General features: G+C 42.2%; 138 protein-coding genes, 2 pseudogenes and 1 riboswitch. Of the genes and pseudogenes, 27 read left to right on the top strand and 113 right to left on the bottom strand.

All coding sequences use genetic code 11. The annotated features are described in order from the left end of the window. Window positions 1-609: 609 nt before the first annotated feature. Together DW650_RS04175 and DW650_RS04180 are read right to left on the bottom strand one after the other, a co-directional pair. A complete protein-coding gene (locus DW650_RS04175) occupies window positions 610-1,905 on the bottom strand; it encodes a tyrosine-type recombinase/integrase (RefSeq protein WP_009321335.1) in 1,296 nt (431 codons plus the stop codon). Between the two features lie 160 nt (window positions 1,906-2,065). Next, window positions 2,066-2,695 carry a helix-turn-helix domain-containing protein gene (locus tag DW650_RS04180; RefSeq protein ID WP_117964065.1) on the bottom strand — a complete coding sequence of 210 codons (630 nt, stop codon included), beginning with the start codon at window positions 2,693-2,695 and terminating at the stop codon, window positions 2,066-2,068. 175 nt (window positions 2,696-2,870) lie between these two features. Here DW650_RS04180 and DW650_RS04185 point away from each other — a divergent pair, with 175 nt between their 5' ends. The 6 genes from DW650_RS04185 to DW650_RS04215 all read left to right on the top strand — a co-directional run bounded on the left by DW650_RS04185 (window position 2,871) and on the right by DW650_RS04215 (window position 8,222). Then, window positions 2,871-3,101 (top strand): helix-turn-helix domain-containing protein, encoded by a 231-nt coding sequence (locus DW650_RS04185; protein ID WP_002578307.1) that lies wholly within the window; start codon window positions 2,871-2,873, stop codon window positions 3,099-3,101. Between the two features lie 145 nt (window positions 3,102-3,246). Next, complete coding sequence (locus DW650_RS04190; RefSeq protein ID WP_002578306.1) at window positions 3,247-3,561, top strand: DUF3847 domain-containing protein; 315 nt, start codon at window positions 3,247-3,249, stop codon at window positions 3,559-3,561. Window positions 3,562-3,889: 328 nt separating this feature from the next. Further along, window positions 3,890-5,611 carry a MobA/MobL family protein gene (locus tag DW650_RS04200; protein ID WP_009243741.1) on the top strand — a complete coding sequence of 574 codons (1,722 nt, stop codon included), beginning with the start codon at window positions 3,890-3,892 and terminating at the stop codon, window positions 5,609-5,611. Next, on the top strand, window positions 5,550-6,299 hold the full coding sequence (locus tag DW650_RS04205) for a DUF6040 family protein (protein WP_009243742.1): 750 nt from the start codon (window positions 5,550-5,552) through the stop codon (window positions 6,297-6,299). Before DW650_RS04200 ends, DW650_RS04205 begins: the two co-directional genes overlap by 62 nt. A gap of 155 nt (window positions 6,300-6,454) precedes the next feature. Continuing rightward, entirely contained in the window at window positions 6,455-6,913 is a 459-nt protein-coding gene (locus tag DW650_RS04210; protein ID WP_108817235.1) for a MarR family transcriptional regulator, read from the top strand. After that, entirely contained in the window at window positions 6,903-8,222 is a 1,320-nt protein-coding gene (locus DW650_RS04215) for an MATE family efflux transporter (protein ID WP_109214827.1), read from the top strand. The genes DW650_RS04210 and DW650_RS04215 overlap by 11 nt, the downstream gene beginning before the upstream one ends. Window positions 8,223-8,355: 133 nt before the next feature. Here DW650_RS04215 and DW650_RS04220 read toward each other — a convergent pair whose 3' ends face one another. Together DW650_RS04220 and DW650_RS04225 are read right to left on the bottom strand one after the other, a co-directional pair. Then, window positions 8,356-8,592 (bottom strand): DUF6061 family protein, encoded by a 237-nt coding sequence (locus DW650_RS04220; RefSeq protein ID WP_002578301.1) that lies wholly within the window; start codon window positions 8,590-8,592, stop codon window positions 8,356-8,358. A 312-nt stretch (window positions 8,593-8,904) separates the two neighbouring features. Next, window positions 8,905-9,660 carry an exodeoxyribonuclease III gene (locus DW650_RS04225; RefSeq protein WP_118209144.1) on the bottom strand — a complete coding sequence of 252 codons (756 nt, stop codon included), beginning with the start codon at window positions 9,658-9,660 and terminating at the stop codon, window positions 8,905-8,907. Between the two features lie 230 nt (window positions 9,661-9,890). Here DW650_RS04225 and DW650_RS04230 point away from each other — a divergent pair, with 230 nt between their 5' ends. The 10 genes from DW650_RS04230 (at window position 9,891) to DW650_RS04275 (ending at window position 26,190) form a co-directional block, all read left to right on the top strand. After that, a complete protein-coding gene (locus DW650_RS04230; protein ID WP_118209145.1) occupies window positions 9,891-11,666 on the top strand; it encodes an ASKHA domain-containing protein in 1,776 nt (591 codons plus the stop codon). Window positions 11,667-11,968: 302 nt separating this feature from the next. Next, window positions 11,969-13,438 (top strand): ABC transporter permease, encoded by a 1,470-nt coding sequence (locus DW650_RS04235; RefSeq protein WP_118209218.1) that lies wholly within the window; start codon window positions 11,969-11,971, stop codon window positions 13,436-13,438. A 13-nt stretch (window positions 13,439-13,451) separates the two neighbouring features. Beyond that, window positions 13,452-14,417 (top strand): carbohydrate ABC transporter permease, encoded by a 966-nt coding sequence (locus DW650_RS04240; RefSeq protein ID WP_117922533.1) that lies wholly within the window; start codon window positions 13,452-13,454, stop codon window positions 14,415-14,417. A 159-nt stretch (window positions 14,418-14,576) separates the two neighbouring features. Beyond that, complete coding sequence (locus tag DW650_RS04245) at window positions 14,577-16,370, top strand: hypothetical protein (protein WP_118209219.1); 1,794 nt, start codon at window positions 14,577-14,579, stop codon at window positions 16,368-16,370. A 221-nt stretch (window positions 16,371-16,591) separates the two neighbouring features. Continuing rightward, window positions 16,592-17,215 (top strand): YesL family protein, encoded by a 624-nt coding sequence (locus DW650_RS04250; RefSeq protein ID WP_117922534.1) that lies wholly within the window; start codon window positions 16,592-16,594, stop codon window positions 17,213-17,215. Window positions 17,216-17,312: 97 nt separating this feature from the next. Beyond that, on the top strand, window positions 17,313-19,343 hold the full coding sequence (locus DW650_RS04255) for a beta-galactosidase (protein ID WP_118209146.1): 2,031 nt from the start codon (window positions 17,313-17,315) through the stop codon (window positions 19,341-19,343). 30 nt (window positions 19,344-19,373) lie between these two features. After that, the gene (locus tag DW650_RS04260) at window positions 19,374-20,855 is read left to right on the top strand and encodes an alpha-L-fucosidase (RefSeq protein WP_118209147.1); all 1,482 of its coding nucleotides are present in this window, start codon (window positions 19,374-19,376) and stop codon (window positions 20,853-20,855) included. 146 nt (window positions 20,856-21,001) lie between these two features. Then, complete coding sequence (locus DW650_RS04265; RefSeq protein WP_243102850.1) at window positions 21,002-22,696, top strand: sensor histidine kinase; 1,695 nt, start codon at window positions 21,002-21,004, stop codon at window positions 22,694-22,696. 50 nt (window positions 22,697-22,746) lie between these two features. Further along, window positions 22,747-24,489, top strand: coding sequence for an ABC transporter substrate-binding protein (locus tag DW650_RS04270; protein WP_118209149.1), 1,743 nt, complete (start codon window positions 22,747-22,749; stop codon window positions 24,487-24,489). Window positions 24,490-24,567: 78 nt separating this feature from the next. Continuing rightward, window positions 24,568-26,190, top strand: coding sequence for a cobyric acid synthase (locus DW650_RS04275; protein ID WP_118209150.1), 1,623 nt, complete (start codon window positions 24,568-24,570; stop codon window positions 26,188-26,190). Window positions 26,191-27,282: 1,092 nt separating this feature from the next. Here the strand turns inward: DW650_RS04275 and DW650_RS04285 are convergent. The 11 genes and pseudogenes from DW650_RS04285 to DW650_RS04335 all read right to left on the bottom strand — a co-directional run bounded on the left by DW650_RS04285 (window position 27,283) and on the right by DW650_RS04335 (window position 40,947). Beyond that, window positions 27,283-28,614 (bottom strand): agmatine deiminase family protein, encoded by a 1,332-nt coding sequence (locus tag DW650_RS04285; protein WP_118209152.1) that lies wholly within the window; start codon window positions 28,612-28,614, stop codon window positions 27,283-27,285. After that, a complete protein-coding gene (gene nspC, locus DW650_RS04290) occupies window positions 28,586-29,719 on the bottom strand; it encodes a carboxynorspermidine decarboxylase (protein ID WP_118209153.1) in 1,134 nt (377 codons plus the stop codon). The genes DW650_RS04285 and nspC overlap by 29 nt, the downstream gene beginning before the upstream one ends. 82 nt (window positions 29,720-29,801) lie before the next feature. Further along, on the bottom strand, window positions 29,802-31,061 hold the full coding sequence (locus DW650_RS04295) for a saccharopine dehydrogenase family protein (RefSeq protein WP_118209154.1): 1,260 nt from the start codon (window positions 31,059-31,061) through the stop codon (window positions 29,802-29,804). A gap of 134 nt (window positions 31,062-31,195) precedes the next feature. Further along, complete coding sequence (gene speE / locus DW650_RS04300; RefSeq protein ID WP_118209155.1) at window positions 31,196-32,059, bottom strand: polyamine aminopropyltransferase; 864 nt, start codon at window positions 32,057-32,059, stop codon at window positions 31,196-31,198. 29 nt (window positions 32,060-32,088) lie between these two features. After that, complete coding sequence (locus DW650_RS04305) at window positions 32,089-33,555, bottom strand: aminotransferase class I/II-fold pyridoxal phosphate-dependent enzyme (RefSeq protein WP_117919712.1); 1,467 nt, start codon at window positions 33,553-33,555, stop codon at window positions 32,089-32,091. Window positions 33,556-34,232: 677 nt separating this feature from the next. Continuing rightward, window positions 34,233-35,123, bottom strand: a pseudogene (locus tag DW650_RS20435) (ATP-dependent metallopeptidase FtsH/Yme1/Tma family protein); the annotation flags it as partial. A gap of 61 nt (window positions 35,124-35,184) precedes the next feature. Further along, entirely contained in the window at window positions 35,185-36,012 is an 828-nt protein-coding gene (locus DW650_RS04315) for a deoxyribonuclease IV (RefSeq protein ID WP_243102851.1), read from the bottom strand. Window positions 36,013-36,095: 83 nt separating this feature from the next. Further along, on the bottom strand, window positions 36,096-38,060 hold the full coding sequence (locus DW650_RS04320) for a fructose-1,6-bisphosphatase (RefSeq protein ID WP_118209157.1): 1,965 nt from the start codon (window positions 38,058-38,060) through the stop codon (window positions 36,096-36,098). Window positions 38,061-38,156: 96 nt separating this feature from the next. After that, entirely contained in the window at window positions 38,157-38,924 is a 768-nt protein-coding gene (gene dapB / locus DW650_RS04325; protein WP_022112756.1) for a 4-hydroxy-tetrahydrodipicolinate reductase, read from the bottom strand. A 102-nt stretch (window positions 38,925-39,026) separates the two neighbouring features. Next, window positions 39,027-39,917: a 4-hydroxy-tetrahydrodipicolinate synthase gene (dapA, locus tag DW650_RS04330; RefSeq protein WP_118209158.1), complete on the bottom strand. Its 891-nt coding sequence runs from the start codon at window positions 39,915-39,917 to the stop codon at window positions 39,027-39,029. 165 nt (window positions 39,918-40,082) lie between these two features. Next, a riboswitch (Lysine riboswitch) is annotated at window positions 40,083-40,270 on the bottom strand. A gap of 41 nt (window positions 40,271-40,311) precedes the next feature. Beyond that, window positions 40,312-40,947 carry a single-stranded DNA-binding protein gene (locus tag DW650_RS04335; RefSeq protein WP_117919679.1) on the bottom strand — a complete coding sequence of 212 codons (636 nt, stop codon included), beginning with the start codon at window positions 40,945-40,947 and terminating at the stop codon, window positions 40,312-40,314. A 279-nt stretch (window positions 40,948-41,226) separates the two neighbouring features. Here DW650_RS04335 and typA point away from each other — a divergent pair, with 279 nt between their 5' ends. Then, on the top strand, window positions 41,227-43,065 hold the full coding sequence (typA, locus tag DW650_RS04340) for a translational GTPase TypA (RefSeq protein WP_117919706.1): 1,839 nt from the start codon (window positions 41,227-41,229) through the stop codon (window positions 43,063-43,065). A gap of 48 nt (window positions 43,066-43,113) precedes the next feature. Here the strand turns inward: typA and DW650_RS04345 are convergent, their stop codons facing one another. The 32 genes from DW650_RS04345 to DW650_RS04495 all read right to left on the bottom strand — a co-directional run bounded on the left by DW650_RS04345 (window position 43,114) and on the right by DW650_RS04495 (window position 83,501). After that, on the bottom strand, window positions 43,114-44,790 hold the full coding sequence (locus DW650_RS04345) for an ABC transporter substrate binding protein (RefSeq protein WP_118209159.1): 1,677 nt from the start codon (window positions 44,788-44,790) through the stop codon (window positions 43,114-43,116). Between the two features lie 161 nt (window positions 44,791-44,951). Further along, window positions 44,952-46,034, bottom strand: a complete 1,083-nt coding sequence (locus DW650_RS04350; protein ID WP_199654195.1) for a M23 family metallopeptidase — start codon at window positions 46,032-46,034, stop codon at window positions 44,952-44,954. A gap of 120 nt (window positions 46,035-46,154) precedes the next feature. Then, window positions 46,155-46,571 (bottom strand): Fur family transcriptional regulator, encoded by a 417-nt coding sequence (locus tag DW650_RS04355; protein ID WP_118209161.1) that lies wholly within the window; start codon window positions 46,569-46,571, stop codon window positions 46,155-46,157. A gap of 85 nt (window positions 46,572-46,656) precedes the next feature. Further along, window positions 46,657-47,511 (bottom strand): putative manganese transporter, encoded by an 855-nt coding sequence (locus tag DW650_RS04360; RefSeq protein WP_243102852.1) that lies wholly within the window; start codon window positions 47,509-47,511, stop codon window positions 46,657-46,659. A 132-nt stretch (window positions 47,512-47,643) separates the two neighbouring features. After that, a complete protein-coding gene (locus DW650_RS04365) occupies window positions 47,644-48,975 on the bottom strand; it encodes an MATE family efflux transporter (RefSeq protein WP_117919704.1) in 1,332 nt (443 codons plus the stop codon). Window positions 48,976-48,997: 22 nt separating this feature from the next. Then, window positions 48,998-50,176, bottom strand: a complete 1,179-nt coding sequence (gene dnaJ / locus DW650_RS04370; RefSeq protein WP_118209163.1) for a molecular chaperone DnaJ — start codon at window positions 50,174-50,176, stop codon at window positions 48,998-49,000. An 82-nt stretch (window positions 50,177-50,258) separates the two neighbouring features. Further along, a complete protein-coding gene (gene dnaK / locus DW650_RS04375; RefSeq protein WP_118209164.1) occupies window positions 50,259-52,142 on the bottom strand; it encodes a molecular chaperone DnaK in 1,884 nt (627 codons plus the stop codon). 35 nt (window positions 52,143-52,177) lie between these two features. Next, entirely contained in the window at window positions 52,178-52,813 is a 636-nt protein-coding gene (gene grpE, locus DW650_RS04380) for a nucleotide exchange factor GrpE (protein ID WP_117919665.1), read from the bottom strand. 15 nt (window positions 52,814-52,828) lie between these two features. After that, complete coding sequence (hrcA, locus tag DW650_RS04385; RefSeq protein ID WP_117919663.1) at window positions 52,829-53,929, bottom strand: heat-inducible transcriptional repressor HrcA; 1,101 nt, start codon at window positions 53,927-53,929, stop codon at window positions 52,829-52,831. 138 nt (window positions 53,930-54,067) lie between these two features. Beyond that, on the bottom strand, window positions 54,068-55,114 hold the full coding sequence (locus DW650_RS04390; protein ID WP_243102853.1) for an acyltransferase family protein: 1,047 nt from the start codon (window positions 55,112-55,114) through the stop codon (window positions 54,068-54,070). 1 nt (window position 55,115) lies between these two features. Then, complete coding sequence (locus DW650_RS04395) at window positions 55,116-57,872, bottom strand: YfhO family protein (RefSeq protein ID WP_118209165.1); 2,757 nt, start codon at window positions 57,870-57,872, stop codon at window positions 55,116-55,118. A gap of 72 nt (window positions 57,873-57,944) precedes the next feature. Then, a complete protein-coding gene (locus DW650_RS04400; RefSeq protein WP_118209166.1) occupies window positions 57,945-59,342 on the bottom strand; it encodes a glycine--tRNA ligase in 1,398 nt (465 codons plus the stop codon). A 53-nt stretch (window positions 59,343-59,395) separates the two neighbouring features. Then, complete coding sequence (locus DW650_RS04405; protein WP_118209167.1) at window positions 59,396-60,133, bottom strand: hypothetical protein; 738 nt, start codon at window positions 60,131-60,133, stop codon at window positions 59,396-59,398. A gap of 66 nt (window positions 60,134-60,199) precedes the next feature. Continuing rightward, complete coding sequence (gene recO, locus DW650_RS04410; protein ID WP_118209168.1) at window positions 60,200-60,964, bottom strand: DNA repair protein RecO; 765 nt, start codon at window positions 60,962-60,964, stop codon at window positions 60,200-60,202. Next, complete coding sequence (locus DW650_RS19490) at window positions 60,903-61,082, bottom strand: hypothetical protein (protein ID WP_147345377.1); 180 nt, start codon at window positions 61,080-61,082, stop codon at window positions 60,903-60,905. The genes recO and DW650_RS19490 overlap by 62 nt, the downstream gene beginning before the upstream one ends. Before the next feature lie 84 nt (window positions 61,083-61,166). Beyond that, on the bottom strand, window positions 61,167-62,075 hold the full coding sequence (era, locus tag DW650_RS04415) for a GTPase Era (RefSeq protein WP_006856999.1): 909 nt from the start codon (window positions 62,073-62,075) through the stop codon (window positions 61,167-61,169). Window positions 62,076-62,093: 18 nt separating this feature from the next. After that, a complete protein-coding gene (locus DW650_RS04420; protein ID WP_118209169.1) occupies window positions 62,094-65,024 on the bottom strand; it encodes an insulinase family protein in 2,931 nt (976 codons plus the stop codon). A gap of 252 nt (window positions 65,025-65,276) precedes the next feature. Continuing rightward, window positions 65,277-65,480, bottom strand: coding sequence for a cold-shock protein (locus tag DW650_RS04425; RefSeq protein WP_006856998.1), 204 nt, complete (start codon window positions 65,478-65,480; stop codon window positions 65,277-65,279). A gap of 181 nt (window positions 65,481-65,661) precedes the next feature. Beyond that, window positions 65,662-66,576: a mechanosensitive ion channel family protein gene (locus DW650_RS04430; protein ID WP_118209170.1), complete on the bottom strand. Its 915-nt coding sequence runs from the start codon at window positions 66,574-66,576 to the stop codon at window positions 65,662-65,664. Between the two features lie 155 nt (window positions 66,577-66,731). Then, a complete protein-coding gene (locus tag DW650_RS04435) occupies window positions 66,732-67,982 on the bottom strand; it encodes a DUF1015 domain-containing protein (RefSeq protein ID WP_118209171.1) in 1,251 nt (416 codons plus the stop codon). A gap of 132 nt (window positions 67,983-68,114) precedes the next feature. Next, the gene (locus DW650_RS04440; RefSeq protein WP_118209172.1) at window positions 68,115-69,278 is read right to left on the bottom strand and encodes a phosphoglycerate dehydrogenase; all 1,164 of its coding nucleotides are present in this window, start codon (window positions 69,276-69,278) and stop codon (window positions 68,115-68,117) included. Then, window positions 69,278-70,360 (bottom strand): 3-phosphoserine/phosphohydroxythreonine transaminase, encoded by a 1,083-nt coding sequence (gene serC / locus DW650_RS04445; protein WP_015520188.1) that lies wholly within the window; start codon window positions 70,358-70,360, stop codon window positions 69,278-69,280. The genes DW650_RS04440 and serC overlap by 1 nt, the downstream gene beginning before the upstream one ends. 20 nt (window positions 70,361-70,380) lie before the next feature. Continuing rightward, window positions 70,381-72,069 carry a biosynthetic-type acetolactate synthase large subunit gene (ilvB, locus tag DW650_RS04450; RefSeq protein ID WP_118209173.1) on the bottom strand — a complete coding sequence of 563 codons (1,689 nt, stop codon included), beginning with the start codon at window positions 72,067-72,069 and terminating at the stop codon, window positions 70,381-70,383. Between the two features lie 108 nt (window positions 72,070-72,177). Next, entirely contained in the window at window positions 72,178-73,854 is a 1,677-nt protein-coding gene (gene ilvD, locus DW650_RS04455) for a dihydroxy-acid dehydratase (RefSeq protein ID WP_015520186.1), read from the bottom strand. A 32-nt stretch (window positions 73,855-73,886) separates the two neighbouring features. Further along, entirely contained in the window at window positions 73,887-74,987 is a 1,101-nt protein-coding gene (gene leuB / locus DW650_RS04460; protein WP_015520185.1) for a 3-isopropylmalate dehydrogenase, read from the bottom strand. A 317-nt stretch (window positions 74,988-75,304) separates the two neighbouring features. Next, complete coding sequence (locus DW650_RS04465; RefSeq protein ID WP_015520184.1) at window positions 75,305-76,981, bottom strand: ABC transporter ATP-binding protein; 1,677 nt, start codon at window positions 76,979-76,981, stop codon at window positions 75,305-75,307. Next, window positions 76,974-78,038: a radical SAM/SPASM domain-containing protein gene (locus tag DW650_RS04470; RefSeq protein WP_118209174.1), complete on the bottom strand. Its 1,065-nt coding sequence runs from the start codon at window positions 78,036-78,038 to the stop codon at window positions 76,974-76,976. Before DW650_RS04470 ends, DW650_RS04465 begins: the two co-directional genes overlap by 8 nt. Window positions 78,039-78,381: 343 nt before the next feature. Continuing rightward, entirely contained in the window at window positions 78,382-79,317 is a 936-nt protein-coding gene (locus DW650_RS04475; protein WP_118209175.1) for a helix-turn-helix domain-containing protein, read from the bottom strand. A gap of 13 nt (window positions 79,318-79,330) precedes the next feature. Then, window positions 79,331-80,239 carry a hypothetical protein gene (locus DW650_RS04480; protein ID WP_118209176.1) on the bottom strand — a complete coding sequence of 303 codons (909 nt, stop codon included), beginning with the start codon at window positions 80,237-80,239 and terminating at the stop codon, window positions 79,331-79,333. Window positions 80,240-80,363: 124 nt separating this feature from the next. After that, a complete protein-coding gene (gene yajC, locus DW650_RS04485) occupies window positions 80,364-80,687 on the bottom strand; it encodes a preprotein translocase subunit YajC (protein WP_015520178.1) in 324 nt (107 codons plus the stop codon). Between the two features lie 100 nt (window positions 80,688-80,787). Further along, entirely contained in the window at window positions 80,788-81,942 is a 1,155-nt protein-coding gene (tgt, locus tag DW650_RS04490) for a tRNA guanosine(34) transglycosylase Tgt (protein WP_118209177.1), read from the bottom strand. Window positions 81,943-82,082: 140 nt separating this feature from the next. Then, entirely contained in the window at window positions 82,083-83,501 is a 1,419-nt protein-coding gene (locus tag DW650_RS04495; RefSeq protein ID WP_118209221.1) for a 3-phosphoshikimate 1-carboxyvinyltransferase, read from the bottom strand. 130 nt (window positions 83,502-83,631) lie between these two features. Between DW650_RS04495 and aroC the strand changes: the two genes are divergently transcribed. Then, window positions 83,632-84,738 (top strand): chorismate synthase, encoded by a 1,107-nt coding sequence (gene aroC / locus DW650_RS04500; protein WP_118209178.1) that lies wholly within the window; start codon window positions 83,632-83,634, stop codon window positions 84,736-84,738. A 181-nt stretch (window positions 84,739-84,919) separates the two neighbouring features. Here the strand turns inward: aroC and DW650_RS04505 are convergent, their stop codons facing one another. The 3 genes from DW650_RS04505 to hisA form a co-directional block, all read right to left on the bottom strand. Next, window positions 84,920-85,465: an ANTAR domain-containing response regulator gene (locus DW650_RS04505; protein WP_118209179.1), complete on the bottom strand. Its 546-nt coding sequence runs from the start codon at window positions 85,463-85,465 to the stop codon at window positions 84,920-84,922. Between the two features lie 23 nt (window positions 85,466-85,488). Further along, complete coding sequence (gene glnA, locus DW650_RS04510; RefSeq protein ID WP_117919628.1) at window positions 85,489-86,820, bottom strand: type I glutamate--ammonia ligase; 1,332 nt, start codon at window positions 86,818-86,820, stop codon at window positions 85,489-85,491. 99 nt (window positions 86,821-86,919) lie between these two features. Next, a complete protein-coding gene (gene hisA / locus DW650_RS04515) occupies window positions 86,920-87,696 on the bottom strand; it encodes a phosphoribosylformimino-5-aminoimidazole carboxamide ribotide isomerase (protein WP_118209180.1) in 777 nt (258 codons plus the stop codon). A 334-nt stretch (window positions 87,697-88,030) separates the two neighbouring features. Between hisA and guaB the strand changes: the two genes are divergently transcribed. Both guaB and DW650_RS04525 read left to right on the top strand, forming a co-directional pair. Then, window positions 88,031-89,485: an IMP dehydrogenase gene (guaB, locus tag DW650_RS04520; RefSeq protein WP_117919624.1), complete on the top strand. Its 1,455-nt coding sequence runs from the start codon at window positions 88,031-88,033 to the stop codon at window positions 89,483-89,485. Window positions 89,486-89,582: 97 nt separating this feature from the next. Next, complete coding sequence (locus tag DW650_RS04525) at window positions 89,583-90,863, top strand: HlyC/CorC family transporter (protein WP_117919622.1); 1,281 nt, start codon at window positions 89,583-89,585, stop codon at window positions 90,861-90,863. Between the two features lie 93 nt (window positions 90,864-90,956). Here DW650_RS04525 and DW650_RS04530 read toward each other — a convergent pair whose 3' ends face one another. From DW650_RS04530 to DW650_RS04570, 9 genes are all read right to left on the bottom strand, one after another. Next, complete coding sequence (locus DW650_RS04530; protein WP_118209181.1) at window positions 90,957-91,349, bottom strand: hypothetical protein; 393 nt, start codon at window positions 91,347-91,349, stop codon at window positions 90,957-90,959. Window positions 91,350-91,417: 68 nt separating this feature from the next. After that, window positions 91,418-93,814 (bottom strand): transglutaminase domain-containing protein, encoded by a 2,397-nt coding sequence (locus DW650_RS04535; RefSeq protein WP_158576205.1) that lies wholly within the window; start codon window positions 93,812-93,814, stop codon window positions 91,418-91,420. A 185-nt stretch (window positions 93,815-93,999) separates the two neighbouring features. Further along, window positions 94,000-94,824 carry a polysaccharide deacetylase family protein gene (locus DW650_RS04540; RefSeq protein WP_243102854.1) on the bottom strand — a complete coding sequence of 275 codons (825 nt, stop codon included), beginning with the start codon at window positions 94,822-94,824 and terminating at the stop codon, window positions 94,000-94,002. 351 nt (window positions 94,825-95,175) lie between these two features. Beyond that, window positions 95,176-95,460 carry a hypothetical protein gene (locus DW650_RS04545; RefSeq protein ID WP_118209183.1) on the bottom strand — a complete coding sequence of 95 codons (285 nt, stop codon included), beginning with the start codon at window positions 95,458-95,460 and terminating at the stop codon, window positions 95,176-95,178. A 189-nt stretch (window positions 95,461-95,649) separates the two neighbouring features. Continuing rightward, a complete protein-coding gene (locus tag DW650_RS04550) occupies window positions 95,650-96,978 on the bottom strand; it encodes an ABC transporter permease (RefSeq protein WP_118209184.1) in 1,329 nt (442 codons plus the stop codon). Then, a complete protein-coding gene (locus DW650_RS04555) occupies window positions 96,978-97,655 on the bottom strand; it encodes an ABC transporter ATP-binding protein (protein ID WP_118209223.1) in 678 nt (225 codons plus the stop codon). The genes DW650_RS04550 and DW650_RS04555 overlap by 1 nt, the downstream gene beginning before the upstream one ends. A gap of 20 nt (window positions 97,656-97,675) precedes the next feature. After that, on the bottom strand, window positions 97,676-99,097 hold the full coding sequence (locus DW650_RS04560) for an efflux RND transporter periplasmic adaptor subunit (RefSeq protein ID WP_118209185.1): 1,422 nt from the start codon (window positions 99,095-99,097) through the stop codon (window positions 97,676-97,678). 210 nt (window positions 99,098-99,307) lie between these two features. Then, window positions 99,308-100,171 carry an NAD(+) diphosphatase gene (gene nudC, locus DW650_RS04565; protein WP_118209186.1) on the bottom strand — a complete coding sequence of 288 codons (864 nt, stop codon included), beginning with the start codon at window positions 100,169-100,171 and terminating at the stop codon, window positions 99,308-99,310. A 144-nt stretch (window positions 100,172-100,315) separates the two neighbouring features. Then, the gene (locus DW650_RS04570; protein WP_118209187.1) at window positions 100,316-101,197 is read right to left on the bottom strand and encodes a rhomboid family intramembrane serine protease; all 882 of its coding nucleotides are present in this window, start codon (window positions 101,195-101,197) and stop codon (window positions 100,316-100,318) included. Window positions 101,198-101,450: 253 nt separating this feature from the next. On the opposite strand from DW650_RS04570, the gene DW650_RS04575 reads away from it, so the two are divergent. After that, window positions 101,451-105,707, top strand: coding sequence for a 2-hydroxyacyl-CoA dehydratase (locus DW650_RS04575; RefSeq protein WP_118209188.1), 4,257 nt, complete (start codon window positions 101,451-101,453; stop codon window positions 105,705-105,707). 79 nt (window positions 105,708-105,786) lie between these two features. Here DW650_RS04575 and DW650_RS04580 read toward each other — a convergent pair whose 3' ends face one another. The 8 genes from DW650_RS04580 to DW650_RS19435 form a co-directional block, all read right to left on the bottom strand. Next, window positions 105,787-106,374 carry a hypothetical protein gene (locus DW650_RS04580; protein ID WP_117919700.1) on the bottom strand — a complete coding sequence of 196 codons (588 nt, stop codon included), beginning with the start codon at window positions 106,372-106,374 and terminating at the stop codon, window positions 105,787-105,789. Between the two features lie 30 nt (window positions 106,375-106,404). Next, window positions 106,405-106,860 carry a hypothetical protein gene (locus DW650_RS04585; RefSeq protein WP_118209189.1) on the bottom strand — a complete coding sequence of 152 codons (456 nt, stop codon included), beginning with the start codon at window positions 106,858-106,860 and terminating at the stop codon, window positions 106,405-106,407. Window positions 106,861-106,871: 11 nt separating this feature from the next. Next, window positions 106,872-107,021, bottom strand: a complete 150-nt coding sequence (locus tag DW650_RS19695) for a hypothetical protein (protein ID WP_199654197.1) — start codon at window positions 107,019-107,021, stop codon at window positions 106,872-106,874. 139 nt (window positions 107,022-107,160) lie between these two features. Beyond that, window positions 107,161-107,496, bottom strand: a complete 336-nt coding sequence (locus DW650_RS04590) for a hypothetical protein (protein WP_117919602.1) — start codon at window positions 107,494-107,496, stop codon at window positions 107,161-107,163. Then, a complete protein-coding gene (locus DW650_RS19950; protein ID WP_243102855.1) occupies window positions 107,493-109,019 on the bottom strand; it encodes a hypothetical protein in 1,527 nt (508 codons plus the stop codon). The genes DW650_RS04590 and DW650_RS19950 overlap by 4 nt, the downstream gene beginning before the upstream one ends. A gap of 16 nt (window positions 109,020-109,035) precedes the next feature. Next, a complete protein-coding gene (locus DW650_RS04600) occupies window positions 109,036-110,100 on the bottom strand; it encodes an ATPase, T2SS/T4P/T4SS family (RefSeq protein ID WP_118209190.1) in 1,065 nt (354 codons plus the stop codon). A 140-nt stretch (window positions 110,101-110,240) separates the two neighbouring features. Next, window positions 110,241-110,939 (bottom strand): hypothetical protein, encoded by a 699-nt coding sequence (locus tag DW650_RS04605; RefSeq protein WP_241070714.1) that lies wholly within the window; start codon window positions 110,937-110,939, stop codon window positions 110,241-110,243. Continuing rightward, complete coding sequence (locus DW650_RS19435) at window positions 110,930-111,130, bottom strand: hypothetical protein (protein WP_147345376.1); 201 nt, start codon at window positions 111,128-111,130, stop codon at window positions 110,930-110,932. The genes DW650_RS04605 and DW650_RS19435 overlap by 10 nt, the downstream gene beginning before the upstream one ends. Before the next feature lie 234 nt (window positions 111,131-111,364). On the opposite strand from DW650_RS19435, the gene DW650_RS04615 reads away from it, so the two are divergent. Beyond that, window positions 111,365-112,237, top strand: a complete 873-nt coding sequence (locus tag DW650_RS04615) for a DegV family protein (protein ID WP_118209192.1) — start codon at window positions 111,365-111,367, stop codon at window positions 112,235-112,237. 249 nt (window positions 112,238-112,486) lie between these two features. On the opposite strand, the gene DW650_RS04625 is transcribed toward DW650_RS04615, so the two are convergent. From DW650_RS04625 to DW650_RS04640, 4 genes are all read right to left on the bottom strand, one after another. Then, window positions 112,487-112,885, bottom strand: coding sequence for a PAS domain-containing protein (locus tag DW650_RS04625; RefSeq protein WP_117919593.1), 399 nt, complete (start codon window positions 112,883-112,885; stop codon window positions 112,487-112,489). A gap of 1 nt (window position 112,886) precedes the next feature. Further along, on the bottom strand, window positions 112,887-113,618 hold the full coding sequence (locus tag DW650_RS04630; protein ID WP_118209193.1) for an AlkZ-related protein: 732 nt from the start codon (window positions 113,616-113,618) through the stop codon (window positions 112,887-112,889). Between the two features lie 182 nt (window positions 113,619-113,800). Then, the gene (locus DW650_RS19955) at window positions 113,801-113,938 is read right to left on the bottom strand and encodes a hypothetical protein (RefSeq protein WP_243102856.1); all 138 of its coding nucleotides are present in this window, start codon (window positions 113,936-113,938) and stop codon (window positions 113,801-113,803) included. 126 nt (window positions 113,939-114,064) lie between these two features. Continuing rightward, window positions 114,065-114,670, bottom strand: a complete 606-nt coding sequence (locus DW650_RS04640) for a flavodoxin family protein (protein ID WP_118209224.1) — start codon at window positions 114,668-114,670, stop codon at window positions 114,065-114,067. Window positions 114,671-114,881: 211 nt separating this feature from the next. Between DW650_RS04640 and DW650_RS04645 the strand changes: the two genes are divergently transcribed. The 4 genes from DW650_RS04645 to DW650_RS04660 all read left to right on the top strand — a co-directional run bounded on the left by DW650_RS04645 (window position 114,882) and on the right by DW650_RS04660 (window position 118,218). Then, on the top strand, window positions 114,882-116,027 hold the full coding sequence (locus DW650_RS04645) for an NAD(P)-dependent malic enzyme (RefSeq protein WP_118209194.1): 1,146 nt from the start codon (window positions 114,882-114,884) through the stop codon (window positions 116,025-116,027). Continuing rightward, complete coding sequence (locus tag DW650_RS04650) at window positions 116,024-116,944, top strand: TIGR01212 family radical SAM protein (RefSeq protein WP_118209195.1); 921 nt, start codon at window positions 116,024-116,026, stop codon at window positions 116,942-116,944. Before DW650_RS04645 ends, DW650_RS04650 begins: the two co-directional genes overlap by 4 nt. A 27-nt stretch (window positions 116,945-116,971) precedes the next feature. Beyond that, window positions 116,972-117,487 (top strand): DUF4364 family protein, encoded by a 516-nt coding sequence (locus tag DW650_RS04655; RefSeq protein WP_117919588.1) that lies wholly within the window; start codon window positions 116,972-116,974, stop codon window positions 117,485-117,487. Between the two features lie 110 nt (window positions 117,488-117,597). Further along, window positions 117,598-118,218, top strand: a complete 621-nt coding sequence (locus DW650_RS04660) for a flavin reductase family protein (RefSeq protein WP_118209196.1) — start codon at window positions 117,598-117,600, stop codon at window positions 118,216-118,218. A 64-nt stretch (window positions 118,219-118,282) separates the two neighbouring features. Here DW650_RS04660 and DW650_RS04665 read toward each other — a convergent pair whose 3' ends face one another. The 42 genes and pseudogenes from DW650_RS04665 to DW650_RS04875 form a co-directional block, all read right to left on the bottom strand. After that, complete coding sequence (locus DW650_RS04665) at window positions 118,283-119,983, bottom strand: M3 family oligoendopeptidase (protein ID WP_118209197.1); 1,701 nt, start codon at window positions 119,981-119,983, stop codon at window positions 118,283-118,285. A 63-nt stretch (window positions 119,984-120,046) separates the two neighbouring features. Further along, window positions 120,047-121,222, bottom strand: a complete 1,176-nt coding sequence (locus DW650_RS04670; RefSeq protein WP_243006740.1) for a hypothetical protein — start codon at window positions 121,220-121,222, stop codon at window positions 120,047-120,049. Window positions 121,223-121,323: 101 nt separating this feature from the next. Next, complete coding sequence (locus tag DW650_RS04675; RefSeq protein WP_118209198.1) at window positions 121,324-122,385, bottom strand: ABC transporter substrate-binding protein; 1,062 nt, start codon at window positions 122,383-122,385, stop codon at window positions 121,324-121,326. 71 nt (window positions 122,386-122,456) lie between these two features. Further along, a complete protein-coding gene (locus DW650_RS04680) occupies window positions 122,457-123,473 on the bottom strand; it encodes an ABC transporter permease subunit (RefSeq protein ID WP_006856929.1) in 1,017 nt (338 codons plus the stop codon). After that, window positions 123,473-124,537, bottom strand: a complete 1,065-nt coding sequence (locus DW650_RS04685; protein WP_117919578.1) for an ABC transporter permease — start codon at window positions 124,535-124,537, stop codon at window positions 123,473-123,475. Before DW650_RS04685 ends, DW650_RS04680 begins: the two co-directional genes overlap by 1 nt. Beyond that, on the bottom strand, window positions 124,530-126,050 hold the full coding sequence (locus DW650_RS04690) for a sugar ABC transporter ATP-binding protein (RefSeq protein WP_015559982.1): 1,521 nt from the start codon (window positions 126,048-126,050) through the stop codon (window positions 124,530-124,532). The genes DW650_RS04685 and DW650_RS04690 overlap by 8 nt, the downstream gene beginning before the upstream one ends. 71 nt (window positions 126,051-126,121) lie before the next feature. Continuing rightward, window positions 126,122-127,258 carry an ABC transporter substrate-binding protein gene (locus tag DW650_RS04695; protein WP_015559981.1) on the bottom strand — a complete coding sequence of 379 codons (1,137 nt, stop codon included), beginning with the start codon at window positions 127,256-127,258 and terminating at the stop codon, window positions 126,122-126,124. A gap of 185 nt (window positions 127,259-127,443) precedes the next feature. After that, window positions 127,444-128,901, bottom strand: coding sequence for a sensor histidine kinase (locus DW650_RS04700; RefSeq protein ID WP_117919576.1), 1,458 nt, complete (start codon window positions 128,899-128,901; stop codon window positions 127,444-127,446). Next, on the bottom strand, window positions 128,898-130,532 hold the full coding sequence (locus DW650_RS04705; protein ID WP_442477720.1) for a response regulator transcription factor: 1,635 nt from the start codon (window positions 130,530-130,532) through the stop codon (window positions 128,898-128,900). Before DW650_RS04705 ends, DW650_RS04700 begins: the two co-directional genes overlap by 4 nt. A gap of 202 nt (window positions 130,533-130,734) precedes the next feature. Then, window positions 130,735-132,228: a glutamate synthase subunit beta gene (locus DW650_RS04710; RefSeq protein ID WP_118209200.1), complete on the bottom strand. Its 1,494-nt coding sequence runs from the start codon at window positions 132,226-132,228 to the stop codon at window positions 130,735-130,737. Window positions 132,229-132,286: 58 nt separating this feature from the next. Next, on the bottom strand, window positions 132,287-136,861 hold the full coding sequence (gene gltB, locus DW650_RS04715) for a glutamate synthase large subunit (protein ID WP_118209201.1): 4,575 nt from the start codon (window positions 136,859-136,861) through the stop codon (window positions 132,287-132,289). Window positions 136,862-137,074: 213 nt separating this feature from the next. Next, complete coding sequence (locus DW650_RS04720) at window positions 137,075-137,332, bottom strand: hypothetical protein (protein ID WP_199654199.1); 258 nt, start codon at window positions 137,330-137,332, stop codon at window positions 137,075-137,077. Window positions 137,333-137,393: 61 nt separating this feature from the next. Further along, window positions 137,394-138,284, bottom strand: a complete 891-nt coding sequence (locus DW650_RS04725; protein ID WP_118209203.1) for a hypothetical protein — start codon at window positions 138,282-138,284, stop codon at window positions 137,394-137,396. Beyond that, window positions 138,281-138,709, bottom strand: coding sequence for a GNAT family N-acetyltransferase (locus DW650_RS04730; protein ID WP_118209204.1), 429 nt, complete (start codon window positions 138,707-138,709; stop codon window positions 138,281-138,283). The genes DW650_RS04725 and DW650_RS04730 overlap by 4 nt, the downstream gene beginning before the upstream one ends. A gap of 207 nt (window positions 138,710-138,916) precedes the next feature. Then, window positions 138,917-139,189, bottom strand: coding sequence for a PDDEXK nuclease domain-containing protein (locus DW650_RS04735; RefSeq protein WP_330414594.1), 273 nt, complete (start codon window positions 139,187-139,189; stop codon window positions 138,917-138,919). Window positions 139,190-139,355: 166 nt separating this feature from the next. Beyond that, window positions 139,356-140,156 carry a CPBP family intramembrane glutamic endopeptidase gene (locus tag DW650_RS04740; protein WP_118209205.1) on the bottom strand — a complete coding sequence of 267 codons (801 nt, stop codon included), beginning with the start codon at window positions 140,154-140,156 and terminating at the stop codon, window positions 139,356-139,358. Further along, window positions 140,153-142,402 (bottom strand): DNA gyrase/topoisomerase IV subunit A, encoded by a 2,250-nt coding sequence (locus tag DW650_RS04745; RefSeq protein WP_118209206.1) that lies wholly within the window; start codon window positions 142,400-142,402, stop codon window positions 140,153-140,155. Before DW650_RS04745 ends, DW650_RS04740 begins: the two co-directional genes overlap by 4 nt. Before the next feature lie 64 nt (window positions 142,403-142,466). Then, window positions 142,467-144,389 carry a DNA gyrase/topoisomerase IV subunit B gene (locus tag DW650_RS04750; RefSeq protein ID WP_117919558.1) on the bottom strand — a complete coding sequence of 641 codons (1,923 nt, stop codon included), beginning with the start codon at window positions 144,387-144,389 and terminating at the stop codon, window positions 142,467-142,469. Between the two features lie 69 nt (window positions 144,390-144,458). After that, window positions 144,459-145,553 carry a PucR family transcriptional regulator gene (locus tag DW650_RS04755; RefSeq protein WP_118209207.1) on the bottom strand — a complete coding sequence of 365 codons (1,095 nt, stop codon included), beginning with the start codon at window positions 145,551-145,553 and terminating at the stop codon, window positions 144,459-144,461. Between the two features lie 145 nt (window positions 145,554-145,698). Further along, window positions 145,699-146,811, bottom strand: a complete 1,113-nt coding sequence (locus DW650_RS04760; protein ID WP_117919554.1) for an ABC transporter ATP-binding protein — start codon at window positions 146,809-146,811, stop codon at window positions 145,699-145,701. A 246-nt stretch (window positions 146,812-147,057) separates the two neighbouring features. Continuing rightward, complete coding sequence (locus DW650_RS04765) at window positions 147,058-147,762, bottom strand: SDR family oxidoreductase (protein WP_118209208.1); 705 nt, start codon at window positions 147,760-147,762, stop codon at window positions 147,058-147,060. A 12-nt stretch (window positions 147,763-147,774) separates the two neighbouring features. Continuing rightward, a complete protein-coding gene (locus DW650_RS04770; protein WP_186899092.1) occupies window positions 147,775-148,809 on the bottom strand; it encodes an SPL family radical SAM protein in 1,035 nt (344 codons plus the stop codon). Continuing rightward, a complete protein-coding gene (locus tag DW650_RS04775) occupies window positions 148,781-149,707 on the bottom strand; it encodes a hypothetical protein (RefSeq protein ID WP_117919548.1) in 927 nt (308 codons plus the stop codon). Before DW650_RS04775 ends, DW650_RS04770 begins: the two co-directional genes overlap by 29 nt. A 3-nt stretch (window positions 149,708-149,710) precedes the next feature. Next, a complete protein-coding gene (locus tag DW650_RS04780; protein WP_117919546.1) occupies window positions 149,711-150,151 on the bottom strand; it encodes a dUTP diphosphatase in 441 nt (146 codons plus the stop codon). A gap of 12 nt (window positions 150,152-150,163) precedes the next feature. Next, entirely contained in the window at window positions 150,164-151,177 is a 1,014-nt protein-coding gene (locus DW650_RS04785; protein WP_117919544.1) for an NAD(P)H-dependent glycerol-3-phosphate dehydrogenase, read from the bottom strand. Window positions 151,178-151,188: 11 nt separating this feature from the next. Next, complete coding sequence (gene plsY / locus DW650_RS04790) at window positions 151,189-151,833, bottom strand: glycerol-3-phosphate 1-O-acyltransferase PlsY (protein WP_117919542.1); 645 nt, start codon at window positions 151,831-151,833, stop codon at window positions 151,189-151,191. Then, window positions 151,833-153,158, bottom strand: a complete 1,326-nt coding sequence (gene der, locus DW650_RS04795) for a ribosome biogenesis GTPase Der (protein WP_117919540.1) — start codon at window positions 153,156-153,158, stop codon at window positions 151,833-151,835. The genes plsY and der overlap by 1 nt, the downstream gene beginning before the upstream one ends. A gap of 145 nt (window positions 153,159-153,303) precedes the next feature. Beyond that, complete coding sequence (locus DW650_RS04800; protein ID WP_118209209.1) at window positions 153,304-155,235, bottom strand: ABC transporter permease; 1,932 nt, start codon at window positions 155,233-155,235, stop codon at window positions 153,304-153,306. Next, window positions 155,210-156,109 carry an ABC transporter ATP-binding protein gene (locus DW650_RS04805; protein ID WP_117919537.1) on the bottom strand — a complete coding sequence of 300 codons (900 nt, stop codon included), beginning with the start codon at window positions 156,107-156,109 and terminating at the stop codon, window positions 155,210-155,212. The genes DW650_RS04800 and DW650_RS04805 overlap by 26 nt, the downstream gene beginning before the upstream one ends. Continuing rightward, the gene (locus DW650_RS04810) at window positions 156,106-156,480 is read right to left on the bottom strand and encodes a GntR family transcriptional regulator (protein ID WP_006859078.1); all 375 of its coding nucleotides are present in this window, start codon (window positions 156,478-156,480) and stop codon (window positions 156,106-156,108) included. The genes DW650_RS04805 and DW650_RS04810 overlap by 4 nt, the downstream gene beginning before the upstream one ends. A gap of 178 nt (window positions 156,481-156,658) precedes the next feature. Further along, entirely contained in the window at window positions 156,659-157,696 is a 1,038-nt protein-coding gene (locus DW650_RS04815; protein WP_118209210.1) for a M42 family metallopeptidase, read from the bottom strand. Between the two features lie 89 nt (window positions 157,697-157,785). Then, a complete protein-coding gene (gene pgeF, locus DW650_RS04820; protein WP_118209211.1) occupies window positions 157,786-158,658 on the bottom strand; it encodes a peptidoglycan editing factor PgeF in 873 nt (290 codons plus the stop codon). 18 nt (window positions 158,659-158,676) lie between these two features. Next, window positions 158,677-159,033 (bottom strand): annotated as a pseudogene (locus tag DW650_RS04825) (YraN family protein); the annotation flags it as partial. Window positions 159,034-159,109: 76 nt separating this feature from the next. Further along, window positions 159,110-159,424: an EscU/YscU/HrcU family type III secretion system export apparatus switch protein gene (locus tag DW650_RS04830; protein WP_117919529.1), complete on the bottom strand. Its 315-nt coding sequence runs from the start codon at window positions 159,422-159,424 to the stop codon at window positions 159,110-159,112. Between the two features lie 22 nt (window positions 159,425-159,446). After that, window positions 159,447-161,426 carry a flagellar hook-length control protein FliK gene (gene fliK, locus DW650_RS04835; RefSeq protein WP_118209212.1) on the bottom strand — a complete coding sequence of 660 codons (1,980 nt, stop codon included), beginning with the start codon at window positions 161,424-161,426 and terminating at the stop codon, window positions 159,447-159,449. Window positions 161,427-161,486: 60 nt separating this feature from the next. Next, entirely contained in the window at window positions 161,487-162,251 is a 765-nt protein-coding gene (locus tag DW650_RS04840; RefSeq protein ID WP_117919695.1) for a ribonuclease HII, read from the bottom strand. A 69-nt stretch (window positions 162,252-162,320) separates the two neighbouring features. Beyond that, window positions 162,321-162,860: a signal peptidase I gene (gene lepB, locus DW650_RS04845; protein ID WP_118209213.1), complete on the bottom strand. Its 540-nt coding sequence runs from the start codon at window positions 162,858-162,860 to the stop codon at window positions 162,321-162,323. Continuing rightward, window positions 162,857-163,720, bottom strand: a complete 864-nt coding sequence (gene ylqF / locus DW650_RS04850; protein ID WP_117919523.1) for a ribosome biogenesis GTPase YlqF — start codon at window positions 163,718-163,720, stop codon at window positions 162,857-162,859. The genes lepB (DW650_RS04845) and ylqF overlap by 4 nt, the downstream gene beginning before the upstream one ends. 42 nt (window positions 163,721-163,762) lie before the next feature. Then, window positions 163,763-164,347, bottom strand: coding sequence for a signal peptidase I (gene lepB, locus DW650_RS04855; protein WP_118209214.1), 585 nt, complete (start codon window positions 164,345-164,347; stop codon window positions 163,763-163,765). Window positions 164,348-164,613: 266 nt separating this feature from the next. Beyond that, entirely contained in the window at window positions 164,614-165,699 is a 1,086-nt protein-coding gene (trpS, locus tag DW650_RS04865) for a tryptophan--tRNA ligase (RefSeq protein ID WP_118209215.1), read from the bottom strand. Between the two features lie 94 nt (window positions 165,700-165,793). Then, on the bottom strand, window positions 165,794-166,165 hold the full coding sequence (locus tag DW650_RS04870) for a response regulator (RefSeq protein ID WP_158576206.1): 372 nt from the start codon (window positions 166,163-166,165) through the stop codon (window positions 165,794-165,796). A 99-nt stretch (window positions 166,166-166,264) separates the two neighbouring features. Next, window positions 166,265-167,095 (bottom strand): DUF6033 family protein, encoded by an 831-nt coding sequence (locus tag DW650_RS04875; RefSeq protein ID WP_118209226.1) that lies wholly within the window; start codon window positions 167,093-167,095, stop codon window positions 166,265-166,267. Window positions 167,096-167,287: 192 nt separating this feature from the next. Here DW650_RS04875 and DW650_RS04880 point away from each other — a divergent pair, with 192 nt between their 5' ends. Then, window positions 167,288-168,616 carry a threonine/serine ThrE exporter family protein gene (locus tag DW650_RS04880; protein WP_118209217.1) on the top strand — a complete coding sequence of 443 codons (1,329 nt, stop codon included), beginning with the start codon at window positions 167,288-167,290 and terminating at the stop codon, window positions 168,614-168,616. Window positions 168,617-169,480: the final 864 nt, after the last annotated feature.

The raw sequence follows: 169,480 nt of genomic DNA on the forward strand, positions 1-169,480 counted from the left end.
GATTAATGTAATGCAACATAGCAGATGAAACTTCAGACAAGTCATCAGGCTGAATATCAATGATACAGCACATTAGGATTTTAAGCATATTTCCATTCGTGCGAATATCAAAAATTCACACCCGCGCCCCCATTTTGAGATGAACCGCCCACCCAAATGGTGTTCACAACCTGAAGACTGGCATCTTGCGCAAAGCCGAAGCTAATTTTGTGACTTTGGGAGAAAATTAGAAAATCTTGGTATGCCTGCCTACACACAGTGATGTTCTGCCACGGATGGCAGAACAAGGCAGCATCGAGTCATGGATGACTCGTTGTTGCCGTTCACGTCACTCCGCGAAAATCTAATTCAGGCATACCTAGACTTTTCTTATTTTCGGACAACGGAACAAAAATTACTCCGGCTTTGCGCAAGACGCCACTCACAATCCCATGACACACCATTTGAGCGGGCGATTTATTTCATAAACAAATCAGTATTTGTGGAGAGATTTCCTGAACTTTCCTTATTTTACAGGCTTTTCAGCCCATTAAATAGTGAAATGATATGTATTTTCCCTTATTTTTGCCCTTATGCGGAATCCGCAAGGGAAATAAGGGAAATTTTTAGTTAAGCATTGCTCGCTACTTTATCAAGAAGTCTTGCGGAATCCCGTTTTGCTTTTCTTGTTGAGTGAGCGTAAATATTCATTGTGGTACTGACATCAGAGTGTCCTAACAGTTCCTGTACATCTTTCGGTGCAGCTCCATTGGAAAGCAGATTGCTGGTATAAGTGTGACGCAACTGGTGAAAATGGAAATCTTCAAATCCTTCCAGCTTCTTTGCCACTGATCTGCATACAATGCTGAGTGTACTCGGCAGTTCCAAAGAGCCATCTGGTCGCAGGCAGACAAAGGAGATTTCTTTGTAATCTGTCGGGACTTCCTGTGTTCCGTCAAGATGATAGTATTCATAATATACCCTGTTTTTCACATGCACTTCTTTGTAGTAATTGCGGTGATATAATTCGCCATACTGCATCCGGTTTTTGAGCTGTTCTTTTCTGGCAGCTTTCAGTATTTCAGTCAGCGTATCTCCAAAATCAACAATCCTTACTTTTTTCCGTTTCGTTGGTCCGATAATATTTTTGTGTTTCATGCCGTCGTAGCGGATACTGCGTTTTATGGTCAGGCATTGTTCCTCAAGGTTAATGTCCTGCCATGTAAGACCACAGGTTTCCCCGATACGGAGCCCGGCATAATACGCAATTTGAATCGGAAGAATAGCAGGTGGATTTTTCTTTTCCAGATATTGGATAAGCCGTTCATAATCCTCATGTGAAATCGGCTGTGTACCTTCTTCCACTTCATCATCGGAAAAGAGGTCAACTTCCTCTGCCTGCTTTTTCAGCTTAATATACTGCATCGGATTGAAACTGATTAACTGTTTTGGAAATACTGCAAAACGGAATGACTGCTGTAACACTGCGGAAAAAGAATGGATATAATCTTTGCTGTATCCCTTTTTTACTTTCCCGTCTGGAAACTCACCACCGAATGTAAGCAGATCAAGAAATGCCTGTAAATGTTCGGCAGTAACTGTTTTCAGTTTGCGGTCTGCAATCGGGTGTTTTTTGATACATCGGATTGCACCAAGATAATTTTCCACTGTACCGTTGCTGAGTGTCCCAGTTTTCAGTTCTTCTTCTGCCCACATATCCAGAAGTTCCCCTACGGTAAGATTATCTGCCTTTGCAACAAACTTCTTATCTTCGTAGTCTTCCAGTGCCTTGCGGAGAAGCTTTTCCGTCTCACTTTTACTTTCGGTTCCGGCGTATTCTTTCTGAACCATTTTACCGCTTGCATCTTCTACATAGAAACGATAGTACCATTTTTTTCCTTTTTTTCTAACAGATCCTTTTGCCATAATCGTATGTCTCCTTTCGATATCAGACAATCGGAACTGCTGAAATGCTTCTTGCGTGTAGGCATCTTATGGACAAGTCCATAAGCCAATTCGCCGCTCGTCAAATCTGTAAACAGCTTGACTCGCTTGCGCTCATTGTATCATAACTCCGATTATCTTACTATACCGATTCAGAATCGTCATACATAACTTCGGATAAAAGATTTGCAAGCCTTTGTTCTGCCGCTTCCGGTTTCTTTGAATAGAGCCTTACAACATCTGCCATATCATTAAATGCGTTGACAGTATGTGTGATCTCCCTGAGAAACATAATCTCATTATATTCATCTTTCGATTCAAATCCCATTACTTTGGCAATGTCCGCATCTTTGGTACTGCCTTTGTAATTTTTACAGGCGAACTGAAACGAATCCAGAAACAGTTCATATTGCTTTAACATTAACAGCAGTAAGTCTTTAGAAAAAGCGTCTTCTGTTTTATTAAGATCAAGAGGTAACTGTTTGAGAATATCGCCCATCACATCACGAATCTGCAATTCCTTCTTATCCGTAATATCAGTTTCATATTCATCGGTTTCCCCTTTGAGCCATTCAATCGATACATGAAGTGCTTCCGAAAGGCCTTCCAGTACCATCTTTTTGGTATTGTCAATCGAACCATTCTCATAACGCAGGATTGTGGAAGCGGTAACTCCCATCTTCTCTGCGACATAAGGCTGTGTCAGATTTAATTCGAGACGGCGCTGTTTTGCCCTGCTGCCGATCAGCTTGCGTAGTTCTTTATCTTTCATGCTGATGTGCCTCCTTTTTCGGTATGTCATTACTATACCACGCAACAAAATATATTGCAATATGCAATTTATAGAAAACGAATGAAATTTCATAATGCTTGACAAAGCAATATAAACACGCTATACTGACAGCACAAATGAAATTGCATAATGCAATTTAAAAGGAGGTGGTCATATGACACAAAGAAAGATTGCCTTATCTATTGAAGAAGCTGCTGATTATACGGGAATCGGCAGGAACACCCTGAGAAAACTGGTGGAATGGAAGAAACTTCCGGTATTAAAGGTTGGGAGAAAAGTCCTGATCAAAACGGATATGCTGGAACTTTTTATGGAAGCCAACGAGGGCAGAGACTTGAGGGATAAGGGAAATGTGAAAGCAGTCACAAGAAACGGTTCAACTTAAAAAAGCGGTTCCCGAAGAAACCGCCAAAGGTTCTATCAGACCGGAGTCATGATATACCTACACGCAAACAGATTATACCATGTACTTCGTCTGACAGACAACAGGAAACTTATGTTTGGAAGAAAAAGAAAGGACGATGATATTTATGGCAAGATCAACAAAGAGTTATGAGGAGCGTATGCTCCAGTTGGAAAAGAAAGAACAGGAAAGCCTTGAGAAAGCAAAACAGTATGCAGCACAGAAACGGGAACTGAAGAAACGTCAGAAAGATGTGGAAACTAAAAAGCGGACACACAGGCTCTGCCAGATTGGTGGTGCGGTGGAATCGGTGCTGGGTTCTGCGATTGAGGAAGATGATATCCCAAAGCTGATCGGCTTCTTAAAAAGGCAGGAAGCAAATGGGAAATTCTTCTCAAAGGCAATGCAGAAAGAGCCAGTTGCGAATACGGAGGAAGTGTAATGCCGGAGGGAGTGGATTTTCCATTCCCTTCATTGCTTTTTCATGAAGGGCGCACTTATGGACAACCAGAGGTCGTCCGTATAAGTTTGCCACAGGTGGCAACCGGTCTGCGCTTATGCTTGCCGGGCTCGTTCCGTCGGCGGGGCTTTCAGCCAGACCTGCTCATGCCGCAGGAGGCACTCTTCGCCAGAGGGGCGCATTCCATGCAGGCTGTTATGCACAGGGCACTCTTACGCAGAGGGCGTTCCGGCAGATACCATTTTCTTTTTGGGAAAACGTTACCTGCCGGAAATCAAAGCCGGATACGGCAGAAAGGGGGAAACGGAGCATGGCGATTTTTCATTATACAGTAAAGATTGTTGGACGCAGCAAAGGGAAATCCATCATATCAGCATCTGCGTATCTCAATGGTGATGTGATGAAAAATGAAGAAACAGGCAGGATCAGCTACTACACTGCCAAAAAAGAAGTCGTTTATACCAGCCTGTTGATGTGTGAAAATGCACCACAGGAATGGCTGAACGTACCTGCTGAAAATATCAGACGGTTTCAGAAATCTGCCCGATATAAAAGAGCAGATAACAAAGATGCTGCACTGGGAAAATTTAAACTTACTTTTCAGAAACAGCGTTTATGGAATGAAGTTTTGAAGATTGAGAAGACCTCGGATGCACAACTCGGCAGGTCATTTGAATTTTCGCTTCCGAAAGAATGGAGCCGACAGGAACAGATTGATTATACAACTGAATATATTCAAAAGACCTTTGTAGATAAGGGAATGTGTGCGGACTGGAGTATCCACGATAAAGGAGATGGAAATCCCCATGTGCATTTACTTGTGACGATGCGACCATTCAATCCAGACCACTCATGGGGGAACAAAGAAATCAAGGATTGGGAGTTTGTCAGAGATGAAAATGGAAATATTGTGGTGGATGAATCCCATCCGGACTGGTGGCAGGATAAAAAGAACCCTGACCGTCATGGAATCCGAATCCCCGTACTTGATGAAAATGGAGTCCAGAAAGTCGGGACAAGGAACCGCAAACAGTGGAAACGTGTATTAACCGATGCTACCGGGTGGAACAATCCGAAAAATTGTGAGCTATGGCGGAGCGAATGGGCAAACGTCTGTAATGCACATTTGAAAACGGAAAATCACATTGACCATCGTTCTTATGCAAGGCAGGGAAAATTAGAGATACCGACGATCCATGAGGGCGCAGATGCCAGAAAAATTGACGAGAAATTTCAAAACGGACAGACATCCTCTACTTCATGGAAAGTAGAGGAAAACCAGATCATAAAAAGACAAAATGCACTGCTGGATAAAATACAGATTTCTTTTGGAAAAGTATCCAGTGCATTAACACAATGGAAGGAGCGATTGCGTGACATTAGAAGAAAGCCGGGAAGTCATTCCCATGATGGAGACAATGATAAACCAGATCGAGGAACAGCAGAATCTTATGGCAGAGATGGTACAGGAATTGCAGGAACGGGACAGGCAGCTCCTGTCTTTTCAGGAGCAGAACCAGAGTTTAAAAAGCTTAAACAGCGAATTATCCAGGCTGCTAAATCTTTTGCCAGATACAGAAGAACTGCTCTCACAGATCGAGCAACAGAAAACCAGAATCGAACAGTTGGAAAACGAGAATCAGCAATGGCAGGAATTAACGCAGAAGCTGAACAACGAGAACAGCTTATTGCAGAAACAGAACAGCGAATTGCTGACCTTAAACAGCAGATAGAGAAAGCGAGGGAGATCGATGAGCGAATGCAGAAACTTAGAGAACGTCGGGCAGGTGGAAGAACTTCTGCTGATGACCGAACAGATGCAGGACGAACTGGATCAGAAAGACCAGACAATCCAGGAACTAAACAGGCAGCTAAGCGAATCGCTGACCTTGAACGAGAAATTGAACAGCGAAAACAGAGCCGAGAATATCGAAGCATTGCGGACAAGATTAAGGCAAACAGAGGAACGATTGACCAGCGAGACAGACAGCAGGAAAAGAGCCGACGCAGAAGCCGTGGCATGGAAATTTAAGTATGAAAAAGCAGAGCAGGAAAAACTTTATGCACAGACACACCAAAAGACGGTAGAGGTAGCTGTTGAGAAAAAAGTGCCTTATGAGAAATGTGAAAAATGTGACCGTACTGCTTACCGGAAAGCAAAAGAAAAATGCGATAGCCGTAAAAGCCAGTTAGAAAAGAAATATAAAAATATGACGATTGGTTATGAAAGTATCTTGTTTCTACTGGCATGGTACAGCATAACAACAACACTGTTTACTGCGATTCTTTCGCCGGTTTTCCTTAACGACTGTATCGTCTTTTTCGGTGCGTTAGGAAAAGGAATGGGAAGTTTATTTCGGGAGTTTGTGACAGGTGCAGACTCTTTCGGACAGTTAAGCAGTGGAATACCTAACAGTATTCTTTCCGGGATTGTGTACTGGCTGATTGCCGGTACTGTCATGGCAATTTTATTCGTAATAACCGGGTGGCTGATAATCGGGATTGGTTATCAGGTAGGAAAAATCTACCGGAAATATTGTTGGGATATCATCAGTATCGTGGTAGCGATAACGAGTACAGCTGTTGTAATTTACTTTGGAGAATGGATTAAAAACGCTAATCCGATAAATCTTATTGTATTGCTATTACTGTCGCATATTATTTATATTGGAATCAGATGTTATGTGAAAGACTGGATGGAAGAACGAGGATATTATTAAAAGAGGACAGGGAAATTTCATAATCTTCCTGTCCTTAGTAAGGGACTATTGATTGTTTATATAAAGAAAAAGTATATAAATAAATCTTGACAATTAGTACGAACTCGGACTATAATACAAAAGTCCGGATTCGTACTAATTTAAGGAGGAAAAAGATGAGAAAAGATAATAATATGATAATACAGTTGCAACGATATTATGCTTTATGGAAAGAATGTACAGCAATGTATGAGGAATGGTCAAAGGATCAGGGACTGTCTTCAAATGGAGTTTTTGCTTTGTATTCATTTTATGAAAGTAATGGAAGATGCACGCAGAAAATGATAAGTGAAAAATGGAATATACCTAAGCAAACGGTAAATACGATACTAAAAGATTTTCAGAAAAAAGGATACATCAATATGGTATCTGATGATTCAGACAAGAGAAATAAGCTGATATGCCTCACAGAATCAGGAATGGAATATACGAAAGATATCATAGAAAAACTGCACTCAAAAGAAATATATGTAATCGAAAAAATGGGATTAGAGAATATAGAAAGTCTTAATGATAATACAGAGCTGTTTATCAGACTTTTCAAGGAAGGAGATTGTAAGAAAAATGAATCATAAATCATTATTTTTTAAATATGTTATTCCATCTATTATAGCATTTGCATTATCAGGAATATATGCGATAGTGGATGGATATTTTGTAGGCAATACCATAGGAGATGCTGGACTTTCGGCTATTAATATTGCATATCCGATTGTGGCTTTGATTCAGGCTCTTGGAACAGGAATTGGTATGGGAGGAGCTGTTTATTACTCAATTAATGCAGCAGAAAAGAAAGGAAAACGGGCAGAAGAATTTATTGCTACAAGCTGGTGGCTTCTTGTAATAGTAAGTGTTATCAGTACCATAATTATTTACTCCTTTTCGTCTAAAATTTTAGGATTGCTTGGAGCAGATGGAATTATATTAACAAATGCGACAGATTATATCAAAATTATAGCACTTGGAGCAATATTGCAGATTCTTGGAACTGGAATGATGCCATTCATTAGAAATTATGGAAACTCTTTCTGGTCAATGTTTGCGATGGTTGGTGGATTCATAACCAATATTGTTCTGGATTTTATCTTTGTATGGATATATGAAATGGGCATGAAAGGTGCAGCCACAGCTACAATAGCCGGACAGGGTGTGACTGCAGCAATTGCAATCATATACGCATTATATAATAAAAAGTTTTATGTGTATGTATCCTTAAAAAATGTAAAAGAAATGTGTGGCGCTATATTCAGAGTAGGTCTTGCACCATTTGGGCTAGCATTGACTCCTAATATTTCATTGGTGTTTATAAACCGATTCTCCGCTTCTTATGGGGGAGAAAAAGCTATTGCAACTTATGCATGTGTATCCTATATTATCTGTATCATATATCTCATATTGCAGGGCGTAGGTGATGGAAGTCAACCTTTAATGAGCCGTTTTTATGGTGAGAAGGATCAAGAAAGCCTGAGAGGAGTTCAGAGAATGGCATACATTTTTGCAATAATTCTTGCTGTTTGTGGTGGAATTATCATGTATGTAAACAGAGCAAATATTGGAGGGGTTTTCGGAGCTTCTTATGAAGTAAGTATTGAGATTTCTAAAATTGTACCTATATTTTTAGTGTCATTACCATTTGTTGCGATTACCAGAATAGCGACAGCTGGATTTTATGCTACTGAAAAAAGTGGATTGTCATACATTCTTACATTCATTGAACCAGTATTGATGCTGATATTTATGCTTGTTTTACCACCTTTATTTGGTGGACAGATTATGATATGGTGGAGTACGGTATTGGCACGTGTTTTTTCAGCGATTCTGGCATTCATACTAATAAAATATTGCGAAAAGGGAGATTTGCAATATGGAATACAGAAAATTTAACAATCAGATAGTAGCAAGAATAATCTAGGTTTATCTATTGTATTTTTAAGGACAGCCTCATAGCAATAGGGCTGTCCTTTTAAAATTATGAAGCTAATTTTTAATAAATTCTAGTAGATTTTGATTGGAATAATCATAACTCTAATGAATCTTCAGCATCTACCCACATCTGTAAATTCCCATCAAGATATAACCTTGCATATTCTAATGGCTCATCGATTGCAAGCGATGTCAAAGCACAATCAGATCCAGGTGTGGTTCTTAAATTTTTTTCTGCTTCCCAACAATCAATACGGAGTATATAGCCCGTATTAGTATATACATCAATGCTGTTGCACTGTGGATTGTATTCTGCAAATATTGTTCTCATCGTATCCCATCTCCTTATCATTTAATCAATCAGTAGTAGCAAAAATTAAGAAGCATTTCAATCAGTTCACCATGTCACTTTTATTTTGTGTTATACTGTCTTATAGATTTTTCTTGCCCTTGTATTTGCCCTTATCAGAGTGCATAAACACTGATGGGACGATATAACACAAGGGAAATAATAAGGGAAAGCTCACCTGCGACAAATCCAGTGTTTTCAAGGGGTTGCGAAGAATTTAATAATAAAATATAACAGTTATTAAATTTCTTAAAACAGGTGAAATCTCAATCAGAATTTGTAGGGCAATTCATTTTATAAGTCGATATCTAATTCTACCGGGCAGTGGTCTGAGCCGAAAATATCTGTATGGATCTTTGCACTGGTGAGTTTGTCTTTGAGCCGGTTTGATGTGATAAAATAGTCAATACGCCATCCGGCATTCTTTTCACGTGCCTTAAAACGATAAGACCACCAGGAATAGATCTGTTCCATATCCGGATAAAAATAACGGAAAGTGTCTGTAAAACCGGCGCCTAAAAGTTCTGTCATTTTTGCACGTTCTTCATCTGAAAAACCGGCATTTTTCCGGTTCGTTTTTGGATTCTTTAGGTCAATTTCCTTGTGTGCTACATTTAAATCTCCACAGAGAATGACGGGTTTTACGTCATCAAGTTTCTTTAAATAAGTACGGAAATCATCTTCCCACTGCATACGGTAAGGAAGACGTGCCAGTTCATTCTGTGAATTTGGTGTATAACAGGTAACCATATAAAAATCAGGGTATTCCAAAGTGATGACACGTCCTTCTTTGTCGTGTTCTTCGATACCGATGCCGTAGGTCACATTTAAAGGTTCTTTTCTGGTAAAAATTGCGGTGCCGGAATAACCTTTTTTCTCTGCGTAATTCCAGTACAAAAAATAACCGGGCAGTGGAAGGTCAATCTGTCCTTCCTGTAGTTTCGATTCCTGAATACAGAAAATATCTGCATCTATTTCATGAAAAAAATCAAGAAAACCTTTTTGAATACAGGCACGCAGCCCGTTGACATTCCAGGATATCAGTTTCATAGTAATCTCCATTCTACGTGTGAAAAATATCTTTTTTACACGAATCTCTATTTCTTTTTTCTGCAAAATATCATAGCATTATATTTTGTGCTAAACAAGGAAAATATGCAATTGCTGCTGACAAAACAGTGTATGTATATTGTTGATAACAGAAAGAAGTGGTGTTTCCATATTGCAGGGAGAATGGTATAATTTATTTCAATAAGTAAGTTCATGGCAGGTAGGAATTGATGAAACGAGTTTTTTTACAACAAAACCAGAACAGGACAGTGCTGGAACTATTGAGAGCACAGGGGGAATATTTAGATGCACCCTGCAATGGAAAAGGTACCTGTGGAAAATGTCGTATTATAATAGAAGAAACACAAAAAGCAGATCCACCCAAACCACGGGAAAAAGAAGTGTTTACAGAGAAGGAGTTAGAAGAAGGATGGCGTCTTTCCTGTATGACGATTCCATCAGGCGATATGTATGTGCGTATTCCAGAAGAAGGTGGGGAGCAGATGCATGTGCAGACTGAATTTATCCGTGGAAAAAAGGAAGCAGGTGATGGGCAAGGAGTATCTGTATGGGAAAAGGAAGATGCAGGGGACAGGCAACCGGAATTTATCGAAAAAAAGAGAACAGAAGATAACCGGCAGATATCACTGGCTTTGGAAATGCCATCAGAGAGCGTAGATACAGAAAACTCTACATATGGCATTGCAATCGATATCGGAACGACCACGCTGGCAGGCGAGCTGATTTCACTTACGGATGGAAAATGCATAAATACAGCAGTGTGCGTCAATCATCAGAGAGCATATGGAGCAGACGTGATATCAAGAATCCGGGCGGCAGAGTCTGGTGACGCAGAAAATTTAAGACAGAGCATTTTAAAAGATATAAAAGATCTGGTAGGAATATTGCTTGCTGGGCAGAAAATGGATGAACAAAGCACACAAAGTGTCAGTAAGATCGTGATTGCTGGAAATACAACTATGTGCCATTTGCTGCTTGGGTATTCCTGTGCGGGACTTGGAATTGCGCCGTTTACACCGGTAAATCTTGCGCCGGAGAAGATGACTTGGAGCGAATTAACCGGAGAGTGTGAAGATGTAGAGAAAGGCATAAGTATTGGAGAATATGGAGATGGAGGAAACATCAGAAGCACTGGAGAGTATGGAGATGTCAGAAATAGTGGGAATATCGGAATAAACCAGTGTGCGGAAGTATACATCGTTCCGGGAATCTCTGCTTTTGTCGGAGGTGATATTACAGCAGGTATGATCGGATGCGATATGCGTCCGGATCAGTGTGAGATGCTGATCGATATCGGAACAAACGGTGAGATGGTCTTATCTGCGGGGGATCATTTCCTTGTATCATCCGTTGCAGCAGGACCTGCATTCGAGGGTGGAAACATATCCTGTGGAGTGCCGGGAGTACCGGGGGCTGTCTGCCGTGCAGTTCTGTTCGGAAAAGAAAATATGGTGACGAAAATGATTGGTGGCAAAACCGCGATCGGGTTGTGCGGAACAGGAATTATTGACGTGATGTACGAATTAGTGCGCCATCGTATCGTTGATACACATGGAACCCTGAAAGAGCCATGGTTTACCAAAGGTTTTCCGGTCGTACCAGGTAAAATCTATTTTACACAGGAGGATATCAGACAGGTACAGATGGCGAAGGCAGCTATCTGCGCAGGTGTGGAAGTTCTGTTGCAGAAAGCACACATACCATATGAACAGATCAATCGGGTATATGTGGCAGGCGGATTTGGTACAGGTCTTGATATGGAAAAGGCAGTTGGGATCGGACTTCTGCCGTCAGGACTGCGAGGAAAGCTGATTCCTGTCGGAAACAGCGCCTTAGAGGGCGCTGTCTGTTGCCTGACTGGCAAAAAAGAAAAAAATGGGCTGAAGCCAGAAAAAATTACAACGTTATCGAATGAAATCAATCTTGCAGACACAGAAGAATTTCAGAAGCTGTATGTAAAGCATATGCAGTTTCCATTTTATTGAAGTGAGAATAGAGTGTGAGGGGGGATTGGTTATAACATCATAAAATTCAGGTACATCAGAAGATGATCAAAAGGACAGGGGTATTTATTAGAAAAAAATACCTCTATTTTTTTACATCTGATTTTCAATGACCAAAAATCAAGGTATATTTTATCAATTATTTACGGTATTTTAATTTTCTTCCCTTTTATATAATAAATACAACAAAAGCAGTTCGGAAATATTTTTTTTAAAGCAAAACTTAAACGTTTTCGAAAAAACTCCGGATGCTGGAGAAAACCAAAAAGAAGGGAAAGGGAGAAATGAAAGAAACGGGCATTTCAAAAAACAAAAAAGCAGATGGCACCGGCGTTACAGATAAGTTATATCTTGTACTTCGGATCGCAGTTCTGTTTGCAGTCTTATTTATGTTCATACCTGGAATTAACCCAGCGCGAATCAGTGGAATGATCGGAAGAAACTTATCCTTGTTTACTTCCGGTATCTCATACTCATCACTGGCATCAGAGTTTGGACGTGCATTCCGAAAAGGATGGGTCATGAAGTCAACATTACGGCTTGACTCTGTATCTGCTCTGGTTACCTGTCTTGGAACAGCAGCGGTTGCAGCGGGAGGATGTTTATCACTTGGAAATCTGAAAATGAAAAAACTGAGCAACATCTTCACAGCGGCAGGAAGTGTAGTGATGATCCTCGGACTTGGCGGTATCGCACTTGCATACAGCCAGATCAGCAAAACGGAAAAACCTGGTAAGATAGAACCGATCTTTTCCAATGGCTTCTATGCAATCTTAATCGTTGCGATCATACTTTTAGCAGTTACATTGATCGTGATGATAAAACAGCCGAAAGTTGAGGCAGGCGCAAAATATGAGATGGAAACAAAGTATCGCCTGTTTCTGATGCTGATGCCGTTTTTAGCACTGGCTGGTGTGTTCTGTTATCTGCCATTATGGGGATGGAGATATGCATTTTTCGATTACAAAGTTGGTGATACTTTAAGCAGGGCTAACTTTGTTGGATTCAAATGGTTCACACAGTTATTTAAGAATCCGGCTACCGTAAGAGATATCATTCGTGTTCTGAAAAACACACTTGCAATGAGTGGACTTGGAATTTTGACAAGCTGGCTTCCAATGGCATTTGCAATCTTCCTTTGTGAGATTAAAAATATGAAGTTCCGCCGCGTTGTACAGACACTTACGACGGTGCCAAACTTCATCAGCTGGGTACTTGTATATGCAATCGCTTTCTGCATCTTCTCAACAGACGGATTTATCAGCAGTTTGATGGTAAATGCAGGAATCTGGTCAGAGGGTGTTAACATGCTGATGGGAGGCAGCCATGTATGGCTGCAGATGTTAGCATGGGGCTTATGGAAAGGAATCGGCTGGAGTGCAATCATTTATATCGCAGCGATTTCCGGTATTGACCAGCAACTTTATGAAGCGGCAACGGTGGATGGCGCAGGCCGCTTCCAGAGAATGTGGAATATCACAGTGCCAAGCCTGATCCCGACATTCTGTGTATTACTGTTAATGTCAATCGCCAATATCTTAAGCAACGGTATGGATCAGTATTTAGTATTTGAAAACTCTACCAATACAAACGCTATCATGGTACTTGACCTGTATGTATACAAACTTGGTATCGGACAGGGACAGATCCCATTATCAACAGTAATTGGTATGGTAAAATCACTTGTCAGTGTAACCTTACTGTTTGGTGCAAACGGTATTTCAAAACTGATTCGTGGCGAGAGTATTGTATAAGGAGGCATAAGACATGGCAAAAACAGCACAGGAAAAGGCTGATTTAAAAGCCGAAAAGCTTTATGAAAAAACACATAAACGCAAATATCGTTTAAAACCCGGCGATGTCGTATTTAACATTTTAAACTACCTGTTTTTTACATTATTTACAATCGCATGTATATTCCCGTTTTATTACCTGTTCATCAATACGATCAGTGATAACGATCTGGTAATCAGGGGTGTGATCAACTTCGTACCGAGAGGAATCCATCTGGATAACTATACAGCTCTGTTAAATGTAAGTGACCTTTCAAGTGCATTGATCGTATCATTGTCAAGAACAGTACTTGGTACAGCACTTATGGTTGCAGCATCAGGATTTATCGGTTATCTGGTAACAAAAGATGAAATGTGGGGCAGAAAATTCTGGTACAGATTCCTTGTGATCACCATGTATTTTAATGCAGGTTTGATCCCATGGTTCTTAAACATGCAGATGTTAGGACTGACCAATACATTCTGGGCATACATCATTCCTGGTATTGTGGCACCATATAACATCATTCTGGTAAAGACGTACATAGAGTCTATTCCGGCAGAACTCGAAGAGAGCGCCCAGATCGACGGAGCAAGTTTCTTTACTGTATTTCGTAAGATCATCTGGCCGCTCAGCAAACCGATCCTTGCAACGATCGCGATCTTCGGTGCAGTTGGCCACTGGAATTCCTTTACGGATTCCCTGATTTTAATGACATCTGCTCCGAAATTATATACGCTTCAGCACAGACTTTATATTTACTTAAATCAGGCATCCAACTTAAGTGCATTGATGGAGTCCGGTGGAGCTGTCAGCGAGGCTGTTCTTAAATCAGCAATGAGTGGAAAAGTTATCAAATATACGATTTCCATGGTAACCGTAATTCCGATCTTAGTCGTATATCCATTCATGCAGCGTTACTTTGAAAAAGGTATCATGTTAGGTGCCGTAAAAGGTTAAAGAGGTGTTAACCGCGTGGTGCGGAATCAATATAACACACAACAAGGAGTAAAATCCTCTCCTCACCAAAGGACTCGGATTTTGCTTCGCACAACAAGGAGTAAAATCCTCTCCTCACCAAAGGACTCGGATTTTGCTTCGCAAAACAAGGAGGATTATATGAAAGCTAAAAAAATTGTATCACTGCTTTTGGTAGCTGCGATGACAGTTTCCATGGCAGCCTGTGGGGGAAATGATCAGGCAAGCAACACAAAAAATGACACAGCAGCAGATAATGCTGTGGACGAAGCTGGCACAGAGGCTGGAGACGCTTCTTCCGATGAGGCGGATGCTGAGGATCTGGCAGACATCATTCCGGAGGAGACAGTAACTCTTGATGTATTCGACCAGTTAGCAAACTATTCCGGAGAGCAGATCGGCTGGTTCGGTCAGATCATGTTAGACAAATTCAATGTAAAATTAAATATCATTCCGGATTCCGACGGTGTATATGAGACACGTATGGAGTCAGGAAATCTTGGAGACCTGGTTCTCTGGGGAAATGACTCCGATGAGTATCAGCAGGCAGTGAGCAAAGGAATGCTCTTTGACTGGAATGAGGATGATATCTTAAGCGATTATGGTCCATACATCAAACAGAACATGCCGTATGCATTACAGAAAAATGCAGACCTTTCCGGCGGTACGGTTTATGGATTCGGATTTGATGTTGCAAGAGATGCAACAGCACGTCAGGATTTCATGTATACCTGGGATTTAAGATGGGATCTTTACAAAGAGTTAGGATATCCTGAGATCAAAACATTAGATGATATGGTAGATGTATTGGGTCAGATGAAAGAAATCTGCCCGACAGATGATAATGGAAAAACAACTTACGGTGTTTCCTTATTTAACGATTGGGATGGAAATATGGTAATGTTCGTAAAATCAACAGCAACTGCTTATTATGGATATGATGAATTCGGTTTTGGTCTTTATGATCCGGAGGAGCAGGTATTCCATCCGGTGTTAGAGGAGAATGGACCTTATCTTACATGCTTAAAATTCTATAACAATCTGTTTCAGAAAGGATTACTTGATCCTGACTCACAGACACAGGGATATGATGGTATGCAGGAAGATTACCAGAACGGTGGAGCATTCTTAAATGTATTCAACTTCTTAGGTTCTACTTTCTACAACTCAGATTCACATGCACAGGAAGGCAAAGCAATGTATCCTTGCCCACCGGAAGATGCAACCCCGATCTGCTATGGTCAGAATATCTATGGTGGAAACCGTATCTGGTCTATCGGTGCTAAGACAGAGTATCCGGAATTGTGTATGGCTATCTTAAACTGGTTATCTACTCCGGAAGGACGTATGACAGCTGAGTATGGTCCAAAGGATGTCTGCTGGTATTATGATGAAAATGGAAAAACGCAGTTTACAGATTTAGGACGTGCAGCTAAGACAGATATCAGCACACAGATGTCTGATGGTTACAGCGGAACATTTGATGATGGCTCCTTTAAAATGAACAACACAACATGGGCACTTGATTCCTTAAATCCTGATTCAAACGGTGAGACATACAACTATCGTAAATGGGCTAGTTTTGCAACAGATGCAAATTCTGACATTGAGCAGGACTGGAGAGATAAGACCGGTTTTGCAACAGCAGATGAGTACATGGGATCAAGACCTTACAAACTTTCTCTTGGTACAACATACTCTGAGTCTGTAAAATCTGATGAGTTAAATGTATTATGGACACAGGTTGCTGAGTGCATCAAGACAAATTCATGGAAAGCAATCTATGCTAAGACAGATGCTGAATACGACCAGATCGTTTCTGATATGATCTCTCAGGCAAAAGATTACGGCTATGATGAGTGTATCGCATTCCAGGAGAATGAAGCATCACTTAGAAAAGCAGCTGAGGACGCAGTAAAAGAGACAATCAAATAACGATGCGATGAAAAACAATAGATGGCATGTTACGTAAAGACGTCTGTTGTTTGAAAAGACAGACCTGAGCAAAGGATCCGGACAAAACGTCCGGATCGCCCCGGTCTGTTTTCATCATACTGGATATATTCGTAAAAATCCTGTATGATGAAAGCAGATCAGACAGTAAAAATAAATAAAAGAGAGAAGTGTATTTACAGCACTCTGGATCGGAGGAAAAGATGAAATTTTTCAGTGTGGACAGTCCGTTATACCGTTTTTTGAGCAGATTGTTAGATATTTTAAAATTAAATTTTTTGTGGATTCTAGGAAGTATACCAATTTTTACGATCGGTGTATCAACGACAGCAGCAATGTCAGTTGCACTAAAATTAGCGGATGATGAGGAAGGTTATATTGCAAAATCTTATTTTGAGGCATACAAGGCAAACTTTAAGCAGGGAGTTCCGATGGGACTGATCTTTCTGATTGCGTGGTATGCGGTGTATCTTGATTTCCAGCTTTTTGGAGCGGTGAAAAACAATCCGGTCATTTTGCTGATCATTGGTATGGTCTCCGTATTTCTTGTGATCATTGCGATGATCTATGCATTTCCGCTGTTGGCAAGATATGAAAATACAGTGATCCGTACCATTCAGAACTCTATGGATATTTCAAGAAAATATTTTGGAAAAACGCTGATCTTAGTGATACTTGTTGCTGCGGAAGTGCTGATTTTCCAGTATAATTCCACGATGATATTCCTTGGAATCTTATTTGGTCCTGGATTTATCATTTATACGGTCGCAGCAGTGAGCAAACGTATTTTCCTGCAGATCGAGCGTGTGAATCGTGAGGGTGAATAAGGGAATGTCAGCTTTTGGGCAGTTTACCATTTAAAAAAGCAGATAAAATATATTTATAGGCAATGAAAAAATATAAAAAGGCAAGAGGAGTAAAGAGATGATCGAGAGCAGCAAAGTACATAAAATTTTATACGGCGGAGACTATAATCCGGAGCAGTGGCCGGAAGAGATCTGGAAAGAGGATATGCGCATGTTTAAACTGGCGCATATAGATGTTGTGACTTTAAATGTGTTTAGCTGGGCAGCATTGCAGCCGGATGAAGTTACCTATGATTTTTCAAAACTGGATAAGATCATGGAATATGTAAAAGAAAACGGATTAAAAGTCTGCTTTGCAACCTCAACAGGTGCGCATCCGGCATGGATGGCAAGAAAATATCCGGATATCCTGCGTGTGGAGCATAACGGTATGAAACGTAAGTTTGGAGCACGTCATAATTCCTGCCCAAACAGTCCGACCTACCGGAAATATTCCGTGGCACTGGCTGGAAAACTTGCAGAGCGTTATAAAGATTATGACAATATCGTTGCATGGCATATTTCCAACGAATATGGCGGAGAATGTTATTGTGAAAACTGTGAAAAAGCATTCCGTGTCTGGCTGCGCAAAAAATATAAGACAATCGATGAGTTAAACCGTGCGTGGAATACTTGTTTCTGGAGCCATACATTTTATGACTGGGATGATGTCGTTCTGCCGGATATGCGTTCGGAGGAATTTAACTGGGATGGTATCCGCACAAACTTCCAGGGAATTTCGCTCGATTACCGCAGATTTAATTCAGACAGTATTTTAGACTGTTATAAGTTAGAGCGTGATACGGTAAAAGCATCTACACCGGACGTTCCGGTTACCACGAATCTGATGGGATTTTATCCGTCATTAGACTACCAGAAATGGGCAAAAGAGATGGATTTTATCTCCTGGGACAGCTATCCGTCATTTGGTGCAGAAACAGAAAACAATGCGATGGCGCATGATCTGATGCGCGGGTTAAAGGGCGGAAAACCGTTTGCACTGATGGAGCAGACACCGAGTGTGAGCAACTGGCATACTTATTGTGCCCTGAAACGTCCGGGTGTGATGCGTTTATACAGCTATCAGGCAGCAGCGCATGGAGCAGACACGGTCATGTTTTTCCAGATGCGCAGAAGCATAGGTGCCTGTGAAAAATATCATGGTGCAGTGATCGACCATGTTGGTAATGAAAATACAAGGGTATTCCGTGAGATTACGGCGCTTGGGGAAGAACTTGAAGGACTTTCGGATACATTGCTTGGCGCACGTACTCCGGCAAAAGTGGCAATGGTGTTTGACTGGGATAACTGGTGGGCAACCGTGCTGTCCGCAGGACCAAGCCGATGCATCAATTATTATGAAGAAATCTATCAGTATTATAAAGCATTGTTGAATCTTCATATTCCGATGGATTTTGTTGGTGTGGATGATGAACTGTCCGGTTATAAAGTTGTGATCGCACCGATGTTATACATGTGTAAAGACGGTTATGATGAAAAAATCCGTGCATATGTCAAAGAAGGAGGTACATTTGTAACTTCCTATTTCAGTGGTTATGTGGAAGATCATGATCTTGTTATTACAGGCGGATACCCGGGCAGACTGCGCGATATCTTAGGCATCTGGGTGGAAGAATCCGATGCCATCCCGGAGGGGAATGTCGGAATGAAACACACTTTTGCATACAAAGATGTCACTTACCCGGCTGAAGTACTCTGTGACCTCTTACACACCGAAGGTGCAGAAACGCTTGCCGTTTATGACAATGATTTTTATGCCGGAATGCCGGTACTGACCTGCAATTCCTTTGGAACAGGAAAAGCCTGCTACGTTGCAACCCGTTCAGACGGAGAGTTTTACCGTACCTTCCTGACGGATATCCTGAAAGATGCCGGTGTCGAGGCTCTCGCTTCAGGCAGCGAAAAAGTAGAAATCACCCTCCGCGAGAACAAAAATGGCAGCTTCTTATTCCTCTTAAATCCAACGGATGAACCACAGGAAGTAACGCTGAAAAAAGCCGGAACCGACCTGCTCGGTAAAGCAGATTACCAGGCAGGAGAAAATATTGTGCTTGAACCTAAAGCAGTTGCGATCATCCAGAGTAAGTAGATTTTTTCAAAAAGAAAAGGAAAGTATATCATGTCAGAGCAGAAAGAACAACAACTTCTTGAAACCGTAGACCGCATCATTGCAGAAGGACCGTATCAACCCACCTGGTCCTCCCTGATGCAGGCAAAAACCCCGGACTGGTTTAAACAAAACCACTTTGGAATCTTCATCCACTGGGGTGTTTACAGCGTTCCTGCAAACTCTAATGAATGGTATCCGAGGAACATGTACATCGAAGGAATGCCTGCATATGAACACCATGTAAAAACTTACGGAAGCCAGAAAAATTTTGGTTACAAAGATTTTATTCCAATGTTTCGTGCTGAAAAATTTAACCCTGCAGAATGGGTAAAATTATTTAAAGAGGCTGGTGCCGGTTATGTATTTCCGGTTGCGGAACATCATGATGGATTTCAGATGTACAAAAGCGGACTGTCCCACTGGAATGCCGCAGAGATGGGACCAAAGAGGGATGTGCTTGGGGAACTGAAAGAAGAAATCGAAAAACAGGGTATGATGTTTTGTGCATCTTCCCACCGTGCAGAACACTGGTTTTTCTTAGGGCATGGAAAAGAATTTGACAGTGATATCAGAGAACCTCTGCAAAAAGGAGATCTGTACTGGCCGTCTATGCCGGAACCGGTTGCGGAAGATCTTTATGGAGAACCATATCCGACGGAAGAATTTTTAAATGACTGGTTAGCACGCACCGCAGAACTGATCTTAAATTATCAACCATCGCTGCTTTATTTTGACTGGTGGGTACAGCATCAGGCATTTAAGCCATATTTAAAGAAAATTGCAGCATTTTATTATAACTGTGGCGTAAAATGGGGCAAAGATGTAAAAATCTGTTATAAACATGATGCAATGATGTTTGGCAGCGGTATTGTAGAAGTAGAACGAGGTGGTTTTGCGGAGGCAAAGCCGTATGAATGGCAGACAGATACGGCGGTAGCAAGAAATTCCTGGTGCTATACAGATACGTTAGATTATAAGAGCAGCAATGAGATCATCTGTACGCTTGTTGATGTGGTCAGCAAAAACGGAAATCTTTTACTGAATATCGGTCCAAAAGCGGATGGAACCATACCGGATGGCGACCATGCGATCTTAGAAGACCTTGCAGGATGGATGAAAGTAAACAGTGAAGCCATCACGGGGGCAAAGGTATGGAGAAAATCCATGGAAGGACCTACTGTAACGGCAGAAGGGCAGTTTCAGGATCAGAAAGAACTGAAATTTACAGACAGAGATTATCGTTTTACGATTAATCATGGAAATATTTACGCGATTGCGTTACAATGTCCTAAAGATGGTGTTTTCTGTATCCATTCACTTGCAGACAGCAGTGACCAGAATGTACCGGAGTTTCATGGCATCATTGATTCGGTGGACATTTTAGGATATGACGGTAAGCTGCAGTGGTCTGTTGACGGGGAGGGACTTCATGTCACAGCACCCGGAATAAACAGCAGATTTCCGGTTATAGTACGTGTTTGCCCGGAATAAATAGTGGGAAATGCCGGTCTGACTGAAAGACAAACGAAAGGTGTAGAAATATGAGTTTGTTTGCCCGGATAAAAACGTTTATAGGTAACTTAAGACTGCGGGAGAGAATGCTCTTTATATATATTGCCGGAGGAATTCTGCCGATTTTGTTATTGGATATTTATACTTATCAGAATACAAGAACGGTACTGATCCAGAAAGCAAAGGAAAGCGAGATGGATGGACTGAATATGATCGCAGATTCCATGAGCGAAAGTATGTCCGTCATCTCTGATATTTCCAAACAGATGTACTTTGATGAAAAGATCGAGCATATCGCATTTCATCAATATGAAAATTATTCAGAGATTCTTGCAGATTACAGAGACTATGATACCATTTCTGATTATCTGAAATATTATTATCATGAAATTTCAAGTATCACATTGTATCTTAATAATGATACAATTTCCAATAATGAATATTTTGTACATGTAGACCAGGAGATCGCAGAGAAACCATGGTACCAGAATACATTAGATCTGGATGGAAAGCCTTACTGGTCTTATTCGTATGATTCGCTCAAACGCAAAGATTCCCTTCGGATGTCAAGACTTTTATATACAAAGGATATGGAGCCGGTCGGTGTACTTGCGATAACCATGCAGTATAAGCGTACAGAACTGCCGGTGCAGGAGCGGACACAGGATACTTATTTAGTGTATGATGATACTGTGGTTTTACATCGCAATGAAAATAACCGTGATACAGATGAGATGATTCTGTTATTAAAGCAGATCAAAGATGATACTTATTCCGGAAAAGTACGTTTTCAGGGCGAAGATACCTGTCTTTTATCGACAGTGCGGGTAAAACCGGATTATTCTGATGATTATTATACGTTAGTAAGTGTATGTCCGTATGAGGAGATTGCCGGATCAGCAGCACGCAGTGCGTTGGGAAGTCTTGTGCCGCAGCTTGTATGTGTGGCATTTGGACTTGGAATCATTTTAGCATTTTCCAATCAGTTCAGTGCAAGGGTAAATACGTTCCGTCTCCAGATGCACAAGGCGGCAACCGGAGATTTTAATATTACAGAAGATATCGGCGGTGAGGATGAAATCACAGATCTTTATCGTGATCTGAAGGTTATGATCGATTCTATCCAGGAACTGATGAATAATGTGATCAAGGAGCGTGTGCAGAAAGAACAGGTCAATGCAAGGCAGAAAGAAGTGGAATTTAAGATGCTTGCAAGCCAGATTAATCCGCATTTTTTGTATAATACGTTGGAGACGATCCGTATGCAGGCAAGGATCCACAATCAGCCGGATATCGAAGAATTAGCAAAAATGCTTGCAAAGATCATGCGGAGAAATATTCAGGTAAGCAATACATTACAGCCGTTAAAATCAGAATTGAAGTTAGTCGAGTATTATCTGAAAATACAGGATTACCGTTTCCATGACAGGATTCATTACAGTATTGAGACGGAGGGAGATATCAGTTCACTGAAGGTTATGCCGCTATTGATCCAGCCCTTTGTGGAAAATGCATTTGTGCATGGACTTGAGGCAAAGGAAAGCGGGGGAGAAATCGTGATCAGGGTTGAAGTGAGATCCCATCTGTGGATTACAGTATCAGATAATGGATGCGGAATGTCCATGGAAAAACTAGACGAAGTGCGTAAGGCGTTGAATGATTTTGACAATCTTGACCGGACGCATATCGGAATCTGTAATGTCAATCAGAGAATTAAACTTCAGTATGGGGAGAATTACGGAGTAGAATTTGAGAGTAAGACAGGAGCAGGAACGAAAGTCAGTATCAAACTTCCGGTTCTGACGTCGGAAATTGAGTAATGAAATATTACATTCTGAAAATGAGAAAATAATTTAAAGGGGCAGGATATATGGGAAGGAGTTTTTTATACAAAGGTATAGGTAAAACTTTTGTATGTAAATATTTTGCATGCAATAGAACAGTGTGCAGCAGGATCGTAAGTGGTCTTATCACAGGCAGTCTGCTGATGGGGTTATATGGCTGTGGTGCCACAGAAAATACAACTGTTTCAGACACACAAAAGCAGGAGAGCAGTCAGGAAGATTTAGAACCGGTTACATTTACATTTTATAATGCGGACGGGATGGAGGACACATGGACAGATCCTGTCGCACAGAAAATAACAGAAAAGACAGGTGTTACGCTAAAGATGGATTACCCTGCGGATGCCAGTGATAACCGTATTGCGCTGATGGTTGCAACCGGGGAATATCCGGATCTTGTGTTTGCAAAAGGGGATGCTCCGACATTGATCCAGAATGATGCATTGATTGATATGTCAGATCTGATCGATGAGTATGGTCCTAATATTAAAAAATTGTATGGAGATGAGTACGAAAATCTGCGTTATTCCAGTGATGATCCATCTATTTACCAGTTATGCAGTGACAAGGTGCAGGAAGAAATATTGGAAACATCAGGAACAGCCCAGCTCCAGTGGGCGGTATTGCAGGAAAACGGGTATCAGATACCATATACATTAGATGAATATACACAGATGATCCGTGACTATATGGTAAAATATCCCACTATTAATGAAAAACCGACCATCGGTATTTCCATTGCATGTTCTGACTGGCACTGGTATACGATGTTGTCTAATCCGTCCGGGTTTATCGCAAATGGTTCGCCGGATAATGGTCAGTGGATCGTGGATGAGGACAAGGAAGAAGTATATTATAAGCATGCAGCGGATGGACAGAAAGAATATTATGAATGGCTGAACGAAATATATAATGAAGGAATTTTAGATCCGGAATTTGCCACACAGACACACGAAGATTATATTATGAAGATTGCAGACGGCAGGGTGCTTGGACTGCTGGATAAAGACTGGGATTATGCAAATGCGGAGGTATCTTTAAGATCGGAAGGACAGGACGAGCGGACTTATGCGGGACTTCCGGTTACGATTGATGAATCTGTAAAATGCCCGTCTTTAAAGCAGAGAAGTCTGGCAGTCGGCTGGGGAATCGGTATTACGAAAAGCTGTAAAGATCCTGTACGGGCGGTCAAATTTTTGGACTGGATATGCAGTGATGAGGGACAGATCCTTCTGAACTGGGGAATCGAAGGAGTTAACTACTATTATGATGAAAATGGAAAACGCTGTATTATGGAGGAAGACCTTGAGGTATCGAAAAGTGATACGAATTATTCGGAGCGCACAGGAGTTGGCTTCCGTGTATATCCGTTTCCAAGTTATGGAAATGAGGCAGTTGATTCTACCGGCAATTCATACAGCAAGAGTTCAAGAAATGTGGTAAAGGAAAGTTATGATGAGATGGAAAAAGAGGCATTAAAAGCATGGAATGCAGATATGCTGATCGATATTTTCCCACAGAAAGAAGAATTTGAAAAAGAAAATTATTCACCGCTCTGGTCTTTGACACTGCCGGATGAGTTGAATCAGATATTAAGTAATCTGAATGACATAGCATGGAAAGGGCTGATCGACTGCATTGTCTGCAAACCGGAGGATTTTGATGCAAAATGGGATGAGATGCAGCAAAAATTAAAAGCTGTCGGTCTAAAAAAAGCAGATCAGGAAATGACCGCGTTACTGCGGGATGAGATCAGCCGCCGGGAGTAGATGGGTAAATGCGAAAGAGTCGCAAGCACCTCTTTGTTCTAAAAAGAAAATACAGGGATAGGAAAGAGAAATAAATTTATGGCAAAAAGAATCATGATTCAGGGAACAATGTCAAATGCTGGGAAAAGCCTGCTTGTAGCAGGTTTATGCCGCATTTTTAAGCAGGACGGTTACCGTGTGGCACCATTCAAATCCCAAAATATGGCACTCAACTCTTATATTACCGAAGAGGGACTTGAGATGGGGCGTGCGCAGGTCATGCAGGCAGAGGCAGCAGGGATAAAACCGCAGGTCTGCATGAATCCGATTCTTTTAAAACCAACGAATGATACAGGCTCCCAGGTGATCGTAAACGGCGAAGTGCTTAAAAATATGAAGGCACGGGATTATTTTGCGTATAAAAAGAAACTGATCCCGGATATTTTAAAAGCATATCAGACGTTAGAGCAGCAGGCTGATATCATAGTGGTCGAAGGAGCCGGCAGTCCGGCAGAGATCAATCTCAAAGAAAACGATATTGTAAACATGGGGCTTGCAGAGTTATTAGACGCACCGGTACTGCTCGTCGGGGATATTGACCGTGGGGGTGTATTTGCACAGCTGATCGGTACATTAGTTTTGTTAGAAGAAAAAGAACGGGAACGCATTAAAGGACTTATCATCAATAAGTTCCGCGGGGATGTGTCGATCTTAGATCCTGGTATACAGATGTTAGAGGAAAAAGGCGGGATTCCGGTTACCGGAGTCGTGCCTTATATGCATTTAGTACTTGAAGATGAGGACAGTCTGTCAGACCGGTTTACGGATCACGAGGAAAAGGCAGTTGATATTGCAGTTATCCGTTTTCCGCGTATTTCCAATTTTACGGATTTCATGGTATTTGAATCGATCGAAGGTGTTTCTGTCCGCTATATAGATACACCGGAAAAGCTGCATCAGCCTGACATGATCATTCTGCCGGGCAGCAAAAATACGATGGGTGATTTAAAATGGATGCGTCAGAATGGTCTGGAAGCTGCCATAAAAAAGCATGCGAAAAATCAGGATGCCGTGATCTTTGGAATCTGCGGCGGCTACCAGATGTTAGGAGAGTGTATTGCAGATCCTTATGGTGTTGAGGAGGGCGGTATGCTGCGCGGCATGGAACTTTTGCCGATGGTAACAGAGATGGAACAGGAAAAGACGAGAACACAGGTGGACGGGGAATTTGAAAAACTTTCCGGTGTGCTGTCTGTACTGTCCGGCATGAAGCTGACGGGGTATGAGATTCATATGGGAGCGAGCAGCAGAACGGATTTTACGGAAAATGAGATGGATATGGCTGCTGCAGATCCGTGTCAGAAAGCTGAAATTCTGCAGAAATCACAAAAACAGCAGGAAATGCAAAGCCGGAAAACCAAATTGCGGAGATATCACAATGAAAATCTGTGCTATATTACAGATCAGAATGGAATGAAAAAGACAGATGGAATATGCAAAGGAAACATCTATGGTACGTATGTCCACGGTGTATTCGATGCAGACGGTATCGCCGCAAAGATCGTGGAAGCACTGGCAGCAAAAAAAGGAATTTCCATGGAGACAGCAACACTGCAGAGTTATCAGGAATTTAAGGAAACGCAGTATGATAAACTTGCTGATACACTGCGGGAATATTTGGATATGGATGCGGTGTATCAGATGATGGGAATGGAACGGTAAATTATCTGACAGAGGAAATTTGTTTGTTGCTGAATACAGGAAACTGTCCTATAATAAACGATAGCAGAAATAAATAAAAATGCTGGTTTGCGGGTGACATGAGTTTCCTCGTATAGGGTGGTTCCGGGGGTTTTCGATTGGCAAATTGCATCAAGCCGGGACTGTTTTGTTCCGTTGTCCGAAAATAAGAAAGTCTAAGTATGCCTGCTTCAGGTTGAGGCGGAGTGACGTGTGCGTCCTAAATGTGCCGTCCGGGCACATTAGGACTTGTGCTGCCGTCCATGGCAGCACAACACTGTATTGTGAACAGGCATACAAAGACTTTCTAATTTTCTCCCAAAGTCACAAAACGAGTCCTGGCTTGATGCGATTTGCCAGCCGTAAGGCTGTGAACCACCCTTCGTTGGGAAACTCATTTTACAACCTTGGGGGTGCGTAAATTTTTAGTGTTTTGTGTCTGAATCTGATTAAAAAAAGATTTCCAAATAACTATATTCAATGGTTTATTATTTGTTTGACAACACTGGCAAAAACCTCGATATATACCACTATGCCCATATTTATTGCCATACACATTTGAAAAAATATTCTGCGTTATTAATCTGGCAATTTACGAAAAATTTCATGTAATACAATGCAGCAGCTGAAAATTTTGGAAAGTCATCAGGCTAAATATTAATGATACAGCACATTAGAATTTTAAGCATATTTTTATTCGTGCGAATATCAAAAATCCACACCCGCGCCCCCAATTCTGAGATGAACCGCCCACCCAAATGGTGTTCACAACCTGAAGACTGGCATCTTGCGCAAAGCCGAAGCTAATTTTGTGACTTTGGGAGAAAATTAGAAAATCTTGGTCTGCCTGTCGATCAACAGTGATGTTCTGCCACGGACGGCAGCACAAGTCTTAATGTGCCCGGATGGCACATTTAAGACGCACACGTCACTCCGCCACAATATAAATCAGGCATACTTAGACTTTCTTATTTTCGTACAACGGAACAAAACGAGTCCCGGCTTGATGCAATTTGCCAATCGAAAACCCCCGGAACCACCCTACACGAGGAAACTCATGTCACCCGCAAACCATCATTTATCGGAGGAACTCACGATATATGCAGGGATCTGCTGTGTAATGCAGTGAATGTTTCCTCCACCGGTCAATATATCCCTTGCATACACCGGTATGATTTTTCTCTCCGGGCATAATTCTGCCATAATCTGCTGTGCCCGCCTGTCACTTTTTTCATTTTCCCCGCCAAACGCCGGCATGACCACGGCATTATTGGAAAAATAAAAGTTCACATAGGAAGCTGCAAGCCGCTCTCCCACTTCCCTTTTATCCTCGCCTTCCTCAAATTCATATCCTTCGAGCTCCTCTTTTGTGATACAAACCGGGGTATCCGGGATCGGAAGTTTGTGAATGATCAGTTTTCTGCCCTTTGCATCATACTCCGAACTTAAATAATCAAAACTCGCTTTTGACAATGCATACTGCGGATCGTTCTTATCGTCTGTCCATGCAAGGATAACCTCTCCCGGTCTTAGAAATGCACAGACATTGTCCACATGTTCATTTGTTTCATCCTGATAAATACCACGAGGCAGCCATAAAACTTTTTCGGCACCCAGATAACTTTTCAGTTTTTCCGCAATCTGTTCTTTTGTGAGTGATGGATTTCTTCCTTCACTGAGCAGACAGGACTCCGTAACGAGCAGTGTTCCCTCACCGTCACTGTGAATCGAGCCACCCTCTAACACAAACGGTCTGGCATCATAACAGGTAAAGCCAAATTTTTTACAGAAATTCCATGCAAACGCATTATCTTTTTCATAAGAGGCATACAATCCATCCACCGTACCGCCCCATGCATTAAAGTTCCAGTTTACGCCACGTATACACAGATTTTTCCCCGTATGAATCTCCATTCCTGTGCTGTCTTTTTCGCATCTTATGTTGGTACCAGAACACAAATCCTGTATATAAACTTTCTTATTTTTCACACAATCTTCCTGCACAGACATCTGATTGTCTGCCGTCAATGCAATAGAATTATTATTTACATTTTTTACCAGAAAAGTCGGTGCAACATCTCTTGCCCAGGAATCATCCGTTTCCATCTCAAAAACGATCACCGGATACAAGTTTTCTTCTTTTAAACTTTGTGCAAATGCCTTTGCGTGACCGATCCCTTTTTTTCCTGCAGCAACATACACCGTTTCACTCCCTGCAATCGCGCGGATCACAGCAGAAAATGCTGCTTCTGCTTCTCTTGCACCATTTCGCCAGGAGCCTGGGCGCTCCGGCCAGATCATGATACACCCCTGATGTCTTTCAAATTCTCCCGGCATATAAAAACCATCCTGCGCGGGATTTGTCTCTTTTATCATTTCAGGACAATCTGCCTTTGAAATCCTCATAACCAAACTCCTTTATCATATCCACATTTCCATCTTCTCTTAAGACGGCAATTCCAGGCAGCGGCATACCATTAAACGTGTTGTTTTTCACCATGGAATAAATTGCCATATCCTCAAAGACAAGACGATCTCCCACCTGTTTTTTCTGTGCAAAGCTGTAATCACCGATCACATCCCCTGCAAGACAGGTCATGGAAGAAAGACGATATGTATACGGCTTTTCGCCCGGCAGGTAACCGTCTTTTAACGGAGGTCTATAAGGCATTTCTAGCACATCCGGCATATGACATGCCGCCGATGCATCCAGGATCAGAATGTCCATTCCATTATGCACGATATCCATAACTTCCGTAACCAGATATCCCGCATTAAGTGCAATCGCTTCACCCGGTTCTAGGTAAACTTCCACACCATATTTTTCTTTGATTTCGTGTATCAGGTTCTTTAAGTCATCCAGCTTATAATCTGCTCTTGTGATATGATGTCCACCGCCTAAATTCAGCCACTTTACCTGTTTTAAATATCTTCCAAACTTCTCTTCAAACGCATGCCATGTCGTGATCAGATCATCCACATTCTGCTCACAGAGCGTATGAAAATGCAGTCCCTCGATCCCATCCGGCAGTTGTCCCGGAAATTCGCCATAAATCACGCCAAGTCTTGAACCCGGTCCACACGGATCGTAGATCTCATGCCCCTCCTGTGTGGAACACTCCGGGTTCACGCGGATTCCTGCGCTTGCCATACATTCCGGCTGCAAAAAGTAATTCTGGTACTTTTCATACTGTGCAAAGGAATTAAAGATAATATGATCACAGATTTTAACCAGCTCCTCCATATCTTTTTCCTTATAAGCCGGCGCAAACACATGATTTTCTTTTCCCATCTCTTCTTTTCCGAGACGTGCTTCAAAAATCCCGCTCGCTGTCGTTCCGCTGATATACTGCCCGATCAGCGGATACAGTGAAAACATGGAAAACGCCTTCTGCGCCAAAAGCACATGGCAGCCAGTTTCCTGTTCCAGGTTTTGTAATATTTTTAAATTCTGTTTTAATTTCTTTTCATCTACCACATAACATGGGGTAGGAATCTCCTGCCATTTCATCATAATCCCCTTCTTGCACAGCTTTTCCAATGAATTTTTTCATTTACATCTTAAGCCTGTATGTCAGCACAAATCCCATTTTTTATTCTACTGTCTGCGGATTTTCATCCACGATCCACGGCAGACCATACTGGTTTAACATATCCATAAACGGGTCCGGATCAAATTCCTCAATGTTAAATACACCATCTTTATCCCAGACTTTATCAACAACCAAAGCTGCACCGATCATAGCCGGTACACCAGTCGTATAAGAGATTGCCTGGGAACCTACTTCTTTATAACACTCCTGATGATCACAGACATTATAGATATAGATTGTCTTTTCTTTTCCATCTTTCTTTCCTGTAAAAATACAGCCGATATTCGTTTTACCGACAGTGCGCGGTCCTAATGATGCCGGGTCCGGAAGCAGTGCTTTCAAAAACTGGATCGGTACGATCTCCCTGCCCTCATATTCAATCGGTGAAGTAGAAAGCATTCCAACATTCTCTAAACATTTCATATGTGTCAGATAGCTCTGTCCAAATGTCATAAAGAAACGGATTCTCTTTACTCCCGGCACATTTTGGGCGAGAGACTCAATCTCTTCATGATGCAGCAGGTACATATCTTTCTCACCGACCTGCGGGAAATTATATTCTCTTTTAATTTCCATCGGTTTTGTTTCCACCCAGTGACCATTCTCCCAGTAGGAACCATTTGCAGAAACCTCACGCAGATTGATCTCAGGATTGAAATTCGTTGCGAACGGATAACCATGGTCGCCGCCGTTGCAGTCTAAAATATCGATTGTCTCGATCTCATCAAAATAATGCTTCAATGCATAAGCTGTAAATACGCTTGTTACACCCGGATCAAACCCACTTCCAAGAAGTGCAGTGATTCCTGCCTCCTTAAATTTTTCACGATATGCCCACTGCCAGGAATAATCAAAATATGCGGTAAATCCTTCTTCTTCGCAGCGTTTTTCATAGATAGCACGCCATTTTTTATCATCGGTATCTTCCGGTTCGTAGTTTGCAGTATCAATATAGTCTACCTTACAGGCAAGACAGGCATCCATAATCGTTAAATCCTGATATGGCAATGCTACATTTAATACAGCATCCGGCTGATACTCTTTGATCAGGGCGATCAGCTCCTCTGTGTTGTCCGCATTTACCTGCGCTGTTGTGATGACGGTATCTGTTGTTTTCTCCAGTTTTTCTTTTAATGCATCACATTTTGATTTTGTTCTGCTCGCAATACAGATCTCTGTAAAAGTTTTGCTGTTCTGACAACATTTGTGAATCGCAACTCCTGCTACTCCGCCACATCCGATAATTAATAATCTTCCCATTTTGATCTCCTTTCTTATATGTGAAAATCCTTATTTTCACTCTGACCGCAATTTCCATGCCTTTTATATCTTTAATTTTCTTATCGTCTGAATCTAACTAACATACTTTACGTTATTGGCAATTTTTGTATATTTTATTTCTTACGGTCTTCCTCTTCCTCTAACATATCCTCCACATACCGTGGCAGCATAAACGCTCCCTTGTGCAGGTTGGTCGTATAATACCATGTCTTTATCTTCCGCTCTTTCCAGCGCTTCACATCCAGATCATCGAGCGGATGATATTTCTTTGAAGCAAATCCGAACAGCCAGTAACCGGAGGAACACGTTGGTATGTGTGCCTGATAAACACGGCTGATCGGGAAACTGTGACTTGCCTTTCTGTGCATTCCACGGCAGGATTCCTCATCTTCATCGTAAAAAGGACTTCCATGCTGATAGACCATGATTCCGTCATCCTTTAAGGCACGGAAACAGTTTCCGTAAAATTCCTTGGTAAACAACCCTGCTGTATGCCCAAGCGGATCGATTGCATCATTGATGATCAGATCATACTCGTCATGTTTCATCCGCAAAAACTTAAGTCCATCCTCATAGTAAACTGTCACACGCTCATCCGATAAACCACATGCGTTATCCGGGAAAAATTCTTTACATACCTCCACAAACACACGATCTGGTTCCACCACATCGATCTGTTCTATTTCATCGTAGTATCCAAGCTCACGCGCCACACCACCGTCACCGCCACCGATGACTAACACTTTTTTTACATGCGGATGTACTGCCATAGGAACATGTACGATCATCTCATCATAGACAAACTCATCTTTTTCTGAAAAAACAATACTTCCATCCGAACTTAAAAATCTTCCAAACTCGTCCGAATCAAACACATCGATCCGCTGAAACTCTGTCTGAAGTCCGAATAACTGTTTCTGCACCTTAATAGATACCTTTACTTTTTCTGTATGGTAATCTGAAAACCAAAGCTCCATAATTACTTCTCCCTTCTTCTGTCCGATTTCTAACACATCTTTGGTTCATGTGCAAGCACCTTCAGATTTTCAACTTCGGGATCTTCCGTTCCCTGCATGGAACATCCTTTTTCTTTCGCATAAACAATGTACTCAATGATCTCCGGCGTGATCATCTCGCCCGGCGCTAAAATCGGGATTCCCGGTGGATAGCACATGACAAATTCACCACAAATTCTTCCGGCCGTCTGTCGTACCGGCAGAGATTCCTTTTGGGAATAAAATGCCACCTGCGGCGACACCAGAACTTTCGGGTTGATATATTCTGTGTTTAACATCTTTGCCGGATCTTTTGAATACAGCCGCTTAATATCTGCAAGCGCCCCGACAAGCCGCTCGATGTCCTGTATCCGGTCACCAATGGAAATATAGGCAAGAATATTCGCAATATCCCCCAGCTCGATCTGGATATCATATTCATCTCGCAGCAGATCATAGACTTCGATGCCTGCAAGTCCGATATCTCGCGTATAGACTGACAGTTTCGTCACATCAAAATCATAGACACTGCCGCCATTGATCATATCTTTACCATACGCATAAAATCCACCGATGGAATTGATCTCATCTCTGGCGTATTCTGCCATCTGTGCTACTTTTGCAAATGATTCCTTTCCTCGCAGTGCAAGATTTCTTCTCGAAATATCAAGACTTGACATCAAAAGATAAGACGCACTCGTCGTCTGTGTCAGATTGATGATCTGGCTGACATATTCCCAGTTCACGCCCCGTCCGGTCAGAAGAAGTGAACTCTGTGTCAGACTTCCTCCCGACTTGTGCATGGAAACAGATGCCATATCTGCACCGGCATCCATGGCACACACCGGAAGATTCTCCCCAAAATACAGGTGTGTTCCATGCGCTTCATCCACCAGCACCAGCATATTGTGTGCATGTGCCACTTTTACAATGGAACGCAGATCAGAGCAGATTCCATAATAAGTTGGATTGTTGACCAGTACTGCCACTGCATCCGGGTTCTCCAGAATCGCACGTTCCACTTCTGATACCTGCATGCCAAGCGAAATGCCAAGTTTCACATCCACCTCCGGATTGACATAAACCGGAATCGCTCCACAGAGTACAAGTGCATTGATCACACTCTTATGCACATTGCGCGGCAAAATGATCTTATCCCCTGCCTTGCAGCAGGAAAGCACCATACCCTGAACAGATGAAGTGGTTCCTCCTACCATAAAAAATGCATGTTCTGCCCGGAATGCCTCCGCTGCAAGTTCCTCCGCCTCCTTGATCACAGAGACCGGATGACAGAGATTATCAAGCGGCTTCATGGAATTGACATCTAAGCTGACACACTTTTCTCCCAACAGCTCCACTAACTCCGGATTTCCCCTTCCTCTCTTATGTCCCGGCACATCAAACGGTACCACTCTTCGTTTTTTTAACTTTTCTAATGCTTCATAAACCGGCGCATGCATCTGCTGCTCTTTGTCCATGACTTCTAAAAACCCCCTCATCTTCCATAAAAATACGGTATGTCTGCCTTTATATGCTTGCGCCTTTCTGATAAATTCATTAATATCCAAAAGTACAAAAAAGAACAGGCATCCATCACCTGTTCTTCTATCGTCGTTATCATCATAGTCATACTTTATGTAATCTGTCTACATTCTGCAAAAACTATTTTCTCCAGAGTCCGCGTTGGGTTACTGTTCAGTCGTAAGCTTGACACTTGCTGTCAAGCTGTGCGCCAGAAACTAGATAATGCCAAATTACAGCCCCATGCATCGAAGATGCATTTAAAATGGGCTGTAATAGTTGCTGCTCTCACAGTATGTGTGAACAGCAACTGCGTTGGCACCATCGCCAGCAAATATTTGCGTATACTACTCTTATTGACCGTTTCACAAGTGATATTGGATTCCGGGATATCCCCGTAATCAACTTATAAAATTTGAGCTTCTAACTCAATCAATAACGCGGCTTACACCGCAATCGGCAGTTGCCCCGCCTGTCCGTATGGGCTTAACCAATCTCTTGGTGGGCAAACAATAGATCTGTTTCTTCTCTATTGTAACGAATATTTGCATGAAAACAATTTTCGCATTCATGTGATTTGAAGTATAACACACGCATCTGGCAAATGCAATAAATATCTGCTTTTCTTCATATTTTATTTTGCTTTAAATGAAATCTTTTTATTGCCACCCTTTTTGGAATCGAGCCATCCACCATAGTAGCAGTCCTGTAACACATATGTTTTACCCTTTGTCAGTTTCTTTGTTTTGATTGTAATCTTATTGCTTCCAACTTTGGCAGTTGCGGTTGCACTTATAGTCTTTCCATTTCCTTTCAGTTTGATCTTAAACTGGCAGGTATTCCCCTTTTTGATGGTGGACTTATAATCTTTTCTTGTAGTGCAGGCAAGACCAAACAACTGATCTGCGGTCACTTTTGATTTTAATGTGATCGTTGCTGTTGTTCCTTTTCCGGTAACTGAATTAATTTTGAACATCTTGCTGCTGCGTGTTGACAGCGGATTTGCAACAGAATAGCTATATTCCGATACTGCACTCATGATTGCAGATCCATGTGCACAGATCGGATTTGTAATATACTGAACTCCATTCAGTGTCACCGTGGATATTCCCATATAGAAAGTACCGCTGCTCTTTTTGTTAATCTTTGCAGCCTGCACCTCCTGCTGTGGCATCATGCAAAAGACTGTTGTCAGTGTCATTACCATACATAAAAATATGGCAATTCTCCTCTTGAAAGCACTCATAAGCGGTGACATTGTCTGCTCAATATCCTTTGCAAATGTCGCTCCGGAATTATAAAGCCGCTCCGTCAGTCCCGGATCTTCCATAGTACCGGTCTTATAGATTGTCTTATGATCTTTATCCGTAAAAACGATCTGTGAATCCTCCACCTGGACATCTCCGATATTCTTATCGTCGATCATTTTCATGAATGTTCCATAGTCAACTTCTGTTACCTGCCTCTTGATCAGAAGTGGTGTCACAAAAAGGTTAAATACAAACAGAACGATCAGTACGATACCGTAGTAATAAAATAACGATTTCTTTCAATATACAATCACATTCTTTTGTATATACATATATTTATTTGGTCCACTCCCGGACTAAATGTATCTCTCTTTTATATCCCTCATCATCATTCGGTGTCTCTAAAATAAACGGTCTTCCCTCTAAAAGCGGGTGCACTGCCACATGACGCATTGCCTCTGCGCCGATCTTTCCCTCTCCGATCCTCGCATGGCGGTCCTTGTGGGAACCACAGTCATTCATGCTGTCGTTAAAATGAACCGCCTTTAAACGGTCAAGCCCGATCACCCGGTCAAACTCCTTTAATACACCCTCTAAATCATTCACGATGTCGTAGCCGCTATCCCATACATGGCAGGTATCAAGGCAGACTCCCATTTTTTCTTTTAATTCCACACGGTCTAAGATCTCTCTTAATTCCTCAAAATTTCTGCCAACCTCAGTTCCTTTTCCTGCCATCGTCTCAAGCAGAACTGTCGTTGTCTGATCCGGTTTTAATGCCTCATTTAACGCTTCTGCGATCAGTTCAATTCCGGTATCTGCCCCCTGTCCCACATGGGAACCCGGATGAAAATTATAATAATTGCCCGGCGTATACTCCATGCGTCTTAAATCATCGAATAACATTTCCTTTGAAAAAGAACGGACATCCTCTTTCGCTGCACAGAGATTCATCGTATACGGCGCATGTGCAACGATCTTGCTAAATTCATGCTCCTTAGCAAAATTTAAAAACTTTTCCACGTCTTTTTCATCAATTTCTTTTGCCTTTCCACCACGTGGATTTCTGGTAAAAAAAGCAAATGTATTGGCATCTAACGCTAACGCTGCCTTTCCCATTGCCGCATAACCTTTCGATGCGGATAAATGATTTCCTATTAACATATCAATCCTCATTTCTGCACTGCGCTTCGCGCATCTTAAGTTTACACACAATGATGCTCCTGTCTGTATGCGCGCATGCTCTTTTATTCTGCCCGGTTCTTCTCCACGATCATACCTGCCCTGTATGCTGCGAGCAGTTCTTCAAGATCATGGATCGACTCTTTTAGGCCTTTTCCGATATCCGTATCCGCAACTGTTTTTCTCCGTACAACCTGCTGCACGAGTACGGTATGGGAGACAATATCGCTTCCATCCTGCACCGCTTTTTCCACCGACTCAAACGGCTCATGCGCCGCAAGCACCAGACCATAAGAATTATAGATCAACGTATAGCCTGCAATTCCGGTCTTTGGCTGGTATGCTTTAGAAAAACCGCCGTCAATGATCAGAAGTTTTCCATTACATTTAACCGGTGACTCTCCTTTTTTTGCCTCCACCGGAATATGACCGTTGATAATGTGTGCCTCCGCACCTTCAAGTCCGAATTCCTCTAATATACGGTTGACCACTTCCTCTTTTTCAAGCAGCCTGTAGTATGGATTTTTCGGTTCCTGATGTGTCGTTTTATCCGCGATAAAATAACGTTCAAACGTTGTCATCTTTGCCTTGCCAAACACCGGGGAATTCTGGTTTTCCCAGATAAACCATAAAATATCCTGTCCCTTTTTCTTTTCCTTCGGGTCGATCGCATAATAACCTTTTCTCGCATAGCCTTCTAGCACATCATAAAGCTCTTTTCCGGTATATTCTTTTCCGAAAACATTGACTTTCGTGAACGTGCCATCCTCATTTAACGGCACACAGCCATGATAGAGAAGATTGCCATTGTATACTTTGTAGAGGCTTCCCTGCGTATACAAAAAACGTACATGACGCTGCAGTTTTTCACAATTTGTAAATGCCGCCACCAGACGCTCTATCACATCTGCTTCATCCTCCGAAAGGCGATATGGATCTTTCCAGTCGATTGTCGGAAAGTTGACATCCTTGAGCGGATATTCTTTTCCTTCCACACACACCGTTCCCTTTTTTATATCAATCTTGTCAAGCAGAAGCCTTTTTTCCATCTCAAATTCCGGGTGTTCTTTGATTAGCTGTCCTTCCAGCTTAAACTGCATGATTGTGATCGCCTTGTGCATTTTTTCATCTAAAAATGCGTCATGTACATCATACTCATCTTCCCTGTAATCCAGTTTAAAACAATCACAGGAATCCTTGTCATACCATTTCATCGCAAATCTTGCCAGCGGTACAAGATTAATTCCATAACCATCCTCTAACAGATCGAGGTTGCCGTATTTTGCGGAAATGCGGATCACATTGCAGATGCATGCAGCACTTCCAGACGCTGCTCCCATCCAGTATACGTCGTGATTACCCCACTGGATATCCACAGAATGATGCTCCATCAGCGTATCCATGATCAGATTCGGATATGGTCCCCTGTCAAAAATATCCCCGACTACATGCAGATGATCCACGACAAGACGGCGGATCAGATTACAGAACGCAGTCACAAGTTCCGCAGCCCTTCCTGTACGGATGACCGACCGGATGATTTCATTATAGTATGCTTCCTGATCAGATACTTCCTGTCTGCCGGTCAGAAGTTCCTCGATCACATAGGCAAAGTCTCTCGGCAGTGCTTTGCGCACCTTTGATCTTGTATATTTGGAAGATGCATTTTTGCAGATGCGGATCAGACGGTACAAAGTCACCTTGTACCAGTCCTCTAAATTATCTTCCGTCTTTAAAACCTGTTCTAATTTCTGTTCCGGATAATAAATCAGTGTGGCGATTGCTTTTTTCTCCGCCGCACTGATCGCATTGCCAAATTCATCTTCTATTTTCCGCTTAATAGCACCGGAACCGTTTTTTAACACATGTAAAAACTGGTCATACTCCCCGTGCACATCTGTGATAAAATGCTCCGTTGCCTTTGGCAGGCTAAGAATTGCCTGTAAATTAATGATCTCCGTTGCCGCTGTGGCAATGGTTGGATACTGGTTTGATAAACTTTTTAAATAACGCAGGTCGGTCTGCCCCATAGTATTCCTCATTTCTTTCTGCATGTTCATTTGCTGCTTTTTATCTTAGCACAGGAAATGAACCGGGGCAACCAACGTTAATTTATTGTCAATACATTACGCAATCGTAGCCTTGATCACATCCCCCATATCATAGAAACCAGCCGGTTTACCGGATAAGAATTTTGCTGCCTGAACAGCTCCTTTTGCAAATACACTTCTGGAATATGCAGTATGCTTAAACTCGATCACCTCATCAAGTCCTGCAAAGATCACTTCATGCTCTCCTACGATGCTGCCACCACGCACTGCTGAAATACCGATCTCTGTTTTTTCTCTCTTTTTACGCTCTTTGCTGCGGTCATAAGTATAAGTATATGCATTGTCAAGTGCTTCATTCATGGAATCAGCAAGTGCAAGTGCCGTACCGCTCGGTGCATCTAATTTCTGATTATGGTGTTTTTCAACAATCTCCATATCAAAACCTGCCGGTGCTAAAATGGTTGCTGCCTGTTTTAATAATTCCATTAACATGTTGATTCCAAGGGACATGTTGGCAGATTTTAATACGGCAACTTTTTTCGATGCCTCGTCCACCTTTTTTAACTGCTCCTCAGACAGTCCTGTTGTACAGAGTACTACCGGGATCTGCTTGTCCACACTGTATACTAAAAGATCATCCACTGCCTTTGCGTTGGAAAAATCAATGATCACATCCGCTGCCACATCGCACACAGAAATATTCGGGAATACCGGATAATCGTTCTTAATGCCATCGTAAAGGTCGATTCCTGCCACGATTTCAATATCTGCATCTTCCTTACAGATTCCGGTGATCACCTGTCCCATTTTTCCGTTACATCCACTCATAATTGCTCTTATCATATTGTTTTTTCCTCTCTTTTCTATGTTTAAAGCAACACCGGAAACGCTGCCCCCAACATTTCCGGTGTTTTTATCAATCTGGCTGTCTGATGTTTTTATCACTTACGCCAGCTTAATCCCATAATTCTTCATTACTTCCGCAAGTTTTGCTGCATTTGCATCTGTCATCTCTGTGAGCGGGGAACGAAGCGGTCCTGCTTCCATACCCATCAGATTCAGTGCTTTCTTGACCGGTATCGGGTTAACCTCTGAAAACAGTGCCTCAATGAGCGGCTGTGCCTTTACCTGGATCTCCATTGCTTTTTTCGTATCGCCATCAAAGAATGCCATACACATATCATGTACATCTTTCGGTGCAACATTTGACCATACGGAGATCACTCCGATCGCTCCAATGGACATAAGCGGTACCACGATTCCATCCTCACCGGAATACAAATCAAGTTTTCCGTCCGTTAAATACATTGCTTTTGCTGCCTGTGCAACGTTTCCGGTTGCTTCTTTGATCGCAACGATGTTCTCCACATCACGATACAATGTTGCGGCTGTCTCTGGAAGAATATTGCATCCGGTACGGCTTGGCACATTGTACATAATAATAGGAAGTTTTACAGAATTTGCAATCTCTGTGTAGTAGCGGATCAGACCGCCCTGTGTTGCCTTATTATAATATGGAGTTACACAGAGCAGTCCGTCCACGCCGGCTTTTTCCGCTTCTTCCGAAAGGTGGATTGCCTCTCTTGTACAGTTTGAACCGGTTCCTGCAACGACTGGGATACGGTGTTTTACAAATTTAACAGCAGCTTTGATCACCTCTGCATGCTCTTCTGTTGTCAGCGTAGAACTCTCACCTGTTGTACCTGCGATGATGATACAGTCCGTTCCCTGATCGATCTGATACTCGATCATCTGCTCTAATCTGTCATAATTTACTTCCTCATTGTTTTTCATTGGTGTTACGATCGCCACACCGGCTCCTTTAAAAATAGACATACTAACAATCCTCCTGCTTCCTGTATTATGATACGTTAGGATACACTGCTTTGTGCACACGGTATTTTATTTATTCATAGGACATAATTTCCCTTTGAATTAAAAAAACCGACTCTGATGAGCCGGTTCGTAAATTCTAATCATATGTATTACTCAGTATATGTCGAATCCGATAGCGCCCCATCTTTCTGCTTTACAGCTTAAGATGACAGTCATAAGGCTCTTTACCTTATGCCCAGGAACATATCTGCAGCAAATATACTCCTTCGGCGTCCTTTCCTTTCATTTTCCATCCACTGTCTCTGCCACATCCGTAAAAACTACTCTTAAAGCACGCAACCTCTATCAAGCAATATGTATCTTTTAGCAATCATAGCACCATCTATTTCTACTGTCAATCCAATTCCTCTAAAAAATCAATTTTGCTGACGGACACCTCATAGGCGACTCTCTTTTCCGTCTGCGTCTCCGACAGTTTTTTAACATATTCCCTGCTCTGTATCCTGCCCCAGATCTGCACATGTCCGCCTACATCAAATCCGGATGCAAATCTCGCATTTCTGCCCCAGCAGATACATGGGATATAATCTGATTTTCCGTAGGAGCGGTTGACTGCGATCAAAAGATCTGCGATCTCTCTTCCAAGCGGCGTTTTCCGGTAAATCGGTTCCTTACATACATAACCATCCAGAAAGATCTGGTTGCTTTTCACGTCATCATCGATCTCATCTAAAAATTCCAGTTCTCTCACGAACACAGAAAGCACCAGCCTGTTTTTCTTTTCCTCGTGCCTGTTAAATGAACGGAACTGCCCTGTCACATAAATATTCTGTCCGACCATATCTTCATTGACATCGATCAGCCGCTCTGAAACCATAAGTGGTATATAATCCATATAATTGCTGAGACGGTTGACTGCCACATCGACCATATAAAATCCCTCTCCGTACACTTCGTGACTGAACCGGAAATCTGATACGATCTCCCCCACGATTGACACCTGGTTGTTTTCAAACATTTTATCTGCCATGAATTTTCTCCCTTCCTTACGGCCATACACCTGTATTTTTTGTACTTTTTTTACCGTTTCTTTCTCGTATGACCTGCCTGACATATTATTTTTACCATGTATCACATTCAAATTTTCATGGAACATGTCGATAAGAAAACGAATGTAATGACAACTTTTGTCAGGTTTTTGTTGAAAAAAATCTTGCAGAATCCCATAAATATGATAAAATGTATAGGTTGGTTTTTTAACCTTATGTTACAGTTAATTCATTTCACACAGGAAAGAGAGATTTTGTATATGAAAATGAAACGTGAAGATGTCCGTAATATTGCCATTATCGCACACGTTGACCACGGTAAAACAACACTGGTCGATGAGCTGTTAAAGCAGAGCGGCGTATTCCGCGCGAATCAGGAAGTCCAGGAACGTGTCATGGACTCTAATGATATCGAGAGAGAACGTGGTATCACGATCCTTTCAAAAAACACTGCCATTACCTATAAAGGCGTAAAGATCAATGTCATTGATACTCCTGGTCATGCAGACTTCGGTGGTGAGGTTGAGCGTGTCCTTAAAATGGTAAACGGTGTTATTCTTGTCGTTGACGCATTCGAGGGTGTTATGCCTCAGACGAAATTCGTACTGATGAAAGCGTTAGAGCTTTCTCTTCCGGTTATCGTATGTTTAAATAAAGTAGACCGTCCGGAAGCCCGCCCGAACGAAGTTGTCGATGAAGTGCTTGAATTATTCATGGACTTAGATGCTTCCGACGAACAGTTAGACTGTCCATTCCTTTTTGCATCCGCAAGAGACGGTTACGCAGTACGCGAGATCGGTGATCTTGTAAATAACAAAAAAGATATGACACCTCTGTTTGAGACGATCATTGATTATATTCCTGCTCCAGAGGGTGACCCGGATGCAAACACACAGGTACTCATCAGTACGATCGATTACAATGAGTACGTTGGACGTATCGGTATCGGTAAAGTCGACAACGGCTGCTTAAAGGTAAATCAGGAAGCTGTTGTAGTAAACCATCATGAACCGGACAAACAGAAAAAAGTCCGCATCAGCAAATTATATGAATTTGACGGTTTAAATAAAGTAGATGTTGCAGAGGCAAAGATCGGATCGATCGTTGCGATTTCCGGTATCGCTGATATCCATATCGGAGATACGATCTGTGCTCCGGAAAATCCGGTTGCGATCCCGTTCCAGAAAATTTCCGAGCCGACACTTTCCATGAACTTTATGGTAAATGACAGTCCGCTCGCCGGACAGGAAGGAAAATTCATCACTTCCCGTCATTTAAGAGACCGTCTGTTCAAAGAGTTAAATACCGATGTTTCTCTGCGGGTAGAGGAAACAGAGAGCCCGGACTGCTACAAAGTATCCGGCCGTGGTGAGCTTCACTTATCCGTATTAGTTGAGAACATGCGCCGTGAAGGATATGAATTTGCAGTCAGCAAGGCTGAGGTTTTATATCACACAGACGAAAATGGTAAAAAGACAGAGCCTATGGAGATCGCTTATGTCGATGTTCCGGATGAATTTACCGGTACAGTTATCGATAAGTTAAGCCAGCGTAAAGGTGAGCTTGTCAACATGAAACCGATCACCGGTGGTTATACCCGTCTTGAGTTTAACATTCCATCCCGCGGTCTCATCGGTTACCGTGGAGATTTCATGACTGATACAAAGGGAAATGGTATCATCAATACTATTTTCAATGGCTATGCTCCATACCGTGGAGAGATCGCTTACCGTAAACTTGGTTCCCTGATCGCATTTGAGTCCGGTGAATCTGTAACCTATGGTCTTTTCTCCGCCCAGGATCGTGGTACCTTATTTATCGGACCGGGTGAAAAAGTTTATGCCGGAATGGTAATCGGTTCCTGTGCAAGAGCCGAGGATATCGAACTTAACGTTTGTAAAAAGAAACATCTTACAAACACACGTTCTTCTTCCGCTGACGAGGCTCTGACATTGGTTCCTCCAAAAGTTTTAAGTTTAGAGCAGGCACTTGATTTTATTGATGTCGATGAGCTTCTCGAAGTAACACCGGAGAGTCTTCGTATCCGTAAACGTATCTTAGACCCGACACTTCGTAAACGTGCTAATATGAAAAAATAGTCATTCTACTATCATGAATAACAAAAAAGATGATCCGCACTGTCACAGTTACGGATCATCTTTTTTCATTCCGGCATCATAAAATGCCCTGCTGTTCTTTCCGTTTTTCTTTACCTTATACATAGCATGATCTGCCGCCGCGATCACTTCTGTACTGTTCTTTCCATCTTTCGGATAAATTGCAATCCCGATACTGGATGCCAGATACTGCTCACCACCGGCAATCTGATATGGTATTTTAAATGTATCTAAAATCTTCATTGCATAGGAATCTATCACTTCTGCATGGCCGCTCTGCACAATTGCAACAAATTCATCCCCCGCCAGCCTGTAAACCTCGAATATGTCATCCACCAGTGCTCCGGCACGCACAGCCATTTCCTTAAGCACCGCATCTCCTTCGTTGTGTCCATAGACATCATTGATCCGCTTAAAATTATCCATATCGAACATGATCAGCCCAAACGGTTCTTTCTCCCTAATCCGGTACTGTAAATCTTCCATGAACACACGACGGTTTAAAAGCGATGTCAGTGCATCATAACGCGCCATAAAATTCAGCTTTTTATTGAGTGAACTGATTGTTTCATTTACCTTTCTTTTATGCATATTATCCCGCACAAGCCAGATAATGAATAAAAGCAGTATCACACCAATCACAGATGTAACACGGATTACTTTTCCATATTGTTCCATAAATGTCTCTTTATGATTGATAATTTTTGCATTATCCGGCAGCATACTGCGTGATATATCAAAGCGCTTCATAACATTTTCATCAAAACAGTATATCATCGGTGAGTCCTGCACCACAGCCATACTTTCACAGACTCCGCCATCCAGAATTTTTGATGCCATCTGCCCGGCAATCTCCCCCATCTTTTCATGTGAGACGATCTTTCCGCCAAGCAATCCCTGTCCCATACCGATTGCAATTCCGGAAAACACCGGAATACGGGCACGGCTGCTTAACATCTGCACAGATTCTGCTGATGCATATACATTTCCATCCTTATCATTACTGCACAAAATATATAACAGAATCGAGCTTTGATCCAAAGACTCTACACGCCCGATCAGATCTTTTTGTGAAAGTTCTGATGCATTAATATCATGAAATTCCAGATCAGGAAAAGAATCCTGACAGGAATAAAATTCTTTTCTTGCACTGAGTCCTGTTACTGTATTATCAACAATTGCCACGATACGCGTAGCCTGGGGACATATTTTTTTTGCAAGTTTTATGGTATCTTCATAGGTCTGGTTTTCTATCACACCTGTAACATCCGGTTCCTGATTCAGCTCCAATGCTTTTTCTGAATTATTGACACCCTCAAAAACAATCGGCGTATCTCCAAATAATTTTTTCCGGTACGCAAGTGCAAAATTAAACGCGGCATCATCTCCCACTATAACCACATCATAAGCCGGAACCTGACTCAGATAATAACTCAGGCTTTTGTAAAACAGATGTACATTTTCCGCTGTATCAACGTTTTTTGTATCCATAAACTTATAGTCAATCGTCACTTCATCCCCAAGTGCCCGCCTGATTCCCTCAACCTGTTGCGGAATCGTCTCCCATGCATAGGAATAAGAACTGATAAACAACACACGTCCCCGCTCTTTTTCTTTTGCATGAACCGGAGAACTTATGCCTGAACACAGCAGCACAAAAAGAATCGCTGCTATCATGCAGCTTTTTTTTATTTTATTTTTTTTCATTTGTATCCCCCATTTTGTGCAGCATCTCTTTATTTTTATAATTTTATGTTCCGTCCGGCAATACTCCGCAATCCCGTAATGCCTGCTTTCTTTAAGCTTACTCTAAATTTTCCACCCAATTATGAAAAAAGTCAATACAATATGTCATTTTCATCAAAAAATTACCTATTTTTATTATTTTTTCTTTCACTTTGCACATTTTCACCCTGTGTAATTTCTTTCATATCAAAAGTCCGTTTCCATTCCTTTGTGCCTTCCACTTTATGTACCTCGGAACGGTTTTTATACAAAAAACGCGTCAGATTATAACAGTCCACCCATATCTCATGACCATTCTCTCTCCACTCCTCATCAAAGATCAGTTCTAATCCATAATGAAGATGCACGGTATCGATATTGTTAACATTTTCCTTTGTACTGTAGCCGGTGTGCCCCATATAACCGATCACATCCCCCGCTGTCACAAAATCTCCTTCTTTCAGCTTTGCCTGATAGGGATAATCCTGCCGCAGATGTGCATAGTAATAGTAACGTTTTTTATCCAGGCTGCGGATTCCCACCCTCCAGCCTCCGTACTGGTTCCAGCCGAGTGCCTCCACATATCCCGACTCAATACAGATCACCGGCGTTCCGATCTGCCCCATCATGTCATGCCCTAAATGCTGTCTTTTATATCCATAGCTTCTCGATACACCAAAATCGTCATAATCACTGTATGGAAATCCTTTCGCGATCGGTGAAAATGCCTTTAGTCCATATTTTTTTACATAAGGGCCGCCTTCGCTCTCCTGTATCTCATACTCACCGATTAGTCCGCCTAATACCGCCGAATACGCCTCTTTATAATAGGAAAAATACTTAAGCTGCCCTGCCGCCTCATCAAATGTCAGTTCTTTTTTCTTCACCTTTTCTGCTGCCTGATTCAGTTCCGACACTGCGGATGTACCAAACTCCCCGCCATTTTTAGCCGCCACATAGGAAAGCAGGTCGATCCAGTCAATATGTATCTCTTTTCCATATGTTCCCACATCATATTCATATGCCTTGCACAATGCCTCGTAGGATACATTAAAATCTACCCAGCGGATCGTCCCATCCGATGTTGCAGCGACCGCATTTTCTCCTGCTCCGGCTGTATTTTCCCATAAAATAAAAGCAGCCACAAGAAGGATGGCTCCCTCTAAAATAATGGCTGCTCTTACTCTCTGACACCAGGTTTTCTTTCCGATCGACGTCATATGCATGATGATCATCCTCCCCCGCCATTCTTTTTCATTATATGAATACAGCAGGAGGAATATCATATTTTTCGTTATAACATATCTTTATTTTTACGACAGATTCCAAAAATCATTCCTGATATTTCATTCTTCTTTTTCCTGGCACGCACTGCACATTCCATACAAAATTGAATTCTTACACTGCAGCTTAAATCCGTGATCTTTTAAAATATGTTCCGAGATTTCGTCCATAAATTCACACTCCAGATGAATGATCTTTCCGCATTTTACACACTGTAAATGCAGATGTTCCTCACAGTGATGCCCCAATTCTACGTACTGGTATACTGCCTGATTCCCTTTTTCAGCAACATATTTGATCACCGTGCCGTCCTTTGCCAGTTTATCTAAATAGCGGTAAATGGTGGTGATGTTTACCTCGCAGTCCTGCGTCCTCAGATAATGGTCGATATCTGCTACCGCCACTGTCCGGTCACTATTTTTCTTTAAAAATTCCAATATTTTTTTACGGCTGATCGTCGCATAACCACTTCCCGGCATTCTTCCTCGTACCTTCCTGTTTTCTCAATTTTATAATGTTACGGTGCAAACGCATAACATACTTTGATTGCTCACTGACTTATCATTAAAACCCAATCCCGCATGCTCTTATGACAATGCCCCAGAATACACCAAGTGCATACAACGCTGCGACGATTCCAAGGTTCTGCTTCCAGTCACGGTTTAAACGGAATAATACCAGAAGTCCGACACCGGCATTGACTAACAGTCCAGACATCATAGCACCCGCTCCGATAATGCCGCTTAAATAAAGTTCTGTGATCACAACCGAAGATGCACAGTTCGGGATCAGTCCGACTAACGCTGCGACAGCTTCACCCGCGAGCGGCATCACTGTAAAAAATCCTGCCAGTGTATCTTCCCCGATAATTCCTATCACAACATTCAAAAGGAAAGAAATGATCAAAATATACAAAAAAATCTTTAATGTGTGCTTCAGTGCGGAAAGTAAAATTCCATCCTCACAGCTGCAGTGTTCTTCCTCACAGACCACATGGATGTCCATTTCTTTTTCATGCTTTTTCATCACACCTACATATAAAAACTCCACCACAAGACCGGAAATCATAGCGATCACTACTTTGGCAGCAAGGATCTTAACGATCACTGCCGGCGCTACTGCCTCTGAAATCATGATCGGGAGCATCTCATCGGAGGTCGACAGAAAAATCGCAAGCAGTGTTCCGACTGTGATCACACGCCCTGCATAAAGACTTGATGCTGCGGCAGAAAAACCACACTGCGGTATCACTCCAAGCAACGCGCCCCATACTGGTCCGCTTTTTCCGGCATTTCTGATCCGGTTTTTTGCCTTTCCTCCGGTTTTATGCTCTAATGTCTCCATCAGAAGATATGTTACAAACAAAAAAGGCAGTAATTTTACACTGTCTAATAAAGTATCTAAAATAATATCTAACATATGGCACTCCATTCCTGCAATTATTTTGCAATCGTTTTGCATTTGCAACTTGTTTGCATTTTTATTATACGCAGAAATATCTGAATGTCAAGAAAATTTTCGTATTAACATTTGAATATTGTTATTTAGAAATTAATTGTGCTGTGAACCAAAATAATGCCGGTAAAAAAGAATTGCAAGCACCGCCGTCAGAAAATCTGAAACTGCCTGCGCTGCCAATACTCCGGTATAGCCTGCCAGATGGGATGCAGTCAATATCACAACAGCAAAGATAAGTCCCTGTCTGCTGACCGACAGCCAGAACGCTCCCCATGCCTTTCCGGCAGACTGGAATGTACAGGTCGTCACAAGAACGATCGCTACAAATAACATTCCCATCTGCTGGTATTTAAGCATTTCCACGCCGGAATTTACAATCTGTGCATCATCCATAAATACCCGTATCAGCGGTTTTGCTGCAAGTGACAGGGCTGCGGCAAGGATCACGGCAAGACTGCACTCAAATTTATAACAGAATGCCAGAATTTCTTTTAACCGTTTCTTATTATCTGCTCCATAATTGTACCCAATGAGCGGCTGCGCACCAAATGCAAATCCAACTAATACCAGCACAGCGATCATATTTACTTTCATAACGATTCCCATTGCAGCCACTTTTTCATTGCCGTAAGGCAGTAAAAAACGGTTTGTCAGTGCCATTCCAAAACTCTGCATCAGATTTGTGATCGATGCAGGGATTCCGATGGCAAAAATCGGCTTCAGTTCATCAGCCGAAATATGAAATCCCACAGGGTTTACAGACAATTTCTGGCTTCGTTTCAGTAAAAACCACAGAAAATAAAGATCTGCACATATATATCCGATGACCGTTGCGATTGCAGCTCCTGCTGCCCCAAATCCAAGCAGAGAAATAAATACCGGGTCTAACACCATATTCACAACTGCACCCAATATCGTTCCTACCATAGACGCCTTCGCAAAGCCTTCCGTACGGAGCAGGTTTGATGGTGTAAAGGATAAAATAATAAACGGTGCTCCAATCACAATACCCGTATAATATGCAGACGCATAACACAATGTATCTTCATCTGCTCCAAGCATATGGAGAATTGGCATGCGAAAAGCCAGCATTATGATAATCACCAGAATACCACATAAAATTGCAGCATAAAAACAGAATACGCTCATCCTTCTTCCGTCGTCATCCTGTTTTTTCCCAAACATTCTTGAAATAACAGAGCTTCCTCCAAGTCCAAAGATATCTCCCAGTGCGATCATCAGCGTAAAAACCGGTGCTCCAAGTGATACACCCGCCACAAGATCAGTATTTCCTGTCCCTGCAATAAAATAAGTATCCACCATATTATAGATCAGCGATACCACCATGCTGAGCACTACCGGAAGTGCCATTGTAAAATAAGCCTTAGATACCGGTGCTTTTTCAAAAATTTCGTTTTCTTTCATTTTTCTGTTATCTGCCCTATTTTTAGATATCATCTAAGGATTCTTTGATCTTATCCATGAATCCCTTTTTCTTTTTCGGCTTTTCTGCTGTTCCTGCGCTCTCTGCCGACTTGTTTAAAGTATTACCTGTCGCCTCATCAAATTTACGCAGTGCCTCTTTTGCTTCTGCATTTAAAGATGTCGGAACCTGTACCACCAAAGTTACGTAATGATCACCACGCACAGCTTTATTACGAAGAGAAGGCACACCTTTTCCTTTCAGACGTATTCTCGTATCTGTCTGAGTACCTGCTTTCACTTCGTATAAAACATCACCATCCACCGTATTAATGCGAACCTCTCCGCCTAATGCCGCCTGTGCAAAGGAAATCGGTACCGTAGAATAGATATTCATATCCTGGCGCTGGAAGATCGGATGACGAGATACTACTACCTCTACTAACAGATCTCCACGCGGTCCGCCATTGATGCCAGGTTCACCTTTTTCACGGATTCTGACACTCTGTCCATTGTCAATTCCGGCAGGAATCGATACCTGAATTTTCTTTTTACTTGAAATGTATCCTGTTCCACGGCAATCAGGACATTTATCCTTGATCATCTTTCCGGAGCCGCCACAGTCCGGACAGGTCTGTACATTCTGTACTGTCCCAAAGAAAGACTGCTGGGTAAATACCACTTTACCTTTACCACCGCATTTTGTACAGGTCTCCGGTGTTGTTCCCGGTTTTGCACCTGTACCATGGCATTTCTGGCACTCATCCTTTAAGACCATCTCGATCTCTTTCTCACAGCCAAATACAGCTTCCTCAAATGTAATGCGGACGCTGGTACGCAGATTCTGACCTTTCATCGGTCCATCATTGCCACGTCTCCTTGATCCACCGCCGAAGAAATCTCCGAAAATATCCCCAAAGATATCTCCCATATCCATACCGGAAAAATCAAATCCGCCTGCTCCACCGGCACTGCCATCAAATGCCGCATGCCCAAACTGATCATACTGTTTTCTCTTCTCTGCATCACTGAGCACTGCATATGCTTCCTGCGCCTCTTTAAACTTTGCCTCCGCTTCCTTATCTCCGGGATTCATATCCGGATGATACTTTTTGGCAAGTACACGGAACGCTTTCTTGATCTCAGCATCTGTTGCCGTTTTACTCACGCCTAAGACTTCATAATAATCTCTCTTATCTGCCATAACGTTTTCCTCTCTCAAACTGCATACAGGGTTTCCGGGAAAACCCCCGGAAACCCCGTTGTATTTTTATTATTTCTGATGATTAAACTTCTTTGAAGTCTGCGTCTACGACATCATCATCTGCGGAAGATGCACCTGCCTGTGCGTTACCGCCCATGCCGCTCATATCAGGACCTGCACCAGCTGCTCCCTGTGCTGCCTGTGTCTGCTCATACATCTTTGCAAATACCTTCTGTGCACTCTCTGTCAGTTTTTCCTGAAGGGATTTCAGCTCTGTTACATCAGCTTCTGTCATTTCTTCCGGATTCTGATGTGCATCTAAGAATGATTTTACTGCATTCATATCAGCTTCTACTGCAGATTTATCAGCCGGATCAAGGTTTGCCCCAACCTGATCTAATGCCTGCTGTGTCTGGAATACGAAGGAATCAGCATCGTTTCTTGCATCGATTGCTTCTTTTCTCTTCTTATCCTGTGCTTCGAACTCTGCAGCTTCTTTTACTGCCTTATCGATCTCATCATCAGACATGTTAGAACCTGCTGTGATCGTAATATGCTGTTCTTTTCCAGTTCCTAAATCTTTTGCAGATACATTTACGATACCGTTTGCATCGATATCAAATGTAACTTCGATCTGCGGAACACCACGACGTGCTGGCGGGATACCATCCAGACGGAACTGTCCAAGGGATTTGTTATCTCTTGCAAACTGTCTCTCACCCTGTACAACGTTGATATCTACTGCTGTCTGGTTATCTGCTGCTGTTGAGAAGATCTGGCTCTTCTTTGTAGGAATTGTTGTATTTCTCTCGATCAGTCTTGTTGCGATACCACCCATTGTCTCGATGGAAAGTGAAAGTGGTGTTACATCCAGAAGTAAGATCTCACCTGCACCTGCATCTCCTGCAAGTTTACCACCCTGGATAGATGCACCGATGGCAACACACTCATCCGGGTTCAATGTCTTACTTGGCTCTTTGCCTGTCAACTGTTTTACTTTATCCTGAACAGCCGGGATACGTGTAGAACCACCAACTAATAATACCTGACCAAGATCAGCATTGGTAAGTCCTGCATCTCTCATGGCGTTCTGAACCGGAATAGCTGTTTTTTCAACGAGATCATGTGTCAGTTCGTCGAATTTTGCTCTGGTTAAGTTCATATCAAAGTGTTTCGGTCCCTCAGCAGTTGCTGTGATGAACGGAAGGTTGATATTTGTGGTTGTTGCAGAAGAAAGCTCTTTCTTTGCTTTCTCAGCAGCTTCTTTTAATCTCTGAAGAGCCATCTTATCAGTAGAAAGATCAACACCTTCTGCTTTCTTGAACTCATCGATCATCCACTGTGTGATTCTGTTATCAAAATCATCACCACCAAGATGTGTATCACCGTTTGTAGATAATACTTCGATAACACCATCGCCAATCTCAATGATAGAAACATCAAATGTACCACCACCAAGGTCGTATACCATGATCTTCTGCTCTTTCTCATTGTCAAGACCATAAGCTAAAGCTGCTGCTGTCGGCTCGTTGATGATACGTTTTACATCAAGACCTGCGATCTTACCTGCATCTTTGGTTGCCTGACGCTGGGCATCGTTGAAGTAAGCCGGAACTGTGATAACAGCCTCTGTTACTTTTTCTCCTAAGTATCCTTCTGCATCAGCTTTTAATTTCTGTAAGATCATTGCAGAAATCTGCTGTGGAGAATACTGTTTATCATCAATTGCTACTTTATAATCAGTACCCATATGTCTCTTGATAGAAGATATGGTCTTTTCTGCGTTTGTAACAGCCTGACGTTTTGCAGGCTCACCTACTAATCTCTCGCCTGTTTTTGTGAATGCAACGATAGATGGTGTTGTTCTTGCACCTTCCTGATTTGCGATAACGGTAGGTTTTCCACCTTCCATAACAGCTACACAACTGTTTGTTGTACCTAAGTCAATACCAATGATTTTACTCATAATGATTTCCTCCTCATCTAATATCTATGAAATACTTAGTTTGCTACTTTTACCATACTGTGTCTTACTACAGTATCTCTGTACATATATCCCTTCTGGAGTTCTTCTGCTACTACATTTTCTCCTAAGGTTTCATCCTCCACATGCATTACTGCGTTGTGGAAATTCGGATCAAATTCTGCACCGACTGCTTCGATCGGTGTTACACCTGCTTCCTCTAATACGGTAAGCATCTGGCGGTAGATCTTATCCATTCCGACAACAAAAGCATCTTCTTTGCTTTCTTCCGGAACAGCTGCAAGACCACGCTCGAAGTTATCAATTACCGGCAGGATCTTTTCTACGATCGTTTTGGCTCCCATATCGTACATCTGTGATTTTTCCTTTTCTGTACGCTTACGAAAATTATCGAACTCTGCCATCTGTCTTTTGACTTTGTCAGTAAGCTCTTCGATCTGCTCATCCTTTTTATCTTTTTTCTTTTTGAAAAAAGATTTCTTTTTATCTGAATCTTCAGAATCCGTATCAGCATTTTCTGCTTCTTCCGTATCTGCTGTCTCAGTTGTCTCTTCCGTGGATGTCACATTTTCATCCGTCTGGGTTTCAGAAGCATTTTCCTCTGTGGAATTCTCCATTGCTTCGTCTAATACCTCTTCATTCATCTCTGACATCTATGAACCACCTTTCTATGTCTGTTCCTTATCCTTGTTTAAAATTCCATCTAAGGAATTTTTCAAGGTTTTCAGGTTATCCATTACTTTCTCATAATCCATTCGCTTCGGTCCGACAATTCCTATCGTTCCACGAACGCCTTCGCCCAATTCATAAGTTGCTGTCACAACACTGCAGTCCTTCATGGTCTGTATCGGGCTTTCATTTCCTATATAAACCTGAATCCCTGTATTATCATCATCTAACAGGTTTTCAGTTACAAGGCTCGCTAACTGCTGTTTCTCCTCAAATGTGGAGATCAGCTCACTCGCTTTCTCCGAATCACTTAACTCCGGATATTTAAAGAAGTTGGTTGTTCCGCTTGTATAAATGCGGATGTCCTCATCCTGTCCCATCGTCTCTGCCACGGTATCAAGCACATCACTGATGATATCACTGTGAATGCCTGCCTGCTCTTTCAGCTTTGCAATGGTTCCAAGATTGATCTCCTGCAATGCAAGACCATTTAAATTCGCATTTAACAGGAAATTCAGTTTTAACATCGTCTCATTATCGATTGGTTCACTGACCGGAATAATTTTATTCTTGACCAGATTACCTTCGGTAACGATCGTTGCTAAGATCTGTTCTTCATTCATATTGGATAACTGGATGAACTTTACTTTATTCTTATGGAACGTCGGTGCTGTTACCATCGTTGCATAATTGGTATTGTTCGCCAGTATCTTTGCCACTTGCTGCAACACCTGATCCATCTTCTCCGTGTGTTCGATGACGAAACTCTTCATCTCATCGACCTCACGTTTTTTCTCTTCCATCAGATGATCCACATAAAAGCGGTATCCTTTGTCAGAAGGAATCCTGCCGGCTGAAGTATGCGGCTGTAAAATGTATCCAAGTTCTTCCAGATCTGCCATCTCATTACGGATCGTTGCAGAGCTTAAATTCAAATCGGTATACTTGGATATCGTTCGTGATCCAACCGGTTCGCCTGTCTCTAAATAGTTGCGGATGATTGCATCAAGAATTTTCGTTTTTCGTTCGTCTAACTCGAATTCCTCGTCCATTCTCTTCTCCATCTCCATACTCTGTAACTCTCTGTAAGAATCTGGCATCTGCCTTAGTTCCCAGTTACTTTTTATATCTGTTAGCACTCGTTATTGTGGAGTGCTAACATCTATGTACTTAAAATAGCACCATCATATTCTTTTGTCAACACTAATTTTTATAATTTCTGCGGTTTTATATTTTTTTTATAATTTTACGGTTTTATTCCTTTTTCTTCCTATATATATGAGGATCAATCCGATCAGAACACTGCCACTAACAACCACCAGATAACGCACCAGATGATTTCCTGCATCCAGTCCCATACTCTCCATGATCTTTTTGTACCAGAAATATACCAGCATGTGCAAAAGAAAAATCTCAGTCGAGAGTTCACGCATAATCTTTGCCATTGCCCCCCGCTTATCGCTTACCGGACAAAAAGCGGCTGCCAGAAAAAGATTTGCCGTGACAAGAGGTGTCATTAGATACATATCATGGGATGATTCGCCAATTTTCTGAGTGACGATCCACTCTTCTAACATCATGAGTGCCAGAAAAACTATCGTATGCCATCCATAATCATTTTTTCTGATCCGGTCTGCCTTTACCCGGAACAAATATCCCGTCGTCACAAACGGGAATCCAAAAAACAGGCCATTTCTTGCGGTAGCAAATACAGAAAGATACCATCTGATCTCATTTGCAGCCGGCGAAAGATCATCAAAAGCATGATGATAAGTGTTATGGCAGACTCCAGCCAGATATAATAGTACGGCAGCCACTACAATGCTTTTTACACTCCATTGAAAGTGCGTTGCAAGAAGATACAATAACAGTACCGCCACAACCGTTGCAAGAAGATACCATAGCTGTATATAAGAACCGATCAGAAAAAATCTTCTCGCCAGTTCTGACAAATTTCCGGCAGCACTTCTTTTTTTCTCCCAGAACCGGTCAATGATCGGGATCAGATATAACAGACTCCACCATACATACATCTTTATAATATGGAAAAGATATTTTTTTACCCTGCCTTTGTCCGCTATTTTTTCTCCCATAAAATATCCGGTACATACAAAAAAGAACGGCACTGCCATCCGGCAGATTACCTGCTGAAATTCGTGTGAAAATACCGGAGCAGCCTCTTCAAATGGTGGAATGTGAATGGCAACAACTAGAAATGCTGCTGCAAATTTCAGAAAATCAAGTGCCCTGTATTCATTTTTTTCCGATAGATATATCGTAGACATCTTAGATCCTTTCTTTCGTCCTGCCCTGTTCTTTTTTTCTCTTATCACCCGTTCTATATCTGAAAACAGCAATCCCGATCACCGACAGGATTCCAAGACCGCTCAAAACAGCACCCGTTTTTAAATACGGTGTACAGTAATAAAATTCGATCTGATGTATTCCCTCCGGCACATCAACTGCCATATACATCGTATCTGCCTTTAAAACATCTGCTTCCTTGCCATCAATATACGCCTGCCATCCACTGCTGTATGGGATCGTCAGACAAAGCAATTCTTCCTGATCTGTCTCAAGAGTACCGGATATCCGGTTGGTATCCATGACGACCCCTTTTAAAACATTCTGTTTCAGTTTTTTTGCCAGACTATCAACCTGCTGCATCGGCTGACATACGATCTGCATCTCATCAAACCGGTAAGTCCCCTTTTCATGAAATGTCAGTGTAATTTCATCTGCTTTTTCATCACGATAGCCGGTATTGATCAGATAATCATCCACACCACTGTAAAAATTATTCTTTCTGGTAAGGAATGTAATCATCTTTGTAATCTTTCCACAGGTCACATCAATGTGCAGACGGCTCTTCGACTGTGTTAAGGTTTTTCCTTCCTCCGAAAACCCAAGTCCCTTTAATATAAAGTATGTTTCGCTCTCCGGCATCCCCTCAAAGGAAAGTGTGACCGACGCTTTCTTTTCTGTCGCTGTAAATCCGTGGTCTGTCAGTTCCACGTTATGCATATCCGTAATCTCATAAGAAATCTCTTTATCTGTAAATTCCATTCCGGTTTCCTTCTGAGCTAATGCAGCCGGAACCTTATCATCCTCCACAATGATTCCCTGTAAAAGTGCCTGCTGTTTTTTTGTTACATCCAGCTTTTCATAGATACTCCGTGGAATTACTGTACTGCCTGCGAATCCAACCGGCAGTACGGAATCATTCTCATAGGCATCGCATTTCACTTCATACTGTCCCCCCGCGCCAAGTGTTCCACGGTTGATACAGACGTTGTAACCATATGGACGTAGACCTTTGTTTCCGGATGGCACTACATAATAACGTACCCCGGACAGCACTTCTAACATTGTACGGGCATCAAAACCGGAATAACAGAAATCTCTTGTCTGGTTGATATACATTTCCCGCTGAAACTGGTTAATATCCGGGTTTGCAAGACTGAAATAATAGGAAGTACCATTGATTCCAAGCTGCATCGCCGTGTTTTTCCACTCCTCGGACTGCAGGGACTCATAGCGGTATGTCGTATCTTTCGCATGATTTTTCACAAGGCTTCCAGCCGCATCTGTGGTCAGCATGGAAAGTGCCTCTCCCTGCGTGGCAAATTCTTCCACATAACCACCCGCCTGTGGCGCATATTCTGCCCAGCCCTGATAGATCAGTTCAAGCATCACAACCACTAACAATGCCGCTTTAAAAACAAATTTTTCTTTCGTCTTTTTCCCGGTTCCGACAATGAGGACTAACAGCATGGAAAATAATAATAATGCCACTAATACATACTGTTTCTGATGCTTTCCAAGCACCTCCAAGCACAGGCAGATATAGGTGATTCCCGCCCAGAACAGTGCAATTTTTTTCTTAAAATGCATCTCCATCATCTGAGGATACATTTTTACCGCGATAAAAGACACAAGCATGGAGTATGCCCACATGTAACGGTTTACCACATAACTTCCACCATTCAACATTTTTCCCGCAAATGGGAACAACAGTAACAGCGTCATAAGTACAAATCCGGCACGCAGTCCCCTGTTTTTTCTTCGCCCAAGAAGAAGCAGCAACACTGCCAAAAGAACGATTCCCGTATATCCCAGTTCACTCCAGTAAGTGGAACCTCCGATCAGGAATCCATAAAATAATTTCCGATAATAAGATAACGGATAAAGCAATGAAAACGTATGCTGTGCTCCTGCCCTTCCTGTAGATAATGTCATGGCAACAACCGGAAGCAGAATAATAGAAACAGATGACAGCGTTACAAACGAGTATGCCGCAAAACGCCATACCCAGTACCATACCGTCTTAAAAACCGGTTTTCCAAACAGCATCAGGTAACGAAGCAGTGCATAAATGACAACAAAGACACAGATCATGTATGTAAAATAAAAGCTGCTGACTGTTGCCACCGCAAGCATACCCATATACAACCAGGGCTTTTGTTTTTTATAAATTTTATCCACACCAATCAGGATCAACGGCAGATAAATCATCGGATTTAAAAAATACGGATGACGCACCGCAATGATAACCCAGAAGCAGAAATCATATACCATTGCCCCAAGCAGCGTAGAATAAGGTTTCTGTCCGTGATACCTGCAATATGCAGAAAATGCCAGTCCGGCAAAATAAATCCTTACCAGAACCATCGCATTGTAAAAAAGTTCCATATACTTTTCATCCGGCACAAACACCGATAAAAGATTGAGTGGATCACCGATCACATAATAATGAAGCGTCGTCAGCACATCTGAGCCAAGTCCGATATGCATGTCCCACAGCGGAACCGAAAGCCTGTGTTCTGTAATAAGCGTATCTATGATCGATAAAAGCCACGAACGATAATAAAGCAGCGCATTAAAATGCTGTTGCAGGCCATCCGGAACCCATATAAAACTTTTTTTATTTATGATAAATACGGAGAATACCGCCCCCGCAATGATTGTAAAACATATGGTATATGCCAGAGCAAACCAGACTTTTTTACTGACATTACCATCTTTATTCCGTAGGAATCTCATTTTTTAATTTCTCCCATAGAAAAAGACCAAAGCACATTGTCTCTGGTCTTTCTCCTGATCATATCTTTTCTTTTACCAGTTGAACTTCTCTGCGAAATAAGCATCCAGATCCTCGATCTTAATACGCTCCTGCTCCATGGTATCACGGTCACGAACCGTTACGGCACCGTCATTTTCAGACTCGAAATCGTAGGTTACACAGAACGGAGTACCGATCTCATCCAGTCTTCTGTAACGCTTTCCGATATTTCCTCTGTCATCAAATTCACAGTTATATTTGTGTGAAAGCTGCGCGAATACTTTCTCAGCACCTTCATTTAACTTCTTGGATAATGGAAGTACACCGATCTTAACAGGTGCTAAAGCCGGATGGAAATGAAGAACCGTTCTCATATCCGGTTTTTCCTCTGTTCCGATATTTTCCTCGTCATAAGCAGCACATAAAAATGCTAAAACAACACGGTCTGCTCCAAGTGAAGGCTCAATAACATATGGAAGATATCTCTCATTCTTCTCATCATCAAAGTAAGTAAGATCCTGACCGGAAGTCTCCTGATGACGTCCAAGGTCATAATCGGTTCTGTCAGCAATACCCCAGAGTTCGCCCCATCCGAATGGGAATAAGAACTCGATATCCGTTGTTCCCTTGCTGTAGAATGCAAGCTCAGCCGGATCATGGTCACGCAGACGCATCTCATCCTCTTTGATTCCAAGGGAGATCAGCCAGTCACGGCAGAAACCTCTCCAGTACTGGAACCACTCTAAATCAGTACCCGGCTCACAGAAGAACTCAAGCTCCATCTGCTCAAACTCTCTGGTACGGAATGTAAAGTTACCCGGTGTGATCTCATTACGGAAAGATTTTCCGACCTGTCCGATACCAAACGGAATCTTTTTACGGGATGTTCTCTGTACATTCTTAAAGTTTACGAAAATACCCTGTGCTGTCTCAGGTCTTAAGTATACGGTATTCTTTGCATCCTCAGTAACACCCTGGAATGTCTTAAACATCAGGTTAAACTGACGGATATCTGTGAAGTTGTGTTTGCCGCAGGTTGGACATGGAACCTGATTTTCCTCGATGAAATCACGCATCTCTTCCTGTGTCCATCCGTCTACGGAGCTCTTTAACTCGATTTTTTTCTCCTCTGCAAAATCCTCGATGATCTTGTCTGCACGGAAACGCTCATGACATTCTTTACAATCCATCAGAGGATCTGAAAATCCGCCAAGATGTCCGGATGCAACCCAGGTCTGCGGGTTCATTAAAATGGCACAGTCCACACCTACATTGTATGGATTCTCCTGAATAAATTTCTGCCACCATGCTCTTTTTACGTTGTTCTTTAACTCAACGCCGAGATTACCATAATCCCATGTATTTGCAAGACCACCGTAAATCTCAGATCCCGGATATACGAAACCTCTTGATTTTGCCAGTGCTACGATTTTGTCCATTGATTTTTCCATAAATAATTCCTCACCTTTCTATAAAATGGCAGTGGACTGCCTCTTTTGTATGTTTACTTATAAATAATGTATGTGTAGACATCTGTTTCAAATGCCCCATCATCTTTTACATAGGCTGTGTCATCATTGACATCCGTGTCAGATATCTCTGTTGAACCGCCAACATTCTCTGTTCCGCCAGAAGCATTTTCATCTGAAACATTATCACTGTTTAAACTGTAACCATCCCGTATGGAAACACTGTCTGCCCCGGTCAGCTTTACATTTTCTGTGGAAACATAACAGATCGTTCCATCTACTTTGACATCTCTGTTTGCCTTGATGATGACTGCTTTTAAATCATCCCCGGAATAAATTTCTTCCTTCGTCGCTGTTCCGGTCACCTTTCCATCTTCTACACTGACAAAATCTGTGTTGAAATCATATCCTGCTGCCAGTGCCTTAACAACCTTGCCCTCATAGAGTTCAATGCCATTAAATCCTGTATAATCTTCCGGTGTTTTATATTTCATCTTAAGTGTTGCCGTACTATCTTTCACAGAAAGTCCTTCCAGTTTTACCGTATTCTTTCCATGTTCTTCCGTATAAGCAGAAACAGCATCTGTCACATAATCCTTTAGTTCTGTCTCATCATAATAATCTTTATCCAGTGTCTCAACATCTACTGTGAGTACGGTTCCGTTTTTCTGTACATATACCGTATCCGTATCTGCATTCAGAGATTTTCCACATCCAGCCAGCATCGAAATGCCAATCAGTACGCCAATACCTGCCATACATGCTTTTCTCATTTTTACAAGTCTCCATTCGTCTTACATATCCAATGTTTTACATTATACTATTTCCGATTCCCGATTTCAACCAGTAAATAGTCCCTCTAACATTTTAAGAGACTGAAATGTGTGATCCAGATAAACTGCACGATAACTTTTCATAATTGCAAGCAGCTGCCTTAACACACTGTCACTGACAGAAAAAGTATATAATTTTTCCACCCTTGCTGAAATGATATACTGCATCGTATAAAGAGTTGATTCATTCAGGAAAAACCTGCCGCTTTCCTCCGTGGACGCCTCTTTTTTTTCACAGGGATCACAGACACAGCCACCCCGTTTTGTTACAAACCAGTTCAGTTCTTCTTTTTTTCCACATTTCAGACAGGCAAATACATTCGGTGCTTCACCGTTTACCGACATTGCCTTTAACTCAAAAATAAAACGGACCAGTCTCTTATCATATGCACTGCTTGTCAATGCCCGAAGTGACTGATAAAGCAGCTTTAACATCTCGCGTTCATCATTGTTTTCCTGACAGTAATAATCGGCAAATTCCAGAAAATAACATCCATAATATGTAGCTTCAAGTTCTTCCTGAACTTCCCTGAAATAGTTCTGAATGGAAGCCCTCACCACCGTATAGGAGCTTCGCCCCTCAAACATTTCAAATTCACCAAAGGAAAAGGGGGTTGCCGCAGCAACAAGTGCACTGTTTGGTCTTCTTGCACCTTTTGCAAATGCGGTGATCTTGCCCCTTTCCTTCGTCAGCAGTGTGATTCTTCTGTCATAATCGCCAATCGGCATTACCTTTAAGACCATCCCGGTCACTACGATATTCTGTCCCATCCGGTCTGTTTTCCCATCCTCTCCCTGTGGTATCAAAGCTGCCTTTATGCGACTCTTTGTATTTTAAATAATCGGTTACTCTTCCTGTTGTCATAAAATTGCTCCAGGCTTCATCCATAATCTCATCCTCCCATCATCCATCACTTGATAATGTTAGGATTTCCTCAGACAGCTTCCCTTATACCAGCAAAAAAATGGTAAGTCAGATCTCGTCCTTATTATAGCCAAAGTTCTTCATCATGGAATCGCTGTCACGCCAATCTTTTTTGACCTTTACCCAGAGTTTTAAATTGACCTGCTCCTCTAACAGACGTTCAATCTCATAGCGCGCGTTTGAACCGATCTTTTTTAACATGGCTCCGCCTTTTCCGATCACAATACCCTTATGGGAATCTCTCTCACAGACAATCGTTGCCTCAATGTCCATGATATTTTGTCCTTTCCGCTGTTTCATGCGGTCAATGCAGACTGCGATTCCATGCGGTATCTCATCATCTAATGCATGAAGTGCTTTTTCACGGATGATCTCCGCAACGATCGCACGCTCCGGCTGGTCTGTGATCGTATCTTCATCATAAAACTGCGGTCCATACGGCAGATATTTAAAGATCATATCCAATACGGTATCAAGATTCTGTGCACGCAGTGCGGATGCCGGAACGATCTCGGCAAAATCGTATACCTTGCGGTAAGTATCGATAAATTCCAATATCTTATCCCGGCTCACCGTATCTACCTTATTAATAACAAGGATCACCGGTGTTTTTGTCTTCTTTAACTGCTCGATGATATGCTGCTCGCCTGCTCCGATAAAGTTTGAAGGTTCCACTAACCAGAGGATCACATCTACTTCATTTAATGTGTGCTCCGCGGTGTTTACCATATATTCGCCCAGCTTATTTTTTGCCTTGTGGATTCCCGGTGTATCCAAAAATACGATCTGCCCACGCTCCATATCCGTATAGACTGTCTGGATACGGTTTCTGGTTGTCTGCGGTTTATTTGATGTGATTGCGATCTTCTGTCCGATCAGATGGTTCATCAACGTTGATTTTCCAACATTTGGTCTGCCGATAATTGTGACAAATCCTGATTTAAAATTTTCTTTCATTTGTACTCCATTCCAAAATCATTCATATAAATTTTTCAACTGCATAAACATATCACTCTGACTCTTTAAGTTTTCTTCATTTCCGATGACACAGATATTTTTCTCATCCAATACGGATGCGATCAGATCCTTTAAGGCACGGATATCATCTTCTGTTGCACCGATCACCTGATCACGCTCTTTCTGGATATCCGCAAAATCCAGTCCCTGTAAATATGCGGTCATGGAACGCGCTCCCTTCGCACTCGGATTCATCGGCGTATCCATATCGCTGATCGTACCGATAATGTATTTTGTCATCTCACGCTCGTCCGCCTTAAAATCAGCCAGATACTGTGGAATGCCATCATAGATCTCATCTGTTTTCTTTAAGTTCGGATCACGGTAAGATACAAAATAAGTATCTCCATTTCGCATATAGCTGTTCATGCATCCATAGGCACCGCCTTTGACACGGACGTTGATCCAGAGATAATCATATCCCATAATGACTTTCAAAATACGCAGTGCCCCGTGATATGAAAATCCGTGACGCGCATAGTTGCCGGCTCTTGCCACATACTGTACCTGCGATGCATCCATAAATCCCTCATTTTTCTTTTCCAGATGAACCTTTGGCAGCATCCGCTCTTTTACAGTCTCTTTTGACACATACAGATTCTTTAACAGAAAGGCAATCTGTTCTTCCACCGCCTGATAATCAGCCTCTTCACAGACAACACTGACTAACATACGTTCCGGCACAAATATCATCTGTACCAGCCGCATAAGCCTTGCGATCAGTTCGTCCTTTTTCTCATCGAAATGTTCATCTAAATCGGAAACCAGCTCATAGAACGAAATACCTGCTGTTGCTTCCTGATAATATGCCGCTCTTGAAAAATAAGACAATGCACGCATGGATGCCACCGAGTGACCGGAACCGTCAAATGCCGCCTCGATCCTGGAACGCAGCTGGGCTATGATCTCACGCAGACGCTTTTCATCGGAAATCTTTGTTGTCATTAAGATCTCGCGTAAAAGATCCATTGCCTGAGGCAGTTCTGATGCCAGTGTTTTCACACGCAGTTCAAACATAAACTGCATGTCATCCTGCTTTTTCACATGCGGATATACACCGGTACTTGCGGATATCCCTCCGGTATGAATGTTGATCTCATTTGCCAGCTCTGAAAATCCATACCGCTCTGTGTCCATATATCCAAGAATGTATTTCAGTATTCCAACATATGGAAGATCCTTTATCTCCATATCACGGATATCAAAAAGGATGCGCAGATAATCGATGCCATTTGAAAACATCTCATGATGCACGATCGTCGTGTCACCACATTTCTTTATCTTATTATAAAGTGGTGCTGCTTCGCGCTTCATGTCTTCGCGTTTTAACATCGGGATCTTTTCTAAATCTTCTTTTGGTGATGATTCTTCCTGATACTGTTTTAAATGCTTTGTATCTTCGATGAGCTGTTTTATCTCATCTTTATTCAGGCTTTCCTTATATGCAGCAAGTTTCTCTGCCAGTGCCTCATCGCGTTTTGCATTTAATCCTCGTTCCGGTTCGATCACAACGACCGATGCATGTGGATTATGAATCAGATACTTGTCGATCAGTGCCTCAAAATATCCTGTTTCAACCTGCTCCCGTAGAAAACGGTAGGTATCTAATGCTTCCACATGCATAAACGGCTGCCTGTCATCATAAAGCCAGCTGTCTAAACACTGGATACCGTATAAAAGTCCCTTCGGGAACTGCCCAAAATCAGCCTCGCGATAACGGAACTCCGATGCACTGATTCCTGCAAGCAGCGCTTTCCTATCCACTCCGTCTTTTACCTGATGTTTTAAAACGTTCTGTATCGTCTCAAGGAATTTTTCTTTATCTGTGCTGTTTGCATTTTTGGCAATAATGGAAAATACCGGCTGCATGGTACTGCTGTCATAACCACCAACGATATCTTTTCCGATCCCCGCATCGATCAGTGCCTGTTTTAACGGTGCCCCCGGTGCACCAAGCAATGCATAATCCAGAACATCAAATGCCAGATAAAGTTTCTTATCTAAAATATCTCCTACGACCAGATTATAGGAAAGATACGTGTTATCTTCCTCTGGTTCTGCAGAAGAAATCGGGTATTTCTTTGTGATCTCCACCGGTTTTTCGAATGTTTTCTGTGCCTTTACGGCAGAATCAAGTTCAATCTCTTCATAATGGCTTAAATATTCCTCATCCATCCAGCGAAGTTTTTCTGCCACATCCATATTTCCATACAGATAAATATATGAATTGCACGGATGATAATATCTTCTGTGAAAATCAAGGTAATCCTCATATGTCAGATCCGGGATGTGTTCCGGATCTCCACCGGACTCATTGCTGTATGTGGTATCCGGGAACAGGGAATTTAAAATTTCCCGCTGCAGCACATCATCTGCAGACGAAAAAGCTCCCTTCATCTCATTATATACAACACCATTGATGGTGACCGGTGCATCTTCGCTCTCAAGCTCATAATGCCAGCCTTCCTGTTTGAAAATCTCCTGATGTTTATAGATATTTGGATGAAATACGGCATCCATGTAAACACTCATCAGGTTCTGAAAATCTATGTCATTGCAGCTTGCCACAGGATAGATCGTTTTCTCAGGATACGTGATCGCATTTAAAAATGTATTCAAAGATCCCTTGACCAGCTCCACAAAAGGATCTTTGACCGGGTATTTATCAGACCCACACAATACTGTGTGTTCTATGATATGTGGTACACCTGTAGAATCCTCTGCCGGCGTACGGAACCCGATATAAAATACCTTGTTATCATCATCATTTGAAATTACCGCAACTCTTGCACCGCTTTTTTTATGACGTAAAATAAACCCTTCGGATTTCAAATCACGCAAAGGGCACTGTTCTAAAATCTCGTATGCTTCCAAATCAGTCAGTTTCATCATCATCCTCCAAAATATGATCTTATGTCTAGTATATTATGTGCAAAAACAGCACATAATCCAATTCGCCGTTCGTCAATCAAGCAAGCATGTTGACTCACTTGCGCTCATTATATCATGCGCAAAAGCAGCACATGATCGTGATCTACACTCGCTTCGCTCGGCAGTCTTATTATATCATATTTTACACAACTTAAAAAGGGAATGTAATATTTACACTCCCTTTTTTGGTACTTATGGAATAATCCGCTATTATGCGATACGGCTTACATTGGCAGCCTGAGGTCCCTTTTCTCCCTCAGTAACCTCGAACTCTACACGCTCGCCGTCTTTTAACTCCTTAAATCCATCCATGTTCAGTGCGGAAAAATGTACGAATACATCATTCCCCTGCTCGTCCGAAATAAATCCGTAACCCTTTTTGGCATTAAACCACTTTACAGTTCCCTGCTGCATAACTCTTTCAAGACCTCCTAATACATGCAAAACTTTTGTTTCTTCCACATCGGAATATTCCGTGTGTACTGTGCTGTCCAAACGATGAAATTTATAACAACACCATGAGTCGAATTTAGCATATATTACTTATTTTGTCAATCTTATTTTATAATTATTGTGAAATATGCACATTTTGCAGTTACTGTTTTATCTGCACATCCATCTGCGGATATGGAATGGAAATATTGTGACTGTCAAGCGCATACTTGATATTCTCTGTCAGGCGCCACCTTGCAGACCAGTAGTCCTCTGTTTTTACCCAGATACGCACACCCATATTTACTGACGAATCTCCAAGTTCATCCACAAATACAAGAATCTCTTCTTCCGGCAGTCTTGCCTCCTCCGCTTCTGCAACAGAATACAACACTTCTTTTGCAGTTCTGATATCCGCTTCATATGCAATACCTACTACCAGATCCACACGGCGTTTTTCCATGGTGGAAACATTTGTGATGCTGCTGTTAGAGAGTGTACCATTTGGTACCATGACCACTTTGTTATCAATGGTGAGCAGTTTTGTATAGAAAATGGAGATCTCTGTTACCGTACCCTCTTTCCCGCCGGAATGTTCTATAATGTAATCTCCGACACGGAAAGGTTTTAACAGTAAGATCAGCACACCACCCGCAAAATTTGAAAGGCTGCCCTGCAGTGCCAGACCAACTGCCACACCAGCTGATCCAAGTACCGCCACAGCAGATGTAGTTGCGATCCCAAACAGTCCCATAATAATAAAGATCAATACCAGATACAGTGCATATTTGATCAACGGTAATACAAACTGTCTGACACCTGTATCAACATCCCTGCGTTCCATGGACTTACGGAACATTTTTATGATCAGACCGATAATCTTGCTTCCAACAATATAAATGATAATCGCAACTACGACCTGAAACGCAAAGTTCAAAAGATCCGGTATCAGTCCCTGCAGCCAGGTGCCGACAATTCCCGGATTTTTTGCAACTTCCTGCAGGTTTTCCTGTGCCTGGTTTAACATTTCGACGGTCTCGGTTGCATTAGCGATTCCTTCTACATTTTCTGCCAGCATATATGGCTCCCTTCGTTTTTATTCGAATTTGAATTTTAAAAAAATCATCTTTAGGCTATGAATGTTGTGAACCTGGCACAGATTCACAACTTCCTCAGTTCTTTATAAGTTTTCAAAATTCCATTTCTCATTTTGTCCTGCTCTAAGGAATTTCCTTATTCTAAGGAATGAATGAACAGACCGCTGCGGAGTTTTGGTTCAAACCAGGTAGATTTTGGCGGCATGAGTTTTCCGGCATCTGCGACAGAAAAAAGCTCTGTGATGGAAGTCGGATACATGGCAAATGCGACGGAGCAGTCCTCCCCGCATCGTCTGACAAGTTCGTCCATACCGCGGATTCCTCCTACAAAGTCGATTCTTCCATCTGTTTTCGGATCTCCGATGCCGAGTACCGGATGAAGCAGAAGGTCTTGTAACATTGATACATCCAAACTTTTTACCGGATCATCTGCCACTGCGGCAAGATCGTCCTCCCGGAACTTACAAAGGAACCAGTGTCCTTCCATATACATGGTAAAGCTGCCTTTTTTCTGTGGTTTTTTTTCTTCCTGATCTGTGATCTCTGTCACGTCAAAACGTTTTTTTATTTCCTTGTAAAAGCTCTGAAAAGAATATCCGTTTAAATCTTTCACTACACGGTTATAATCCATAATCATAAGCTGGTCATCCGGGAATAATACAGACAGGAAATAATTAAATTCTTCCGTTCCATCGTAACCCGGATGTTCTTCTCTTCGTTTTAAACCAACCTTTACAGCCGAGGCTGCACGGTGATGACCATCTGCGATATAGATATCTGCCATGTTTTCAAATGCCTGTGAGATTGCTGCAATTTTATCATCGTCACTGATCACAAACACACGGTGTCTGATTCCATCCTCCGATGTAAAGTCATACTCTGCCTCTCCTGCTTTGACTTTCTCCACGATCTCATTGATCACCGGATTCGAGCGGTATGCTAAAAAGATAGGTCCGGTCTGCGCATTACAGGCATCCACATGATGAATACGGTCTGCTTCCTTTTCTGCCCTGGTGTTCTCATGCTTTTTGATGACGCCATTTAAATAATCATCGATCGATGCACACGCCGTAATCCCTGTCTGTGTGCGTCCATTCATCGTAAGTTCATAAATATAGTAACATTTTTTCTGATCGCGGATAAAAGAACCATCCTCTACCATCCCCCACAACAGATCATGTGCTCTCTGATACACCTTTTCATCATACATATCCACAGAAAGCGGATAGCCTGTCTCCGCACGATCAATCTTTAAAAAAGATTCCGGATTTTTCTCCACTTCCACAGTTGCTTCTTTTCTGTTATAAACATCATAAGGGAGGGCAGCGATCTTAGCTGCCTTCCCTTTTTCTGGTCTGATGCTCATAAACGGTCTGATATCTGCCATTTTTGCTGCACCTCATCTTATTCTTCTGAATTAAGTTACCATTTTCCTTAAAGTTCTTTCCTATGCCGATCTAGGAAACAATAGAATGTACCTTTCTTAAACACTCTATTGTCACAAATCACCGTCAGATTTCTAGCAGATCTTGCGAACTTTTAAGACACCCTCTGTATTCTTTAATTTTTCAAGTACATCCTCCGGAACAGAAGTGTCTAAATCCAAAAGCGCATATGCATAATCGCCTTTTGATTTGTTTGCCATTCCGTCAATATTGATTCCTGCATCACCAAGGATCGTTGTATATAAACTTAACATACCTTTGACATTGCGGTGTAAGATTCCGATACGTCCTGCAGTTGTGCATGCCCCCATGCTGCAGTCCGGGAAATTTACAGAATGGACAATATTACCATTTTCTAAGTAATCACGGATCTCACGCACTGCCATAATCGCACAGTTATCTTCTGACTCTGCTGTGGAAGCTCCAAGGTGAGGTGTTACGATACAGCCCTTTGCACCAACAGTCGTTGTGTTCGGGAAATCAGATACATATTTGTGTACTTTTCCTGCTGCAAGTGCATCCACCATTGCTTCTTCATCCACAAGCAGATCTCTTGCAAAATTTAATATGATCGCAGATGGTTTCATCATAGCAATTGCGTCTGCACTGATCATTTTTTTCGTAGAATCCAGAAGCGGCACATGGATCGTGATGTAGTCACACTCACGGTAGATATCTTCTACGTTGCTGATGTGCTTAACACTTCTTGATAAGTTCCATGCTGCTGCAACAGAGATATACGGATCATATCCATATACTTCCATTCCCATATGGATTGCTGCATTGGCAACTAACACACCGATCGCACCAAGACCGATGACACCTAATTTCTTTCCGGAAATTTCGGTTCCTGCAAAGTTCTTTTTCTGCTTCTCAGCTGTCTTTGCGATATTTTCATCGTTCTGGTTCTCTAAACACCATTCGATACCGCCTACGATATCACGGGATGCGTAAAGCATACCTGCAAATACAAGCTCTTTTACACCATTGGCATTTGCACCAGGTGTATTGAATACGACGATACCCTTTTCTGCACATTTATCAAGTGGAATATTGTTAACTCCGGCTCCTGCTCTTGCAACTGCCTCTAAAGTATCCGGCAGTTCCAAATCATGCATTGCAGCACTTCTGACTAAAGCAGCCTGTGCATCTTTTAATTCATCTACTTTCTCATACTGATCTGAAAACAGATCCAGACCGACTGATGCGATCGGATTTAAGCAGTTATACTTAAACATTATGCATTCTCCTCCTCAAACTTCTTCATGAACTCTACTAATTTTTCAACGCCCTCTTTTGGCATCGCATTGTAGATAGATGCTCTCATACCGCCAACAGTACGATGTCCTTTTAAGTTTACAAATCCGGCTTCGGTTGCTTCTTTTACGAATTTTGCATCCAGATCGGCATCTCCGGTTACGAATGGAACGTTCATCAGGGAACGGTCCTCCGGTACAACAGTTCCTTTGAATAATTTGCTCTGATCTAAGAAATCGTAAAGGATCTTTGCTTTTTCTTCATTACGCTCTTTCATGACAGAAAGTCCGCCCATCTTCTTTAACCATTTGAATACTTTTCCGCAGATATAAATGCCGTAGCATGGCGGTGTATTGTAAAGAGAATCTGCATCTGCATGTGTTTTGTATTTTAACATGGTAGGTGTTCCCGGTAAGGTATCCTCTGTGATCAGATCCTCACGGATAATTACGATAACTACACCGGCAGGTCCGACATTCTTCTGAACACCGCCATAGATCACACCATATTTGGTAACATCTACAGGCTCTGATAAGAAGCAGGAAGATACATCAGCTACTAATGTATGTCCTTTTGTATTCGGGAGTTTTTTGTATTTGGTTCCATAAATTGTGTTGTTCTCACAAATATATACATAATCAAGATCATCCGGAATATCAAGATCGGAGCAGTCCGGTATGTAAGAAAATGTCTTATCCTCGGAAGATGCAAGTTTGATTGCCTCACCGTAAATGGATGCTTCCTGATATGCTTTCTTTGCCCACTGACCTGTTACGATATAACCTGCTTTTTTATTTTTCATCAGGTTCATCGGGATCATGGCAAACTGCTGGGATGCTCCACCCTGTAAAAACAGGACTTTGTAATTATCCGGAATATTCATCAGGTCTCTTAAATCCTGCTCTGCCTCTTTGATGATATTGTCATATACTTTGGAACGGTGGCTCATCTCCATAACGGACATTCCGCTTCCTTTGTAATCTAACATTTCATCTGCTGCCTCTTTTAATACTTCCTCCGGTAATACAGCCGGTCCTGCAGAAAAATTATACACTCTGCTCATCTTAAACTTCCTCCTCTGATTTATGATTGTTGTTTTTTTGCTAAGTCTTCACCGGTAAATGAAGAACTGATTGCCTCTCCCGGTGCAACCATCGGCCACACCTTGTCATCACAGTTGATGATACAATCAATTAAAACCGGTACTTCTGATTCAAGTGCTTCCTTAAAAGCCTCTTTGAACTCTTCCTGGCTGGTCACGCGATATCCTTTCGCCCCCATCGCCTCTGCTAATTTTACAAAATCCACACCGTCGTCAAGAACAGTTGCGGAATAACGTTTTTCATAGAAAAGATCCTGCCACTGGCGAACCATTCCAAGTACATGATTGTTGACGATTACTTCTATCAACGGCAGCTTTTCGCGTGCTGCAGTTGCGATTTCATTCATGTTCATCCTGAAACAGCCGTCACCTGCAATATTGATCACCTGTTTATCCGGATTGCCGATCTGTGCGCCGATTGCAGCTCCAAGTCCATAACCCATCGTTCCGAGTCCGCCGGATGATAAAAAGGTACGCGGGTTTTTGTATTTGTAATACTGTGCTGCCCACATCTGATGCTGTCCGACTTCTGTCACGATAACTGCATCTCCCTTTGTCGCACGGTAGATCTCCTCCATCAGATATGGACCACTGAGTCCCTCTTTCGGATAAGTGAGCGGATATTTTTTTTTCAAATCCATGATCTCCCCGATCCATTCCGGATGACTCTGTGCATCTAATTTTTCATTGACACGGATCAGAATTTCTTTTAAATCCCCGATCACACTGGCATCCACCTGAATATTTTTATTGATTTCTGCCGCATCCACATCAAACTGTAAAATTTTTGCCTGTGATGCAAATTTCTTAGCATTTCCAAGAACACGGTCTGAGAAACGGACACCAACTGCGATCAGAAGATCACACTCACTGACACCAAGGTTGGATGTCTTTGTTCCGTGCATGCCGAGCATTCCGGTATAGAAATCATCCGTTCCATTAAATGCACCTTTTCCCATCAGTGTATCGCAGACCGGAGCGTTTACTTTTTCTACAAATTTCTTTAATTCTTCCGATGCACCGGAGATCACTGCACCGCCACCGACAAAAATATATGGTTTCTTTGCCGCTTTGATCATGGAAACTGCAGTGTCAACATCTTCCTCACTGATTGTATCTGTAATCCTTGCGATCGGTTTTGGTTTCACCGAAGTATATTCCGTCTTTGCCGCTGTGATATCTTTCGGGATATCCACTAAAACCGGACCCGGGCGTCCCGTCTGTGCGATCTTAAATGCACGTCTGATCGTATCAGCAAGTTTTGTTACATCCTTTACAATAAAGTTATGCTTTGTGATCGGCATTGTGATTCCCGCAATATCGATCTCCTGAAAACTGTCTTTTCCAAGAAGTGGTACGGTAACGTTGCAGGTGATCGCAACGACCGGAACCGAATCCATATAAGCGGTTGCGATTCCTGTTACAAGGTTCGTTGCACCCGGACCTGACGTTGCAAAGCACACACCGACTTTTCCGGTACTTCGCGCATATCCGTCCGCTGCATGGGATGCTCCCTGCTCATGGGAAGTTAATACATGACGGATTTCTCCCTGATGTTTATATAATTCATCATATACATTTAAAATGGCACCGCCCGGATAACCAAAAACTGTATCGACGCCCTGTTCTTTCAGACATTCGATCACGATCTGGGCACCTGTTAACTGCATATTATTCCTCCATTCCATTTTACTGCCATTCATATTCTGTCTTTTCAACGATTCCACATTTTCTGCTGTAAATTTAGCATATTTATCTATGGCAGTATCTGTATTTTTTTATTTCTGCTCTTCCGGCAGTGCTAAGATTGCGCCTCTGTTTCCAGAAGTTACTAATGAAGCGTAGCGTTTCAGATAACCTGTTGTAACTTTCGGTTCTCTCGGCTGCCATTTTGCTTTTCTCGCTGCCATCTCCTCATCAGATACTGCAATCTCCAACTTCATCTCCGGGATGTTAATACGGATGATATCTCCCTCTTCCACAAGTGCGATCGGTCCGCCGACTGCTGCCTCCGGTGACACATGTCCGATGGAAGCTCCACGGCTTGCGCCGGAAAAACGTCCGTCTGTGATCAATGCTACGGATGAGCCAAGTCCCATACCTGCGATCGCTGAAGTTGGATTTAACATTTCACGCATACCAGGTCCACCTTTTGGTCCCTCGTAACGGATCACAACCACGTCACCGGCAACGATCTTACCGCCTTTGATCGCAGCAATCGCATCTTCCTCACAGTCAAATACTCTCGCCGGTCCCTCATGCACCATCATCTCATCACAGACTGCGGAACGTTTTACAACGCTTCCGTCCGGTGCAAGATTTCCTTTTAATACAGCAAGACCACCTGTTTTACTGTATGGATTATCGACTGGTCTGATGACTTCCGGATTCTTATTTACCGCATTGGCAATGTTTTCGCCGACTGTCTTTCCTGTCACAGTCATGCAATCTGTATTCAGTAAACCAATGTCTGCAAGTTCTTTCATAACGGCATAGACACCGCCTGCCTCGTTTAAGTCCTCCATATAAGTAGGACCTGCCGGAGCAAGATGGCAGAGGTTCGGTGTTTTTTCACTGATCGGGTTTGCAAATGCGATATCAAAATCGAATCCGATCTCATGTGCGATCGCCGGAAGATGCAACATACTGTTCGTAGAACAGCCTAATGCCATATCTACCGTCAATGCATTTAAAATGGCATCTTTTGTCATGATATCCCTTGGACGGATATTCTTGCGGTACATATCCATAACTGCCATACCTGCATGTTTTGCAAGTTTGATTCTCTCAGAGTAGACAGCCGGGATCGTTCCGTTTCCACGAAGTCCCATGCCGAGTGCCTCTGTCAGACAGTTCATGGAATTTGCTGTGTACATACCGGAGCAGGAGCCACAGGTCGGACATACTTTTTCTTCGTATTCTCTCACATCATCCTCCGTCATGGTTCCTGCTGCATAGGAGCCTACTGCCTCGAACATAGAAGATAAACTTCTCTTTTTGCCCTGAACGTGTCCGGCAAGCATCGGTCCGCCGGATACAAATACGGTCGGAACATTGATACGTGCTGCTGCCATTAAAAGTCCAGGAACATTTTTATCACAGTTTGGCACCATGACAAGTGCATCAAACTGATGTGCAAGTGCCATACACTCGGTGGAATCTGCGATCAGATCCCTGGTTACAAGGGAATACTTCATTCCGATATGCCCCATCGCGATTCCGTCACAGACTGCGATCGCCGGAAATACAACCGGTACTCCGCCCGCTTCTGCAACGCCTAATTTTACTGCATTTACGATTTTATCAAGATTCATATGGCCCGGTACAATCTCATTGTAGGAGCTTACGATACCGACCATCGGTTTGTTCATTTCTTCTTCCGTGAAGCCTAATGCATTAAAAAGACTTCTGTGAGGTGCCTGCTGCATCCCTTTTTTTACATTATCGCTTTTCATGTTAAATCAAATCTCCCATTCTAATATCTATATTAAATTCGTTCGCAGATCAGATCTCCCATCTGTGCGGTGCCGACCTGTGTCACTGCGTTTCGTTTATCTTCTTCCTGCGGCATGATGTCGATGGTGCGGTAACCGTCTTTCAACACCTGTTTTACGGCTGCCTCGATGGCATCTGCCTCTTTGTCAAGGTCAAAGGTATAGCGGAGCATCATTGCTGCGCTTAAGATCGTCGCGATCGGGTTTGCGATACCTTTTCCTGCGATATCCGGTGCTGAACCGCCGCTCGGCTCATAGAGACCGAACTTCGTGTCGTTTAAGCTGGCGCTTGACAACATTCCGATGGAACCTGTTACCATGCTCGCCTCATCGGATAAGATATCACCAAACATATTTTCCGTTAAAATAACATCAAACTGTTTCGGATCTTTGACTAACTGCATTGCACAGTTGTCAACTAACATGTGCTCGTAGGTAACTTCCGGGTAATCCTTTGCCACTTCCTCGACCACTTTACGCCAAAGTCTTGAGGAATCCAGCACGTTTGCCTTGTCCACGCTCGTCACTTTTTTGCGGCGTTTCATGGCAATGTCAAATCCTCTCTTTGCGATCCTGCGGATCTCTGTCTCGCTGTATGTCAGGGTATCTGTCGCAGTCATCACACCGTCAACTTCCTCGGTTTTTCGCGCACCGAAGTATAATCCTCCGGTCAGCTCACGCATGATCATCATATCAAATCCATCCCCAATAATATCATCGCGGAGCGGACATGCCTCTTTTAATTCTTCATATAAGTAAGCCGGTCTTAAATTTGCAAATAAATTCAGAGACTTTCTTAATTTTAATAATCCTGCCTCCGGTCTCAATTCCGGTGCTAATTTATACCACGGAGAGGTCGCTGTATTACCGCCGATGGAACCCATAAGCACTGCATCGGACGCTTTTGCTGCTGCGATTGCCTCATCTGTTAACGGCACGCCTGTCGCATCAATCGAACAGCCGCCCATCAAAATCGCTTCATATAGAAAACTGTGACCATACTTTGTTCCGATCTTGTCTAATACTTTTTTTGCCTCTGCCACGATCTCCGGTCCGATTCCGTCACCGGAAATCACGCCAATCTTACATTCCATGCTCTAATCCCTCTTTCTTTTCCCCTGTCAGATATGTGTAACTGATTTTTCGGCTGCCAGAAAGTATCCTGCTTTTCTGCACCATAGAATGCATACTCTGTGAACCTCCTGCTTTGTTATGAATAAAAAGAAAATCAGCGGCTGCTGTGTGCCCGCACTTTATCACATTACTAACAGACAGTATGTATAATGTCTATAATAATGTAATTTGGGAAACATTGCAACCTCTGATTCTATTTTTCTTTTTTATAATATTTATAACTGGGTATTATGAAAGAGCTTTCTTTTCATTACCTGGTTGTATACCATGGTATAGCTTAAGCGCTCATTACGGATAACAGACTGCGGAAGATTCCATCTTTCTGGATCAGTTCATCATAATTGCCGCGTTCGATGATGGCGCCTTTGGAAAATACCAGAATTTCATCATATTGTTTTAAGCTGTCTGCTTTTAACTGGTGTACGATATTTAAGATGGTCGTGTCTGACTGCAGGACGGTCTGTTCGATTTTTGCTGCCATGAGGCTGTCAAGACTGGATGTCGCTTCGTCTAAGATCATGACAGGAGTATTGCGGAGGAATGCCCTGGCTATGGCAATGCGCTGTTTTTCTCCGCCGGAGAGATTGGAACCGGATTCCTGTATGGTAAAATCAAGTCCCTTTTCGTTCAGGTAGTCTCCCATACCGGCACGGATTAATGCCTGTTTGATGTTCTCATCCGAATAGCTTTCATAAAGGGAAACATTGTCCCGCAGTGTGCCGTCTAACACGACGACATTCTGATGAATGAGTGCAATGCTGCGGTAGAGTTCTTTCTTCTGGATATCGCTGATGCTCTGGCTGCCAAAACGGATCTCTCCTTCAAAATGGTTATAATAATGCATCAGCACATACATAAAGGTACTCTTTCCACTTCCGCTGTTTCCGACGATCGCATATTTTTTGCCAGGTTCAAAAGTTACGCTTAAATTATGTAAGACCTCTTCGCCCTCCTCGTAGGAAAAACGTAGATTTTCCACTGAGATTGGCAGTGCTGTTTTTAACTTTTCCCCATGGTCTGCATCTTTCGGCAGGTTTAAGATATCCGTCACCCGCTTTAAAACCGGCTGGCTTGTCTTATAGTCTGCAAGCAGTTTTGAGATCCACTGGATCGGTGTCTGGATATAGTTCATAAGCTGTATGGTTGCGATCAGGATACCGACCGTAACGTAACCTTTTAAAACTAAAATCCCGGCAATTCCCATCATGCACACATCGATCAGGAAACCGACCCCGCCGGAGATGCTTCTTGACATGTTCTGCGTATTGCGAACGGAAAAATGCGTCCTTTCCACTTCCCAGTTACATTTTTCATAATCGGTAAGGATCTCCCGCTCCACATGATAGCTCTTGATGACCTCATAGCCGTTCCAGATGTTTTTCAGTTTTCCGTTGTACCAGTCAAGCACATGGATGTATGATTTCTGGCGCGCTGAAATCTGTTTTCCAAACAAAAACGGCACGATTAACGGCACCGCACAGAGCAGAATCGCCGAAAATGCCAGCCACGGTTCCATCTGGTACAACGTGACCGTCGCGATCAGAAATGTGAGGATCTGGATCACAATGTTTGGCAGACACAGAAAATATTTTTCATCGAGCATACCGATATCATTGTTTAAGATCGATGTATACTCCGCGCTCTTGTGCAGACGGTAACTGTCGAGATCCGTGCTCACAATACTTTTACAGATGTCTTGTCTCACATCCACTAAGACTTTCTGTGAAAACTTCATCTCAAAATAGGAGCCGACATAGCCAAATGCTGCATAACAGACAACGATCACCACCCCTGCAATGCTCGTATGTAACATTTTTTGTGCATCCATGGCGGACACTGCGTCGATCATTTTCTGCATATAGAGTGCAAATAAAACTGCGGCTATGGTTTTTAGGACAGCGAAAAATACCCACGCCATAAGGTGTACTTTGTGCTTTTTGAAATATTCATTCATTGTTATTCTCCTTGCAGTCCGTATTTACTTGCAAATATTTTTCGCACATCTCTATAACATGATTTCCATTAATATTTTTTATTCTATCATAGACCATTTTTGCTATTTGGTATTCATTTTTTTCAATTAATATTGTAAATAATTGAAGAAGCTGCTCCTCATCCAATTTATTAATGTATTTTCTTGCTTGTACTAACTTATAGTTATATGAACATAAAATATTCTCAGACTCTATCGTTCCATTTAATGTGAACCGCGAATTTGAGCATCCACCCAAACACATATCCCCATACTTGCACTCACGACACAGCCCTTTCAAATCATCTCTTTTAAAATTTCTATTCCACAAAAATGAATCCTTAGAAAACCATATATCTCGCAATGATCCATCTCTGATATTTCCCTCTATCATTTTCTCATTTCTAATAGAAGTACATCCAACAATATCTCCATTTTGTAAAATACCAACTGATTTTTTTCCTGCCGAACATCCTGCCCAACAAGTATTCTGTTGCATACAAATTTGTTTTTTGTTGTAATAGCCTATTCCATCTGTCAGATGTATCTCTAATTGTCCTTCTTTCTTTTTATACGCAAAATCAATTATTTGTTCAATCATCCCTGGTTCAACAAATAATGTTTGTTGTTTAAGGAAATTACCCATTGGAAGTGTGATCTGTAGCTGCCAGAAATCAACCCCTATCTCCGAAAAGATATCATACATTTCGTCTAATTCTTCAATATTTTCATTGTTGATAGTAGTGGCTACCATTGTCTGTACACCATGATATTTTAATTTTTTTAACGCCAATAAATCTTTTTCAAAAGATCCCTCTTTTCTTATTTTATCATGAGTCTCTTTTACACCATCAATACTTATTGCACAAATTGCAATTCCAGCCTGTTTTATTTTTTCTACTAAATCATCCTCCACAAACCACCCATTAGAAATTATGTTTGTGTAAATTCCAGCTTTACTTAATTTTTCCGCAATCACATACCAATCTTTTTTTGTAGTTGGTTCTCCTCCTGTAAGTGTAACAAATTTTACTCCCATATTCTAAATCTCTCATGGCATTCCTTCCTTTCATATTTTATATATCAACACTTAATAAGTGCTAATAACTTTTTTACTGTAAATCACCTGTTGCAAAAAGACCATGTCAAAACCGGAAAAAAATTTTTTCTGGTTTTGACATGGTCTTTTTATAATATCTATAACATAATATATTTAAAATCTCAGATATGAGGTACATACATATGAAAAAAATATTACATTCCTTTCTCTTAATATTATGTCTCTTCACAATAAATACCAATCATTCTTTTTCTTTGATTGTTAATTCCTACACGCTTATCGCTGACAAGAGCTACCCTATCATCGATACCTATAGCTTGGATTATTCTATCTTCTCCCCAAACATTGTTTCATAAAGATCAGAAAACACCTTTTTATCTAATTCACCACTTGCTGCGGCGCTTACAAAATATGCCTGCTTATACTTTTTACGGCAATATTCTGCCTTTTCTTCTCCCTCCATTCCACTTTCAATCATCTCATTCATATTCCATGCCATTTCCCCTAAAACAAATGTCATTATCGGTGCATTTGCATATTTTCTCACTTTTGGCAAAATATATTCACACAATTCCATGGAATACCGATAGTTTCCAACTGCCCCATAATACTTTGAAAGATTTGCAGCAATACTAAGTTCTTCGATCTCCCATTCTGCCATATATCCTTCCCGCAGGCTGCGCAGCAGCATTTCACAGATTTTTATACTTTTAGGATACTCATCTATTCTGCCATATGCCACAGCCAGCCGCTTTAAAAGTGTAATCTCCTGTTCCCGGAAAGGATATATCACATCACTGTCAAGAAATTTTTTATACTGTGGTACAACTTCTTCTGCAAGCTCTTCTAATGCTTCCACAAGCTGTTCTGCTGTAATGCGCTGCATATAATAATCCAAAAAAGTACTTTCCCGGCGGATATATCTTTGTGTAGATGCGTCTTTTCCAACAAGTTTTTTCATCTGCTCCATATAAAAGTCTGCTTTTTCAAAATCATGCTTTGCCATAGCATCCTCAAAATATTCTCTTTCCTGTATCAGTTCCATATCCCTGCTGACACACACTGCATAATTTTTTTCTGTGATCTGGTACATTTTCTCCATAAGTTGCCGATATGTATCACTTTTCACTTTATGTTTTCCGTTTTCAATTCTGGAAAGTGTCTCCACAGAACAGACTCCCTCACTCAGTTCTTCCTGTGTCATTCCGTTTGCAATTCTTGAAAGCCGTATCATATCACCAACATTATAATTTCCCATATGGCACCTCTTTCTACACTCTGTCACCCGTCGTTTTTATTTTTTGCACCAGTTCCACATTGTTCATGACAAGTGCCGTATAATAAGCCATCGTAAGTTCCACTTGACATTGTTTTTGATATTCCTGCTGCATGTCCTTGTTTCTCTGCATCAGCTCTTTTAACAGTCCTGCCTTCTTAAAATGCAATTCTGCCAGTCCACGCATCGTTCTGCTTTCTTTTACAAGTGTTAACGCCTGTTCAATGTATTCCAGTTCCTTTTGTGCATCTCCTTTTTCTTCCTGTATGCTGGCAAGTTCTTTCAGAATGGACATTTCAGCCTGTTCCTTGATTTTTTTCGAATCATACTTTCTTGTAAAAAGCAGCATTCTTTTCAATTCTGCCTCTTTCCATGAAATATCTTCCGAAAACTGAATCAGCCCCAAAAAAAGTTTTATCTCCATTTCACTGTATAAATCAGAAGTATTTTTCCTCTTTCCAAAAAAAGGTTTTGTCAAAAGTATCGCCTCATTTAATACAGCCTTGATTTCTTCTTTTGATGCACCACGTTTCTGTAACAGTTCTGCCTTTCCCCAGAGATAATATTGTTCATGAAGCACTTGTTTTTTTGGCATTACACTTTGATAACTCTGTAACAGTTTCTCCGCTGTATCCAGATTTTTCTCTTCTAAATTCCGATGGATATCTTTTCGTAACCGGAACAAGTTGTAATCTTTCTCATTCAATAACAATTCAAATTCAAGAACCTGCTTTCCTATTCTTGACAACAATGTCGCACTGACTAATGAATCCACCTCACGATATCCCTCTTCAATCCGGAACATCGTTGCTGGTGAACAAATTCCTTCACAAACCTGTGTCATGGACAATCCATACTTCTCCCGATAATACGACAATGCAATCCCTACCGTATTTAATTTCATCTTCTGCCCCTCTAAAACTTTTCTGTCAGGCAGCAGAATATAAATTCCATAAATATTCTACTCCTATAAAGAAAAACCTGTTATGTTTTCTCATCCACACATAACAGGCTTTCTGGTACTACACTTATTTCTCCATTGCTTCTTCCGGTTTCTCCACTGCGGAGATTGCAGCTTTCTGCATCGGGATACGGCAGTTCTTGTTATTACCGAATTCAACGATCACGGTATCATCTGCGATATCGATCACGGTGCCGTAAAATCCGCTTGTTGTCAGTACGGTATCGCCGACTGCAAGTTCGGACAGCATTGCATTTTTCTTCTTTGCTTCTTTCTGCTGCGGGCGGATCATGAAAAAGTACATGAAACCAAATAAAACGACTAACCAGATAATCATACCGCCCCAGCCTGCTGCTGTGGATGCGGATGAAGTGGATGCTAAAATTGACATCTTCTCAGTTCCTCCTAAATTTAATAGACATTACAATACATAATACACAAAATAGGCTTTTTAGACAAGCACTTTGCCAAATTTTATGATTAATTTATTTTTAGCCATTCTGTTTTTCTTTCTCGCGGTTGATCTGTCCCATACCGTACAGCTTTTCTTCCTTATAAGAATGGAATCTGCCTTCATCGATGGCATCGCGGATCTCTTCCATCATTGTATTGTAAAAATACAGATTGTGGAGCACGCAGAGTCTCATACCAAGCATTTCTTTTGCTTTTAACAGGTGGCGCACATATGCCCTGCTGTAACGGCGGCAGGTCGGACAGCCGCAGCCTTCCTCGATCGGGCGCATGTCTTTTTCATATTTCTGATTAAAAAGATTGATCTTTCCCTGATTGGTGTATACATGACCGTGACGTCCGTTTCTGGTCGGATATACGCAGTCAAAGAAATCAACGCCGCGCTCTACGCCTTCTAAGATATTTGCCGGAGTACCGACGCCCATCAGATAGGTCGGTTTGTGAAGCGGCAGATAAGGGACTGTCTCGTCTAAAATATGGTACATCTCCTCATGTGTTTCACCGACTGCAAGTCCGCCGACTGCATATCCGTCTAAATCCAGCTCAGCGATACGTTTTGCATGATCGATACGGATATCCGAATAGATAGCGCCCTGATTGATTCCAAATAACATCTGATGACAGTTGACCGTTCCCTCCTCGGAGTTTAGCTGCTGCATTTTTGTTTTACAGCGCTCTAACCATCTGGTTGTACGCGCCACGGAAGCCTCCACATAACTTCTGTCTGCAAGTGCGGGAGCACATTCATCAAACGCCATTGCGATCGTAGAACCAAGGTTCGATTGGATCTGCATGCTCTCTTCCGGTCCCATGAAAATTTTTGCACCGTCAATGTGGGAATGGAAATAAACTCCCTCCTCCTTGATCTTGCGCAGTCCGGCAAGGGAAAATACCTGAAATCCGCCGGAGTCCGTAAGAATCGGACGGTTCCAGGACATGAATTTGTGAAGTCCGCCAACTTCGCGGATCAGCTTGTCTCCGGTGCGGACGTGCAGGTGGTAGGTGTTTGACAGTTCTACCTGACATTTGATCTGCTCTAAGTCCTCGGTGGATACAGCTCCTTTGATGGCAGCAACAGTGCCGACATTCATGAATACCGGGGTTTGTATATCACCGTGGACGGTGTGAAGGATGCCGCGTTTGGCACGGCCTTCCTGTTTTAGTAGTTCGTACATTGTTTATAATCTCCTTTTTCCTTGTTGTTTTTATGTATAAAATGGGGGCGAATTTACTTTTTTGTGGAGTTTCGCTTTGGTTATTTTTACTTGTATGAAAATATCGTCTTGCAGCAGATATTTTCCATATTCTTTGAGCATTATCTGTTTTTACCAGATAACATATCCAGCAGCTCAAAATAATTCTCAAAAGTTTTGCGGCAGCAGGATGGGTTATCTATCACGATTCCATCCACCTTTAAACCTAAGAGGGCAAATGACATTGCAACACGGTGATCTTCATAAGTGGATATGATTCCCGGTGCCGGAGTACCTGGCTTAATCGTTATGGCATCCGGTTCTTCGGTACATATGATCCCGCGCTTTGTCAGTTCCTCTGACATGGCATGAAGGCGGTCACATTCCTGTCCGCGGATATGTCCGATGTGAGTTATATGTACATCGGAGTTACAAAACGGTGCGATCGCAGCAAGGGTAAGTGCCTGATCTGAAAAGTCATTCATATCTATGTCGATTCCTTTTAATTGTCCTTCCTCTGGTCCGGTCACTTCGATTCCATCCGTTTTTTCTGTGACAGTACAGCCCATCTGTGTGAGCACATCTAAAAACTTCATATCTCCCTGGCTGTTATCCGGATGCACATGTTTTACAAGTGCCCTGCCGCCTGTGATCGCGGCTGCTGCATAAAAATAACATGCGGCTGAGACATCCGGTTCAATCTGGTAATGCTTTTTCTGATATATGGCTTTCGGTTCTACACAATAATTTTTTCCGTCATATTTTACTTCCACACCCGCGTCCGCTAACATTTTTCTTGTGATGCGGATATAGGAACCATCTGTTTTCTCACTTGTGATGTGGATGTCTAATCCCTGCTGTACCATCGGAGAGATCAGTAGAAGCGCACTTAAAAACTGGGTACTCTTGCTGATATCAAGATCTAAGCGTAACGGTTTTTGTTCTGCCTGTAACTGATCATTATAAGCATCCTGCTTTGTATCTGCCTGTGACTGGTCTGTATCATGATTCTGCAATACAATATCCTCATTCTCTGCAGTCACATGATCTCTGTCTGCTTTTTGATTTCTCCTGCCACAGATCTGTACCGGCAGATGACCTTCTTTTCCCAGATAAGTGATCTTTGCTCCAACTCCCCTAAGCAGAGAAAACAACTCCTCCATCGGTCTCTTTTTCATCTGCTCCGATGCCTCGATCGTATATTCCCCATCTGAAAATCCAAGCATTGCCGTCAGGAAACGTGCGGCTGTCCCGGCACTTCCGACATTGATCACTGCCTGTTTCTTTGGAATATCCCCACCACAGCCCAAAACAGTAACCTTTTTTTCCTGCTCATTGATATCTACCGTAAATCCCAGTGACACCAGACTCTCCAGAAAGTGTCTCGAATCATCGGAAAATAAAACACCGTCTAACTTCACTTCACCATCCGATAAAGCCGCCATCAAAAGTGCACGGTTCGTCATACTCTTCGATCCCGGCACCTCCACCATCCAGTCGACCGGTTTATCCAGTTTTTTTACCCTGTATTGTTTATCCATATATTTCATCCCTGTAATCTGATTTCCTGTCAATAAACGCTTTTCCCATTTTAACATATTCCTGTTGTCACGAAAAGAGAAATCTTTTATAATGATAAATACCAATAAACATTTTCAGGAGGAATATTTCATGGCTGGTTCATCATTCGGTACAATTTTTAAAATTACAACATGGGGCGAATCCCACGGGAAGGGACTCGGCGTTGTGGTAGATGGATGTCCGGCTGGTCTGCCTCTTGATGAAAATGACATCCAGAAGTTTTTAAACCGCAGGAAACCTGGACAGTCAAAATTCACTACCCCCCGGAAGGAAGATGACGCTGTCGAGATCTTATCCGGTGTATTTGAAGGAAAAACGACCGGAACACCGATTTCCCTTGTCGTATATAATCAGAATCAGAAATCAAAAGATTACAGTGAAATCGCCTCCTATTACCGTCCGGGGCATGCAGATTATACATTTGACCAGAAATACGGTTTTCGTGATTACCGGGGCGGTGGACGTTCCTCCGGCCGTGAAACGATCGGACGCGTTGCAGCCGGTGCGATCGCCGTTAAAATATTAAACCAGCTTGGCATCACATTTTTGACCTACACACGTTCCATCGGACCAATCTGTATCGCAGCGCAGAATTTTGATGCCACACAGATCAATGAAAATCCGCTTTATATGCCGGATGCCGATGCCGCAGAAAATGCAGAAAATTATTTAAATGCCTGCATTGCGGAGCAAAACTCTTCCGGCGGTGTTGTGGAATGTATCATTCAGGGTGTTCCTGCCGGAATCGGTGATCCTGTGTTTGAAAAGTTAAATGCAAATCTTGCAAAAGCGATCATGTCGATCGGTGCGGTAAAGGGATTTGAAATCGGTGACGGTTTTGATGTTGCAAAGGCAACCGGAAAAAATAATAATGACGCTTTCCGGCTCGGTGCTGACGGCAGACCGGTCAAATCCACCAATCACGCCGGCGGTATTTTAGGTGGAATGAGTGATGGAAGTGATATTATACTGCGCGCTGCGATCAAACCTACCCCTTCTATCGCTGCTACCCAGCAGACTGTCAATAAAAACGGTGAAGAAATTGATGTGAGCATCAAAGGACGCCATGATCCGATCATCGTACCGCGCGCCGTGGTCGTTGTGGAGTCCATGGCTGCCATAACATTAGTGGATGCTCTTTTTACAAATATGAGTGCAAAAATGAATAACCTTGAACAGTTTTATAAAAATCTGTAGAAGAATTTTAGTGGCACAGACTGTTACATACAATCTTAGGGCTATCAGGAATTATATTTTAAATTATTCTGACCATCCAAAAAAAACTGTCGGTTCACACCTATATGTTTCAGAAATTTCAGACACATATCAGTGTGAACCGACAGTTTTTGCAGCTGTAATAAAGTACAGCCAATTATTTTTATGTAAGTAAACTAAGTATCATCTGGGCAGTCTCTGTCAGTCCCGTCCCGTTATCCATACTTCTCTTTTGCATATATCGGTGAGCTTCTTCTTCTGTCAGGTTATTGCGCTCCATCAAAAGTGCTTTTGCTTCATTGATCAGATTTATTTCCTCCTCCGACCGTTCCTTTGGCTTCTGCCTTGCTTTCTTCCGCCTGCGTGTGACCTTGTATTCCATCATTTCAACGGTCTGGAGCAACTCATTGATTTTAAGCGGCGTCGACAAGCAGACTAGATTTTCCACATCACGCTCACCACAGTTTCCCGGTGAAGCCACGAGCAGCATTTCAAACTGAGAGGGGAGATAATCATGTAATTCCGTATACATCATGTCCACAAAACGATAACCGCACACCATGATCCCGCCTTCTAACTCATTTGCATTCTGCAAAGCCTGGGCACCTGTTGTGCAGATGACATCCACGTGATGTCCGTTCTGCATCAGGATCTTTTTGATATTACGCGCGGTATCCTGTTTTGGGAATGCAACGATAATATTTGTCAAATCTTTTCCCCTTCATTCCTATCTCAGATTTTATACAGATAATTATTGATTTCCCAATCGGATACCTGTGCACGGTAATCTGCCCATTCCGATTTTTTGGCTTCAATATATTTTTCCGTCGCGTGTCTGCCCAACACATTCTGTAAATATTCGTCCTTTTCAAATTCTGCAAGTGCCTCTCCAAGGTCAGCCGGAAGTTCTTCGATTCCCAGTTTATTTTTCTGGGATAAACGCATCTCAAAAACGTTTTCCGTCACTGCTGCCGGTGGCTCAATCTGATTCCTGATACCATCAAGTCCTGCCTGTAAACATACTGCAAGTGTCAGGTATGGGTTAGCTGCCGAATCCGGGCATCTGAGCTCCACCCTCGTGCCCTCTCCTCTGGTAACCGGAATACGGATCAGCGGACTGCGGTTTGTTACGGACCAGGCAATATAAATCGGTGCTTCATACCCAGGTACCAGGCGCTTATAAGAATTGACCAACGGATTTGTGATCGCCGCCATTCCTTTCATGTGCTTCATCAGACCACCGATAAACCAATATGCTTCTTTGCTTAATCCCAATTCACCGTCCGGGTCATCAAAAATATTTTTTCCATTTTTGGAAAGAGACATATTCACATGCATGCCGGAACCGTTAATGCCAAATTTCGGCTTTGGCATAAAACTTGCAAACATGCCATGACGTTTTGCAATCGTTTTGACTGCCAGTTTAAATGTCATAATATTATCTGCGGTCTTAACCACCTCATCATAACGGAAATCAATCTCATGCTGTGCCGGTGCCACCTCATGATGGGAAGCCTCGATCTCATATCCCATATCCTCTAATGTCAATACCATATCACGTCTTGCATTCTCACCAAGATCGATCGGTCCAAGATCAAAATATCCTGCACGCTCTGTGCTTATCGTTGTCGGCTGCCCATCCTCATCCTGATTGAAAAGGAAAAACTCACATTCCGGTCCGACATCAAAACGATATCCCATCTGCGTTGCATCTTCCACTGCTTTCTTTAATATATAACGCGGATCTCCCTCAAAAGGTTTTCTATCCGATGTATAAACATCACAGATGATCCTTGCAACCTTTCCCTGCTGCGGACGCCATGGGAATATTACAAAAGTGTCAAGATCCGGATACAGATACATATCTGACTCCTCGATCCGGACAAATCCCTCAATGGATGAACCGTCAAACATGCATTCATTATTCAATGCTTTCTCTAACTGGCTGGATGTGATTGCAACATTTTTTAAAGTTCCAAACATATCCGTAAACTGCAGACGGATAAATTCCACATCCTCTTCCTCTACCATATTAAATATATCCTGTTTCGTATATCTGCTCATCTAAAAAATCACTCCTATTCTAATTGACATTTTTTCTGATTATAATACCTTTTACAGATCAGACTTTTCTAAAAACTTCTCTGACAAAACCAGCAGTTTTCATGCTCTTATATAATGCAGCACTTTCTCATAAGCCATCGGTCCGCCGAATAAATCAAGTGCACTGCCGATAGTCACATTCAATCTGTCTTTTCCTAATTCTTTTAATTCCCGAAGATCTTCAAAACTGCCGACACCGCCTGCATAAGTAACCGGAATTTTCCCCCACTCGCCAAGCAGACGAACCAGTTCTTTTTCAATCCCTTTTGCCTTTCCTTCCACATCCACAGCATGAATCAGAAATTCATCACAATAAGAAGAAAGTTCATCCAATAATGTGATACTTACTTTTTCATCGGTAAACTTCTGCCAGCGGTCTGTCACTATATAATAGAAATCATCTTTTTTTCTGCAGCTTAGATCAAGTACAAGATGTTCCCTGCCCACTGCATCTTTTAACCGCGCTAAATTTTCATAATTGATCTTTCCATCCCGGAACACATAAGAAGTGACGATCACATGACTTGCCCCGGCATCTAAAAATTCTTTTGCATTTTCTGCCGTTATGCCACCGCCAATCTGAAGTCCACCCGGATAAGCACCAAGTGCAAGTTCTGCCTGCGCTCTTGTTTCCTTATAATAGGTACTGCTTGCCGGATTCAATAAGATGATATGTCCGCCTTTTATTCCTTCTTTCTGATACAGTTTTGCAAAATACACTGCATCCTGCTCTGCCACATAGTTTTCTGTTGCCTGATCTCCGGCATCCTTTAAACTTCCACCAATGATCTGTTTTACTTTCCCATTGTGGATGTCGATACAGGGACGAAACTCCATAATTTTCCCCCTTTTCTCCCAACCTCTGTTTTTATGACAACTGACCGCACCCTTTATGATCCAGCCTACAGTCATATATTTAGGTAAAAAATGGGCGACGTATGCCTATCGTCTGACCCCGTCGCCTAAAGTCATCTTAACACACCTTGCAGCATTTGTGAATCATAATTTCTATAAGGTTTTTTTGCACATTTTATTATTATTTCTAATAAATTTCCATTTTTTATAAATTCAGGCTTATATCTCATTGACAGAGTATTTTTTTTTTGCTATGATACAGAAACTAATATATCTTTTTCATACAATTCAATAAGAAGAAAGTGAGGAAAATAAAATGGGAACAATTATTGGTGAAGGTATTACTTTTGATGACGTATTATTAGTTCCACAGTATTCAGAAGTTACACCAAACATGATTGATCTGACAACGCATCTTACCAAAAAGGTCGTCTTAAATATTCCTATGATGAGTGCTGCCATGGATACCGTTACAGAACACAGAATGGCCATTGCAATGGCAAGACAGGGCGGTATCGGTATCATCCATAAAAACATGTCAATCCAGGCACAGGCAGACGAGGTAGATAAAGTAAAACGTTCTGAGAACGGCGTTATCACAGATCCATTTTACCTTTCCCCGGATCATACATTACAGGATGCCGAAAATCTGATGCGCAAATTCCGTATCTCCGGTGTGCCGATCTGCGAGGGTGGCAAATTAGTCGGTATCATCACAAACCGTGATTTAAAATTCGAGACAGATTTTACCAAAAAAATCAGTGAAAGCATGACTTCTGAAAATCTGATCACTGCTCCGGAAGGCATTACTTTAGAGGAAGCAAAAAAAATCCTTGCCAAAGCAAGAAAAGAAAAACTTCCGATCGTAGACAAAGATTTCCATTTAAAAGGACTCATCACGATCAAGGATATTGAAAAACAGATCAAATATCCGCTCTCTGCCAAAGATGAATTAGGCCGTCTGCTCTGTGGTGCCGGTGTCGGCATTACTGCAAATATGATGGAGCGTGTGGATGCTTTAGTAAAAGCCCATGTTGATGTGATCGTTGTGGATTCTGCACACGGACATTCCAAAAATATCTTAGAGGCAGTAAAAAAGATCAAAGCTACCTATCCGGATCTTCAGGTTATCGCAGGAAACGTTGCTACCGGTGATGCAACACGCGATCTGATCAAAGCAGGCGCTGACGCTGTCAAAGTTGGTATCGGACCTGGTTCTATCTGTACCACCCGTATCGTTGCAGGTATCGGTGTTCCTCAGGTTTCCGCTATTATGGACTGCTACAATGCAGCCAAAGAATTTGGTGTTCCGATCATTGCTGACGGCGGTATCAAATATTCCGGAGATATGACAAAAGCTCTCGCCGCAGGTGCTAACGTATGTATGATGGGTAGTATGTTTGCAGGATGTGACGAAGCTCCTGGTACATTCGAACTGTATCAGGGAAGAAAATACAAAGTATACCGTGGCATGGGATCACTTGCAGCCATGGAAAATGGCAGCAAAGACCGTTACTTCCAGGAAGGTGCAAAAAAACTCGTTCCGGAAGGCGTGGAAGGACGTGTTGCTTATAAAGGATCTGTAGAAGACACTGTATTCCAGTTAGTCGGTGGTATCCGTTCCGGTATGGGTTACTGTGGCTGCCCAACCATCGAAGACTTAAAAGAAAAGAGTAAATTTGTTAAAATTTCCGCAGCTGCTCTCCGTGAAAGCCATCCGCATGACATTCACATCACGAAAGAAGCTCCGAATTACAGTATTGACGAATAATCCTCTTTCCGATATAATATATGGTAACTTTCAATCATTCCGGCGCTATTTATGCTATAGTGCCGGAAAATTTTATATTTTAATGAGGTGAAATTTCGTGGACGCAAGTGCCATATCACAGATTATTTTTCTAATTATTTTATTGATTCTCTCTGCTTTTTTTTCATCCGCAGAGACAGCTCTTACGACCGTAAATAAAATCCGGATGCGTACACTCGCAGATGACGGAAACAGACGCGCCGAACGGGTACTTCGTATTACAGACGACTCCCACAAGATGCTCAGCGCGATCTTAATCGGCAACAACATCGTCAATCTCTCTGCCTCTTCACTGGCAACCACGCTTGCAATCAAGCTCTGGGGCAGCGTCGGCGCAGGTATTGCAACCGGTATCCTTACATTTCTGATCCTTGTATTTGGTGAGATTTCCCCAAAAACTTTTGCAACACTTTACGCAGATCAGATTTCAATCGCTTATTCCGGTATCATTGATTTTCTTATGAAAATACTGACTCCGGTCATTTTCCTTGTAAACTGGTTTTCCATGGGCTTTTTATTTCTGCTGCATGTAGATCCAAAGGCAAACAACAATCAGATGACAGAGGAAGAACTCCGTACCATCGTGGATGTCAGCAAAGAAAACGGTGTCATCGAATCCGAAGAGCATGAAATGATCAATAACCTGTTTGATTTTGGTGATGCACAGGCAAAAGAGGTCATGGTTCCAAGACCTGATATGACTTTTGCAAATGTAAATAATACTTACGACGAACTGATCGATATTTTTCAGGAAGACAAATTTACCAGACTCCCTGTCTATGAAGACACGACCGACAATGTCATCGGTATCCTAAATATGAAAGATCTGCTTCTCTGTAAGGACAAAGAACATTTTTCTGTACGGGATATCATGCGTGAGCCTTATTTCACTTTTGAGCACAAGAATACAGCAGAATTATTTATGGAGATGCGTAAATCCTCCATCTCCCTTGCCATCGTCCTCGATGAATACGGTGCAACTGCCGGTCTTATCACGCTTGAGGATCTCTTAGAGGAGATTGTGGGTGAGATCCGTGATGAATACGACACGGATGAAGAAGATCCAATCCTGCCTCTTAACGACCGCGAATTTATCGTTTCCGGCTCCACCAATCTGCAGGATCTCTGCGATGAGTTAGATCTTAATTTCAGCTCTGAAGATTATGATACGATCGGCGGATATCTGCTCGGTCTTTTAGATCATCTGCCAGAGAAAAACGAAATCATCATCACCGATGACAATGTCCTTCTCCGTGTCGAACAGATGGACAAAAACCGGATTGAGAAAGTCTACATAAAAAAACCGGATTTTCCACCGGATGAGACGGAAAAACAATAATTTCTTACCATAAAAAAAACGGTCTTTTCTTATCAGATTTAACTGATTTGAAAGACCGGTTTTTTCATTCATAGGAAATTATGTTCTATAATCTTATTCAATATCGCACAGATCTCTTCCTGCTTCCGAACGGAACTGAAATGTGTCCTCTACTCCATGATAAGAAATAGAAAAACTTCCCTCCATATCCAGATATGACTGTGCAGCCGCAATCGCATCTAAAAATTCTGCAATATTTTCCAGAAAACCTTCTGCACATTCCGGCGAGCTGCACTCTTCTTCCTCAATCTTTTCATCAATATACAGACGAAGCGTAAAATCATCCATATCGCTCTCATTGTCCACTTCCGCTTTCTGTAAATAGGAATTGGTGCAATTCTTAAACAGATTTCTTACATAGGATGCCGTAGAAGAAATTCGTGACTGCGAAATATCCTCCGCCTCTAAATATATCTTGTAACTGATTTTTAAACTATTGTCTGCCATTTTTTCTTTCTCCCGTTTTTTATTTATACTTATATCACATTTTGTAAAATGGATCGGTATATCCTTTGCTATTTCTTTGTGGTGACTGCTTTTACCTTAGACCAGCCCGAATAGATTTTTTTTGATTTTCCATTCACTTTTACAGTCTTATAGGTGCGGATGCGTATGTAATATTTCTTTTTTGATTTTAATTTTGAAACATCCAGTTTTGTCTTTTTGGTATTATTGACGTTCTTTGTCACAACCGATTTTTTGAATTTCGCATCCACTGCATACTGGATCTGGTAACCGCTTGTCTGTTTTGCCTGCTTCTTCCACGACACGGTAAATGCCTTTTTCTTTGCTTTCACCCCGGAAATCACAGTACCTTTAGGAACGATCTGGAATGTCTTTTGATATTTTCCACTATACTTGCCTTTCATCACAATGGTGACGGTATAAATACCGGCATTTTTTCGTCCAGACGGTTTCTTTACCTTATAATCCGTTCCTTCTTTTAATTTCTTGCCAGCAGTATTTGTCACTTTTATAGTCGGCATATGTGCCTTTCCATCATAAGCATATGTGGTTTTTGAAAGCTGGATTTTCTTTACGTCCAAATAAGTGCCCACCGTTTCCGTCTTTCCACAGACACTGCACTTACGTTTTATTTTTCCACTTTCTTTGTACTCGTTCCATTGATGCCCGGTTGCGGGGATCACATTCTGTGCCGTCAGCACTTTTCCACAAACACTACAGTGATTTCCCTCTGTCAGTCCGGTTGTCTCACAAGCTGCCTCCACTGCAGCATCCGTAACCGGTACATGTCCTGCAGCCGGGATGACAGTCTGTTCTGTCAGTACTTTTTCACAGACACTGCAATGACTTCCTTCTGTCAGTCCGGTTGTCTCACAAGCTGCCGCTACCGCGTCATCTGTAACCGGTGTATGTCCTGTGGCTGGGATGACAGTCTGCTCAACCAGTACTTTTCCGCAGACACGGCAATGGCTTCCTTCCGTAATACCGGCGGTTTCACAAGCAGCTGCCACCTCAGGATCTATCTCAACTGTATGTCCTGTGGCTGGGATTTCTTCCATATAACTATTTCCGCAGATCGTACAGGTATACTCTCTTGTTCCGGCTTTTTCACAGGCTGCATCTGCAAGTATACTTGCATTGTAATTATGCAGACATTTTGTGACCACAGCACTGTTGTGTTTGCCATCTTCCATGGCAGCTGCTTTTATCACCGGATATTCGGAGCTGTTCCATAAAAAATCCGATTGATATAACATCCGCGTACCGGATGTCACCGGATTACTTTTATCCGTGGTATAATAGATTTCTGCCTCCTTATTATAACAGGACATTCCTATCTTTGATCCACTTGCATTTTCGTTCACAGATATCCATGGGCTGCCAACGCTATCTATTTCTGTTGCAGGCAGATATCCTTCCCAATAGCTTTCCTCCGCATGATGGTTTTTAGAATAACTGCTGGATGTGTCATAATAATCATCATTCCGCAGAAAATAGGTATATCCAACGTTATCGCTTCCGTTATCATCCCAGGTACAGTCGACATTATACCAGCTATTTTCCAACTTTATCTTATTCCACTCATGATCAAAACTAGTCACTGCCACGGTATCAATACCGGTTCCATTGCACATCATCTCAAATGTCTGGGCATATCCTGCACATACCGTCTTATTCGTACATAAAACACTGTATACGGACTGTGAATATTCTGTATTTTCTGTTGCAAAATCGCTATTTACAAGATCATGATTATATTCAACCTTTTGAATGATCAGATCATGTATGGTTTGTACTTTTTCGTCCTCTGTGCTGCATTCATCAATCTGTTTCTGCCAGGTGTCAACCTGCGCTTTTACTTTTTCAGTTTCCTCCATCCGGTCTGCACCCTTGCCAAACGCAGGATAAATACCAAATATCATAGAAACTTTTTTGTTTGAGTATGTAATTGTATAAATCGTCGCATTTAAAAAATAATATTGTGGTTTTGAATACCGAAACATCCGCAATACCTTTTTTTGCTTTTCCTTTTCAAGAGTGCTTCCCGATATCGCCTTCATCCGGTACGTTCCCGTATTCGTTGTCACTGCATCCGTTTCTGTTGTCAGATATTTTGCACATATGGCATCCAGATCATCCCAGTATTTTTTTTCCTCATCCGATAACTGTTCATAAAAATAATCACTTCCATACTTTTCCCAGTCATCGGCAGATATACCTGTCATCCGAAGCAATGACTGTTCCGCAGCGTCATCTTCCTCTACAGACTCATAATCCTCATCATCTGCTTCTTCTGTTTTTTCTTCAAACGAAAAACGACCGACCGGTAATTCTGTATCTGTCAGAATTTCATCCGCATAAATGCTGTTACCATCCCCGGAAAACAAAAATGTCAGACTGCAAAAAACCACCGCCAATATTCCTGTTTTAAATTTTGTTCTTTTCATATGCATCCCTATTCTTACTCGTATCAAATATTGTTTTCATACCGTCCCAGTTTATCATGCAGCATTTTACCCAGACTAAAAACCGCTTCTTTCTCACTGGCACTCCACGTTCATTATACCTTCCTCTCCGTCATCAAACAAGTCTTATCCCTTGTATCTTTTGTATTTTTCCACAATCTTTTCTGTCAGGATTCTTCGATCAACTCCGAAAGCGGCGCAAATGTGTATCCCATTTCTTCCCATTTTGTCAGCAGCTCATCTAAAATCTCGCCGTTCGTCTTTGAAGTGCTGTGCAATAAAACGATCGCTCCTGGATGGATTCTCGTAAGCAGCTTATCAAATGCCTCATCCTTCGTCGGCTGATCATCCACATTCCAGTCCACATAGGCAAGACTCCAGAAAAATGTATGGTATCCAAGTTCTTTTGCCATCTCAAGGTTTTTTGTACTGTATTTTCCCTGTGGCGGGCGGTAATATTTTATCATTTCTTTGCCTGTGACTGTCTGGTACAATGACGCGACATCATCCATCTCTTTCTGAAACGAGGTCATGTCTGATATTGATGACATATCTGGATGATGATAAGTATGATTGCCGACAGCATGCCCTTCTGCCTCCATACGTTTTACAATATCCGGTGCACTCTCAAGAAAATGTCCCACAACAAAAAATGTCGCTTTTGCATTATGCTTTTTTAAAGCATCCAAAATCGGCTCTGTATTTCCATTTTCATAGCCGCAGTCAAATGTCAGATAAATAACATTTTTACTTTTATCTCCCACATACCACGCGTTGTATTTTTTTAATTCATCTGCCGTCACATTGCCGGTCGGCTGGGTTCCCTCCGCTCCAAAGCCCAGTCCCCAGTTATCTGCCTGATTCTGGACAGACACTGTCTCCACTGTTTTTTTCATCTGCTGTTTCTGCAGCGAACCTGCGCCCCAGCCTAAAAAGAACATAAAAACAAACAGTGCCGTCACTTTTAAAATATTCTTTTTGTTATGGTTCATGTTTTTCCCTTCCATCCCGATTATTGATATTGCATAACATCTACGCATCGCTATCATGCATGAATGCTATACTTTACAATATTTCTTTTTGTATTCTATGTGGGAAGGCGCATGTACCATGCCCGGAAATATTGATCCCTGTATAAAAAACAAAGAGCCTGACATTTCTGTCAGACCCTCCGGGTAAATCCATCTTAAAAATAAATGGTTGGATAACGCTTTTTCTCCGGTTTCCATTATTGTAACCTGATATTTTTTTCCTGTTCAGGCTGATTAATCCATATATCGAATTGTTCCTGATATTCCTGCAAACTTTCTGCTACATAATCAGGACATAAATATCCACCGTTTTTACACCTTTTTTAACATTGTATACAACGATAAATAAGAATTTCCTTTGTAATAAGCTAATCCATTATTCCAAACTATAATCCTGTTACTTTTATACATATTATCAATTGCCTTATTCAATTCACCTTTTGCATATCCACAACCTATTACATTCTTATACATAGCCGGATAATCAATAGCATTTTTTAAATTTGAATAACTTGCATATATTTGCCCATTATATCCGCAATCTCTTAAAAATTCAATTAATAAATCTCCATGTTTTATTTTCTTACCATGTACCACTGCATTTTTTTCAATTACATTATCATATTTTTCACTTACATATGTATCTATTATACCAACGCTATCATCACATAAACAAAAAAGTACTGTATACTGACATTTTTATTTTTGTCACATACAGTACTTTTCTTATCTGTATTCTTTTAAAAATTCTCTGTTCAGACTGCAATGCAAATCTTTTCTTTGCCCTTACTCATAGCGCAATGCATCGATGACTTCCATCTTTGAAGCCTTGTTCGCCGGGTAATATCCGAAAAATACACCGGTCAGCATAGAGAAGAACAGTGATAACAGAATTGCTGTTGCAGATGGATGTACCGACATGATAATGTAATTTGCATACTGTGAGTACATATTCTGAATGACAAATCCTGCCGCTTTTCCAAGCAATGCTCCGATTCCCACACCGATCAGGATACCGATGATACCTCCGATCAGACAGAGCATGATCGCCTCTATGACAAACTGCATACGGATGGTACGCCTTTTTGCGCCAAGCGCCATACGGACACCGATCTCTCTCGTACGTTCCGTGATAGACACCAGCATGATATTCATAACACCGACACCACCCACGATCAGTGAAATCGCTGCAATACCGGAAACCGCGATCGTAATCACGTTGAGTACCGTATTGATCATGCCAAGATCAGATGCCATATTGTATGCACTGACGTGGAAATTTTTGTTGTTTGCATATATCTCATCAAAATAAGATAAAACATCCGTTGTTGCCTGATTGACATCTGCAAGAGGATCGATCATAAGATTAAAATAATCATAACCAGTCCTGTCAACCCCCTGCAGTTTAAAACAGGTCTGAAAAGGGATCATCAATTCTGTTACACGGTCTTTTTCCGGTATGGACGTGTCCACTTTTCCAAATAATGCTTGGTTATATACATAAACGCCAACTACAACAAAATCAAAAATTCCGCCATCCGTTGTTGCAACAGAAAGTGTTTCACCGATCGGATCTTTACCTGCAAAGTATCTCTCTGCCATCGTATCTGCAATCAGGCATACTCTCTTTTTCCCCTGATTATCTGCCTTTGTCAGATTTCTTCCGGCATGCATTTCCAGTTTCATATACTCTAAATATTCCGGTGTGATACCATCAATATTGACATTTGCATAATTCTTGGAATCAGCATCATCTTTAATGGTTCCTGAACCAAGATAGTTCTGTGCTGCAACACCTGTTACCTCATCCGGATATTTTTCAATCAATCCATCGATCATATCCTGTGTGACATAATCGCTGTCTGTCATATCCGGCTGTTCCCAGGTAGCCCAGTCTTCATCATTTTCCGGATAACGTGCCTCGACATACGCCTGTACCATATTTCCACCAAGTGAATTCATGGTTGCCGTCAGCGTACTCTGTATGGAACCACCGATCGTCGTGATAATGATCACCGAACTGATACCGATGATGATTCCAAGCATCGTCAGAAGAGAACGCATCTTGTTGCTGGAAATACTCGTGATTGCCTCTTTGATATTTTCCCAAAACATTAATGTTCACCTCCGTTATCCGCCACGATCTGACCATCTAACAGAGTAACGATACGCTCTGTTTCCTGTGCAAGCTCCTGGGAATGTGTGATCAGGACAATTGTTTTCCCCTGTTCCTCATGAAGTTTGTGGAACAGATCCATGACCATATGACCTGTCTTCGAATCGAGTGCTCCTGTCGGCTCATCTGCAAGAATGATCGCCGGATCATTGATCATGGCACGGGCGATCGCAACACGCTGTTTCTGACCACCGGAAAGTTCGTTTGGTCTGTGATCCGCACGGTCTTCCATTCCTACCATTTTGAGCATTTCCATGGCATGTTCTTTACCATTTTTGGAATGTTCCTCTCCATATAGTAATGGAACCATAACATTTTTTAATGCATTGGCTCTCGGAAGGAGATTAAAGTTCTGAAATACAAAACCAATCCTGCGGTTTCTGATCGCACTCCGTACTTCATCCGACATTCCATTGACATCCTGTCCCTCCAGATAATAATTTCCCTGTGTCTGGCGGTCGAGGACTCCTATAATATTCATAAGTGTACTCTTACCGGAACCGGATTCACCGACGATGGAAACAAATTCCCCTTTATTTACGGTAAGATTGATTCCATGTAAAATTTCAAGTTCATTTGGTTTTCCCAAATAATATGTCTTAACGATATTTTCCATTCGGATTACTGGTTCACTCACTACTCATTTCCCTCCACGCTGGTGCTCATACCTTCTGCATCTGAGGTTTCATCTGTAGATGCGCCTGTTCCCATATCCTGCTCGGAATACATCTGTGCCGGTGTAAACTGCTGTCCTTCTGTCACAGTTCCGGAGTAATCATAAATTAATTTATCTCCTTCTGCCAGATCTCCACTGGTTACTTCCGTATAGTAATCTACTTCTTCACCAACTGTGATATTCTTCTTCACCGCTGTAGCAGAACCGTCATCATTTGCCTGTGCTATAAGTACATAAGAATTGCCATCATCATCTGTTTTAACCAGATCATATGGAATTGCTAAAACATTACCTCTTTCTTTGATCATTACTTTTGCTTTTACTTCCATACCAATAAGAAGTTCTGTGTTATCCAAAGAAATCTCCACGGAATATCCTCCCGATGTTGTTGTTTGTCCATCAGATCCTGTAGACTGTCCTTTGACACGAACAACTCTCGTTACGGTTCCGTTAATCGTTTCATCTCCCATTGCATCTGCTGTTACAGTTGCTTTCATCCCCTCTTCGATTTTTAAAATATCGGCTTCTTCCACAGTTGCAACCATTTTTAAAGAACTGGTATCCTCAATTGTTACAAGTGCTGTTTTAGAATCTGCATTGACATCGCCGACAGAAACATTGACCGCCGTCACAACCCCGCCGCAAGGTGCTGTGATGTTACAATCTGCCAACTGTTCTTTTAAATCTGTCAGTTTATCTTTGGATGTCGAATCTGTTGTTTTATATTTGTCCAGTTCTACGGCAAGCTGTGCATCCTCGATCGTACGGTTCGTGGTCTCTAATACTTTCTGGTAATCTTCCTCAGCAGTAGTAACTGCTTTCTGTGCAGCTAACAAAGACTGAAATTCTGCATCCGATTTATCTTCACTCTTATCCCACATAATACTCTGTGCGTTATAAGCATCCTTTGCATCATCAATTGCTTTCTGTGCAGCTGCAAGCTGTGTCTGCTGATCTTCCTGTGCACGACTGACTGTTTCTGCTGTCTGCTGGGAATTGATACTGTTCGTCGCATTTGTGTCAGACATATCTCTTTCAAGGTCAGCAACCTGATCCTTAATTGTAGAAGAATCTAACGTACATAATACGTCACCCTCTTTTACAATATCTCCGACCTGAACATTAACTGCTGTAATCTCTGCTAATGCTTTCGAAGTTACATTATTCTTTGTAATGCCTGATACAGTACCTTTTAAAGAAATCGTATCAGATAAATCTCTTTTCTGTACCGGTTCCACCTCTACCGTATTGACCGCAGTTGCCACCTGGCTCGTCATCTTCTTCACTGCATTTCCAATGACTGCAACTACAATGATTAAAACTACAAGTACAATGATTACTACTTTTTTCTTTCCCTTTTTTGGTTTTGTCTTGTCACCCATTTTAATTTCTCCCTTTTCTTAAATCGATTTACGGTGATTGTATCATTATCCTTTCGCCAAAAAAAGGCACTTAAGCAAATATTAAGAAATCTTAAGTTTTCCATCCGTAAATCTTTCATTTTTGTATTACTGTAATAATACAGTAATCTCATTTGAGTGTCAAGACATTTTATTATTTTGGTATATTTTTATATACCAGAAATCTGGTATTTATTGAAATTTTCCATTTTCCCTCATCTTATCCCGAAAGTAAATCATCATTTCCCTCGTCAGACTAAGACCCTCCGGATCGTCCGGAACATCCTGGAAATCAACCCATTCTGCACATGCAAGTTCTTCTTCATCCAGTCTTATCGCATCTCCCGCATCATCCAGTTCACAAAAATAGCCAAGAAGCAGATTACAGTCAAATCCCCACGGCTGACTTTTGTAATAGCGTATATTTTTTACGGAAAGACCTACTTCTTCCTTCACTTCTCTTGCTACTGTCTCCTCGGCAGTTTCACCAATTTCCGTAAATCCTGCGATCAGTGCATACCGTTTATATTCACGGTTTGCATATTTTGTCATGAGGATCTTTCTGCCGTTTGTCACACCGACGATCACAGCCGGCGCAATTTTCGGGAAAACCATATTGTTACATTCCGGGCAGGAAAGCATTCTGAGCTTTTCGCTATGTACCAGTCTGTGTCCACACCTTCCACAATAGACATTATCGCGGTACCAGACATACAGATGCCATGCGGTCGCTGCAGCAAGTACCTGCTCTTTTGGCTGCATGGTACGCGTTTCAAACATTTTATAATATGCAAATCCCGGCACTTCTATCCCCTCTCCCGGATCTGTCAGAAAATAATCATCCTCCCCGATGGAAAAAAGATAAACACATGCCGGAATTTTCTTTTTCATTTCACAGCAGATTTCCGAAAGTTCTCCATATGTCAGATAACACATTTCTTCTCCATTTTTTACAAAAATACGGTTTTCTTTAAAAATCATAAGAAAACTTTTATCCTGCGGTATTTTTTTTTGATATTCATTACTAAGATGCATTGGGAAAATATCCTGAATCATGTCTGTTCTCCTTTATTTATATTTATTTTAATATCTGTACAAACCTGCATTGCTGCACTATCCATGCAGCCTGTTTCTCAAGACTGGCGGACAAAAAACGGATGATATTTCGCGTTGGAAATACCATCCGGTCTGTCATATTATTTATCCTTTTTTAATATGTTTATGTGTAAACAGATGCTCCTGACAATATTCGTAATTGCCATCACACTTTGAGCAGAAACGGAACTCTAAATTCGGATCATCAAGCTCTGTCCTGCCGCAGATGGCACACTTATGCTTGGTAATACCGGAACCCGGTCTTGGCTCTCTCATCTGGGACTTGAACTGCTGTCTCCTGTGTATTTCATGCGGCGAATACCGTTTAAAATTACGTGTTGAGAAGAAGAAAATGATAAAGTTGAGCAGTGACATAAAAATAGCCACACGCCCTGCCCAGCCACTGACAACAAACTCATAAAGTGTCAGTACCGCATATACAATTGCCATCCATTTCATCTTGATCGGGATAATAAAGTAAAGCATCACCTGCATATCCGGATACATCACTGCGAATGCAAGGAAAATGGACATATTGATATAATTTGTGGAAAATCCCGATGCAATCGAATAAGATATCTGCGCTGCTAACGCCGGCATCTGTGAAATTACAGAAGCATTCATTGCATAATAAATACCGTACAGGACAAATGCACCGATCACAGTAAATATCATACCGCCGAAAATGTAAACATTAAACCGGAAAGTTCCCCAGGTACGTTCAAGTGCCATACCAAGCTGATAATAAAATAATGCCATGATCAATAAGAAGATCAGGTTTGACTCGGTTGGCATAAATACCCATGTTACCAGTCTCCAGATCTGTCCATGTAAAATATGATATGGACTGAGTGTCAGATAGCTTAAAATACCTGGTGATACAGTTCCAAACACATAACCGACCGTATATGCCCCGATCAGCCAGATGATAAGGTTTGGAACTGCATAACGGCCAATTTTTCGTTCTAATTTATTTAACCAGTTCATCGGATAAACCCTAACCTTTCTTTGAAAACACCACTTTTTTCAGTATATCCGTATGCCTGTGCTTTGTCAATCCGGGCGGATTTTATTCATAAAAAGTTTATATTTTTCCCCGATTTGCACATTGTGTTTTGTAATATCATGTCGTATAATGTACTTTGCTTGGCTTTGGCCTGGCATTCTTTTTAATAAGAAGAAACAGCCACTTTATTTATATATTATCCGGATTTTCCGGAGTTACTGACTGGAGGAAATTATGGAAAATAATACGCTTCACAAACTTGGAATTGATATCGGTTCTACTACCGTAAAGGTTGCCGTACTCGATGAGCATGACAACCTGCTTTTTTCCGATTATGAAAGACACTTTGCCAATATCAGAGAAACTCTTTCTGCCCTGATCCAGAAAGCATTTGACCAGCTTGGTGACAGGAAGGTTGCTCCAATGATCACCGGTTCGGGTGGACTTACACTTGCAAAACATTTAGATGTTCCTTTCGTACAGGAAGTTATCTCTGTATCTACTGCCTTACAGCACTATGCTCCGCAGACAGATGTTGCAATCGAGCTTGGTGGTGAGGATGCAAAGATCATCTATTTTGAAGGCGGCAATGTAGAACAGCGTATGAACGGTATCTGTGCCGGCGGTACAGGTTCTTTTATTGACCAGATGGCTTCCCTGATCCAGACGGATGCCTCAGGTCTGAATGAATATGCGAAAAATTACAAAGCAATCTACCCGATTGCAGCCCGCTGCGGTGTTTTTGCCAAAACAGACATCCAGCCTCTGATCAATGAAGGTGCCACAAGAGAAGATCTTTCTGCCTCTATTTTCCAGGCAGTCGTCAACCAGACGATCAGTGGTCTTGCCTGCGGTAAACCGATCCGTGGCCACGTTGCATTCCTTGGTGGTCCGCTCCACTTTTTATCTGAGTTAAAAGCTGCATTTATCCGCACTTTAAACTTAGATGATGAGCATGCGATCACCCCGGACAATTCACACCTTTATGCGGCGATCGGTTCTGCCTTAAACTGTAAACCGGAACAGAACACCACACTTTCTTCCATGCTTGGGAAATTAAACTCTGATATACATATGGAATTCGAAGTGGCACGTCTTGATCCGTTATTCAGGGACCAGGCAGAATATGATACCTTCCGTGCCCGCCATGACGGACACAATGTTAAAACAGGTGACCTTTCCACCTATGAGGGTAACTGTTATCTCGGTATCGACGCCGGTTCCACCACAACTAAAATTGCTCTCGTCGGTGAGGACGGCTCTTTACTGTATTCATTTTACAGCAACAACAACGGAAGTCCTCTTTCCACTGCGATCCGTTCCATTAAAGAGATCTACGAAAAACTCCCGGCAAATGCACATATCGTACACTCCTGTTCTACCGGCTACGGCGAAGCTCTCTTAAAAGCTGCGCTGATGTTAGACGACGGTGAAGTAGAAACAGTAGCCCATTACTATGCAGCAGCATTTTTTGATCCTGAGGTAGACTGTATCTTAGACATCGGTGGTCAGGATATGAAATGTATCAAGATCAAAAATCAGACCGTAGACAGTGTACAGTTAAATGAGGCATGTTCTTCCGGCTGTGGTTCTTTCATCGAGACATTTGCAAAATCCCTGAACTATTCCGTACAGGATTTCGCAAAAGAAGCTCTGTTTGCCAAAAATCCGATTGATCTTGGAACCCGCTGTACCGTATTTATGAATTCAAAAGTAAAACAGGCACAGAAAGAAGGTGCTTCCGTAGCAGATATCTCTGCCGGACTTGCTTACTCAGTCATTAAAAATGCATTATTCAAGGTTATCAAACTCTCCGACGCAAGTGAGCTCGGAAAAAACATCGTCGTACAGGGCGGTACCTTTTATAATGATGCAGTACTCCGCAGTTTTGAAAAGATTTCCGGCTGCGAATGCGTCCGCCCGGATATCGCAGGTATCATGGGTGCTTTCGGTGCTGCTCTCATCGCAAGAGAGCGCCATGAAGCGGACTATCAGACAACAATGCTCTCCATCGACGAGATCAATGCACTGACTTTCGATACCAAACTTGCAAGATGTCAGGGCTGTACCAACCACTGTCTGCTGACGATCAACCGTTTCTCCGGAAACCGTCAGTATATCACCGGAAACCGCTGTGAGCGTGGTGTCGGAGGCGTAAAAAACAAAGAAAATATTCCGAACTTATTTGAATACAAGAATAAACGCTTATTCGACTATCCTTCCCTGAAACCGGAAGAAGCCCCTCGCGGTACGGTAGGTATTCCGAGAGTTTTAAATATGTATGAGAATTTCCCATTCTGGGCTACATTTTTCAAAAAACTTGGTTTTTCTGTTGTGCTGTCCCCACAGTCAACAAGAAAAATTTATGAACTCGGCATCGACTCGATTCCAAGTGAATCTGAGTGTTATCCGGCAAAACTTGCACATGGACATGTGACCTGGCTGATCCATCAGAATGTAGACTTTATTTTCTACCCATGTGTACCTTATGAGCGCAATGAATTTCCGGATTCCAACAACCATTATAACTGCCCGATCGTAACTTCCTACGCAGAGAATATCAAAAACAACGTAGAAGATATCACTTCCGGCAAGGTACGTTTTTATAATCCATTCATGGCATTTACCAGCGAAGAAACTTTATCTTCCCAGCTTGTAAAAACCTTTGGTGCACCGGAATTTGCAATCCCGGAATCTGAGATCCGTGACGCTGTTTCTGAAGGATACAAAGAACTTGCTGTTGTCCGCATGGAAATGCAGAAAAAGGGTGAAGAAGTCTTAGATTATATGGAAAAGACCGGAAAACGCGGTATCGTGTTAGCCGGACGTCCATACCATGTTGACCCTGAGATCAATCATGGTATACCGGAACTGATCAATTCCTACGGCATTGCAGTGCTGACGGAAGATTCCGTTTCCCATCTGCATCAGGTAGAGCGCCCACTGATCGTTATGGATCAGTGGATGTATCATTCCCGTCTGTATGCAGCCGCAAACTTTGTAAAAACCAGGGATGATCTTGATCTGATCCAGTTGAACTCTTTCGGCTGTGGCTTAGATGCCGTTACCACCGATGCAGTCAATGATATTCTTACAAAATCGGGAAAGATCTACACCTGCTTAAAGATCGATGAAGTTAATAACTTAGGTGCTGCGAGAATCCGTATCCGTTCTCTGCTCTCCGCCATTCGTGTCCGTGAGAAGAAACAGACCAAACGGACGACCGTTCCTTCCAACTATAACAGAGTTGTATTTACGGAAGAGATGCGCAAAAATTATACGATCCTCTGTCCGCAGATGTCACCGATCCATTTTGAACTTTTAGAGCCTGCCTTCTGTGCAGCCGGTTATAATCTGGTCGTACCGGATGTTCCAAGCCGTACCTGCGTGGATGTCGGATTAAAATATGTAAACAATGATGCCTGTTATCCGTCGCTGATCGTTGTAGGTCAGCTTATGAGTGCCGTTATGTCCGGCAATTATGATATGAATAAAACTGCCATCCTGATCTCACAGACCGGTGGTGGCTGCCGCGCCAGCAATTATATCGGTTTCATCCGCCGGGCACTTGAAAAAGCAGGATATCCGAATGTACCGGTTATCTCTATCAACTTAAGCGGTCTTGAGAGCAATCCTGGATTTAAGCTGACCCCTTCACTGATCCAGCATGGACTGTATGCGTTAGAGTTTGGCGATATTTTCCTTCGCTGCCTGTACCGCACACGCCCTTACGAAGCAGTAAAAGGCTCTGCAGATGCTCTGCACGAAAAATGGAAAAAAGAAGTTATTTCCTTTGTCACACAGGATAAACTGTTATCCCACCGCAAGTTTAAGCAGATGTGCCGTCAGATCATCCGTGATTTTGACAACCTTGACCGCTTAGACATCAAAAAACCCCGTGTCGGAGTTGTCGGTGAGATCCTTGTAAAATTCCATCCTGCCGCAAATAACGATCTGGTCGGACTGTTAGAGTCCGAAGGTGCAGAAGCTGTCGTACCGGATCTGACTGATTTCCTGCTTTACTGTTTCTATAACACCGGATTTAAAACTGACAACCTTGGCTTCAGCAAAAAATCCAAGAGAATCGGACGTCTTGGCATCAACTTCTTTGAATGGCTCAGAAGTGCCGCCAGAGACGAATTTGAAAAAAGTAAACACTTTGATCCACCTGCCCACATCGATGATCTTGCAAAATATGCAAGAGATATCGTATCGGAAGGTAATCAGACCGGCGAAGGCTGGTTCTTAACCGGTGAGATGATGGAACTGATCCACAGCGGTACGCCAAACATCGTCTGCACACAGCCATTTGCCTGCCTGCCGAACCATGTCGTTGGAAAAGGTGTTATCAAAGAACTCCGTCACCGCTTCCCGGAATCAAATATCGTCGCCATCGACTACGATCCGGGTGCAAGTGAAGTAAACCAGTTGAACCGTATCAAACTGATGCTTTCCACCGCAAATAAAAACCTTGCAAAACAGTCTTTGTAAGCTAAAATAACCTTTTAACTGTTGTTTCTGACAGCCGCCCTTCTGGTGCGGCTGTTTTTCTTTCTAAATGACACGAACATTATTTCCACACAGCATAATATATCCGGTTCTGCTCCACCGGTTGTGAAAAATCTGCCTCATATCCATTGTCATCCTGCCAGCCGGCAAAATCTCTTGTTTCCTCTACCGGGACTGCCGGTGCGGTGATCGTATCTCCTTCCATAATACAATACTGCTTATAACAGGTATCACTATCTGCATCCTTGTAAAACTGTACATAATATTTCTGCACAGCTACAGACTGCAGCCTGTCTGCCAATACAGTCCGGCTGCATGTAACCGTTCCTTTTTTTCCATTTGGGTGTATAAACTCTCTATCTGCTTCAATGGAAAATAGTCCTTTTTCCTTATCAGCTCCCATGATCCGCATTACAATACCCGTCTGGGCATCCATTCCCTTTACGAGCTGTTCCGTTACATCTGCTGTAAATTCTCTGTTATCTGCTACATCATACGTCTGTTTTATCTTTGCATTACAAAGCGTACCCTCTATAGCTGCAGGCAGCTGGTTTTCCAATTCTGCCGCATAATTCATACGGCCAGTTACTGTTAATATTATCAGAATCGTTATTGCTCCAATTGTGATCCCAATTATCATCATTATCATATTTTTCACTTTTCCCACCCTTCATCTGAGTCATGATCTATTTACCGGTATACTTACTGCTGCATATCGGACTCTGTTTTCATGATCTGCAGCCATCACATTTAATTCATACACACCGGACTCCTGAAAATCCAGTTCATTTTCCAGTATTGTTCCATCCGGTGAAATAACTTTTAGCAGGCAGACCTGCAGCTCATTTCCAGCATAATCCCATGCCTTTACAATATCTGTCAATTCATATTGTCCAGTTTCCAGATATCCTGTCTCGACTGTCACAAAATAAGGCGGTGATTTCTGTGATTCCTCACAAAATGTTTCAAAATCTGCCGGACTTTCTGACTGCATCTCCGTATGATCAGATACGATCTTCAAAATCCCCCTGTTACCGTTTTCATCCATCACATCTTGAAAAAGAAGACACAATAATCCAATCAGAATTACTGCCTGAAAAATTGTTTTTCCATACACTTTGATCACTTCATACATATCCATCTCCTCTAACTGCCACAGATACAAATCAAAAACTGCCGCACAAATTCGTAAATAACTCCACCATGCCCCATATTTTCATACCAGAATCCAATAAGAAAAAATGTCCCGGCAATTGCCAGAAATCCGCTTCCAAATTCCTCTATGATGTCTTCCATAGTCTTTTCCTTTCCTTCTTTCAGAAAGATGATACATAATTTAAAACTTCATAAAACATCCGTATCACTGCACTTCCTGCCAATATTCCCAAAAAAGCTCCACCAAATTTTTCCACGATCATCATCATACTAAAATCCATCACCTCGCGATCGCATATGTAATATTTTCTTCAGAAATTCCCAGTATCGGTATGCGGTAATGATATGTTAACGCAACCTGTGATGCATTCATATTCTGCCATGCATCATAGATACATTCTGAAATTGTTAGTTCGTATCCGTCCTGCGCCGCCTTTTTTTTACAGGCATCAATAACAACCGGGTTAAAATTGCTGTTCTCCAGTTCTGCAACCACCTGCGACTTATACTCTTTTGCAGCCGCAATCTGCCCGCCCGCTCCGATCAGACCTGTGCACACAAAAATATTTATCATCAATATAAATAAAATACCAAATGCCCCAATTACCTGCTTCATTTCATCACACCTCCCATACTTCCAAGCATTTGAAACATCATTGTCATTCCGATTGTCAGATCGATCAGCAATTTTACAGTTGCCGCTATAACCGGATATGAAAATATCATTTTCTGACCAAATGCAATTTTCCCATTTCGGATTTCTTCTGCCCTGTTCTGCATCTCATTTACATGTAAGATCAGATGATTTATCTGCGTCACTGCATCCCCGGTTCCCATTTCCGCAACAGCATGTAACATTTTCATGCAATTTTGGGCTTCCGGTACATCAAATTCTCTACAAAAATCTGTATATGCACTTAGTTTTTCCGGTGTTTTTTCTAACCGTTCTTCCAGACATTCAATCTCATATTTTAATACCTGTGGTGCGCTGTTTTTTGATTTTTCAATAGAAATCTGTACATTATTATTCTGCAGCAGCAACGCAAGTTCCATAAACCATCCTGGAAGTGCCAGATAAACAGCCTCCGTCACATCTCTTTTTGCAATCTTAAAACCCACTTTGTGCTGCATAGCAAAAAAAAGTGTAACTGGAAATAACAGTCCGGCAAGCAATATTTTTCCATGCAAAAAAGCTGTAAACATGACACCTGCTACCGGCAATGTCCATAATACGCTTTTTCTTTTTTCCTTTTTTTCATCATAATGATACACAAGCTCGCAGCTTGAGCTGATATCATTTCTCTGCTCCTTTTCCTCTGCTGCCAGCCAGTCATTTGTCAGATTCCTTGAGCTTTTTACAAATACCCATAATAAGAAAAGAAGAAATACAAGTGACGAAACCTGAATGATTTTTACATCAAATATATTAAAACATGTTTTCACCGCAAAAAGATCTTTCATGGAATCTAATACATATAATGCTGTCGCACAGAGAATGACCGATACGATCACAGAAATAATGTTGTCCGTATGGCTTTTTTTCTTTTCTGCCTGAAGCTGATATCCTCTGCGTTTCCACAATTCAATATCCTCTAAAAGAATCAGTGCAGATTCGTTCATTTCTCCCCCATGTTCCTCTGCATTGATAAGAAGTTCGTGGACCATTTTTATCTTTGGACACTGATACTGACTCTCAAGCGGTTCTAATGCCTCTTTAAAAATGTTTTCACCTATGGCAAATTCCCCAAATTCCAGTTTCAGAATCACCTGCTCGATACAGGAACGCATCTTCCCTTCTTCAAATATTTCTCTGGTTTCCTTTAGTGCACTCAATATTTTTCCGCTTTTCTGAAATGCATATAACATCTGCTCCATATATTCCGCAGCATCCGCAAACCGCTTCTGCTCATACATTTTACGGTACATATCAAGCACCAGTATCGGAAGCATTGCTAAAACAGCTGCCAACGCAGCCACAACACCGCCCGTCTTAAGTTGAAAAACGACTCCGACACCAAATACTCCCGCCAATGCCATAAAAATCATCATCGTATGCTCTTTCCACGAAAAATGATATCCATACATATCTACTTTTTTCTGTAGATTTTTCGGATTCCAAAAAGCAAACATCCCCATCATACATCCTCCTCCCTCTTTATCTTCCCTCTCTAAGATACCTGTCAAAGTGTCTGCATACAAAAGGTTCGTCCACACCCGCTTCATTAAATCTTTTCTGAATATCTAACGGTATTTTTCCAGATACCAGCGCTCCATCTTCAACGATCATATAAATCTTATTTTCCGCATTTTCTCTCGAAAAAAAACAAAGCTGGTCAATATAACGCCTTACCTTTCCATCTGAAGATTCGGTTTTGCGGATCAGAACTGCCACATTCACATAACGATAGATGCGGTTCTCCATGCGCTGTGCATCATTAACATTATTCATCATGTTCAATATCCTGTCCGGCAATTTTCTTACATCATCCAGATGTATCGTCGTAAATCCATGAACACCGGTACTCCACTGTTCTAACAGTGAAGTTACTTCCACAGAACGCGCCTCGGAAAGCATCAGCCAGCTTGGGTTCTGACGCAGGGAAGCCTTGATCGCATCTGTATAATCAAATCCCTTTCCAACACGAAGCTCCACCGCATCTGCCCCTGGATTGATATTCGTATAATGAATTTCTAATGAATCTTCTATGGTAATAACACGTTCTTCCTTTCTGATAAACTGCATAAAAAATTTTGCACTTTCTGTCTTACCTGCACCCGGTTCTCCACCAAAAACAAAATTCATCCCCGCATGCACACAATTCAGCAGTAAATGTAATACCTTCTGTTCACAATATTTTTGATCGAGCAGTTCTTTTAAAGTGTTTCTTACAAAACACGGGGATTTACGGATACAGATGCTGATCCCTGATATCGCGGCGGACTCATGGATAATACTGATTCTAAGTTCTTTGGTATCCGCTTCTAATATTTTATTTGCATTATTAAACTGTTTATTGATACAGTTTGAGATACTGTGTGTAAACGTACTGATAAATGCTTCCGGTATCTCCTCATCTGCACAATATCTTCCCTGTTCCAAATCTGTGATCCATAATTTTTTCCCGTTATAATCCACATCCGTCACTTCCGGTCTGCTCAAATACTTCCAGAATATTCCGAACTGTTCCGGTGTAGGTTCAACAATAACTTTTTCACTCATTGTTCTCTCCATTTTTCAGAGGACTTTCCCGCATAAAAGAAAAGTCCTCTTTTTCTTTCATTGCACCAGTAACTTCTCCCCTATAAAATTTTTATGGGCGAAGCGCATTCATATTATTAAAAAAGCCTGTGAGTGTATTCTTAAATTCTGTCGCAACATACCCATCCGACGAAAGTGCTGCCACAATGATCGCCCCCAATGCCAGTAATACGATTACTGCAAGAATTGCATTTCCGTAGTGTTTCATTACCTGTTCCATAATAGAATCCTCCATTTTCAATTTTTTCGATCTGTTTTCTGAGAAGAAACAGATTTGATCCCATTTCTTCAAAAAAAATTTTATTACGTTCTGTTTCTGATTTCTGTTTCCACAGCCTGATAAAGTTATCCATTTTTCCCTGCTGTGACACCCATTCCAGTTCTCCGTTTTGCGGAATATATCCTATCTGCTCCGGTGCAATGCGATATGTATGTACCATATCATTTTTCATCTGCCTTGCATAAAACGCATACCCTTCTATCAGATAAAGAACTTTCTTTTGCTTTCTCGCAAAATCACGTATCATATCCTCCCATTCACTCGGATATGACTGCATACCAGCTACTATAATATCCGCTTTTTTTAAACTGTTCTGTGTCTTTTTGTCTCTTCCATATCCACAATCCGCCAAAAGAATCTTTTCTTTTCCGCCGGAAAAGATACACTGCCAGCCATTTTCCCGCTGTACTAAAACGTTACATGCCGGCCTGCTCTTTGCCAAAAGGCATGCCATTACAGCCATGATTTCTGTTGTATGGAATGACTTGTCCATTCCCCAGAATGCTATTTTTACTGACATACTGCCTCCATTTTCTGATTCGAAAAAAAGTGCAGAATATCCTTCCAACAGCCTCCGTTACGAAATATTGCTCTGTGAAATAAACTGATAACTTTTGATTGTAAAAAGATGGAAATATCTGTCTGATTTCCAATGATACGGCTGGTCATACCGCCGCAAAAATGTCTGACGCTTCGTTCATCCTGTTTCAAAACCGCTCCAATCTCCTCAATGAATAGAACGATCTCAGATGCTTCACGCAAACCCGATAAAAAGATAGTGATATCATACTTCATTTTATTATATTTGTAAATACCTGATTTCAATTTTTTCTTTTCTTTTAACAATATATCATTTATAATTGTGCATGGGTAATACCCATGGAAATCGGATAATATCCGATTGATGCTATCTTTAAATATTTACAATATGATCTGGAGGAGTTCATGAAAGAGTTTGTAATTGTTACCGATACAACCACTGATTTACCAAGAGACTACGTTGAAAAACATCACTTATACATGATGTCCCTTCCTTACACACTAGAGGGTACATCCTACACCTGGGAAAAACCAATGCCTGTCAAAGATTTTTATGATAAAATGCGTGCCGGCTCCCTGCCGACCACCTCACAGGCAAATCCCGAAGAAGCTGCCCTGCTGTATGAATCCATCCTGAAAGATAATGATGTGGATATTCTCCATATTGCATTTTCTTCCGGTCTCAGTGGAAGTTTCAATAGCTGCCGGATCGCGGCAGCAGATGTCTGTGAAAAATATCCGGATCACCGGATCGTAGTTGTTGATTCGCTTGCCGCAACCTTAGGTCAGGGTCTGCTTGTCTATAAAGCAGTCCAGTTAAATGAAGCAGGAAAAAGTTTAGATGAGGTTGCTGCCTGGGTAGAAGAAAATAAATATCATCTCGTACATAATTTTACCGTCGATGATCTTTTCCATCTGCATCGCGGCGGACGGCTTTCTAAAACAGCCGCGATCGTCGGTACGATGATCAATTTAAAACCAGTACTTCATGTCGATGATGAAGGACACCTTGTCATGTTGAGCAAAGTACGCGGACGTAAAAAATCACTGATCGGACTTGTCGACTGCATGGAAAAACAACTCGGTGACTGGAAAGATAAAAATGATATCATCTTCATCAGCCATGGAGACTGCCCGGAAGACGCACAGTTTGTCGCTGATCTGATCAAAGAACGTTTCGGATATGAGAATTTTATGATCGACTATATCGGTGCTACGATCGGTGCACATTCCGGTCCTGGCACGGTTGCACTTTTTTATCTGGGAGATCACCGTTAATCACACTGATCATGTATATAAACTTTACAAACATATGTTTCGGACAAAAAAGGAGCTGTAAAAAAACTTCCCTAACAAAAAAATCTCCCAGACAGTGAGGTCAATGGCATTAAATTAAGAGAATCCCACATCACATGAAATGTGGTGTGGGATTTTTTATGAGAAAAAGTATTGACAACACTAAGATTCTGGTCAGGAATCCTTTTCCCTTCACGCTCTTTCTCCTCCGTTTTCATAAACTTATTCTGTTTAAAATAAATCATAATATTTCATGGTTTCTGCATTCCGATACTCATGTTTTTCATAATATCCGATTAATTTTCCTTCATCTCTAAGCGCCACCATATATACATCTTTATTCTGCTTCTCATTATGAAAAGTATATACAATATTATGGCTTTCATCCGCTGCAAACCAGTCGATCACCTGCTGTATCTTTTCTCCGGATTCCGGATTGTGACAACACAACAGACTTTTTCCTATCAGCTTATCTCCACCATGTTTTGAATAATTCTGTACTGCTGCCGGATTCATATATATGATCTCATGACTGAGATTACATATAACAACCGAAGCCCTGTCCTGATCCACAATGCTTTTAAAATAACTGATATCTATTTTGTCATAATTTTTTGTTTTATCGCTCATTTTATTTCAACACCTTCCTTATCTGTTTGTCTGATGCAACCGGATAAATTTCATGCATATGATCTGCAATCTGCCTCCACGAACCTCCCGGATCATCCTTGTAGCATGATGTCACATAATCGTATCCATATATATGTTCAATCGAAGAATACACAGCAACATCCCATCCATACTCCACACCTTTCTTATTTACCCGCTTTCTGAAATCACAGTTGCAAAGATAAGTCTGCATCATAAGATTTGTGATGGCGCCATCAAATCCCTTTTCCCCATCCTTACCAAAGCCAGCCTGTTTTTTCAGTATATTAGAATATATTTCTGCATCTTCCTTATCCTCAATAAAATTATCCATTATCTTCTTATACTTGTTTGGTGCTTTGCCATCCTCATATAGTGCATCAAAATCATATCCATCACGACGATAATTTGCAAATACAGGCAGCCATTTTTTTGATATAAAACCAGCTTTTCTGTCAAAAAACTTGCCATAAACTATGTCATGTTTTCTTGCAATGACTGCTCTCCACATCCATGGATCTTTTTCGGATACATCACTCCACCAATATTCTGGCACAGTTCTTTCTTCCAGAGAAAAACCTGGAATATCATTTTTGAATAAAGGAAGAAAACCGACCTCATTGATATATTCCATTGCTTCATCTACCGTATGTATACACTCCGGATCATCCCAGTCTACACCGTACATGATCCATTCACCTGATTCATTTCCCATCTTATCTCCATTCTTGTACTGTCCTGTATTTCTCTTTCACAACTTTACAAACCAATTCAAAAATCAGCTACAGGTAAAATTCCTTACGTCTTAAAGATGTATATGGCTTTTTATTGCGGATTCTCCGTGATTCTCTTATGTCAATATCAGTATAAATGATCTGCTCAGTATCATCCGCTTTTTCAATAACTGTTCCTTCCGGTGAGACAACTATGGATTTCCTGTTCAAACATCTCCATTGGTTCCTGTCCGGTATTTACCGTCGGAATCAGGATCAGTTCAGATATTTGAATAACCTTTACCACTCCTGAAATCCGCATAGTTTCGCCGACTCATACACTGGTTTTAATATATTACGCAGTCAACGGTTCATCATACGCTTCCCACCTTGGAAGTTTGTTCCCCCTATAACCGATCATGCGATCCGCTTTCTCTTTGGATTTCTTCTACCGGATAAAATGAGTCCACACATGTTCTTCCGTTTTTGGAAGTCCAAACTGTTCTTTTCCAAGTGCAATGCTCTTCATAAGAAATGTCATATTTCTTGCAAGCACACGCATCGTCTGTTTCCCCTCTTCATCTGCTTCTGCTTCTCCCTGACCTCTTCCATGGATGGAATTCCAGTACTGACTTGATGCGATCGGCATATTTGTTATCGTAAAATATTTATTTAATTCATCAAACGTAGCGGAACATCCACCACGTCTGGCACATACGACACTTGCTCCTACCTTCATAGTTTTATCAAAAGATGTACTGTAAAAAAGTCTGTCTAAAACTGCAATTAAAGTTGCATTTGCTGATGCATAATAAACAGGACTTGCGATTACAAGACCATCCGCCTCTTCAAATTTAGGTGCCAGCTCATTTACCACATCATCAAAAACACATTTTCCAAGTTCCGCACAACGGTTGCAGGCAATACAGCCTCTTACAGCTTTGTTGCCAACCTGTACGATTTCCGCATTTATGCCCTCTTCCTCAAAAACCTTTTTCATTTCACCAAGTGCTATCGATGTATTTCCATTTGTTCTCGGACTTCCGTTAATCATTAATACTTTCACTTCAAATCTTCCCTTCTTTTCGGATTTTCTGCCGGATAATTTCTAAAATAACTTTATCACTTACCTATTATATATGTCAAATTCCCTTAAAATGAAATCAGCAGTTACAATCAGCAGAATTCTCCATCAACTTTTCTTGATTTGTGAAATTGTTAATGTTATCATAAATGAAAACAATGATAACAGGAGATATATTATTATGGAGAATAAAGCATTAGAGATGCACAGACAGTGGAACGGTAAATTAGAGACCGTTGCCAAATCAAAAGTAAAAAGCCGCGAAGATCTCGCGATTGCTTATACACCAGGTGTTGCAGAACCTTGTAAAGTCATTGCCAAAGACCCTGAGGCAGCCTATACATACACCATGAAAGCAAACACCGTTGCTGTTGTTTCCGACGGAAGCGCAGTACTAGGGCTTGGAAATATCGGTGCATACGCAGCAATGCCTGTTATGGAGGGTAAATGTGTATTATTCAAGGAGTTCGGCAATGTCAACGCCGTTCCGATCTGCTTAGACACACAGGATACCGAAGAGATCATCGCTACCGTGAAAAACATTGCACCGGCATTCGGCGGTATCAACTTAGAGGATATCTCCGCACCGCGCTGTTTTGAGATTGAGGAACGTTTAAAAGAAATGCTCGACATTCCGGTATTTCATGACGACCAGCACGGTACTGCCATCGTAGTACTTGCAGGTATCATCAATGCATTAAAGGTGACCGGCAAGAAAAAAGAGGACTGCCGCGTCGTTGTAAACGGTGCTGGATCTGCTGGCGTTGCCATCACAAAATTACTTTTAACATACGGTTTTAAAAATGTGATCATGTGTGACCGTGAGGGCATCATCGGAAAAGATTATCCAAACTTAAACTGGATGCAGCAGAAAATGACCGAAGTAACAAACCTTGCAAATGAGCATGGAACACTTGCCGATGCATTAAAAGGTGCTGATATTTTTGTTGGTGTTTCCGCACCAAACATTGTAACACCGGAGATGGTATCTTCCATGAATCACGATTCCATCCTGTTTGCAATGGCAAACCCGGTACCGGAGATCATGCCGGACGTTGCAAAAGCAGCCGGTGCACGCGTGGTCGGAACCGGAAGAAGTGACTTCCCGAATCAGGTCAACAACGTTGTCGCATTCCCTGGTATCTTCAAAGGCGCCTTAGAGGGACGTGCCACACAGATCACGGAAGAAATGAAACTTGCCGCCGCAGAAGCGATCGCAGGTCTTGTTTCCGAGGATCAGTTATGTGACGAATTTATCATGCCGGAGGCTTTTGACCCGCGTGTCGCAGAAGTTGTAAGCGAAGCTGTCAAATCCCATATCAAATGATGATCTGGGGCGACAAACGGTATCATTCTTTAGATTATGAATTAAAACAGACTTTCGGGGAAAAGGTCTACCGCCTTTCCTTAAACGGCGGTATGACCTGTCCAAACCGCGACGGTACTCTGGGGAATCACGGCTGCATTTTCTGCAGTGCTGGCGGTTCCGGGGATTTTGCTGCCGCGCCTGACTTGTCTGTTCATGCGCAGATTCTTTCCGCCAAAAAGCGTATTCAGGCAAAAACAGACTGTAAAAAGTTCATCGCTTATTTTCAGGCATATACCAATACCTATGCACCGGTAGAATATTTAAGACGGATCTTTACGGAAGCCATTGAAGAACCGGATGTGGTGGCATTGTCCATCGCAACCCGCTGTGACTGTCTGGCTCCGGATATCTTAGATCTGCTTGATAAGTTAAACCACAGGAAACCGGTCTGGATAGAACTTGGTCTTCAGACCATCCACGATACAACACTGCAGGCAATCCGAAGCGGTTTTACCCTCTCTCAGTTTGAGCAGGCAGTAAATGCCCTGCATGAAAGAAACATTCCGGTCATTACCCATCTGATCTTAGGTCTTCCGGGTGAGACAAAAGAGGATATGCTCTGTTCCGTCCGTTATGTTGGCAGTCTTCCGATCACCGGAATAAAACTCCAGCTTCTTCATATATTGAAAGGAACCGATCTTGGGACTGCCTATATGGCACATCCATTTCCACTTTTTACACTGGAAGAATACTGTGACCTGATCGCAGACTGCATTGCACTGCTGCCGCCGGAAATAGTGATCCACCGGCTCACAGGGGATGGTCCGCGCAGTCTTTTGATCGCACCTTTATGGAGTACAGATAAAAAGAGAGTTTTAAACACGATACAGAAATGTCTGCGTGAGCGTGATCTCTGGCAGGGGAAAAATATCTGATTATAAAGAAAGAGGGCATCTAATATTATGGCAGAACCATTCACGATCTATAAACTGACAATTTTAAATATGCTGGATAAAGTGGATTTTCCATTGACAAACACACAGATATCTAATTTCTTTTTAGAGCAGGATTATACGGATTATTTTCGTGTCCAACAGGTATTAAGTGACCTTGAGGATGCCAGCCTGATACATGCAGAATCCACTCACAGCAATACGCAGTATACCATTACTGCTGCCGGAAAAGAAACGCTTGGTTTTTTCAAAGATAAGATCACACCGGCAATCGAACGTGATACCACCACATTCTTAGAAAAAAATAAATTAGAGCTGCGCAGCGTCAACTCCATACTTGCGGACTATTACAAAACACCAAATCAGGATTATGCTGCACGCTGCCAGTTTCGTGTACACGATACCAATCTGATCGACCTGACTCTCACCGTAAAAACAAGGGAACAGGCGCAGGCGATCTGTGATAACTGGAAAAAACAAAATGAAGACGTCTACGCTTATCTGATGGATCTTCTTTTAAAATAATAGATCGGACGCCTGGCAGACTTTCTATTATTACAAATAACAGAACATGATACGCTGACAGCAATGTTATCATCTCTTCTTAACAAATTACTCAGAAATGGAGTTTTTCTATGGCAAAACAATATTTTAAACCCGGCAACATGCTCTACCCGCTGCCTGCCGTCATGGTAAGCTGCCAGTATCCTGCCGGAAAAGAGGATGCGCTCTGCACCAATCCAGCCCTTGCCGGGAAACCGAATATCATCACCGTAGCGTGGGCAGGTACCGTGTGTACCAATCCACCGATGTTATCGATCTCTGTCCGCCCGGAACGCTACTCTTACCACATGATCGAAGAATCCGGCGAATTTGTTGTAAATCTGACAACGGAGCAGTTAGTCCGTGCGACCGATTTCTGCGGTGTCCGCTCCGGAAAAGACATTGATAAATTCAAAGAAATGCATTTGACACCGCTCCCTTCGAAGGAGATTTCTGCACCGGGTATTGCGGAAAGCCCGGTCAACATTGAATGTAAAGTGCGGGAGATCAAACCGCTCGGCAGTCACACCATGTTTCTTGCTGATGTGGTAAATGTCACCGTAGATGATGCATTTTTTGATGAGAAAAATACATTTCACCTCAATGACACCGGACTTGTTACCTACTCCCATGGTGCCTACTTTTTACTCGGCAAAAAACTTGGCACTTTTGGATACAGTGTCGCAAAAAAGAAAGCAAAGAAACGGAAATAACCTCCGTTTCCTTGCTTTTTTATTCTGTAAAGATACTGATACATCTATTACAGCTTATTTTCTCTTACATATATCTGCTGTTTAACAGATCATTTTTTGCAAGCTCAATGGCTTTTTCCACCGTTCCCTGCTCAAATGGATTCATCAGATGTGCGTAGCGCAGTGTCTCTAAATAGCTCATGCTGCCACCACATTTACAGAGATTTAAATAATCTTTCCATGCATCCTCATGATCTTTTCTGTCCTTGGTTTTAAACTCCATCGCTCCCATTGTCGTCAAAGTATAGTTGATATAATAGAATGGATAGAGATAAATATGCAGTTTATGATACCAGTAACCGCCACGGTCAAAGAAATCATCTGCCTCATATTTTCTCCAAGGCATATAAGTTTCTTCCAACTTCTTCCATGCAAGCGTGCGCTCCTTCGGTGTCATATTCGGGTTGCTGTAACAGATATGCTGGAACTCATCTACTGCCACGCCAAACGGTACAAATGTCAGGGCATCCTGCAAGTGTGCAAAACGATATTTATCTGCCTGCTCTCCGAAGAATTTTTCTGCATATGGATAAGCAAATTGTTCCATTGCCATGGAATGAATTTCTGCAATATCCGTTGACTCACTGTAATATGCAGCGATCGGCTGGCTGCGCATTGCCATATATCCTGCAAACGCATGACCTAACTCGTGTGACAGTACCTGCATATCAAAGATCGTCTGATTGAAACAGGAAAATACAAACGGTGCTTTGTAGCGGTCAAGGGATGTCATATATCCGGTGGATGCCTTGCCCGGTTTGTTTTTTAAGTCCATCAGCTCATGGTCGATCATAAAGTCAATGAATTCTCCTGTCTCAGGGCTTAATTCATGATACATTTTTCTCGCCTGATCCACCATGAAATCATCATCCCCTGCCGGAACTGCATTGCCATCCGGGAATACACGTTTTTCATCATAAAACATCAATGTATCCACGCCGAGACGTTTTCTCTGTGCCTCATATAATTTTTCACACAGAGGTACTAACACGGTACGCACCTGCTCACGGAAAGCAGCTACTTCCTCCATGCCGTAATCGGTACGTCCCTGCTGCATATATCCAACCGGGATAAAGTTCTCATAACCAAGATTTTTTCCCATCTGTGTACGGATTTTGATCAGTTCATCCCAGATTTCCTCGAGGCGTTTTTCATTGCCATGATAAAAATCAGAGTAAGCCTTTACAGCAGCCTTTCGTACTTCACGATCCTCATGTTCAAAATACTTCTGTACCCCGTACAGGTTTAACGTTTTTCCGTCAAACGGGATTGCTGCGGTTGCCATCATTTTTTCATATTCCTTGCACAGTCTTGACTCCTGCTGCATCAGTGGGATGTTTTCCTCACAGAATGTCTTTTTCTGCAGATCCATCTGTGCAAAATACTGCTTTCCGTACTCCTTTTCAATATCCCCGCGGAACTTTGATTCCATCAGTGCATCATTCATCGCCAGAAGTTTTGGCATAACTGTCGGCACCATATCATTGATATACGCATCTTCTTTTTCATAAAATTCGTCTGTCGTATCTAAGGTATGGCGGATAGATGCGATCGTGCAGTCCGTCGAAAAATTTTTCGACATCTCCTCCATCTGCTCCATATATCCTTTTAATTCTTCATAGGATGCTGCATTTTTGATTTTTTGTGTGATCTCCTCTGCAAATGCACCTGTTTTTTCAAAATCTGGTCTTTTATATTCCAGTGTGCTGAATTTAAAATCTTCCATGTTTCATTTTGTCCTTTCTTCCTGCATTTCTATATGTTATTGGTCTTTGACCATAACAGACTTTTATTCTGCGCTCTCATTTTTGTCTTTCGCAATGTTTTCTGTCATCTGCTCTTTCACTTCACTTTCAGTTTTCTTCTCATTCTTATGACGGATTTTTTCCCACCATCCAATGATTTTTTCTACCGGCTGTTCCTGTTCTGATTTCTGCCGTGCTGCTTCACGTTCTGCCTTGCGTGCTTCCCGTTTCTTACGCCTTTCTTCTTCCTTTTCTTTGCGCGCTTTTTCTCTCTGTTCCTTCTTCTCGTTTTTCCGCTGCAGTTTTTCAAACGCTTTTTCTTTCAGACGCACTTCCTTTAAAGCCGCCTTCTCCATTTCTTTTATGTAACTGTTTGCCTTTTTGCGGTTGCGCTTATCCACGCGGTATGGATCGTAAGCAAAATAAGATATAGCCCCAAGCATCAGAACAACCACACCAGCGATCACAAAGATTGGAACTAACATATCATATTCCTTAAATTTCAGTTCGTAGCACACAAACACCGTCAGCATCACAGGGTAAAGTAACAGATATAAAATCTTGATCAGTACCTCAAAAAACGCTGCCTGTTTTCTGCCATTTGAAAGAAGCGTACCCTCAATTGCCGTATAAAATGCCATAAAAATACACAGTTCCGAACCAAACCCATGTAAAACACCACACACTGCCACTAAGATCAGCGACAGAAAAAACAGTGCAAACGCCGCTCCCTGATACCATGCATTGCGCCGTTCCTCCATACCCTGAAGCTTATCCTCGCTGATACCGTGCATCCGGTAAACTTCCGTTCTGATATGGCGTTCAAATTCTTCATTTAACTTCTGTTCTTCTTTTGTATTTTTCAGATTTGCTTCCACGGAGTCGATCATCCGATTGATATATTCCTGCTGCTGTCTAATCCGCTTACTGCGAAGCTGCTCTAATTCATTCTGCCTCTTTGCTTCTTCTTCGAGTTTTAAAACTTTTCCGATCCGTGGATTTTTGACTTCCATCTGCGTATAATCCGGTTCCGTTTCCATCTTCACATCTTCGCTCTCTATGATAACCGGATCTTCTACCTGTTCCATAACATTCTCTACATTTACCTTTTCCTTTTCTGTGGCACTCTGTTCTTTTGCTTTTTTCTTTTCCACGGCACTCTGTTCTTTTTCAGTTTCAGTTTTCACGGAACTTTGTTCCTGAAATTCCTCTTCTGCCATACTGCTCTTCTCCTCTGTTTTATTTGATTTCCCAGTATAATTTATTTCAATATTATACAAAAATAAAACCAAAGAAGCAATATACACACTTTCCCTATTGTCTAATAGGATCTGTCTTTCAGGATTGATTTCAGATCCATCGTGTAATCAAAATATCCTTCCTCCACATACTGGACTTTATCGACCTCTTCCCCGTTTTCCATATGCCGGATCGTCTGTTCGACCAAAGGGGCTGTCAGCGGATTGCACTCAAAATCAGCCATGATCTTCTCATCCTGCATCACCGTAAGCGCATCTTTTACTGCATCAAATGAGATCACGATCACATCACCATCTGTTCCCATTTTCTTTCCTGCCGCCTCAAGCGCATCGATCACGCCAAACGTCATATTGTCGTTTTCACTGATCACAACATCGATATCATCGTACTTCTCTAAAAAATCTTCCATGACTTCCTGACCTTTTGCCTGTGTAAAATCGCCCGACTGTTTTTCAAGCATCACCCAGTCTGAGTGTTTTTTTAATATTTTTTCAAAACCGTCCGACCGCCCGATCTGTGCGGAGGAACCTGGCGTCCCCTGCAGTGTGACTAAATGGATCGTCTCATCTTCTCTTCCCTGTTCTTTTAAATAATTTTCAAGCCATTCCCCCGCCTTTATTCCCTCTTCACAAAAATTACTTCCTACCCAGCAGCTGTAAAGGCTTTCATCGCCGACTTCCACGGTACGGTCAGAGAGAATGACAGGGATTCCTGCCTCCTTTGCCTCCTCAAGCACCGCTTCCCATCCCGTTTCCACAACCGGATCTAAAATAATATAGTCCACATCCTGTAGGATAAAGTTGCGGATCGCCTTGACCTGATTTTCCTGTTTCTGCTGTCCATCCTCAAAAATCAGATAATAACCGTTTTCTTCCGTAAAAATATTTTTAAATGACTGCGTATTCGTTGTTCTCCAGTCTGACTCTGAACCGACCTGTGCATAGCCTACCACAATACACCCATCATGACCTGCCATCTCCTCCGTGTCCAGTCCATTCGTGCGCTGCCCTCTTTTTTCTCCACATCCTGCCAGCAAAAATATTGCCCCAAGTACCGTGATTCCTGCTGATACCCACCTTTTGTTTAACATATCTCCTCCGAACCCATAACCTCTGCTTTTCATTATATACCAAAAAGCCGCCGCACATAAATAGAGAATTTTCTCTGTGCGACAGCTTTTTCTTATTCACTTTATTATTTACTGCTCTCTTTCATCTTTGCAAAAATACTCTGTAACACAATAAAGAAACAAAGTAATGCTGCAACTGCGATGCTCGACCAGGAACTTAAGAGCTTACCATTGGTCTTTACCAGAGTTGAGATTGTACCGTTGATCAGTACACCGAAGAAGGAACCAATCACATTTCCAACTCCTCCGGTCAGGAGCGTTCCACCGATAACGGATGATGCAATGGCATCCATCTCTAATCCAAGTGCCTGCTGCACGTTGCCGGACATGGTATTCAAGCAATAGCAGATACCGCCGATCGAACAGAGGAAAGAAGATAACACATAAGCTTTTAATTTTGTCTTTTTCACATCAAGTCCCATCATGGTCGCTGACTGCTCACTGCCGCCAACTGCATAAAGACTTCTTCCGAATTTGGTGTAGCGGAGCATCAGAAATACCACGACTAACACTACCAGTGCCACAACCACGGAAATACGGATAAACGGTACCTGTACCACGCCTTTACCATTGACATAAGATCCAAACGGAAGTTTGATCTTGGCATTTGCAAGTTTTACAAAAAATTCATTGCTGCTGATCGATACCTGATCCGTACAGATCACAGCCGTCATACCTCTTGCGAAGAACATTCCCGCCATCGTCACAATAAATGGCTGGATATTTAAATATCCGACACAGAAACCCTGTACAATTCCAAATACAACGCCGATCAAAAGGACCAGAATACAAAGAACCACTGCGTTCATGTTCCATCTCTCCATTCCGACCGCAAGAAACATACAGTCCATAGCTACAAGAGAACCAACCGAGATGTCGATTCCGCCTGTCAGCATAACACATGTCATTCCACAGGTAATGCATAAGAGTCCCGCATTATTGATCAGTACATTTAAAAATGTCTGCAGGTGTGTAAATCCCTTATTTGCATAAATCGCACATCCGACTGCATACATGACGAAGAATAAAACGATTGTGATGATCAAAAGTACCGTGTTTCCATTCATTTTCTTTTTCTTCATTATGCGACACCTCCTTTTGCCAGCTGTCTTTTTGCAGACATCTTTTTCATATAATCCTTAAACGGAGGCGCCTGGATCGCAACGATGATGATAACAATGACCGCCTTGTATACCGGTGCCTGTTCGGTGGAAACACCCAGCGCATACAGTGTTGTCGTGATCGCCTGGATCGTATATGCACCGATAATAGAACCGGTAAGACGGAACTTTCCGCCGCCAAGACTGTTACCGCCAAGTGCAACTGCAAGAATTGCATCCAGCTCAAAGTTTAATCCGATATTGTTAGAATCTGCAGAACTGATACGGGAAGATGCCACAATTCCGGCAATTCCGGCGCAAAGTCCACAGACAATGTAGCACAGGAAAATAATTCTTTCTGATTTGATACCTGCAATACGGGAAGCCTTTTTGTTGATACCAACACTCTGTACATATAACCCCAGCGCCGTCTTTTTTAGTATCAGGGAAGTGATTATGATACATACGGCTGCCACAACAATCGGTGTCGGGATAAATCCAAGATATCCACCAAAAATTTTAAAGGAATCCTCTCTTACATACACAATCATATTATTACATAATAACAGACCGATCGCTCTTGCTGCCGAGAATAAAATAAGCGTTGCGACCATCGGCTGTACATTCAGATACGATACTAACAATCCGTTAAATGCACCGCAGACACATCCGATCAGGATACCGCCAAGCACTCCGATGATAAGCGGTCTCGCCAGTTCATTCGTGGAGGAAACTCCATAGCCTGCAAGCAGCATACAGCAGAACGACGCTGCCAGTGACATGACCGAACCAACGGAAATATCAGTACCTGCAGAACAGGATACAACCAGAGTCATTCCGATCGCAAGGATCGCGATCTCACTTCCACGGTTTAAGATATCGATAATACGTCCATACAATACTCCGTTTCGAATGGAGATCGTAAAGAAATTAAATGCAAAATTTCCCGATGCAACATCGTAAATGATATTTACCGCCATTACCAATAACATACAAAAGATAGGCAGAAACAGCGGTTTGCTGATCAGTTTCTTTATATTATTCATTTGTGCCACCTCCTGCGATCGCCTGCATTACATGTTCCTGTGTCAGATTATCCGTGATCTCACCAACTTTTTCCCCATCTCTTAATACGACAAGTTTCGAACAGGTTCGAAGCATCTCTTCGATCTCAGAAGAAATAAAGATCAGGCTCTTTCCCTCCTCCGCTAACTGGATCACAAGTTTCTGGATCTCTGTCTTTGTTCCGACATCGATACCACGCGTCGGTTCATCTAAAATTAAAAATTCCGGATCGGTCGCAAGCCAGCGCGCTAAGATCACCTTCTGCTGGTTACCACCGGAGAGCTGTTTAATCAGTGTCTCCCTGTTTGCGGTCTTGATCTGAAGAAGTTCTATGTATTTGTCCGCGATCTCGATCTGCTTACTCATCGGCAGCAGTTTGAATATTCCACGTTTTGCCTGCAGTGCAAGAATAATATTTTCCCTTACCGACAGGTCACCTATGATACCTTCTGCCTTTCTGTCATCCGGCAATAGTCCCATTCCAAGGTTCATGGCATCGATCGGAGCATTGATCTTTACTTCTTTTCCCGCCACTTTCAGCTCTCCGGTCTGATTTTTGTCCGCGCCGTAAATAACACGTGCTAACTCACTTCTACCAGAACCTAAAAGTCCGGTCAATCCGACTACCTCTCCCTTATGGATCTGTAAGTCAAACGGTTTGATTTTTCCTTTATGGCTCAATCCCTTTGCATCGATAAACAGCGGTTCCTTTGAAAAGTCTTTCGCCTGCTCTGTTTTTACGGCCGCAAGATCATCAAAATCTTTTCCCATCATTGCCGCAACCAGACGCACCCTCGGCAGTTCTTCGATTGGATATTCCCCGACTAATTTACCGTTTCTGAGTACTGTGATACGGTCACAGACCGCATAGACCTGCTCTAAAAAATGGGTTACAAACACGATTGCAACTCCCTTTTCTTTCAGCTGACGCATCAGGGTAAATAATTTTTCTACTTCATGGTCATCCAACGATGACGTCGGCTCATCTAAGATAAGTACTTTACATTCCATATCCACCGCTCTCGCGATTGCGATCATCTGCTGCAGGGCAAGTGAATATTCTTCCAGATTCTGCGTTACATCAATTTTTATATCCAGACTGTCCATGATCTTTTCCGATTTTGCGACCATGGTCTTCCAGTCGATCGTTCCAAGTTTTGTTTTCGGTTCCCTTCCAATAAATAAATTCTCTGCAACACTAAGATTCGGGCAAAGATTTACCTCCTGATACACAGTGGAAATGCCCTTTTTCTGTGCATCCAGCGTCGAATGATTGACAACCGGACCATCGATGCCCTCCACATGTATTTCTCCTGCCTCAAATGCATTGATTCCTGTCAGACATTTGATCAGCGTAGATTTTCCGGCACCATTTTCCCCCATCAGTGCCATGATCTCACCTTTGCGTAATGTAAGATCCACATGATCCAATGCTTTTACTCCCGGAAATGTCATGGTTATTCCGCGCATGGTCAATACAACATTACTCTCCATCTTCCTTCACCCTTTCTTTAAAATGGGAGAGACCAGATGGTCTCCCCCGCATTTTATGCCATCAGGTTTGATTAGTACTGGGCATCTACGATTTCTTTTGTGACAACGGTCAGATCCTGATCTTCTCCATTTACATTGATCGTAGAAAGGACATCCTCATTTACGAACCAGTGTTCTGTCATGTATACTTCTTTCTCCGGAGTCTCACCAGCCTGAAGCTGTTTGATAACTTCCTCTACGAACGGAGCTGCAAGCGGGTTACACTCAAAGTCTGCATTGATGTCACCGGACATTACATACTCAAGTCCTGCGGTACATGCATCAAAGGAAACAAGGATCACATCACCATCTACACCGTAGGAGATACCAGCTGCCTTCATTGCATCCATTGCACCGAATGCTTCGTTATCGTTCTGGCATACAACAACATTAAATTTACCTTCATAACTCTTGATGTAGGACTCCATGACTTCCTGTCCGCCTGCCTGTGTGAAATCACCTGTCTGGGAATCTAAGATATTCCATCCATTTGCATCTGCAATCTCTTTAAATCCGTCGGTACGTCCGATCGTTGCGGAAGCTCCGGTAGATCCCTCGATCACAAGTACATTGACATCACTGATGCCCTTTGCATCTGTATATGCTTTTAACCACTCTCCTGCTGCAAGACCTTCTGTCTTGAAGTTAGAACCTACCCATGAAACATATTTATCTGAGTCATCGATCGTACGGTCAATGACGATAACCGGAATTCCTGCTTCCTCGCACTCTGTCAGTACAGTGTCCCATCCGGTTGATACGATCGGATCGATGATGATATAATCAACATCCTGCTCGATAAATCCTCTGACTGCCTCTAACTGTACTGCAGAATCATTATCACAGTCTACAAACTGAAGATCGTATCCATTGTCTGCGGAAAAAACACTTAAACAGGAATCTGTGGAAGCGGTACGCCAGTCAGATTCGTGTCCAACCTGTGCAAAACCAATTGTAACCGTATCACCGCTTGCTGCGGAGCTCTCTGTTCCGGCTGCCTCTGCGCTGTCATCTGTCTGATCTGCAGCAGCTGCATCATCTGTTTTTGCTGCGGCATCATTGGATGCACCCGCATTACCTGTTGACGTGTTTGCGCTGTTTCCGCATCCTGCTAACATTGTTGCCCCTAATGCCATACACATTACCATACTCACCAATTTTCTTTTCATTTCAAAAACCTCCCATAGTTTTTTTAGATTTGGTTTCGTTGCTAACCATGGTCTAATTATAACTGTGAGAGGTTTTTATGAATACCGAATTAAATTTGAATTAAGTATAATTTTTTACTAAATTGTGAACAGCTTTCATATATTTCGGTAAAAAAGTGTATTTTTTTTGGAAAAATGTGTATTTTTTATGAACTGCTTTCTGTTCTTACCGGAATTCTTACCCAGACTTCCGTTTCTTCCCCGTAGGTACTCTGCACTTTCAGTCCATATTCCGTGCCATAATGCAACTGGATGCGTTGATTGACATTAAACAGTCCAAATCCGTCATTTTCTTTTTTCGTATTGCCATCCTCTTTTAACATCGCGCATACTTCTGCAAGTCTCTGTTTATCCATCCCGATCCCGTTATCTTTTACCTTAAAGATCAAGACATCCGCACAACGCTCCGCCGAGACCGTGATATGTCCCTTTCCACGCTTGTTTTTTATGCCATGGTAAAGTGCATTTTCCACTAACGGCTGAAGTGTCAGTTTGATGACCTCATAACCGTAATATTCCTCCGGGATCGCAATCTCATAATCTAAAATGTCCCGGTAGCGGAACTGCTGGATCTCTAAATAGCTGCGGATATGCTCTGTCTCTTCTTTCACGGAGACAAACTCCCTTCCCTTACTCAAAGAAGTCCTGAAAAATGTGGACAGGGAGGACACCATCATTACGACCTCGTCTGTCTTTTTTGACTCGGCAAGCCAGATGATATTATCGAGCGTGTTATATAAGAAATGAGGATTGATCTGCTCCTGCAGCACCCGAAGCTCTGCTGCCCTTAAATTCAACTCCTCCGTATGGATATCTTCCACAAGGTTGCCGATTTTTTCCACCATCTGGTTAAAACTCTTATTTAGCACCTCAATCTCTTCCGGTCCGGTTTTCACCGCCCGGATTCTGAAATCGCCACCCCCGGCAGCCACTGCGGCATCGCACAGCTCCCCGATTGGTTCTGTGATGCCCGTCACGATTTTTCTGCTGACTGCAAATGCACCCACTAAGATCACCAGTAAAATACCGCTCGTGATCGCAATCGCCTGCTCCACATCATTACGGATCCCACCCCGCAGATCCTCCATGTTCATGCTCTCGTAATAAATATAATACTGGATCTGTTCCTGGATCAGCTCCGTCAGCACCCTGATATTTAAGTCCAAACTCTCCATATTTGTCTCATAAGATCCACTGACTAACGCATCTTCCTCAATCTCCTGCACCCTTTTTTCAAGGGTGTCAAGACTCTTTAAAATTCGCGAGAGACGCTGTTTCGCATATGCGGAATCGGCATCCTCTGCCAATTTCCCAAACACCTCTCTCGCCTCTTTGATCATCTTTTGCGGCTTTTGTGTATCGACTAACTCCTCCGCACGTTCCGAATTAACCACGATAATGTACATCACATAGTCGATATCTTCCTTGAATCCGATGTTATATGCATTTGCCTTTGTGATCTTCTCCACAATATGGTCATATTTTGACGATACATTGTTGATCATAAAAAGCAAATATGTGATCATAACCGTTAGTGGGATCACACAGATAAGAAGCAACAGATACAACCTGTTTTTTAATGAAAATTTTTTTCTTACGTTCATAATTTTTCCTGTTCCTGCTCTGGTCTGTCACTCCTGTTTCTGTATTCCCGCGGCGTACACCCCTGTGTCTTTTTAAACAGGTTACTGAAATAATGTGCATCCCGGAAACCGACTTCAAATGCAATCTCCGTGGTCTTAGTCCCGGTCGTCCGCAATAACTGTTTTGCCTTATCCATGCGCACCTTTGTCAGATACTCAACAAACGTCACTCCCGTCTCCTGTCCGAATACAGTGCTGAAATGGCTCGAACTTAAATTTACCTCCGAAGCGACCATATTTAAGGAGATATCCTCATGATTATAGTTATCTTCTATGTAGGCTTTTGCATGTTGGATCAGATTGTCATATCTGCGTTCCATGCCCTGCTCCCGCAGTTCGATCACTGCCCCGAACAGATTTTTGATGTACTCCCTCGCCTGTCCTGCAGTGCCAAGAAAAATTTCCATCTTCTGCGCATCTTTGTACTGTTCCAACAGATTTTCACTGGTATATCCGCTTTTTTCCAACACGGAGACCGCGCTCACATACAGATCCATCAGCACATACTGACGCAGCAGAACCGACTGTAAGCTACCGTTTGAGATTTTCCGGAAATAATCATCCACAAACCCGGATACTTCCTCTTTTCTTCCTGTATACAAAAACTGTTCCACCTGTCTGCGGTCGATCCCGGACACATTGAGTTCCCCAAGATCTAATGTCTCTTTTGTTTCCATCTCATTTTCTATCTTCTTTACCTGTTCCGTGATCTTATTTTTCTCTAAGGAATACCGCTTTGCAAAAAGAAGATTCGCTTCCTCGTAACATTTTTTGATCTCGCTGAACCGTGTGACCGGTATCCCGTATACCGCGGCATAATCGATCTTATTTTCCCCGCAGAGATATATTTCAAGTTCCTGTTCAATGGCATTTTTCAGCTGTTCAAGCGTCACACCATTTTCCTCTTTCAGTACCAGATGATATTCCCCACAGCTTAGTTTTGCGCGGATCACACTCGAACCGTATGCAAAAAACTGTTCCATATGATCTTCAAATGCTTCATCTTTTTCATAAAACGTCTCCGTCCCATCCTCGAAAAAGAGCTGTAACATAAAAACATTGTAGCGCTCCGCTGCCAGTTCGATCTCCTGTTCTCTGGCCTCTTTTAACACCTCCGAAAAGGAGTGCTCACCGGATACGATATGTCGGAACAGTCTTCTTTTTGTAAGTGTTTTCTGTTCTTTTTCGTTTTTTGTCTCTTCCTGTCTGCCTCTCCTGCCGTAAATTTTTTCTGCGATCCGCCTGATTGCTTCTAAAAGCTGTGCACTGGTCACCGGTTTCAGCAGATAGTCTTCCACACCGATCGAGATAGCTTCTTTTGCATAATCAAACTCACCATATCCGCTCAGAATCAGGATACTCGTATCCGGAAGTTCCTGTTTTACGATCCGGCTAAGTTCCAGTCCATCCATAAAAGGCATCCTGATGTCCGTGATCAGGATGTCCGGTTTTAGTTTCTGAATCATCGGATACGCGAGTTCTCCATCACTCGCCTCACCAACAAATTCAAATCCTTCCTCCTGCCATGCAATATTATTTCGTATCCCCTCCCGCATTACAATCTCATCTTCTGCCAGAAAAATTTTCAACATCGTTTCTGTTTCCCCCATCATATCTTCTTCCCGGACTCCCCATCCGCCGGAAAATCTATATGATGAAAATAGCACATTCCATAAAATGTTTCAATAAACAACTTTTGAAAAAGACCGGAGCCGCATGATTTCATATAGTGTCCCAAATCATGTCACTCCGGTCTTTTATTATATTATTTCCATCAACAATTCTTATTTTTCCCTATTGTACCGACAGGTAAGAATATCCCATCAGGCTCTCATCCACCGCATGTGCAACCTCACGTCCTTCACGGATTGCCCACACAACAAGAGACTGTCCTCTGTGCACATCGCCTGCTGCAAATACATTTTTCACACTGGTCGCATATGCCCCCTCTGCCGTTGATACATTTGTTCTTGCATTCAGTTCAACGCCAAACGCATCCGCAACATATTTTTCGGTTCCAAGGAATCCTGCTGCGATCAGAACCATATCTGCATCCAGCTTAGTCTCAGACCCCGGTACCTCTGTCATCATCATACGTCCGGTCTTTTCATCTTTTTTACTCTCTAACTTCACGGTAATAATACCATTTAAATTACCGTTTTTATCTTTTAAAAATTCTTTGACTGTTGTCTGGTAAATACGCGGATCATGCCCGAATACAGCAATTGCTTCCTCCTGACCGTAGTCTGTCTTGCAGACTCTCGGCCACTCCGGCCATGGATTGTTCTCTGCCCTCGTATCCGGTGCTTTCGGCATCATTTCAAGCTGAGTCACGCTCGCACAGCCATGGCGGATGGATGTTCCGACACAGTCGTTTCCGGTATCACCTCCACCGATGATGACCACTTTTTTACCTTTTGCAGAAATATAATTATTATCTTTCAGGTCAGAATCTAAAAGGCTCTTTGTGGTTGCTTTTAAGAAATCCACCGCAAAATAAATGCCCTTCGCATCACGTCCCGGTGCTTTGATATCACGCGGATTTTTTGCACCGCAGGCTAAGATCACGCGGTCATAATCCTTTAACAGCTTGGCAGCTTTTACGTCTTTGCCCACGTTGACTCCTGTGATAAATTCCACACCTTCTTCTTTCATGATATCCACTTTACGGTCGATCACCCATTTTTCCAGTTTCATATTCGGGATACCATACATCAAAAGTCCGCCGACACGGTCGTCACGTTCAAACACCGTCACCTGATGCCCACGCTTATTTAACTGGTCTGCTGCGGCAAGTCCTGCAGGACCGGAACCGATGATTGCAACTTTCTTTCCGGTACGCACTCTCGGCGGTTTTGCTGCTGCATATCCCTTTTCATAAGCATTTTCAATAATGCCGTGCTCGTTTGCCTTACAGGTGACCGGATCTTCCCAGTGACCGCAGGTGCAGGCCGCCTCACAGAGTGCCGGGCACACGCGCGATGTAAATTCCGGGAAGTTGTTGGTTTTCTTTAAACGGTTATATGCCTGTTCCCAGTTTCCGGTATAGACAAGATCATTCCACTCCGGTACCAGATTGTGCAGCGGACATCCGCTTGTCATTCCCATGATGGTCATACCGGACTGGCAGAACGGCACACCGCAGTTCATGCATCTTGCGCCCTGAACCTGCTGTTTTTCCATGGAAAGTGGAATATGAAATTCCTTAAAATTTTTGATGCGCTCCTTCGGCTCGATCGCTTTCGCATCTTCTCTCTCGTAATCTATAAATCCAGTTGGTTTTCCCATTGCTCATATCCTCCATCGTGATGCCCTGCGGCACTTGCCGCAGGAACATCTTGCTTATTTAACCTCTCGTGTTTGCATAAAATGCTTCGATCTGCGCCTGTTCCGAGGATAAACCTTTCTCCTCCATCTGAACGATCGCCATCAGCATCCGGTTATAATCGTATGGAATGACCTTTTTGAATTTCGGCAGATATTCGCTGAAATTGTCAAGGATTGCTTTTCCTTTCTCGGAATTGGTCAATGCCACATGCTCTTTGATCATATCCTTTAATTCCATAACATCATATTTATTGGATATTTCTTCGGAAAATACCATTTCTTTGTTCATTCTTGTATACAGATCGTTGTCCTCGTCGAGCACATATGCGATACCGCCGCTCATACCTGCTGCAAAGTTCTTTCCAGTCTTACCGAGGACTACGACACGACCGCCGGTCATGTATTCACATCCATGGTCGCCGACTCCCTCAACAACTGCGGATGCACCGGAGTTGCGGACACAGAAACGCTCGCCTGCGACACCGCTGATAAATGCTTTTCCGCTGGTTGCACCATAGAGGGCAACGTTACCGATGATGATGTTCTCATCTTTTTTGTATTTCACGCCTGCCGGAGCATAGACAACCAGTTTTCCACCGGAAAGTCCTTTTCCAAAGTAGTCATTGGAATCTCCGACTAACTCTAAGGTCAGTCCTTTCGGGATAAATGCGCCGAAACTCTGTCCGCCTGCGCCGCTGCATTTTACGATAAAGGTATCTTCCGGGAGTCCCTCGCCGCCGTATTTCTTGGTGATCTCGGAACCGAAGATCGTACCGAAGGAACGATCGGTGTTGGTCACTTCCACGTCAATGCTTCTGCGCTGCTGTTTTTCAAGTGCCGGTCCTAACTGTTTTAAGAGCACCGTGATATCTTTTGATTTTTCCAACTCGAAATCATAAACCTGTTTCGGATCAAAGATGACTTTCTTTTTCTGGTCTGCAAACGGGTTGTTTAAGATTTTGGAAAGATCGATCTCTTTCTCCCTGCCGCTTAAATCATCACGAACCTTTAACAGATCGCTTCTGCCGACCATCTCATCGATCGTCTTACAGCCAAGTTTTGCCATGTACTCTCTCAGCTCTGCCGCGATAAAACGCATGAAGTTCTCAACATACTCCGGTTTTCCTGCAAAACGTTTGCGCAGTTCCGGGTTCTGTGTTGCAATACCTGCCGGACAGGTATCCAAGTTACATACACGCATCATGACACAGCCTAAAGTTACAAGCGGTGCGGTCGCAAAACCATATTCTTCTGCGCCGAGCAGTGCTGCGATTGCAACGTCACGTCCGCTCATCAGTTTCCCATCTGTTTCAATGCGGACTTTGTTTCTAAGTCCATTCATGATCAGCGTCTGGTGTGTCTCAGAAAGTCCAAGCTCCCATGGAAGTCCTGCATTGTGGATGGAACTTGCCGGAGCTGCACCGGTACCGCCGTCATAACCGGAGATCAATACAACCTGTGCACCTGCTTTTGCAACACCGGCTGCGACTGTACCAACACCTGCCTCAGATACCAGTTTTACGGTAATTCTCGCATCGCGGTTTGAGTTCTTTAAGTCGAAGATCAGCTGCTCAAGATCCTCGATGGAATAAATATCGTGATGTGGCGGCGGAGAGATCAGAGCCACGCCCGGAGTGGAAAGTCTGGTCTTTGCGATCCACGGATAAACTTTTTTGCCCGGAAGATGTCCGCCTTCACCAGGTTTTGCCCCCTGTGCCATCTTGATCTGGATCTCCTGTGCACTGACTAAATACTGGCTGGTGACACCGAAACGTCCGGATGCAACCTGTTTGATCGCAGAACAGCGGTTGACACTGCTGTTTTTACTTGCGATACGCTCTGCATCCTCACCACCTTCACCGGAGTTGGATTTTCCATGCAGGCGATTCATTGCGATTGCGAGCGTCTCATGTGCCTCCTGTGAAATGGAACCATAGGACATCGCACCTGTTTTAAATCTCTGTACAATGGAGTCAACACTCTCTACTTCCTCAAGCGGTACACCTTTTTTCGGGTAATTGAAATCCATCAGTCCACGCAGTGTGATCTCTCTTTCTTCCTTATTAACCAGATCCGTGTACTGTTTGAACAGCTCATAGTCACCTCGTCTGGTTGCCTCCTGTAACAGATGGATCGTTGCAGGATTGTAAAGATGCGGGTCTGCTCCGCTTCTCATCTTATGGCGTCCGCGGCTCTCTAAAGTCAGATCGGATTCAAGTCCAAGCGGATCGTAGGCTGCAGAATGAAGCTCATTGACATCATTTTCAATATCCTTTAATGTGATACCACCAATACGGCTGACCGTGTTGGTAAAATATTTGTCAATGACATTTTTATCAATACCGATCGCCTCGAAGATCTTAGAACCCTCGTAAGACTGGATCGTGGAAATACCCATCTTGGATGCGATCTTTACGATACCGTTTAAGATTGCATTGTTGTAATCCTGTACGGCTGCATAGTAATCTTTGTCAAGCATATGCTCGTCCACAAGCTGTTTTACCGTATCCTGTACCAGATATGGGTTGATCGCGCACGCACCATAGCCGAGCAGTGTTGCAAAATGATGTACCTCTCTCGGTTCGCCGGACTCTAAGATCATCGCAACCGAAGTTCTCTTTTTCGTTCTTACCAGATGCTGCTGTAAGGCTGAGACAGCAAGCAGTGAAGGAATCGGAACATGGTTCTCATCGATTCCACGGTCAGAAAGGATCAGGATGTTTGCGCCATCTCTGTATGCACGGTCGGCTTCCACAAACAGACGGTCGATTGCCTTTTCAAGGCTTGTGTTTTTATAGTAAATGATCGGGATCACTTCTACTTTAAATCCCGGCACCTTCATGGCTTTGATCTTCATCAGGTCTGTGTTTGTCAGAATCGGGTTATTTACTTTTAGTACCTGGCAGTTCTCTGCCTTCTCCTCTAAGAGGTTACCGTCTTCACCGATATAGACTGTCGTGGATGTTACAACTTTCTCACGGATCGAGTCGATCGGCGGGTTTGTTACCTGTGCAAACAGCTGTTTGAAATAGTTGAATAATGGCTGATGGTCACTTGCAAGTGCAGCAAGCGGTGTATCAATACCCATGGCAGAGGTGCCCTCGCCGCCGTTCTTTGCCATCGGAAGGATTGCTTCACGCAGGGACTCGAATGTATAACCGAAAGCCTTCTGCATTCTCTGGCGCTCTTCCTTGGTGTATTCCGGCACACGCTCGTTCGGGATTTTTAGATCTTCCAGTTTTAAGAGGTTGCGGTCAAGCCATTCACCGTATGGCTGTTTGTTTGCATAAGTTTCTTTCAACTCATCATCGTCGATCACGCGGCCTGCAACGGTATCAACCAGAAGCATTTTACCAGGACGCAGACGCTCTTTTACGAGAATCTTTGTCGGATCGATATCAAGTACACCGACCTCGGAGGAGAGGATCAGATAATCATCATCTGTAATGTAATAACGGGAAGGACGCAGACCGTTGCGGTCAAGCACTGCTCCCATCATATCACCGTCGGAGAACAGAATAGATGCAGGTCCGTCCCAAGGCTCCATCATCGTTGCGTAATACTGATAAAAATCTTTTTTCTTCTGTGACATGATGCGGTTGTTTGCCCATGGCTCCGGGATCATGATCATAACTGCAAGTGGAAGTTCCATGCCGCTCATAACCAGAAATTCCAAGGTATTATCAAGCATTGCGGAGTCGGAACCCTCGGAATTGATAACCGGAAGTACCTTCTGCAGTTCTCCTTTTAAGTGCTCAGACTCCATCGTCTCCTCGCGGGCAAGCATCTTGTCCGCATTACCCTTGATGGTGTTGATCTCACCGTTATGTACGATAAAACGGTTCGGATGCGCTCTCTCCCAGCTTGGATTCGTGTTCGTGGAGAAACGGGAGTGCACGGTTGCGATCGCTGATTCGTAATCTTTATCCTGTAAGTCAGCAAAGAATAAGCGAAGCTGCTCTACTAAGAACATACCTTTGTATACGATGGTTCTGCTGGATAAAGAAACCACATAAGTATCATCGTTGGACTGTTCAAAAACACGTCTTGCCACATACAGTTTGCGGTCAAAATCAAGTCCCTTTGCCACTTCTGCCGGACGTTTGACAAAGCCCTGCATAATATACGGCATACAGTCAACTGCTTTCTGTCCGAGTTTGGTCGGATCGGTTGGAACTTCTCTCCATCCTAAGAACTCCATTCCTTCCTTGTTCACGATGACCTCAAACATTTTCTTCGCCTGGTTGCGTTTTAATTCATCCTGCGGGAAGAAAAACATGCCGACACCGTAGTCTCTCTCCTCTCCAAGCTCGATGCCAAGTGGTTTTGTCACTTTCGAGAAAAACTTATGTGATACCTGAAGCAGAATACCAACACCGTCACCTGTCTTGCCCTCTGCATCTTTACCTGCCCTGTGTTTCAAGTTTTCTACGATCTTTAATGCATTCTCTACCGTTGCATGTGTCTTGATACCTTTGATATTGACAACAGCACCGATACCGCAGTTATCATGCTCAAATCTCGGATCATACATTCCGGTTTCCTTCTTGTAGCTGCCTGTTACAGAAAAACGGTCTAATTTCTGCTCTTTCATCTTCAACTTCCTTTCTCCATCTGCTCGTCTGTCTTTGTCAGAAAAACAGTTGTCTTTTGCTGGATTTGTTATGTATTAATATACAACTTTCGCATCCGTTTGTCTACTATTTTTTTCGTTATATTGTCTGATAATATGTTAATTGTGCATTATTATATATAGTTATCTGTCTTTTTATTTTATTTTTGTTTCAAATCATATTTATACAAACAATTACATAAAAAGAAGATGCAAAAAAATTTCATTAATTTTTCTGCATCTTCGCATTTTTACCAGTTTTATTAAATTGTGTCTAAATTGTATCTGTGTATTTTTTCTGTTTTTGGTAAATCCTACGCTCTTATGTATCGTATCCGCGATTGCCTGCACAATTCCATCTCCCGGATTCGGGATCAGCCGCATGTTCAGTGACATCGCAGCCCCCACTCCGGTCAGAACGATCGCAAGCAGCAGAAACAGGAATCTGCCCACATAACTTCCGGCAAAATGATCCGGATAAACGTCAGACGGATATCCAGTTTCTGAGCATGCATCATGTTTCCTGTTTCGTTTCTCCTGTTTTGTTTTTATTTTTCTGGGCGTTTCCCTCCAGTGTTTTTTCCTCACAACTGTACAGGGCACCATTATCAATGTCAAGTGACAGAAGAAGCGTAGAATCTTTCAGGTAGTGTGTCATTTTTTCCTGCAAAAGTGGGACAACGTCTTCCCTGTGTGTACATTCGTTCCAGTCCGGATGTTCGTCCTTGTCAACTGCAAATTCAACACCATAGGTGTCATCGATCACAATTCCCTTTTCATCATCCACATAAAAGGCTGCGAAATCATATTGTGCAGTCCCTTGCATTTCATAGGTTGTGCTTATCAAAAGATAGTCCAGACCATCCTTTTTCGAAAGACATATCGTTCCATTTCCTGCATGCGACAGGTGAAAGTTTCTGCTGATAAATCTCGGATAACTTTCATATTCTCCATCTTTTGTTCCGCGATAGACTTTCACATAACATCCATATGAACTGTTACTTACAACATCATCTACTGTTGCATCCGGCTCACCGCCATATCCGACTACTGAAACCAGATCTGCAATTCCATCGTGTGTGATGTCTGCAGTCGTTTCAAATACAGGCACCTCATAGGCATCCTTACCCGGATAATCTGAATTATAATAGTTTCCCTCTTCCCCTAACTGACCGATATCGCTGTATGTGGAATAGACATATTCCTGATTCTCCACGACATATTTTTCTGTCTGTGCATCAGGAGCATTTTCTGTTTTCTTCGCGTCTTCTGCTTCTTTCTCATTTTCTTCCAATACTGACGCGTTTGAAGCAGCAGAATTTTCTATTGTTTTTTTACTGCATCCAGCAAAACACTCACTTGCAAATACAACAGTAATCATCGCCATGACTAATTTATTTTTCATTTTCCCCACCTCATAACATACTCTTTTTCGTTTGTATCTTCATCTGTTTCTTCCGCCTGTATCCGGAAATTCTCCCTCTGATAAAAGTAAATTGCATGCACATTCTTTTCGTATACACATAAACGCAATTCGGTTTTTCTGCTTTTTACATAATCCAGCAGATATTTTCCAATTCCCATCGATTGTGCAGATTCTTTCACAAACAATCCCTCGATATAGCAATCATTTATTCCGATAAAACCATCTATCTGACCATTTTTTCCCTCTTCATATACATATACTTCTGCTTCCGGCAGAATCTGTTTTACCATTTCATAATTGCTGGTCCAATATGCCTTCTCTATAAAACTATGTGCCTTAATGTTTGTCTCAAGCCATATCTGCATAACATCAGATATATCCTTTTCTTCCATTTTTCTTATCATAGCTTACTCCCTATTTACTTTTGTCTTTACGCACTGCACAGATATCTTTTTATCCGCTCTCACAAAAAGTTAATTTTCAGAATCATTTACATATGAAACATTGATCTGTATCAGTTGTTCAACCTCTTCTTCATCATATGTTTTTCTAGCAAAAAATGGGACTCATTGGCTGCTCATTTAGCGTCCGTGTCCCATTTTTTTCTCTTACTATTTATTTTCCTGTTTATGCCACTCATTCAAAACCGCCTCCACCTGTGCGATCAACTGCTCCTTATCGGGAATATAGGAAACATAGCACGAAGCAAAAATATTATTAGACAGACCGCCTAGTGCATATTCTGCTGCTATACTGTCCTTGTCCGTACAAAGAATAATGCCAATCGGTGGATTATCATGTTCGTCATTTATTTCTGCGGCATAATAATTCAGATACATATTGAGCTGTCCAGCAGCTTCTGGTGTCAGTTTGGTAGTTTTCAATTCCTTTTTCTGCGAGAGCAAGCACTGTTTTTTTGTTTGTTTTTCCCTCTGATAATAACAGCCTTTCATAGAGAGACGTGGAAATCTGCCACTTTAATTCCCGTATCGACCACCCGGAGTTGATAGCTTCCTTTTCCATATTAGTAAATATCCGCGCACTTTTTCTTCAGTCTCTCTCATCAAATCCCACATTCTTCTTCCACCTCCAGAATCCAACGATTACAACACCAGCCACAACAAGCATCCCCGCCGTAAAGCCAATCCCTTTCGCATCCGCCGCATAGCCAAAGGACAGCCATCCCGTCTCTGCACGCACAACTGCCACGGTATTCGCTGCGATATGTCCTAATACCGGTACATAGAAAAATCCTGTCTTTTCATACAAAAACGCCAGCAGACATCCTAACACTGCCGCATATAAAAACTGTACCAGATTCACATGCACCAGTCCAAAGATCAGTGCAGAACAAATGACTGCAGGATACACACCAATCATAAGTTTTAATCTCTGATAAACCACTCCACGGAACAATAATTCTTCTGCAATCGGGATCAGAAGACAAGAACCAAGGAACTCGTAAACTGCTGTTCCCGCAAAAAATGCCTGATTTGCAGTCTGGAACCCTTCAGATGCCTGGATGAGCGGTGTCATTGCAATAATATTGTTGACTGCAATTCCAAGTGCAGCTACAGATACAACCGTCACTGCAATATTTATAAACTGTTCCCTGCCCATATTAAACTTTCTTTTTCCATAAACGGTATCACGTACGTTCTGGTCTGCCATATAAAATTTTAATATAACCGGGATCGTAACCGCCGCACATACAAGCTGACGCAGCATATACGTCTCATTCGCAGTACCAAGAAGCATCTCCAGTGCAAAATAGCAGAGACTCGATACTACATAATAAAGTCCGATCGGATAAAGGATCTGCCAGATCTGGTAACCTTTTGTCTGTTTCATCGTTTGGTTCCCTTCGTGTCACGTCCTGCAGTACGCAGGCGGTTTAATGCTACCTCTTTGCCTTTTACCTCAACATTGACCGAATCTTCTGCATTCAGCAGATAAATGGCAGTAAGTGCATCGCCTGCACCTAATTTCATGCCACGCACTCCGACCGCTCCCTTTTTCTTTTCCGGGATACTTGAAATATCAATTCTGAGGAAAAAGTCTTTTTCAGACTGCATCACAAGTGTTTCTTCCAGTGTAAGCGCCTGTACAAAGATCAGCTCATCACCTTCGTTTAACTTTGTCGCGGCTGTGGTACGTTTTGCTACATCAAATTCACTTCCATCCACAACTTTTAACATTGCAGATTTTGTTCCAAAAAGAACCTGTGACCGGCTGATTGCAGCAAGATTCGTGATATAGACAAAATTTTCCTCGCTGCTGTTATAATTACTTAAGTTATCGATCGGCGTTCCCTTGTCACGGAATTTACCATAAGGAAGATCTAATACCTTTAACAGATGCATCTGTCCCTTATTTGTAAAAATGCAGATTTTATCCGTATTTTTGCAGGTTAAGATATAGCGGTTTTCCGTATTCGCTGCCTCTTTATTTCTCTCATAAGTTGCAACATCCACAGTTTTTGCATATCCAAAACGATCCATCAGGAATACAACATCCATTTCCTCGATCTTCTTCTCTTCAACAACCGCTTCCTCCAGGTTATCGATCACCGTTTTTCTTGGTTTTTCATACTCTTTCTTAAAATTCTCTAACTCTTTGATGATAACTTTTGCCATAGCTGCACGGCTGCCTAAAATATCCTCATATTTTGCAATATTTTTCAGCGTCTCGTCATGGTCTTTTAAAAGTGCTTCCAGTTCAAGTCCGATCAATTTCTGCAGGCGCATCTCGAGGATCGCTGTAGTCTGTCTTTCTGTAAAACGGAGTTTTGCCGCCTCACGCTTCGACTGTTCGGATTTGAAATTGATGTTATCCGTGATGCCATCCGTCAGACATGCTCTTGCATCCTTTACATTTTTACTTCCACGCAGGATCTCAATGATCAGATCAATGACATCGGTTGCCTTGATAAGACCTTCCTGAATCTCCTTTTTATCACGTTCTTTTGCAAGAAGTGTCTGATACTTGCGTGTTGCAAGTTCATACTGGAAATTCACATGGTGACGGATGATCGGAACGATTCCCATGGTTTCCGGTTTGCCATCCGCTACTGCTAACATATTGACGCCAAATGTATCTTCCAGTTTCGTTTTCTTATAGAGAAGATTCTTTAAATTCTCGATATCCGCACCTTTTTTTAATTCCAGAACAATACGGATTCCTTCTTTCGAAGACTGGTTTGTAATATCAACGATATCAGAAGTTTTCTTTGTCTCAACCAGATTATAGATATCATTTAAAAACTTTCCGATATTCGCACCGATCATGGTATATGGAATCTCGGTGATGACAAGACGGTCTTTTCCGCCTTTTCCCTTTTCCACTTCTACCTTGCCACGGATCTTGATCTTGCCCATACCAGTTGAATAAACAGCCATCAGCTCGTCCTTATTTGCAACGATACCGCCTGTTGGGAAATCCGGTCCCGGTATATACTGCATCATCTGCTCTGTGTTGATATCCGGATCTTTCATATATGCGATCACACCGTCAATGACCTCGCCAAAATTATGTGGCGGAATGCTTGTCGTCATACCGACAGCGATTCCCTCTGCTCCATTCAAAAGCAGATTTGGCACTTTTACAGGAAGTACTTCCGGCTCTTTTTCTGTCTCATCAAAGTTCGGGACAAAATTTACTACATCTTTGTCTAAATCTGCCAGATATGCTTCCTGTGTGATCTTCTGTAAACGTGCCTCGGTATAACGCATTGCAGCGGCACCATCACCTTCGATAGAACCAAAATTACCATGCCCGTCCACAAGCGGCAGACCTTTTTTAAAATCCTGTGCCATTACAACAAGTGCATCATAAATAGAGCTGTCACCGTGCGGATGATATTTACCCATCGTATCACCAACAATACGCGCACATTTACGGTACGGCTTGTCGTAACGGATGCCCAGTTCATACATATCGTAAAGTGTTCTTCTCTGCACCGGCTTCAAGCCGTCCCTCACATCCGGCAGCGCACGCGCAATGATAACACTCATGGCATAATCAATATAAGATTTCTGCATCAGTTCCGAGTATTCTGTGCGGATAATCTGTTCTTCCTGATTCATATCATACTCCATTCTGTCATAATAAGTTTTCGGCTGCTATCCACATTTATCAAATGAACGGCAGTCATTCACCTTGTCAGATATCAAGTGCTGCGTCCTGCGCGTGTTCGTAAATAAACATCTTGCGCGGCGGCACATCATTTCCCATCAAAAGTTCCGTGATATCAGATGCCATACGTCCATCTTCGATCTCGATACGTTTTAAGATCCTCGTTTCCGGATTTAATGTCGTCTCCCAGAGCTGTTCTGCATCCATCTCACCAAGACCTTTATAGCGCTGAAGCGTAAAATTACTCTTATGATTTCTGCGGTAACGCTCTAAGGCAGCATCATCATAGAGGTATTCCTCCTCACCTTTTGCAGGGATTGCTTTGTATAACGGCGGCATCGCCACATAAACATGTCCCTCATAGATCAGTTCCGGCATAAAACGGTAAAACAGTGTCAGAAGCAGCGTAGAAATATGCGCTCCATCCACATCGGCATCCGCCATAATGATGATCTTATCGTAACGCAGCTTTGTGATATCAAAATCATTGCCGTAGCCTTCGGAAAAACCACAGCCAAACGCATTGATCATCGTTTTGATCTCCGCATTTGCAAGCACCTTGTCAATACTTGCCTTCTCTACATTTAAAATCTTACCACGGATCGGTAAGATTGCCTGGAAATTACGGTCACGCGCTGTCTTTGCAGATCCTCCTGCAGAATCTCCCTCGACAATAAAGATCTCACAGATCGACGCATCCCTGCTCTCACAGTTGGCAAGTTTTCCGTTGGAGTCAAAAGAAAACTTCTGTTTTGTCAGAAGATTTGTCTTTGCACGCTCCTCCGTCTTACGGATCTTCGCAGCTTTCTCCGCGCAGGAGATCACAGTCTTTAATACCTCTAAATTCTTATCAAAATAAAGCTGTATCTCATCACCGGTCACTTTTGCCGTGACACGCGACGCATCCTGATTATCCAGTTTTGTCTTGGTCTGTCCTTCAAAACGTGGGTCCGGATGTTTGATGGAAACGATCGCCGTCATACCGTTACGGACATCTGCTCCGGTAAAATTAGAATCCTTTTCTTTTAAAATCCCAAGTTCCCTCGCATAGGAATTGATGACAGTGGTAAATACCGTTTTAAATCCGGTAATATGCGTACCACCTTCTGCATTAAAAATATTGTTACAGAATCCCAGAATATTCTCATGGAACTCATTTGTATACTGAAATGCAGCCTCAACTGTGATTCCATCCTGCTCACCTTTAAAATAGACCACATCGTGAAGTACCTCATTGTTTTTATTCAGATCTTTGACAAAACCAATGATTCCTTCCTCCTCATGATATACGATATGCTCCACTTCCGGCCCGCGTTTATCCTCATAAATGATCGTCAGTGCCGGATTTAAGTATGCTGTTTCATGCATACGGCTCTTTACTTCATCTTCTTTAAATCTTGTCTTTTCAAAAATCTCCGGATCTGGGAGAAAGTTGACTTTTGTGCCTGTTTTTTTCGTTTTTCCAATGGTCGGAAGTAACCCGTTTTCCAATTCGACCACCGGAATACCACGCTCATAACCATCATGATGGATATAGCCATCTCTGCTGATCCAGACATCCATATGTGTCGATAATGCATTTACAACCGAAGAACCGACTCCATGCAGACCACCGCTGGTCTTATAAGCGGAATCATCAAACTTTCCTCCTGCATGCAGTGTCGTATAAACTATACGGGCAGCCGAAACTCCCTTTGCATGCATGCCGACCGGAACACCTCGTCCATTATCCTCCACGGTACAGGAACCATCCGCTTCTAACGTTACATAAATCGTATCGCAGGCTCCCGCAAGATGTTCATCCACCGCATTGTCCACGATCTCGTAGATCAGGTGATTTAAACCTTTCCGTGAAACACTGCCGATATACATTCCCGGTCTTTTTCTTACCGCCTCAAGCCCTTCAAGAACAGAAATACTGCTCTCGTCATAGCCGCCTGTCTTTGCCATTTCTTTCTTCCCTTTCCTGCTAAATCTATTCCTTATTTACCAGATAACCTTTGTATCTGCGTCAAATTTCTATCTCTGATCCGTATCCTGACGTTTCGCATACTGCATATGTGAAATAACCATCAGTGCAAGTTTGAATGTCATCGCATCATCAAATTTACGGATATCAAGTCCAATGATCTTTTCTAACCGCTCCAGACGATACACTAAAGTATTTCTGTGTACATAAAGCTGTCTGGCTGTCTCTGATATATTAAGGTTGTTTTCAAAGAATTTCTGTATCGTTGTTGTTGTCTCTTCATTAAAGATATCCGGTATCTCATCACCGAACACCTCATGAATAAACATTTCACACAGACTCATTGGAAGCTGGTAGATCAGACGTCCGATGCCAAGATAACGATATGCGATCGTCTCCTTTTCCGCATAGAAAATCTTCCCGACCTCAAGCGCCATCTTTGCCTCCTGATAGGATTTTGCAATATCCGGCAGATTATTCACCTGATTACCGTAACCGACTCTTACACGCACCATCGCCTCCGTGTGCATATTATCCACGATCATATCGGCTAACTTCTGTAATTCATCTTCACTTTTGATGTCACGTACATCTTTGATCAGCACAATACTCTGCTCGTCCACTTCTGTCACATAATCGCGCATTTTGGTTGCAAAGAGATTTTTTACAAGTTCCACTGCTGTGGAATCTTTTTTATCTTCCAGATCGATCACATAAACCACACGTTCCGCCTGCTCAATATGAAGTTTCTGTGCCTTATTATACATATCTACGACTAACATATTGCCAAGCAGGATATTCTGCATGAAATTGTTCCGGTCAAACTGTTCCATATATGCCGCCGCAAGATTCCTGATCTGGCAGACTGCTAAACGCCCTACCATATAAGCATCCTCTGCCTGCGACTTTGTCAGCAGAATATATTCCACCTCGCCATCCACGATAACTTTAAAAAAGTGATATCCTGAGAGCATCTGGCTCTCTGCCATGGAATCTGCAAAAGACGTGATCGCATCTTCTAAATCCTCCTCCGGCTCAAAGGTTGCCGCAACCGGTTTTCCTTTTTCTGTATAAAGTGCAAGATCAATTCTCGATATATCTTTTATCTCATCAAGTGCTGTCTGTATTTTATGGTTTGAAATCATAATCTGTTTCCTTTCCGATATCTCCCCTTCGTCTGGTTTACATTCATCATCTGCTTTACAATTTCAGCCTCACTGACGAACAAAAACTGGGTACATCACTGTACCCAGTTTTATTTTAAATGATGTTCTGTTTAATTTTACCGAATTAGTTGGTAATTGTCAATTCTGTTTCTTTGTCGAAAACATGAATCTTCTCAGGATCAATAGCAAGTTTGATGTGATCTCCCATACGTGCTGTTGTTCTTGAATCAACTTTTGCAGTCATGCTTGTGCCTGCTGCTTTGAAGTATAATAATACCTCAGAACCTAATAACTCGTATCCTGTTACATCAGCCTCGAATGCACAGTCTTTGTGTGCTTCGATCTCGATCTCGGAATCACCGATATCCTCTGGTCTGATACCCATAACAACAGTCTTTCCGTTGCATCCTGCATCTGCAAGTTTCTTTGCTTTTGCTGGTGGTAATACGATTGTTGTGTTATCAAATGTAAGAGATACTTTGTCTCCCTCTACTTTACATTTTGTATCGATGAAGTTCATCTGCGGAGAACCAATGAATCCAGCAACGAATAAGTTATTCGGCTCATTGTATAATTTCTGCGGAGAATCAACCTGCATGATAACACCATCTTTTAATACAACGATTCTGGTACCAAGTGTCATAGCCTCGGTCTGATCATGTGTTACATAGATGATAGTTGCTTTTAATCTGTTATGTAAGGAAGCGATCTCAGAACGCATCTGTACACGAAGTTTTGCATCCAGGTTGGATAACGGCTCATCCATAAGGAATACCTTAGGATTACGAACGATAGCACGTCCCATAGCAACACGCTGTCTCTGTCCACCGGATAAAGCCTTTGGCTTACGATCTAACAATTTCTCAAGGTCAAGGATCTTAGCTGCTTCCTCAACTTTTCTCTTGATCTCATCCTTCGGAACTTTTCTTAATTTTAATCCGAATGCCATGTTATCAAAAACTGTCATATGAGGATACAGAGCGTAGTTCTGGAATACCATTGCGATATCTCTGTCTTTTGGCTCAACATCGTTCATGAGCTTTCCGTCGATATAGAACTCACCAGAGGAGATTTCCTCAAGTCCGGCGATCATACGAAGTGTAGTAGATTTACCACATCCGGATGGTCCTACGAAAATGATGAATTCCTGATCTTCTACTTCAAGGTTGAAATCCTTAACAGCTTCAAAACCGTTAGGATAAACTTTGCAAATGTTTTTTAATGATAAACTTGCCATTGGTCTAAATACCTCCTGATATTTGTGTTTCGTTATTTGATAAATATACTATACAAAAAAGATGCAAAAAGCGCCATATGTCTCCTACACAAAGAATTTTTGTTTTTCTTGTAGGATGTCACAGTGCTCTGTGCATCTTTTTCCTTTTTTCGTCAAACTGACGGCTTTTTTATCAAAAACTGTACAGATTGACGGATACAGATGTTCTTCTTTTTTATAAAAAGTTTATTTTATGATCAGGCATAATCATTTTTTACGGATTCGGTGAAGCTGCGGTCTTAATACAAGTTCCGGAATTACGATTCCCTCCCGCTGCTTTAGCACATATTCCACTGCCTCTGCCACTTCTTTCGGGGTGAGATAAGATGCTTTTTCTTCTCCAACTGTAAAATCCGCATTCCGGTACAGATTTGTTTCAGTCATATCCGGGTATATCGCAGTCACTTTAACCCCATATTTTCTTGCCTCTTCAAATAAACTTGCAGAAAATGCTGCAAGTCCTTCCTTAGTTGCAGCATAAGCACATCCATGCGGACTTGGCTGTTTTGCCGTAACAGACGATATATTGATGATATAACCGTTATTTTTCTTCAGTGTCCGTAAAAGCTGCTGTGTAAGGATCAATGGTACTTCTAAGTTCACGCGGACCATTTCCTGTATCTTCTTTGGATTCAGTTCTTCATGAAGTCCATAGTAAGCTGCCCCTGCATTATTGACAAGGATTTTTACTGTGTGTTCCGATGTGATCTGTTTTACGATGGCACACAGTTTGTCCGTGTCAGTCAGATCACAGATGATGGGATGGAATACACCCACATTTTGTTCTGTTTCCACTTTTGAATCAAACCTGCGCCCGATACCAAATACATCATATCCCAGCGCACATAATTTTTCACTGACAGCGCGTCCGATACCGGATGAAGCGCCTGTTACAATAGCTGTCTGTATCATACTATTCCTTTCTCACGACTCCCACCGGAAAATCTTATCTTCCGGCACATATTGCAGAAGTTTACCGGTCAGATAGTGTTCCATCTGTTCTGTCAGCTCTTTTCCATAATGATACACACCGCCATCATTCTGAAATGGAAACTGTACCACCGCAGAATAAGGTTCGCTTTTTCTCATTTTTTTCAAATAATCCTGTGATACACGGAAAGAACCGACACTGACATCAAAGATCTGATCCATCGGTACTTCTTTTGCAACAAGTTTTATCATTTCATCATACTCCTGCTGCCAGTCTGGACAGTATATCATCGGATCAAAACAAAGACGCACCGGAAAGCCTTTCTGAACCGCCCCTGTTACACAGGAAATACGCTGTTTTAACGATGGCGTATTATGCTCATACTGTTCTGTAACACGCTGTGGTGACAATGTAAACGCATAAATAATATTTTCATCCGGAATAAGGCTTTCAAAAGATTTTTCATTCGCTGATTTCGTGCGGATTTCAATTTTAAGCGGATTCGGTGATCTTTTGTTTTCTTCCAGTACAAAATGTTCCCATTCCCTGACGTAACCGGTCACGGAATCGAACGCTAAAAGATCCGTATCATAGGACACACACAGATATACCGGATGCTCTGACAGCATCTGATGTAGTTCTTTAAAAATATCTTCTATATTAACAAAAATTACAATATTAGCCGAAGGGTACATTCCTTTTAAGTAGCAGTATTCACAATCGTAAATACAGTTCATCATGCAGGAAGTATAATAAAACCAGGTATTCCCAAAATTCTGGCACACCGGGGCGCCCTGATAGATCAGACTGCCTGTCTTTTTCGCCAGGATCAGGTTCTGCGCATGGTGCTGTTCCTCATAATCCTGTCTGCGTCTGCAGAATATATCTTTATAATGTCTGATATATACAACTTCTGCATTTTCAAACCTTGTGAGGATCTTCTTTACCCGCGGATGATCTGCTATTTCTTCTTCCACATAAATATGAGAAAAAAACGGATTATAATAATTTTCGTCCAAGTTCTTCAAAACAGCGTTTCCCCTCTCTTTTATCCCTGCAGGGCAATTTCCCGCTCTGATACATTTCGCTGATAACCCCCTGATAGTCAATCCCCGCAAGTGAAGCATATTTTAACTGCTGTTCCACCGAAGCACGCATCACTGCCGAGCAGTGCATATCGGTGCTTAACCGCTGCGCAAATTCTGATACCTCGCTGGCTTTTTTTTCATACTGTGATCTTTTCATTTCGCCAATCTTTACCAGTTCATCCAGATAATGACTGATTTTTGCAACTACACCTTCAACACTTTGTCTTAGCACTTCTGCTGACATATTCTGTACATTTCCATCATCTGTCACAATTTTCAGGAATGACATCTGATGCGGTCCAAAAAAATATGCCCCGGACTGATACACGGCTGATGCTTCCATATCATACAAAAAACTGTCTGATACGCTGTTTTTTGCAGATGTTTCATATTTTTTTATGAATTTCATCCTGTCTTTGACGCAGTAAGCCACTGCTCCTGTTATAATCTCTGCTTCTGTAAAAGGATGTCTGTACAAAATATCCGGATAAAACGTTCGTCCCGTCACATGTTCTGTAATCTTTTTACACAGATATATCTTTTTTTTAGATTGATATCCACTATCATCGGGTACATATACTCCATGTTCTCCACAGGATATCCACGCACAGGTTCCGATATTTACCAGAAAATCCTCCGGTTGTGGAGTTCTCTTTGTGCAGATTCGCATCACCGCAGCCGCTGCCGCATTCATTCCACATCCTGTTACTGTGAGCAGAATATTTTCTTCCTCATCAAAAAAGACAGGGAAACAAGTTTCATCTGTCTTTTTTTTCAGTCCATATTCACGAATCAATGGTTCTGCCTCATGGTACAAGGCACAAAATATATATATCATCTTTTACGCTCTTCCGGTACTGCCGATACCACCACGATTTTCATTGCCTAATGTATCCGTCTCTTCAAAATGAATAACCGGCTGGTGTTTCTGGATACGGAACTGGCAGATGCGGTCATTGACATTGATCTCTGTATCACGCATTGCAAGTGCCGGCATCATCCACACATCATCATCTCCGCAATAACTTTCATCCACGACACCCATATGGTTCGTCTGAATGATTCCAAAATTCTTATAGGTAGAACTTCTCGGTACGATGACCGCCTCATATCCTGCCGGAAGCTGCATGGATACTCCAAGTTTTATCAGCTTAAATTCGCCTTTTTTTAATACAACATGCTCTGCTGACCGAAGATCGATCCAGTCACTTTTTCCGTCAATATAAGTAAGTTTTTCTATCTCATCTGAATGATATTTAATCCTGATTGTCTGCTGTTCCATTTTTACTCCTGTCTATTCTGCCCACTCTAAACTGCTGTGTTCTTCCCTGCGGTCACGCAGCATCAGCTCGCGCACTGCATCTTTTGCCGTTTTATCGTCAAACAGAACATGATTGATCTCCTCAATGATCGGCATATCTACTTCGTATTTTCTTGCAAGCGCAATGGCTGCTTTCGCAGAGTAAACACCCTCAACAACCATCTTTACTTCATCCATCGCCTGCTTCATCGTGTAACCCTGTCCCATCAGCATACCGGCTTTACGGTTTCTTGAATGTTTACTCTCACAGGTTACAATCAGATCACCGATGCCGGTAAGTCCGTTTAACGTCTCAGCATTTGCCCCCATCTTAATTGCAAGTCTGCTGATTTCAAAAATACCGCGTGTGATCAAAGCTGCCTTGGTATTGTCTCCATATCCAAGTCCATCTGCCATTCCTGCTGCAAGCGCGATCACATTTTTCAAAGATCCGCCAAGCTCCATTCCAAGGACATCCGGGCTTGTGTATACACGGAATACTTCGTTCATAAAGATATCCTGCACACCCTCAGCCACAGATTTTTTTCTTGCACCGGCAACCACCGTGGTAGGAAGTCCGATTCCGACCTCCTCAGCATGGCTTGGTCCACACATTACTGCTACATCTGCGGCAGGAATCTCCTGCTCTACAATATCAGAAAGTGTCATAAGCGTGTCTTCCTCAATCCCTTTTGCCACACAGACGATCACCTGTCCCTTTTTCACGAAAGGAGTCATAGATTTCGCTGTGCTTCTTGTAAAAACAGAAGGCACTGCAAGGATCAGATAATCTTTTCCTTCGATCGCTTCTTTTAAATCTGTTGTAAACGTAATATCTTCCGGCAATTTTACTCCCGGAAGTTTATCCACATGCTCATGTTTTTCACGGAGCATCTGTATCTCCTGCTCCACGATTGACCAGACTGTCACATCATTGCCATTTGTATGTAATACCAGAGAAAGTGCTGTACCCCAGCTTCCTGCACCAATAACCGCTGTCTTTGACATGCCGATTCCTCCTAATTTTTTTTCATTCCAAATTTGTTTTCTGTTCCAGTAAGCAGACGCTTAATATTGGCTTTGTGTCTCCATAATGCCATCGCTGTAAAACATGCGCTGACTATGTAAAACTCCGGCAGATATACAGCATCCACATGCAGATATCCCATATGTCCAAAAATAAGCACCTGGATCAGATAACTTGTAACCACAAGAATCGAACCTAACGATACATATCTTGTAATTGCGATCGATCCGATAAAAAGGATCAGACAGATTGGTGCTGCAAGCGGGCATACGGCAAGTATCATACCGGATGTGCACGCGATTCCCTTTCCGCCCTTAAACTTCAGATAAAACGGAAAGTTATGTCCTAAAACTGCTCCAAATCCTGCATAAAGTTCTAATATTTTGACCGCATCCGGATATTTTCCAATAAAAATGAACCGGATCAAGAGCACAGCAAAAATAGCTTTGAACAGATCTCCCAGAAACGTGATAAGACCCGCTTTCCAGCCTAACACACGAAGCGTATTCGTCGTTCCAGCATTGCCGCTTCCCTGTGTCCGAATATCAACGCCATGCTTTTCTCCATAAATATATCCTGTCTGGAATAATCCAAAACAATACCCCACTGCCACTGCTATGATTCTTGCCCCAAGCATTACTGTTCTTCCTTCCTCTCACGAATGATAAATTTTAACGCTGTTCCACGGAATCCAAACGTATCACGGATACGGTTTTCTAAATAACGTGTATAGGAAAAATGCATCAGTTCTTTGTCATTGACAAAAATAACAAACGTAGGCGGTTTTACTGCAACCTGTGTGGTATAGTAGATCTTTAAACGTTTTCCCTTGTCTGAAGGCGGCTGCTGCATTGCCACTGCCTCTGCAACAATTTCATTTAATACACCGGTTGCCACACGCATGCTGTTATTCTCGATGACAAGATCGATCATATCAAACAGTTTATTTAAACGCTGTCCTGATTTTGCAGAGATAAATAAGATCTCCGCATATGGCATAAAACTTAAGATCTGACGGATCTTCTCTGTGTGGCGGTAGATCGTCTTATCGTCTTTTTCAATGGCATCCCATTTATTGACTGCAATGATAATTCCTTTTCCTCTTTCATGGGCAATACCTGCGATCTTTGCATCCTGCTCTGTCACACCCTCAGTCGCATCGATCACAATGATGCATACATCAGCACGTTCCACTGCAGTCACTGCACGGATGATACTGTATCGCTCTATTTCTTCTTTAATCTTATTCTTGCGTCTGAGTCCTGCCGTGTCAATAAACACATATTCTTTTCCATTGTAACGGATATCCGTATCGATCGCATCACGTGTCGTTCCTGCGATATCGGATACGATCACACGATCCTCCTGTGCAAGTTTATTGATCAGGGATGACTTTCCTACATTCGGTTTTCCGATGATTGCAACTTTCGGTCTCTCATCCTCAGCCTCGTCCTTATTATATTCCGGGAAATTTTTAACCACCTCATCAAGCATATCTCCAAGACCTAACATGGAGGATGCTGAGATTGGATATGGATCCCCGATACCCAGATTATAAAACTCATACACATCCGGCATGAATTTTTCAAAGCTGTCCACTTTATTGACAACTAAAACGACCGGCTTTCCCGAACGGCGCAGCATATCTGCCACCTTGGCATCTGAATCCTGAAGCCCCTGTCTTACATCCGTCAGGAAGATGATCACATCCGCAGTTGCGATCGCGATCTCTGCCTGCTCACGCATCTGGGATAAAATAATATCTTTACTGTCCGGCTCAATACCACCGGTATCGATCATGGTAAAATGATAATCCAGCCAGGTCACATCTGCATAAATCCTGTCTCTGGTCACGCCCGGCGTATCTTTTACGATGGAAATCCGCTCGCCTGCAAGCACGTTAAACAACGTTGATTTTCCAACATTCGGGCGACCTACGATTGCCACTACAGGTTTACTCATAATTTTCTGTACTCCTTTTATCTTCAAATCTCATACACTCATGAGCGGTTAAAACAATGCTCTGAACATTATTTTGATTTTACAATATCCTGTGGTTCTTGTAAAGATATTTTCCTCATCGGACTTTTTAGCATGACCCATTCACTTATTCTGCCACACCTGTATTTTTCTGAATCTCCTCAAGCTCATTATAATTGTACAGATGCCAGGTATCATTTATCACACCCATCTTTTTTAACACTCTTATCGTATTCACACACTTTGGGCCAACCTGAATATAACAGCTGCCGGATGCATCACCAACCATAACATTATTATTTCTCATATTCCTGTAATCCATATAATTATAATAATAATCCCATGTCTGGTAACCATTCCCTTTTCCATAATAGGAAAGTGAAAGCGAATTGGTATAGATGCTTTCCTGTTCATCTTTATAAACCGCAGGAAGCTGATAAGCATCAAAATTGCCCTCTTTTACATCCTGTTCAATGGCTTCTTTGAGAATGTTGCTCTCGTCCCTTGAAAACGTATATACATCAGACTCACCCCTGCCATTATAAACAGTCAGATAACCGGAATAATAATCATTTTCCTTATATCCATCGCCCAGAACCTGTTTCATCAGATTATCCTGATCTGCCTCTAAAGCAGCCAGCTTATATGCAACGGATTTTTTATCTTTTAATGCCGTATCGGTAACAGAAACCGGATATCTCCGCTCAAACATAGAGCCATCCTTCATATAATAACGGAATGTTGTATAATAATAATTTTTTTCTTTTTTATATACAGATAAATATTCATCCTTACTGTCAACGCACTGTTGTTGTAACTTCAATATCTCAGGTATCTGTTCTTTTGAAATGTAGATCGGATAATCCATATTCACAAATGCCGCCTCAATCTCAGATGCATCCGGAATACGGCGCTCAATGCCAAATACATCGATACGGAAACATCCTAACAGGATCAGGACTGCTGCTGCAAAACCAATCCATTCCATAATTCTTTTTTTGCACAATACCCGAAAACTTTTCTGCAGAACCATTTCCGCTGCCAGAAAACAGATACTGCCAAAAACAAGCATAAGAATGAAAAGACAGATAAACTCATTCATTTTGATATACTCTAATAACAATGCCGATACTGCAAGTGCGATCAGTCCGCCGCCACATATACCGGACAACCAGCGGAATACCGGTTTTAGAATGGAAATGCTGACCACATCTCCCGCCGTCTCAACCTTATGTCTTTTATATAAAACATATGCAAGAACCGTAATCACAACTGCAGCCACCGCATAAGCCGCTACAATTTTCCCACCACTGATCGTAACACCGACTGCCTGTACATAATCTTTATCATACTCTATGCCCATCGACAGATTACGGAACAGATAGTCAAGCGGAGATAAAATACTCGACGGATTATATGACCATGTATCTGATACCCCATAACAGATCAGACTTGAAATATTCTGTATCATCTTTGTACCGCCGATCCACAGATAATTGACCGCAAGGTAATAAAATGGCATGGCAAAAATATTTCCGGTGAGCATGGCAACAAATACTGCAAGCGAATATGCAAAAAATGATACTCCTGCGATATCTATAAACCAATAAAATACATACTGTATACAGTTAATCTGATTCGCCAGACATACTAACACGCCTGCAATAAAAGCGATCAGCTCCGGGACAAACAGAAACACAAATCCTGACACATAATTTGTGATATAAAGTTCCCGTCTGTCCACCGGCAATGAATGTATCATATTTGCATTGCGTGGATTATATAAATAGGAAAATACTGCAAGTGCAGCCACCGCTGCCGCAACAAAAACAGGTATCACCGATCCCGCATCTGACAGCATGGAACCAACAACATAGTACTGTTTATGTTCAAACGGCATATTTCCAATATAATTATTTTCAACATTCGCATAAATCAATCCGATGCTGACCGGCACCACCATGATCAGATAGCAAAGATATACCACCCAGATCGGCCAGTAATGTGTAAGATTCTTTCGAAATATCGTCATATTAAAAGAGGATGTCTTTGACTTCATAATCAGCACCTCCCATCTCGTAAATAAAGATTTCTTCCAATGTCAGTGGAAGCACATCCACGATCAGCGGATTTGTTTCGGCCAGTGCTCTTTTGGCATCTTCCGGATTTCCCTTTACGATCAATGTATATACACGTCCTGTATTAGACATATGAAGGACTTCAAATTCTTCCGGTAGTTTCGGCACACCGCTCTGACATGCGACCTGGATCTTTGACACATTTCCCTGCAGATCACTTAAGGAACGTTCGATCATGATTTTTCCCTGATGCATGATACCAACATGGTCACAGACATCCTCCAGCTCTCTTAAATTGTGGGATGATACCAGTACTGTCATCTGATTTTCTGCAACTTCTGACATGATAATGCTCCAGATCTGTCTGCGCATGACCGGATCAAGTCCGTCCACAGGTTCATCTAAGATCATAAACTCCGGTTTTGCACAGATTGCAAGCCAGAAAGCAACCTGTTTCTGCATTCCTTTCGACAGTCGTCTGATACTTCTTTTTACGTCGATATTCGGGAAAAACTCCTGCATACGGTAAAAAAGTTTTTCATCAAATGCAGGATAAATTCCCTGATAAAAACGTTTCATTTCCATCGTGTCTGCCTGCATAAAATAAAATATTTCATCCGGAATATAGGAAAATTTTGCTTTTACTTTTTTATTTTCATATACAGGTTCTCCTGCAATTAAAACTTCACCCGCATCCGGTTTATATACCCCTGTAATATGGCGGATCAATGTTGATTTACCCGCTCCGTTTGGTCCGACCAGTCCGTATATCGCACCTTTTTCCACATGCATATCCACACCTTTCAATGCACGAAATCCCTCAAAGGACTTTTCCAAATGACTTACCTGTATCATTGGTCCACCTTCCCTTCTGCCAGATTATCCATACGTTCGACCAATTCCTTTTCCTTTACAGACAAAAAGAATAATTCTTCCACAATCTCATCAAATTCCGTCAATAACTCTTTCGCTCTCGCATCATATACTTCTTTTCGCTCTGCAACAAAAGTTCCTTTTCCAGTGACCGTATAGATATAACCTTCACTTTCCAGATCCCGATAGGCTTTCTGTATCGTGTTCGGGTTAATGGCAAGCTTTGCCGCAAGTTCCCGGACTGATGGCAGTTTTTCATCTGCAGAAAGAGAATTTGATATTACAAGTTTTCTGAGTCCATCCTTGATCTGTTCATAGATCGGTTTGGAATCACGATAATTTAACTGTATCAATCAGATACCCCCTGTCCGTACTAACCGTACTATTTTCTATCATACGGTCACTATAACACGGGGCATCTGCTGATACAATAAAGATAATCCTATGATATTATGAAGATATTATGAAGATTTTATGAAGCCTGCAGCCTGTTATCCTAAAAAAATACAACCTTTTGTCATCTGCGCCTGACTAGCCCAGATATACACGCAGTAACTCAAATGTGTTTTTCACACCATCCTTATGGCTTCTCTCATATCCGTGGGATGCGTATACACCCGCACCGATCAGACCGTGGCGCACATCATAGCCTGCTGTCAGTGCCACATCTGCATCTGAGCCATAGTATGGGTAAACATCCACCGCAAAATCAATATCGTTGTCTTTTGCTGCTTTGATCAGTCCTGTAACAACATCATAATTGTAAGGTCCCCTGCTGTCTTTTGCACAGATAGATACCTGTGTTTCCCTGCAGGAGAGTCCATCTCCCACACAGCCCATATCCACGGAGATCACTTCTGTCACACCCTCCGGGATAGATGCTGCACCGCCATGTCCGACTTCCTCGTAAACTGTGATATGCTGGTATATCATGCGCTCTGTCGTGATATTTTCTTCTTTTAAATATTTTGCATATCCAAGTAAAATACCGACGCTTAATTTGTCATCCAGAAAACGGCTCTTGATATAACCTGTCTTTGTGACCGTAGTGCGCGGATCAAAGCATACAAAATCACCTGCCATGATACCTAATTTCTCTGTTTCTTCTTTAGACGCTGTTTTCTCGTCAAGCACGATCTCCATCTCATCCCAGCTTCGTTTGGTATCACTGTAATCCCCGTTCACATGGACAGAAGCGTTAGAAAGCTGGCAGGTTCCCTCAAAAATACCGGCAAATCTGCTTGCCACACGACAGTTTTCTGCCTCCGCATTGTTGGCATTCATGCCACCGATCGGAGATACCTTTAGTCTTCCGTTTGACTTGATCTCTGTTACGATCGCACCGAGTGTATCAATATGTGCCTCTAACATCACTGCATTGTCTTTCTCTTTACCTCCTAATGCGACAAGAACGCCGCCTTTTACGGTAAGTTCCGGCTCATATCCTAACGCACGGTATTCGTCTAAGACAAAATCTGCCACCTCTTTGGTGTAGCCTGACGGACTGTCGATCGCAAGGATCTTTTTTGTTTCTTCCACGATATAATCAACGTAATTTTTCTTTTCCATTTTTAATCTCCATTTCTGCGCTGTTCTCCAGCGCATCTTAAGTTTGTGCGCCAGCACAAATCTTACGTGTGAAAAATATATTTTTCACACTAATCTCCATTCTTTTCTTTCAGATAAATAAATCCTCCAAGATTTCCCCTTTTTCCATGGCTGGCACGGTGGGAAAATAACAGATCCGGATTACAGCAGGTACAGATATTTGTAACTGCGATCTTTTCCTTTAAAACACCTGCCTCTGTCAGGACGATCTCATTCGCCTTCCAAAGATCAAGCTGATACTTGCCATTTTTCTTATCCAGAAGGATTTCATCCGTATGACCGGGGAATGCTTCCTTAAAAGCATCTGCAACATCCTCACTGACCTCATAGCAATCCTGACATATGGACGGACCGATGGCACAGACTAAATCTTCTGCCTCAGTGCCAAATTCACGCTTCATTGCTGTGATCGTGGCTGCCCCCATTCTTCCAACAGTTCCCTTCCAGCCGGAATGGCTCATTCCGATTGCCCGGTGCACCGTATCCACAAAATATAACGGCACACAGTCCGCATAAAAAGTTGAGAGCACAAGTCCCGGCTCATCTGTGATCAGACCATCGATATCCTTATAATCTCTCTCTTTTACAATACCTTTTCCGGCATCTTCTGCCGTCACTCTTTTTATATTTGTCGTGTGTGTCTGGTCTGTAAAAACAAACTTTGAAATATCTGTTTTCATCGCACCGGCAAGTCTTTTAAAATTTTCCCGTACAGCCGCTTCCTCGTCTCCGCGCGTAAAACTTAAATTCAGGGATTCATAAATTCCTTTACTTACACCACCACATCTTGTGGTAAAACAGTGCTCTACGATTCCGGTCTGCTCAAGCAGAGGATATTTAAGGAGCTGTAGTCCTGCCCCCGCTCCACTTTCACACCATACTTCTTCTAATACAACGTCATTATTTTTCTTTTTAAAATTCACACTGTCATCCTTCCCATTCTAAAGATATCCCTGATACTCAAATGCATTCTTTATGAGTTCCACCTCATCACCAGATACAGCTGCAACATCAAAGCGGCACGGCGTATCCATTCCACAGCCATGTGTCAGCAGATAATAGGATGCGACCTTGCTGATCGTGCGCTGTTTTTTTGGTGTTACTGCCTCTGCCGGACGTCCACACCTGCTGTTTCTACGATATTTCACTTCAATAAACACAAGGTATCCCTGATCTTTTGCAATGATGTCGATTTCTCCCATGCGACAGCGAAAATTATACTGCAGGATCTCATATCCTTTTGTTTGTAAATATTCTCCCGCTGTTTTCTCATATGCAGCCCCCACTGCACGTTTATTTACTTTCTCCGTAGTTTATCCCCCATTGTTCCGCTATTTTATTTTACATTTTCCATCCTGTAAAAACAAGACCTGATCACAGTAATCCTGCCCTGCTTAATTTTGCTTTCATTTTATCCATATCATCTACAAACACCAGAATTTCTGCCACAACATCATAAAGTTCCGGCGGTATCGTATCACCGATCTGAAGTTTTGAGAGAGTTTCTGCCAATTTATTATCCTGATAAAACGGCACATCATTTTCTTTCGCTTTTTCAATGATACGCTCTGCAACTTCTCCTTTTCCCGCTGCTAATATCTTCGGTGCCGCATCACCCGGCTCATATGCTACCGCCACTGCAGTTTTCTGTTTTTTCCCCTGTTCTTTATTTTTTCCATCAAACCACATAACTAACTGCCTCCTGCGCTGCTTATGCACGTACATCAAACGAATATCTGTGAACCGTCCCCATCTGTGGCATATCTTTCTGCAGAAAATCTTCTACAAATTCAACCTTTTTTTCTTCTTTTGACATCGTAATGCTGCAATGATACCCTTTCTGTGCCAGTCTCTTTTCTAACACCGGAAGATGCTTTTCGATCAGATCATAGGACGCATCATCTGCAATATAAAAATTTGTCTTTACATTTTTGTCCTTCATGCGGATAGAAACATCCGTGGAACCTAAATTATCAAGATCTAAATGCAAAAAAGCGGTCAGTTCTGCTTCCGGATCATTCAGATTCTTTTTATTGGTGTACACATAAAGATCCCCGGATGCATTCTGTCCCGACAATTTTAGTGGAAGCTGTACATAAGTATACACCTGATTGATCTGGTTCATAAATTCCACATTGCTGCGGATGTCTGCTGCCGTCTGTACAAAAGAGTTCTGTGTGACTCCTGCAGCTTTCATTACATTTTCCATCTGTTTCATCTGGTGATCTAAACGTTCATAAAGTTCACTGACCTTAGATGTTTCTTTTAACTGTTCTGGTTCAAGCAGCCACTGTTTTTGGGCACGGTTCTTTAAGATCGCAGCAAATTCCTTACTTCCGAACAGTTTGGTCATTCCTGCAAATCCATACTCCCGGTTCTGTCCTAACGCATCCCGGAGTGTATTTAAAAAATCTTCTGCCGTCATGGACTGTTTTAAATTTACTTCCGGTTCTGTCACTGTCTGCGCTAATTCTAATGTCTTCTTCCCCGCATCCTCTCCTGACATTGTATCCACAAACACATCTTCCTCTGCATTCATCTCAAAAAGATCTGTATTGCCGGTCAGCGTCGGGATATTCTGCAGTAAACGTTTTAAATGATCCAGACCATTCTGATCTAAGATCTGCTCTAACGTGTCCGTCTGCATCTGCGTATTTTTTAATGATGCATTTTCTGCTCCTGACTCTGCAGTTCCCATTGAAAGCAGATCTTTTGCAGTCTGCTGCATCTGCGCTTCTCCAGCTGCTGTTTGATTCTGAATCTGATCTGCAGCTGTCTCTGTATTTATGTTGCCACCGGCATTTACTGTTGCGCCTGCTTGTATATTTCCATCTGCATTTATGGCTGTGCCTGTCTGTAGATTGCCATCTGCATTTATAGCTGTGCCTGCCTGTAGATTGCCGTCTGCATTTATGGCTGTGCCTGCCTGTATGTTTTCTCCGGCATTTATGGCTGCTCCTGTCTGATCCTGCTGTAATCCATCCGCAGCCTGTGTGAAACTTTCTCCCTCTCCGTTTAAAATATCTAATACTTTCCCATATAATTCAAAGGACTGCTGCTCTCCTAAATCCGCATCTCCTAAAAGACGTCCGAGCTGATTCATTGCAAGATCCATTTCATCTACGATCGCATGCTGGTCAGCCATATAATTTTCAAACTGTGATGCCATCTCTGTACTGACCGGAAGTCCGATCTTTGTCATCAGAACCGCTGTATTTACATTGACATTTGGATTGCTTCCTATAACTCTTCCCATATCAAGAATACTCTGTTTACTGATCGACATCTGTTCTTTCATCATGGAATCCACCATCGTGATATTCCGCTCTGTCGCCGGAACTCCTGCGGCAGTCAGAGCATTTAACAGGATCGGATTATTGATATTGCCTGCCTGAACATAAGGACGAAGTGCGATCGTTGTCCCATCATTGGAACGAACCTGAAAAAACATAGACTCACCCGGCTGAATGGATACTTTTCCATCGAGTCTTGCTGTTATAGTCTGTCCGTTTCCGAGTGCCAGAATAACTTTGCCATTTTTGACACTGTTAACCGTTCCTTCAAACGTGCTGCCCGGCTCTAGTTCCTGCATGGATGACACAAGTTTCTGTGTTCCCTGTGCACTCATAAGTTCCTCTGTTCCGTTTTTGACATTCTGACTGTACTGCCCCAACATATCTCTGATCTGCATAACAAACCTCATTCCCATGTGCGAAAAATATATTTTCACACTACACCCGATTTCAAACGTTTACTCTATAAAATTATGGATAAAACTCCTGCGGTGGATCGGGGATGCGCCGTATTTCTTTAATGCCGCAATATGCTCCGCCGAACCATATCCTTTGTTTGACGCAAAACCATACTCCGGAAGGATCTGGTCATATTCAACCATCAGTCTGTCCCTCGTCACCTTTGCGATAATACTCGCTGCACCGATGGAAATACTCTTTGCATCTCCTTTTATGATCGGTACCTGCGGAATTGTAACTTCCGGTATCGTCACCGCATCATTTAATAATATATCGGGTGAAGGATTTAATTTACTTATAGCTTCACGCATTGCTTCATAAGTTGCCTGTAAAATATTAATCTCATCGATCCTTTGCGGCGACACCATACCGATCCCTGTTGCGACCGCCTTCTCCATGATCTCATCATAAAGTTCCTCACGTTTTGCCGCTGTAAGTTTTTTAGAATCATTGATATATAGTATATCGCAGTCTTTGGGCAGGATCACCGCACCGGCAACGACCGGACCGGCAAGAGGTCCTCTTCCTACCTCATCTATTCCGCAGATATATGCATACTCACTGTATTTTCGCTCATATTCCTGCAGATTCCAGATTCTTTTTCGCTCTTCCTCTAATTTTTGCAGGCGCTTTTTTGCCTGCTCCACAAGTTTTTTAACGCCGCTTCTCTCATCCGGCTCATAAGAAGCAATAAAAGAAGGCAGCATTGCTTCCGTTGCCGCCTTTAATTCATCTTTGATCTGTCCTATTTTTCGTTCTTCCATCTCTGACACTTCCATTTCTGCTGTCTGTATTTTGTACAATAGCTCACATATTTTACGGGTATCCCTGTGTCAGGAACCATGTTTTAGAAAACCGATTTCTGAAAACGGATAAATACGAAGCCATGCACGTCCTATGATCCTGTTTTTCGCGATCAGTCCGACTTCTTCCATACGGCTATCCATGCTGTTATTCCGGTTATCCCCAAGCACAAAATATTCATCCGCCCCGAGATCTATCCCATCTTTTGCCAGTCCCGGATCACGCATCACTTCTTTTCCGTAAGACTCCATCAGCTTTTCGCCATTGATGTAAATAAATCCATCCTCATCAATCTGTACGTTTTCCCCCGGAAGTCCAATGATCCGCTTGATAAAATATCTGCCGTCTTCCTGTGGAAAAACAATAATATCAAACCTGTCCGGATCATGAAAACGATAGGACAGCTTATCTACGATAAGATTATCCCCATCGGAAAGCGTCGGCTGCATGGAAACACCATTTACAACTGTACGCTGTCCCACAAAGTGAATGATCAGAAACGTGATTCCTGCCACAAGTGCAAAATACAGGATCAGTTCTAACACTGCCCTGATATCCGTCTGTCTCACCCGGCACTGTCCTCCTGCATTTTCGGACGTTCCAGTGTGATCTGTCCTAATTTTCCACTCCGGAATTCATCGATCAGAAGCGCAGCTGCTTTACTGTAGTCTAATTCGTTGCCTTTTGAGATGCACTTTCTGTTTTCTGCGATCTGTCCTAAAATTACCGGTGGTTCTGCATCCTCCTCCACACCATAACGTTCATGAAGTACGGACGGATAATCACTTAACAGTATTTTTATCAGCTCTAACGACAGCTCATCAATATTTAATATTTCATCTTTGATTGCACCGATGAGTGCTAAATAAAGTCCGACTCTCTGATCTTCGAATTTAGGCCAGAGAATCCCCGGTGTATCTAACAGTTCCACGTTTTTGTTGAGTCTGATCCATTGTTTTCCCTTTGTAACACCCGGTTTATTCCCAGTCTTTGCACACGCCTTTCCGGCATAAGAATTGATAAATGTCGATTTACCGACATTAGGAATACCGACAACCATCGCACGTACCGGACGGTTTTTGATTCCTCTTTTCCGGTCACGCTCGATTTTCTCCCTGCAGGCTTCCATCACAACATTTGTAACATCCTTCATCCCTGCCTTGCTTCTTGCATCTAAGCAGACCACAAAATAACCTTTTTCACGGAAAAAATCCGACCACTCGCGGTTTCTTCTCGTATCTGACAGATCTGATTTGTTCATCAGGATCAGTCTTGCCTTATTTTTTCCAAGTTCATCTATATCCGGGTTACGGCTTGCGAGCGGTATTCTTGCATCCACCAGCTCAATAACCAGATCGATCAGTTTTATATCTTCCTGCATCTGACGTTTTGCTTTTGTCATATGCCCTGGATACCATTGAAATTGCATATTTTCCTCCATTTCTCTGCATAAAATCTTATATTCTTATTTTTATAGAAATCCAAGTTCCGAGAACGGCGCGATCCGAAACCAGGCTTTTCCTATGATATAGTCTTTTTTTATATTTCCAATATTTGCATAACGGCTGTCCTCACTGTTATTACGGTTATCTCCCAGAACAAAATATTCATCCGGTCCAAGTGTGATCTCATCCGCCGCAAGTCCTGCATCTTCAATAGATGCAACATCCGTTTCCTCATCAAATGCCTTTCCGTTGACGTATACCGTTCCATTTTTAACCTGTATGGTATCTCCCGGAACACCTATGACACGCTTTACATAGTAATGGGATTTTCCATTTCCATTTGGCAGAAATACGATTATATCATTTGTTTTCGGATCTGTCACTTTATAAACAAAACGGTTTACTAAAATCTGGTCTCCGCCATTTAATGTCTTAGACATTGACTGTCCTACAACACTTGTCCGGAGTCCGATAAAATAAACAAAGGTAAATGCAATAAGTAATGTGAGTGCTATTTCTACTGTCCATGACAAAACTTCTTTTACTACTGTAAAATTGATCTTTTTCTTTCGTTTTCCAAAGTTTAAACCACTTTTTCTTCGTCTTACCACGTCTGTTTTCCTTTCCAAAAAATGTACTTCTATACTTTATCACAAAATGCCACACTTCGTAAACCTTATCCGTGGATAAAATCCCGTTACAGAACAAAGAGTCGCTTGCGACTCTTTCGCGCTCGAGCGATGCTGTTTACAGCTAACTTCTTCTCCGCGAGATGCGCATCCCGCCCGGAGAGCTTTCTGATTCTTAGGACGTAATTTCCTATGAATTAAAAAGCTGCCCCGCTGTGTTTCCACCTGCAGGGCAGTCTTTTTATATTTTACTTGAATTTTTCTCTCTGTTCTTCTAAAAACTCCGGTGTATCAAAATAGTCGATCTTCATTGCATGTTTTACTTCGGCAAGCGTTTTTTCTGCCTCAGCTTTTGCAGTCTCACTGCCTTTCTTTAAGATATCATACACATCATCAATACGGTTTTCGTATTCTTTTCTGCGTGCACGGATCGGAGAAAGCTCTTCCTGCATGACATTATTTAAGAACTTCTTCACTTTGACATCGCCAAGACCACCGCGTGTATAATGATCTTTTAACTCCTGTAAACAGGAATATTCCGGAAGATATTCTGCAAAATGTCCATCATTGCAGAACGCATCCAGATAAGTAAATACTGTATTGCCCTCAAGATTACCCGGATCTTCAATGCGGATATGATTCGGATCAGTATACATGGACATGATCTTTTTCTTTACGTCAGCTTCCGGCTCGGAGAGATAAATACAGTTGCCGAGTGATTTACTCATCTTTGCCTTTCCATCAATACCCGGAAGTCTTAAACATGCCTTGTTTTCCGGCAGTAAGATCTGCGGATCTGTCAGTGTCTCACCGTATACGGCATTAAATTTGTGTACGATCTCCTTTGTCTGCTCAAGCATCGGCATCTGATCTTCGCCAACCGGAACTGTCGTTGCATGGAATGCAGTGATATCAGCAGCCTGACTGATCGGATAACAGAAAAATCCAACCGGAATGCTTGTCTCAAAGTTACGCATCTGAATCTCTGATTTTACGGTCGGATTGCGCTGCAGTCTCGATACCGTAACAAGGTTCATATAATAAAATGTCAGCTCTGTCAGCTCTGTCACATAAGACTGGATAAAGATATTCGACTTCGCCGGATCAATTCCTACAGAAAGATAATCGAGTGCTACTTCCATGATATTGCTGCGCACTTTTGCAGGATTATCTGCATTATCTGTAAGTGCCTGTGCATCTGCGATCATAATAAAGATCTTGTCATATTCTCCGGAATTCTGAAGTTCAACTCTTCGCTTTAAAGAGCCTACATAATGTCCCACATGTAATTTGCCCGTCGGGCGGTCACCTGTTAAAATAATTTTCTGTGCCATAATTTTTCCCCTGTCAAACATATTTCTATATCCATTATACACGTTTTGTTTCCGTGATTCAATTTTTTCTTTTACATATAGGCAATCTCTTCATTTATTCCCCTAAAACCTGACGAATCCGAAAGTGAGCATCTTTCGGATTCACCGGTTTTAACAGAAATCCATCGGCACCTAACTGTTCTGCGAGTTCCTGATCTTCTTTCATATCACTCATGGTAAGTACGATCACAGGTATATTTTTAAAGATTTCGGATCTTTGTCTTTTCCTCAGCACCTCAAATCCATCCATTCCCGGCATCACAATATCCAAAAGAACGACATCGATCTTTCCTTCGCTGTTCTCTACCAGATCAAGACATTCCTGCCCGCATGATGCTTCTGCCACATCATAGATATCTTTTAAATTTTCTTTTAAAATTACTCTCTGAAGTTTTGAATCATCCGCAATCAATACTGTATATTTCACAATGTCACCCTATACATCTTTTCTACTGTATTTTCTTTTATTCTGCCATAGAATGCGCTGTGATTCAACTGTCCTTTTTTCCCACTAAAACCAGTATTTTTATATGGAATAATCAAAAGACTGTCCGACTGCTTTTTCTTCTTTCGTCAGGACAGAATCTACCCTGCTCTCATAAATGACATTATCTATCTTTTTGAGCAATTCTTCCCAGGAGGAAGCGGAAACCGTCACTTTGTCCGCATCTGATGACTTTTCCTTCGAATTCGTCTTATCGGCAGAATCCATTTTCTTATTTTTATCTGCCCTGTCTGCTTTTCTCTCTTCCGCGCGTTTTTCCTGTGTTTTTTTCTGCGCTTTCTTTTTTTCTTCTGCTGCAGCCTCCTTTTTATCAGCGATACGCTCTTTCTGTGCCGCAAGAGATTTATCGACAACTGCAAAAAATGATGCATTTCCGTTGTCATCAAAGGTCATCCCAAAAGAACTGACAGAATCTGCTTTCGATCCTAAACTGTCTTTCATCTGGCTTAACTGGGATATTGCATTACTTAAAATTCCCTCATATTTTGCGCGATACTCCTCATCCTCTGCCATCTTCTCAATCTTGTCTGAATCGATCAGGACAATAAGTTCTTTCGAGCTCTGGTACATCCCCTTTTTACTCTCGGCTTCCTCCTTCTGCTCCGGTGAAACAAGGATAAAATCCATATTGGAATATTTTGCTTTTAACTGTTCATAATATTTTTTTGCTTTATCACTCAGAACCGGATCTCCGATCGTTCTTCCACTTACCCTGCTTTTCTTTGCCGTCTTATCCATCTCTTTTGTGCCATCGGTCTTTTTGTTATTATCCGTTTTCCTGTTGTATTCTGTGCGGTAAGAATAGTCCGCTGCATAAGAATTTAATGCACTGTTGTTACTGATCTCACTCATAATAATCCCCTTTCTTCCGTGAAAAATCTGACTTTTGCCTTCTAATTCCATTTATGGGCTTTTCTCGTTTCTATTATGGTTATCGGCTCATTTACAGATAAATTTATACGAATACTGACTTGACTTTTTGCTAAGAGCAGATACACTTTATATCAGCCAAAACATTATTTATTATAGAAGGAAGTGTTTTAAATGACACAGAATCGGATCATCAAAAATCATATGGATATTCCCTGGCATCAGTTCACAGGAAAGGATAAAGAACTGCCGATCACCCAGGCAGGTCTTACCGAAAAAGCATCCGTGATCGGGCGTACCGGTCTGATGATGCTCTCCTGTGGTACAGGTGCATGGCGGGTACGCAGTTCTATGAATACGCTTGCCTCTCTGCTCGGCATCACCTGTACCGCAGACATTGGTTTAATGTCGATCGAATATACCTGTTTTGACGGAAACGATTGTTTTTCACAGTCTCTCTGTCTGACAAACACCGGTGTCAACACTTCAAAATTAAACAGGTTAGAACGTTTCGTCAATGACTTTGCAGGTGAATGCTGCACAATGTCAGGGGAGCAGATTCATGCTTATTTAGACCAGATCGAACAGATCCATGGTCTTTATTCGCCCTTTGCACTTGGATGTGCTGCTGCTTTTGCATGCAGCGCGTTTACATTTTTGTTAGGCGGCGGACCTGTTGAAATGCTCTGTGCTTTCTTCGGCGCAGGCATCGGAAATTATCTCCGGTGCAAACTCACAAAGCATCATTTTACACTGTTTTTGTGCATCGCTGCTTCCGTCTCAGGTGCCTGTCTGGTTTATGCCGGACTTTTAAAAATCGCAGAGCTTCTGTGGGAGATTTCCATTCAGCATGAAGCAGGCTATATCTGTGCAATGCTTTTTATCATCCCAGGCTTTCCATTTATCACAAGCGGTATCGACCTTGCAAAACTGGATATGCGTTCCGGTTTGGAACGTCTTGCTTATGCGCTGATCATTATTGCCGTCGCCACAATGTTTGCATGGATGGTAGCACTTTTACTGCATTTACAGCCGGTAGATTTTCTTCCATTAAATCTCAGTCTGGCTGAAAAAATCGTATTCCGTCTGCTCGCAAGTTTCTGTGGCGTATTTGGATTTTCCGTCATGTTCAACAGTCCGGCAAAGCTTGCCGCTTCTGCTGCGATCATTGGTGCTATTGCAAACACTTTCCGTCTGGAACTTGTAGATCTCCTGGGAACACCTTCTGCTGCTGCAGCATTTTTAGGTGCACTGACTGCCGGACTTCTTGCATCGCTCTTAAAAAATCATGTCGGTTATCCAAGAATCGCGATCACTGTTCCATCCATTGTCATTATGGTGCCTGGATTGTATCTGTACCGCGCGATCTATAATCTTGGCATTATGTCACTGGATGTGTCAGCTTCCTGGTTTGCCTCTGCGATCCTTATCATCGTATGCCTGCCACTTGGACTGATCTTTGCAAGAATACTGACAGATAAAATGTTCCGGTACTGCAACTGATTATTTCTCAAAATACTTCCAACTGAATTTTGTTGAGACAAATGCTGGTTTGTTGAGACATGCGTCGCCCATCCAAATGGTGTTTCGTAGGCTTGTGAGTGGCGTCTTGCGCAAAGCCGGAGTAATTTTGGTTCCGTTGTACGAAAATAAGAAAAGTCTAGGTATGCCTGAATTAGATTTTCTCGGAGTGACGTGAACGGCAACAACGAGTCATCCATGACTCGATGCCGCCTTGTTCTGCCATCCGTGGCAGAACATCACTGTGTGTAGACAGGCATACCAAGATTTTCTAATTTTCTCCCAAAGTCACAAAATTAACTCCGGCTTTGCGCAAGATGCCAATCGTCAGGTTGTGAACACCATTTGGGTGGGCGGTTCATCTCAAAATCTGGGGGCGTGGGTGTGAATTTTTGATATTCGCACAACTGAAAATATGCTTAAAATCCTAATGTGCTATATCACTGATATTCAGCCTAATGACTTCCCAGAATTTCCATCTACTACATTGTATTACATGAATTATTTCGTAAATTGTCAGACCAAATAACACAGAATATTTTTTCAAATGTGTATGGCAATAAACATAGGCATAATGGGATATATTGAGGTTTTCCAGTATTATCAAACCAATAATAATCTATTAAATATAGTTATTTGGAAATCTTTTTTTAATCAGATTCAGACACAAAACACTAAAAATTTACGTCCCTCAAGGTTGTAAAATGAATTCCCCGACGAAGGGTGGTTCACAACTTAGTGGCTGGCAAATCGCATCAAGCCGGGATCCGTTTTGTGACTTTGGGAAAAAATTAGAAAGTCTTTGTATGCCTGTTCACAATACAGTGTTGTGCTGCCACGGACGGC

This window comes from Roseburia sp. AM23-20 (genome assembly GCF_003470905.1).
In the GTDB taxonomy this organism is placed as follows: Bacteria; Bacillota; Clostridia; order Lachnospirales; family Lachnospiraceae; genus Roseburia; species Roseburia rectibacter.

Bases quoted from the DNA above. Each gene is read 5' to 3' on its own strand.
- DW650_RS04175 (WP_009321335.1), bottom strand. From the start codon at position 1,905: ATGGCAAAAGGATCTGTTAGAAAAAAAGGAAAAAAATGGTACTATCGT.
- DW650_RS04180 (WP_117964065.1), bottom strand. From the start codon at position 2,695: ATGAAAGATAAAGAACTACGCAAGCTGATCGGCAGCAGGGCAAAACAG.
- DW650_RS04185 (WP_002578307.1), top strand. From the start codon at position 2,871: ATGACACAAAGAAAGATTGCCTTATCTATTGAAGAAGCTGCTGATTAT.
- DW650_RS04190 (WP_002578306.1), top strand. From the start codon at position 3,247: ATGGCAAGATCAACAAAGAGTTATGAGGAGCGTATGCTCCAGTTGGAA.
- DW650_RS04200 (WP_009243741.1), top strand. From the start codon at position 3,890: ATGGCGATTTTTCATTATACAGTAAAGATTGTTGGACGCAGCAAAGGG.
- DW650_RS04210 (WP_108817235.1), top strand. From the start codon at position 6,455: ATGAGAAAAGATAATAATATGATAATACAGTTGCAACGATATTATGCT.
- DW650_RS04215 (WP_109214827.1), top strand. From the start codon at position 6,903: ATGAATCATAAATCATTATTTTTTAAATATGTTATTCCATCTATTATA.
- DW650_RS04220 (WP_002578301.1), bottom strand. From the start codon at position 8,592: ATGAGAACAATATTTGCAGAATACAATCCACAGTGCAACAGCATTGAT.
- DW650_RS04225 (WP_118209144.1), bottom strand. From the start codon at position 9,660: ATGAAACTGATATCCTGGAATGTCAACGGGCTGCGTGCCTGTATTCAA.
- DW650_RS04230 (WP_118209145.1), top strand. From the start codon at position 9,891: ATGAAACGAGTTTTTTTACAACAAAACCAGAACAGGACAGTGCTGGAA.
- DW650_RS04235 (WP_118209218.1), top strand. From the start codon at position 11,969: ATGAAAGAAACGGGCATTTCAAAAAACAAAAAAGCAGATGGCACCGGC.
- DW650_RS04240 (WP_117922533.1), top strand. From the start codon at position 13,452: ATGGCAAAAACAGCACAGGAAAAGGCTGATTTAAAAGCCGAAAAGCTT.
- DW650_RS04245 (WP_118209219.1), top strand. From the start codon at position 14,577: ATGAAAGCTAAAAAAATTGTATCACTGCTTTTGGTAGCTGCGATGACA.
- DW650_RS04250 (WP_117922534.1), top strand. From the start codon at position 16,592: ATGAAATTTTTCAGTGTGGACAGTCCGTTATACCGTTTTTTGAGCAGA.
- DW650_RS04255 (WP_118209146.1), top strand. From the start codon at position 17,313: ATGATCGAGAGCAGCAAAGTACATAAAATTTTATACGGCGGAGACTAT.
- DW650_RS04260 (WP_118209147.1), top strand. From the start codon at position 19,374: ATGTCAGAGCAGAAAGAACAACAACTTCTTGAAACCGTAGACCGCATC.
- DW650_RS04270 (WP_118209149.1), top strand. From the start codon at position 22,747: ATGGGAAGGAGTTTTTTATACAAAGGTATAGGTAAAACTTTTGTATGT.
- DW650_RS04275 (WP_118209150.1), top strand. From the start codon at position 24,568: ATGGCAAAAAGAATCATGATTCAGGGAACAATGTCAAATGCTGGGAAA.
- DW650_RS04285 (WP_118209152.1), bottom strand. From the start codon at position 28,614: ATGAGGATTTCAAAGGCAGATTGTCCTGAAATGATAAAAGAGACAAAT.
- nspC (WP_118209153.1), bottom strand. From the start codon at position 29,719: ATGAAATGGCAGGAGATTCCTACCCCATGTTATGTGGTAGATGAAAAG.
- DW650_RS04295 (WP_118209154.1), bottom strand. From the start codon at position 31,061: ATGGGAAGATTATTAATTATCGGATGTGGCGGAGTAGCAGGAGTTGCG.
- speE (WP_118209155.1), bottom strand. From the start codon at position 32,059: ATGGAGCTTTGGTTTTCAGATTACCATACAGAAAAAGTAAAGGTATCT.
- DW650_RS04305 (WP_117919712.1), bottom strand. From the start codon at position 33,555: ATGGACAAAGAGCAGCAGATGCATGCGCCGGTTTATGAAGCATTAGAA.
- DW650_RS04315 (WP_243102851.1), bottom strand. From the start codon at position 36,012: ATGTTAATAGGAAATCATTTATCCGCATCGAAAGGTTATGCGGCAATG.
- DW650_RS04320 (WP_118209157.1), bottom strand. From the start codon at position 38,060: ATGGGGCAGACCGACCTGCGTTATTTAAAAAGTTTATCAAACCAGTAT.
- dapB (WP_022112756.1), bottom strand. From the start codon at position 38,924: ATGATAAGAGCAATTATGAGTGGATGTAACGGAAAAATGGGACAGGTG.
- dapA (WP_118209158.1), bottom strand. From the start codon at position 39,917: ATGTCTATTTTTAAAGGAGCCGGTGTGGCGATCGTAACACCAATGAAA.
- DW650_RS04335 (WP_117919679.1), bottom strand. From the start codon at position 40,947: ATGGCAGATAAAATGTTTGAAAACAACCAGGTGTCAATCGTGGGGGAG.
- typA (WP_117919706.1), top strand. From the start codon at position 41,227: ATGAAAATGAAACGTGAAGATGTCCGTAATATTGCCATTATCGCACAC.
- DW650_RS04345 (WP_118209159.1), bottom strand. From the start codon at position 44,790: ATGAAAAAAAATAAAATAAAAAAAAGCTGCATGATAGCAGCGATTCTT.
- DW650_RS04350 (WP_199654195.1), bottom strand. From the start codon at position 46,034: ATGCATATGACGTCGATCGGAAAGAAAACCTGGTGTCAGAGAGTAAGA.
- DW650_RS04355 (WP_118209161.1), bottom strand. From the start codon at position 46,571: ATGCCGGGAAGTGGTTATGCGACGATCAGCCGTAAAAAAATATTGGAA.
- DW650_RS04360 (WP_243102852.1), bottom strand. From the start codon at position 47,511: ATGTTAGATATTATTTTAGATACTTTATTAGACAGTGTAAAATTACTG.
- DW650_RS04365 (WP_117919704.1), bottom strand. From the start codon at position 48,975: ATGAAAGAAAACGAAATTTTTGAAAAAGCACCGGTATCTAAGGCTTAT.
- dnaJ (WP_118209163.1), bottom strand. From the start codon at position 50,176: ATGGCAGATAAGAGAGATTATTATGAAGTCTTAGGCGTGAGTAAAACG.
- dnaK (WP_118209164.1), bottom strand. From the start codon at position 52,142: ATGAGTAAAATCATTGGTATTGACTTAGGTACAACAAACAGTTGTGTA.
- grpE (WP_117919665.1), bottom strand. From the start codon at position 52,813: ATGTCAGAGATGAATGAAGAGGTATTAGACGAAGCAATGGAGAATTCC.
- hrcA (WP_117919663.1), bottom strand. From the start codon at position 53,929: ATGCCAGATTCTTACAGAGAGTTACAGAGTATGGAGATGGAGAAGAGA.
- DW650_RS04390 (WP_243102853.1), bottom strand. From the start codon at position 55,114: ATGTCTACGATATATCTATCGGAAAAAAATGAATACAGGGCACTTGAT.
- DW650_RS04395 (WP_118209165.1), bottom strand. From the start codon at position 57,872: ATGAGATTCCTACGGAATAAAGATGGTAATGTCAGTAAAAAAGTCTGG.
- DW650_RS04400 (WP_118209166.1), bottom strand. From the start codon at position 59,342: ATGGAAAAATCAATGGACAAAATCGTAGCACTGGCAAAATCAAGAGGT.
- DW650_RS04405 (WP_118209167.1), bottom strand. From the start codon at position 60,133: ATGAGAAAAGCATGTATGGCAGGTATTGGCGTACTGATTGGCATTTCG.
- recO (WP_118209168.1), bottom strand. From the start codon at position 60,964: ATGGGACAGAATATCGTAGTGACCGGGATGGTCTTAAAGGTAATGCCG.
- DW650_RS19490 (WP_147345377.1), bottom strand. From the start codon at position 61,082: ATGGATGAAGCCTGGAGCAATTTTATGACAACAGGAAGAGTAACCGAT.
- era (WP_006856999.1), bottom strand. From the start codon at position 62,075: ATGAAAGAAAATTTTAAATCAGGATTTGTCACAATTATCGGCAGACCA.
- DW650_RS04420 (WP_118209169.1), bottom strand. From the start codon at position 65,024: ATGAAACTGACTGATTTGGAAGCATACGAGATTTTAGAACAGTGCCCT.
- DW650_RS04425 (WP_006856998.1), bottom strand. From the start codon at position 65,480: ATGCAGCAGGGAACTGTAAAGTGGTTTAATGCCAAAAAGGGTTACGGA.
- DW650_RS04430 (WP_118209170.1), bottom strand. From the start codon at position 66,576: ATGCTGGCAGAAAATGTAGAAGGAATCGCTAATGCAACCGAGACCGTC.
- DW650_RS04435 (WP_118209171.1), bottom strand. From the start codon at position 67,982: ATGGCAGATATCAGACCGTTTATGAGCATCAGACCAGAAAAAGGGAAG.
- DW650_RS04440 (WP_118209172.1), bottom strand. From the start codon at position 69,278: ATGTTTAAGTATAACTGCTTAAATCCGATCGCATCAGTCGGTCTGGAT.
- serC (WP_015520188.1), bottom strand. From the start codon at position 70,360: ATGAGCAGAGTGTATAATTTTTCTGCAGGACCGGCTGTATTACCGGAG.
- ilvB (WP_118209173.1), bottom strand. From the start codon at position 72,069: ATGCAGTTAACAGGTGCCCAGATCGTGATCGAATGTCTGAAAGAACAG.
- ilvD (WP_015520186.1), bottom strand. From the start codon at position 73,854: ATGAAAAGCGATAATGTAAAAAAAGGGATGCAGCAGGCACCTCACAGA.
- leuB (WP_015520185.1), bottom strand. From the start codon at position 74,987: ATGGAATGTAAGATTGGCGTGATTTCCGGTGACGGAATCGGACCGGAG.
- DW650_RS04465 (WP_015520184.1), bottom strand. From the start codon at position 76,981: ATGAATGAATATTTCAAAAAGCACAAAGTACACCTTATGGCGTGGGTA.
- DW650_RS04470 (WP_118209174.1), bottom strand. From the start codon at position 78,038: ATGGGAGTAAAATTTGTTACACTTACAGGAGGAGAACCAACTACAAAA.
- DW650_RS04475 (WP_118209175.1), bottom strand. From the start codon at position 79,317: ATGGGAAATTATAATGTTGGTGATATGATACGGCTTTCAAGAATTGCA.
- DW650_RS04480 (WP_118209176.1), bottom strand. From the start codon at position 80,239: ATGAAATTAAATACGGTAGGGATTGCATTGTCGTATTATCGGGAGAAG.
- yajC (WP_015520178.1), bottom strand. From the start codon at position 80,687: ATGTCAATTTTAGCATCCACTTCATCCGCATCCACAGCAGCAGGCTGG.
- tgt (WP_118209177.1), bottom strand. From the start codon at position 81,942: ATGTACGAACTACTAAAACAGGAAGGCCGTGCCAAACGCGGCATCCTT.
- DW650_RS04495 (WP_118209221.1), bottom strand. From the start codon at position 83,501: ATGGATAAACAATACAGGGTAAAAAAACTGGATAAACCGGTCGACTGG.
- aroC (WP_118209178.1), top strand. From the start codon at position 83,632: ATGGCTGGTTCATCATTCGGTACAATTTTTAAAATTACAACATGGGGC.
- glnA (WP_117919628.1), bottom strand. From the start codon at position 86,820: ATGAGCAGATATACGAAACAGGATATATTTAATATGGTAGAGGAAGAG.
- hisA (WP_118209180.1), bottom strand. From the start codon at position 87,696: ATGGAGTTTCGTCCCTGTATCGACATCCACAATGGGAAAGTAAAACAG.
- guaB (WP_117919624.1), top strand. From the start codon at position 88,031: ATGGGAACAATTATTGGTGAAGGTATTACTTTTGATGACGTATTATTA.
- DW650_RS04530 (WP_118209181.1), bottom strand. From the start codon at position 91,349: ATGGCAGACAATAGTTTAAAAATCAGTTACAAGATATATTTAGAGGCG.
- DW650_RS04535 (WP_158576205.1), bottom strand. From the start codon at position 93,814: ATGAAAAGAACAAAATTTAAAACAGGAATATTGGCGGTGGTTTTTTGC.
- DW650_RS04540 (WP_243102854.1), bottom strand. From the start codon at position 94,824: ATGAACCATAACAAAAAGAATATTTTAAAAGTGACGGCACTGTTTGTT.
- DW650_RS04550 (WP_118209184.1), bottom strand. From the start codon at position 96,978: ATGTTTTGGGAAAATATCAAAGAGGCAATCACGAGTATTTCCAGCAAC.
- DW650_RS04555 (WP_118209223.1), bottom strand. From the start codon at position 97,655: ATGGAAAATATCGTTAAGACATATTATTTGGGAAAACCAAATGAACTT.
- DW650_RS04560 (WP_118209185.1), bottom strand. From the start codon at position 99,097: ATGGGTGACAAGACAAAACCAAAAAAGGGAAAGAAAAAAGTAGTAATC.
- nudC (WP_118209186.1), bottom strand. From the start codon at position 100,171: ATGATTCAGGATATTTTCCCAATGCATCTTAGTAATGAATATCAAAAA.
- DW650_RS04570 (WP_118209187.1), bottom strand. From the start codon at position 101,197: ATGAACTGGTTAAATAAATTAGAACGAAAAATTGGCCGTTATGCAGTT.
- DW650_RS04575 (WP_118209188.1), top strand. From the start codon at position 101,451: ATGGAAAATAATACGCTTCACAAACTTGGAATTGATATCGGTTCTACT.
- DW650_RS04580 (WP_117919700.1), bottom strand. From the start codon at position 106,374: ATGATAATGATGATAATTGGGATCACAATTGGAGCAATAACGATTCTG.
- DW650_RS04585 (WP_118209189.1), bottom strand. From the start codon at position 106,860: ATGTATGAAGTGATCAAAGTGTATGGAAAAACAATTTTTCAGGCAGTA.
- DW650_RS19695 (WP_199654197.1), bottom strand. From the start codon at position 107,021: ATGGAAGACATCATAGAGGAATTTGGAAGCGGATTTCTGGCAATTGCC.
- DW650_RS04590 (WP_117919602.1), bottom strand. From the start codon at position 107,496: ATGAAGCAGGTAATTGGGGCATTTGGTATTTTATTTATATTGATGATA.
- DW650_RS19950 (WP_243102855.1), bottom strand. From the start codon at position 109,019: ATGATGGGGATGTTTGCTTTTTGGAATCCGAAAAATCTACAGAAAAAA.
- DW650_RS04600 (WP_118209190.1), bottom strand. From the start codon at position 110,100: ATGAGTGAAAAAGTTATTGTTGAACCTACACCGGAACAGTTCGGAATA.
- DW650_RS04605 (WP_241070714.1), bottom strand. From the start codon at position 110,939: ATGTCAGTAAAAATAGCATTCTGGGGAATGGACAAGTCATTCCATACA.
- DW650_RS04615 (WP_118209192.1), top strand. From the start codon at position 111,365: ATGAAAGAGTTTGTAATTGTTACCGATACAACCACTGATTTACCAAGA.
- DW650_RS04625 (WP_117919593.1), bottom strand. From the start codon at position 112,885: ATGAGCGATAAAACAAAAAATTATGACAAAATAGATATCAGTTATTTT.
- DW650_RS04630 (WP_118209193.1), bottom strand. From the start codon at position 113,618: ATGGGAAATGAATCAGGTGAATGGATCATGTACGGTGTAGACTGGGAT.
- DW650_RS19955 (WP_243102856.1), bottom strand. From the start codon at position 113,938: ATGCGGATTTCAGGAGTGGTAAAGGTTATTCAAATATCTGAACTGATC.
- DW650_RS04640 (WP_118209224.1), bottom strand. From the start codon at position 114,670: ATGATTAACGGAAGTCCGAGAACAAATGGAAATACATCGATAGCACTT.
- DW650_RS04645 (WP_118209194.1), top strand. From the start codon at position 114,882: ATGGAGAATAAAGCATTAGAGATGCACAGACAGTGGAACGGTAAATTA.
- DW650_RS04650 (WP_118209195.1), top strand. From the start codon at position 116,024: ATGATGATCTGGGGCGACAAACGGTATCATTCTTTAGATTATGAATTA.
- DW650_RS04655 (WP_117919588.1), top strand. From the start codon at position 116,972: ATGGCAGAACCATTCACGATCTATAAACTGACAATTTTAAATATGCTG.
- DW650_RS04660 (WP_118209196.1), top strand. From the start codon at position 117,598: ATGGCAAAACAATATTTTAAACCCGGCAACATGCTCTACCCGCTGCCT.
- DW650_RS04665 (WP_118209197.1), bottom strand. From the start codon at position 119,983: ATGGAAGATTTTAAATTCAGCACACTGGAATATAAAAGACCAGATTTT.
- DW650_RS04670 (WP_243006740.1), bottom strand. From the start codon at position 121,222: ATGGCAGAAGAGGAATTTCAGGAACAAAGTTCCGTGAAAACTGAAACT.
- DW650_RS04675 (WP_118209198.1), bottom strand. From the start codon at position 122,385: ATGAAAAGCAGAGGTTATGGGTTCGGAGGAGATATGTTAAACAAAAGG.
- DW650_RS04680 (WP_006856929.1), bottom strand. From the start codon at position 123,473: ATGAAGAAAAAGAAAATGAATGGAAACACGGTACTTTTGATCATCACA.
- DW650_RS04685 (WP_117919578.1), bottom strand. From the start codon at position 124,537: ATGAATAATATAAAGAAACTGATCAGCAAACCGCTGTTTCTGCCTATC.
- DW650_RS04690 (WP_015559982.1), bottom strand. From the start codon at position 126,050: ATGGAGAGTAATGTTGTATTGACCATGCGCGGAATAACCATGACATTT.
- DW650_RS04695 (WP_015559981.1), bottom strand. From the start codon at position 127,258: ATGAAAAGAAAATTGGTGAGTATGGTAATGTGTATGGCATTAGGGGCA.
- DW650_RS04700 (WP_117919576.1), bottom strand. From the start codon at position 128,901: ATGAACGTAAGAAAAAAATTTTCATTAAAAAACAGGTTGTATCTGTTG.
- DW650_RS04705 (WP_442477720.1), bottom strand. From the start codon at position 130,532: ATGTTGAAAATTTTTCTGGCAGAAGATGAGATTGTAATGCGGGAGGGG.
- DW650_RS04710 (WP_118209200.1), bottom strand. From the start codon at position 132,228: ATGGGAAAACCAACTGGATTTATAGATTACGAGAGAGAAGATGCGAAA.
- gltB (WP_118209201.1), bottom strand. From the start codon at position 136,861: ATGAAAGAGCAGAAATTAGACCGTTTTTCTGTAACAGGCAGCTACAAG.
- DW650_RS04725 (WP_118209203.1), bottom strand. From the start codon at position 138,284: ATGAAAAATAAATTAGTCATGGCGATGATTACTGTTGTATTTGCAAGT.
- DW650_RS04730 (WP_118209204.1), bottom strand. From the start codon at position 138,709: ATGATAAGAAAAATGGAAGAAAAGGATATATCTGATGTTATGCAGATA.
- DW650_RS04740 (WP_118209205.1), bottom strand. From the start codon at position 140,156: ATGAAACAGACAAAAGGTTACCAGATCTGGCAGATCCTTTATCCGATC.
- DW650_RS04745 (WP_118209206.1), bottom strand. From the start codon at position 142,402: ATGGAGTATGATATGAATCAGGAAGAACAGATTATCCGCACAGAATAC.
- DW650_RS04750 (WP_117919558.1), bottom strand. From the start codon at position 144,389: ATGGCAAAGACAGGCGGCTATGACGAGAGCAGTATTTCTGTTCTTGAA.
- DW650_RS04755 (WP_118209207.1), bottom strand. From the start codon at position 145,553: ATGATTTCAAACCATAAAATACAGACAGCACTTGATGAGATAAAAGAT.
- DW650_RS04760 (WP_117919554.1), bottom strand. From the start codon at position 146,811: ATGGCAAGTTTATCATTAAAAAACATTTGCAAAGTTTATCCTAACGGT.
- DW650_RS04765 (WP_118209208.1), bottom strand. From the start codon at position 147,762: ATGATACAGACAGCTATTGTAACAGGCGCTTCATCCGGTATCGGACGC.
- DW650_RS04775 (WP_117919548.1), bottom strand. From the start codon at position 149,707: ATGATATATATATTTTGTGCCTTGTACCATGAGGCAGAACCATTGATT.
- DW650_RS04780 (WP_117919546.1), bottom strand. From the start codon at position 150,151: ATGGAACAGCAGACAATCAGGATTAAATATCATTCAGATGAGATAGAA.
- DW650_RS04785 (WP_117919544.1), bottom strand. From the start codon at position 151,177: ATGTCAAAGACAGCGGTTATTGGTGCAGGAAGCTGGGGTACAGCACTT.
- plsY (WP_117919542.1), bottom strand. From the start codon at position 151,833: ATGCTTGGGGCAAGAATCATAGCAGTGGCAGTGGGGTATTGTTTTGGA.
- der (WP_117919540.1), bottom strand. From the start codon at position 153,158: ATGAGTAAACCTGTAGTGGCAATCGTAGGTCGCCCGAATGTTGGAAAA.
- DW650_RS04800 (WP_118209209.1), bottom strand. From the start codon at position 155,235: ATGAAGTCAAAGACATCCTCTTTTAATATGACGATATTTCGAAAGAAT.
- DW650_RS04805 (WP_117919537.1), bottom strand. From the start codon at position 156,109: ATGATACAGGTAAGTCATTTGGAAAAGTCCTTTGAGGGATTTCGTGCA.
- DW650_RS04815 (WP_118209210.1), bottom strand. From the start codon at position 157,696: ATGGAAAAGAAAAATTACGTTGATTATATCGTGGAAGAAACAAAAAAG.
- DW650_RS04830 (WP_117919529.1), bottom strand. From the start codon at position 159,424: ATGTGGTTTGATGGAAAAAATAAAGAACAGGGGAAAAAACAGAAAACT.
- fliK (WP_118209212.1), bottom strand. From the start codon at position 161,426: ATGCAGATCAGAGATATGTTGGGGCAGTACAGTCAGAATGTCAAAAAC.
- DW650_RS04840 (WP_117919695.1), bottom strand. From the start codon at position 162,251: ATGGAAGAACGAAAAATAGGACAGATCAAAGATGAATTAAAGGCGGCA.
- ylqF (WP_117919523.1), bottom strand. From the start codon at position 163,720: ATGCAATTTCAATGGTATCCAGGGCATATGACAAAAGCAAAACGTCAG.
- trpS (WP_118209215.1), bottom strand. From the start codon at position 165,699: ATGGCACAGAAAATTATTTTAACAGGTGACCGCCCGACGGGCAAATTA.
- DW650_RS04875 (WP_118209226.1), bottom strand. From the start codon at position 167,095: ATGAGTGAGATCAGTAACAACAGTGCATTAAATTCTTATGCAGCGGAC.
- DW650_RS04880 (WP_118209217.1), top strand. From the start codon at position 167,288: ATGACACAGAATCGGATCATCAAAAATCATATGGATATTCCCTGGCAT.